This window comes from Pustulibacterium marinum (assembly GCF_900116665.1).
Classification (GTDB): domain Bacteria; phylum Bacteroidota; class Bacteroidia; order Flavobacteriales; family Flavobacteriaceae; genus Pustulibacterium; species Pustulibacterium marinum.
Genome location: NZ_FPBK01000001.1, coordinates 173015 through 403700 on the forward strand (window position 1 = coordinate 173015; position 230686 = coordinate 403700).

Consider the following 230686-nt stretch of genomic DNA (forward strand, 5'->3'; position numbering starts at 1 on the left):
ATGATTGCTAATAACTTTGCGGCTAACAAAGGGCGTTTAATTTGGCCTGTGGAGCGCGGAGTGGTTTCTCAAGGATATGGAGAATATTCAGATCCGGTTTATCCTGGAGTAAAACATTTGAATAATGGTGTAAATATTGTAACAAACGAAGGAGCAGATGCTCGCGCCGTTTTTGAAGGAGAGGTTATGAATATTATGGTGATTAATAACAAAGCAACCATTTATATTCGTCATGGTAATTTTATAACCACCTATTCAAACCTTTCGAAAAGTTATGTGAGAAAGGGAGATAAAGTTGCGGCAAAGCAAGCTTTGGGTCAAGTATTTACGAGTAGAACTACTGGAAAAACCGAAATGAAATTTCTTATTTATAAAAACACCATAAAACTTAACCCAGAACTTTGGATTGCAAAAATGTAAATCCTTACTTTTTAGGTAAAAGATCTATAGATTTCATGTAATTGATGAGTAATGTAAATGCAGGTTTTACCATTTCACCATGGTTTAAACCTTGTAATTCTTTGATTTGAATATCCTCGTGTCCGGCAACTTTCATCATTCGGTAGAAATAGGCATTTTCCTCATAACGTCCTAGCATTTCTACTTCTCTACCGCCTGTGATTAATAAAATTGGAGGAGCATCTTTTCTAACGTGAAATAAAGGTGCGTATTTATCTATTATGGGTTGTGTACCCGCTATTCCTTGTTCTTTTCTTGTGGTAAAATGAGTGATGGTGTGGCCACTAAATGGAATCAAAGCTGCAATGTCATTTGCATCTATATCATATGTTGCTAAATAACTTTTGTCCATAACAACCATCATATCCAAATAACCACCTGCAGAATGTCCGCTCAGTACTATTTTTTTTGGATCTCCGTTATACTCGCTGATATGCTTAAAAACCCAAGCAGTAGCTGCAGCTGCATCTTCTATAAATGCAGGTGTTTTCACTTTTGGAGAAAGTCTATAATTTACTCCAACTATAATGGCTCCTTTCTCTTTTAATTCAGAAGGAATTTCTTTGTGACCAAATTCCAATCCTCCGCCGTGAAACCATATAATTGTTGGTACAGCTTCTAGATTTTCAGGGTAATAAATGTCTAGTTTACATCGTTCCTTTTCATATTCGGTCAGGTTTTTTCCTGTTTTATAGGCAATGTTTTCAACGGTTTTATAGGTTGTTTGAGCAAATACAGAAACAAATGTGAAATACACAAAAGCAACTGTTAGAAATTGTTTAATGTTCATTTTGAGATTGAATTTTTATATGATTCTCAAATGTACACTTTTTTATGCGATTTTATCTTTGGAAAATTCATGCGATTTGTAGGTATAACAAATAGGTTTTCCAGTGGGCAGTTCAAGATTTGGAATATCCTCTTGTGCAATATTTTCAATTTCCATGATGATAGATCTCAAACTGTTTCCGTGGGCACTAATTAGAATGTTTTTATCATGTTCTAACTGCGGAATAATTTCATTTTTGAAATACGGAATTGTTCTTTCTGAAGTGTCTTTCAAACTTTCTCCGTTTGGTGGAGGAGTGGCAAAACTTCTACGCCATTGATGAACTTGTTCTTCGCCAAATTCTTCTACCATCTCTTGTTTGTTTTTACCTTGGAGTTCACCATAATAGCGTTCGTTCAAATGCCAATCTATGAATACAGGAAGCATTTCATGTTGAGTTTTTTCACTATAAATGGTGGTCCATTCTTTCATTTTTCCTTTTTTATGAACTATTTCGGGAGTTTTTTGAGAAGTGTTTTCTGCTAGTAATAGCATAGCAGTTTCAATAGCCCTAATTTGGGTGGAAGTGTATACAATATCAAAAGGAACAGATGCCAGGCTTTTCCCAGCTTTCATAGCTTCTTCGATCCCTTTATCTGTTAATGGAATATCTACCCAGCCAGTAAATAGATTTTTCTTATTCCAATCCGATTGTCCATGACGAACCAAAACTAATAATCCCATAACTTTTTTATTTCAAGTTATGACCAAATCATTAAAGTAAATAGAAATTTATAACTGCTTTAGCATAAGTTTAATAGTAGTCATAAAAAAAGGGAGAAACTAATTTTCTCCCTTTTTTACTTAATATGATTTCATTGTTGATTTTATGAGTGAATCTTTTTGAGCATCTGTCCATTTGTAGCTATTCTTATAAAATGCTTTTTCCCAACCTCCATAATTAAAATTAGGCAAAACAATGAATTTGTTCCCAAATTGTCCTGAAGCTTTTTCAACGTTTGAATTTCGTTCAGAGCTTGGTTTTGAATCAAAATCATGTGAAAAATCACCTAGATTATCGCCAATGTACAATACAACTTCATAGTCCTTAAGCACTTTTTCTCTTCTTTCTGATTTATCGGAAGTAGTTGTTTTTGGTAGTATATGCCCTATATCAGCATACGGAAAATCAAAATCTTTTAGATTTTTTAATGTTCCTTCAACTTCATCTTCTCCACGATTGGTCACATAGAAAACCGTAACTCCTCTAGAAGCTGCATAGGAGAAGAAGTTTTTGGAACCGGCCAATGTATCTGCAGTTCCCTTTGCAGTCCAGTTTTTCCAAGATTCACTCTCATATCCTTTTCCTTGAAGACCTTGGTAGACAGAGTTTGGACTATTATCAAGAACTGTTTCGTCTACATCGGTGATAATGGCCAAGGCTTTATTTGCGTCTTTCTGAAGGGCCTGATCTAATCTTAATTTGGCAATATTATAGGCTTGAAAGCAAAGTGCTTTGTATTCTGCTGCGTTTTGTTGATAAGCAGAAGACCAAAGTTTTCCGTCAACCATTAAAGAGCTTTCAGTTGTTTCTTTGTGTGTTTCTTTTGGTGGTGGTGTTGAATTACAACTTACCAGTAATGTTGTAATAGTAATAGCTGAAATTTTAAAAATCTGTTTCATCATAAAAAAACCGCTATAAGCGGTTGGGTATTTATTATTCAAAAATTGCTTTTAGTTCGGTAGCTTCATTGGGTTTCATTTTACCGGCTAAAACAAGGCTCAATTGTTTGCGTCTCAAAGCGGCATCAAAACGTTCTTGCTCCAAAGGTGTTTCTGGTTGAATAGGAGGAACTGCTATTGGTTTTCCCGTATCGTCTACTGCTACAAAGGTGTAAATAGCAGAATTTGCTTTGGTACGTTCTCCACTCTCACGATCTTCTATCCAAACATCAATAACAGTTTCCATAGAGGATTTAAATGCTCTGGAAACATTTGCTTCTATGGTTAAAACGCTTCCTAGCGGAACAGATCTATTAAAAGAAACATGATTTACAGAGGCAGTAACTACCACGCGTCTAGAATGTCTTCTGGCGGCAATACTACCGGCTTTATCCATTCGAGCTAATAAATCACCACCAAAAAGGTTGTTCAAAGGATTGGTTTCGCCTGGTAAAACAAGGTCTGTCATTACCGTTTTAGATTCACTAGGAGTTTTTGCTTGCATCTTCAATTATTTGGTTTTGTGCAAAGATAAAGATATTGCTGTGTTGAGATGTAAATAACCGGCAGCTTTTTGGAACCTCCGCTGCCGGTCTTAAAAAAAGGGTTTGGGTCGGAGGAAAACTCTTTAAACGTTTTACCACTTTCTAAGAATCGGCGAAGGTATCAATTGTTTCTTCAAAAGAATATTTGAAAGCTTTTTTCATGATTTTTTTAACAAAAAAATAAAAAAAAGGCGATAAAATATACCAGTTGTTGTAAGGATTATAGACGCTATATAAACTTTTACAATAGGTAAAAGTATGTTAATTCCTATAGGGTTTTATAGAAGCTATTATTCAGCTTTGGAAACAAAAAGCCAAGCACCTTTTTCATCCTTTCGTACGCGGTGCATAAAATTGATGGCATCTCTGTTATCATCAAAGCCTTGAAAAGCAACTTGCCAAAGACCGTATTTGTTTTGACCTATTTTGGTAGCCTTGTATCCTTCGTTTTTCAATTCCTGAACCTTTACATCTGCATTTTCTTCAGCTCTAAATGCTCCGGCAACAATATAATATTTATACATTTTCTTTTCAACAGAAAGTTGAACCGTAGGAAGTTCTAATGGCGTATTACCAAAAAAAGTAGCTTCTTGTATATGTTGTTCTACTTTCTCTTGTGCTTTTTGCTCAGTAACTATTTGTTGCGTTTCAAAATCGTTTTGAACTTTATTGTATCCAAATACACCTGCAACTGTTGCTCCAATAACAAAAATGGCAGCATATTTTAAGTAGGCCGGACTTTTTCTAGCCTCTGGAGTAAAGGTGATTGGAGTTTTTTCTTCAATAGCTACAACTTCTTTTTGAAGTGTTTCTCTAGTTATTTCTTGAGATACGAAAGAAGATAATCCAAAGGAAGCTGTTAAATAATTGATGTGTTGTGAAGGAGAGAACTGAATTTTTTCTTCAGTATTCAACCAAAGCTCACCAATATTTTTGAGCTCTAAAGTTTCTTTGGAAGCCAAAAGTTGATTCCATTTTGAAACCTCTAAAGTAACCTTCTCTAAAACAATATCATAAGCTAGTTTTTCAACATCAGAAATGTATTTAACCAATAATCCATCATTAGTATTCAATTGCGAATTAAATGCAATCTCTTTTTTTGGTGGATAAAATGCATTGGTACTTTGATGTACTTGTGCCGATTTGTAATTGGTTAAAAATGCACCAAATCCTGGTACTGTAACACACTGATATCTGTATAAAAGGTCGCTTATGTATTGTTCTAACTGCATAACAACAAATTTAATAAAAATGAAATTCGATAAAATGTTGTTATCAAAAAATTATTAACAGAATGTAATTTTTATCTTTATATATTGAAATATAGTAAGTTATATGACTGATGATGATTTGTTAGCTGTATTAGCCTTACAAAGTGTACCAAAAGTAGGCGATGTAAATGCTAAAAAACTTATTCAAGTTTGTGGAAGTGCAGCGAATGTATTTAAAGAAAAAAAGGAAAACCTAACCAAGATAGATGGTATTGGAGAGCTTATGGTGAAACACCTTTTTAAAAAGGATTATCATAAAAGTGCCGAAGCAGAATTGTCTTTTATAAAAAGTGAAGGCATCACACCTTTGTATTATGAATCTGACGATTATCCTGAACGATTAAAACATTGTTATGATGGACCAATTTTATTGTTTCAGTCAGGAAATATAGATCTTCAGAATAAAAAAATAATCAGTATTGTTGGTACAAGACAAATTACAACCTACGGAACTGAGTTTTGTGAAAAGTTGGTGGAAGAGTTAGCGCCTTTAGATGTGGTTATCGTAAGTGGTTTTGCATATGGGGTTGACATTTGTGCACATAATGCAGCAATTCAACATAATTTGCAAACGGTGGGTTGTTTGGCTCACGGGCTTAATCAAATTTACCCCAAAATACATAAGAAATATATGGCGCGGGTAGAGGAGAATGGAGGGTTTTTTACAGATTTTTGGAGTACTTCTATTTTTGATAGAAATAACTTTTTAAGAAGGAACAGAATCATTGCAGGGCTTTCCGAAGCTACTGTGGTTATAGAATCTGCAGAAAAAGGAGGAAGCTTGGTTACTGCAGATATTGCCCATTCTTACAATAGAGATGTATTTGCCGTACCGGGAAAAGTTACAGATCAGTTTAGTAAAGGATGTAACGATTTGATCAAATTCCAAAAAGCCCAAATGATTACTTCTGCAGCAGATCTTGTTTATAATCTTGGTTGGGATGTTGCTAAAGAAACTAAAAAACCGATTCAAAAACAGTTATTTGTAGAACTTTCAGATGATGAAAAAATCATTTATAATTACTTGAAGGATAAAGAAAAGGAACTCTTAGACATCATTGCTCTAGAATGTGCTCTACCCATATTTAAAGTTTCCTCTTTATTGTTAAATATGGAAATGAAAGGTGTGGTAAAGCCTCTTCCGGGAAAATGGTTCAAAATTGTATAAAAGAAAAAGGAGCTCTAATTGAGCTCCTTTTTTTGTATAAGATATTGTGGTTAGTACCCTACTTTATGTCTTACTCGGTTTAGAACTTCATTAGCCACTTTTCTTGCTTTTTCAGCTCCAGTTTGTAGAATAGCATCAACTTCATCTAAGTTTTCCATATAGTAATGAAATTTTTTGCGTGGTTCTTCAAATTTTTCGAGAATCAATTCATACAAGGCTTGCTTTGCATGGCCATAACCATAATTTCCACCTTCATAGTTAGCTCTCATCTCAGCTATTTGATCTTCTGAAGCCAAAATTTTATAAATGGCAAAAACATTACACGTATCAGGATTTTTTGGTTCTTCAAGCGGAGTACTATCCGTTGCAATAGCCATTACCTGTTTGCGTAATTTTTTATCTGCTAAAAAAATATCGATAAAGTTATTGGCAGATTTACTCATTTTTCCGCCATTAGTTCCTGGAACATATTGTGTAGCTTCTCTTACGGTTCCTTCTGGTAAAACAAAAGTATCACCCATTTGATGATTGAAACGAGAGGCTACATCTCTTGTAATTTCTATATGCTGTAATTGATCTTTTCCTACCGGAACAAATTCTGCATCATATAATAGTATATCGGCTGCCATTAACATAGGGTACGTGAATAACCCGGCATTCACGTCGGCCAATCTATCTGATTTATCTTTAAAGGAATGCGCAAGTGTTAAACGCTGATACGGAAAATAACAACTCAAATACCATGTAAGTTCTGCTGTTTGAGGAACATCGCTTTGTCTGTAGAACACAACTTTTTCAATATCCAATCCAAAAGCAAGCCAAGTTGCTGCTACGCTATACGTATTTTGCCTTAATGTTTCTCCATCTTTAATTTGCGTTAAAGAGTGCATATCAGCAATAAATAAAAATGAATCGTTTTCTGGTTGTTGAGACATTTCAATAGCAGGCAAAATAGCTCCCAAAATATTACCTAAATGAGGAACTCCCGTACTTTGAATGCCAGTTAAAATCCTAGACATGGTTCTTTTCTGTTTGTAATTATAGTACAAAAAAACGGTAAAAAATTAACATTATGATGGACAATAGATAAATATTTTTTTACTATATTCACAATACAAGATTTACCCCATAAATCAAACTGCTTAAACGAGCATTGAAGGTTACTCTTAACAATCTTCCCCAGCGTTAAGAAAAGAATTAATTTTTTGATAATCCCCTATTGATAATTTTTACACACGAGCAGTTTTGCTTGTGAGAGTTTGTATTCCCCAATACGAATTTTTAGCTATACTTTTTCTTTAAGATAATTTAGAGCGAAAAGTTTTCCCCTTGTATTGTGTTTATCCCCCACAGAAGATTGTAAAACCAGATAAACTTTGCGATATGAGAAAAATTATTCTTTTAATAGGTGGCTTTTTTATAGCCTCTTTCATGAATGCCCAAGTAGGTATTAAAACAACAGATCCTCAAGCCACCCTTGATGTAAACGGTGATGCTAGAATTGTGAATACACCCGCAGGGTCGGATGCTTCGGCTAAAGACTCCATTATGGTTGTAGACGGTAGCGGATTTGTAAAAAAAGTTACAGCTGGCCAAGTGTACACCCAAATTATTGATAGTGTTAGGAATGAGATTAACTCGGGGAAATCAGTTGTGAAAGCTAAGAACAATGGAAGTTCGATAAGTATAGGACTATTATCTTGGTATAAAATTCCTTTTAATATAGAAGATTTTGATACGGGCAATGAGTTTAGCACTTCTAATTATTCTTTTACTGCTGCAAATAGCGGAATATTTAAAGTTCGTCTTCAAATTAAAGAAACTTTGAGTGTGGGTACAAATGCTGCTATTTTTAAAAATGGAAGTGTTTATGAAGAATCATCTTCTTTACTTTCTATATCTGGCTATGAGATAATTGATACGTATGTGCAACTATCAGCAGGTGATACCATGTCTTTTTATTTTTGGGTTACTTTATCTACCAGTTTAAGCTTTAACAATCCAGAAACTTATGTTACTATAGAACAAATATACTAACGTAGTATATTAAAAAAACTTTAATAAATTAGCCTTTATGAATTTCATAAAGGCTTTTCTTGTTTTAATTTGGAGAATATGGTTCTACCTATTGGTAGCAGTACCTATCATAGTACTATTCCCTATTTTGTTAATTTTTAGTTCCAAAGAAAAATGGTACCCCAAATTCTTTTGGTTAGCTCGTAATATTTGGGCAAATATCATTTTGTATGGAATGGGGGTTTTTCCAAAAATTTATAGAGAGCAAAAAATGACTTTTGGCAAAAGTTGTATGTTAGTTGGTAACCATACCAGTATGCTAGATATTATGATGATGCTTAAAGTTTCTAAAACTCCTTTTGTGTTTGTAGGTAAAAAAGAACTTTCTAAAATTCCAGTATTTGGCTTTTTCTATAAACGTGTATGTATCTTAGTAGACCGTACAGATTCTAAGAGTAGATCTGCTGTTTATAAGAGAGCTCAAGAACGTTTAGATTCTGGTTTAAGTATTTGTATTTTTCCTGAAGGCGGTGTTCCAGAGGAGGATGTTTTTCTTGATAATTTTAAAGATGGAGCTTTTAGGTTGGCGCTTCAATATCAAATACCAATAGTTCCGGTAACTTTTGCAGACAATAAACAGCGTTTTCCATATACTTTTTTCAATGGTTCTTTAGGAATTAGTAGAGCTAAGGTCCATTCAGCAATAGAAACAAAAGGACTGGAAAGCAACGATAAAGTCAAATTGAAAAATGAAACGCGCACGGTAATTTTAAATCAGTTACAGGAGTTTCATAAAAAATAAAGCCTCCAACTTTTAGAGGTTGGAGGCCTATTTTAGGTCATCATTACTTTTTGAATTAACAACCTAACCTAACTAAAACCTAAAACTAAATCCTGTATATATACCCAATGAATAGGGATTAAAACCATTGTTATTTGAGAATGTGTTTAATTGATATTTAAACATAGGCTCTAAGTTCAACAGCAAACTTTCAGAGAAATTATAGTTGATTCCCAGACCTAAATTGGTGCTAAAGTTTAAACTATTTATATTATTCGCTTCTCCTACCGAGGTAATAAGATCATTCCCCGTTTTTAATAATATTTCATTGTCACTTAGCAGAAGTGTACTAAATCCACCAACGATGTTTAAACCAAATTTTTTATCGAACAGATTATACTTTAGTTCTAAAGGAACTTCTATATAATTAATATTCTGAATTAAAGAACCTTCTTGTTTAGCTACAGAAGCATTGGACTCTATTTCTGCTACTAAAGTGTTTGTAGAACTACCAGTATTAGAAAATAAGATAGCGTCTCCAGAGTTTGAATAATTTATTGACGAAATGTCTGTGGCTGACAGTGCATTATTAGTAAAGTAAATACCATTGGTTGCGTAACCATATTGCACTTTATTGATTCCGGAACGCACTGATAGTTTTTTAGAAACCTCTAAACCTACATTTACTCCGTAGCTTAAATTTACATTACCAGATTTTGAGTTGTTACTAAACTCACTACTTATTGGAGACCCTTGTGTTAAACTGCTATAATAAACAGGTGCCATATTTGGCATTACAGACCATTTTTTTCTTGAAGCGGCTACTTCATCTTCTTCCTCTTCAGAATCATCTTGTTCCTTTAATTTCTTAAGAACGTCATCTAAAGTTTCACCTTGAGCAACGGTGTTGTCGTTGGGTAGAGAGTCAATAATGCTTTGTTGAATGGAAGGACTATTCAGCTTTATATTATTGTCATCATTTCCATCTTGGCCAGAAATATCAAAATTCTGAGCCAGTTGTGGCGTTTTTTGTGAAGATGCTTTTGGCTTGTTTTCGTCTGAATTTGTAGCGTATTGCATCTCCTTTTTCAAACCGGCATTTGGGTTAAGCTCTTTATAATATTTATTTTTTTGGATGTTGTATTTGTTGCCTGCATTTTTAGCAACGCTTATAGATTCTTTTGTGCTAGTATTAGAACTATAGGTATTCTTGTTGCTATTGGTAGCATCAACATTAGAAGAGTTTTGTATGTTTTTTTCTGAAGTTTCGCTTGCGATAACAACATTTTCATTTGTAGAACTTTTTGAAACAGAACTTTCACCTACTTCATTTTCAGATGTATTTATCTCTTTCGTATTTTCAGAGTCTACTACCCCTTGCTCAACACTTTTAACTTGATTGTTATTGTTCGAATTAAAAGGATTGAAATAAGTAACGAGTCCGGCAGCTATTAAAAGTATGGCAGCAATACCAGCACGTTTTGCCCACCAAGGAAAGAGAGGAACTACTTTTTCATCTTTTTCCTCATTGAGTTGAGCTTCTATAGAATTCCACAAACTATCATCAGGAGTGGCTTCAAAATCTTTGAATTTCTCCTGAAAGAGTCTGTCTATATTTTTTTCATCATCAATCATCACAATGATCTACTCTTTTTTTTTGCATTTTCCGTTTCAATTCGCTCTTTTAAAATAAGCCTTGCTCTCGAAAGATTTGATTTTGATGTTCCTTCTGAGATTGTTAGCATGTTGGCTATTTCTTTATGCGAGTATCCGTCTAACACATACAAATTAAAAACCAATCTATAGCGGTCTGGAAGTTGTTGAATTAAGTCTAATAAATAATCAAGAGTTACTGATTCTTCTTCAAAATCTGTAACCGTTACTTCCTCGTCTTTGATTTCTTTATTGGGAATAATGTCAAAAACACCTTGACCTCTATATTTTTGAAGGCAGGTATTCACAGTAATCCGTTTCAACCAGCCTTCAAAAGAACCTTTGTTTTTGAACTGATCAACTTTTTTAAAAATAACCAAAAAGCTATCCTGCAGATTATCTTCCGCTTCTGCTTTGTTACGAGAATACTTTAAGCAAACACTAAACAATTTTGCTCCGAAGAGTTGGTAGAGTTGGTGTTGTGCTTTTCGTTCTCCTTTTTGGCAATTCTCTATTAGTTGGTTTATGCTCAAATTTTAATTTTATTCTAGTACTTCTACTTCGTAATCAATGTAGGTATACTCACCAGTGCTTTCATCCATACCCGATAAGAACTTAAATGTATAAGTTCCTGCCATTTGCGGGTTAAAATTGAAATACGTAATGTCTGGTTCAGCTTCTTCTAGGGTTTCACAGTTTGAGGCATCATTTACAGTTACATTAATAGCAACTGTTCTTTCAAAATCTCCTGTGTAATAATACTCTATGCCATTAAAAGCATAGCAATCTGTAGGTAAATAGTAGTACAAATTTATTTGGTACGAACCATTTACAGTCATTTCTTCTGGAAATTCGGCATATGCAGTTTCCAAATACTCATAGTGGAAGTTTACTGTGTCGTCATCTAAAGAACATGAAAAAAGGGCCATGGACATCACCAATAAAACAATCAACTTTTTCATAAATTACCTCTCATTTTTATAGTTATACTTTGTAGATAGTAAATAGAGTGAAAGGTTGCGTAGAAGACAAAAAAAATCCCGAAAAATTTTTTTCGGGATTTTTTGAATTGTTAAGAATTCACAGTTTGTAGTGCTTCTTTTATTTTTTCTTCGAGTTCTTCGAGTAATTCAGGATTGTCTAGTAACAATGCTTTAACAGCATCTCTACCTTGTCCTAATTTGCTATCGCCGTAGCTAAACCACGAACCACTTTTCTTAATGATTTCGTACTCTACGCCAATATCAAGAATTTCACCAACTTTAGAAATTCCTTGTCCGTACATAATATCAAACTCAGCAGATCTAAATGGTGGAGCTACTTTGTTTTTCACCACCTTTACACGAGTTTTATTACCGGCAACATCTCCGTCAGAACTTTTAATTTGTGTAGATCTTCTAATATCTAAACGTACCGAAGCATAGAATTTCAATGCGTTACCACCTGTTGTAGTTTCAGGGTTACCGAACATAACTCCAATTTTTTCACGCAATTGGTTAATGAACATTACGGTACAATTGGTTTTGTTAATAGTTCCGGTAAGTTTACGAAGTGCTTGTGACATTAAACGAGCGTGTAATCCCATTTTAGAATCTCCCATTTCTCCTTCAATCTCACTTTTTGGAGTCAAAGCAGCAACAGAATCCACTACAACTAAGTCAATAGCTCCAGATCTAATTAAATTATCTGCAATTTCCAATGCTTGCTCTCCGTGGTCTGGTTGCGAAATAATTAAGTTGTCAATATCAACTCCTAATTTTTCAGCATAGAAACGGTCAAAAGCATGTTCTGCATCAATAAAAGCAGCAATACCTCCATTTTTCTGAGCTTCTGCAATGGCATGCAATGTTAAGGTGGTTTTACCTGAAGATTCAGGTCCAAAAATTTCAATAATTCTACCCTTAGGATATCCACCAACTCCTAAGGCAATATCAAGACCAATAGAACCGGAAGAAATTACATCTACCTTCTCCACAGCACTATCGCCCATCTTCATTACGGTACCTTTACCGTAGGTTTTATCTAATTTGTCTAGCGTAAGCTTCAGCGCTTTTAACTTTGCTTCTTTTTCTGAACTCATTTAATTTCTTCCTTACTTATAGTTATATGATACTGCTAAAATAATATTTCTTTCATCAGGAAGCAATCTCGCACGCAACCTTTTTCGTATATATTCATCTAAAGAGAAGAAAGGAGATGTGGTATGAGGTTTATTAAAAAAAAGGTTGTTACAAAAAATACCCTGTTTGCCATTTGTATATGTATAAGTGGCAGACTAGATGATGGTTAGCGAAATTCGTTTTTATTCGGCATGCAGTATTGCATGATTTATTTAAAAAATGAGTATAAACGAATTAGCTACTTAAAGCGCTTTGATTTTGTCAAAGCGCTTTTTGTTTAAAAATGTATCTTTGCAGCCTGAAAAATGCATTGATAGATATGACACCTACAGGAAAAATTGAATTAATGGCGCCGGCTGGTAATTTTGAAAGCTTACAAGCGGCCTTGGAGAATGGAGCAGATTCTGTATATTTTGGGGTAGAGCAACTAAACATGCGCGCCCGTGCAAGCATTAATTTTACAATTGATGATCTTGCAGAAATAAGCCGTCGTTGTCAAGAAAAAAACGTGAGAACTTATCTTACGTTGAATACCATTATTTACGATCACGATCTTTCTATCATCAAAACCTTGCTAGATGCTGCAAAAGCAGCAGCTATTACTGCGGTTATTGTTATGGATCAAGCGGTGATTGCTTACGCAAGACAAATTGGGATGGAAATTCATATTTCAACCCAAATCAATATCACCAATATAGAAACCGTAAAATTCTACGCGATGTTTGCCGATACCATGGTAATGAGTCGTGAATTGAGTTTACGCCAGGTAAAGAAAATTTGTGATCAGATTGAAAAAGAACAAATCAAAGGACCCAATGGCGAATTGGTAGAGATTGAAATTTTTGGTCATGGCGCTTTGTGTATGGCGGTTTCTGGTAAATGTTATTTGAGTTTACATTCGCACAATTCTTCTGCAAACCGTGGCGCTTGCAAACAAAACTGTAGAAAAAAATATACGGTAATCGATCAGGAAAGTGGTTTTGAGATTGAATTGGATAACGAATATATGATGTCTCCAAAAGACTTGTGTACGTTAGACTTTCTAGATCAAGTAATTGATGCCGGAGCCAAAGTTTTGAAAATTGAAGGTAGAGGTAGAGCTCCGGAATATGTAGCAACAGTGATCAAAACCTATCGTGAAGCAATTGATGCGTATTACGAAGGAACGTATTCTAAAGAAAAAGTAGCCGATTGGATGGGCGAACTTGAAAAAGTGTACAACCGTGGTTTTTGGAGTGGTTACTATCTAGGCCAAAAATTAGGAGAATGGAGCGATGGTCCAGGATCGCAAGCTACTCAGAAGAAATTGTACATTGGTAAAGGAATGCACTATTTTCCGAAAGCAAATATTGCCGAATTTAAAATTGAAGCCTACGATTTAAAAATTGGCGATAAAATTTTAATCACTGGCCCAACAACCGGAGTAAAAGAGTTAGAGCTTACACAAATGATGGTGAACGATGAAAAATTGGATACTGCCAAAAAAGGCGATAGCTGTACGATTCCGTTAGATTTTAGAATCAGACTTTCCGATAAATTATACAAAATAGTGCAACAATAATGGTTGTAGTTACCTTACAGCGCGAAAAATGCATTGGTTGCAACTATTGTGTAGAAATGGCGCCCGCACAGTTTCAAATGTCTAAAAAAGACGGAAAAAGTGTGTTGCTGCATTCTACCGAAAAAAAGAGATTTCACACCATCAAATCTTTTGATGAATCCATTTTCGAAGAATGTGTGCAAGCACAAAAAGCTTGCCCGGTAAAAATCATTTCCACAAAAAAAGTGTAGCTTTGCACTTGAAAATTAAATCTTTAACCTTAAATAATTAGTATAGCATGCAACTGTACAATACTTTAAGTGCTAAAGAAAGAGCAGAATTAATAGAGGCCGCTGGCAAAGAGCGGTTAACCATCTCTTTCTATCAGTACGCCAAAATTGAAAATCCACAACAATTCCGTGACGATTTGTTTGTGGTGTGGGATTCCTTAGATGTTTTAGGTAGAATTTACGTTGCTACAGAAGGCATCAACGCTCAACTTTCGGTGCCTGCCGATAATTTCAACGAGTTCAAAACACATTTAGATACCATTTCATTTTTAAAAGATGTTCGTTTGAACGTTGCCATTGAGCAAGACAACTTTTCGTTTTTAAAGCTAAAAGTGAAAGTTCGTGATAAAATTGTTGCTGATGGATTGAATGACGATACATTTGATGTAACTAACAAAGGCGTGCATTTAGATGCCGTTAAATTCAACGAAATTCTAGAAGACCCAGATACGGTTTTGGTAGATATGCGTAACCATTATGAAAGTGAAATTGGTCATTTCAAAGGAGCTGTTACTCCTGATGTGGATACGTTTCGTGATTCGTTAGATTTGATAGAAGAAGATCTTCGCGAGCATAAAGAAGACAAAAAACTAGTGATGTATTGTACGGGTGGAATCCGTTGCGAAAAAGCTTCTGCCTATTACAAGCACAAAGGTTTTCAGCAAGTGTATCAGTTAGAAGGCGGAATCATTAATTACTTCCGTCAGGTAGACGAGCAAGGTTTAGAAAATAAATTTATTGGTAAAAACTTTGTGTTTGATCAGCGTAGAGCCGAGAAAATTTCAGAAGATGTAATAGCGCATTGTCACCAATGTGGAAAACCGTGCGATACCCACGTAAACTGCGCTAACGAAGGTTGCCATTTGTTGTTTATTCAGTGCGAAGAATGTGCCGAAAAAATGAATCATTGTTGCTCAGACGAGTGCAAAGAGATTGTTGCGTTACCTTACGAAGAGCAAAAGAAATTGCGCAAAGGAAAAGACAATAGCAACAAGATTTTTAAGAAAGGGCGTTCAGAAGTATTGAAGTTCAAAAAATAATTGGTAGCTTTTTTGCGTTCCTATAGTTGTGAAGAATAAATAGTATCTTTACAGCTTACAAAAGATTTATGAACCTTATTCGGGAAGCATTGTCTTTACCGAAATAATATATACAAATATGGCTTGTTCCAATTGTTCAAGTGGAAAAGACGGTCAGCCAAAAGGATGTAAAAACAATGGTACTTGTGGTACCGATGGCTGTAATAAGCTGACTGTTTTTGACTGGCTTTCAAATATGTCACTTCCAAGCGGTCAAACAGTGTTTGACTGTGTAGAAGTTCGTTTTAAAAATAGTAGAAAAGAATTTTTTAGAAATACCGGAAATGTAACCTTAAGTATTGGAGATGTTGTAGCTACAGAGTCTTCTCCAGGGCACGATATTGGAATTGTAACTTTAACTGGCGAGCTAGTAAAGGTGCAAATGAAAAAGAAAAAGGTTTCATGGGAAGATGAAAATCTTCCGAAGATTTATCGTAAAGCATCACAAAAGGATATTGAAATTTGGCAAACAGCAAGAACTCGCGAAGCGGATGTACAGAAGCGTTCTAGAGAGTTAGCAATTGCACTGAATTTACAAATGAAAATTTCTGATGTTGAATTTCAGGGAGATGGTTCTAAAGCTACTTTTTACTATACAGCAGAAGACAGAGTAGATTTTCGCCAGTTGATTAAAGACATGGCGCGTGCATTTAGCATTCGTATCGAAATGCGTCAGATTGGTTTTCGTCAAGAAGCTGCTCGTTTAGGCGGTATTGGTTCTTGTGGTAGAGAATTGTGTTGTTCCACTTGGTTAACCGATTTTAGATCGGTAAATACAGCGGCAGCACGTTATCAGCAGCTTTCGTTAAATCCTCAGAAATTAGCAGGACAATGCGGAAAATTGAAGTGCTGTTTAAATTATGAGTTAGACACCTATTTAGATGCACTGAATAATTTTCCAAAAGCAGATGTGAAGTTATTTACTGAAAAGGGGAGAGCCGCTTGTCAAAAAATAGATATTTTCAAAGGATTGATGTGGTTTGCCTATGAGGAAGCTAGTATGCATTGGCATAAACTTACTGTAGAGCAAGTTAACGAGATTATTGAACAAAACACCAATAAAAGGCGAGTAGCGAGTTTGGAAGAATATGCTTCTGAATTGATGGAAGAAGTTGCTACAAAAATTGATTTTGAAAATGTAGTTGGGCAAGATAGTTTAACACGTTTTGATCAACCTAAAAAGAAGAAAAAACGCAAACCTAGAAACAGCAACCAAAATAACCGCAATAAGAATCAAAATAGCGGTGGTCAAGGTGCGCCATCAAAAGGTCCAAAGAATCAAAATCAACCAAAAAAGAATAGTAATAATTCCAACGCTGGTAAAGGTTCTTCAAACAATCAAAACAAACCTAAGAAGCAAACACCTTCTGCAGAAAACAAAGGAAATAACCATACACCAAAAAATAATTCGGGAGGCAATGCACCGAAGAAAAAAAGACGCAATAACAATAATAGAAACTCTAAGAACAACAACAATAACAAGAATGCTAAGAAACCAGATTAAATTTTTGTTGTTTTCATGTTTGTTGGGCGTAGTCGTATCTTGTGACAATGCTACTATTTATAGTGAAACAAAAGCTATAGAAGGTACTTGGAATAGAAATGATACCATTCAATTTCATGTGCAGAGTCCAGATACTATAAACCCGTATAATATTTTTATCAATCTTCGAAATAATGAAGATTATGCCTATAGCAACCTGTATATGATTGTTGAAATGGAATATCCTGATGGGAATGTAGTTTCAGATACATTGCAGTACGAAATGGCAAAACCAAATGGAGAGTTTTTAGGAGAAGGATTTACAGGTTTAAAAGAAAATAAACTTTGGTATAAAGGAATGAACGATGGTTTTGTTTTTCCTAAATCCGGAGATTATACAATTGATATTTTACAAGCAATGCGAAAAAATGGTTCTGTAAAAGGAATCATTGCGCTTGACGGAGTTACAGATGTTGGTATTTCAATAGAAAAAATTGCAAAAGAATAAATTAAATGGCGAAAAAAGCTGCTACAAACAAGACCAATACAAAGAAAACCAGTTTTAAAAAGTACATCATTGGTTTTTGGGTGCTATACTTTTTGGGAGCATTAAGCGTATTGTTCATATTTCTATTTGCCTCTTGGGGTGTTTTTGGGCCAATGCCTGATTTTAGACAATTGGAAAATCCCGAAACTAATTTAGCTTCAGAAATTATCTCTTCAGACGGGGAAACGTTGGGTAAATTTTACTTAAGCGATAACCGTACACCGGTAAAATTTAAAGACCTTCCATTAAGCATAGAGCAAGCACTTGTTGCTACAGAAGATATCCGATTTTATGAGCATTCTGGGATTGATGCTCGCGGTACGTTAAGAGCTGTTACCTATTTAGGTAAACGTGGAGGTGCATCTACAATTACACAGCAGTTAGCAAAGTTATTATTTACAGAAACTGCTTCCACAAATCGTATTAAAAGAGTACTTCAGAAAGCAAAAGAATGGGTAATTGCTATCCGTTTGGAAAGACAATATACCAAACAGGAAATCATGGCCATGTATCTTAATATGTATGATTTCAATTACAATGCTGATGGAATAAGAACTGCTGCAAGAACCTATTTTGGAGTAGAGCCTAGAGATTTAAAAATAGAGCAAAGCGCCATGTTGGTGGGTATGTTAAAGAATTCATCTTACTACAACCCATTTAGAAGAGAAAAATTGACATTAGATAGAAGGAATACAGTGTTGTTTCAGATGTTTAATTATGATTATATTTCCAAGCAGGAAAAAGATTCTTTACAAAAATTACCGCTAGAAACAGATTACCATTCAGAATCTCATAACGCTGGTATTGCCACTTATTTTAGAGAATATATTCGTTCTTACATGAAAGATTGGATAAATGAAAATCCAAAAGAAGATGGCGAAAAATACAATTTGTATTTAGATGGTTTGAAAATCTATGCTACGATAGATTCACGTATGCAAGAGTTTGCAGAGAAGGCCGTGAATGATCATATGAAAGATCTTCAAAAGGAATATTTTGTTCAAAATACTCCGAAAAGAAATAGCACTACTCCGTTTGTAAATCTATCGAAAGCTGAGGTAAATGGATTGCTGAAAAGAGCAATGAAGCAATCAGAAAGATGGCGTCATATGAAGTACGATCTTGGTAAACCCGATGATGAAATAGAAGCGTCTTTTAAAGAAAAAGTACCTATGCAGGTGTTCTCTTGGGAAGGCGAAATAGATACAGTAATGACTCCAATGGATTCCATTAGGTATTACAAATCATTTCTACGATCTGGTATGATGTCCATGGAGCCACAAACCGGCCATGTAAAGGCTTGGGTAGGGGGTATCAACTATAAGCATTTTAAGTTTGATATGGTAAAACAAGGGAAGCGTCAAGTTGGTTCTACGTTTAAGCCATTTGTATACGCTACAGCAGTGGATCAATTACACTTAGCGCCTTGCTATGAAGTACCTGATGTAACGCATTGTATAGATGCTAATAAGTACAACAACCCAAAGCCTTGGTGTCCTAGAAATTCTGGTGGAGAAACTACTGGAGAAATGATGGCCTTAAAAGATGCTTTGGCAAACTCGGTAAACACAGTAACGGCAACTTTGATAGATAGAATTGGTCCTGCTCCTGTTATTGACTTGGTACACAAATTAGGTATTGATTCTGAAATTCCAGAAGTTCCATCAATTGCTTTAGGAACACCCGATGTTTCTGTTTATGAAATGGTTGGAGCCTACGGTACTTTTGCAAATCAGGGAGTTTATGTAAAACCTGTACTTGTAACTCGTATTGAAGATAAAAACGGTACTGTTTTATTTGAATACAAACCAGAATCTCGTGATGTTTTGAGTTCTGAGGTAGCATATACCATGGTAGAGATGATGAAAGGGGTAACAGAGTCTGGTTCTGGTGTTCGTTTAAGAACTACGGGTGCAGATAAATGGAACAAAGTTTACCAAGAGATCATCACTGGATACCCATGGGATTTCAAGAATCCTATTGCTGGTAAAACAGGGACCACTCAAAACAATAGTGATGGATGGTTTATGGGAATTGTTCCAAACTTGGTTACCGGCGTTTGGGTTGGTGGTGAAGATAGATCAGTTCACTTTAGAAGTATCGCTTATGGTCAAGGAGCTTCAATGGCATTACCAATTTGGGCAAATTACATGCGCGATTGTTACAGCTTAGAAGAACTAGAAATTTCAGATCAAGATTTTACTCCTCCGGAAGAAATGACAATCGATTTGAATTGTGGAAAACGAATAGTAGAAGAAGGAGAACAACCTATCGAGAAACCAGATACAGATGATGGTGGGTTTACTTCTGATTTTTAAAGATAAAAACACTTGATATATAAAAGGTTAGTCGGTATGGCTAACCTTTTTTACGTTTAAGAAACAACCTAAGAGCACTTATAGTTCGGGAACTATGTGGTGTATTCTATCCAATTTGTTTCTCCATGTTTTCACACGCCTCCTATTTCTTATGGTTGGTTAACTATTTAAAAATGTATTAGTTTCACTTGCTCGGAAATGGATTAATAAGTCGTTTTTATGTCAACTTATTTCAGGACGGGACATAAAATCAAAAAAGCCAGCGATTATATTGCTGGCTTTTTTTTGATTTTGTGTATTGAAATTAGAACTATTCTTTGATTACTCTTTTAGTAATACTAGTTCCATTAGCTTCTGTAATTGTAAGCATATAAACTCCTGTAGCCTGATTTCTAATGTCTATTTCAGTAGTGGTAACACCATCGGTTACTGCAATATTTCTAATAATTCTTCCTTGAAGATCTATTACTTGAATATTTTTGATTTGTCTGTTAACATCAGCATTCACATAAAATAAACCAGAAGAAGGGTTAGGATAAATATTGATATAATTAGCTTCTGGCGTTTCTTGAGTACCCATAGTTTCCAATGGAGAACTACCAAAAGATATCAAGTAAGAAGAAACAACTAAATGTGGATTGAAGGTATCACTACAATCTGTACAAGTTACTCCAGAAATACAATCAGGGTTGTTTGGATGACAATAGTCTGTATAACTTTGATCAAATATATACTTAAGATCAACTCCATTTTCAGAAATATAGGAAGTCATATCATAATCAAAAAACTGAGCTATACTTCCAGGACACCAACCAGCTCTGTTGTATTCCCATGTTCCAGATTGCGGACTACATCCATCTGGGTTAGGACTACATGTATTCCAGTTGTACTGAGAGAATGTTTGTGCATCGTTTACCCAAATGTGGTGAGTGTTCGCCTGGAACTCGGCAGCATTTCCTGTATTGTTTTCACCCCAACCGTGACCAGAAGAAACTAATTTTATTTTAGCTTCATTCGTGTTTTCAGGATATTCAAGGTTAAACTCTTCTGTTGGTTGTAAGTCAGCCGGATCACCAAATTGATAGGTTTGATACCATAATTTTTGAATGTTTCCGTAAGGATTAGCATCTACTCCTGCAGAGTATGCAAGCTCTAGGGTGTATAAGAAACCATTTCCTTGAGTAGAAAGGTTGATTCTAAACTTTGTTTTTCCTTTCAGAATAGATTTAAAATCTGTTAAGTTGATGGAACTTGTACAGCTCACTCCATAAGGAGTTAGGTATCTAATAATTTCATACCATTCTCCATCTTTACCTTGCGCTTCTATAGAAGAAACTCTATCCCAAGGATCACAACCTCCGTCAGGACAGTCAATATATAATGTTCCTAATATTTCATCGTAAGAATCTACATAACTAGGAAGATCAGATTCTACGGTTAACGTTGGATAATCTGCGCTCACCCAAACATCTGTAGTAGCGTTTACGGTTTCGTCACTCGCACTTGAAGATAAATTGAATGAGAACGATGTTGTATTGGTAGCACTATAATTGTTATCTGCGTTTACTTCAAGATTGTGGTTTCCAAAAGAAGAAGGAGTCCACCAGCCAGTGTAATATCCATTTCCATGATTTGTTAATGTAACATCTTCGTTATCTATTGTAGCAGTAACAGTACTTACAGAAAATAGTTCTGGGTATTCAATCTCAGCTCTAATAGCAACTTTCATAGGAATTAAAGAAGAAGCATATACATTTCCTGCAAGTGGGTGTAGAACATCTGTAGTTACTAGTATTCCATTTGGATCAAGCACCTCAAAAGAAGTATAAACATCTGTAGCTGGTTCATAGGTTTCATTTCCGCCTTGGCTTGCTTTTAAAGTAACTTCACCTGCGGTTCCATCTAGCGTTACAGTATTGCCATCAACGGTAGCTGGCCCGGAAACAACTTCGTAAGTTACATCAAGTCCAGAAGTAGATGTAGCAGCTATTGTAAAAGGTTCATCTGTAGTTAATTTATCGCTAATATCGTTGAATGTGATTACTTGAAAATTATCGTCTAAAGTACCATTGAAGTTTGAAGTTTCTCCTGTTAAAGCGAAGTTGTATAAAGTAGAATTTTTGCTTGTTTCGCCACTTTGCGCTAAAACTTGAGTGATTGAAGTGTTATCTCCTCCAGGAGTTCCTTGGTTAAATTTGTAATAAACCACAAGATCCTCTTCATCACCATCCAGTTCGTTATCCATCATATCCTGAATCTCAGTTTGGCTAAGTGCTTTGTTCCATAAAGAAACTTCATCGGCTCTACCTTTATAGATAAAGTTATAACCGGATAGCAAAGATTTTCCAACAGTAAAAGGTCTGTCATCTGAAGCAAAATACCCACTACCTGGTGCAAAACTTGAACCGATTAATTCGCCATCAATATAAAGTCTTACTGTGAAACCAGCATACACCCATGCAATATGTTGCCATTGCCCAGCAACGATGGTTCCTTCTGGAGCAGTAACTTCATATAATGTGTTGCTAGAAGTTACTAGTCTACACTCTAATGCGCCGTTACTTAGTTGTAAGACATACATTTGTCCATTACCTGTTCCTCCACCTCGGATACTCATCATTCCTTGGCCATAAATAAGTTCGTCTGTATAGAACCATCCAGCCATGGTTATGGAGCTTGATCCATATAAATAAGAAGAGGCGTTGTCAAATTGTGTGTAATCATCGGTACCATCAAAGTGTAGGTATTGATTTGATTGTGCCGACGATATTGATGTTGACATAAGTATCAGAAAGAGCATTATCTGAATACTTTGGTAAAAATTTTTCATGTAATGTGAATGTTGGTTAATTTATTGCAAAGTTATTGTGAGAATTACTATTAGGCAATAAACTTTCACAATAAGTTAGTTACAAAGTATAAAATGTGTAGGTTATTTGTTAATTTTCAATATTTAATTCTGTGAGTTTATCACTAGATTTTAGAAAATCATATGCTCTCCATAGTAGTTGATCTTGCACTTTATATTTCCAAACAACTTCTTTTTCTGGAGAAACTTCCCAAAACCCGTAATCACCTTCACAGATCAAAGTGTTTCCATTATGTAGTCTTACTGCGCCAGAAATTCTTCCATAGAATACTGTGGTGGGTTTTCATAGCAGTTAATTGGTTTAAATAAAAAAGCCTTGAAAAAAAATATTTTCAAGGCTTAGCAATGCGTAAAAGTGGTCCCACATGGGCTCGAACCATGGACCCCCTGATTATGAGTCAGGTGCTCTAACCAGCTGAGCTATAGGACCTGCATTTTGCGGATGCAATATTACTATTAATTTAAGAATACACCAAACAAAAAAACTATTTTATGAAATTTCTTGGCAAAGTTCTATCAGTACTCCGTTTGTAGTTTTTGGATGTAAAAATGCAACTAACTTATTGTCTGCTCCTTTCTTGGGAGTTTCATTGAGAACAGTAAAACCTTCCAATTTCAAACGTGTAATTTCATCTTCAATATTTTCTACGTCAAAAGCTATATGATGAATGCCTTCTCCTTTTTTTTCAATGAATTTGGTTATGGGACTAGTTTCGGTGGTTCCTTCCAGAAGTTCAATTTTATTTGGTCCAACTTCAAAAAATGAAGTTTTAACACCTTCACTTTCTACAGTTTCGGTTTTGTACTGTGGTTTTCCAAAAAGTGAAGCGAAAAGATTATTTGAATCTTCAATATTTTTAACGGCAATGCCAATGTGTTCTATTTTTTTCATAAGATAGGGAATGGAGTATGCTTTTTAATTTTGCTACTTTTTTTAAAAGAATAAATAACTCGTACTAAAATACGTATTTTTGCACTATGGAAAGTAATAGACAGAAGAAAATAGCAGGAGTACTGCAAAAGGATTTGGCAGATATTTTACAAAGTGCTGCAAGAGATGGAGGATTAAATGGAGTTCTTATTTCGGTAACCAAGGTTAATGTTACGGTAGATTTGTCTATGGCAAAAGTTTATTTAAGTATTTTTCCACATGATAAAGGAGTGGAGTTACTTGAAGGAATTAGAGCCAATAAAAATAGTATTAAACATAACTTATCTCAGAGGACTAAAAATCAATTGAGACGCGTGCCTGACTTAGAGTTTTATATAGATGATTCTCTTGAATATATTGACAAAATAGATAAGTCCTTGAAAGGAGAAGAAAATCCATTAGAAAATCCAGATTTGTTAGATAAACGCAAAAAATCTTAAATCTCCGTTTTACATTTGAATGTACCTTTTTACATAGCTGGTAGGTATTTAATTTCCAGAAGTAAACAAAACGCTATAAATATCATAAATACGATGTCTGCAATAGTTGTAGTTATAGCGGCTGCAGCTTTGCTAATTGTTTTATCTGGTTTTGGAGGTTTAGAAAAATTCAGTTTAAGTTTTGCATCAGTTTTTGATCCAGACTTAAAAGTGGTACCAGTTACAGGGAAAACTTTCTCAGTTACCCCAAACCAATTAGACGCTATTTCAAAGATTGAGGGTATAAGTGCTTATTCAAAGATTATAGAAGAGCGGGTTTTTCTGAATTTCAAACAAAAAAATCACATTGCGTACATTAAAGGTGTAGATGCAAATTATGGAAACGTTAATCCAGTTGATAGTATTGTAGGGTATGGCACATGGACGTTGACTGACAATACCGTGGTCATAGGTAATGGAATTTCCAATACGCTAAGCTTGGGTATTTTTAACAGAAATGATGCACTTCAAATAATTGTGCCAAAACCGGGAAAAGGTAGTATTACCAGTCAGGCAAAGCCATATAGGGAAGCTTTTGTTACTGCAACCGGAATTTATCAGATTACGGAAGAATTGGATAAAAAATATGTGTTTACCACTTTTGATTTAGCTCGTGATTTAACTTCTATAGGTGATAATGAAGTATCTTTTCTAGAGATAAAGACAACAAAAAATGCTGATAATGATAAGATTATAGAGCAACTCAAAACCGTTTTTAACAATAATATTGCAGTTAAGAACAGAAAACAATTAAATGATGCACTCTATAAAATGCTCAATACAGAAAATGTAGCAATTTATCTCATTTTTACATTGGTACTCATAGTGGCTCTCTTCAATTTAGCTGGAGCCATAACTATGATGATTTTAGATAAAAAAGATAATCTAAAAACTTTATACGCGGTAGGAATTACTGTTCCACAGCTAAGAAATATTTTCTTTTTACAAGGTACATTGGTTACCGTTGGAGGTGGACTTTTAGGTATTCTTATAGGAGTTATTCTATTAATTATTCAGCAAAATGCTCCGTTTGTGTATATACCCCCATCACTACCATATCCAGTGGTGATAAAAATTTCTGATATTCTCATAGTTTTTTCAACAATTTCTATTTTAGGTTGCTCTGTTTCAAGAATGGCAGCAAACAGAATTTCCAAAAAACTACTTGCCAAGTAGGAGTTTTACTGAAAATAAATTATCAAAATTGTTGTATTTTCGGTAATTATAAATTGTAAGTCAAATGCTTGATTTTACAGCATAATAGTAACCAAAATCCGTTTAACTAAAGTAAACGACCATTCGTCTACAGTTTAGATAGACTTAAACTAAACCGACTTAGTTAACAAAGCATTGTTAATTACTTTTGTGTACAATTCTTTAATTCATAAACAAAGATGACAAATTCCCTAAAAGTGCTTCTCATAGAAGATGATATGATTGAGACCATGAAACTCAACCGTACCGTTTCTAAGCTGCAGTTAAAACATTCTATCACCGAAGCAAAAAATGGTGAAGAAGCATTACAGGTCTTAGAGCAGAAAGATAGATTACCAGATATTATTCTACTCGATTTAAATATGCCGAAAATTAACGGTATAGAATTTTTGTCAATTCTGAAAAATAATGATACCTTGAGGTACATTCCTACAATTGTTTTAACTACTTCTAGTAATCATAAAGATTTATTAGAGTGCTACAAAATAGGTGTTGCGGGCTACGTAATCAAACCATTAAAGTATGAAGATTATGTAGAAAAAATTGATAAGGTATTAAGTTATTGGAGTGTTAATGAGTTAATCAAGGTGTAATGCAGCTATGAAAGGAATTGTTTTTACAGAGTTTTTAGAACTAGTTGAGGATAAGTTTGGTTTGGAAATGGTAGATACCATCATTACTGAGTCAGATTTAGAATCAGGAGGAGTTTATACATCCGTAGGAACTTATGAATTTTCAGAAATGCTACAACTTCTGCAAAGTTTAAATAGCCATACAGGAATTCCTATAGATGACCTTTTGCTAGTGTATGCAGAACATTTTTTTAGTGTACTCAAGAAAAGTTATCCTCAATTTCTTGTAATGTATTCAGACCCAATTGAGATGATATCCTCTATAGAGAGTCATATACATGTTGAAGTTAGAAAAATTTATCCTGATGCAGAATTGCCTACTTTTGAAGTGGTAGAAAAATCTAAAAAGGCACTTACAATGATTTATAAGTCAAGTAGATCTATGCATTATTTTGGTCTAGGGCTTATGAAGCAAACATTCAAACACTTTAATACGAACGCAACTATTTTGGTAGAAAAAATAAAGGAAGACGGTACCGAAGTCAAATTTATCATCCAAAAAAGTGAATGAGCGTTTCCATATCCATACTTGAAAGAGCTTTAGAAAGAGAAAAAGCAGCAAGAAAACAAGCCGAAACTATCTTAGAGAAAAAATCGGCAGAGCTATACAAAATCACACAAGAGCTCCAAGAGTCTAATCAAAAATTAAATCATTTATTTAACGCCACTCGTTCAGAGCTTACAGGCGTTTTTGCCAATTTGGTAGACGCCTATTTAGTAACAGATCTTTCGGGTGATGTTATAAAAATGAACGATGCCGCAATCCAACTTTTAGGATTTGATTGTACCAAGGAAAACTTCAATATCAAACACTTGATTTTTAAAGAGGATCTGGCGGTTTTCTATACATATTTCAAACAGATTGATGCTGAAAATCAATACAAGGATTTCAATGTAAGAGTTGTAACAAAGTCTAACGAATTGAAAATTTTGCACATCAATTGTAGTATGATGCATGATCAAGATTCCAATGAACCCGTTGCAGTTCAGGGAATTTTTAGGGATGTTACATCGCAAGTTTTTGCAGAAGAAAAGCTTAGAGCCTCGGAAAATAGATTAGCCCTTTTGGTAAACAATTTAGATAGTGGTGTTTTCATGCTAAACGAAAACAACACTATCTTACTAGCCAATAAAAAGCTATGTGATATTTTTAATCTGAAAGTGTCTGCCGATGAACTTTCTGGAAAAAAATTGAAAGATAGCGGCTTTATATTTGACGAATTATTTACAGATAAAGATGCTGTTCTAGATCGTTATCAAGAAATTACTTCAAAAAAACAGGTTGTTCTAGGGGACGAATTGCAATTGAAAAATGGAAGGTTTCTTGAGCGAAATTATATTCCAATATATGAAAATGATGAATTTAGAGGTCATCTATGGAGTTTCATTGACATCACATTAAAAAAGAAATTTAGACAATCTCTGGAATCAGAAAAGCAAAAGTACGGCAACGTAATTGCAAATATGAATCTTGGCATGGTGGAGTTAAGTAATGACGGCCAAGTGGTAATGGTAAATCAAAGTTTTTGTAAAATATCTGGTTTTACCGAAGAAGAGATTATTGGTAAAGGGATTGGTCTTTTTACAAAAGATGCTTCAAAATCTTTTAAACGTATATTACAGGAAAAAGGAAAACGTATAGAAGGTATTTCTAGTTCCTATGAAATAGAAGCATTTAATAAGATAGGCGATAAGAGATATTGGCTTATAAGTGGTGCTCCAAACTACACTATTGAGGGTAAAGTTGCTGGGTCAATAGGTATTGTATTAGACATTACAGAAATACGTAACCTTCAATTTCAAAAAGAAGCACTGGTAGAAAAACTAGAGCGCAGTAATATTGAGCTTCAAGAATATGCGCACATTGTTTCTCATGACCTTAAATCTCCATTGCGAAGTATCTATGCATTGGTATCTTGGTTAAAAGAAGATAATGAAGGCAAGCTAGACGAGCTAAGTATGCAAAATTTTGGCATGATAGAGTCTACACTTGAAAAGATGGAGCAATTAATTACAGATATTCTTAATTATTCAAGTGCAGGAGCTGGTACTTTAGAAGTTTCTTCCGTAGATCTAAATATTGTAATAGAAGATATTAAACAATTATTGTACATTCCCAATCATATTCAAGTGGAAGTAGTTGATAAATTACCTGTGATCTCCGCAGATCATGTGAAAATTCAGCAGGTTTTTCAAAACTTGATAAGTAATGCTATAAAATTCATAGATAAAGAAGAAGGGCTTGTTGAAATAGGATATAGACAAACTGAAAAATTCTATGAATTCTATGTAAAAGATAATGGAATAGGTGTTGAAGAAAAGTATCATAACAAGGTATTTGAAATTTTCCATTCACTCAAGAAAAGTAAAGATTCAACGGGAATTGGCCTGTCTATTGTCAAAAAAATCATAAAATTATATAATGGAAGAATTTGGATAGAAAGTACACCAGGAGAAGGTACAACATTCAAATTCACAATTAAAAAGAGCTAAAAAAAGAGAAGGTATGAAAACGGTTCAATTAAAAAGGAAAAAACTGGAAGAGTGGGAATATGTTGGTGAAAAAATTACCCTTGTAAAACCATTGGTTTTAGTTTTTGGGAATCGTTTTCTGCTAGAAGATTCTAATATTTACGAAGAAGTAAGAGCATTATTTCCAGATGGGGAACTTGTTTTTGGAAGTACAAGTGGAGATATTTCTGGAGATATGGTAAATGAAGATAGTGTAACCATTACAGCTATTGAGTTCGAAAAAACACAAATGGTCATCAAAACCGGTAATGTGAAAGACGAGCAAAAGGATGATTATCACACAGGTTATGATCTTTTAAAGCAGTTTGACCTTGATAAACTTCAATTCATGTTTATCGTGGCAGAAGGAAGTTTTTTAAACGGAAGTGATTTGACCAAAGGAATGACCGAAGCATTACAAAATAAGGTTTTGATAACCGGAGGTTTGTGTGCAGATGATACTCGATTTGAGAAAACGTTGTCGTCCTACAACGAAAATCCAAAAGAAGGCGAGATTGTAGCCGTAGGTTTATATGGAGAATCTTTGGAAGCTACTTTCTCTATTTATGGAGGTTGGACACCCTTTGGCCCAAAAAGAATAGTTACCAAATCACAGGGTAATATTTTGTATGAGTTAGATGGTCAACCGGCCTTAGATCTTTATAAAACGTACCTCGGTGAAAAATCTAAAGATTTACCTGCTTCTGCATTGTTATATCCTTTAAATGTTACGGCAAAAGAAGGTGAGCAATCTATTGTTCGCTCTATTTTAAATATAGATGAAGAAGCAAATGCAATAATTCTTGCTGGCGATATTCCAGAAAAGGCAAAAGTACAATTGATGATGACCAATGTAGATCATATTGCTAATGCTTCTGAAAGAGCCGCAAGACAAGCTATGGAAGGAAGAAAAACAACTCCAGATTTGGCCTTATTAATCAGCTGTATTGGTAGAAAGTTGGTTTTAGATCAACGAGTAGAAGAGGAAGTAGAAGAAGTTATAGAAGTTCTGGGAGACGCAACAACCATTTCTGGTTTCTATAGCTACGGAGAAATTGCTCCTTTTCATGGAGAATCTTCTTGTAAATTGCATAATCAGACTATGACAATTACGTTGTTAAGTGAAGTATGAACTCACTGCTAAAAAGACAAATACGTAAATTTCTAACTCCAGAACTTGCTGAAAACAAAGAGCTGGAGAAGTTTCTATTGGCTGTTGATAAATCGTATGATAATTTTGATGAGCAATCCATGATGATTCAACGTGCTATGAAGTTGAGTTCAGAAGAATTATATCATGCCAATAATCAGCTTAGAAAAGAAAGTCAAGCTCAAAAGCAAGTAATAGAGCAGTTACGAAACATCATCAACACCTTAAAGCTTTTCGAATTATCATCAGGCGAAATTACAGATAATTTAGAGCTCGATGGTTCCAAGTTGGCTGATTACGTAAATAATCAGGCGAAAGAAATAGTAACTATAAACAAGCATAGAGATGACTTGCTGAAAAATCTGGAAAAGCAGAACGAGGCATTGAGTGATTATGCGCACATGGTATCACACGATTTAAAGTCACCTTTAAGAAGTATAGACGTTTTGAGTCTTTGGCTCTTGGAAGATTTCGGTGAAAAGTTAGGAGAAGAGGGCGTTCGTAATTTAGAGTTGATACGTAACAATGTCCAGAAAATGGAAGATTTAATTATCGGTATTTTAGATTACTCTACAATAGATAAAGGGGATACTGATTTTTATGATGTGGATATAGATTTCAAAGTAAAAGATATTTTAAAAACTACTTACATTCCAGAGCATATAGAAGTTAATATTTTAGATAAGCTTCCGGTGATCAAGGGAGATAAATTACGTCTTAGTCAACTTTTTCAAAACTTAATAGGGAACGCTATAAAGTATAACGACAAAGAAAAGGGAATAATAAACATAGGCGTTACTCCAAAAAGAAAATACTGGGAATTCTATATTCAAGATAATGGAAAAGGTATAGAAGAGCAGTATTTTAAAAAAATATTCAAAACATTTGAAAAACTAGAGAATAATCCTAATTCTACCGGAATTGGGTTGGCTATTGTAAAAAAAATTATAGAATTTTATAAAGGAAAAATTTGGTTGACCTCAGAGATAGGAAAAGGAACTACTTTTTACTTCACTTTAAAAAAATAAATGTATGGAAACGCCCAATATGTCTTACATTCACAGCCTTTCGGGAGGCGATAAGGAATTCGAAGAGCAACTATTAACAATAGTAAAAAAGGAATTTCCGCAAGAAAAATCTGCTTATTTAGATGAGATAAATAAAGAAAACTATGTTAAAGCTGCAGAATGTGTGCATAAACTTAAGCATAAAATTAGTATTTTAGGTCTAGAAAAAAGTTATAAACTTGCAGATAGGTATGAAAACAATCTAAAAGAAGTAAACCTTGAGCTTCAAAATGATTTTCATGCCATCTTAAATGTGATAACAGATTACTTAGAAAATTAACCTAATCCTATGAATTGCATAATTATAGATGACGAAGCTACGGCTCGTACTATTATAAAAAAACTATGTTCTCAACTGCCAGAATTAACAGTTGTGGATGAATTTCCCAATGCAATTCAAGCTATAAAATATTTAAATAAAAGTGAGGTAGATTTAATTTTTCTAGATATTCACATGCCAGATTTTACAGGGTTTGATTTTATTCAAACCATCAAAAATCCTCCAAGAATTATTTTAACAACATCAGATTCTCAGTTTGCCATAGAAGCCTTTGAGTATAGCTGTATTGTAGACTATTTGGTAAAACCATTGGAATTACCACGTTTTGAGAAGGCTATTCAAAAAGCAAAAATCTTTCAATCTAGTAACGAAGTAGTTGTAAGTAATACAAAACCTTCAAAAGCTGAAAATAATCCAGAGGAAAAAGAGAAACCTTCAAATGAAAAAGATTTATATGTGAATATAGATCGAAGACTTATCAAAATAGATATTCCTACCATTTACCTTATTGAAGCTAAAGGAGATTACATCAATATAAAAACGGAAGACAAAAATTATACAGTTCATTCTACACTTAAAAAGATAGAAGATAAGCTTCCTGAAAGTACTTTTTTAAAAGTGCATAGATCCTATATCATAAATATCAAGAAGATCATAGATATTGAAGATAACAGTGTGCTTATCAAAAAAGATGTGATACCAGTAAGCAGGTCCAATAGACCAGAGCTTATGAAACGTTTAAATCTCCTATAACGAAAAACTCCCGTAAACAAAGTTTTTCAAATGCATGCTTCATATTTAAGGGAAAACGTTTTCTTAGATAAACTGATTTCTTAAGTGTCTCTATAGAAATTAACTTTCCATTCATCTACAGTAAACGGCTAACTAACGAAAATTAAACTATATCCAGTTTTTTGCGCCTACTTTTGATCATGTAATTAAGAAATAAAATTTCTGGGTCATGAAAAGAGTTCACGAAAAAACAACAATAGTTACAGCAGCTTTTTCCCATTCACCCCAAAGCCTTGTTCTAATGGCTCCGATTATAATCTCAGAAATTTTGTTTCAAACTCTAAACTATTTACTGTTGTTTACAGATAAGAAATTTAGAGAAACGTTCAAGAGTTAGTTGGTTAGTTTTTTTCATAGCAATTTAGTTGGTTATTCAAAAGCAGGGGGTGGTTCCCCTGCTTTATTCAAAAGCTTTCTGCTACTTTAAAATATTGAAACACAATTTAGAAGCGTATTTATATACTCTGATTCTTTTGTTAAAGTAGGAAATAAACTTCAAAACATAGCTTTGCCTATCAAATCTTGTTTTAAGAAGTGCTTCTAATTATAATATAAAAGCAAATTACAAGTTGGTTTTTTTCATAGCAATTTAGTTGGTTATTTTGTAAAGCAGGGGGGTGGTATCCCCTGCTTCTTTAAGTAAGTAATTGTTACTGAAATGAAATTTAATTTGCTTCAAAAAAGTAAATAAAGATTAGTTTTTCATAGCAATTTAGTTGGTTATTTTCAAAAAGCAGAGGGTGGTGCCTCTGCTTTTTTTGTTTTATAGTTTTACTAAAAGAGAAAAGCCTTTTCAGTTTAACTTCATTCAGCTAGTTCATCTTCATTTTTTTGCAATTCAACTATAGCAAAAAGCACTTAAACTGTTTAACTCAATTTTTGTGATAAATATTGTCCATTTTTGAAGTATAATTAGAAAACATACTTAGAATGTTTTCCGATGAATAAAGTTTTTTGACAGTTAAGCAAATAGAGCCCTTATTTGAAAGTATTAGAAGCGGCAAGAACTACTGCAAATGATGATGTAGAATTATTGCTGGCTAGGTTAATTAATTACAGCGTTCCCTGTGTAATGAGATGTATGAAGATAGAAGGAGATGCAAAAGTAATTTATAGTTTTCTTGTGCCTGCGATAGTTAAGAAGAGAGAAGCAGTAGTTTTTTCTAATACCCAGTATATCTCTAAAAGCTTTGAATGATAAAGTAATGAGTATAAGCCTAAAACCGATTTAGTAACAAAAGTCGACAGCTTTTTTTGCCCCTTATCCCAAATCCTAAGATAGCCTGCAATTATGGTAAACTCGGTTTTAGCAGCTCAAATAGATTTTTTCAATCTATTCATAAAAAAGAGACACTTCTCAAGAGTGTCTCTTTTTTTATGTTTTAAAATGTAATTCAAAAGCTAGTTTGTTTGGGAACTTGATAATTTATGAGGTTAAATTTGTGAATTATGTAATTAACTACACAAGTGTTTCATTCGTCTATAGAAACATTCGCTCAATCGAAGTTTTATAAATACAGCACTTGTATACTATACTTTTGGTATAAGAAATGAGAAATTAAAAATCATGAAGACGGGTATCATTTTGTATTGTCATAATGAAGAAGAAAAAATAAATCCTTATGCTTTTACTGAGTTTTTAAAGATAGAAGATAAGTATCATTTATGTTTTGTAAACAATGCAAGTAGTGATGAAACTTTAACGCTTTTAAAAAAAATACAACGTGAAAACCCAAATCAAGTTTCTATCGTAGATATCAAGAAGAAAAATCAAAATATCATAGCCATAAGAGCAGGAACAAGGTATTTAGGCAATCTTCCAGAGATTATTAATATAGGATTTTTAGATATAGAACTTGATAAAGCATTAACTAAGATAAATCTGTTAGAAGAAATTCAGAAACTAGAAATACAAGATATTGACCGCGATAATTTTGGACGAAATTTTTTAAAACGAAGTATTTCTGGAATTATAAAATCGATACTCTTATTTATAATTATAAAATAATAGTTTTCAATAATATCTTGGTAAGGATGATGAAGAGATGTTTGCAGTTGAATTGAATTAGGAAAATAACAATCGTTTTACTTATACTTTTTAAACCCTTAAGATCCACCCCTCTTTTTTGATAAGTGAAACGCAAGAATCCCAATTCCCTTACCAATCCCCCCAATCCTGAACGGCCTTTCCTTTGGAAGGGTCGTTTTCACTTTCTAGTAATTTACTTTACCGCTGTGGGCACAGTAGCAGCTTCACCAATAATTACATCTTTAAAGTCAATGTGTTGGGTGTTGGTAATAGAAATTCCATTCGTAGCTTTTTGAATGTGAATATTTTTGAACTGAACATTTTCTACCTTACTTTCAGGATAACCTTGAATCACAATCGCAGTTCCCGAGGCTGAGGTACATTGAATATTACTGATGAAAACATCTTTAATTTTTGAATTGAAACCACTGCCTTCTCCATGATAATTAGCGGTGATGTAGAAACAATCTTCAGTATCTTTAAAGCTTACGTTGTCTATATAAATATCTTTGATAAAACCGCCTCTATCGGCATTGGTTTTAAAATAAATTCCACGTTTTAAATAGCCGTGAGCCGTACAGTTTTCTACAAAAACATCTTGTACTCCAGCCGACATTTCGCTACCAATGACCAACGAATGCAAACCTTTAAAAGAACAATTTCTAATAAGAATATTTTCTGAAGGTGTTGCTGCATTCGCTCTTCCTTCGTGGTCGCGCCCGGCTTTGATGGCTATGTTGTCATCTCCGTTGTTAAATTTGATGTCTTCTATCAATACGTTTCTAGTGTATTCCAAGTCAATGCCGTCGTTGTTTTTGTTATGAGCATCATACGTTAATTTTCGCAGTGTAACACTTTCACATTGTAATAAATGCACACACCAAAAAGGAGCATCTTCTATTTGAACGCCTTCCAATAATATATTTTTCGAATTGACAAACTGAATCAATTGCGGACGTAAATAATGTCCGTTTCCAAAAACACGGTCTTTGATCGGAGTTCCTTCATGATTCATTTTTCTGGAAAGTAGCTTGTCTGCAGTTTCTTTTGGTTTCCATTGCAACCAGGTTTCTGAAGCTTCTCCGTCAATAATTCCTGTTCCGGTGATGGAAATATCTGTCAGATATTTTCCGTAAATTAACGGACTGTGGTTATACACAAAAGTGCCTTCCCACGAAGTAAACACCGTTGGATAATCTTCCGGATTGCTGCCAAATTGTAGCACAGCACCTTCTTCTAAATGCAAATTGAAATGTGAAATAAAATGAATAGGTCCATTGATAAGATACGTTCCTTTCGGAACATGCAACGTGCCGCCACCTTTCTTTTTCAAATGTTGAATGGCTTTGTCAAAGGCTTTTTTACAATCTTTTTTTCCATCTCCTTTAGCTCCGAAATTGATGACGGAAACTTCATAAACTGGAATTTCAGGAAGTTGAATTGCTGCTAAAATGGCTTCTTTTTTTGCTTGTTTCGCTTCCGGAGAAAGTTGTGCAAACCCCGAAGTAAACATGCTTAGAAAACTTATGAATAAACAAATTCTACGCATCTTCTAAAAAATCTTCCCGAACTGGATTAAACACATCAATTAAAATTCCGGCAGCTAAACATTCCGCTCCGTGGATAAGATCTGGAGTTACAAAAAAGCCATCGCCAGTTTCTAGAATTTCGCTTTTTCCGTCAATGGTAATTTTAAATTTCCCTGAAGCAACATACGATCCTTGTGTGTGAACGTGCGAATGCAAAGCACCTATGGCTCCTGTTTCAAACTTTACTTTTACCAGCATTAAATCCTTACTGTACCCAATAAACTGTCGGGAAATGCCTTCTCCTACCGTTTCCCATTCGGTGGCTTTGGTTTTAAAAAAATGAGTTGTTTTAGTAGTCATTTGTTAGAATTTTAAGAGTGAGTACTTCTGGACGGATGTATTTTTTCAATTCCAAATCTTGTTTGTTGATTTCCTGTAAAGCTAACGAAGCAACCAAGGTAGCGCCCATGCGCGACAGGTGGGTGTTGTCGTCTTTCCCTTTAGGATAATAAGCAACTTCACCAGGCTGAAAATGCAAATGCAAATCAGCTGATTTTTCGGGGCCAAATTGATTTTCCAATTGCTCGGTTAACCATTGCATGTCTACAAACGGAACTTCTAAATCTTTTGCCACCATTCTAACTACTAACGGATATTCTTTATGAGTATCTACCAAAACTCCGTATTCGTTGAAGTTTCTGCGTACAATGGAAGACATTAAAATAGGAATTGCGCCTTTCGAACGCGTTTCTTTCACATAGCGTTCTAAGTTGTATCTATATTCGGTAAACGGATTGGTGAAACGTGTAGAGTCTTTAAATTTCTGATCGTTATGCCCGAATTGAATAAACACAAAATCGCCTTTTTTCAGGTTGTCGTAGACGGTTTTCCAACGACCTTCAGTTCTAAAACTTTTAGAACTTCGGCCATTTACAGCGTGATTTTCAATTACAATGTCATCGGTCATTAATTCTGGAAGCAATTGTCCCCAACCGTGTTCAGGATTGGTATCCGGATTTTTCTTGTCGGCCATGGTAGAATCGCCAATCAGGTACAACGTAGGTTTTTGCTGTGCAGTAATCGTTAAGGTACACAATAGTAAAATTGTGGTAAGTAGTTTTTTCATGTTGATTTATTTTTCAGGATTCCAGCCATCACAGCCTTTCAAAATATTTTTTGTGGTGTATTTTTTTCGCTCTTTATCGGTTAATTGATGTGACCACGATACGCGCGTTTCTGGTGAAGCGCCGTCGCCCATGCTATTGTATTCGGCATAGTAGGTAGTTTTTTCTTTTTCAGGAAACATTTTATCTCCCGTCCACGGATTCCAACCTTCTTTTACAATATGCGCGCCCATTTCAGTATTGATAAAAACGGTTTGTGCGTACGATCGCCAAGGACGTCCAAGAAATACTTTATCCACACCATCAGCAGCAATCAATTCAGCATTGAAAAACACATAGCCAAATGCTTGATTTTGCGGTGTAGCAGCAGCTGTGATATACGAATTTACTAAACTTTTAATAGTGCAATCTTGAAAAACCACGGTGGCTTCTCCAAAAATAAAATCGGTTGTGCCTTCTATAAAACACTGGTTGTAATATTGTCTGCTGCCTGCAGTGGCGGTGTACAGCGTATCTTGGCAGCCCAGTAAATTACAGTTTTCAGCAATAAAACGGTCGCCTTCAACGTGCAAAGCCACGGCCTGTCCTTCATTGCAGGAAGCGTTTTTAATAGTGATGTTTTTCAAATGAATATCATCGCCCTGTACCAATAGGGTGTAAGAGGTAAAGGTGCTATGTTTTTTTCCGGTAACGGCATCAATTTTGCCGGAATAATCTGCGTTGCTAATAATGGTTTCGTCTTTGTCTTCGCCAACTAAAGTCAACTGATGTTTCCAGGTTGGAATTTGGACTTTCTCATGATAAACTCCTTTTTTGATAAAGATTTCTACTTCTCCTGGGCCTAAATCTCGACACGAATTAATAGCTTTTTGAATGGAGGTGAATTCGCCACTTTCGTCAAGTGCTACTACAATTTTTCGGTACGGATTTTCTGATTGTGCAACCGCAAATGTTACTGAAAAAATCAATATAAAGAGGAATGATAGTTTTTTCATAATGAATTTGTTTTGAAGGTTTTATGGAGGAAATTTACAGTATAGGTTAACGTTGGTTGAAACCAAGGATGTAACAGCCAAAACGAGTGCGGTGAATTTTCTAAAGTATGTACTTCGGAATAGATTTGATAGGTATTTAGTTTTTCAATCATAGCATCTCTACCAGCATGAAATCTAGGACGCGCACTGTTGATGAAAAGCGTTGGAGGCGTATTTTTATCAATATATTCCAATGGCGAGGCTTCTTTCCAGGTTTCAAAATGTTCCTTTTCAGAACCGCCTAACCAGTAGGCAGCGTAACTCCCTTCTTCAGCTTCCGGATGAATAAAAGAAACAATACCATCGATATTGATGATGGCTTGCACGGCATCAGAAGTTGTGTTTTCAGAAGGAAATATGTTTGAATTTGCCGTAACACCTACCAACGTTGCCAATTGAGCGCCAGCCGATGTACCTAAAATAGCCAGTTGATCTGGATTAAAATGATATTTTTTAGCATGCTCCCGAACCCAACGAATCGCATCTTTAATGTCTAACACCGCTGCGGGATATTTGGCTTCGTCACTCAACCGGTATTGAACAGTGACCGCCGAAAATCCGTTTTTGGCCAATTGTTCAGCCATTACTTGTTGGTTTTCTTTGCTGCCGGAAATCCATCCTCCGCCGTGTATCAAAAGCACTACAGCAGTATTTTTTTTGTTTTTTGGTTGATAAATGGAAAGCTGTAACGCTGAGGTTTCAGTCGTTTTATATACTACATTCTCCGTGACTTTTACCGAGTCTGATGACTGAAAAACAATGGGTTTTATAAAAGGAAACTCTTTTTGATGTTTTTCATAGGTAGTTGCTACAGTGTAGGGACGCGCCTTGGGTTGTTGTGCCCAAAGCGGTGTCCCATTCACTATAACCACAAACACAATTAAGAGTGTATTTTGAATGCAATAATGCATGTATTATTCGATTTTGAAATAATTCATATCTGCATAACCGCCGCGTTTGGATCCTTTTTCACTTACTGAAAAAAGTCCCACTTTAGTGCCCATCCATTTGCCGGGTTTGGCTTGGAAAGGATCTCCTATTTTTTTGTAGCGTTTGCCGTTTTCGCTATAGTAAAACTGGCACATTGCGTTGGGAGCACTAACTTCTACTTTAAGAAATACGTGATTGGTTTTCAACTTTTCTTCGGAAATTAAAGCTTCTGTCCCGCCGTGTTCTGCATCTACGGCAACTGTTTGTTGCAAATAAAAAGCGTCTTCTTTTTGGGTGATGGTAGACGTAGCATAATCCATTCCCATGATGATTAATCCGGCTTTGCGAGCTTGTTTAGCATCTTCCGGAATTAGGGTGATTTCGGTACTTGCTGTAAACTCAGGTGCTGGAAATTTTTGTAACAATAGATTTGGAACCAACCATAAGTTTTCTGCCTCTTCCGGAATAGCAATACTGAATAAACGCAGATAATCATTCCCGGGTAATTTAGCATGCCAAACCACTTTGGGGTTGGCGTTCCATTGCCATTGAATTCCTAGGCTGTCGCCTTCAAAAAGATCGGTTTCCTTGGGTGTTACTTTCGGAAATGATTTCCCAATTTTTGGTTTTTTGTGAGTTGTCACAGGCTCTCCAATGCCATTTTTATCGTAATCGATGCCCATTAACGGCCAATCGTTTTTCCATTCCATTGGTTGCAAATGCACAATTCTTCCGTAGGCATCCACATCTTGAAAATGATAAAACCAATCTTCATCTTCAGCAGTTCTTACCCAGGCTCCTTGATGTGGGCCATTGATCTTGGTAGAACCTTGTTCTAATACTATTTTTTCCTCATAAGGCCCATAGATGTTTTTAGAACGAAGAATCAATTGCCACCCTGTGGGCACACCACCTGCAGGCGCAAAAATGTAGTAATAACCATTGCGCTTGTAAAATTTAGTACCTTCCACGGTAGGATGCTTTTCATGTCCGTCAAAAACATGTCTTCCTCGGTCTAATACTTTGGTACCTTCAGCATTCATTTTATGAACCGTCAATAAGCTTTTTACTCCGGCTCTGCTTCCTGCCCAGGCATGCACCAAATAGGCTTTGCCGTTATCATCCCATAAAGGAGAAGGATCAATAGCTCCTTTGGCTTCCATGACCAATATAGGTTGAGACCATTGGCCAAACGGATCGCTGGTTTTAACCATGTATATTCCAAAATCAGGATCGCCCCAATAGATGTAAAATTCGTTTTTGTGAAAACGAATGCAAGGCGCCCAAACACCGTTTCCGTGTTGGGGTTTGCTGAAATGCTCCTCGGGCGTAATTACAGGCAATGCATAGTTCACCAATTCCCAATTCACCATATCTTTAGAATGTAAAATGGGTAATCCCGGAGCTGCCTGAAAACTGGATGCCGTCATATAATAATCATCGCCAGCACGACATACATCGGGATCTGAATAATCGGCATACAGAATCGGGTTTTTGTACGTGCCATCGCCTTGATCGGCTACCCAAACCTTAGAAACGTAAGGTTGTTGCGCTTCCGAAGTATAGATTCCAATTAAAAAACTGATGATGTAAAAAGCTTTTTTCATCTTATCTATCGAGTTCTAAACTTGCCATAATGAATGGTCCGGTTCCTTTTGGGTCGTTCGAGCGAATTTTTTCATTGATATAATATTCATACGATCCATCGCGGTAGGGATTTCCGCCTAAGCCAGCTACTGCACAGCATTTGTTGAGGTTTACCACACCATTTTCTTCCACAGAAATAAAGTTGTTGATAATGCCGTCATACGCTTTCTCTGCAATGGTTTTGTAGTTAGAAGATACATAGCCTTTGTTAGCCGCTTTTGCAAATGTGTAAGCAAACATAGAACTTCCGGTAGCTTCTAAATAATTTCCTTCTTCATCGCCTTTATCCAATACTTGATACCATAAACCAGTTTTTGAGTCTTGTACACTCACAATAGCTTCTGCATATTGATTTAAATAACCAATGAGTTTTGCTCTTCCCGGATGTGTTTCCGGAAGGTAATCTAACACATCAACCATTGCCATTCCGTACCAACCCATGGCGCGTGACCAAAAGTTAGGAGAAGTTCCGGTTTCTTTATTAGCCCATTGTTGTTCTTTGCTTTCATCCCAACCGTGATATAATAAATTTGTTTCGGGATCTATGGTATGTTTCTGAATTAAATCAAACTGATGTACAATATCGTTAAAAGCTTCTTTCGCCTCTTTTCCTTCGCTAAACATTTGTGTGTAATGCGCATAAAAAGGTTCTGCCATGTACAAACCGTCTAACCACATTTGGCTGGTGTAGCGCTTTTTGTGCCAGAAACCGCCATCGGAAGTTCTTGGTTGTGTGTCTATTTGACTTCTTAAGGTTTGAAGTGCTAACAGAAAGCGTTCTTCTTTTGTTTTTGGGTACAGATATAACAATACATCGCCCGATTTGAGCATATCTAAATTCTGTTTTTCGATATCATAGGTTTTGATAACACCGTCTTCGGTAATCATGGTATCTGCGTAATTGTAGATGTAATTGTAAAAGCTTTCTTTTGGATATTTTTTGTACACGCGTTCTGCTGCGGAAAGTACCAAACCGTTGGTGTAGCTCCATCTTGGTTTGTCTACAAAATCGAGTTTAGAAGCCTCCGGAAACCGATGAATTTCTGAAAGTAGCATGCGCTCTGACCATTTTAAGTCGGTTGGAATTTCTTTCTTAGTTTCGCTAATTTCTTCTTTTTGCTCTTTCTTTTCTTTTACATTACAGCTGCTAAAACCAAGCAATAGTGAAAGGATTACTGTAGATTTAAAAATGATGTTATTTTTTTTCATGTCTTATTCGTTTAAGCTTCCCGAGGTTGCCAATTTTTTCAATTGCTCATTTAATGAAGCATAGAAAGCTTCTTCAGATGTGATTCCGTTTTTTTCTTGTTCCCAGGCAGCTGAGAAATAATAGTTGATAGGTTGTGTAGTAGGTTTAAAAATTACCAGATGATCAAAAGGACCTTCTGTTGTGTTTGCCACTTCACTTGTTTTGTAAAAAATAGCCATTCCTAATTTGTCTTCTTTGTTCACGAGAGTTTGTGTGCCGTAAGTGGCAATATATGCCCATGAGCCATTTTCGGCTGTTTTTTGTTGCAATGGAATGTCTTTGAACTTCACAATTCCGGTGCAAAGTCCTGTAATTTCTTCGGATGGTGTTAGTGTTGTTTTGGTATATCTTCCGTTAGGAAAGATGGTAAGTTTAGCATCGAGGTTTATTGTTTTTTCTGCTGTTTTCCACCCGTCATAATCAATAATCACATCCGATGAGTTTTGATGGTTTTTAACGGAGCAAACGGTTTTGTCTACGTTTTTAAAGTGAACCATGGTGTCATTAATAAATTGACCGTAGCTACCAATACCTAATGATTTTCCGGCTTTTAGAATATCTTGCCCCCACGGAGATTCGTGATGGTAACGTTCGTAATCATCTTGGCCCACATATGGTAACACAATAGAATCTACTTTTTTTCCGAAGATATCAATCGCATTTCGCCAATCGAGGTACAAACGATAACCTACGTGTGCGTTTTCCCAACCCGGACCTTCGTAACGGATGTAATAGGCGTGGTCCGAATGACCTTCCGGAAGTTGCAGCGAATCTACATTCATAAATGCACCACCGCCAAATTTTTCGGGTTTCCAATCATCGCCTTCTCTAATGGAGAGTTCGGCATAAGTTTGTTGTTTTTTAGATATTTCTTCGTGTGAACTAGTGCTAGAAGCTTCTTCTTTTTTTACTTCAGTTTTACAAGCAAAAAAGGATAAGATAACTAAGGATAGAATTGTTTTTTTCATAGCAGTTGTAGTGTTTTTTAAGAAAAAGAAGCTTGTAATTTGTAGTAAATAACAAGCTTCTTTCATGATTAATTCAATAATAAATAATATGAAAACTACTCGTAAGCGGGATTTTGTTCAAAGTCATTATTTTGATTTAAATCGAGTGCTGTTTGAGGGATAGGACGCACTATTTTTAAGTTGCCATTGAGACCGATAAAATTATTTTCATTGATGAGGTAGTGATACATGGAAGCTCTTTCTACCAAAGTACCTGTTCTTTTTAAATCGAACCAACGGTGGTATTCTCCTAGTAATTCACGTCCTCTTTCGTCTAAGATGTAATCTAAATTAAACTCGGCTAAAGTAGCATCTGCAACTCCGGCTCTTTGACGCACTTCATTTAACCTAGCTAAACCTGTAGCTTCATCCCCAGCTTGTAAATACGCTTCGGCAGCGATAAGATACGTTTCTCCCAATCTTGCTAAAATAATATCTCTTGTACTTGAGCTTGCACTAAAAGGAGCATCAGGATCATCAAACTTTTTTACAATAATGGTTTCATAATCTAAATTTGGGTTTACCGAAGCATCATAGGTTCCGTATTCATGATATTCAACATCAGGATGTGCAGCAATATAATCGGTCATGTAGGTATCGTTGTTCGCATACCATTTTGGTTCGAAATAATGTGTAACCTCTAGCGTACTGTGGTCTTCCACATCGTAATAATCAAAATATCTATCAAAGACTTCAATCATAAATGTGGCATCCCAGCGCTCGTCTCCTTGTTCAAAGAGATCAATGGCATAGGAAGTTGGGCATAGTGTGTAAGATCTGTATGGAGCGTCTCCTGCAACTTCAGACCCACCAAGATAAGAGCCAAAATAATATGCCTGTTGGTTTCCTAGATCTGTTGGATCTGCTGTTACAGAAGCATCATCATATTGTACAGAAAAGATGGTTTCACTATTCATTCCGTTATCTGGCATCCAAAGTTCTTCAAAGGGAATTGTTAAACTTTCACCTCCAATTGCGGCATCTGCATAAGTTGCTGCCGTTGAGAAATCGGTATTATTTCCAAAGGATTCATATCCTCTTGTCAAATATACTTTGGCCAGTAGATGCTGAACCGCTCTTCTGTTTACATGACCATCATAAGCGCCATCGTTCACCATGGTTAACGCTTCTTCTAGTTCTGAAATTATGAAGCTATACACTTCTTCCGCAGGCGTTCTAGAAAATTCCAAAACAGGTTCTTGAATATAATCAGTGACCAAGCTAACATCTCCATAGGTTTGTACTAATAAAAAGAAAGCATTAGCTCTTAGGTATTTTATTTGACCTAGTTGTGATTGTAATTCGCTGGTTTGTTCTGTAAGATCACTGTAATAAACAGCCATGTTTGCAATTTGAATGGCTTCATAACATTCGTCGTATAAAAGGGCAACTCCGTCTGATGAACTATTGAGTTCTGTATACTGACTTAAACCTACTGGTTCTGCATTTCTTCCTTCTGCATACATATCGGTTCCTGCGGAAAAAAGCCAAGGCTCTGAACCGTAAATATCTCTAAGTTGTGAATAATTGGCATTCAATAAACTTTCATATCCTGTTGCTGTAGTGTAGAAATCTTCGGTAGTTACATTGGATAGGTTTTCTTCTTCCAGATAGTCCTGACACGAAGTAAATGCCAGACTCATTGCTAAAAGTGAAATATATATTTTTTTCATGATTATCTTTTCTTTAGAATTTTAAACTAAGCCCTAATTGATACGTAACATAACTTGTACGACCAATACCTAGATTGGCAGTTGCCCATTCTGGGTCATAACCGTCATAATCTGTAAACACGAACGGATTTAAAACGTTTGCGTAAAAGCGTAGATATTTGATATTTCCTAGCTTTTTCAGCGCATTACTAGGTAGCGTATAACCTAGGGCAATGTTTTTAACTTTTACGAAGGATGCATCTCTGTAATAACCTACTCCATTGTTTCTCCAATAGGTTCCTTCATTTCTTGCTTGTGGATATTCGTTAGAGGCTTGCGCCGGAAGACCAGCATCATTTTCTGGTATATACCAATTAATATCTAATTTTTGTCTACCGCGATCCCTTACGTTTGTGAAGTTTTCATGAAATGGACTGTATACCAAAACTCCTTGATTTGTGATAATAGAGGTAGAAAGATCAAATTGTTTCCATTTAACTCTTGTGAAAAAACTACCAGACCAATCTGGGTTAGAATTTCCAAGTATCACTCTATCGTCTGGAGTTATTTGTCCGTCACCATTTATATCTTTTACTTTTGCCTGTCCTTCGCTTTGGTTATAGGAAGCAGCTTCTGCAGCTTCGTCTGCTTGCCAAACACCATCAAACACATAATTGTAGTAAGAGTTTAAAGATTCACCTATGAACAAATTATTTCCAACATCATCATTTTCAGTTTGCCCATAAATCTCCAATACTTCATTTGTGTTTTTTGTGAATGTTACTGTGGCATCCCAGCTAAAATCGTCAGTATTTAAAATTTGAGTACTCAAAGTAGCTTCAATACCTTTATTACTTACTTCTCCAACATTGGCGGCTACACTAGGCCAACCCGATTCACTAGGAAGATCTTGCTGAAGTAATAGATCTTTAGACTTTCTATCGTATAGTTCTATAGATCCTGATATTTTATTATTCAAGAAACCATAATCAATACCAAAGTTAAATTCTCGTGTTCTTTCCCATTGCAATGTAGAATTGGCTAGTGAACCAGGAATCCAACCATTGGCAGCTGTTCCGTTAAAATCATAATAGGTTTGTAAATCTAATATGTTGGTAGTTGAATATGGATCTATAACGTTGTTCCCTGTATAACCGTAACTAGCTCTTAATTTTAAGTTAGATATTGTTTTGTTGTCCGCAAGGAAATCTTCCTGACTAATTCTCCATCCTAGCGCGGCAGAAGGGAAACTATCCCATCTATATTCTTTAGGGAATAACGAAGAGCCATCCCATCGAGTAGACAACGTAAGTAGGTACTTATCATCAAAAGTATAATTAAGACGTAAAGCAAAAGAACTTAGTTGCTGTTTTAAATAATCGGTTCCAATAATATAGGAACTCTGTGCCCCAGAACCGGTATTATAAAAGCCAGTTTCAAATGGGAAACCATAAGCATATTGCGAGGAATATTCTGTTTTATTCATGTAAACACTCTGTAAAGCAAGAAAGTTGAAAGCGTGCTTATCATTATACACGTAATTGATATTCATTTGATTATCCCACGTGTAGTTGAAGTTTTCTGATTTGTTAACTTCTGCAGATGCTTGCCCTAGAGAGGCTCCTGTATCTGACATTAAGCCCCAGTATCTTCCTCTTCTAAGATTTCTGAACGAGGTAGAAAAGTTTGTTTTGAAAGACAACCATGGTAGTGGCGTGTACTCGAAAAACATGTTTCCTATACCTTTCCATCTTCTAGTTTCGTCTGAAGTATTATTAACCGTTAAAATAGGGTTGTAGGTACTCGTTTTGTTGATGATGAAATCACCATTGGCATCTGTTAATTTTCCGGGTCTTTCAAAAAGCTCGCCATCTAAGCCATAAGGACTCAAAAATGGATTTAATCGAAAAGCATCTCGCATGGCTACAGCACTACCATCTTGTTGCTCTGTAAGCGCAATTTTAATACTACCGCCGAGGCTAAACTTATCGTTAATTCTATGATTTACACCAACATTGAAAGTATATTTATCAAGAGATTCGTTTTCTATATTACCAGTTTCTTTTTGATATCCCATTCCTATGTTATACCCTAAACCATTATCAGATCTTCCAGCAACATTGATGAAATTGTTGCTCTGTGTACCGGTTTTCAGCATAATATCATACCAATCATAGGTTTCGTTAGCTTCAGCTCTTCTTAGTAACTCATCGTTTTGAGTACCAACTACTGCATCATATAACGTTTCTTCTGTAACTGTTCCAGTATTTGGGTCTACAGATGCAGTAGCTAAATAGGCTGATTGGTGATAACGCCACCAAGTAGAACCATTCATCATTTCCGGTAGTCTTGCTACTTCTTTCACACCAAAGTAAGAATCTACAGAAACCGTGAGTCCACCTTTTGCTTGCGAGCCATTTTTTGTAGTGATGATTACCACACCATTGGTACCACGAGAACCGTAGATTGCGGTTGAGGAAGCATCTTTTAAGATATCCATTCGCTCAATATCTTGTGGATTTAAAAAATCAATATTATCAACAGGAACGCCATCTACTACAAAGAGTGGTGAATTATTACCCGAAATGGAATTTTGACCACGAATAACAATATCAAAACCATCTCCAACGCGACCTGTGGAATTGGAAATTTGAACCCCTGGAACATTTCCTTGTAATGCTTCTAGTGGATTGGTCATTTTTCGTTCAGTTAATGCTTCGGTATCAACTGAACCAATGGCTCCTGTTAAATCTGATTTTTTCTGAGTTCCGTAACCTACAACAACTACTTCATCCAATGATTGAAAATCTGGTAGTAGGTTTACTGTTAAAGTAGAAGTTCCTTGTGTGCTTACTTCTTGAGTTTTAAAGCCAATATAGCTAATTTCTAAAATGGCACTATCACTGGAAACCGTAATTGAAAAGTTTCCGTCAAAATCTGTTGCGGTTCCATTTTTAGTTCCTTTTTCTAGCACGTTTACGCCTGGTAACGGCATATTTGTGCCTTCTTCTACAACGGTTCCGGTTATGGTTCGCTGTGTTTGTGAAAATACCTGACTTGTAGCTAATAGGCATAGGGAAAAGAGTACCCACATGCGTAGCCTTTCACGGCAAGGTATTAAAGTGTTAATTCTCATGATGTATAAAGTTTATATTTGGATTCTGATTTTAGTATGGATGTCAATTCATAATTTCTCCATTTATTTTAGTGTTGATATATTTGATTTTTTCAGCATTTTCTATAGACGTAGTCTGTTGTGCCTCGTCTATAGTTACATTTTTCAGAGTTATATTTTTTACTGGATTTTCAGCTCTTCCTTTTATGAGAATGCCATATTTGCCTCCATTTTTTACGGTAATATTTTCTAGATTTATATTTTCGATATTAGGCATATAATCACCTTCCTGATTGGCATAAATACCGTAGAATGTATTTATTCTTAGAACAGATTCTTTTACTTGACCAACTTCTATATCCTTTACATATACATTTTCTACAAATCCGCCTCTCAAAGTATTTGTTTTAATACGAATAGCTCTATCAAGATTTGGACTGTCCATAGTACAATTTCTTACGAAGACATTTCGTACTCCGGCTGATATTTCGCTTCCCATGACTACACCTCCATGACCATCTTTCATAGTGCAGTTTTGCACTACTATATTTTCACTAGGAATATTCACCGCTCTACCATCATTATTTCTCCCAGATTTGATAGCAATACAGTCATCACCTGTATTAAATATGCAATTTTTGATAACTACATTTTTGCAGTACTCCGGGTCACAACCATCGTTATTAGGACCATGGCTATTAACAGTAACTCCATCTATAGTAATATTTGATGATTTTAATGGGTGAAGTACCCAGAACGGTGCATTGGTAAAAGTTACTCCAGAAACGATAACGTTTTCGCAGTTTAAAACTTCAAAAAATAATGGACGTAATTGATGTCCCGAACCAAAAACACGCTGGTCTACTGGTGTTTGTTCTTCGTTCATTTTTCTTAAAGTGGGTAGGTTATGAGCATCTTTTTGCGCGGGCATACCTTCTTTATGTCCATAGCGCTCACTTCCACACCATGGCCACCAATTTTCTTGATTAGCTTGGCCATTAAAAATTCCTTTTCCAGTTATGGCAATATTTTTTTGATCTTTGGCATAAATAAGAGGAGAATAATTCATGAGTTCAACACCTTCATAGGAAGTATGAACCAACGGCAAATAATCATCTAGATCTTTAGAAAATAAAACTTCTACACCTTCCTCAAGATGAAGATGTACGTTACTTTTTAAATGAATAGGACCTGTAAGATAGGTTCCTTTGCTAACAATTATTTTACCTCCACCAGCATTATGACAAGCTTCAATGGCATGTTGAAATGCTTTGGTATCCTTGGTTACACCATCACCTACGGCACCAAAATCGGTAAGGTTAAAAATAGAATCTTGAAAACTTGGTACTGTTGTATTTTGAATTATGGTTTCTGCTGTTTCCCATGGATCACTATCAATTTTAGTAGCTATTTTTTGTTCACAGGAATAGTTTAATCCAAAAGCTAGGAGCGCTATGAAGAATTTTATGAGCGTCGTTTTTTTCATAAATCTTTTAGATTAGTTTGATGTTTGTAATCGATTGCACGAATCTAATAAATAAATGATAAAAAACAAATATTTAATCAAAAAAAATGCTTTGCAAGTAAAATTTCAGTGTTTATAATAGTATTTTGATAAAACGAATATATTTTTTGGAATATAAACAGTATATTACAACGTTTTAGTTTGTGAAATTAGTGTTCGCTGTTATCGATTACATTGATTTTAAACAATCTTACTTTATCCGTATATTCGCCCACTTAAAACTTCTGTAAATGAAAGAGAAAGTAACTATTTATGATATAGCCAAGGCTTTAAATGTTACTGCTGCCACAGTTTCAAGAGCATTAAACAACAATCCGAAAATTAGTGAAGCTACCAGAACGCTGGTTTTGGAAACCGCTAAGAAGATGAATTATGAGCAAAATAAATTTGCGCTGGCATTGAAAAGTGGTAAGAGTCATAATGTGGGCGTGGTGGTTCCTTTTGTAAACAGGAATTTTTTCTCGTCTATTATTCGCGGAATAGAGGAGGAGTTGTATCCAAAGGGTTACCATGTAATTATTTGTCAAACTCATGAGGATGCAAAAAAGGAAGAAGAGACCATTCAAAATCTACTAAATGCACAAGTTGATGGCATTTTAATGTCGGTTTCTAAACATACACAAAACCTGAAGCATTTTGAAAAAGTACTAAAGAAAAATACTCCGTTAGTATTTTTTGATAGAGTAAAGCCTTTAAAGGGAGTAAGCTCTGTAACCATTGATGATTTCCGCGGTGGTTATGAAGCTACAGAACATTTAATAAAATCAGGATATTCAAAAATTGCTCATGTGACTGTTGATTTATCCCTGAGTATATATGAAAGAAGGTTTGAAGGTTACAGAGAAGCTTTAAAAGATTATGATCTTCCGTATAATGAAAATTATGTAGTAAAGGCAAAAAGTGATATTGATTCTGGAGAGGAGGCTATAAAACAACTACTCAAATTGAAAGAAGCTCCAGATGCCGTTTTTTCTTCTAGTGATTTCGCGGCTTTGGGAGCTATTAGACAATTACAATCGTTGGGAATTTCTGTTCCTCAAGATTTTGGGGTGGTTGGTTTTAGTAATGAACCTTTTACTCAGTTTATGGAATTGTCTATGTCTACTGTGGATCAAGCTCCTGTAGAAATGGGTAAAATGTCGGCAAAAGTATTTCTTGAGCAGATCAAAGACGTAAAGGTAAAAGTGGAGAAAAAAGTAGAACTTTCTCCCGAATTGATCGTGAGAAAGTCCTCTCTTAAATAACAGCAAAAACAACAAACAAACCTTAAACTAACAACAATGTTAGGCTAAGTAATTTATAGTGAAACGCCTCTTTTCCAAGGAATAAAGTCGCTTTGATTTAATTTTTGAGCTTTGGTTTGAATCTCTCCACTAGCTACTTTAATAATAAAGTCAAGGAGTGTATTTCCCATTTCGTCAATGCTTTGCTCTCCTCTAATGACCGGCCCGGTATCAAAATCAATAATATCGTCCATTTTCTGAGCTAACTCAGAATTAGAAGAAACTTTGATCACTGGAGTTACAGGATTTCCTGTTGGAGTACCTAACCCCGTTGTAAATAAAATTATGTTGGCTCCAGAACCTGCCATAGCAGTAGTACTTTCTACATCGTTACCCGGCGTACACAGTAGGTTTAAGCCACTTTCGGTTACATATTCACCATAGTCTAAAATATCTTTGATACGAGAAGTACCTCCTTTTTTAGCGGCTCCGGCCGATTTCATGGCATCGGTAATTAATCCGTCTTTGATGTTTCCCGGAGATGGATTCATATCGAAACCAGAACCTGCATCTACTACAGACTTTTCAAAAGCTTTCATCAGTCCTAAAAACTTATTGGCTTTTTCTTCCGATTCACAACGGTTGACTAATTCTTGCTCTACACCGCATAATTCAGGGAATTCAGAAAGTATAGCTGTTCCACCAACGGCAGCCATTACATCAGACACATGACCCAATGTTGGATTGGCAGAAATTCCTGAAAAACCATCAGAACCTCCACATTCTAATCCAATACGCAACTTGCTGATTGGCGCTGGTTTTCGTTCTATTTCATTGGCTTTTTTAATGGCTTCGTATGAATCTTTAATCACAGCGGATAGCATATCGTCTACGGTGCCCATTTGTTGCTGTTCATACATAACAATGGGTTTCTTCAAGTCGGGATTGATGGCTTTCAGTGCATCCTCAAATATTTTAATTTGAAGGTTTTGGCAACCCAAACTCAACACCGTAGCTCCCGCTACGTTTGGATTGTTTACATAACCAGCCAGCAACCTTGCCAACGATTCTGAATCTTGACGAATTCCGCCACAACCACCTTGATGGGTAATGAATTTTACATCAATATTTTCAAAAACGCGTGTTTTTTCGTCTTCAACAATTGCTTCTTCAGAAGTATTATTTACCAACGATCGCAGTAACATTCTGTGTTTATTGGCTTCTTCAAACAAAAGTTCTTTTTCAAACACTTCTTTGAGCACTTCAATATTTCTGTTTTCACAAAAAACCAAAGGGAAGAAAAGCCAAACGTTGGCAGTACCAACTTGTCCATCTTCCCGATGGTAGCCCATGAAAGTTTTGTCTTTCCAAATGGAAATATCTGGTGGATTCCAGCCAATATCTCCGGTTTTTTTATGTACTTCTGCACTTTGGTGTTTTACATTTTCTGTGGTAAGAACCTCTCCCAAGGCAATAGTCTGGCTGGCTTTACCCACTAAAACGCCATACATTATAATTTTGTCACCTTCGTTAAAATCTACTAGCGCAATTTTGTGTTTGGCCTTAGTAGGTTTTAGTATGGTATATTCTGTACCGTTTAAAGATGCTTTTTGCCCTTGTTCTAAGTTGATAAGAGCTACAGCAACATTATCTTCGGTATGTACTTTTATCAATTTTTGCATGTGGTTTTGGTTTTAATACAACAGTTTGAAGTTGTTGTAGCCTGTTTCTATCCCATTTTTTTCAATTTCATTAAGAGCTAATGTTATTGCACCGTTTAGGCCTTTTATTTGAGTAAGATCTTGATCCCAAAAGGAAACATTGCTTAGTACTTTTTCAGAAATAGTTCCAAAATCATTTGTTGACCAAATTTCTTTGATAAGTGAAACAATGGCTTCATCATCATTTACAGGTAGTTCTTTTCCGTTCCATGTTCCTTTATAAAAACGAATAAGGCATGCAAAAGCAAATGTAAGATTGCATGGGATTTTTTTATAAGTGTCAATATATCCTAGCAAACTAGGTAAAACTCTAACTTTGAATTTCGAAATAGAATTTAAAGCGATGCTAGATAGGTTGTGTTTAATGAACGGATTTCTAAAGCGATCAAATACTTCCTCGGCAAAGGTTTCTAGTTCTTCTTTATCCATTTCCAGAGTAGGAATGATTTCTTCAAAAACTGCCTTTTGAATAAATTCACCTGTAAAATTTCCATCTACGGCATCTTTTACGGTTTCTTTTCCGTACAGTAGACCAAATGGCACCATAGTAGTGTGTGCACCATTCAAAATCCTAACTTTTCGGGTTCTGTATGGTTGCATATTTTCAACCACTTTAACGTCTAAATCAGTTTTATCAAATGGTAGTTTTTTCTTTAAAGCTTCATCGCCTTCAATCACCCAAAGGAAGAAAACTTCTGCTGTAACAATTAAATTGTCTTTATATGTAAGTTGTGCATTATAATCTTCGATGGTATCTCGTGGATATCCGGGAACTATACGGTCTACCAGCGTATTGTGAAAAGAGCAGGAATGGGTAATCCAATCTTTAAATTCGGAACCTAGATTCCAGTCGTCACAATATTTAAAAATGATTTCTTTTAAAGTATCTGCATTATAATTAATCAATTCACATGGAATTATGGTAAGTCCTTTGTCTGATGCCCCGTTGAAATGTTGGAAACGTTTGTAAAGCAAAACAGTAATTTTTCCAGGAAATGTTTTTGGAGGTTGCATGTTTGGCCTATCAGATTCAGAATAGGCAATTCCAGCTTCCGTGGTATTAGAAATGATAAATTCTAAAGAATCTTCTTTAGCCAAGGCAAGATATTTTTTGAACTCTTCATACGGATTAATGGTATCTACTATAGAAGAAATAAGTTCATGCTCTCTAATTTCCTTACCTTTTTTAATGCCCTGCATGAAAAGGGTATACAGCCCCTCTTGATCATTTATCATATTTACCATTCCTTGTGCAATCGGTTGCACAATTGAAACCCCAAAATTTGTTCCTGCTTCGGTATTCAATTTTTGAATTGCATAATCAACGAAAGCTCTTAGAAAGTTTCCTTCACCAAATTGAACAATTTTCACAGGAAGTTTTTCTTCTAATCCCGCATTTGTACGGTTCAATATATTTTTTGTATCAGTCATTTTATTAGGTATTAAGGGTTCATGTAGATTCTAGTAATATTTAAGGCTTTACTCTTATTTGGTATCTCTAATTGTTGTCAAAAATACTAGCTTAATTGGCTTATTTCAATTAATGAGTTGTTAAGTTTATAGGTTTTTTACCGGTTCATATTTTGGCAATAACATTCGCATGGCAATCCACGCAATCATGTATGCTACGGCACAAACTCCAAACACGATAAAATATCCTGATTCTTCTCCTTGGAAGCCCATAAATTTCATTTGAGTTTCTTTACTGTAATCAAACAACATTCCCGACCCTTTATTGATAAAGAAAGATCCAATACCGCCTGCAAGTCCACCAATTCCCGTGACGGTTGCAATGGCTTTTCTTGGAAATAAATCACCCACAATGGAGAAAATATTGGCAGACCATGACTGGTGCGCAGCACCTGCAATTCCAATAATTACCACAGGAATCCAATAGGTTATACGACCGAGAGGTTGTGCCAATAATGTTAGCAATGGGAATAATGCAAAAATGAACATTGATTTTAAACGCGCATCATACGGATGCTTCCCTTTTTCTACGAAATAACTAGGTAACCAACCACCAATAATAGCAAGTAAAGTAATAGCATACAGAATGAATAGTGGAATTGCAGATTCTGTGGAGTCCATTCCGTAGATTGAGCTTAAATATGCAGGTGTCCAGAATAAGAAAAACCACCAAACACCATCGGTCATAAATTTACCTACTAGAAATACCCAGGTTTGTTTGTACCCAAAGCATTTAAAAATATTTACGTTTCGTTTTTTTCCATCTGTAGACGGAACATCCATGTCGTTGTCTTGTTGAATATAGGCTAGTTCTTCTTCCGAAACTCTTTTATGTTTTTCGGGTTTATCATATAAGAACAACCAAACTCCCATCCAAACAAAACCTAACGCACCAATGATGATGAATGACATTTCCCAACCATACGCTTCTGCAATAAAAGGAATGGATAGCGGAGCACCCAAAGCTCCTACAGTTGCGCCGGCATTAAAAATACTTGTAGCTAAGGCACGGTCTTTTTTAGGAAAATATTCAGCGGTAGTTTTGATGGCAGCCGGAAAGTTACCTGCTTCACCAAAAGCTAGTACGAGCCTTGCAAAAATAAAGAAGGTTACACTGGCGCTTACAACCATACCTGTATTACTGGCCATTTCAATGGCTTCTTTGGCACCAGAGAAACTCAATGTCCAGGTGTCGGTTACGTAACCTGCTGTGAAAATTCCTGAAAAAGCATGTAAACAAGCACCAGCAGACCAAATTCCGATAGCCCAAAGGAATCCTTTTTTGGTATCGAGCCAATCAATTAACGGACCCGCAACCAGCATGCTTACTGCATAAAATATAGAGAAAAGTGCGGTTACATTTCCGTAATCGTTGTTTGTCCAATTAAATTCAGGAGCAATAAAATCTTTCCAGGTTAGTGATAATACCTGTCTGTCCATGTAGTTGATTGTGGTTGCCACAAATAGCATTGTACAGATATACCACCGAAAGTTTGTTTTTGTTTTCATAAGCTGTTATTAGTTTTCTCTCAAACGTTATCGCTTTATAAAGTCAGAGATGTTATTAGTTGTTGTTTTTTCTGCTCTTATAATATTTCAATTAACGAAATCGTTTTAGTCTTTTTTAAGAAGACTAGCTTGGGAGTTTTGGTTTGGTATGGTAAACACAGGCTTTATTGAGCAAGCCTGTGTGTTTTAATCATTTCTAATGCTTCTGAAACTTTTGTTTGAAGCGTAGTATAATCTTTATGTGTAATAATGTCTTTGGTGATCAATTGCGATCCCATTCCTACACAGGTAACACCGGCACTAAACCAGGTTTCAATGCTTTCTTTGGTTGGAGAAACACCGCCTGTAGGCATAATTTTGGTCCAAGGACATGGACCTTTAATGGCTTTTACAAAATCGGCTCCATAGGTTCCACCGGGGAACAGTTTTACTACTTCACAACCTAACGCTTCTGCGGTAGCAATTTCGGTAAGGGTAGCACAACCCGGAGACCACAATACTTTTCTACGGTTACAAACAATTGCAATGTCTTCTCTAAAAACAGGCGTTACAATAAAGCTGGCGCCCATTTGCATATATAAAGAAGCTGCTGCGGCATCGGTTACAGAACCTACGCCTAGCATTAAATCGGGACATTCTGTAGCGCAGAATTTAGCTAGTTGAGCAAAAACTTCATGAGCAAAAGCTCCTCTGGCAGTAGACTCGAATAAACGTGCACCACCATCATAACAAGCTTTTACTACGTTTTGCATCACATCGATATCTGAATGATAAAACAAGGGAACCAATCCGGTTGCTTCCATTTGTAATGCTACTTCAATTCTTGAAAATGTTTTCATTTTATTATCGTTGAACGCGGCCGGATAAATCTCCGCCCATTAAATTTTCTACTTCTTTTTTCGAAACCAAATTGGCATCACCATAAATCGTGTGTTTTAAACAAGAGGCAGCGACTGCAAATTCCAGCGCATTTTTGTCGTCATAGGTATTTAATCCGTAGATCAAAGCACCCATAAAACTATCGCCGGCTCCAATTCTGTCTACAATATTGGTAATATCATAGGTGGTAGATTCGTGCATTTCTTTGCCGTCATACAAAACAGCCGACCATGTATTGTGCGATGCACTGATATCACCACGGTTGGTGATGGCTACTTTTTGAATGCTTCCGAATTGTTTTACCAACAAATCACACAGGGATTGCATTTTTTCTTTTTCGGTAGTTCCTTCCGGAACGATGTTGAAATATTGTTCTGAAGCATATTCTCCTGCTAAAACCACATGACATTTGCTTACCATAGGCGTCATAATTTCGCTAGGCGATTTCCCATAGTTCCATAAATTGGCTCTGTAGTTGAAGTCTGTAGAAACGGTTAATCCCATTTCGTTGGCAACATCAATAGCTTCCATACAAACATCGGCAGCATCTTGCGAAACGCCAGGCGTAATGCCAGACCAGTGAAACCAATTGGCATCTTTGAAAACTTCTTTCCAATCAATCATTCCTTTTTTAATGGTTGAAAAGGAAGAAAAAGCTCTGTCGTACACAATTTTGCTTCCTCTTAAGGCAGCTCCTTTTTCAAGGAAATACAATCCTAAACGATCACCACCCATTGGAATAAAATTAGTGCCAACACTATGTTTTTTCATTTCCATAATGGCACTTTCTCCCAAATCGTTTTCGGGTAATCGAGTGATGAATTCTACCGGAAGTCCAAATTTGGCAATGCTGGTGAGCACATTCAATTCGCTTCCGCCAAAATCGGCATTGAAATTATTTACTTGTGAAAATTTGAGACAATCTTTGGTAGAAAGTCTTAATAATAGTTCGCCTAATCCAACAATTTTCTTCATGTGTTGCTGCTTAAGAGATTACTGCTTCTTTTTTGGCTGTTACCGGAAAATTGAAATAGTCTTTTGCATTGTTATAGGAGATGTCCTGAACAATTTTTCCAATCCAATCCATATCTGTTGGTAATTCACCTTTTTGCATTTCTTCACCAAACAAGTTACAAATAACTCTTCTAAAATACTCATGGCGTGGGAACGATAAGAAACTTCTGGAATCTGTTAGCATTCCAATAAAACAGCTAATCAATCCCATGTTTGACAAAGCATTTACTTGTTTGATGATTCCGTCTTTTTGATCTAAAAACCACCAACCTGAACCAAATTGTACTTTTCCTTTGACACTTCCGTCATTGAAATTACCAATCATGGTAGCTAAGACTTCATTGTCGGCCGGATTCAAATTGTACAAAATTGTTTTGGTAAGCTTGTCTTTCGTATCCAGCGTATCTAAGAATTTAGATAGATTTTCTGCTTGAGGATAATCGCCAATAGAATCCCAACCGGTATCTGGGCCTAATTGCGATAACATACGTTTGTTGTTGTTACGCAAAGCACCTAAGTGGAATTGTTGCACCCAACCAAACTCGTGATAGGTTTCGGCTAAGAACAATAAAATAGCAGTTTGGAATTTATGTGATTCTGAAGTTTCTAAAGTTTTGCCGTCTAATCTTTTGGTAAAAATGGCAGCTACTTCAGCTTCTGTAAAGTTTTCAAACGGAATGTAATTCAAACCATGGTCTGATAATTTACAACCGTTTTTATGGAAATATTCAATACGTTTTCTAAGAACGTTTTTAAGATCGTCAAAAGTTGAAATTTCAACATCGGCAGCCTCACCTAATTGCTTCAGATAATCTGTGTAAGTTTCTGCGTCAATCAGAATAGATTTATCAGGTCTAAACGAAGTGCTCATGTATAATGAAGCATCTTGATTAGCGGCAAATTGTTGGTGATATTGTAACGTATCTGTAGGATCTTCGGTAGTACAAACCGTTTCTACATTCATTTGCGACAATAAGCCCAAACAACTGTTTTCTGGTTGATTTAATTGTGCCGAAGCATTTTCAAAAATAGCATCTGCTGAATTTTCATTCAATAAATCGGTAATTCCAAAATAGCGCGCTAATTCTAAATGCGTCCAGTGAAACAACGGATTTCTCACTGTGTACGGAACTGTTTTTGCCCAGTTTTGAAATTTTTCTTGATCGCTGGCATTTCCGGTAATGAATTTTTCGTTTACACCAAGTGTACGCATGGCTCTCCACTTATAATGATCGCCATAGATCCAAACTTTGGAGATGTTCTCAAATTGAGTGTTGTTCGCAATGTCGTTAGGTGTTAAATGACAGTGATAATCTATAATAGGCATTTTGCTAGCATAGTTGTGGTATAGCTCTTCGGCATATTTGTTTTGCAGCAAAAAATTATCGTGTATAAATGGTTTGCTCATGGCTTTTTAATTTTCGTTACTTGGTTTACCGATAGTGGCTAAAATTCCACCATCTACATATATAATTTGCCCGTTTACAAAGTCACTTGCTTTAGAGGCAAGAAAAACGGCTGTTCCTTGTAAATCTTCAGGATCTCCCCAACGACCGGCAGGAGTTCTGCCTACAATAAAGTCGTTAAACGGATGCCCATTATGGCGAATAGGAGCGGTTTGCGAAGTTGCAAAATAACCCGGTCCAATACCATTTACTTGGATATTGTGTTTAGCCCATTCGGTAGCTAAATTTCTGGTTAGCATTTTTAATCCGCCTTTGGCAGCAGCATAGGCCGAAACCGTGTTTCTACCCAATTCGCTCATCATAGAACAAATGTTGATGATTTTACCTTCTTTGCGTTCAATCATTTTACGACCTACTAATTGCGCCATAATGAAAGCTCCGGTAATGTCTACATCTAACACTCTTCTGAATTCTGATATTTCCATATCTTCTGCCGGAACTCTTTTGATGATTCCTGCGTTGTTCACCAAAATATCAATAGCACCAATAGTGGATTCTATTTCGGCTACTTTTTCTGCAGCCAATTTTTCGTCGGTCACATCAAAAATAAAACCTGAAGCTTTGTAGCCTTTGCTTTTATAATGAGCTAACGCATCTTCTAGTTTGGAAGGCGTTGTACTGGTGATAATCAATTCGGCACCGGCATTTGCCAAACCTTCGGCCATGGCCATTCCAAGCCCGTGCGTTCCTCCGGTGATTAATGCTTTTTTATTTTCTAGACTGAATAAATTCATAATAATATGAGATTAAAGAAGTTCATCTGGAGCACAGAAATCCATATCTCCATAGTCTAAATTTTCACCGGCCATTCCCCAGATAAAGGCATAGTTAGAAGTACCGCAACCTGAGTGAATAGACCACTCCGGAGACAATACTGCCTGATGGCTTTTCATAAAAATGTGTCTGGTATTGTCTGGTTGTCCCATAAAGTGAGAAATGGTTTGTCCTTCTTCCAAATCAAAATAGAAATAGGCTTCCATTCTTCTGCTGTGTGTATGAGCTGGCATGGTATTCCAAACATTGCCTGGAAGTAACTCGGTTAATCCCATTTGTAATTGACAAGTTTCCACAATGCTGTTTACCAATAATTTATTTAAGATTCTTTTGTTAGCATATTTTTCTTCACCAAGTTGAATTACTTCCGCATCTTCTTTACCCACTTTTTTGTTAGGATATTTATGATGCGCAGGAGCAGAGTTGATGTAGAATAAAGGTTGTTCGCCGTCTACAGCTTCAAAAATTACTTCTTTAGATTCTTTCCCAACATACAAAGCTTCTTTTTTAGAAAGCTCATATACTTCACCGTCAACGGTAACTTTTCCTTTTCCACCAACGTTGATAACGCCTAATTCACGTCTGTCTAAAAAGTTTTCAGATTTTAAATATGGAATCGTTTCTAGTTTTAAAGCTTTGGAAACTGGCATAGCACCTCCAACGATATAGCGATCGTACATAGAATAGGTAAGGTTGATATCGTCTTCTGAAAAGATTTTTTCAATAAGAAAATGTTCTCTCAATTCTTCTGTGCTGTACATTTCTGCATCTTGAGGATGTGATGCATATCTAAATTCGTGATTTATCATGATGTAATTTTTAATGTAATCGATTACACAAATATAAAATGTTTTTTCGGAAATCCTAGAGAATATTGCTATAATGAAAAAAAAGAAACTTTATTTTTATGATATTCTATGTTTTATCTGTTTAAAATAAACAAATTAGAATGCAATAAAACCAAAATCATCATGAAACCGTATATCTAACTTTAGGAGCTTATTTTTGAAAAAATAAAAATTTAAATTGAAAGTATTTTTGTATATCGTCGTGTTTTTGTGTAGTTGAAAGATTTTTTTAATTATTTAATATGGAATTTTTTTGAGGTATTATTTATTCTATAAATTTGTTTTAGTTATTAGTATTATGAAAAGAAGTTTTACTATTATTATTTTTCTAGCTTTCGCATTGGTAAATGTATCAATGTTGTTTGCTCAAAACCCACCACCTCCGGGTCTTGGTGATGGAGATGGTGGAGGAGGAGCTCCGCCACCACCGGGTTTACCTGTAGATGGTTACCTGTTGCCAGTCGCTCTATTGGCTGTCGTTTATGGTGTATACAAATTGAATAAGCGCTCAGTTGCTTAGACATATTTGTATTCATTTAATTTAGCTATATATTTCCCCAAAACATCGAATTCTAAATTTACAATAGAGCCTTCTTGAAAGGTCTTAAATATGGTATGCTCATAAGTATATGGTATTATGGCTACTGTAAATTCATTCTTTTTAGCGTTTATTACCGTTAAGCTAGTTCCACTTACGGTTATAGATCCTTTTTCGATGGTTATATTTTTTAAAGAAGGATCATAATTGAAAGTGAAAAATGTACTTCCATCAGCTTCTTCAATTTTAGTACAAGTTGCCGTTTGGTCTACATGACCTTGAACAATATGACCATCTAAACGATCTCCAAGTTTCATAGCTCTTTCAAGATTTACTAGATCCCCTTTTTTTAATAATCCCAAGTTGGTTTTGTCTAAAGTTTCTTTGATGGCTGTTACTGTGTAATTGTCACCATTAATAGCAACAACTGTAAGACAAACGCCATTATGAGCAACGCTTTGATCTATTTTTAATTCTGAAGAAATGCTAGATTGCATGGTAATATGTAGGTTACTTTGCTCTTTTTCAGTAGAAACCACAATTCCTAATTCTTCTACAATTCCCGTGAACATGTTATAATATATTTAGTTAATTTTGTATACTGTAAATCGTACAATCATTTTACGTAAACAAAGGTAATAAATACTGTAAGTGGTTTTGATTTACAGGATGAAAAAGAAATAATTTATGAGCGATAAAATTATAAGAGTAGGAATTTCAATTGGGGATTTAAATGGAATAGGAATAGAAGTAATTCTTAAGACATTTGAAGATGCTCGTATGATGGAGTTTTGTACGCCTGTTATTTTCGGTGCGACAAAAACTTTTTCCTACCAAAAGAAAATATTTAAATTAAATACCAATTTTGTAGGGGTTTCATCCGCTGCAGAAGCTGTAGATGGTAAACTGAATATTGTTAATCTTATTAAAGATGTTCCAAATGTTGAATTTGGAAAAGAAACGAAAGCTGGCGGAACTGTGGCTTTGCAATCTTTACAAGCAGCAACAGAAGCTTTGAAAAAAGGAGAGGTAGATGTTTTAGTAACTGCACCTATAAATAAGTACAACATTCAAACCGAAGAATTTAAGTTCCCAGGACATACAGATTATTTGGCTACTCAATTGGAAGGAGATAGTTTAATGTTTATGGTTTCTGATGGATTGCGTATCGGTTTGTTAACAGATCATGTAGCTGTAAAAGATATTGCAGAGCATATTACTCCAGAATTAATCGAAAGAAAAATAGAAACCATTCATGAGTCATTACGAAAAGACTTTTCTATTCAAAAACCAAAAATTGCAATGCTAGGAATCAATCCGCATAGTGGTGATAATGGTGTAATAGGTAAAGAAGATGATGATGTGATGAAACCAACTATTCAAAAAATATTTGAAAGTGGTAAAATGGTTTTTGGTCCATACGCGGCAGATAGTTTCTTTGGTTCAGATAGTTACAAGCAGTTTGATGCAGTTGTTGCAGCCTATCATGATCAAGGATTAATTCCATTTAAAACACTATCTTTCGGAAAAGGAGTAAATTACACAGCAGGTCTTAGTAAAGTAAGAACATCACCAGATCATGGAACAGCCTATGGTATTGCTGGGAAGGGAGAAGCAGATCCTTCTTCATTTATAGAAGCATTATTTGCTGCAATTAAGATTTACAAAAACAGAGAAGAATATAAAACCCTAAGTGCAAATCCGTTAAAAAAATCAAACGGATAAAATATAAACAAAAAAATGTTGATAAGATTATCATCATAAATAAAAATTTATATCTTTGCACGCTCTAAACTGATGTTGAGATGGATAAGTTTAAGGAATACACTATTCCTTTTGTAGGTTTAAAAGAAGGAAAACACCAGTTTCAGTATCAAATTGATAATGAGTTCTTTGAATTGTTCGATTTTACTGAGTTTAATAGTGCAGCGGTCAACGTGGACATTACTTTAAATAAAAAAAGTACCATGTTAGAGTTGCAATTTAAATCAAAAGGGACCGTGAATGTAGACTGTGATTTGTCTAGCGAACCATTTGATTTGCCTATTAAAGGCGAAATTATGCTCGTAGTAAAATTTGGGGAAGAATTTAATGATGAAAACGAAGAGTTGTTAATCATTCCTCATGGAGAACATCAAATTAATGTAGCACAATATATGTATGAAATGATTGTGTTATCGGTACCCGCAAAACGAGTACATCCCGGGATTAAAGACGGGACATTATCATCTGATATATTGAAAAAGCTGGAGGAACTTCAGCCAAAAGAGAAAGACAAGAAAAACAATGATGAGGATATAGATCCTCGATGGAATACTTTAAAGAAATTATTAACGGATAAATAAGATTGAACGATGGCACATCCTAAAAGAAAGATATCTAAAACCAGAAGAGACAAGAGAAGAACGCACTACAAAGCGTCTGCTCCTCAAGTTGCAGTAGATCCTACTACAGGAGAAGCTCACTTATATCACAGAGCTCACTGGCATGAAGGAAAACTTTACTACAAAGGCCAAGTGTTAATTGATAACACAGAAGCAGAAGTAGCTTAAGTTAAAAGAAGGTATATATAGAACTCTCACAAACGTGAGAGTTTTTTTTGTCATACCCTTAAAATTGCAAAAACTGACCATTTTAAGACCATAATTCATGGATTTTTAGTAATTTCATTTAATTTTGCACCCGTTTTGCATCATTTTTTGAAACAAAAGAAATTAACGTATGAGTAATATAACAGCAGCCATTACCGCTGTAGGAGCTTACGTTCCGGAATACAGGTTAACCAATGAAATATTGGAAACCATGGTAGAAACCAATGATGAATGGATAACTACCAGAACCGGAATTAAAGAAAGAAGAATTTTAAAGGATGATACAAAAGGAACTTCTTTCATGGCTATCAAAGCCGCAGAAGACCTTATTGCAAAAAGAGGAATAACTCCAGAAGAAATAGATCTTATTATTGTAGCTACTGCTACTCCAGATATGCCTGTCGCTGCAACAGCTGCTTATGTTGCTTCAGAAATAGGTGCAAAAAATGCTTTTGCTTACGATCTTCAAGCGGCATGTTCAAGTTTTCTATACGGAATGTCCACTGCTGCCAGTTATATAGAATCGGGTAGATACAAAAAAGTATTATTAATTGGTGCAGATAAAATGTCATCAATTTTAGATTATACAGACCGTGCTACATGTATCATTTTTGGTGATGGTGCAGGAGCAGTCCTTTTTGAACCAAATTCTGAAAATTTAGGATTTGTAGATGAATATTTAAGAAGTGACGGAATCGGAAGAGAATTTCTAAAGATAGAAGCAGGTGGTTCTTTATTACCGCCTTCAGAAGAAACCGTAAAAAATAAGAAGCACTATGTTTTCCAAGATGGAAGAACAGTCTTCAAATTTGCAGTTTCTAATATGGCCGATGTTGCCGCCCAAATTATGACTAGAAATGAGCTTACCAAAGAAGATGTAACTTGGTTAGTTCCACATCAAGCCAACAAAAGAATCATTGATGCCACTGCGCATAGAATGGGGCTAGATGATGAAAAAGTAATGATGAACATTCATAAATACGGAAATACAACCTCTGCAACATTGCCATTGTTATTAAATGATTATGAAAAGCAACTAAAAAAAGGTGACAACCTAGTTTTTGCTGCTTTTGGTGGAGGATTTACTTGGGGGTCTATTTATTTAAAATGGGCTTATAATTCATAAACAAAAAAATCAAAATCATGGATATTAAGGATATTCAAAACTTAATCAAGTTCGTAGCCAAATCTGGTGCCAGTGAAGTAAAACTGGAAATGGAAGATGTAAAAATTACCATTAAAACTGGTTCAGATGATGCTAAAGAAACTACTGTAGTTCAACAAATTCCAATTAGCCAAGCATTGCCACAAGCTCCTGCTGCACAACCAGTAGCTCCAACTACTCCTGCTGCACCTGCAGAGCCAAAAGATGAAAATGCTAAATATATTACTGTAAAGTCACCAATCATTGGTACTTTCTATAGAAAACCATCTCCAGACAAACCTACTTTTGTTGAGGTTGGTTCTACAATTTCTACAGGTGATGTACTTTGTGTTATTGAAGCAATGAAACTTTTCAACGAAATTGAATCAGAAGTTTCTGGTAAAATTGTGAAAGTATTGGTAGATGATTCTTCACCAGTAGAATTTGATCAACCATTATTCTTGGTAGATCCATCATAAGAATTTTAAATGAAAACTAACTAAACGACTTCTCTAGGTCGTTTTTTTCACTTCAAAACTGATTAAAAACATTTAAAATTTCCCAACGATGTTCAAAAAAATATTAATCGCTAACAGAGGAGAAATCGCTTTACGAGTTATTAGAACTTGTAGAGAGATGGGTATAAAAACCGTAGCTGTATATTCTACAGCCGATGCAGAAAGTCTTCATGTTAGGTTTGCAGATGAGGCGGTTTGTATAGGACCGGCTCCAAGTAAAGAGTCATATTTAAAGATTCCTAATATTATTGCAGCTGCAGAAATTACAAATGCAGATGCTATTCACCCAGGGTATGGTTTCTTATCAGAAAATGCTAATTTCTCAAGAATTTGTTCAGAACACGGTATCAAATTTATTGGTGCTTCTGCAGAAATGATTGATAAAATGGGTGATAAAGCTACAGCAAAAGCTACGATGAAAGCTGCCGGAGTTCCAACAGTTCCAGGATCTGAAGGTATTCTTGAATCTTATGAAGAAGCAGAAAAGTTAGCTAAAGAAATGACCTATCCTGTAATGCTTAAAGCTACTGCTGGTGGTGGTGGTAAAGGTATGCGCGCCGTTTGGAAGCAAGAAGACCTTAAAAAAGCATGGGATAGTGCAAGACAAGAAGCAGCAGCATCTTTCGGTAACGATGGAATGTACATGGAAAAACTGATTGAGGAACCTCGCCATATAGAAATTCAGGTAGTAGGAGATCAATTTGGTAAAGCATGTCACTTATCAGAAAGAGATTGTTCTGTTCAGCGTCGTCACCAAAAATTAACAGAAGAAACTCCTTCGCCATTCATGACAGATGAGTTGCGCGAGAAAATGGGAGCAGCAGCTGTAAAAGCAGCAGAATATATTAGATATGAAGGTGCAGGTACCATAGAATTTTTAGTAGATAAGCATAGAAATTTCTACTTTATGGAAATGAACACTCGTATTCAGGTTGAACACCCAATTACAGAGCAAGTAATTGATTACGATTTAATTCGTGAGCAAATTTTAGTAGCTTCGGGTGTGCCAATTTCGGGTAAAAACTATTATCCAAAATTACATTCTATTGAGTGTAGAATTAATGCAGAAGATCCGTACAACGATTTTCGCCCTTCTCCAGGAAAAATTACTACACTACATGCTCCAGGAGGACATGGAGTTCGTTTAGATACACATGTTTATAGTGATTATATGATTCCACCGAATTATGATTCTATGATTGCTAAATTGATTACAACTGCACAAACAAGAGAAGAAGCTATCAATAAAATGAAGCGTGCTCTTGATGAGTTTGTGATAGAAGGTATCAAAACTACCATTCCTTTCCATAGACAATTAATGGATGAGCCGGATTATGTTGCCGGTAATTACACCACTAAGTTCATGGAAGATTTCGAAATGAAACCAAAGAAAGCAGAATAAATGAAAAGGCTCCTAATATAGGAGCCTTTTTTTATTACGTTTACGAGTAAATTTTTATATTTGGCATTCTACTACATTAGCTATGAAAATGATACTCGTTAAATTATTATCCCTTTTTATCCTATTGATCTCAACTTCTTCATGTTTTGAGGTTATTGAAGAAGTTTCCCTAAATAAAAACGGATCGGGTACCATTGAACTTACTTTAAACCTTAGTCAAAGTAAAACCAAGTTAGCATCTGTAATGTTGTTAGATAGTGTTAATGGTCATAAGATTCCTTCAAAAACTGATATAGAGAAGCATGTTTTAGACCTAGTAAATGACCTGAAATCTGCTCCGGGTTTATCCAATGTAAAGCATACTATAGATTTTGATAATTATATATTGAGCCTTCGTTGTGATTTTAAAAAAGTAGAAAACCTAAATAATTTTGCACAACAAGTTTGGGATAAACAAAAAGTTTCAGGCCAGTTTAAATCTTACAACTACGATGTGAGTAAAATGCTATTTCAGAGAAAATTTGATTTTGGAAACAAGCTAAAAGAATCTTACAGCAAGTTGAGTAAAGACGATAAAAATGTTTTTGATAACGCAAGCTATACATTAATCTATCGTTTTGAAAATCCTGTAAAGTCGTTCTCAAATAAGAATTCAAAACTTTCAAAATCAAAAAAGGCGTTGATGATGAAGCTCAATGCAAATAATTTTATTCAACAAAACGTAACAATAGAGAATACAATACAACTAATCCAATAGGGAAAAAACCACTTTATGAAAAAAATATTTTTACTACCTGCTTTATGTTTTTCGGTAACCATTTTTGCGCAAGATTTGGAAAAGAAAGTTCCGGAAGATGCAACTATTGTAGCTAGAGCAAATGGAGAAAATTTACTCGATTTAATGTCTGTTACAGAGCTAGACGAATCGATTCTTGGAAAATCACTTTTAGGCATGGTTCAAGAACAAGGAAGTTCTGAAAAACCATCATTAACAGATTTTGGTTTTAATATAGATGCTTCTTCATATTACTACATGAGCATGAATGATAGTGTATTTTATAATACGCTTATGATTCCAATTGCAGATGATGCAAAAATGGAAAAGTTCTTTACCAAAATTATGGGAAAGGAAATTGTTCAAGAACAAGAGTTCCACACGTTTGAAGGTACGCCCGATGCTCCTGTAATGGTTTGGGATAAAAAAACGTTGGTTTTGGTCTATCCAAGTTTGGCAGATGCTTATTTCAAAGAGCCAGCTGTAATGGAGAGATATGGGCTGACTGAAGAGAAGACCTTTGATTTTTCTAACTGGGGAGTTGAAGACGATTCGGAAGATGAAATGTATTATGAAGACGAAACTGGAGAAGAGTATACAATTCAACAGAATGGAGATACTATTAAGGTAGAAACTCCGGAAGAGGTTGAAATTCCACAGGAAATTCCTTCAGGACCATCAAATTATGAAATCAAAAACCAATTAGGATCTGCTTGGGCTTTTGATATGGCCAAGACTGTTTTAAGAACCAATCCTTCTTCCGATATTACTAAAAACAAAGCATACCGTAAGAATGTAGATGATGATGCGGTTCTTTCATTATTCGTTGGTAACTATGATATTTTCATGGAATCTGTTTTGAAAAATGCAGGTAGTTACAGTACTATGATGGGTATGATGAATTTTGGAAATTTATACAAAGATGCTGCTTCAACAACCAACTTATTCTTAAACGAAGATGAAATTGTTTTCGAAAGCATTAGTAATGTAAGTGATGAAATTGGTGATGTTTACAAAAAAGTTTTTGATAGAAAAGTGAACAACGACTTTGTAAATTATATCAATGAAGATAAGAGTATCGCTTTTTTCAGTTTTGCAATTAATACTGAAGAGGCATTGACAGAATATCCAAAATTAATGCAGAATATCTACAAGGACTTTCCTACCTATGGACAGGAAATGGATCTTGGTTTAGAAGCTTTTTCATTGCTTTTAGACGAAAAAGCTGTAGGAAATGTGATTAAAGGAGACTTTATGTTCCTCTTAAATGATTTTACGGAACAGGAAAGAACATTTACTACATATGATTATGATGAAGATTTTAATTATGTAGAAAAGGAAGAAACAAAGAAAGAGACTTTACCAGATTTTCTTTTGATGTTTTCTTCAGATGATACAAACCTGTTAAGTAAACTAGTAAATTATGGTACCGAGAAAGGTATAGTAAATCAAACAGAAAGTTATTACGAAATTATGATTCCAGAATCTCCAATGTCTATCTATTTTGCTATTAGAGAAGGGATTATTTTTCTAGGTACTTCTGCTTCAGATATGAAAGCAATTACTTCAGGAACATTCGTGGCAAAACTTTCTAAAGAACATGAAAAGTTGATTTTGAAAAACAAGTTTAGTGGTTTCTTTAATCCAAAAGTTTTAGCTGATAAAATTCCTGTAGAAGAAATGGGAGTTTCTACCATGAAAACAGCTTTATATTTCTTAGATAACCTAGGAGAAATTACCATGAAAGGCTCAAAGGTTTGTAAAAACAGAGTTAAAGGAGAAGTGGTAATAGAAATTCCTGAAGGTCACAAAAATGGGTTGAAATACTTATTTGATCTTGTTGAAAATATGAGAAAATAGTCTATGACTACATTTATAAAAGTTTTACAAAAAGCAGTTCTTGTTATGGCAGGGCTGCTTTTCGTGTTTTATATAATTCTTTGGTATCGTGACATGCGGTCATATCAAGATACAATACCTATAAACACAGCTTCGGTGGTTAAGGTCAACGTAGATGGAATGGCTTTAGAGCTCGTTTGGAATATGATTTGTCATCCTTCCTCATATTTGAACGAAAATGAAAAAACAAAAGATGAAGATGTTGAGTATGGAATTAATATACCCGCAAATCTTTTTATAAGTACCTTAAAAAATAAGAAATCAGATAGTTTTTTTACAATACTAAACGTAACCAATACTAGCTCTTTTTCAAACTATTTAGTTCAAGAATTGCATTTAAAAGAGATTGAATCCGGGGAGTCATATCAAATATTTCAGCATGAAAACACTAAGCTGAAGGTGGCTTTTAACAATGATAAGGCGGTTGTTTCCTATGCAAATTCGGGTGAGTCAGTAATGGATGTTTTTGAAAGTGTGCTCAATAAAAAAGAGTTTTTAAAATCAGATGATTTTTTAGGTAGAGTGAAATCTGTAAATGAAGATATAGCTTTTGTATCGCCAATACAAACGATTTCTTTTGATGTAAAGCCCGGTAAAATTGCTATTCAGTCATTGGATTCTGAAACGCCTAAAATGCCAAAAATTTTTAGAAAAGGAGAAAAGAATGCATTGTATTTAGAACTTCAGAAACTCACTTTTCACCAAAATGAAGAATGGAATATAAAAGGTGTTTCTTTGGCCACAGATAGTTTGCAAATGTATACAGAAGGATCTGTACAGCTAGCTGTAAACAATTCGGTTTCTCAAATAGATTCTATAATTACCTATGAGTACAATGACGATTTTGAGAAAGTGCCGGTCATGAGTACAACTCAAAAACAAGTGCCCAATATTCAAATACAGGTTAACGATACTTTAGGAAAAGTATTTTCTTATTTCAAGCGTACCGGTTTAGTGGAAGATAATCAATTAAATAAAGATATTTTCCCTTTATATAAACTTCACGCTACCAATGTTCCTGGCGGTGTTCATTTCTTCACTGGATCAGAAATTCATCAATCACAATGGTTGACAGATGCATCATATTTATATGTGAATTTTGATAAGATCACCAATTATGAAGATTTTTCATTTCTTAAAAAATATGTGGAAGAACTCAAGGATTTTGAAATGAGTTTTCAACTCTCAACTAAGGGTATTTCTCATCTCAATGGAAATATCTACTTCAAAAATGATTCGTACTATCCATTAAAAATTCTGTTAAAGTAAAATACTGATATTCAGTGAACTCATTATTTGTTTATCTTGAATAAGAAAAATAAAAAATTGAGCACTATGTTTAGTTATTGGGAATATAAAAACTGGATTACAGATATAGATTTTGCCATTGTAGGTAGCGGAATTGTTGGGTTAAATTGTGCTTTGGCGTTGCGTGAAAAGTATCCAAGCGCTTCCATACTCGTGTTAGAAAAAGGAGTTTTGCCGCAAGGTGCTAGTACCAAAAATGCCGGATTTGCTTGTTTTGGTAGTTTATCAGAGCTTTTAGATGATTTAAATACCCATGATGAAGACGAAATGGTTTCGTTGGTCAAACATCGTTGGGAAGGCCTGCAAGCGCTGCGTACTATTGTGGGCGATGACGCTATGGAATTTCAGCAATATGGAGGAAACGAAATTTTTTTGAAGGGAAATCCGGACTTCTATGAATCATGTTTAGAAGAGCGATCCAGAATTAATAAATTGTTACATCCACTTTTTCACCAAGATGTTTTTGAAGAAAAGGCCAATGATTTTCACTTTGGCCACATTCAAGATTACTACATCAGCAACACGCTGGAAGGTCAGCTAGACACCGGTAAAATGATGAATACGTTGTTAAAAAAGGCATATTCTTCAGGAATCAAGATCTTAAATAGTATTCAAGTAGAGGATTTTCAAGATTTGAATGGATCTGTTTCAGTACAAACAAATATGTTTGACTTAACCGTGAAAAAACTCTTCATAGCTACCAATGGATACGCAAGTGATTTGGGCATTACCGATGTAAAACCTGCAAGAGCACAGGTTTTGATAACAAAACCAATTGCCAATTTACCCGTGAAAGGAACTTTTCATATTGAAGAAGGATATTACTATTTCAGAAATGTAGGAGATCGAATATTATTTGGTGGAGGTAGACACTTAGATATTGAAGGCGAAACCACCACACATATTGCACAGTCATCAATAGTTCAGGAAAAATTGGAAGAAATGTTATCAGAAATAATTTTACCCGAATTTGATTATGAAATTGATATGCGTTGGAGCGGAATTATGGGTGTGGGACCTGCAAAAAGACCTATTGTAAAATCCATTTCTAATAACGTATTTTGTGGTGTTCGCCTAGGCGGTATGGGTATTTCTATAGGAACACTTGTAGGTCGTCAATTAGCCGAACTTGAACACGCCCTTGTACATGAAAAAATTATTTAAGTTTCTTTTTAAAATTATTCTTTGGTTTGTAGCCATCACAGTGATTTGGGTAGTTTTGCTACGCTTTGTTCCTGTATTTTATACGCCGTTAATGCTTATCAGAGCTTATGAAAATAGAGAGGATACAGGTTGGGAACTCAAACATGATTGGGTGCCTAGAAAGTATATTTCTCCAAATATGGAGTTGGCAGTGGTGTGTAGTGAAGATCAGAATTTTGTAACGCACAATGGTTTCGATTTTGGAGCTATTGAAAAGGCTATGAAGTTTAATGAGAATCATAAAACCAAAAAGCGCGGTGCTAGTACCATTAGTCAGCAAACGGCTAAAAACGTTTTTTTGTGGCCTGGAAGAAGCTGGGTTCGCAAAGGGTTTGAAGTGTATTTTACTTTTTTGATTGAGTTGATTTGGCCCAAAGAACGGATTATGGAAGTCTACCTCAATAGCATTGAAATGGGCAATGGGATTTTTGGGGTTGAAGAAGCTTCAAAATATTGGTTTACGAAACCTGCAAGCAAATTGTCTAAAGCAAATGCAGCAGCTTTGGCGGCAGTACTTCCAAATCCTAGAAAATACAGAGCCAATCCGCCAACACCTTATATTCAAAAAAGAATTGCCTGGACATTACAGCAAATGCGCTTTCATGGCGGTAAACTAGATTATACCAAGAAAAAGAAAGATGAAACATCTAAAAAGTGAGGTAATAGCGGCTTGTGAAGCTATTATTTCATCAAAATTAAAATCGGTTCAGGAAACGCTAGCCAATTTGCAAGAATCATTATTTTCTGAAACTAAAAGTACAGCGGGTGATAAGCACGAAACTGGCAGATCCATGGTGCAATTAGAAATGGAAAAGACTGGCGCCAAGGTACTAGAATTAGAAAAAGAATTAGCCGTTTTAGATCGAATTAAGAAACAGGAAAATCAACAACAAAAATTAGTACGGCTTGGCAGTTTGTTAGAAACATCCAATGGAATTTATTTTATTGCTGTGAGTCTTGGATTAGTGAAGATCGAAAACCATCAAGTGTTCGCTATTTCATCTGGAGCTCCTATTGCCAAAGAGTTTATAGGAAAAACAGCTGGAGAAACGGTTAGTTTTAGAAATACCTCAATCACAATCCAAACTATTTTTTAAGCTGAATTTGAATGTGTTCCGAAGTAATTTCTTCGGAAGATTTTAATGTGATTTTTTTGCCATTCAATTCTCCCAGCACTAAGTAATGATCACCTTGAAAATAACAACTTTTCACTAAAACTTGTACACCTCCACTAGCTACAATTTCTAATTGATGTGGGTAGCAAATAAGTTCATTTTTATCGGTGTCAAAGTCTTTTCCGTCCAATACATTTACATCGCCAAAAAGTGAAGCAACGTAAGCATTTGTTGGATTTTGATAGAGTACTTTTGGGTTTTCAAAAGTGAGTACTTCACCATCTTTCATCACTAAGGTTTTATCAGAAAACGGTAACGACTCTTCTTTGTCGTGTGTAGCAACCAAACATGTAATGTTGTGTTTTTTCAGATGTGCAAACAAGTTTCTGCGTAACGAGTTTTTCTGAAAACTATCAATATGGCTAAACGGTTCGTCTAGCAATAAAACTTCTGGTTCTACAGCAATGGCGCGTGCTAGCGCTACACGTTGCATTTGTCCGCCACTCAATAATTTTGCTTTTACGTTGGCAAATTCAGTCATTTCAACCATTTCTAACAACTCCTGAATACGTTGTTTTTTTTCCTCCGGATAGAAATTAGACAAGTGTTTTCCAATATTTTGTGCTACGGTAAGAAAGGGCATCAAATCAAAATCTTGTGCTAAATATTTCATATAATCCATGCCAGGTACCAAGTTGTAAGCTGGTCCAAGCACAGGAGTTTCATTATAGAAAATTTTACCTGCTTCCAAGTCAAACAGTCCATAAATGCAACGAAGCAAAGTACTTTTTCCGCAGCCACTTTCGCCCATAATGGCAATATGTTCTCCTTTTTCTACACGAAAGGAAACATCTTTCAGAATAGGTTTTTCGGCATAAGCAAAAGAAATATTTTCAATAGAAAGCATGTGCAAAATTTTTTCAAAGGTACAGATTCTATGACTCTCAATTCTTTCAATTCCCTTATATTTGAGAAAAATATAACATGAAGTTTTATTTTACTACACTTTTGTTTTGTGCTGCTTTTTCAGCCTTTGCACAGCAAGAAATTACAGTTCAAGAACTTAAAGATCATATTTCTTTTTTAGCTTCCGATGAAGAAGAGGGCCGTTTTCCAGGCACTATTGCCAATGAAGATGTGGTGCTGTATATAGATATGGATTTTCAAAAATCTGGTTTAGTACCTTTTGATGGAAATTTTCTTCAGGAGTTCAATGCAAAATTGAGGAAATCTGGTGAAGAAGTTTCAACTTGGAATATCATTGGATTTCTTCCGGGGAATGATGCTAAATTGAAAAATGAATTTATTGTACTGGGTGCGCATTACGATCATTTAGGAAAGGTAGGCGATAGTATTTTTCATGGGGCCGACGACAATGCGAGCGGAACGGCTGCACTTTTGGAAATTTCTGAAAAAGTGGCTACTCACAAATCTGAATTGAAACGAAGTGTCATTTTTGTTGCTTTTGGAGCTGAAGAGCAAGGATTATTGGGGAGTACATATTTTACAGAAAATCCACCGGTACCACTTTCAACCATTAAAGTGATGTTGAATATGGATATGGTTGGGCATTTAAATGATGAAAACCATGTATACATGGGTGGAGCTGCGAGTTTTCCCAACGGACAAGAACTCATGAAAAGTTTGGGAGCGCCCAATGGAATCAATCCTATTGTGATAGCCTATGATGTTGGAGGATCTGATCATGTTTCGTTTTTTAAGAAAGAGATTTCCGTTTTAGGTTTGCATACAGGTGGCCATGAAGATTATCATAAACCGACAGATACAGCCGATAAAATTCATTACGAAGGGGAAGTCAAAGTCTGTAATTATATTTACGATGCGCTCATGCATTTGGCAACAACCACTGATGACTTGTATTTTATTCCAGAGAAAAAAGAACAAACCGAAAATTAATAGAAAAGGCTTCAGAATTCTGAAGCCTTTTTCGTTGATGTATTTTGAGAATAGTTTATTCTGCTAACTTCACTGGAAGTTCCTTGTATCCCATGTTGTATAAAGTAAATCCAAAGATATCAGCATATTGCTCTATGGTTTTGCTAATTGGAGTTCCTGCACCGTGACCGGCATTGGTTTCAATTCTGATTAAAACCGGAGCTTCTCCAGCTTGTTTAGCTTGTAATTGTGCTGCAAATTTAAAACTGTGCGCAGGTACTACTCGGTCGTCATGATCTCCGGTAGTTACCAAAGTTGCAGGATATTTAGTGCCTTCTTTCACATTTTGAACAGGAGAATACCCTTTTAGATATTCAAACATTTCTTTGGAATCTTCTGCTGTTCCGTAATCGTAAGCCCATCCGGCTCCAGCAGTAAATGTGTGGTAACGCAACATATCCATTACTCCAACTGCTGGTAAAGCTACTTGCATTAAATCGGGTCTTTGAGTCATGGTTGCACCCACTAACAGTCCACCGTTAGAACCACCACGAATGGCTAAATAATCACTTGAAGTATACTTTTCATCAATTAGATATTCTGCAGCGGCAATAAAATCATCAAATACATTTTGTTTCTGCATTTTGGTACCGGCTACGTGCCATTTTTTACCGTATTCACCACCGCCACGTAAATTGGCAACGGCATACACACCGCCTTGCTCTAACCAAACCGCATTAGTTACGCTGAACGAAGGCGTTAAACTAATGTTGAATCCGCCATAACCATATAAGATGGTTGGATTTTTACCATTCAATTCTGTTCCCTTTTTGTAGGTAATCATCATCGGAACTTTGGTACCGTCTTTTGAAGTGTAAAATACTTGTTTCGATTCGTACGCATCACTATTGAAATCAATTTTAGGAGACCAATACAATTCTGAAGTTCCTTCAGCAATATCATACGTATAAATACTTGAAGGCGTGTTGTAGTTGGTAAAGGAATAATATAGCGTTGTTTCTTCTTTTTTAGCGCCAAATCCACCAGCAGTTCCTAATCCTGGTAATTCTACTTCTCTAACCAAGTTTCCATCATAATCATATTGTTTTACCTGATCGATGGCATCTTTCATGTACGAAGCAAAAAAGTAACCTCCGCCAGTTGAAGGACTCAAAGTGAATTCAGTTTCCGGAATAAAATCTTTCCAATTTTCAGGAGTTGGGTTCGCAGCATCTACAGTGACAATGCGTTTGTTAGGAGCGTCATAATCGGTAACAATAAACAATTTTGAACCTTCGTTTTCTATCACATAGCTATCGTTGTCTGCATTGTCAACCACAGTAATGATTTTTGAATTTGGTTGTGTCAAATCCTTTAAAAACAATTTGTTTCCGTAGGTAGAAACAGCTGCTGTGATGACTAAATATTTTTGATCTTCGGTAACGCTACCGCCAACATACCTGCTTTTTTCTGCATCGGTTGCACCAAAAATAACAGCATCTTCCGTTTGTGGTGTTCCTAATTTGTGATAATATAATTTGTGCTGATCGGTCTTTGCAGAAAGCTCGCTTCCGTCTGGTTTGTCGTAGCTCGAATAGAAGAATCCTTCAGTTCCTTTCCAAGAAACTCCAGAGAATTTAATATCGGTGAGAGTATCGCCCACTTGTTCTTTGGTTGCAGTGTTGAGCACAATTACTTTGCGCCAATCGCTTCCTCCTTCAGAAATAGAATACGCAGCCAAGCTACCATCTTTGGTAAAGCTTAATCCGGCTAGGGAAGTAGTGCCATCTTCAGCAAAAGTGTTGGGATCTAAAAAAATTTCTTCGTTTCCAGAAGCATCTTTTCTGTACAAAACCGATTGATTTTGCAAGCCATCATTTTTATAAAAATACGTATAATCGCCTCTTTCAAACGGAGCACTGATTTTCTCGTAATTCCATAATTTTTCAAGACGTTCCTTTAAGTCTTTTCTAAAAGGTATTTTATTTAAATAATCGAACGTTACGTTGTTTTCTTCTTTCACCCAAGCAGCGGTTTCATCGCTTCGGTCGTCTTCTAACCAACGATACGGATCTTCAACAGCAACACCAAAAAAAGTGTCGGTTACCACTTCTTTTTTTGTGGTAGGATATTCAATTTTCATAGCAGTTTCTTCTTTTTTCGAAGTTTCATTACAGGCAATGAGGCTTAAAATTAATGCCCCGTAACAAAGGTTTTTCATGAGTAATCAGTTTTCTCAAATATAAGTAATGAAATTCGTTTTGAGAGTATGATTGCAATATGAAAATTTAGAGTTGCTACTTAGAAATTTACTGCAATAATTTTTAGAAAACGTTGTAGAGATGATGTTTGTCATAGAATGCAATTGAAAATAAAAGTGCTTGTAATTAGCTGATTAAGGAGTGTTAATTTTGAAACTGTAAACGAAAATCAACAATAACATGAAAGGTCATCTGGTATTTTTAGTAGGTTTATTTTGTATGTTTTTTTCAAATGCGCAAGAAGAAAAAATAGAACATCATGCGCTTAAAAACTCGTTACGAGTAAGTGTGGGAATAGGTCACAGTTATATAAAAAAAGGAATAGACGGTGAAAACTATGGAATTTCAATGGCCACCTTTTATGCTGACGGAGATTATTGGTTTTCGAACAAATTTGCTGCTGGTTTGCAAACAGAAATTATTCTGGAGGATTTTCTTGTAGAGCACCATTCTGAAGATGAGCATATACAAAAACTGGAACGCTCAAACCCTATTGCGGTAGTTCCTGTAATGCTGTATACACCTATAAAAAATGTGATGCTGGTAGGCGGTTATGGCGTAGATTTTTGTGAAAATGAAACCTTTACTATGGTAAGAACCGGGATAGAATATGGAGTGCATTTTTCCAATGATTGGGAAGTAGGAACTTCACTTATCTACGATTTTAAAACTGATGCCTACGATGCTTGGGTTTTTGGCGTGGGCATTAGCAAATTTTTTAATTTTTCGTCTGACCATGCCCATGGATTGGCCAGTGCCGAATAGAAGAAAAGCCTTCGAAATTTACTTCCGAAGGCTTTTCCGTAATTGTGATTTAAATAAACCACACCCAATTAAAAAAACTGCTAATAAATAAAAGAGGAAAAACGTTATTTCCAACCACCACCTAAGGCTCGGTATATATTTACCATTGCACTTACTTGTTGTAGTTTGGTTTCTACCAATTCAAATTTAGATTCCAAAGCATCGCGTTGGGTTAGCAATACTTCCATGTAGTCTGCTCGTGCGTTTCTAAACAAGTTATTTGAGATTTGAATGGATGAATTCAATGCGTCCACTTGTTGAGATTTTAAATCGTAACTCTTTTTCAAGTTATCCATTTTCGCAAGTTGATTTACTACTTCTATATAAGCATTTAAAATGGTACGTTCATAATTATACACTGCCTGCACTTGCTTCGCATTTGCACTAATGTAACTGGCTTTGATGGCATTTCTGTTTATCAATGGAGCCATTACATCACCTGCTAAAGAATACAATAAAGACTCCGGAGTATCTAGCAAATATTTAGGATTAAAAGCTCTGTAACCAATGCCGGCAGAGATACCTAATGAAGGATAGAACCTTGCCTTTGCTACTTTAATATCCAATTTTGCCGCAGCCAATTCTAGTTCTGCTTTTCTAACGTCTGGTCTGTTTTCCAATAGTTGAGATGGAATTCCTGTTTGAATGTTTTCTGGTTCCAGAACTTCAAAAGATTCCATATCTCTAGCTACATGTTGCGGAAATCTACCCACTAAAAAGTTGATACGGTTTTCAGTTTCAACAATTCTTTGCTGAATATCAAACTGCATACTTTTTGTTTTTAGAACTTCGGCATTAAACCTACGTACGGCAAGCTCATTTACGCGTGCAGCTTCTTTTTGAATTTTTACGATTCGAAGAGCATTAGACTGAATTTTTATATTCTGTTGTACAATTGCTAACTGATTGTCCAAAGCAATTAATTCATAATATGAATTTGCTATTTCCGCCACTAGATTTGTGACCACAAAGTTCTTTCCTTCAACGGTAGAAAGATATCTACTCACGGCGGCTTTTTTAGCATTGTGCAGTTTGCTCCAAACATCCACTTCCCAAGATGCATAAGCTCCCACCATATAATCTTGTAATGGTTCTGGCATTTCTTCTCCCGGTCTTATGTCGGTAGTAGCTTCCATGGCTCCTTCACTAGTATAGCGCGCTTTTTTGTCTACGCCGGCACCTGCTTTAATGTCCACAAAAGGTAAATATTCTCCTTTGCGAGCTCGTACTTCGCTTTGTGCAATTTGTAGTTCTTGTAAGGTGATATTTAGCTCTTGATTGTTTTGAAGTGCTTCAGTAATCAAGCTATCTAAATAAGGATCATCAAAATACTCTTTCCACTGCGTTTGAGCAGTATTCATAGTACTATCTGCCGCTTGTGTATTTCCAATAAAATTCTCTGGAGTAGAGGTATCCTCTGTCCTTTGTGCAACTTGCGGAAGTTTACAAGCGGTGAAATTTAGGAGTAGACAAGCTACCCCTAAATATTTATATATTCTATTTTTCTTCGATTTTCGCATGATGTTCTTCTGTTAATGGATATTCTTCTTCATCTTTAATCAGTTTACGTCCGTCGGCTAGCGTTCCAAATATGTAATACAAACCTGGTACGATTAGTACACCGAATATGGTACCGAAAAGCATACCACCTGCAGCTGCAGAACCAATAGTTCTGTTACCAATTGCACCTGGACCTGTTGCGATTACCAATGGAATTAAACCTGCGATAAATGCAAAGGATGTCATTAAAATAGGACGGAAACGTACTCTGGCTCCTTCAATAGCTGCTTCAAGAACTGTAAAGCCTTCCTGCCTTTTCTGGACAGCAAACTCCACAATCAATACGGCATTTTTACCCAAGAGACCAACCAGCATCACCAGCCCTACCTGAGCATAAATATCGTTGGCAAGTCCCATGGCATCAATCATGGCAAAGGCTCCAAATACCCCAGCTGGCAACGAAATGATTACAGCTAATGGCAGTATAAAACTTTCATACTGTGCAGACAATACAATGTATACGAATGCAAGTACTACTAAGAAAATATAGATAGCTTCATTACCACGGTTGATTTCATCTTTTGCTAAACCAGCCCAGTCAATACCATATCCTTTAGGTAATGTTTTCTTGGCAACTTCTTGAATTACCTTAATAGCTTCACCACTACTGTAACCTTGTGCAGGAGAACCGTTAATAGAAGCAGCGGTGTACATGTTGTAACGCGTAATTTCATTTAATCCTTGGGTCTTTTTAATCTTCATAAATGAAGAATAAGGAACCATTTCATCACGATCGTTTTTCACATATAATTTCAAGACATCTTCTGGCAATCTTCTGTATTCAGGAGATGCTTGCACATACACTTTATAGAAAGTCCCGAAACGAATGAAACCTTGCTCATATGTACTACCAATTAAGATGGAAAGGTTGTTCATTGCTTTTTCAATAGAAACACCTTTTTGCATCGCTGCTTTGTTGTCTATTTCTAACTCATATTGAGGATAGTTTGCAGCAAAGAAACTGAACAAACCTGTAAGCTCTTTACGCTCTTTTAAGGCATCCATAAACTGATCGTTTACTTTACCAAAAGCTTTGTAATCTCCAGAGTTGGTCTGGTCAAGTAATTTTAAAGAGAAACCACCTGCTGCACCATACCCGGGAACGGCTGGCGGTTGGAAGAATTCTATAGTAGCTCCAGGAATATCTTTCGCTTTTTCCTCCAATTCTTCAATAATTTGAACAGCTGTATTTTTACGTTCGGACCAGTTTTTAAGGTTGATCAAACAAGTACCTGCATTGGATCCACGACCTTCTGTTAAGATTTCGTAACCTGCAATTGCAGAAACAGATTCAATACCTTCAACTTCTTCTGATATTTTCTGAAGCTGACTTGAAACCTCATACGTTCTTTCCAAAGTAGAACCTGGAGGTGTTTGAAGAATAGCATAGATCATACCTTGATCTTCTGCAGGAATAAATCCGGCAGGTAAAGAATTTGTAGTAAACCAAATTCCGGCACAGAAAGCAATTAACAAACCGAAAGTTACCAAACGTCTGTTGGCAATTACATTCAAAAGACCTACATATCTACCTGTTAATCTTTCAAATCTACGGTTGAACCAATCTAAGAACATAGAAATTGGTGTTCTTCTTCGCTTTTTACCATGATTGTCTTTTAAGATCATAGCACACAATACTGGCGTAAGTGTTAATGCTACCAAACCAGAAAGTACAATAGATGATGCCATGGTAATGGAGAACTGACGGTAGAAAACCCCAACAGGACCCGACATGAATGCTACAGGAACGAAAACCGCTGTCATTAATAACGTAATAGCGATTACGGCACCTGAGATTTCACCCAATACTTTTTTAACAGCATTATATGGATTGAGGTGTTCTTGTTCCATTTTTTCATGGACCGCTTCGACGACGACAATAGCATCATCCACAACTACACCAATAGCTAATACTAATGCGAACAGCGTAATCATGTTAATGGTAAGTCCAAAAATACTCATGAATAAAAATGCCCCCACTAGCGATACGGGAACGGCAATCGCCGGAATCAAAGTAGAACGCCAATCTCCTAAGAACAGGAATACTACAATAGCTACTAAAACGAATGCTTCACCTAAAGTATGTATTACTTTTTCGGTAGATGCATCAAGGAAACGAGAAACATCGTAGCTAATTTTGTAGTCCATTCCGGGAGGAAAACGCTCTGCTTTAATTTCATCCAGCTTTGCTTTCACCTCTTCAATAACGTCACTGGCGTTACTTCCGTAGGTTTGCTTAAGGGTTATAGCGGCTGAGGGGTGCCCGTCTAAATTGGAATAAATATCATAGAATTCACTACCTAATTCTACATCTGCTATATCTTTTAAATATAAGATTTCGCCATCTGGATTGGCTCTTACAATTACGTCTTTATATTCTTCGGGCTTATTGTATCGCCCTTTATAGGTAAGTACATATTCTAAAGATTGAGATCGCTTCCCGGAACTTCTACCTAAACGACCTGGAGAACCAATGATACTTTGTGCTTCCAGAGCTTCCATCACTTCGTCTGTAGAAACGTTGTAAGCACGCATTCTGTCTGGCTTTAACCAAACACGCATGGCGTATTGTCTACTCCCTAAAATTTTGGCATATCCAATACCATTAAGACGCTTTATTTCTGGAAGTAAGTTAACATTGGCGTAGTTAAATAGAAACTTTTGATCTGCATGTTTATCGGTACTATAAAGGTTTACGTACATCAACATGTTTGGCTGAATTCTGTTTTCGATAACACCTTCTAACTGAACCAATGCAGGTAATTTATTCATTACCTGATCTATACGGTTTTTAACGTTTACAACCGCTGCATTAGGATCTGTTCCTAAATTAAATACAACATTGATTGTAGCCTCACCCGCACTCGTAGCATCGGAGGTCATATATTTCATTCCCGGAACACCGTTAATAGCTTTTTCTAACGGGATAAGGGATGAATTAACTAATACTTTTGCACTAGCTCCCGGATATGATAATGCTATTTGAACCTGTGGTGGCGCAATAGAGGGGAACTGTGATATAGGAAGGTTCATCATTGACAATATACCCACAAACACTATCACAAGTGATATGGCAATTGCCAAGACTGGCCTTTTTATAAATTTATTAAACATAATTTGCCTTGTGTTTTTAGATTATTATTCTGCAGGTAATTGTAGCGCAGAGATCACTTCCTCTGGTTTTTCATATTCATATTCAATCTTTTCACCATCTTTTACTTTTCTAATACCTTCAAGAAGAATTTTATCACCTTCTTTTATACCAGATTTGATGATGTATAGATCGTCAAGTTCATACGCTATTTCTACTTCACGATTTTCAACTTTATCGTCCTTATCAACTACATAAACATATTTCTTGTCTAATACTTCGTAAGTTGCTTTTTGTGGAATGATAAGAGCTTCTGGAACAGGGATTGACATGATTATGTTTCCTGTTTCACCGTGTCTTAATAATCTATCGGGGTTTGGGAATGTAGCTCTAAATGGAATGTTACCGGTTTCGTTATTAAAATCGGCTTCAATAGTTTTCACTTCTCCTTTGTGATCAAAGATTTTATTATTGGCCATTAAAAGCTGAACTTTCTCTGGATTGTCTTTATTGATAAGTGTTTTAAAATCTAAATATTCTGCTTCAGGAACATTATAGTATACCCACATCTCAGAATTGTCAGAAAGGTTTGAAAGCAAATCACCTTCGTCTATAAGGCTTCCTAGTTTTGTTTCAAATCTATCAATGATTCCGTCAAATGGAGCTCTAATTTCAGTAAAGCCTAAATGAACATTAGACAGCGCTAATTCTGCTTTTGCTTTTTCATATTTAGCCTTGGCCATAGCCAATTCGTTTGGCGCTACAATATTGCTATCGGCTAATTTTTGAGTATTTTCATATTCAATTCTTTCAAATTCCGCTTCTGCTTTTGCGCGTTGTTGTTCCGCTTCGTAAAGCTTAGGCATGATTTTAAAGAGTAGATCTCCTTTTTTAACAGCTTGTCCTTCATCTACATAAATATTTTGTAGATAACCTTTTTCTTGAGCTCGTAATTCGATATGTCTTATCGATTGAATTTGACAAACATAATCTTTGGTTACAACTGTGTCTTTTTTAATTGGGCTTGTTACCAAAAACTGAGTCTCTTCTACTTTCTCTTCCTTTTCTGATGTACAGCTTGTGTAGCTAATCATAGCACACAAACTAGCTACCATGAGAATTCTCCTCATAATACTTCGTTTTTTAAATGTTATGGTTATGGTTTTGTGAAATAAATTAATGGAAATGAGTGTTTTACAGCAGTAGCAACAGATAATTGTTCCATGCAAAAAGCATAGAGTTTTCCTCTAATTTTTGTTGACTAAAGTGTAAAAGATATAGACGTTCTATAAGAATGTTAGAAGTCTAAAGAAATAGGTACATCATAATCTGTATACACAATTGGAGATATACAGCGGTGTATGTGGTAATACGTTGAAGGAAGTGTGATAACCAAGAGGTGTTTGTTTTACTCGTGCATAAGTAAATACAGATAACTGTAGGAAAAAAGATGAAATAAAGAAGTTGTGTGTTTTTACATCTTTTCCATGGAAGTGTAGTAAGTCTTCCTCTTGTTCTTCACTTTCTGTGATTTCTGTTTTGTCGTTTAAATTGAAAGAAGTGGCATTACTTTTAAAAAGTGCATCTGTAGTATTATCAGAAATGATAAAAGAATCTGCTACACCACTCGTGATTTCTTGAACAGAAGTATCATCCAATTCTCCTTGATCAGCAAAGGCATAAGCTTGACCATACCCATTAAGGAGGAGTATAAATAAGGATAATATTCTAACTGTTAGTTTCATAAACGAGTTCAAAAGTATGTAAACTTCTATATACCAACAAAAAATTGGATAGTGAATATTTTCTTAAAGTTTTACGAAAGTCTTTTAAAAACAAGGCATCGATATTTCGATGCCTTGTTTTTTAATGTTTTATGGTGCTTAAACTAATTCATTAGCTACCAAATATTCTGCTATTTGAACTGCGTTGGTTGCAGCACCTTTTCGAAGGTTGTCTGCTACAATCCACATGTTTAGCGTATTTGGGTTGGTTTCATCTCTACGCAATCTACCTACAAAAACTTCATCTTTTTGATGTGCATAAATAGGCATTGGGTAGGTATTTGTATCTGGATTATCTTGAACAATTACGCCTGGAGTTTCACTTAACAGTTTTCTAACTTCAGTAAGATCAAAGTCATTTTCAAATTCAACGTTTACAGATTCTGAGTGTCCTCCTGCGGTAGGAATACGAACGGCAGTTGCAGTTACTGAAAAAGAATCATCCGAAAGTATTTTCTTTGGTTCGTTAGCCAATTTCATTTCTTCTTTTGTGTAGCCATTTTCTAAGAAAACATCACAATGTGGTAAAGCATTTCTGTAGATAGGATAAGGATATGCCATATCACTTTTAATACCTTGTTCTTCGTTTGCTAATTGTTGAACAGCTTTCACTCCGGTTCCGGAAACAGATTGATACGTAGAAACAATTACTCGTTTCATTTTATATGCTTTGTGTAGTGGAGCAAGAGCTAAAACCATTTGAATGGTTGAACAGTTTGGATTGGCGATAATTTTATCTTCCTTGGTTAATTCTGATGCATTAATTTCTGGTACTACCAATTTCTTAGTAGGATCCATTCTCCATGCAGAAGAATTGTCTACTACCGTGGTGCCAGCTTCAGCAAATTTTGGAGCCCAATCTAATGAAGTACCTCCGCCTGCAGAAAAAATAGCGATATCTGGTTTTAAGGAAACAGCTTCTTCAAGGCCAATCACTTTATAGGGTTTGCCATTGAATTCGATCTCTTTTCCAATAGATCTTTCAGAAGCAACAGGAAATAATTCGGTTACAGGAAAGTTTCTTTCCGCTAATACTTGTAACATAACTTCGCCTACCATACCGGTAGCGCCTACAACAGCTACTCTCATAATTCTCAAATTTTTAACAAGAACAAATGTAGGTATTTCGAAATTTATTTTGGTATGAAAAAAATCATTTATTTAAAAATATAACAAAAAGTTAATTTTATAACAAAAAAAGACCGCCCCATGTGGAGCGGTTTAATGAAACTTAACAAGGTAGTGTAGCGGCTACACGACGTATTTTTATTTATTCTTCAATAAATCTCTAATTTCAATAAGTAATTCTTCTTGTGTAGGGCCTTTAGGTGCAGCTGGTTTTGGTTCTTCTTTCTTTTGTGTTGCTTCATAGGCTTTCAAAGCCCAGTAAATAAAGAAACCTACAATAATAAAGTCGATAACCAATTGTATAAAGTTACCATATCTAATAGCAACTTCTGGTGAAGTTACTGCTCCATCTGCTCCAAGAATAGCATCTTTCAATACATATTTTAAATTGGTGAATTTTGTATTACCAAGTGCCAAACCGATAGGAGGCATGATAATATCATTGGTAAAAGAGGTCACGATTTTTCCAAATGCTCCCCCAATAATTACTGCTGTAGATAGTTTTACAATATCACCTTTCAGTAGGAAAGTCTTGAAATCTTTTAAAAAAGCCATAGTTAAATATTTTAAATTGTTAGCCATTTAAAGATATATAAATTTTTTTATGTGTTTATTAATGAATTGATAAAGCTGTTTAAATTACGTTAAAAACACGCGTTTTATACGTTTTGACAAGTCTGTGATGAGTTCATAAGAAATGGTTCCTGCAGCTTCGGCAAGATTTTCCGCCGTGTGTTCACGATCAAAAACAATAACCTCGTCGCCTTCATTGCAGTCAATATGAGTAACGTCTACCATTACCATATCCATACAAACATTGCCAACTATAGGTGCTTTTTTCCCATTTACAAATACAAAACCTTTTCCTTTTCCATAAATTCTGGTAAGTCCATCTGCATGGCCAATGGGTAATGTGGCTGTTTTAATTTCTTTATCGGTAATTAAACCTCTGTTATAGCCCAAACTATCTCCAGGTTGTAGGATGTGAATTTGAGAAATTACGGTTTTCAAGGTGGCAATTGGAGTAAAATTTGGCTGATACCGAACGTCGTTACCAAAACCATATAAACCAATTCCGCTTCGTACCATGTCAAAATGTGCTTCGGGATAGTTTAAAATTCCAGAAGTATTGCACAAGTGTAGTATTGGTTTGTAACCCAATTTTGTAATAAACGTTGAGGTGATGTCTTTAAATAAATTGATTTGATTTTTTGTGAATTCTTGTTCACTCAAGTCTTCGGAAGCAGCTAAATGTGAAAAACACGAAACTACTTTTACAGCATTTGTTTTTGCCAGTGTTTCAATGATAAAGTCAATATCAATTTTATCAAAGCCCAATCTATTTAAACCCGTATTGAATTTTAAATGGATAGGATACGCATTTTGATTACTGTTTTCGGCAATTGAAATAAATTCAAGCAGTGTTTTTTTAGAGTAAATGCTAGGTTCCAGACGCCTATTGAGCAACGTTTGCAAATTGGCTTTTTGCGGGTGTAATACCAAAATAGGTTTTGTAATATCATTGTTGCGCAATTCTTCTCCCTCATTTGTGTAAGCTACGGCAAAATAGTCGGCATTGGCTTTTTGTAAATATTGGGCAATGGGAACTGAATCGTTACCATAAGAAAAAGCTTTTACAACAGCCAAGAACTTGGTTTTTGGCTGAAGTTTAGATTTTAGTTCGTCAAAATTGTTTTGAAGAGCTTTTAAATCTATTTCCAGTGTAGTTTCAGTTGCCTTCGGCATCGTTTTTTGGAGTATCTTTCTTGAGAGGTATTTCTTCTACATCTTTTACCTCCATGTTGTTAACTTTTTCTTTTTGCATAGCTTTAAAGTAAGCAGCTCGGCTTAGCGGTTCATATTCATCAACTTCACCAAGGAGCACTAAATTGTCATTGGTAGATTTTCTAAAGCTATAATGAGCCAAATTTCCTGTGCGTGTGCATACTGCGTGTACTTTGGTCACGTATTCTGCAGTGGCCATTAATGCAGGCATGGGTCCAAACGGATTACCTTTAAAATCCATATCTAAACCGGCAACTACCACGCGAATGCCTCGATTGGCAAGATCATTACAAACCGATACAATTTCGTCATCAAAAAACTGAGCTTCGTCTATGCCAATAACATCGCAGTCATCTGCCAATAGACGTATATTGGCAGCGGCAGGAACAGGAGTAGATCGTATTTCATTAGAATCATGAGAGACAACCATTTCTTCATCGTACCGAGTATCCACAGCAGGTTTAAAAATTTCTACCTTCTGTTTTGCAAATTGAGCTCGTTTTAATCTACGAATTAATTCTTCGGTTTTACCGGAGAACATAGATCCGCAGATCACCTCAATCCATCCAAATTGTTCTTTATGATTAACAGTATTTTCGAGAAACATTTCGTAATTTTCAGGTCGAAAAACAATAGTATTGCTTTTTTATAAAACTATAAAGCTCGTACAAAGTTATCAAAATCTAAAGTGCCAATTAGCCTAAAATTTTAAAAATGAAGAAAAAGTTAGAGTCAGAATTAATAAGTATTGCACATAACATCTTAAAACTGAAAGGGAAGGAAGATATCGATGCACTTTTGATAGCTACCCAAAAAGTTTACGAGAAACTTACAGTTTTAAAATTTGTAGAAGAACATTTTGGAGAAGTGCAACCTACTATTGGCAAGAGTGAAGTAGTTAGCAAGTTTGAAGAAATGGCTGGTAGCGTCATGACAGACAATAAAGAAGTGCCAGAAAGCAACCCAAATGAAGAGGATATTGTGTCGCCATTAATGGAGACTATCAAAGGTATGTTGGTAGAAATGCCAAGTGATAAAAAACAAGAAACCTTAGAAGATATTTTATCTGGTTTTGCTTCGGAGCCAATGTTTGTTAAGAAAGATGAAGCATCGGCAGAATCTTCTCATGTAATAGAACCAAAAGAAGAAGTTTCTATTCCAAAGGAAACTCCAAAGACAGAAGAAAAGGAAACCGTTTCGGATGATGAAATTAAAAATAGTGATTTTATAGAGCCTATTTTTGAGCCTGTTCAACCTAAAAAAGAGGAGTCAAAACCAGAGCCTGTAACTCAGCAAAAACAACTTTCTTTAAATGATCGCGTACATCGCTCGGGAATTCAAATTGGATTGAATGACAGAATTGGCTTTGTAAAACATTTATTTGGAGGTAGCAATGAAGATTACAATAGAGTAGTTTCGCAACTGAATACAGCATCATCTTTTCAAGAAGCACAACACTTTATAGAGCATATGGTAAAGCCCGATTATAACAATTGGGAAGGAAAAGAAGAATATGAAGCTAGATTCTATACGATTGTAGAAAAGCGTTTTAATTAATAATTAAGGTATAACCAACCTGTTCTTGGATCCATTCCGGGAATGGAAATTAAATAATAATAAGTGCCAACTGGTAATAACTGGTTGGCATTTTTTAATGCTCCTTTATTAGCGCGTCCATTCCAAGTATTACTGTAATTATCTTGTTCAAAAACCAATACACCGTGTCTATTGAAGATTTTGACATTGTTTTGCTCAAAATAGTCAATACAATCAATTACAAAATATTCATTAAAAGCATCACCATTTGGTGAAACACCATTGTAAATGTCAAAACACTGCGGCGTAACCAAAGCACTATCACTGTTGTTGCTGGAATCTCTATCTATTTGTTGTAGATAGGTAATGGTAGCAGTATTTATATATTCTTCTATATGAGTAACCGAAGCAATGATGGTCAACGTAGCAGACTCGTTTGCATTTAGAATTGGAATTGTCCAATACGTTTCATCATAGTTCCCGGTAGACATTGTTGCAGAAATAAATTGATATCCTTCCGGCAATATTTCTGTGATTTCAATTTCTGAAGCAAAGACATTGCTGTTATTCGTAAGTACAATTTCAAAAGTAACCACATCGCCAAGTTGAGGAGTTTCGTTATCTACAGTTTTAGTAATAGAAAGATCTAGTTCTGGAGTGGGATTTTCTGTTACGGTAAGGGTAGCGTATGTATTTGTAGTTTCAATATTGAATCGATCTGAAAAATTAGCATTTTCATTGATGAAATCTCCAGCATCACTAGCAGTTACATTGACCGAGAAAGAGCAATTTGCAACTCCTTCTGGAAAATACAATCCTTGAACACCCACAAAGTCATCCCCATAAGCACCAACAAACGTAGCTGTAGTTCCATTTTGATTTTCCCATTGCGGACTATCTACCAACGATATTCCTGCTGGAAGTTGGTCTAAAAAACTAACGTCATACTGTTCTGGATTTCCGGTAATATTGGTAATGGTAAAAACCAGTGTACTTATTTGGCCGGTTTGAATAGCATTTGGTTCAAAATACTTATCTAATTGAGGTGCTAAAACTTGTATGCTAGAAATAGAGATGTTAGTCTCCGGGTCAACTTCTCCATTACTCAAGATATCCGGGTTTACTTCGGCAATATTATTAAAAGATCCTCCAAAAGTGGGAGACATAGTAGGTACAATAACCTGCATACTGGCTCCGGGATCTATAGTTGGGATGATTCCGCTAATACTATTTCCGCTTACAGAAAACCCTGAAATACAGCTAGCGTTTCCTTGTGTTACAGAACAAGTAGGATTCCCATTGATGATGAAAGCACTATTCAATGTGGTACTAAAGGTAGCATTGGTAGCTGTAGAACTATTACTGCTGTTAGAAATATCTATTATCCAATTAAAATTACTGTCTACCGATACCGTAGGAGATGACGGATAGGTTTGAACAATTAAATCTACGCATGGTGTAAAATATGTGATTACGGTGGCAGCGTTGTTTGAAGAGTTGGCATCGAGTATTGGGTCTATGGTATCTATCAAAGTTTTTGTGGCAACAGGAACGGGTTCGCTACCACAATTAGGATTCCATTCAATGACCATTTCAAAAGTTATAGAGCTATTTTGCGGTAAAAGCCAATTTTCTTCCGGAGTAATTTCAAAAAAGAAATCTCCTGTACTATCATTTTCTACTCCTATGTAGGCATTTGGAATGTCTTGACAATTTGCAGTACCAGTTGTTTCTGTACAGTTTACTGAAATGAGAGTTCCGGTATACTGTGGTGTATTTGCGGGCGATACAAAATTGTAGTATTCTTTCAATTCAAAATAAGTATCTGTATTGCTATTATTGCTAACTACAATTTCATAGGTAATCGGTTCCCAAGATGTTGGAGTGCTTGCAGAGCTTCCTAAAGGAAGTTGGGGGGCTATTTGAGTTTTGGTTACAGATATATCGGTATTTTCACATAGATCGCTTGATGGGAGTTCAAATATTTCATTGTCATAGTTGTTATTAGTTTCGCAATCAGGATCGGTTTGTACTTTTGTAGTTTTTACGTTGGAATTTAAAACAGTACTTGTGGCACAATCAGGTTCAAAAAACTTTACCACGGTTTCAAAAGTCACACTTTCTCCAACAGCTAGGTCAAAATAACTACTGGTCCATTGTTGTGAAGTGGAAGTATAGTTATATGTAATGGTACTACAATCTACATTTCCTACAGTCTCCGTGCACGTAACAGAGATAATTTCCCATGGAATGTAGTTTCCTAATATGTTTTGAAGCATGGCATAGGTACTGGTATCAATTGGGCCATAATTAGTGATTACGGTTTCAAAAGTAATTTCGTCTTCCCAATTTAAAACAGCACCATTGACAAGTCCATTGATTACTTCAGTTTCTATTCCAACATCGGTACATGGACAATATGTGGCTTCCAAAAGTGGAGTGGTAACAATGTTTGAGGTAAAAGAACTATACGTGTTATTTAGCGTATAGGCATTCATTATGCTGTTGATCTCTATAGGTTCTGGTACATTAAGAGCGCAATTGCCTTCATTAAATTTATAAATCAATTGAATTGTGATGGAAGCACCTGCAGGAAATATGGTGGTGGTTTCTTGCTCAAACATATCTTCAGCAACATTTGCTGACGCGGCATCTATATTTGCTACGGTTGATGAGAAGTCTGATAGCGAAATGCAATTCATTCCTGATGCTCCAATACAGGAGACCGACATAAGCTGGGCTGTTGCCGTACCATTGGCTGTGGAAGTATTGAGATAAAGACTCGCAATAAAATTTTCTATAGGAAAATCTATAGAGCTATTATTGGTAAGTGTAAATTGATATGTAACGGTATTTCCCCAGTTTGAAATGCCACTTCCGGCAGGAGGATTCGTTTGAATTTGGGTGATAGAAAAATCTAAAGCCACTTCATATATATTGGTGGAAATAATACTTTGGTTACTACTTTCATTAATATCTGTAGTTCCATCTGGCGGTAAAACGCTTGTAGAAGTACTAATGCCTCCGGGATTCAATGGAGCATAAGCGCTTACCTTAATTTGTAAACTAGAAGAAGCAGGCATATTGGGTAGCGTACCAGTAAGTTGATTACCTACCATAGTTAAGTCTGTTGGCAGCGTTGCACCTCCTAGAGCATTTAATCCGTTATAGTCTAAAACTTGAATGTTTGTATTAAGAGTTTGGCTAAAAATTGCATTACTTACTGCATTGCCAGAATTTGTTATCGTGATCAAATAATAAAACTCTTCAAAAATGTGTAATTGAGATACTTGAGTATTATTTGTATTTCTAGCTTCTACAGAGATAGCCAAATCTGTTGTTTGCGAATTAGCAAAGAAAGTCCATAGTAGGATTATAAAGGTGGTAATTTTTCTCATAACATCGGTCAGGTAATTTCTAAAGATAAAAAGTTTTTTTCAAAGCATCTATTTTCATCTTATTTTTGCTCAATAACTTATCTGTATGAAACTTTATTTAGTACCTACGCCAATTGGTAATCTGGAAGACATGACCTTTAGAGCTGTCAAAGTGCTCAAGGAAGTAGATTTTATATTAGCCGAAGATACCAGAACTAGTGGAAAGTTGCTTAAACATTTTGAAATAGGCACACCAATGCATAGTCATCACATGCATAATGAACACAAAACGGTGGATATGATCGTGAAGAGAATACAGAATGGAGAAACTGCAGCGTTGATAAGCGATGCCGGCACTCCTGCTATTTCAGACCCTGGTTTTTTATTAACAAGAGCCTGTGTAGAGCAAAATATACCAGTAGATTGTTTGCCTGGAGCTACGGCTTTTGTGCCCGCGCTAGTGAATAGTGGTTTGCCTAACGATAAGTTTGTGTTTGAAGGTTTTTTACCTGTAAAGAAAGGAAGACAAACTCGTCTAAAGCTTTTAGCAGAAGAAAATAGAACAATCATATTCTATGAATCTCCGCATAAACTTTTGAAAACGCTTGATAGTTGTAAGGAATATTTTGGTGCGGATAGATTAATTTCAGTATCCAGAGAAATAAGCAAATTACACGAAGAAACCGTTAGAGGAACTGTTGAAGAGGTGTTTAATTATTACAACATACATCCACCGAAAGGAGAAATAGTTATTGTAGTTTCCGGTAAAAAATAAAAAAGATGGCTTTACTACGATATGCTGTAAAACCATCTTCCCAAAAATAACTAACAACTAAATATGATTACTTTGCTTTGAGAATTTCCAATGCGTCAGTGGCATTTGATAGTTCAGCAAATCTTTTTGCAGTAAATTTTAATTGATCTGATTTTGTTTTCGTTTTAGCTCCATTTTCTAATAAGATAGAAAGTATTTCAGCTTTATTAAATCGTGCAGCGTACATTAAAGGAGTTTTTCCCAAACATTTTTGATTGATATCTTCTCCAAGCACAATCATTCTTTTTACAGTTTTTACATCTCCAAGAACTATGGCCTTACAAAACGGATTCAAAGGCGTTTTTAGAATAATCTCAACAGCCGGATTTGGCTTCACAGGATCTTCATTGATAAATGGATTTGCATTTGCGGCTAATACGGTTAAAGCCAAGGCGAAGATTAACATCAATTTTTTCATAATAATAAAGTTTTTTGATTAATGAATGATTTATTTGAGTGATGAGCTCACTATTATAGACTGTATAAGTTTCAGATTGTTACAGTAAGGTGGTGTGAAAATTTTCTTAAAATCAATTTTTGGTTATTATTTTTATCAAGATAATAATGATTATGAAATTTTAACAGTTTGTTATATTTTAACAATATTCATTAATATTTTTACAAAATCGATCAAATTTTAAGGGCTAAAACGATTTTATTAACTTTACCTTAAATTAATTATCCAACCAATATTATTATGAAAAAAAATTACTTTCGCCTTGGAAGTAAAAGTTTTAAAAGCTTTTTCTTCTTAGGATCGGCATGCGTACTTACGGCATTTACTCCTGCCAATGATGGAGTAAATCCTCAGCCTTTCTTTGATGCAGAGGATTTTGTAGAATTCACAGTTTCAGGGTTTAATGAAGACGTTATTATCAATGGTATGGGAGATTTTAGTTTGTCTACCACAAGCGATGTTGACGGTACTGGTTATTGCTTGTTAGAAATAGGTACCCAGGTTTCCGAATCTTCAACTGGAACTACTTATGGTTTACCTACTGATGGTATTTTAACTAGTTCGTCTATTGACGATCTTACTTTTCAATTAGCAGATTATAGCGAAAACAATGTTTTGCGTATTGGTGATGCTGGTGAAACAGGAGAAACTAGTTTAACTTTTGCAGAGACAGGGTCTTATGAGGCTTTGTATTTTGCCGTTACCGGTGGTGGTGGTGCTACGACATTTAGTGGGACCGTAGACTTTGAAGATGGTTCAACACAGTCTTTTTCGTCTTTGGTTGCTGAAGACTGGTATCAATCAGGAGATGTTATTATAGCAGGTTTGGGCCGTGGTAACCGAAATGACAATGGGCTTCAAAATTTTTCAAATGGGCCAAAAATTTTCCAATTAAATGTTACAATTGATGCTGCAAACGAAGGTAAAACAGTTACAGGAGTTACTATCCAAAAGGATTCTGGAGGATATTTAAACCTATTCGCTGTAAGTGGAAAATTAGCAGCAGATTGCCAATCTCCAGCTAGTTTAGTACAGGATGATGTATCAGCATTTGATGCTACATTTTCTTGGGAAGGTTATGCAGAAGGAGACACTTTTGAAGTTGCCATCGTAGAAACTGGTGCAGAAGAGCCAACAACAGGAACTACAGTTACTGAAGAAACGTATACGTTTACAGAGCTTACGCCAGAAACAACCTATGATGTATATGTAAGAACAATATGTTCTGTATCAGGATATAGTTATTGGGAGTCTACCAGCTTTACAACTCCTTGTGAAGCCGTTACTATGATTGATGAAAATTTTGATGATTATAATAACGGAGATTTTCCAAATTGTTGGTCGTCAATAAACGTTTCTGGTTCTGATGTATGGAGTGTTTATGATTATAGTTATTATGCAAATTCAGGAACTAAGTCTATGCGATTATATGGATATTCTGCTCAACAGGATTATCTAATATCTTCAGGCTTAATTGTAGAAGAGCATTCAAATGATATTTTTTCATTTTATTCCAGAAGAGGATCTTCATATTATGATGCTAATTTTGATGTATTAGTATCAACTACCGGTACTTCAGAGGCCGATTTCACAGATATTATTGCTTCAAATGTTTCTTTAGCTACTTCCTATACGTACTATGAATATGACTTATCAGCATATGATGGACAGACAATTTATGTAGCAATCGTAGGGAATCTAGAGAGTGCTTATGCAGGAATCTATGTAGACGACGTATTGACTTATGGAAGTGATTATTGTTCTGCTCCTACAAATTTGGCAGCGACTGATATTACTCCATCAACAGCTACACTTTCTTGGGAAGATGAAGAGGGAGCTTCTTGGGAAATTGTTGTACAAGAGCAAGGTACAGGAGCTCCTACAGAAGCGGGAACTACTGTAGAGGCTACAATTTATGATGCTACTTATGACGCAGGTAGTTTATCAGAATTCTATGTTCGTACAATTTGTGCAGATGGTGTAAACTATAGCCCTTGGTCTGGACCTTTTACTTTTGGTGGCTATCAACCTCTTGAAGTTTCTGGAGGATTGAATGCAGATGTTATAGCTAACGGAGTTGGTGATGCTTCAGAATCTACAAATGCATCTGTAGATACAGGGAATTATGCTTTTGTATCAAATGATTTTAAAGCGACAGAAGAGGCTAGTGACCTAAGCTTTGGTTTGCCTTCAAATGGAATTTTTAACAGTGCTAGTACATCTGGTTTAATCTATGATATTAATGATTATGATCAAGATAATGTATTGAGAATGCAAACAACCGGAGCAGATAACGGCGGAACTATTACTTTTAGTAATGCTGAACCAGCTGAAAAATTATTTTTGGCACTTACAGCAGGTAGTGCTGCCGGTACTATTACGGGGACTATAAATTTTGCAGATGGTACTACACAGGCTATAGACGCTTCTTCAATTCCAGATTGGTATGATTCGAGTTCTTTGCCAATAGCTATTTCTGGTATTGGTAGAATTAATGTAACAAATAACAACACAGAGAATCCTTCTGGTAATCCAAGAATCTATGAACTTGCTATTGATGTTTTCGATGAAAATCAAAGCAAGGTGATTTCTTCTGTAACGCTTCAAAAGGATACTGCAGATGGGGTAATAAATGTATTTGCTTTTAGTATTAAGTATTCAGGAGAAACTGCAGCTGTTGCAGGTGTTCATCAGGCTGCTATTAAGGTATATCCAAACCCTGTTCAGAATCAATTAACAGTTTCTGGAGTTACTGTTTCAGGTGTTGAGGTGTTTAATATGTTAGGGCAACAAATGTCTGTAAAATTAACTGAGAATGTTGTTGATATGAGTAGTTTAAATACAGGAATTTATCTTGTGACTATTCATTCAAGTAATTCAACTCAGACAATTAGAGTCATCAAGAAGTAAACTTCGATAACTTAAAATAGTAAGAAACCACCCATTTTTTTGGGTGGTTTCTTTTTTTTTTCAAAATTAAATCACTTAAGAAGTTTTTTTGTGAAAAATTGCATTAGAGCGCAATGGTAACAGAATTAACGATTTAGCAAAATATATTTCTTTTTTAAATCTAAAATTCGTTAAATATGATTATTGTTTGAATAATATTAATTTATGTTAAAATATTGAGGTAAATTAATTCATTTTTGTTAATGAATGATTAATGTGTTATAATAATTTAATTTTTTTGACAAATTCATTTTGTTAAGTTTGTGTAAACTAATTAATCATCCAATAATATGAAGAAAAACTACTTTTCATGGAGAAGAAAGGGTTTTAAAAACTTGTTTCTTCTATCATCAGCTTGTGTTCTAGCAAGTTTTTCCCCAAAATCTTCGATAGACAACCCGCCTGCAAAGAGCAATGCGCTGCCTTTTTTTGATCCACTTGATTATGTACAATTTACTGTTACTGGTTTTACAGAAGATGTAGTGGCAAACGGAGTTGGAGCGGCTAGTGTAACAACTACGAACTCTGTTGATGCTGCCAATTATGTTTTTGCAGCATACGGTACACAATTTACAGAGGGAGGTTCTTCTGTAACAACCGGATTACCTTCAGACGGAATTTTAACCAATTCTTCTAACTCGGACTTAACATTTCAGTTAGCTGATTACAGCGAAAACAATGTGTTGAGATTGCAAACGCAATCTTCAGAAGGTTCTGTTACTTTTGCCGAAACTGGGTCTTACGAGACTATTTATATGGCTGTAACTTCTGGTGATGGAGCTTCTACTGTTAGTGGAACTATTGATTTTGAAGATGGAACCACACAGGCTTTTTCAAGTTTATCAGTGTCTGATTGGTTCGGAGGTTCAAATCCATTAATTTCTGGTATTGGTCGTAAAAGTAGAACTACTACAGCGGCTTTTGAATCTAATAGCAGTAATCCTCGTATTTATCAATTAACAGTTGTGGTAGATGCAGCTAACCAAAGTAAAACAGTAACTGGTATTACAATTACCAAAGATAGTTCTGGAGGAGTATTTAACTTGTTTGCTGTTACAGGTAAATTGGCAGCAGATTGTCAGGCTCCAACAGATGTTACAGAAGATACAGTGAATGCATTTGATGCAACTTTTTCATGGACAGGTTATGCAGAAGGAGATACTTTTGAAGTAGCCATCGTAGAGGGAGGAGCTGAAGCGCCAACTTCTGGAATTGCTGTTTCAGTAGAAACATATCAGTTTGCAGATTTAGATCCTGAAACATCTTACGATGTATATGTAAGAACTGTTTGTTCGGTTTCTGGATATAGTTATTGGGCTGGTCCATATAACTTTACTACGCCGGTTTCTTGTGTAGCTCCTACAGAAATTACTATTTCAGCTATTGAAACTACATCTGCAACTGTTACATGGACAGCAGGTTCTGAAGATCAAGATACTTTTGAGTATGTTCTTCAAGTGGCTGGTTTAGATGCGCCAGAATCTGGAGAAGAAACTTCAGAAACTAGTTTTGATGTAACTGAGCTTGCTTCTAATACAGAATATGATGTGTATGTAAGAGCTAACTGTGGTGAGGCCAATGGTTATAGTTCTTGGACAATGGTAACTTTTGTAACGGCTTGTGAAGCTTTTACAGCTATAGATGAAAGTTTTGAAGATGAAGAATTTCCAAACTGTTGGAGTATTATAAACGGAGGAGGTTCAAATCAATGGGTAGTTTACAATAGTGAATCTTATGCTCATACTGGTAGCTATTCGATGAGATTAACGTATAATTCAACAGCCCATAATGATTTTTTAATAACTCCTGCATTTACAGTAGTAGATCATGTTTCAGATATGATTTCATTTTGGTCGAAAAGTTATAGCGATTATTGGGGAGAAGAATTTAATGTATTGGTTTCTACAACAGGAAATGAAGAGGAAGATTTTACGGATATTATTGCGTCTTCTGTTCAGCCAGGTGGAACTTATACAGAGTATGAGTATAATCTTTCAGCTTATGAAGGGCAAACAATTTACTTTGCAATTCAAGCAGTGTCTACAAATGAGCTTTATCTAAGTGTTGATGATATTAAAACTTTTGCAGAACCTTACTGTTTAGTTCCTGAAAATATTGTTTCTTCTGCCATTACTTCTGATTCCTTTACAGTTTCTTGGGATATGGGAGATAATACAGCATGGGAAATAGCCTATGTAGAGTCTGGTGAAGAGGCTCCAGAATCTGGTACAGCTGTGACCGAAGCTACTTATGAGTTTACCGAAATGATACCTAATACAACTTTTGATGTCTATGTAAGAACAGATTGTGGTGAGGAAGATGGTTATAGTGAATGGGTTAGTATTTCGGTAACCACGGCTTGTGAAGCTACTACTATGATCGATGAAGGTTTTGAAGGTGGAGAATTGCCTAGTTGTTGGAGTGTAATTAATGGTGGTGGGGCTAACCAATGGGTTATCTATAACAGTGAATCTTATGCGCATACTGGTAGCTATTCAATGAGGTTATCCTATAATTCAACAGCTCATGATGATTATTTGATATCGCCACCTTTTACTGTTGAAAGTCATGTTTCAGATATGGTTTCTTTTTGGTCGAAGAGTTATAGTGATTATTGGGCAGAAGAATTTAATGTGTTGGTTTCTACTACAGGAAATTACGAGACGGACTTTACAGATGTAATCGCTTCTAGTGTGCAACCTGGAGGTACTTATACAAAGTATGAGTATGATCTTTCGGCTTATGAAGGTCAAACCATATATTTTGCAATACAAGCAGTTTCTACAAATGAATATTACCTAAGTATAGATGATTTTATGACGTTTGGAAGTGACTACTGTGCTGCTCCAACAGATCTTACTGCAACAGATATTACACCAACCACGGCTACATTATCTTGGACAGACGATGAATCAACTTCTTGGGAAATTGTAGTACAAGAAGAAGGTTCTGGAGAGCCAACAGAAGCAGGAACTTTAGTTGAAGCAACTACCTATGAATCTACTTATTCTGCAGGTACTGTTTCAGAATTTTATGTACGCTCTGTATGTGCAGACGGTGTAAATTATAGTCCATGGTCGGGTCCATTTTCTTACGGAGGCTATACTTCTTTAGAAATTTCTGGAGGTCAGAATTACGATGTTATTGCAAATGGAGTTGGTAGTAGTACAACTTCTACAACCAATGATGTAGATGGAGCTAACTATGCTTATATAAGTGCAGATTTTAAAGTGAATGAATCAGATGATGATTTAACTTACGGACTTCCTGTTTCTGGAGTAATCAGTAGTCCTAATACAGCAGGATTAAGCTACCAAATGAGTGATTATTCAGGTAATAACTCATTAAGAATTGAAACTTCTGGAGCTGATAATGGTGGAACTATGACCATTGCAGCGGCACAACCAGCTGAAAAGTTATATTTATTGGTTACTTCTGGAAGTGGAGCAGGTGATATCACAGGATCTATCAATTTTACAGATGGAACATCTCAAACAATCTATACCAACACAGTACCAAACTGGTTTAATTCGTCTGATCTTCCTGTGGCGATCTCAGGTATTGGTCGAATCAATTTAACAAATGATAACTTAGAGAACCCAAGTGGAAATCCAAGATTGTATGAGATTGAAGTTTTAATTGGTCAAATTCATCATGAAAAAACTATAGGTTCTATTACTATTCAGAAAGATTCAGGAGATGGTGTAGTGAATGTTTTTGCTGCAAGTATTAAATATTCTTCGGCTGCTGCTTCTGTTAAAGATGTAAACGCATCTTTGGTAAAAGTTTATCCAAACCCTGTTCAAGATAAACTTTCTATATCTGGTGTAGACGCTACTTCTGTTGAAGTGTATAATATGCTAGGTCAGCAAATGAATGTTAAATTAAATAACAATGTTGTAGATATGGCTGGTTTAGAAACCGGAGTATACTTGGTGACTATCCATGCAGCAAATGCAACAGAGACAATTAGAGTTATTAAAAAGTAACCCGCTTTTTTCATAATAATTATTGGTAAAAGCCACCCGATTCAATTGGGTGGCTTTTTTAATATTTAGATAATAGCTATAAACGTGTATTTGATGTACTTTAGGTGAAAATAATGTCTATGAAAAATTTTATACTTCTCATGTTTATGGCGACACTAATCAACAATATTCAAGCTCAGGAAACAAAACCAATTATTATAGGTCATAGAGGAGCTATGGGGTATGAATTGGAAAATACAATTCCATCTATTAAAAAAGCATTGGAGCTAAATGTAGATATGATTGAAATTGATGTTTATAAAATTGCAACAGGCGAAATTGTTGTTTTTCATGACGATACAGTGGATAGACTTTCTAATTCTACAGGCTCAATAGAAGATTTTAGTTTTACAGTACTTAGGGAAATAGCGTTAAAAGATAGTTTACAAATACCAACTTTAGAAGAGGTTATAAACACGATTGATAAGAAATGTAAATTGAATATAGAACTGAAAGGTGCAAATACCGCAACTGATACATACCGTATTATTCAGGATTGTATACAACTTAAAAATTGGGAAAAATCAGATTTTATCATATCAAGTTTTCGTTGGGATGAACTAGAGAAAATGAGATCTTTAGATGAAAATATAGCTATCGCCATTCTATTAGAAGGAGATCCTTTAGAAGGTATTGTTATAGCACAAGAGCTGAAAGCAATAGCTATAAATCCTGCTTTCAAAAACTTAACTTCAGAAAATGTAGCTAAGATCAAATCGTTACATTTTAAGATATTTCCGTGGACGGTAAATAGTTTGGAAAATATCCATGCAATGATCAATTTTAAAGTTGATGGTATCATTACAAATTATCCTGATAGAGTTGCAGAAGCTTTGAAATAAAACTAGCTTAAAACCTTTATCTTTGCTAGCATGAAAACAGATGTGTTAGTAATTGGTGGTGGCGCAGCCGGCTTTTTTTCTGCCATAAATATAGCTCAGCAATCAAATCTTCGTGTGACCATTGTGGAGCGTGGAAAAGAAGTGTTAGGAAAAGTGAAAATTTCTGGTGGCGGGCGTTGCAACGTGACACATGCCGAATTCATTCCGAATGAGCTAGCCAAAAATTATCCTAGAGGAGAAAAAGAACTTAGAGGTCCATTTCATAGTTTTATGAGCGGTGATGTAATGGGGTGGTTCGAAGAAAGAGGAATTGCTTTAAAAATTGAAGAAGACGGCAGGGTTTTCCCCGCTTCAGATGATTCACAAACCATTATAGATTGTTTTCTTCAGGAAGCGGAAAAATATGGCGTAAAGGTATTGCGTGGTCATACCGTAAAAACGATACAGCCAAACCAAAATAAGTTTAATGTTGTTGCGGGTGATTTGGAAATAGAAGCCCAAAAAGTAGTGGTTGCCACGGGTAGTAATCCAAAGGTTTGGAAACTTTTAGAAACGCTTGGTCATACTGTTATTCAACCCGTACCTTCTTTGTTTACATTCAATTCAAAAGATGCTCGCATCAAAAATTTACCGGGTGTTGTAGCCAATGTAAGTACTAAAGTTTTAGGAAGTAAGTTAAGTTCGCAAGGACCGTTGCTTATTACTCATTGGGGAATGAGTGGTCCCGCTATTTTGAAATTATCTGCGTGGGGAGCTCGAATTTTAAATGAAAAAAATTATCAGTTTCAAATTGAAATCAATTGGTTGCAACATGCTAGTTTTGAAGAAGTATTAGATATGTTGAAAGCAGAAAAGCAGGAAAATCCCAAAAAACAGATCATAAATTCACGAATTTTCGAACTTCCAAAAAGGCTTTGGGAATCTATAGTAGTTGCTTGTGAAGTACAAGAAGTTCGCTGGGCCGATAGTACAAAAAAGCAACTTCAACAATTGGCAAAGGAGTTAACGCAAGCTACTTTCAATATCAACGGGAAAAGTACTTTTAAAGAAGAGTTTGTTACAGCAGGTGGCGTGAAATTAAAAGAAATCAACTTCAAAACTTTTGAAAGTAAACTTCATAAGAACCTCTTTTTTGCAGGCGAAGTATTAAATATTGATGCAATTACCGGCGGTTTTAATTTTCAAAATGCCTGGACAAGCGGATTTTTGGTAGCAAAGTCAATTGCTGAAAACTAGACGCTAACATTTATTTATCATAATTTTCATGCCTATTTCTATATAGAGAAACCAAGAATCAATTATCTTTGTTAAGAAAGCAATAGAATAGCATGTCTGAAAAAGAATTTGTGCCTTCAAAAAAACTCAGAAAACAGAAGATCGAAGGCAAAGTTACATGGAAATCCCCTAGTAATATTGCATTGGTAAAATACTGGGGAAAAAAGCCCATTCAACTTCCAGCGAATACATCGTTGAGCTTTACGCTAAACGATTGTGTTACCACAACAACGCTTAGTTATAAACCGTTAGATAAAACTTCCAAAGAATATGTTTTTGATGTTTTGTTAGATGGCGAATCTAAGAAAAGTTTTAGACCAAAAATTGAAAAATTTTTTGAGAACGTAGAGCGCTATTTTCCTTTTTTGAAGGATTATGAGTTTTCTATTGAAACATCTAATTCTTTTCCTCATAGTAGTGGTATTGCTTCTTCGGCAAGTGGTATGAGTGCTTTGGCGCTTTGCTTAATGAGTATGGAAAAGGAAATGGCCAAAGGAGATCTAGAGAAAGATTATTTTGATAGAAAAGCTTCTTTTGTTGCTCGTTTAGGTTCAGGAAGTGCTTGTAGAAGTGTTCAAGGACCTATAATGGTTTGGGGAGAAAATGATAGTATCAAAAATTCTTCAAACGAATTGGCGATCCCATATCCTCATAAACTCCACGAAGTATTTACTACTTATCAAGATTGTATTTTACTTGTTGATAAAGGTGAAAAAGTGGTAAGCAGTACGGTAGGGCATGATTTAATGCATTACCATCCTTTTGCTAAAAAACGTTTCAAGCAAGCTGAAAAAAATATTGCTACACTTAAAGGAATTTTAAAACACGGAGATTTAAAAGGGTTTATAAAGTTGGTGGAGAGCGAAGCGTTAACGCTACACGCTATGATGATGACGAGTATGCCTTATTTTATATTGATGAAACCTAATACTTTAGAGATTATTCAAAAAGTTTGGGAGTTCAGAAAACAAACAAAACTTCACTTGTGTTTCACGTTGGATGCCGGCGCAAATGTGCACTTATTGTATCCAGAAGCAGAAAAAGATGCTGTTTTGGAATTTATTAAGAATGAGTTAGTTGTATTTTGTGAAAACCAACAGTATATTTGCGACAAGGTTGGTTTAGGCGCGGTGCAATTATAAACGCTTCTCTTGTAATTATTTAAAGAAATGAAAAGACCTCTATTTTATTCAAAGATTTTACTTTTTGGTGAATACGGAATCATCAAGGATTCCAAAGGCTTGTCTATACCTTATAATTTTTACAAAGGAGCATTGAAAAATGATGCAAATTCTTCTGATGTTGCTTTGAAATCTAACGAAAGCCTAGCTGCTTTTGTTGATTACCTAGAAGAGCTTCAGTCTAAACAACCATCACTTGTAACATTTGATTTCGACCGTTTAAAATCAGATATTGAAGTAGGAATGTATTTTGATAGTACTATTCCTCAAGGATATGGGGTAGGTAGTTCTGGTGCTTTGGTAGCCGCTATTTATGATGAGTATGCCAACGATAAAATTACAGTTCTTGAAAATCTTACAAGAGAAAAATTATTGCAATTAAAAACCATTTTTGCGGCTATGGAATCTTTTTTCCATGGAAATTCTAGTGGTTTAGATCCTTTAAATAGTTATTTAAGCATTCCAATTCTTATTAATTCTAAAGATCATATTGAGCCTGCAGGCATTCCATCTCAAAAAGAAGGTGGCAAAGGAGCTGTCTTTTTATTAGATAGTGGAATTGTTGGGGAAACTGCGCCTCTTGTTCAAATTTTCATGGAGAATATGAAGCAAGAAGGTTTTAGAAAAATGGTAAAAGATCAGTTTGTAAAACATACCGATGCTTGTATTGATGACTTTTTGAAAGGAAATGTAAAGTCGCTTTTTCATAATATAAAAGAGCTTTCTCACGTTGTTTTGGATAACTTTAAACCAATGATTCCGGCGAGTTTTCATGAACTTTGGAAAAATGGAATTGAAACCAATGATTACTATTTGAAACTTTGTGGTTCTGGTGGTGGAGGTTATATTCTTGGGTTTACAGAGGATATTGATAAAGCTAGAAAAGCATTGAAAGATCATAAATTGGAGGTTGTATATAACTTCTAACATACTTTTTTCCATAAATACTTTATATGTCTAAACGACGCATTACAAAAATAGCGTTGCTTAAGTTACTAAGCCTGTTCTCTGTAATTAGAGGATGGAATATTTTAGTAATTACGTTAGCACAATATTTAGCGTCCATTTTCATCTTAGCGCCAGATACGCATTCTTTAAAAGAGGTTTTATTGGATGTCAAATTATTTATGATCGTGACATCAGGCGCATTGGCCATTGCGGGTGGCTATATTATCAATAACTTTTACGATGCTGAAAAAGATATAATAAACAAACCACTCAAGTATAAAATAGATAGGCTTATGCGGCAAAATACGCAGCTAATAGTCTATTTTATTTTGAATTTACTGTCAGTTATTGCAGCGAGTTACGTTTCTTTCAAAGCGGTAATTTTTTTCTCTTTATACATATTTTGGTTGTGGTTCTATAGCCATAGATTGAAGAAAATTCCTTTAGTGGGAAATATAGTTTCAGCAACACTTTCTATAATTCCTTTCTTTGCGGTATTTGTTTACTACGGAAACTACCAACATGTAATTTTTGTACATGCGGTATTTTTATTTTTACTCATTTTGTTGCGTGATTTTGTAAAAGATTTAGAAAACTTAACGGGAGATTTATTAAATGATTACAAAACATTGCCTGTTCAATTAGGAGAAAAGTGGTCAAAATATATTATAACCTTTACAGTGCTTCTAACGCTAATTCCCGGTTACTTACTCATCAGTAGGTATAATATTGGAAAAATGGAATACTACTTCTATTTCGCTTCTGTTTTTCTCGTACTTTTTATTGTGCTAGTTTGGAAGGCAAAAGGAAAGAAAGGATATCTTATACTTCACAATATTTTAAAGTTCATCATCATTACAGGAGTTTTTAGTATTTTATTGGTGGATACTTCATTGGTGATAAATAGAATTCTTTAAGTTGTAAAATTCTGATTTTCGAACTGTTATAATTATTCTCTTTTCGAAATAAAACATTGTATCTTTGCAAAAAATTATTTTATGAGTAGAACTGATAAATCATCAGGAAAACAATCAGGTAGACAAGGAGGCGGAAATAAAAAAGGTAGCTTCACAAGAGGTAATGCGCCAATTAAGAAAAAATGGGAAAAGAAAAAGCCTGCTTCAAATGCTCCTATAAAAAAATCTGAAGGAATCAGATTAAATAAATATATAGCAAACTCTGGTGTTTGCTCTAGAAGAGATGCAGATATTTACATCGCATCTGGAAATGTGTTGGTAAATGGAGAGCCGGTAACCGAGATGGGTTACAAAGTGAATCCAACAGATGAAGTAAAATTTGACGGTAGATTGATCACTCCAGAAAAAGTAGAGTATCTTTTACTTAACAAGCCAAAAGGCTTTGCGGTTTTACCAAATTTAGAAGTAGGAAAGCGTTCTGTTTTAGAGCTAATTTCCAATGCTACAAAATCTAGAATTTCGTCAATTGACAGATTAGATAGGCCTTCTACAGGACTTTTGTTGTTTACAAACGATGTGGCACTTTCTCAAAAATTGAATCATGCTTCTAGTTCGGTAACGCATTTATACCATATTGCATTAGAAAAAAATCTTTCACATGCCGATTTGCTGAAAATCAGAGAAGGGTTAAATATCGATGATGTTTTTGTAGAGGTAGAAGAGATCACGTATACAGATCAAGGTTCTAAAAGAGAGTTAGGAGTTAGAGTCAAAGGGCTGAAAAGCAAAACTGTGAAAAGAATTTTTGAACAACTGGGTTACGAAATCAAAATGATGGATAGAGTAATGATTGCAGAACTCACCAAAAAAGATCTTCCTAGAGGTCATTGGCGTTTTTTAACATCGCAAGAAGTCATCAACCTTAAGAACATGAAATAAAAAAATCCCCGAACTCGGGGATTTTTTTTGATATATACTTCGATAAAATCTGTTTATGCTTTTGATGTCAAGGAATTGAAGAAAACAAAGGCAAATCCGGCGAATAACATAAAGTGAAATGGAAACATTCCAAAATCATTCAGTTTAATACCGCTGTACATGCCAAATAAGAAATAAACCATTAAAGCACCTTCCAAGATCATGTTAGGCGATAGTTTTGTGTTTAAATACTTATTTCCTTTCCAGGTATCTTTTAAATTACTAATGTTGAATTTAGGAGTTCGTACAAATTCACTCTTTCTACCCATATGACCTTGGATTACAGCAACGGTATTGTGTAATGAAAAACCTAAAGCAATAGAGAAAAATGTGAAGAATAGTTTTATAAAATCTACAAAACTATCTAAGCTGCTTCCTTGAATGCTTTTATGTGTAAACCAATAACATACAAATAAAATAATTGTACTTGCAATGAAAAAGCTAGTCATTTGAAAAACCCATCCAAGATGTCCAAATGAGTTTTTAATATACAGCATTGGAATACTTAAAAGTGCAACCACAAACACAAATAGAAACATAGAACTATTCAGTAAATGCATAATTCCATGCAGCTTAGTTTTAAATCCGATAGTGTCAGAAGATAAAACGCGCGTTGCAGTTTTTCTAAAGTTTTCTGCTCCACCTTTATTCCATCTAAATTGTTGCGAACGTGCAGCACTAATTACAACTGGTAATTCGGCTGGAGTTTCAACGTCTTCTAAATATTTAAATTTCCAATTTTTCAATTGTGCACGGTAGCTAAGGTCAAGATCTTCTGTTAAAGTATCTCCTTCCCAGTTTCCGGCATCTAAAATACATTGCTTTCTCCAAATACCTGCAGTTCCATTAAAATTGATGAAATGCCCTTTTGAATTACGTCCTACTTGTTCTAAAGTAAAATGAGTATCTAAGGCAAAAGCTTGTATTTTGGTAAGAATAGAATAATCTCTATTGATATGTCCCCAACGGGTTTGTACCACACCAATTTCAGGATCTTTAAAGTAGATTACAGTTTTTTTCAACCAATCACTATCCGGTAGAAAATCGGCATCAAAAATGGCGATGAATTCCCCTTTAGCAATGGCTAACCCTTCTTTTAAGGCACCTGCCTTAAATCCTTGGCGATTGGTTCTTCTTATGTGTTGAATATCTAAACCTTCTTCTTGTAATTCTTTGATCAAGCGTTCGGTTTCTACAACAGATTCGTCGGTAGAATCATCCAATACTTGAATTTCCAATTTGTTGGTTGGATACTCAATTTTAGAAATGTTGTCTAACAGTCTTTTTACAACATATTCTTCATTAAAAATTGGTAATTGTATGGTTACCAATGGAATCTCTTTTGGGTCCAATAAGTTGAACTTTGGAGCTTCCTCTGTTTTTCTTTTGTTGCCTAAATAATTGATCAAAAGGTTCAATTGAGCTAAGCTGTAAAAGAAAATCAACACCAATGAAAAACAGTAAATAGCAATGATTACGTATGAAATAGCTAAATTCATTTACTGATGCGGTTAAAAATTAAATGGGTTTTATAAGGTGCAAATATAAAATCTTTTAGGATTCATTAAGATTTTTAAAGTTAATATTTTATCACGAAACTCCTATTACTATTGGGGTTTGGTGGGGTTTTCAATGGTTTGATTCTTAAAATTTTAAGGAATCTTTAAGAATCATTGTCTTTAACATTGATAAAGGATTTTTTGATGTGTATTATTGAGAAGTATATAAAAAACAAAACCCGAACATTTGTTCGGGTTTTGTTAGTGGTACCTCCAGGAATCGAACCAGGGACACAAGGATTTTCAGTCCTTTGCTCTACCAACTGAGCTAAGGTACCAGTTGTTTTGCTTGATTGCGGGTGCAAATATAGAATCAAAATTTAAACTTCCAAAACAATTTTAAAAAAAAATCACTTTTGTACTTTTGTTATTTAAATAAATAAACATGAATCTTGTCATAGATGTAGGGAATACATTTTCCAAAATCGCTGTTTTTCAGAATGATTCGATTGTAGATTTAGAGAAAGTAACCTTTGAAGAGTTATTTTTTACTGTTCAAAAAAAAATTGAAAAATTTCCAATTAAGGCTTCTATTTTGTTTTCTGTAAATCATGATGCGGAAGAGTTGAGTGCTTTTCTAAAAGAAAAAACATGCTTCGTAAAGATGGCTAATGATTTGAAGCTTCCTTTTTCCAATAACTATGGGACACCAAATACGCTTGGGCAAGATAGAATCGCGCTGGCGGCACAAGCAGCTCATAGTTTTCCTTTTCAGAATCTATTAATAATAGATGCGGGTACTTGTATTACGTACGATTTTTTAGATGATCAAAAAAAGTATTTAGGAGGTGGTATTTCACCAGGTTTAAGAATGAGGTTTGAGGCTTTGCATAATTTTACCGCTAAGTTGCCCGTTATAATTGCAGAGGAAATAGATTTTATCATAGGATCAAATACATCAGAAAGTATGCTCTCTGGAGTTGTTAATGGCATTGTTTATGAGATCGATGGATTTATAACCGAATATTCAAAAAATTATAAAGATTTAACAGTTATTTTAACAGGCGGCGATGCTCAATTTTTGTCAAAAAGATTAAAAAATGGCATATTTGCCAATTCAAATTTCCTCTTGGAGGGTTTGAACACGATTTTAGAACTTAATAAAACGAATGATTAAAAAAACTCTAGTTACAGTAGCTTTTTTGTTGATGGGGGTCATAGCTACTGCACAAGAAAGTACGGCTTCGCCTTATTCTTTCTATGGAATAGGAAGCCTGAAATTTCAAGGAACAATGGAAAGTAGGGCCATGGGTGGCTTAAGTTTGTACCCAGATAGTCTTGCTTTAAATATACAGAATCCAGCTGCGTTGGGAGAATTGAATTTAACATCATATAATGTAGGAGCTTCTTTTTCAAGACTTGGACTTAAAACTGATGCTAGAAATGAATCAGCTCAATCAGCTTCATTTGATTATATTGCATTAGGTTTTCCGCTTGGTAAAAAAATGGGTGCTAGTTTTGGATTATTACCGTATACTTCTGTTGGTTATGCTTTGCAAAACCAGTACGATGATAGTGAAGGAAATGCGATAGCAACGCAATACGAAGGAGAAGGTGGTGTAAATAAAGTGTATGTTTCCATAGGTTACGAAATTACCGATGAATTGAGCATTGGAGTAATGGGTAACTATAATTTTGGTAATATAGAAAATAGAATTCTGTATAGAAGAGAAGGAGTACAATTGGCTACAAGAGAGTTGAACAGGTCTGAGTTAAGTGGGTTAGATTTTAAATTTGCGCTTAACTATAAGAAAATGTTGAAAAACTCCTATGAGTTAGTAGGTTCTGTTCAGTATACTCCGGAAAGTTCCATAGCATCAGATAATTATCGAGGTTACAGTACGGTTCTGGTATATGAAAATGGTACAGAGGCAGTGAGCAATAGTTATGACGCGGATCTTGGTTCTCAAGGATTAGATAAAACCGATATGATTTTTCCAAGTAGAACAAATGTAGGGCTAGGATATGGGAAAAAAAACAAGTGGTTTGTTGGAGCAGAATATGAATTTGCAGAAAACAGCAATTTTTCAAACCCATTTATAAGCGTATCAGGAGTGTCTTATGAAAATTCGAACGGATATACCTTGGGTGGATTCTTTACACCAAAGTATAATTCCTTTACAAGTTATTTCCAAAGAATAACCTATAGAGCGGGTGCTCATTTTAAAAATACAGGAATGATTATTAATGATGAACAAATTAATGATTATGGTGTATCTTTAGGGCTTTCTTTGCCAGTAGCTAAATTGTCAAAAATAAATCTTGGCATAGATCTTGGAAGAAGAGGTACTACAAACGCCTCTCTTATACAAGAAAATTATTTTAACTTTAGAGTTGGCTTGTCTTTGTTAGACAGATGGTTTGTGAAAAGTAAATTTAATTAATAATATATTTTTTTAGATGATGAGAAAGAAACTTGCATTATTTGTAGCTGTTGCTGGTATGTTCGGGGTTACCGAAGTTGCCGCTCAAAATCCAGAATGTAATACCAATTTATCTTTGTATGTTCAGGATGCAAAAGTGAAAAACTACGATGCAGCTTACGAACCTTGGAAAATGGTTTATGAAAATTGCCCAGACCTTCACTATGCAAACTTTGTATATGGTGAGCGTATTCTTGAGCACAAAATGGAATCTGACGCAGCAAACAAAGATCAATATGTTCAAGATCTTTTAGGGTTGTATGATGGTTATTACAAATATTTTGGACCAGAAGCAGGTAAAAAGAAAAAATATTACTACAGCGAAATGGTTAGTGATAAAGTGAAATTAATGAACTCTGAAGGTTTGGGGACAGATCAAGAGATTTATGATATGGTTCACGAAGCACTACAAAAAGATAAAGATAATTTAACCAGTGAGCTAGTGTTGTATATCTACTTCAAGAAAACAGTAGATTTATACAAAGCAGAACAATTAGATCTTCAAGTTGTTTTTGATACATACGATGATGTTTCTGAAAGAATTGAAGAATTAAGAAACGACTTAGCTAAAACAATGAACCCACTTGTAGAAAAGCAAGAAGCTGGTACAGAGTTAACAGCTAAAGAAGCTAAAACATTGTCAAGATCAGAGAAAATCATGAGTAACTATAATGATATCTCTGGAAGTTTAGACTCTTATTTAGGTCAGTTAGCTGATTGTGATAACTTAATTCCTCTTTATGAGAAGAATTTTGAGGCAAACAAATCAGACGAAGAATGGTTGAACCGTGCAGCTTCTAGAATGACAGAGAAAGAATGTACAGATTCTGAGTTGTATGTTAAGATTGTTGAGCAATTACATTCTTTACATCCATCAGCTTCTTCAGCAAGATTCCTTGGGGTTATTGCTTATAAAAAAGGAGATAAGCAAGGTGCAATCAAGTGGTTTAAGGAGTCTATTGAATTAGAGGGAGATAAATTTAAAAAATCTAAAACAGCATTACAGATTGCAGGATTGTACTCTGGTTCAGCTTCAGCTAACTGGGCAAGAGAGGCATTAAAATATAACCCTTCAAACAATAAAGCTTGGAGTATTATAGCACATGCTTACGCAGATTCTGCTAACAGTTGTGGTTCTACAACTTTTGAGAAGAAAGCAGTATATTGGTTAGCGGCAGAAGCTGCGAGAAAAGGTGGAGATACCAAATTGGCAAACACCTATGAAAAGTATGCTCCTACAAAAACTGAGATTTTTGATGCTAACATGTCTGGAAAAACTCTTAAAATAGGATGTTGGATCAACAGATCTGTTAAAGTTCCTAGTTTATAAGATGTTAAACATCATAAAGCATAAATTTACTTTCATTGTCACAGCTTTTGCTGTGACAATGTTTTTTTCATGCGAAAACAATTTAAGCGAATTACAAAAATTGAACCTACAAGAAAAATTTCCGGTAGGTGAAGCAGTCAACTTTAAGCTTACTTATACAGACTCTACAAGGGTCAAAGCAATTCTTACAAGTCCACTAAACTATGATTATAGCAATCAAGAGTTTGGGTATTCAGAGTTCCCAAACGGCTTACACATAGATTTCTTTGACGACAATCAAAACAAAACCACGGTAGATGCTAATTATGGTATTTTGTATAACGATACCAATTTGGTAGAACTTCAAGATAGCGTGGTAATCAAAACGCATGAAGGTAAAATTTTGAAAACCAATAAGCTATTTTGGGATCAAAAAGATGAGTGGATTTATACCGATGAGGCGTTTCAATTTACAGATCCTGTAGAAGGCACGGTCATGAATGGAGTAGGAATGGATTTTAATAGAGATTTTACCATCGTAAATGCTCATGAAACCACAGGAGTAATGTATTTAAATGGAGAAGAAAAATGATGAAATTTTTAAAAATATTTGAAGTAGTATATTTAGTTATAGCTATTATTTCTATATTCGAAGTTATAAGAAGTTGGGGCGCAGATAGCGATAGAGCTTATTTGTTCCTGCTTTTTGGAGTAGTTTCTTTAGGAATGTTTTTCTTCAGAAGATTCTACAGAAAACGTATCGAAAAAAGGAAGCAACAATAAATTATGGAAATCTCCATTATCGTCATTTGTCTACTACTTTCCGCATTCTTTTCCGGAATGGAGATTGCCTATGTTTCCAGCAATAAAATTCATATAGAAATTGAGAAAAAGCAAGAAGGTTTCCTTGCAGCTGTACTTACCAAATTAACCAAAAGGCCTTCTAAATATATTGCTACCATGTTGGTGGGTAATAATTTGGCTTTGGTAATTTATGGTTTTTATATGGGAGATTTGGTAACAGCCATGTTACCCGCTCAGTTGCAAAACATTTTGGTGCAGACAGTGATTTCTACTTTAATCATTTTAATTACTGCAGAATTTCTTCCCAAAGTATTCTTTCAGATTTATGCCAATAAACTGCTGAAATTTTTTGCAGTTCCTGCCTATCTCTTCTATGTTTTATTTGGTGTGATTACTGAATTTATCATTTGGATATCAGATATCATTCTAAAATACATTTTCAAAACTGAAGGTGACAACGTTCAATTAGCGTTTTCCAAAATAGAACTAGGAGATTATATATCTGAACAAATGGAATCTGTGGATGAAGGAGAGAATGTAGATTCGGAAATTCAAATTTTTCAGAATGCATTGGAGTTTTCAGAAGTGAAAGCACGTGATGTAATGATTCCACGAACCGAAATTACGGCTGTAGAAATAGACGATAGCATTAAAATGGTAACTAATCTTTTTACAGATAGTGGTTATTCAAAGATTTTGGTCTATGAAGAATCTATAGATGATATTGTAGGCTATGTGCATTCATTTGATATGTTCAAAAGACCAAAAGACATTAAGAGTGTTTTAATGCCCGTAGGTTTTGTTCCTGAAACCATGCTCATAAGTGAAATTTTAAATGTGCTTATCAAAAAGAGAAAGAGTATCGCAGTAGTTATAGATGAGTATGGCGGTACTTCTGGTATTTTAACTGTGGAAGACATTGTAGAAGAATTGTTTGGGGAAATAGAGGATGAACATGATGTTACAGAATTTATAGAAGAGCAATTAGCTGAAAATGAGTTCAAATTCTCTGCGCGTTTAGAAGTTGACTATATCAATGAAAATTACAAAATAGATATTCCTGAAAGCGAAAATTACGGTACTTTGGGAGGTTTTATCATGAATCATACAGGTGAAATTCCTCAACAAAATGAGGTGATTACCATTGAAAACTTTCGATTTAAAATCCTGGATGTAGCCGAAACCAGAATAAAATTGGTACACCTTCACATTCTTGAAGAAGATTAGTTTTTTAAAAAAACTTGAATAAAACATTTTGGCTTTTATTATTTCAAAGAAAATGGTATTTTCGCCCACATTAATTTTATAATTATATTAACAAAATGGCAGTTCTTGAGAAAATTAGAAAGCGCTCTTTATTGCTAATTGCTCTTATCGGATTCGCGCTTTTTGCGTTCATTATTTCCGATCTAGTAGGAAAAGGTAGTTTTACAGTGTTTCAGAATAGAAATATTGGAGAGGTCAATGGAGACCCAATCAGTAATACAGACTTTAGAGAAAAAGTAGAGTTAACTATGAAAGGTATGGGAGCCAACGCGTCTACCATGTCTGCAGTAAATTCTGTTTGGAATAGAGAAGTTAACAATAGAATTTTAGAACAAGAATTCGAAAAATTAGGAATCAATGTTTCTGGAGAGCGTATCATCAACTTGGTGAAAAATAATCCTCAGGTAACAAGTAGCCCAATGTTTCAGAATGAAAATGGAGTTTTTGACGCTCAAAAATTCATTGATTATATCGCAGATCTTAAAGCATCATCTCCACAAGCATATGAGCAGTGGAAAATGCAAGAAGAATCAATTATTACCAATGCTAAGCAAGAAACGTATTATTCGTTAATCAAAGCGGGTCTTGGAGTAACAGAGAAAGAAGGAGAAGCTACGTATGCTGAAGAAGGAAATGAAGTTACTTTTAAATATTTACAAGTGCCTTATACTTCAATTGCAGATTCTACTATCGCTGTTTCAGATAGCGAAATCAAATCGTATATCAATGAACATAAAGATGAATTTGAAAATGGCGCAAATCGCAATGCGAGATTTGTAATTTTCAAAGAAGAGGCTTCTGATAATGATGTTAAATCCACTGAAGAAGATTTAGCTAAATTATTAAATGATACCAAAGTTTTTGAAAACGGAAAAGAAGTAACTGTAGCTGGTTTTAGAGATACTCAAGACGTAGCCGCATTCGTTTCTGAGAATTCTGATATTAGTTATGACACTACTTATGTTGTAAAAAGTAAATTACCAGCAAAATTTGCAGATACATTGTACAATCTTTCTGTTGGAGAAATTTATGGTCCTTACAAAGATGGTGATTACTTCAAAATTTCTAGAATGGTAGGTAAAAAACCAAACGGAAGTGTGAAGGCTAGTCATATTCTTATTTCTTATGAAGGAATTGAAAGAGTTCAGGCAAAAGAATCAAGAACGAAAGAAGAAGCAAAAGCTTTAGCAGATGAAATCTTAGCAAAAGCAAAGAAATCTGGTGCAGATTTTGGTGAATTGGCAAAAGAATATTCAGAAGATCCAGGTTCTGCTTCTAAAGGTGGAACGTATGATAATATTGTTCCTGGACAAATGGTTCCTGAATTCAATGACTTCATTTTTGATGAACCAATTGGTTCTATAGGAGTTGTAGAAACAGATTTTGGTTACCATGTAATCAAAGTAGAAGATAAATATGAAACTGTAAATGTTGCTACGGTTGCAAGAAAGATCGATGCTTCTGAAGAAACAATTGGAGAGTTGTACAACAATTCAAATCAGTTTGTATATCAAGTAACAGAAGAAGGTAAAGATTTTGAAGAAGCTGCAAAAGCAGGAGATTTCCGTGTAAGAGTTGCTGCAAATGTTGAAGAATTAGGTGGCGGTTTACCAGGAATCAACAATCAAAGAGGTATTGTTCGTTGGTTGTTTGAAGATGCTACTTCTGTTGGTGATGTTAAAAAATTCAATATTCCTTCAGGATATGTTGTAGTTCAATTAACAGGAATCAATAAAGAAGGAACTCAATCTGTAGAAGCTGCAAGAGCTACGGTAGAGCCTATCTTAAGACAGGAGAAGAAAGCTAAGCAAATTCTTGAAAAAGGTAAAGGAAAATCTTGGGATGAACTTGCTGATCTTTTCAATGTGAGATCACGTATGGCTTCAAAAGTAACTTTAGCAAACCCAACAATTTCTGGTGCAGGATCTGAGCCAGCTGTAGTGGGTACCGCTTTTGGACTTGAAGCAGGAAAAACTTCTGGTTTAATTGAAGGAGAAAAAGGGGTTTACATGATTGAAGTAAATGCTAAAAACGAAGCTCCAAAATTAGAGAACTATACAGTGTATAGAAATACGTTAAAAGATCAAAACGTAACAAAATATAGTACTTCGGTAGTAAATGCATTGAAAGAATCTGCAGATATCGAAGATAACAGAGCAACTTTCTATTAATAGAAAGCTTTCCTTAAAACAAAAAAACCTCTTGAATTTCAAGAGGTTTTTTGTTTATAAAAGGTTCTAATTAAAGAATCATTTCTTGGTACGTTAGAACGGTTTCAAAACCTTTCTTTTTGAAATATGCCGGAGTATTTTCATTGCCGGTTGCTAAGATAAAATCTCCACCCCAAGCCCCTAAGCTTTTAATGCTTCCCCAATAATCTTCGAAAAAGAGGTTTTTCACTTTTTTAAGCTGAAGGAAGTTTGAAATTAAGTTTTCATGTTCGTCTATTATTTCTTCAAAATCTGATAATGAAACACTGTTGGTTGCGGCCATAGATAATGCAGAAATCTTCTGAATCAATTCATTTTTATCAGTTTTCAAAGCTCTGTAATGCTGTATTCCTTCTTTACTGTCTTGTTTTTGATTCAAGTGAACAAAGTAGAGTTGATCTGAAAATGTTGGTTTAAAATCCAACGGTTGAATTACAGGTTTTTGATCTTGAATTTGATACGTTATAGCAGTATTATTTTGAGCGCAAGCAATGTCATAGCCGCTTCCTTTAAATGAGTTCCAAAGTAATTGAAAGGCATCAATTTTTGCCCATGAAGCTATATTGTTGATGAGGGTTGATGATGTGCCTAAACCCCAATTTCTAGGGAATGTTAATTCGGTTTTTACTACCGCACCTTTTTGTAAAAAATCAGGGTTGAAATTTCTAGCTGTTGTTAAGATCTCCACTAGCGTTTTCGCTTTTTCTACATCACTAGTTTCAATTACTCGTAAATGATTGCCAAGTTCAATTTGAACCTGAAACCATTCAGAATTAAGATCATCGTAGCTTTTCCAGTTTAAAATATGAGAATCATTTGATTCATACTCCAAGGATTGTCCAAATTTTGTAGGTAACGCAAAAGTTAATGCGCCATCTAGTACTGCATATTCTCCGGTGATTAATAACTTTCCGTTGCTATAAAATTTCATGAATTACTTCTTAATTTTTCGAATTCCGCTACAACATTACTATGTGTGGCTGTTTTATCTTTAAAGTAATTTACAAAGTATTTTTTCTCTTCTTCGGTAGCTCCCAATTGATTTAGAATGTTCAATAAGTGCATTTTCATATGTCCTTTTTGAATTCCGGAAGTGATTAAACTTCTTACGGCTCCAAAATTTTGAGCTAAACCGGCTACTGCTGTTATTTCCATCAATTGTTTCGCATTTGGATTTTCTAGCATTTCCAACGCTATTTTAACCATAGGGTGTAATTTGGTCAATCCGCCAACGGTTCCCATGGCTAATGGAATTTCAATCCAAAATTTAAAAATATTATTTTCTATCGTAGCGTGGGTTAAACTTGCATAGGATCCGTTTTTAGCGGCGTATGCATGAGCGGCTGCTTCTATGGCTCTAAAATCGTTTCCGGTTGCTAAAACTACCGCGTCAATACCATTCATGATGCCTTTGTTGTGCGTTACGGCTCTATAAGGTTCTATTTTGGCAATATTCACAGCTCTTACAAACTTTTCGGCAAATTCTTGAGGAGAAATGTCTTTGTCTTCATTTAAGTCTTCAACGGGACAGGAAACCGTTGCGCGCACCACGCAATTTGGAACGTAGTTAGAAAGAATACTCATTACTATTTGAATGTGTTTTTCTTCTTCAGAGAATTCACTAAAATGAAGAGCTTCTTCCTTGAATGTTTTGGCAAAGCCTTCCAAACATGAGTTGATGAAATTAGCGCCCATGGCATCCAAAGTTTCAAACGTGCAATGTAGTTGATAGTAGTTGGCAAGTTTATCAGTCTTGTCTTTTAGGGTAATTCCTGTAACGCCACCACCGCGTTTTTCCATATTTGTGGTGATTTCGGAAACCGAATGCATCAATTTGGGCATTACAATTTGAAAATACTTTTTAAGTTTCTCTACATCGCCATGATACATAAAATGAACCTGACCAATTTTTTCGGTTCCAAGGATTTCAGTTTTAAAGCCGCCTCTGTTTAGCCAGAATTTGGCAGCTTTACTCGCTGCAGCAACTACGGAGCTTTCTTCGATTGCCATTGGAATACTATATAACTTTTCATTGATCAAAAAATTAGGAGCAATTCCGATAGGTAAAAAAAAGTTGCTTATAGTGTTTTCTATAAATTCGTCATGCAATTTTTGCAGGGTTGCATCATTGTGCCAATAGGTTTTCAACGTTTCTTTTGCAGCTTTAGCATCATTAAAATATGTTTGCGTAAGCCAGTCTATTTTTTCCTCTTTAGATAATTTTGAAAATCCCTGTATTGGTTGTTTCATGTACGTCAAATTTTTTGCAAAGATACAATTATTGTAGGGTCTTGTTACTTCTTAAATGCTCGCTGCCAATATTTCCGAATCGTTAACGTTTAACTAAAAAAGTTTAATAATTTGTGAAATAATTAGTAAACTTGGGACTTTTATAAAATATACCACTTGATGAAGAATTTTCGCGTAGTTTTCCTACTATTCATAGCCGTTTCCGGGCAACTACTAGCACAAGACAAACAAATTACTTTAGAAGAAATATGGGGAGGAGCTTTCCGCACGCAAGGAATGGATGCGCTTCGATCTTTGAATAACGGAAAACAATATGCCGTTTTAAATTTTGATAGAGCTTCTCGCACTACAAGTGTTGATAAATATTATTACGAAACACTGGAAAAAACCGGTACTATCGTAAATTCAGAAGATATTGCTGAAATTCAATATTTTTTATCGTATGAATTTAGTGATGATGAAAGCAAAATGTTGCTAGCTACAGAGTTAAATCCTGTTTTCAGACATTCAACTTTGGGAACATTTTATGTGTACGATGTGGCTTCGAAAAAAGTAACAAAAGTTTCTGATGATCTAATTCAGGAGCCTACATTTTCACCAGATGGAAAGAAAGTAGCCTATGTTTTTGAGAATAATATCTATGTAAAATCTTTACAAGATGGTTCTGTTCAACAAGTGACGACAGATGGAGAAGATAATCATATAATTAACGGGGTAACCGATTGGGTTTATGAAGAAGAATTTGCCTTTGTAAAAGCTTTTGAATGGAATAAAGATAGTGATAGAATTGCTTTCTTAAGATTTGATGAGTCTGAAGTTCCAGAATTTTCAATGGATGTTTATGGTACTGCATTGTACCCAACACAAGACGTTTTTAAGTATCCGAAAGCAGGAGAAAAAAATTCAGATGTTACGTTACATGTATACAATTTAGATACCGAAAAAGTATCGCCACTTCCTATTGATATTGATTATGAATACATTCCAAGAATCGAGTTTTCAAATGAATCATCCATTTTAGCCGTTCAAGTTTTGAACAGACATCAGAACGATTTAAACTTATATTTTTATAATGTAGATTCAAAAGAGGCTAATGTAGTACTTCATGAAACAGATGATGCTTACGTTGATATTAATGATAATTTAACTTTCTTGGATGATAACAGTTTTATCTGGACTTCTGAAAAAGATGGATACAACCATATTTATCATTATGACAAAACAGGAAAGCTTAAAAAACAAGTGACAAGCGGTAACTGGGAAGTAACAGGTTATTACGGCTATAATCCAAAAGAAAAGAGAATCTATTACCAATCTGTAGAAAATGGTTCTATAGACAGAGATGTGTACTCTATCAAATTAAACGGTAAAAGTAAAAAGCATTTGTCCTCTCAAGAAGGAACCAATAGAGCAACATTTAGTGCAGATTTCAGCTATTTTATAAATTCATTTTCAAGTGCAACTATAGCTCCAAAATATACGCTGAACAGTGCCAAAGATGGTAAAGAGTTGAAAGTAATTGTTGCCAATGACGAGGCTAAAGAAAAGCTAGAAAGCTATAATGTTGCCATGAAAGAATTCAGTACTATTGAAATTAACGGTAATGAATTGAACATGTGGATGATAAAACCTGCTGATTTTGATCCAAACAAAAAATATCCACTTTTCTTATATCAGTATAGTGGACCAGGTTCACAATCTGTAGCTAATAGCTGGTACAGTAGCAATGATTACTGGTATTTTATGTTGGCACAACAAGGGTATATTGTTGCTTGTGTTGATGGTCGCGGAACCGGATTTAAAGGAGCTGCTTTCAAAAAAGTAACTCAGAAGGAATTGGGTAAATACGAGGTAGAAGATCAAATTGAAGTAGCCAAGACCCTTGGTGAAAGAAATTATATAGACGAAGATAGAATAGGAATCTGGGGTTGGAGCTTTGGAGGTTTCATGAGTAGCAATTGTATTTTAAAAGGAAACGATGTTTTCTCAATGGCTATCGCAGTTGCTCCGGTTACAAGCTGGAGATTTTACGACTCTATCTATACGGAAAGATACATGACAACTCCACAAGAAAATGCAAGTGGATATGATGATAATTCACCAATTAACTTTGTAGATCAATTAGAAGGGAAGTTCCTTTTAGTTCATGGAACGGGTGATGACAATGTTCATGTACAAAACTCCATGAGAATGATTGAAGCTTTGGTACAAGCCAACAAACAATTTGATTGGGCTATCTATCCAGATAAAAATCATGGAATTTATGGTGGAAACACAAGACTTCACCTATACACGAAACTAACCAACTTTATCAAAGAAAACCTATAACCAACAAAATAAACAATGGATCAAACAGCAAAAAGTCCACAAAAGGAAATATTTGGACATCCAGTAGGCTTGTATATATTATTCTTTACAGAAATGTGGGAGCGTTTTTCGTATTACGGAATGCGTGCATTATTAACTTTATTCTTAGTGGCTTCTGTAACAGCGGAAAATCCTGGTTGGGGTTGGACAGAAGGTGAAGCAATTAATCTATATAAATGGTATACAACCTTAGTATATCTGGCTTCTATTCCTGGTGGAATCATTGCAGATAGATGGCTGGGGCAAAAGAAAACCGTAATGTACGGAGGACTTTTACTTTGTATTGGTCATTTGGTATTAGCTTATGAAAATCTAACTGCTTTTTACGTAGGACTAGGTTTTATTATTGCTGGTGTAGGTGGTCTTAAGCCAAACATTTCTACAATGGTTGGTGGACTGTACAAGAGAGGAGATGATCGTAGAGATAAAGGTTTTTATATTTTCTATATCGGTATTAACCTTGGAGCTTTTCTAGCGGGAATTATTGTGGGTCAAGTTGGTGAAGGAATCAATTGGCACTATGGTTTCGGTTTGGCCGGAATTGGAATGTTGCTAGGTCAAGTTGTTTATATTTTCGGTCAGAAATATTTAAAAGGAGTTGGTGATTATTCAGGTGCTTCTGAAGATGCTGAAGAAAGAGAAGCCATGAAACGTCCTTTAAGTAGAGTAGAAAAAGATAGAATGATTGTAATGTTTCTTTCGTTCTTGATTATTATAGTTTTCTGGGGAGCTTTTGAGCAAGCCGGAGGTCTAATGAATATTTATGCAAAACAAAATACAGATAGAATGTTATTTGGTTGGGAGGTTCCTGCATCATACTTTCAATCTGTAAATTCATTCTTCATATTTACGTTAGCAATGCTAGTAGCTGGCTTTTGGGGTTGGTGGAAAATGAAAGGCAAAGAATCATCATCATTATTTAAAATGGCTATTGGAGTTTTGGTAATGGGATTTGGATTTGTATTTATGTCGTTCGCTTCTTTACAATATGAAGATGCTGGTAAATCTGCAATGTATTGGTTAATTTTAGCATACTTGTTCCACACATTGGGTGAATTGTGTGCATCTCCAGTTGCATTGTCTTTTATTACAAAACTAGCACCTGTAAAATATGCATCATTAATGATGGGGGCGTATTTTGCGGCTACAGGATTGGGTAACTTTGTAGCGGGGTCTATTGGGGAACAAATTAGTAATGCATCAGAATTTGAGATCTTTACAGGGATATTTATTTTCTGTACCATTTTTGCAATTTTGGTACTTCTTCTTTTGAAACCTTTAAAACGTTTAACGCATGGTGCTGAGGACACAAAAGTGGATGATGCAAATCAAGATAACAAAGGTCCTGAATTGGAAGAATTTGAAAAGGCATAACTAATAACTTACTAATGAATACTACTACAACTAACGACTTTTTTAAATCAAAAGTTTTAGGACACCCTGCAGGACTTTTTGTTTTGTTTTTTACTGAAATGTGGGAACGCTTTTCCTTTTATGGGATGCGTGTTTTATTGGTTAATTTTTTAACTGCGGCAGCTTTGGGTTCCAACCCTGGTTGGGAATGGTCTGCAGAGAATGCAGGAGCATTATATGGTACCTATGCCATGTTGTTATACTTAACACCTATTGCAGGTGGAGTTATTGCTGATAAACTTACAGGCTATCGTTGGGCTGTAGTAATCGGTGCTATTATTATGACGCTTGGGCATGCTGCTATGGCTGTAGAAACCGAGTTTATGTTATATTTAGGTCTAGGGTTGTTGGTTATTGGTACCGGATTCTTCAAACCTAATATGACTTCTATTATTTCTGAAATGTATAAAGATCTTCCTGAAAAGAAAGATGGTGCGTATACCATTTTCTACATGGGAGTAAATGCCGGAGCTTTCTTTGGAATGCTACTATGTGGTTATTTGGCTGAGCGCGTAGGTTGGTCATGGGGCTTTGGTTTGGCAGGTATTTTTATGTTGTTAGGAACGCTTCAATTTTGGTTATCGAAACCTCTTTTTGGAAATATAGGTGAAGTACCAAGTAAGGTAAAAGCATTAGATGTTGAAGAAAAGAAAGTAATTGCAGATGACGATAAAGAAAATCCTTTTACTTTAGTTGATAAGATTTTAATTGTAGTTTCAGCAGTTATTGGACTTGGTTATGCTATTAACGATCCATTGTCTAAAATTGGAGGAATTGATGTTTTTGGATTCCTAGAAACTTCTGGTTTAGAAGGTCAATACGTAGCTGTGATTTTTGGATTGATAGTGTTTTTAGGATTGGTAATTTCTAGAATTATACGTTATACAGCAGTTGTAAGAGATAGAATGATTGCAGTAATCATCTTTGCATTTTTCACGGTGTTTTTCTGGATGAGTTTTGAACAAGGAGCTTCTTCTTTAGTGCTTTTTGCTAGAGATAGTGTAGACCGAGTTTTAACAGGTAACGCACAAATGATTTTCAACGTAGTAAATGCATTACTAACCATTATTCCGTTAGCAATTATTACTTGGGTGTTGGTATTATTGGCTAAAGAAACCAAACATAAAATATTAGGTTCTAATGTTGTGTTAGCTATTTGTTTTGCTGGTGTTTGGGGATTAGCAATTTGGATGCTTCAAAGAGAATTTACTGCAGAGGTTGCCGAAATCACAGTATCTTGGTTCTCCATCTTAAATTCATTCTTTATCATCGCCTTAGCAAACATATTTTCTAAGTGGTGGGATTCTAAATACAATCCGTCTGCAGCTATGAAATATGGTTTAGGATTAATCATAATGGCCGTAGGTTTCGGTTTGTTAGCATACGGAGCGCATGGTGTAGGAGATGGAGTAAAAGTAAGTATGGTTTGGTTAGTTTTAGCCTATTTATTTCATACCATGGGAGAATTATGTTTATCTCCGGTAGGACTTTCGTATGTAAGTAAGCTTGTACCTGCACGTATGATCGCCTTTATGTTTGGTATGTGGTATTTGGCTATTGCCATAGGAAACAAATCTGCAGCAGTATTAGGAGGTCAAATTGAAAATATAACCAAAGAATATTCGTTATCAACGTTTTTCTTAATATTTACTGTTGTACCAATCGTAGCCGGACTATTAGTAATGGCTTTAAACCCTGTGCTTAAAAAATTAATGCACGGCGTTAAATAATAAAACTCAAATTAAATATGAAGAATTATATAGTGATAGCTTTGCTGTTTTTGTCAACGTTGGTGACCAATGCGCAAGAAAAATTAACTTGGCATACCAATTTTGAAGAAGCTAGCAAAATAGCTATGAAAGAAGGAAAACCTTTAATGCTTTTCTTTACAGGAAGCGACTGGTGTGGTTGGTGTGTAAGACTTCAGAAAGAAGTTTTTGAGCATGATGAATTTGTAGATTGGGCAGAAGAAAATGTAGTACTTTTAGAACTAGATTTTCCAAGAAGAAAAGAACTTCCTTACGAATTGAAACAACAGAATTTTAACCTACAACAACTTTTGGGAGTTCGTGGATATCCAACGGTTTGGTTTGCAAATGTTGAAAATCAAGGAACCAAAAAAGCTCCAAAACTTAATTTAGACAAATTAGGTAGAATGGGGTATCAACGTGGAGGTTCAGAAGCTTGGATAGCATCGGCTGAAGCATTGATCAATAAAAAATAAAATTCATAACTTTTTAATAAAAGCTCCCTTTTCACTAGTAATGTGGAAAGGGATTTTTTGTCTTATACAAGTTGCTTTCCATCGGTTTACAAAGGAGGTATAATTACTTCCATCAATGATAATTTGTTTGGGTTGATACATATTTATAATTCTTTCGAGATTGATTCTTGAAGAATTACAGAGCAATAGATAATCTATAGTTTTTTCAGAGTTAATAGGGCTGAATAAAGTATCTACAATCAATATGTTTTTACCTTTCAGAACGATGGTATTTTTAAGTTTCTTTGGTTTTATTACCGCAATATTTCTTTCTGTTTTGTAATTATCTAGTAAATAATCAGTATTCATTGTGGTGTCACGCTTAAAAAGCAACAAACTATCTGCTTGCTTTATTCCAATAACCGTGTTTCTGGTTTGGTGAAAAACAATCATTTCAGTTTCCGAAGACAAGTCGATATACATCTTTATAGCATAGATTTGATAGCATATTAGGAAGAACATGGTAAAATGTATGGCAACAGCTTTTTTGTAGGTTAAAAAGTGTGCAAAACAATAAATAATAAAGTAGCAAATGATAAGTTCTGGAGCGTCAAAGTAAATATTTGTGACTAGGTATTTCTTTTGGAGAGCGATCCATTCAATAAACTGATTCATCCATGAAATCATATTGATCAAAGGAAATAGGATCGTTTCATTAACCAAATTAAAGAACGCTAGAAACATAACAAAAAAACCGTATCCTAGAAGTAGAAATAGTGATGGAATGAGTAGAAAATTTCCCAGGAAAAATAATCCTGGAAATTGATGAAAATAAAAAAAAGTTAATGGAAAAACGGCTAGTTGAGCAGCAAGTGTGGTAGCAATAATGCCAACGAAATACCTTCCAAGAAGATTCCTAAAATTGAAATAGCGTTGAATTTCTGGTTGTATGATTACAATTCCAATAACCGCTACATAACTCAATTGAAACCCCACTTCAAAAACAAAATTCGGCTTCCAAATAATAAGTAGGAAGGCAGAAGCAAAAACGGTGTGCAATGTTTGTTGTGGTCTTTGCAGGTGAAGTGCAATGGTGATGAGGCTAAACATAACCACCGAACGAACCACAGATGGAGAAAGTCCGGAAATAACAGCAAACATCCAAAGTAGTGCAATAATGATGGATCCCCGCCATATTTTACCGTTTTTGAGAAACAGCAATGGATACAAAAGCCAACCGAGAAGTGCTGTGATAATACCAATGTGAAGGCCAGAAATTGCCAATAAATGAATCACTCCTGCATTTGCGTAATTTTCATAGAGTTCTTTGGAAATATGTTGTCGCTGACCTAGAAAAAGTGCTTCTGTGATAGCTAAATTATCGCCGCTCAATCCAGAAGATTTTAAATTTTTAATGATTTTTGAACGAATGCTTTCTGCAATAGAATTTATAGTGTTTTCGCTGTTATTCCGTATTTTAAAATTCGCATTGTTCAAATAAATCTGTCCATAGATTTCTTGATTTTGAAGATAGTTTCCGTAATCAAACTGATACGGATTTTTGGGTTTTGCTAGTGCTTTTATATCAGTATAAACCAGTAGTGATTTTCCTTTGATGTTTTTGTTTAAGGAGTCTTTTCGGTAATTAATTAAGACATTTCCAAATGTTTCTTTTCCATCAATGTTTTGAATACTAGCTTCATATTTTTCGTAATATGCTGTTGGTTTTAGAACTTTAGTAATGGTAATTCTTGATTGTTGTAATTCATTTTTAGACTTGAAATGTGTATAATGATCTTTATAAATTTTATCAGAATGAATTAAGAAATTACTCCAGCCAAGCAAAATACTTGAGCACAAAACTGCCATTCCAAAATAAATTTTCTGATGGAAATGTTTATGAGAAAAGACTAGTGAAACAACAGTAAAAACAAGAGAAATCAGCAAGGAGATGAAAATCCAAAACAAGGTTGCCGGAATGTATTTGCCTAAAATAATTCCGAACAAAAAAGATAAGCAGAGCTTAGGAAGCGTAAATTTAAAAATACCTTTCAACCTTAAAATAAGCTTTCAAGGTTTGGTTTGAGGTTGTCTAAATGTACGAAAAATATTTAAATGTTTGTTTGTTAGTATTTTATGCGTCTAGCAGTTTTATAAGCATTACTCCAATAACCCTCTTTTATAGAAGATATAATAACGCCGCGTGACGTGGTAGAATGTATAAATTTCACATCTTCGCCTTCCAGTGCAATGACTAAGCCTACGTGGTTTACACGTTTACTTTTTCCGGTAGAAAAAAAGAGCAGATCTCCAATAATTACATTTTTCAGTTTTACGTAATCGCCTTCTTGAGACATTAAATAGGAGGAACGCTCAAATATGATATCATTTTCTAATAACGAAGTGTACACAAGGCCAGAGCAGTCCATTCCTTTTTTGGTGGTTCCGCCATATTTGTAACGAGTTCCCAAGAATGACATGGCACTTTCCACAACGTCATTTATTTTGTTGTTAGAAGATTCTGTAACCGTTTTGGGAGAAGATGCTTTCCCAGATGCAGAAACAACTACGGAGTTGGTTCTTTTGGAAGAAGTATTGCTTATGGTAACACTTGGTCTGCTGTTTTCTTTCTTACTCGCCGCTTTTTTTTTAGAACCACAGCTGTAGAAAGTAGCTGCAATCATGGCCATAAAAAGAAGTTTTTTCATGTAATTCTATTGGTTTGGAGGTACTAAAATAGTAAAACTATTGTAGCTTTTTATATATGAGTTGAGCCGTTTTTTTGCTGGCTCCTTTTCCACCTAATTTTTGTTCTAGTTCGTAATAATCCATAAATAATTTTTCACGGTGTTTAGAATCTAGAATTTTGGTTAGTTCGGCTTTGAGGTTTTTTGTGTTTAAATCATTTTGAATCAACTCTTTTACCACTTCCTTATCCATTATAAGATTTACAAGAGATATATAATCAAGAGTAATGATTCTTTTAGCAATATGATAAGAAATCCAGTTTCCTTTATAGCAAACCACCTCAGGAACTTTGAAAAGAGCAGTTTCTAATGTTGCGGTTCCACTAGTTACCAATGCAGCCTCTGAAAGACTCAATAGGTCGTATGTTTTGCCTGTAACAAAATGAACATTGCTTTTTCCTATGAATTGTTCATAAAAATGAAAATCTTGGCTAGGCGCACCAGCGATAACAAATTGATAGGTTTTAAAATCCTCAACTACGCTCAGCATGATGCTCAGCATTTTTGTTATTTCCTGTTTTCTACTCCCCGGTAAAAGTGCAATAATAGGTCTTCCATCTAATCCATTTTCGGCACGGAAAATAGACGGTTCAATCTGTTGACGATCACCAATAGCATCAATTAAAGGATGGCCCACAAAGTGAACAGGGAAGTTGTGTTTTTTCTCATAGAATTCTTTTTCAAACGGTAGAATCACATACATTTCATCTACATCGCGTTTAATTTCTTTAATTCTATTTTCTTTCCAAGCCCAAATCTGTGGAGATATATAGTAGTGGGTTTTGTACCCTTTTTCCTTTGCCCATTTCATAATTCTGAAATTGAAACCGGGGTAGTCTACAAAGATCAACACATCTGGTTGGTAGCTTTCGATATCTTTTTTACAGAATTTGATATTTCCCAAAATGGTACGAAGGTTCATTACAACTTCAGCAAAGCCCATAAAGGCCAAATCGCGGTAATGTTTTACAAGCGTTCCGTCAACATTTTTCATCAGATCACCTCCCCAAAACCTAAAATCAGCATGTGCATCTTCTTGCTTTAATGCTTTCATGAGATTGGAAGCGTGTAAATCTCCCGATGCTTCTCCTGCAATGATATAGTACCTCATTTTCTAGAAAATAAATTGTTCAAAGAAAGTAAAAATAGCAATAATTATAGTTGCCAAAAGTACACCTCTCGCTCTGTAATCTCTTTTAATTTTAAGGAAACCGAAAAATGCTAGCATGTTTAAAATAGCGCCTAGTGCAACAATTTTAGAAAAGTAGTTTTCTTGACGAGCAACCATAATATTTTCAAAAATATCGGTTCCTAAAAAAATAAGAATGTAAAGTGCTATTCCAAAAGAATTGGCAATAAGCCCTACTATAAAACCTATGGCAATTTCTTTTTTAATCATGGAGATCCCAAGTGTTTAAGCGTTGAATAGCGTGGTGAGCAGTTAAATCAAACTGAACAGGAACTACAGAAATATAATTGTTGGCAAGTGCCCACTCATCGGTATCTTCTCCCTTATCTTCATTTACAAATTTACCTGTAAGCCAGTAATATTGTCTTCCTTGTGGATTTACACGTTTGTCAAATTCTTCTTTCCACGAAGCTTTTGCTTGTCTGCAAACTTTAATGCCTTTGATTTCTTCTTTTCGTAATTTTGGAATATTTACATTGAGAACCACGTCACTTGGCATTCCATTTTCCAAAGCATTTTGTGCAATTTTTTTAATATGTTCCGCCGCTTGGTCAAAATCAGCCTCCCAGTTAAAATCTAAAAGGGAAAAACCAATAGCAGGTATTCCTTCAATTCCGGCTTCAACGGCAGCACTCATTGTTCCTGAATAAATTACATTGATAGAGGAATTTGTACCATGGTTAATTCCACTTACGCAAAGATCTGGTTTTCTATTCAGAATTTCATTTACGGCAAGTTTTACACAATCAACCGGAGTACCACTACAACTGTATTCTATTTGGTCTCCATCGTCCACAGTAATTGGGCTACAATAAAGCGTAGAGTTAATAGTAATGGCGTGTCCCATTCCACTTTGTGGACTATCGGGAGCAACCACAACTACATCACCCAAAGTGTTCATTATTTTTATCAATGCTCGTATTCCTGGAGCGGTAATTCCATCGTCATTGGTTACCAAAATCAAAGGTCTATTTTCCATAGAAATGCTAGGTTTTGCTACAAAAGTAACGATTTTAAGAGTTATCTGATCTTTATCTTATGTTTAACAAAAAATTAGTATCATTGTATATGGGTGGCATGGTTTTTTCTCTAATTTAGACAATTCTCAAAATTTTAAGAATATACCGAACTCAAGAAATAATTAGATCAAGGAAGAATGAAAAAGAATGTGTATTATTTGCTGTTCGTGCTGTTAATCTCAGCAGCTTCTTGCAGCTTTACCTCCAAAACATTTGATGCCGCAGACGGCGATAAGGATAAACTTTTGATGGAACTTATAACGTATGTTCTAGAAAGAGGACACTACTCACCAAAAGATATAGATGATACTTTTTCTGAAGAAGTATATGATAATTATGTGATGAGCCTAGACCCTCAAAAGCGTTATTTTCTTCAATCAGATATCAAAGAATTTGAAGAGTACAGAGATCAAATAGATGACGAGATCAAAACTCAAAATCTAGACTTTTTCAATATTACGCATGAGCGCTTGCTACAGAGAATGCAAGAGGCAAAACCTATATACAAAGAGATTTTAGCAGAACCATTTGATTTTTCTGCAGATGAAACTATCAATGTGGATTTTGAAGAATTGCCATACGCTAAAAATAAAAAGGAATTAAAAGAGCGTTGGAGAAAATTATTGAAGTTTAATACCATAACCGGGTATGCTTCAAGAATGGAAAGCAAAGAAATTGCTTCTAATGATTTTGAAAAAGACGCAAATGGAGATTTGATCGACAAAAAAACAGGTGAAAAAATCTCTGATGAAGATAAAGTTAAAACCATTCTAGAAGATGCTCAAAAAACTGAAGTAGAAATTGAAAAGGAAGCAAGAGAAGCTACTTTGAAAAATTTTGAAGATTACTATGCGATTCTAGATGATTTACAACGTAAAGATTGGTTTTCTATTTACTTGAATGCAATTGTGGAAGAATTTGATCCTCATACTTTCTATTTTGCACCAGAAGACAAAGAGAAGTTTGATACTAGAATGTCTGGTAAATTTGAAGGTATTGGAGCAAGATTGCAAAAGAAAAGAGATAATATTTCTATCGTAGAAATTATCTCTGGTGGACCTGTTTGGAGAGCAGAATCTTTAGAAGTTGGAGATGAAATTCTAAAAGTTGCTCAAGGCGATGAAGCTCCGGTTGATGTAGTTGGAATGCGAATTGACGACGCCGTTAAATTGATCAAAGGCCCAAAAGGTACCGAAGTTCGTTTAACAGTGAAGCGAGTAGATGGTAGCATAGATGTAGTTTCTATTATTCGTGATGAAGTGGTTCTGGAAGAATCCTATGCCAAAACAGCTTTGATTCAAAAGGATGGAAGAAAATTCGGAATAGTGAATTTACCACAATTCTATGTAGACTTTGATGACTACAAAAATGGAAGAAATGCAGCTTCCGATATGAAAAAAGAAATTGAAAGATTGAAATCTGAAGGTATGGAAGGTTTGGTAATAGACCTTCGTGACAATGGAGGAGGATCTTTAAAAACTGTTGTTGACATGGCAGGTTTGTTTATTAAAAACGGACCAGTTGTACAGGTAAAAACAGCAAATGATCGTCGTGAAGTTTTAGAAGATACCGATTCTAGTGTTCAGTGGAATGGTCCTTTGGTAATTCTTGTGAACGAACTTTCAGCATCTGCATCCGAAATTTTGGCTGCTGCTATGCAAGATTATAAGCGTGCTATTATAATTGGTAGTAAGCAGACTTATGGAAAAGGAACGGTTCAAAACGTTTACGATTTAAATCAGTTTTTGAAAAATAATACGCTGGGTGATGTTGGTGCATTGAAAGTTACCACGCAAAAATTCTATAGAATTAATGGGGAATCAACGCAGCTAGAAGGTGTGAAAAGTGATGTTGTTGTACCAGACAGATACAGTTATATCAACGTTGGTGAAAAGGATCAACAAAATCCGCTTCCGTATGATAAAATTGAAGCAGCAAACTACAACACTTGGGACGGTTACATTGACTACGATGAAACCATAGAAAATAGTAAGAAAAGAATGAACAATAATCCTCAGTTGAAATTAATTGATGCAAATGCAAAATGGGTTAAAGAACAACAGGATGATAATGATTTTCCATTGAGTTATGCAGCGTATGAAGCTGAAATGGATGAAGATGAAAACTTTGCTAAGCAGTTCAAAGACATTGGAAATTACAAATCTGATCTTACATTTTCTGCACTACCATATGAGACGGAACTTTTCAAATCAGATGATGATTTAGAAGAAAAGAGAACACGTTGGTACGAGAGCATGACTAAGGATGTTTATATTGAAGAAGCTGTAAATGTTTTGGAAGATCTTCAGTTGAACAATGTTAAAAAGAATAAAGTGGCGCATAACGAGCGTGAAAAATAATTAGTACCAGATGGCAGAAGCATCAGGTTCATTAACAGCTATGGCGCTCCAAAAGTTCAAAAGAAACTTTTGGGGCGTTTTTAGTTTGTCTATTGTATTGTTATGTGGATTTGTTGCCGTGTTTGCGTATGTATTAGCGCCTGATGATTCTACCAATGCAAATCAAATGCATATTTCCATTCACTCTCAAAAACCAGGTTTTCAAGTTTCCATGCTTACCATTCCGGGTGATAAACTTCAGGAGAAATCTTTTTTGAATCAAGTTTTCTTCGGTAAACAAAATAATGATACCGAAATTCCTTTACTTTCCTATAGGTTTTCAAAAGATTCATTGTACTACAAGGAATTTAAAAAAGAAGGTACAATGGCCATTGAAAAGGGAATTGACTTAGAAACTTCATTTGGAACACGAAATGCTAGTGAAATAAAAGAGCAATTCATACATCAAAAAACCTTCTTGTTAGGTACCGATAAATATGGTAGAGACTTGCTTAGTAGAATGCTAGTTGGAGCTAGAATATCGTTCTCCATAGGTTTTGTAGCCGTTTTTATCTCATTGTTGGTGGGTATATCTTTGGGCGCATTAGCCGGTTATTTTGGAGGCAAGATAGATGCTCTTATAATGTGGTTAATTAACGTTACATGGTCTATTCCTACATTACTTTTGGTAATTGGAATTACGCTAGCACTGGGAAAAGGATTTTGGCAAGTGTTTATAGCAGTTGGTTTAACCATGTGGGTGGAAGTAGCCAGAGTTGTGCGCGGACAAATTGTAAGTGCTAAAGAAATGCAATATGTGACGGCAGCAAGAGCTTTGGGGTATTCCAATACAAGAATCATTACTAAACATATTTTGCCCAATATTATGGCTCCTGTAATCGTGATTTCAGCAGCTAATTTTGCTGCTGCTATTTTGATAGAAAGTGGTCTTAGTTTTTTGGGTATAGGCGCGCAACCTCCAGTACCAAGTTGGGGTGCTATGATTAAAGATCATTATAATTATATCATTTTAGGAAAAGCCTATTTGGCTATTATTCCAGGATTGGCCATTATGATTTTGGTAATGTCTTTTATGCTAATAGGAAATGCTCTGAGAGATGCTTTTGATGTAAAGAATTAAGCTTCCATCCAATCGTTTCCTCGGTTTGCATCCAATTTCAAAAAAATAAATAGCAAAATTGTGAATCCCCATAAACCTGATCCTCCGTAGCTAAAAAAGGGTAAAGGAATTCCAATAGTGGGTAGTAATCCAATCACCATTCCTATGTTTACCATAAAGTGGATAAAGAAAATACCAGCCACACTATACCCATAAACCCGGCTGAATTGAGATCGCTGTCGTTCTGCTAAAAAGAGCAATCTTAAGAGTAAAGCAGTAAAAAGTAGTACTACGAAAAGAGTTCCTGCAAAGCCCCATTCTTCTCCAACGGTAGTAAAAATATAATCGGTATGTTGCTCCGGAACATAATTTCCACGGGTTCTGGTTCCTTGTAAAAATCCTTTTCCCATTAATCCACCAGAACCAATAGCAGTTTCAGATTGATTAATATTATAACCAATATCACGCTTTAGTTCTTGCATCTTTACAGGATCATTCTCCAGACGAAGCCATAGCACAAAACGGTCTCTATGATGTTGTTTAAAAACATTGTCATAAATGTATGATGTAGCTCCAGAAACGGCTATACACGTAACAAAATAGAGAATCATAGGAAGAATCTTTATTTTCTTTTTATGTGCTTTTTTCTGATTTCTAGTTCTTTTAATTAAATAATAAATAACAATACCAGTTCCTATCACAGCTAATGTAATAGGAATACCAAATTTTAATGTAGCTATAAATACAAAGGCAAGTGATATCAAAAAGAAAATGTAAAGGCCGGGTAAGCCTTCTCTATACAAAACGAACAAAAATGCACTATAGACCAATGTACTTCCAGGATCGGGTTGTAAAAGAATTAAAATAGAAGGAATGGCAATAATAAGAATGGCCTTCAGTTGATCTTGAAAATTTTTAATATGGGTTTGAATATCACTAATATATTTTGCAAAGGCAAGAGCTGTGGCGGTCTTAGCAAATTCTGAAGGTTGAAGTGTAAAGCTTCCAATACCGTACCAGGCTCTGGCTCCGTTAACATTCTTACCAAAAATAAATAACCCTATGAGAGATAGCATGGCCACTATATAAATGATGCTGGCAAAGCGTTCATAGAATTTGGCTTCAATGGCTAATATGAATAGAATTAAAACAACACTAAGCCCTATAAATATCAACTGTTTCCCGTACAAATTATTGATATTGAAAGCACCAATTTCTTCTACCGGAACGGATGCTGAATAAATATTCAACCAACCAATACCAACCAATAGCATGTAGAAAACAATGCTTAACCAGTCTATTTTTTTTACTACGGTATTTTTCGCCATTATTTATTGTGGGGAGTCAGAAGTTCTGGGTGTAAAATTTTGTCATATTCATCTTGAAGACCTGTTTCAAACATTCTTCGTTCCAAATCTGTTCGGGTAATATGACCTTTGATGTATTTCTCTATCATTAATGAAGCAATTGGAGCTGCATAACGAGATCCCCAAACACCATTCTCAACGAAAACGGCTAATGCAATTTTTGGATTTTCAATTGGAGCAATCGCAATAAATATAGAGTGATCTGCTAAATCATATTTGATACCTCCAATGGTAGTTGAATTTTGGGAAGTACCTGTTTTTCCACCAATATGTATGCTATCTACTTGTGCACGAGCTGCAGTTCCTTTTCGGTAAACATCATACATTCCTTGAATTACAGGTTCAAAATATTCTTTATCAATGGTAGTATATTTTGGCTTGGTGTATTGTGGATCTTCCAAGGGTTGATCATTAACAGACTTTACAATATGTGGAGTATAGTAAAAACCTCGGTTGGCAATGATGGCTGCAACATTAGCTAACTGAATTGGAGTAGTAAGAATTTCTCCCTGTCCAATGGCGTTCGAAATATTATTGGTGTAGAACCAATGATTTTCTCCATACCAACGGTCGTAGGTTGAACCATCTGGGATGTACCCTTTTCTACCAGTGGCTAAATCATTGTGTAAATAATCTCCTAAACCAAAGCTTTTTACGTGTTTTGACCATGCATCTACACCTTCTTTTGATGTTGGATATTTTTGAATTACTCTTCTGTAAGTATCGGAAAAATATGAGTTACAGGATTTGTAGATAGCTCTGTTTAAGTCGTTGACTGTTCCTGATGGTCCGCAGTGGCAGCCCATAAATCCTTTTCTTCCGTAGTGGTAGCCATGATAACAAGTAACTTTTGTATCAGGTGTTATAACTCCTTCTTGTAAACCTATGAGTGCCATAATAGTTTTAAAAGGAGAACCTGGAGGATATTGCGCCAAAAGTCCACGATCATACAAGGGCTTAGCAATGGAATCGTTGTAAAATTTGGTAAAGTTTTTACTTCGTTTTCTACCTACCAATAAGTCGGGATCAAAGTTAGGAGCGGTAACCAATGCCAGTATTTCACCACTAGAAGGTTCAATAGCAACAATACCACCGCGTTTGTTGGCCATTAAAGCTTCTCCGTAGCTTTCTAATTCATCATCTATAGTGATTTGAATATCTTTTCCTTGAACAGGAAGCGTATCGTATCTTCCATCTTTATAAGAGCCTAAAATTCTATTGTAAATATCTTTTTGAATAAATTTTACGCCTTTTTTACCACGAAGATCATTTTCGTAAACAGTTTCCACACCGCTTCGACCGATTAATTCACCTGGTTGATAGCCTATTTTATTTTTAGCTTCCCAATCATTTACTTCAGAAATATATCCTAAAACATTGGCTCCGGAATGGGTTTGATAATCACGAAGCATTCGTTTTTGAACATAGAAACCTGGGTATTTATACATTCTTTCTTGAATGGCGGCATACTCTTTCTTGGAAAGCTGCGGCATGAATACTGAAGGTAATCTTGGAGAATAGACTTTTGCTTTATTTATTTTTTTATCAAATTCTTCTCTTGGGATATCCATTAATTCGCAGAATTTAAGCGTATCAATGTCTCGCATTTTATTAGGAATCACCATAATATCATATGCTGGAGCATTACTTACAAGTAATTTTCCGGTTCGGTCATAGATATACCCTCTTTCTGGGTAGGTGTATTTTGCCTCTATGGCAATATCATCCATAAAGTTGTTAGAAATATCCTCATCAAACAATTGTAAATAAGAAAGCCTTGCAATGATTACAAGTGCAATTACAATGATAGATGTTGCTAAAAATAGTTTTCGCATAGTTCTTATTTTCGCCTAAAAAGTGATATGGATAAAACGCATAGAATAAAAGTAAATATACTTGTATAGAACGTTTTTTGAAGTAGCAGCAATATATGTGCAAAACTAAAAATCTCTAGCGAAAAAAGAATGAGATGGTGTGTTAAAATAAGTATTAACAAATAGATAAAACGTTGAGGATAGGGTGTTTGTCCTAGTTTTAAAGATTGTTTTTCTATACTAGATCCAAACGAAAGTTTTAAAACGTAAGGTCTTATGTATGCTAAAAAAACGCTTGCAGCAGCATGCACGCCACCACTATCTGTAAAACTGTCTATGGAAAGACCAATTAAAAATGATAAAAATATAAATAGGATTCTATTGTTGTCAGTTGGATACCAAATGATAAATAGAATGTATAGAAGCGGATTCAAATTACCAAACAGGTTGATGTGGTTGAGTAGCAAAACTTGCAACAAAACCAGTAAAATAAACCGAATGCTATTTATGATGATGGGATTATTCATTGGGGATACTTGCTTCAAGATTTTCTACTTCTTTTTGCTGTTTGTTTTCTATAACATATATGTTTTTAAGATTACTCATGTCATTAAACAGTGAGATATCTATAATATATGCATTTCCGGTAAGGTCTAGTTTGTAATCTTTAATGGAGCCAATAAGAATTCCTTTAGGAAAAATTGCAGACATGCCACCTGTAATGATTGTATCTCCTTTTTGAATTGACGCCTGTTTGGGAATATCTATTAACTGAACCGTTTTGTAATCTTTTCCATCCCAATTCAATGTTCCAAAATGGTTAGAATTTTTTAGCGAAGCATTGATTTGTGAATACGAATTTAAAATAGACTGAACTACGGCATAATTCTTAGAGGTGTTTCGAATAATACCAACAATTCCTTTGGGGCTAATTACGCCCATATCTTCGGCAACTCCTTCTTCTGAACCACCGTTGATAAGAATATAGTTTTTAGATTTATCATAACTATTCTTAAAAATGCTAGCGCTTCTAAATTCAAAATGATCTAATATTTTGGTAGAATCCATGACAATAGAATCTACACTATTTATAGATTTATTGAAAAGTAAACTTCTTAAATATTGATTTTCTTCAACTAGATGTTCATTTTCGGTTTGAAGACCAAAATATCCGGAAATATCTGAGGTAGTACTGTAAATTCCGCCAGTAACCCAATTGGCAGAATTGATAAATTTATTTCTGTGGTATATGTGAGATTGAATTGTAATCCCCACAGAAAAAAGGAAAAGCAACAGAAAAACCATAAAGTTTTTGTTCTTTACGAAGAATTGGAAAATCTGTTGCATTCACTTTTTTTATTTTATAAGAATATTTTTGAATCTGTCTAAGTTCTTTAAAGCAATTCCGGTACCACGTACTACGGCGCGTAAAGGATCTTCAGCAATATAAACAGGTAAATCAGTTTTTTGAGAAAGTCTTTTGTCTAATCCTCTTAGCATAGATCCACCTCCGGCCAAATAAATACCAGTATTGTAAATATCTGCTGCCAATTCTGGTGGCGTTTGTGAAAGGGTTTCCATTACAGCATCTTCAATACGTAAAATAGACTTATCCAATGCTTTTGCAATTTCTCTATATGAAATTTGAACTTGTTTTGGTTTTCCGGTCAGCAAATCTCTACCTTGAACAGACATTTCTTCTGGTGGCATTTCTAAATCTTCGGTAGCTGCTCCAATAGAAATTTTAATATTTTCTGCGGTAGCTTCTCCAACATATAAGTTGTGTTGTGTACGCATGTAATATACAATATCATTGGTGAAAACATCACCCGCAATTTTAACGGATTTGTCACAAACAATTCCTCCAAGTGCTAAAACAGCAATTTCTGTAGTACCTCCACCTATATCTACGATCATGTTTCCTTTTGGTTGCATAATGTCTATACCAATACCAATTGCAGCAGCCATTGGTTCATGGATAAGGTATACTTCTTTACCGTTTACACGCTCGGCAGATTCTTTTACTGCTCGCATTTCTACCTCTGTAATACCAGAAGGAATACAGATAACCATACGTAATGAAGGTGGGAAAAGGCGCTTTTTCAATGCCGGAACATTCTTGATGAACTGACTCATCATTTGTTCAGAAGCATCAAAATCTGCAATTACTCCGTCTTTTAAAGGACGTATGGTTTTTATATTTTCATGGGTTTTTCCTTGCATTAAGTTGGCTTCTTTACCAACAGCGATGATTTTACCACTAATACGGTCTCTGGCTACAATTGACGGACTGTCTACAACAACTTTATCATTATGGATAATAAGTGTGTTGGCAGTACCAAGGTCAATTGCTATTTCCTCTGTTAAGAAATCAAAAAATCCCATTCAAATTTGCTGTTTATATGTCTTTATCTGTTGCTTTTAAAGATAATGATTTTTTAGTGTTTAAAGTGTCTTGTACCTGTAAATACCATAGAAATTTCATGATCGTTACAGTAATCAATACTCAACTGATCTTTAATAGAACCTCCTGGTTGAATAACACTTGTAATTCCTTCGTTCCCGGCTATTTCTACACAGTCTGGGAAAGGGAAGAAAGCATCACTTGCCATTACAGCACCATTTAAATCAAACTCAAAAGATTTGGCTTTTTCTATAGATTGTCTCAAAGCATCTACACGGCTAGTTTGCCCTGTTCCGCTTGCACATAGTTGTTTTCCTTTTGCCAAAACAATAGTGTTTGATTTAGTGTGTTTGCAAATTTTGGAAGCAAACAGTAAATCATCTAACTCGGTATCGGTTGGTTTATTGTTGGTTTGGTATGTTAAATCTTCTAAAGCGTCTGTAATGTTATCTTTACCTTGAACCAACACTCCGTTCAAACAAGTTCTTACGTTGCTATCAGGTAAAACAGTTTCTTTTTGAATTAAGATAATTCTGTTCTTTTTACCTTTTAAGATTTCTAACGCGTCTTCAGTATATGATGGAGCAATCACAACTTCACAGAATAAAGAATGAATTTCTTCAGCTGTTTCTTTGTCAATTTCGGTATTCGCGATTAATATTCCTCCAAATGCAGAAACAGGATCTCCAGCCAAAGCATCTAAATAAGCTTCTTTGATGGTAGGTCTTGTTGCTACTCCACATGCATTGTTGTGTTTTAGAATAGCAAAAGTAGGATCGTCATTTGAGAATTCTCCAATTAAATTTACAGCGGCATCTACGTCTAATAAGTTGTTGTATGATAATTCTTTACCGTGAAGTTTATCAAACATAGCATCAAAATCTCCAAAGAAAAATCCTTTTTGGTGTGGATTTTCTCCGTAACGTAATGCTTGACCTTTGGTTTCGCTTGCTTTGTAAACAACTTCTTCTTTCTCTTGATTGAAGTAGTTGAAAATAGCAGTATCATAATGCGAAGAAACTCCAAATGCTTTTGTAGCAAATCGTTTTCTATCAGCTAAAGAAATGTTTCCTTCACCTTTGGTAATGATATTTAAAAATTCAGCGTAGTCATCAACAGAAGCCACACATGTAACGTCTTTAAAGTTTTTGGCTGCCGCTCTGATTAAAGAAATACCACCTATATCAATTTTTTCAATAATATCTTGTTCAGCTGCTCCACTTGCAACAGTTTTTTCAAACGGATATAAATCTACGATGACAACATCAATTTGAGGAATTTCATATTGCTTCAATTCTGCAACATCTTGCTCATTATCCTGTCTGTTTAAGATACCACCAAAAACTTTTGGGTGAAGGGTTTTTACTCTTCCTCCTAAAATTGAAGGGTAACTTGTAACATTTTCTACAGGAACTACACTTATACCTAAATCATTGATGAATTTTTCGGTACCACCAGTAGAATAGATGGTAACGCCAAGTTCGTCTAATTTTTGTACAATAGGAGCTAATCCTTCTTTACTAAATACTGAAATTAATGCTGAGCTTACTTTTTTTGTAGATTCCATTTTTTTCGTTGTGTTGTAATAAAGTGCAAAAGTAGTTTTTTTTAATAAATATAGATAGTGTTACAGTAAGTTATACACTATCTTTTTAAGGGTGTTTGAAAATTCTTATTTTTAATTAATTGCAGCAATGCAACCAACATAAAGAGTAACCTATGTTTGTATATTTTCGCGTTTTTATAGAGAGCTTTAATTTTGCTGTCAACGCATTGAAAAACAATAAACTTCGAACGTTTTTGTCGCTTTTGGGAGTTACTATTGGTATCTTTTCCATTATTGCTGTTTTGGCAGCAGTAGATTCACTTGACAGGAACATTAAAGAAAACCTTTCTGGTTTAGATAAGAATACCATTTACCTTACTAAATTTAGTTTTGGACCTACAGATGTACCTAGATGGCAACGAGAAAATTTTCCACAAGTTACGTATGAAGAATTTGAGTTTTTACAAAAAAACACACCAGATGCTGATGCTATTGCGTATATGGTTTTTGGAATAAATGAGAATATCAAATATCAAGGTAAAACTATCTCTAGCGTAGAAGTTTCTGCAGCATCTGAACAAGTACAGGCTATTGAAGATATAAAGGTGGAAGATGGAAGATTCTTTTCTGAGCCAGAGGCAAAAAGTGGTTCGCCCGTAATTGTTTTAGGAGTAACGCTTGCTGAAAATCTTTTTGGTAGTAGTAATCCCATAGGGAAACAAGTTCGTGTTTTTGGAAGAAAATTGACTGTTATCGGAGTACTACAGAAGTATGGAAATTCCATGTTTGGAAATACTCCAGATGAGCGGGCATTTGTTCCGGCCAATTTTGTTCGTAGATTCATGAATAGTGGAAAAAATGGGATTCCGAGTGCGGTAACTATCAAACCGAAAAAAGGAATAGATATGGCCGCTTTTGAAGGAGTTTTAAAGCAAAAATTACGAAATCACAGAGGGCTGAAGTATGAAGATCCAGATAATTTCTTTGTAAATAAACTTTCTAGCATGACTGATATGATAGATAATATCATTGGAATGATGAACATTGCCGGATGGATTATTGGAGGTTTCTCTATGCTGGTTGGTGGTTTTGGTATCGCTAATATTATGTTTGTAAGCGTCAAAGAAAGAACCAACCTGATAGGAATTCAGAAATCTTTGGGAGCTAAAAATAAATTTGTACTGTTCCAGTTCTTGTTTGAAGCAGTTATTTTGTCTTTAATAGGTGGGCTTGTTGGATTGTTTTTAGTTTGGATAGGAACATTAATAGCTACATCACTTATTGATGATTTTGAGTTTATACTCTCTTTTAAAAATATAGTTCTTGGAACTTCGGTAGCTATCATAATTGGTCTAATATCAGGAATTGTTCCTGCATGGCGTGCATCTCGTTTAGATCCTGTAGAAGCAATTAGAACAGGAATGTAATATCGAAGAATATTATAAAAAAGGAAAAGGGGGGAATATTTCAATAGCTTATAATGCTTCTTGAGAGTTTCCTTTTTTTGTTTTTAATTTATCTAATAGTTGTGGAACGGCATACGTAAGTAAAGCGGTTCCAAGTCCTACAAATAAACTGTCCATTTTACTAAAATCAGCAAAACTGTAAAGTAGTCCGGTTAATACAATACCGGCTACAATGGTGATTAATAAAGATCTCATTTTAAAGGGTGATTAAAAATTTATAATTTCTATTTTACATAAGCGATTTGTTCAAGTTTCTAATGTTTTTAGCATTGTTGGTTTCAACCAAGGCCTTGATAAGCAATGTGTAAATGATTATTTTAAAAATAATTCCTTTAAATAAAACTTCCGGTCCATTGGCAATGGCTAGCAAAATGTAAACCAACGTAATTAAAGATAACCCTGCAATGATAAAAATAGATGGAGCTTTGTTCAATAAAAATCCAAATGTCAATAAACAAATACTCACAATCCCAAAGAAGATCAAATCTATGGGGCTATCTGCACTTAAATAAATAACAATACCATTAAAAAGCATTATACCAGCCACAACAAACAAGCTGTTTGCCGCCTTTTTAAGGTTTTTATTGGCTTCTTGTAATTCTTGCTTTTGAGAAATCTGTTTTCCGTAAAAAAGGTCTTTCTCTTCTATAGTCCCATTATATGGGAATTGACAGTGATGACAAACTGTTCCTACCCCGGAAATTGGAGTATTGCAATTTTCACAATTCATGTTAGGTTATCTTAAGTTAGGCTTCTAAAGATACAAAATCAAATTGATTTCCGCTAAATAATCCTAAATCAGATAGTTTTAGATCTGGAATTACTAATAAAGCCATAAATGATAAGGTCATAAAAGGAGCTTTTAAACTGCTGCCCAAGGCTTTTGCATGTGCGTCTATTTGTTCGTATAATTTTCCGGTTTCCCAACCGTCTTTATCACTAATAATTCCAGCAACAGGTAGCGGTAATACAGATGTTTTCTCATGGTCTACAGCACAAATACCACCTTTATTGGTGATGATGGTATTTACAGCTTTTGCAATGGCTTCGTCCGTAACGCCCACTGCTATAATATTGTGCGAATCGTGCCCTACTGAACCCGCAATGGCGCCTGCTTTCAATCCAAAGTTTTTAATAAAGGCAATGGCAGGAGGCGTATTTCCGTAGCGGTTCACCACCGTCATTTTTAAAATATCGTTTTCGGTGTCTGAAATATAGTATCCGTCTGCTATTTTGGGTTGCAGATGAATTTCATTGGTGATTAATTCTCCATCAAGTGCTTCAATTACTCTGATCTTTTCTGAAGTAGCTTTGATTTGAAAATCATTGACCGATTTTGTTTCGGTATGAAAATTATTAGGTGTTTCAAACGGAACAGCTTCTATCAGCGATTTTCCATTTTCAGCAACCAATGCACCATTAATGTAAGTCTGCAATACCTTGAAATCTTTCAAATCTTCCACCACAATAAAATCTGCAGCATCGCCTTCTTGCACCAAACCAACTTTCATGTTGTAATGTTTCACCGGATTAATACATGCCGATCGCAATACTTTAAACACGTCTATACCGTAGGCAACAGCTCTTGCACAAAGTTGGTTGATATGCCCTAACACCAAATCATCAGGGTGTTTGTCGTCTGAGCAAAACATCATTTCATTGTAGTTTTCATCCAACAACGGAATCAAGGCGTTGAAGTTTTTAGCGGCACTACCTTCGCGTACCAATATTTTCATGCCTAAATCTAATTTTCCTTGTGCTTCTTTTTGCGTAAAACATTCGTGATCCGTAGTTATTCCAGCCGATGCATATTTTTTAGCATCATCGCCCATAAGTCCGGGAGCATGCCCATCAACAGGTTTTTGAAAGTGCTTGGCCCAGGCAATCTTTTTAAGCACTTCTTCGTCATCGAACAACACACCGGGATAGTTCATCATTTCTGCTAAATAATAAATATCGGGCGAGGCTAATAGTTCTTTAATTCCTTCAGAATCTATTTTTGCACCGGCAGTTTCAAATTTAGTAGCCGGCACACAGGATGGAGCGCCAAAGTGAAATTTAAACGGAACTTTTTTTCCGTTGTTAATCATAAAATGAACCCCATCAATTCCTAATACATTGGCAATTTCGTGCGGATCGGAAATAGTACCAACCGTTCCATGCAACACTGCTAAACGTGCAAATTCCGAAGGAACCAACATAGAGCTTTCAATATGAATATGCGCATCTATAAATCCGGGAAGTAAAAAATGCTGTTGAGGTGTGTTTATTTTTTGAATACGCTCAATTTTCCCTTGACTGATAGTAATTTGTGCCGGATATATTGTTTTATTAAGAATGTCTACGTAGTTTCCTGTAACGATTTGCATGAATTCTGAAGGTTTTATAGCTTTTAAAATAACAAAAATTTCGTGGATTATTCAGTAATTTAGCCAAACGGAATTCCATTTTTTACAATAAAAAAACATTACTATGAAAAACACAGTCACAACCAAGTGGTTAGGAAATATGAAGTTCGAAAGCACCAATCCGTCAGGGAAAACCTTGACCATTGATGCAGGGCCTGAAAGTGGTGGAGAAGGCGATGGCTTACGCCCAAAAGCGTTGATGCTATCTGGTTTGGCAGGTTGTAGCGGACTAGATGTTGTGCACATGATTGGCAAAATGCGTTTAGAGGTTGCTGATTTTGAAATTGTAACCGAAGCTGAGTTGACAGATGAAAACCCTAAATATTATAAAAGTGTTGTGATGCATTTTAATTTTTATGGTGATGATTTGAATGAAACCAAACTGAAGCGTGCCGTAGATCTTTCCGTAGAAAAATATTGTGGAGTAATGGAGATGTTTCGTCAGTTTGCCGAAATGAGTGTTCAAATCAATTTCAATCCGGAAAAGTAACTCGTTACCATGCGTTGGACCGTTAAACCAATTCCTGAAAAAACCAAAATCAAACACCTGCAAGAAGTCTTGGGCGTAGATGCTACCATTGCTACTTTGTTGGTGCAGCGTGGCGTGGAAACCTTTGAACAAGCCAAAGATTTTTTCCGTCCGCAACTCAGTCATCTGCACGATCCGTATTTGATGAAAGATATGGACAAAGCTGTGGAGCGTATTGAGAAGGCCATTGCCAATGGCGAACAGATTTTGGTTTATGGCGATTATGATGTAGACGGTACTACGGCAGTGTCTTTAATGTCTTCGTATTTGTTGAGTGTATATTCCAATGTGGCCACTTACATTCCCGATAGGTATAACGAAGGTTATGGGGTTTCGTATTTAGGAATTGATTTTGCACATGATAACGATTTTACACTTATTGTGGCACTCGATTGCGGAATCAAAGCCATTGATAAAGTGGCGTATGCCAAAGAAAAAGGGATCGATTTTGTGATTTGCGATCACCACCGTCCAGGTGCTGAAATTCCAGATGCAGTGGCTGTGCTCGATGCCAAACAGGAAGATTGCCACTATCCGTATGATGAGTTGTGTGGTTGTGGTGTGGGTTTTAAACTCATTCAGGCATTAGGCGCGAACCGAAATCAAACCATAGAAGACTTAATTCCCTACCTCGATTTGGTAGCAACGGCTATTGCGGCAGATATTGTGCCTATCACTGGTGAAAACCGAGTGCTAGCGTATTACGGTTTGCAAGTGATCAACAGCAATCCAAGAGCTGGAATCAAAGCCTTGATTCAAAATATCAAAAAGAAAGAACTCACGGTAACCGATGTAGTTTTTGTTATTGCCCCGCGCATCAATGCTGCCGGAAGAATGAAACATGGGCAACATGCGGTTACCTTATTAACGGAAACCGATGTGAATCAGGCAGAGGTGTATGCCAAGGAAATAGAAGAATTCAATCAAAATAGAAGAACACTCGACCAGCAAATTACCGAAGAAGCTTTAGAGCAAATCAAAGAACTCAAGGAAGAAAATAACAGTACGTCGGTGGTGTATCAAGAAGATTGGCACAAAGGCGTTATTGGTATTGTGGCTTCGCGCTTAACCGAAACGCATTACCGCCCAACAGTGGTGTTTACCAAAAGTGGTGATAAATTGGCGGCTTCGGCCAGATCTGTAATTGGGTTTGATGTCTACAATGCGTTGGAAGCGTGTGCCGATTGCATGGAACAGTTTGGCGGACATATGTATGCAGCCGGACTTACCTTAAAACCGGAACAGTACGAAGCTTTCAAGGCTAAATTTGAAGCTGTGGTGAAAGCAACGATTGATACCAAACTACTAACGCCCGAAATTACTATTGATGCCGAATTGTCGTTGGAAAGCATTACCCCTAAATTCTACCGCATCTTAAAACAGTTTGAACCTTTTGGCCCAGGGAATATGACACCTGTTTTTCTAACGCAAAGTGTTCAAGATACGGGCTGGGGAAAACCCGTGGGCGAAACCAAAGATCACCTGCGTTTGGTGTTAGATGCGCCAATACCGGGAGAGCGCACCAATATCACCGGAATTGGTTTTGGTTTGGGCGCTAAATATGAATTGGTCACCGATAAAAAACCGTTTTCAGTAGTCTATTCGCTCGATGAAAATGAATGGCAAGGCAACGTAAGCTTGCAACTCAAAATTCGGGATCTCAAATAATAGCACACTGTTTTTTACTTAAAACCGCTATTTCTTTGTTGCTGATAATTAATTCTTAACGGAATTATTTTATCTTTATAGCAAACAAACAATAGTTAAAATGCGAATTCTTAAAATACTTTTATTGGGATTAGTGGTTTCTTGTTCTTCGGAAAAGGTAACTAACGAAGAAAGTTATACCGTTAATTCTCCTGAAAACAACGTTGCTGTCAATTTCTTTTTATCTCCTGAAGGGCAACCAATGTACTCGGTGGCTTATCATAACAAAGCCGTGATAGATACTTCAAAATTGAGTTTTGAACTGATAAATGCTCCTGAATTAAAAAGTAATTTTCAGGTTACCAAAACGGAAGATTTAGCGGCCGATGAAACTTGGGAAATGGCTTGGGGAGAGCAAAGAACCGTTCGTAATCATTACAAAGGTTTGAAAGTTTATCTGGAAGAAAGATCAGATTTAAAACGGAAAATGAACCTTATTTTTAAAGTTTATGATGACGGAATAGGTTTCCGATATGAATTTCCTGAGCAAGAGAATCTAAAAGAAGTATTGATCAAGGATGAGCATACTCAATTTCAACTTACCGGAGATCATATAGTTTGGTGGCAACCGGGAGATTGGGATATTTACGAACATTTATACAACACAAGTACAGTTAGCGGAATCGATGCTATTAGTAAAAGAAATCATCAAGATTTGGCGCAGACAACCATTCCGGAAAATGCTGTGAATACTCCGGTAACCATGAAAGCTGAAGATGGTGTGCATATGAGTTTTCATGAGGCTGCTTTGCTCGATTATGCAGGAATGACGCTTAAAGTGAATACAGATGATTTATCATTGGAAAGCAATTTGGTTGGTTCCGCAAATCACGATTATAAAGTGAAAAGAACCACGCCTTTTGCAACGCCATGGCGAACCATTCAATTAGCCGATGACGCAGCAGGATTGATTTCATCAAAACTAATTGTCAACTTAAACGAACCGAATAAACTAGGGGATGTTTCTTGGTTTACACCAATGAAATACGTTGGTATTTGGTGGGAAATGCATCTTGGGAAATCTACTTGGGATATGAGCGCTTCTCAAGACATGAATAGTTTTACCAAAGCTTCTAAACCTCACGGCAAGCATGGTGCAACAACCGAAAACGCTAAACATTATATCGATTTTGCAGCTGAAAATAATATCAAAGGATTGTTGGTAGAAGGTTGGAACACCGGTTGGGAACATTGGATTGGTTTTGAAGATAGAGAAGGTGTTTTCGATTTTGTAACTCCGTATCCTGATTATGATCTGGAAGAAGTAGTGGAGTACGGAAAAGAAAAAGGTGTGCAATTAATCATGCATCATGAAACTTCTGCCGCACCAAGAACTTACGAGCAACAGCAGGACACGGCTTATGCTTTGATGAAAAAATTAGATATTCACTCTGTAAAATCTGGGTACGTTGGTAAAATCATTCCAAAGGGAGAATACCATCATGGACAATGGATGGTAAACCAGTATAACAACGCGGCTTTCAAAGCTGCAAAATATGAGGTTGCCGTAAACGCACACGAGCCTATCAAAGCAACAGGTTTGCGTAGAACGTATCCAAATATCATTAGTAGAGAAGGATTGCGTGGACAAGAATTTAACGCATGGGCTACCGATGGCGGAAATCCACCGGAACATTTACCAATCATAGCTTTTACAAGAATGTTGGCTGGCCCAATCGATTATACTCCTGGAATTTTCAACATCAAACTAGATCCTTATAAATCAGAAAATCAAGTAAACACTACTATTGCACAGCAGTTGGCGTTGTATGTAGTGATCTATAGTCCTATTCAAATGGCGGCTGATCTTCCTGAGTTTTATGAGGGACAACCAGGATTGCAATTTATCAGAGATGTAGGTGTTGATTGGGAACAAACCAAAGTGTTGAATGGTGAAGTAGGAGATTATGTAACTATAGCCAGAGAAGAAAAGGAAACCGGAAATTGGTTTTTAGGAAGTATTTCAGATGAAAATGCAAGAGATGTTGAGGTGAAATTAGATTTCCTAGATAAAGATGCAGATTATAAAGTAACACTGTATAAAGATGGGAAAAATGCTCATTGGAATGATAATCCAACCGATATGGAAGTAGAAACTTTATATGTAGATAGTTCTAGTACCTTAAAGCTTCATTTAGCTCCGGGTGGCGGCGCAGCGATAAGTTTTATGAAAATGTAAGATTTTATAACATTTTGATCGCATAAATAACTATCTTTTAGGCTACTTTGCAATCAAACTTTTCCCCCGAAAATCAATAAATAGTAAATTCAAACTAAAATTAAAATGAAGAAAAGTTACACAGGAAACTTCATAGTTTTTTTAATGTTGATGATAGGAGGAAATGCTTTTGCTCAGGAACTTACCTATGAAATTCCGTTAGAAGAGATGGTTTCCAATTCTGATGAAATTGTTGAAGGTAGCGTAATTCGTAAACAATCTTTTTGGGATCAGGGCAAAGCGAATATCTATACATTGAATACAGTGGAGGTTTACAAAGTTTTTAAAGGAATTTCTGTAGATACAATTACGGTAGTAACACTGGGAGGAGCTGTGGATTTACAAGCGCAAGAAGTACACCCAAGTTTACAATTAGAAACTGATGAGTTAGGACTTTTTATATTGAAATCAAATGATGTAACTTTTGAAACTCCAAGTGACTATCCTACTTTTAGTTCTTATAGTGCATCACAGGCATTTTTTCAATATGATCTAACGAATGATGAGGTGTTAAATCCCTATCATTCGTTTTCAAGTATTACCAATGATTTTTATAATGAAATAAAAGGGTTTACAGGTAAGGCTTATCAAGATGTTAAGCGCGTACGTATTGCATCTTCTATAGCTCATCAAAAAGCTCAGAAAGTTTGGAATACTTCGGCTATAACAGGTTTTACACCTACATCGGCTTCAGCAGGAACACATACGCTGTTAACCATTTCAGGTACTGGCTTTGGAACCGAAACAGGAACAGTACAGTTTAGAAATTCCGATACTGGAGGAACTACTTATACTTCTGCGTTGGACTCTCAAGTAATAACCTGGACAGATTCTGAAATTCAAGTGGAAATTCCAGCTCAGGCAGGTACAGGAAATATTCGAGTGGTAACAAGTTCTTCAAGCAATTTGGTTTCATCAGAAAATATAATCATAACCTATGCAGAATCCAATGTGCAATACAATCCTAGTACCGAGTTAATAGCTTTTCAAACTCAACACGTAAACGATAATTTTTTAGGTGGCTATACATGGCAAATGTATACCGACTTTGCTGATAATACAGCTGCCAATAATGCTTTTATGAGAGCATTTAATTCATGGGTTTGTGGAACGGAAATTAATTGGACGGTTGGGGCAAATACTATTGTAAATCAAATAGCTGCAGATGGTGTTAATGTCATTAGGTTTGATGTTGGTAGTGAGCTTCCTAATGGAGTCCTTGGAAGATGTACTTCTCGTTATGCAGGTTGTTTTATAGATTTTGCTTCCATGAGTTGGTATGTATCAGAATTAGATATTGTTTTTGACGCTGCTATAAATTGGAATTATGCAGAGGAAGATCCTTCTTTTTCTCAATACGATTTTGAAAGTGTAGCTGTCCATGAGCTTGGGCACGGACATCAGTTACTTCATGTAATAGATAGCAATGCAATTATGCACTATTCCATAACAAATGGTGAAACTAAACGTGATTTAAGTATTGATGATATTGCTGGAGGAACCGATGTGCAAGCGCGTAGTACTACTACTGCTCCGTGCACTCAAACATCGGCAACCACGCTAGATTGCCCAACGGCAGTGTTGACAGATATGATTTCAGAGAATATACGATTATACCCAAATCCGGTGAAAGAGAATTTAATGGTAGAAAATCCTGCGGGAATTCAATTTTCAGAAATTTCAGTGTACGATATGCGAGGAAGAAAAGTTGTGACTTTTGAATCTTCGGCAACTTTTATTGAGATTCCAATGATCAATTTAAAAAGAGGAGTTTATTTATTGAAATTCGTTTCAAAACAAATAAATAGTAGTTATAAAATTTTGAAAGAGTAATAGAATATGGTTCAGTAAAATTTTTGCTATTTTTATTTAGAATAAGTCTAAATAATTTGTATTTTTGATTTGATTATTTATGAAACTAGCAGAAATCAAATGAGTCACAATATAAGATATGTATATAAAAATGAATCGGGAATTACATTTTTCTGGTCCGAACCTAAATCGTATCTCTATGATAAAGTACAATTAATTTTTAGAGATATAGGATTCTATTTATCGATTCAAGAAATTAAAGATTTCTATAATTGTATCCAAGAAGCTAGAAGTAATACTAGTACCAATGGTTGTAGTAATTGTAATGGAAATAAGGAATGTAGGTCAATTTTGCTACAAACACCTGCCAAGCAAGTAGATCTGGCTGTGAGCTTTTCTGAGCTTTCTGGGATAGAAGATTTAATAAAAGGTACTCTTTTTCAAATAGAACTTCAGCATTATGTTATAAACTTATCTGCAAACTAAAGCTATTGAATTGATTTCAAACCGTTTTTTGACGCTACATTTGTACTTCCAAACCTTTTTAATTTGTAGTATTTGATGAAACAAAATCAAGCCTTTAGTGCCTTGCAGTACAGAGAATTTAATATTTTTCTCTTAGTTAGGTTTGCCATGGTATTTGCGTGGACTATGCAATTTGTGGTAATTGAATGGGAAGTTTATAGCCTCACAAAGAATCCTTTTTCATTAGGAATGATTGGCCTTATGGAAGTAATACCTGCAGTAACAATGGCATTATTTGCCGGGCATGTTGTGGATCAATCGGAGAAAAAAGTGCTTTTACAAAAGTGTATTTTAGGGTTTAGCGTCATCAGTCTAGGACTGTTTTTAATTACTTGGGACACGCTGGTTTCTGGCTGGGATCAACAAACTATATTATTATGTGTTTATACGTTGGTTTTTTTAGGTGGTTTTGTACGCTCTTTTCTGGGACCAACAATATTTTCTTTATTAGCACTTATTGTACCTAAAAAAGTATATCCAAATGCGGCAACGTGGAGCAGTTCTGTTTGGCAAGCAAGTGCTGTTTTGGGGCCGGCTTTAGCGGGGTTTACCATTCATTGGATAGGAGTCCACTGGTCAATGTGTTTAATAGTCGGTTTTTCTATTTTAGGTTTTGTTACACTGCAATTTATCAAACCAAAACCTATTCTAAATCCTAAGATTGGAGAACCTGTTTTTGATAGTTTAAAAGAAGGTGTTCGTTTTGTTTTTAATACCAAAGCTATTTTAGGCGCTATTTCTTTAGATATGATTGCCGTTCTTTTTGGAGGAGCAGTCGCTTTGCTACCGGTTTTTGCACAAGATATTTTAAAAGTAGGTTCCGAAGGTTTTGGAATTTTAAGAGCAGCACCGGCTGTAGGTGCGCTGATAACCATGCTTTTTACAGCCTTTATACCATTGAGTAGAAATGCAGGACTAAAGTTATTATTAGCTGTTTTCGGTTTTGGATTAAGTATATTGATATTTGGACTTTCTACCAATTTTTATATTTCTGTCTTCGCGTTGTTTTTAAGTGGAGTTACCGATGGTGTTTCTATGGTGGTTAGACAAACAATATTACAATTAAAAACGCCAGATCATATGCGTGGAAGAGTAGCTTCGGTAAACTCAATCTTCGTGGGTTCGTCTAATGAACTTGGTGCTTTTGAGAGTGGTCTTACGGCTAAACTAATGGGAACAGCAAGAGCCGTTATTTTTGGAGGAAGTATGACACTGCTTACGGTTATTGGTATGGCTATAGGTTCACCGAGTTTTAGAAGATTGGATCTTCAGAAAGAATTAGATGAACATGAAAACGATACAGCGTTGTAGTTAATAAATTGAAAAATCACATACTAGTTTTGAATATTTAATATTGTAATTTTATGAAGATTTTTAGCATGAGTTGGTCAGGTACTTCATTTGCATTTAATTTATATCTATGAAACGTCAAGAACCTGCTGCTGTGTCTTCCATTCTTTTGGAAACAGGAACTCTTCTTATGAGTTCTGGTGCAAATACCAATAGAGTGCGCATTACTATGAAGCGTATTGCAGAGAGTTATGGCTACCAAGCAGATTTTCTAATTACTCACAGAGCTATAATGCTTACATTAAAGCAGGATGAAAATCAGTTTTATAACGAAATAAAACAAGCAGCTCACTTTGCACCTAATTTCAGAATAGTAAGTGGTTTAAGTCGCCTTAGCTGGCAGATAAAGGAAGAACAGCTTTCTACAAATGCGGTAATCAATGAAATTTCACGACTAAAATCATTACAGCATTTTCCAAGGTGGCAAGTGTTGTGTATGGTTGCTTTGGCATGTAGTTCTTTTTGTAGACTAGCCGGAGGAAACTTTCTTGAAATGATGATTGTGTTTATGGCATCTTTTACTGGCTTATTCGTAAAACAAGAATTGGGTAAACGGAAAGTTAACGTTTACATGGGGGTGTTTTTAGCATCATTTATTACCACAATGATTTCTGGAGGAGTAGAATTATTGCACCCATATGAACATGATAATATGGCTTTTATAACTTCTATTCTCTACCTAATTCCCGGAATTCCGCTCATTAATTCAATGATGGATATTTTAGATGGTTATTCTCTCAACGGCATAGTTAGAGCTGTCACAGGCTTTGCTATTTCTTTTGCTATAGCAGCCGGACTTTTAATTGCATTGTTAATTTATCACGTTGTTTAATTATGGAGTATGTTGATTTATTAGAAAAATGGATATGGTTTGGTATTGCTGCCATTGGTTTTGCTGCGTTGTTCAATGTTCCTAAAAGAACATTACTCTCAGTTTTTATATTGGCAGCGTTAGGGGGAACTGTAAAACTGATATTCTTTTTTGTGACAGAAAGTGTTGTTATAGGAACATTGCTAGGAGCCATTACAGTAGGATTTCTTAGTGTTATAGCTGCTCATAAAAATCATACGCCACCATTTGTTTTGGCGATACCAGCTGTAATTCCTATGGTTCCAGGTTCTTTTGCATATCATACAATGAAAGGAATTATTCATTTGACCAATAATACGAATTCAGATCTTTTTGTTTCATTGTTGAATGATACCATGACTAATGGACTTAAAACAATGTTCATTTTGTTGTCAATAGCCTTGGGTGTTTCTATGCCAATGCTTTTAACTCGCAGAGAATCAGTGAAGGAGATAAAAATTCCATCATTGAAAAAGTAATCGTTATATCATTTTAAAAAAAAAATAAAAAATCCCCATATATGGGGATTTTTTCGCTTTTAATTTATATGAATATTTGTAGTCCTAATCTTTTAAATTTATTGCAAATGAAAGTCTATGATGTATGCGGTGCGTTTGATCCCGTAGCAAAAACTGTTCAAGCTAACATAATGTTACCAAAATTGAAACATGGAGGAACTTATGATTTACAACCCGATTTTTATAATATGTCGGTAACCAATTCTTCTAATAGAACATTTTATTTTATTCTCGGAGTCTTAAAAATTACAGGGGAAACCATACAAGATTTGGCAGAGTATAAAACGGATATGATTGAGCTTACAACATTGCCAAACTCGTCTATTTCTTTTTCTGCAGTTAAAAATCCTTTAAATATAAATATAGATTTAAATTCAGCTACGGCTCAAGATACCTTACACTGTTTAATCATGCATCAGCAAGATTTTGATTTAAATAATGGAGGTCTTGATATTTTAGAAATCATAAATGGAAATATTTTATCTTATATTGGTGGGCTAGATTATAAAGCCATGGTTTTTCCACCTAAAGGTGGTGGCGGACCAACTAAAATATCTGGATGTCAATTTTAAAAAATAGAAGTACTACCCGTTTATACTTGGCAACAATCTGTTGGATTGTTGCCTTTTCATGTTTTGCACAAAGTAATAGTATTACTGCTGTTGATAGTTTATTAACTACTGGTAATTATGATGAAGCTATACAGTTATACGAGCAAACAGATCTTGATGATTACACTGTTTCACAAAAAGCCCGGTTACAATTTTTAATATCAAAGGCTTACAGGTATCAAAATAAAATGGATTTGGAGCTTCAATATCTTATTCAGGCTCGTGAAAATTATAGCCAATTAGATAGTCTAGAAAAGTTAGATGAAATAAACCTTCAGATAATTCAAATTCAGGCAGATGTTACCAATGATTTTGAACAATCCAGAGCTTACGTAGAGGATTATATCATTGATGTTAAGAAAAGAAATGACCCCAAAATGCTTTCAAAAGCTTATAGAGAACTTGGGATTATTTTTTACCAAACAGGAAAATACCCCAAGGAAGCTGTTTCTTTTTTACGAAAAGCTACCGAACAGAGTAAAATTGTGGGTGATGAATATTGGGTTGCACGCAATTACCAAACTCTGGGAGCAACGCTATCAGATTACGATACAACAAAAATAGATTCTGCTATCTATTATTTTGATCAGGCGTTGAAGGTTTACAAAAAACTGAATCAAAAGAGTAGACTGGCCTTGTTGTACCTGAATTATGGTGTAGCGTACCATAAAATTGGAGAGTATCAAAAAGCATTAGAGGAATTTTATAAAGCAGATACTGCGAGTTTAGATGAGTTTAAATTGGCCGTAAAATCATATGTTCCTTTTTACAGAAAAGATACATACCTCGCATTGGGTGATTACAAAGCTGCTTATAAAGATACAGAGCTGTACCATGCTATTTACGATTCTATCAAAGAGCAAGATCAAAAGGAAAAGATCAAAGAGTTTGAAGTAAGATATAAAACAGCAGAAAAGGAACTAGAAAACCAAAAGTTAACCAGTAGAATCAAAGTTAACAATGTACTTCTTTGGGCCCTTTCTGGAGCCATTATTTTACTATTGATCATTAGCTTTTTGATATATAAATTTATTAGTAAGAAGCGTAAGATTGCAGAGCAAGAAAAAGCCCTGGAAACACAAAAAATGCAAACTGTTTTAAAAGAACAAGAGTTGCATGAAATAGATGTGATGCTAGAAAGTCAAGAAAAAGAAAGACAGCGTATAGCAAATGATCTACATGATAGTCTGGGAAGTTTACTTTCGGCATTAAAACTAAATTTCAATACGCTTGGTAGACGCGAGAGTAAAGATGAGGTAACTAAAAAACTCTATAAAAAGACCGAAGAACTTATCAATGAAACCTATGTACAGGTTCGTAATATTTCGCACTTAAAGAATTTAGGGGTTATGGGCAAAGAAGGACTTCTTTCAGCAGTTAAAAAGATGGCCGAAAAAATGACTGTAATCAATAGGTTGGAGTTCAAAGTAATTCCATTTGGTTTGGATGAGAGAATAGAAAGTAATCTTGAAATCACACTTTTTAGAATCATTCAGGAACTATGTGGAAATATTATAAAACATAGCGAGGCTACCGAGGTAAATATTTATCTTACACAGCATAAGAACGATCATTTAAACATAATGATTGAAGATAATGGAAAAGGATTTGACATAGCAATCTTGAAAGAAGAAAGATCGGGTATAGGTTTAAAAAATATTGAAAGAAAAGTAGAACAAATGGGCGGAACACTTACTATAGATTCAGCCAAAAACACAGGAACTACCATTATAATAGACATACCATTATGATACGAGTAATTTTGGCTGAAGACCATCAGGCACTTATCGACGGTATAAAGCTCTCTTTAGAATTTGAAGATAACGTAAATGTTATAGGAGAAGCGAATGACGGTGAAGCACTTGTATCTCTCGTAGATAAGTTGCGTCCCGAAGTTGTAATTACCGATATTCGAATGCCCAAATGTGATGGAATTGCAGCTACCGAAAGAATCAAAGAAAAACATCCACACATAAAAGTCATAGCTTTTAGCATGTTTGATCAACCAGAGGCCGTAGAGCAAATGAAAAAAGCTGGAGCATCTGGTTACGTGCGAAAAAATTCTTCTTTAAAAATTTTATTGAAAGCTATTTATGCCGTGGCAGAGGGAAAATCTTTTTTTGATAATAAGATCATAGTAGGAAATGATGAGGTTATCAATGAAGAAATTATACTCTCTAGAAGAGAAGAGCAAATTTTAAAATTTGTAGGGGAAGGATTTACTTCCAATGAAATAGCAGAAAAACTGAGTATTGGTAAAAGTACAGTGGATACACATCGAAAAAATATTTTAAGAAAGATCAATGCGTACGGCAAAACAGATTTAATGCGGTATGCTATTGAGAGAAAATATGATTTCTAATATTTTTTCAATTCTAATTTTTCGCCATCAAAAACGGCATAGGTGTAGTAAATAATCCAATCACCAAGATTTACATATTTAGATTGTTCATTCAACTGAATTTCCATAGGTAAATGGCGGTGACCAAATAAGAAATAATCGTAGTGGTTGGTGGCTAGTTTGCGTTTGCAATACTGTACCAGCCATTCGTTTTCTTCACCAAGGAATTTTACATCATCATCACCGGAAATCAATTTATTTTTGACCGAAAGATATTGTGCCAGCTTTACTCCAATGTCCGGATGTAACCAACGAAAAAACCACTTTGCAACTGGATTGGTAAACACTTTTTTCATGCGTTTGTACCCTTTATCACCAGGTCCTAAACCATCGCCATGACCTATAAAAAAAGAAGTGTCGTTGAAATGGAAAACTTTAGGTTTGTGATATACGGGAATATTTAGTTCGTCTTCAAAATAAGAATCCATCCATAAATCATGATTTCCTACAAAGAAATAAATAGGAATTCCAGCATCCGATATTTCAGCCAATTTTCCCAATACACGAACAAAACCTTTGGGTACTACGGTTTTATATTCAAACCAAAAATCAAACAAATCTCCTAACAGAAAGATAGCTGCAGCATCTTGTTTTACCTCGTCTAGCCATTGTACAAATTTATGTTCGCGCACCAAACTTTCTTCTTTAGTTGGCGCTCCTAAATGGTTATCCGACGAGAAATAGATTTTTTTACCCTTTGGTAATTGCATGCTTTTGGTTTATGGCTGTAAATATACTTGTTTTTTTGAAGTGCAAATTTTAGTTGTCGCTAGCAAACCATTCGGCATAGGACGACTCGGTTTCCTGTAATTTTAAAGCAAATAGTTTGATGTTTTCAGGTAATCTATCAGCTATTTTTTTAGCAAAATCAATTACCATCATTTCACTGGTAGGTTGATAATCTACCAGTAAAACATTGTGTCCGCGAGTAGAAAGTTCATGCGCCAACTCTACATGTGGTGTATTTTTGTTAAAAACTGTAGCATGGTCAAAAACATCTACAATTTCTTCTTTCACTATTTTTTTCAAATCCCCAAAGTCAATTACCATTCCGTATTTTACGTTGTTGTTGTCGCTGATAGGAGATCCTATAACGGTTACCGACAACTTATAGCTGTGTCCGTGCACGTTTTTACATTTTCCGTCATAGCCGTATAATGCATGTCCGGTTTCAAAGCTAAATTGTTTGGTAATTCTAATGGTACTCATGGCGTTTCTAAATTTGTGCAAAGGTACACAATCTAGCTCTTTATTGTACTAATTGGTTGAATAAGCTATTTAGAGTTGCTGATAAATCACTGCTAAAACCGGTATGGGGTCTAGAGGTTTGTATGCAAGAGCTTCTTACGGCTGTTAACCAACGAAACCTGTCGGCCAAATCCATTTCACCAATGCGGCCGCCTTCTTTAGTTCCTTTACATATTTTCTGAAACGATTGTAGGTTTTTTTCAAACATGTCTACATCGGCTTCTTTGTCAAACAGCATTATTTTTGCTGTATTAAGCTTGTATTGAACTGCCAGAAACTTTTGTCGTTTACAGAATAGAATAATCCCGGTATTCACGAATTCTTCTCGTTCTACCTTAGGTACAATTCGGATGACTGCGTATTCATATAAGTGTTTTTCGGGCATCTTGAGCTTCTTTTACAAAAATTTCTGAATGAGCAACACGGCGTATTAAAAACTGCGCATATACTTCGCGCATGCTGTCGGGCGTTTCCGATTCGTCTGGAGATACCAACCACGCATCCGGAATCAAGTTCACAATGGTTCGTAAAGCTTCTTCGGTAAGCATATTTTTAAATTTTGCATCTGCTGCTGCTAACTGAGAGGCTTGTGGCAACAATACATGGTCCTTGATAAATGCAAACGGACTTAACGCATGCTTTTCCCAATTTACCCAAGAGTGGTGAAAAAAGAATGATGCACCATGGTCTATCAACCACAATTCTTTATGCCACATTAGCATATTGGTGTTTTTAAACGTACGGTCTACATTGGTAATCAACGCATCGAGCCACACAATTTCTGAGGCTGTTTCAGCATCTACTTCCATCACTAACGGATCGTAATTAATAGCGCCCGATAAAAAATGAAGCGCTAAATTAAGCCCTTGACTGCCTTGCAATAAATCCTGAATTTCTTCATCTCCCTCGGTTCTTCCAAAGGCTTCGTCCAATTCGGCATATACAAGTTCCGGAATTTTAAATCCTAACAAACGGGCAATTTCGCCTCCTAATAATTCGGCAATCAAAGCTTTTTCCTGGTGGCCTGCTCCTCTGAATTTTACAACGTATTTAAAACCGTCGTCAGCATCGGCAAGTGCAGGCAAAGAACCGCCTTCGCGCAGCGCTAAAATATAGCGCATTACTTGTACGGTGCGTAGTGGAGTAGTTGCGTGCATTTTTTTTGAATAAAAAGCAAATGTACTAAAAAACATATCCCTAAATAAGATACATTTGCGCGTTTATTTTTTTGACATATAGTTGATAGTAGAAGAACTGTTTGAGCAATTGGATTTCGTTGAAAATCCGTGCTACGAAAAAGTGATTTCCGACCTGTTAGCCCAGCAATACAGTGTTGTTGATGATTTTTTTACTACGGAGCAAATAGTAGCGCTTCGTAACTCTTTGTTGCATAAACACGAAGAAGATGCTTTTAAAAAGGCAGCGATAGGCAACAAAGTGAATGAAAATATTTTGAAATCGGTTCGTGGCGATTTTATTTTATGGCTGAATGAGGCAGAAGCAAACTTAGCAGAAACTTCATTTTTTGAAAAAGTGAACGATTTTATTCAGTATATGAATAGAACTTGTTTTATGGGAATTTTGCACAAAGAATTTCATTATGCATTGTATCCGGAAGGCACTTTTTATAAGCGACATTTAGATACTTTTCAGAACGATGATCGCCGTAAACTTTCGATAGTTTGTTATTTAAATGAAGAAGATTGGCAACCTGAATATGGTGGCGAATTGGTCATCTATACCGAAGAAAATGGTGCTGAGGTTGAAAAAGTCTTCTATCCTTTTCCAGGTCGTGTTGTGATTTTTGAAAGTCAAATTTTGGAACACGAAGTAAAACCGGTAAAGCAACCTCGTTTGAGCATCACCGGTTGGTTGAAAACAAGATAATTAGCTGTTTTTATTTCTATTTTTCATATAAGAAAACAAGAGATAAGCAAAAGCAGCCAATACAATGAGCGGCAATAAATAACCTATAAGCACCCCGATGGCATAACCGTTGTCGGGTGCATTTTTTAGTTTTTCTTCTACCACATTTTCTTGAAGTAGTAGGATAAGCAGAGAATTCATGTATTATTTTTTAAATTTTGAAAGTGCTTTTTTAGTTTCTTCAGATAACGCCAATCTACCGGAAATTTCAGCATTGTCATACAGTAATTCTTCCCAGTCTTCAGTTCCTTTCCAAAGTGTGTGTTTCATAGCACGCAATGCCTTGCGCGCATAGGTGTTTAGTTTTTCGGCAAGTTCTTGTGTAGCTTGATCAAGACTTTCGGTATCTGGTAAAACCTGTGTGTACAAACCTGTTTCTTTTGCCCACTGTGCAGTTTTCCATTCATGAGCATTGAGTGTAATATCAGCCAATGCAGTTTTGCCAATTTTACGATCAACCGCAGGAGCAATTACAAACGGCCCTATTCCAATAGTAAATTCTGATAATTTAATGGAAGCTTTTTCTGTAGCTAAAACATAGTCGCAAGCCGCAATCAAACCAACACCACCGCCAACAGCTTTTCCTTGTACTTTACCAATAATTAATTTGGTACATGTACGCATGGCGTTGAGTACATTTGCAAAACCGCTAAAAAATGCTTTTCCGTCTTCAATAGTTTCAATAGCTACCAATTCATCAAACGAAGCACCTGCACAAAAGGCTCTATCGCCTTCACTCTCCAAAATGATTACCGAAATAGATTTGTTCAAAGATAGCTTATGAAATGTATCTGTAAGTTCTTGTAATAACGCTGATGGAAACGAATTACTTGCCGGATGCCCAAAAGTAACCGTGGCAATATTTTCTTGAATAGTAGTTTTTATAGATCCTGTTTGCATAAGAAAGGGGTTTGTCTTCAAAAATAAACAATAATTTTAGTTAAGAAGCATGTAAATATTTTCTTCTGAATTGCCATACAGGTCCGGCAGAACGAATCAGCATCCAAACGGTAAAAGCAATCCAGATTCCATATAATTCTAAACCAGTATAATAGGTGATTAAAAGTGTTGGGATAAAACCGAAAGTAGTTGCAATGATCAGTAAGTTTCTTAGAAACTTTGCTTCTCCCAAACCTTTAAAAATTCCATCAAACATAAACGCGACTGCATTGATAGGCTGCATAGCTAGCACAATCCAGAATACCGAAGTGAATTTTGATAAAACGTCTGTATCTTTATTGAAAAGCAATCCAATATTTTCATAGAAAACACCACAAATCAACATTAAAATTATAGCGATTACAATAGCGTATTTGCAAATATCCAAAGCTAAATTCCACAATTTTTGATAGGCTTTCTCACCCAGTAATTTTCCTGAGATGGCATTTCCTGCGTTGGCATATCCGTCAATAAAAAATGAGAAAAATAGCCAAATGTTCATTAAGATGCTTTGAGCCGCAATGGTATTTTTTCCGTAAATAGTAGCAAATCTGTTGGCTAAAACCATAGCCACATTCAAGAAAAAAGTTCGTACAAATAAATTCAAACTCATCAATACCAAAGGTTTTAAGTTGGGATTGATATTTTTACTCAGGCGAAAGCCAAAAGGTGTTTTCTTTAAGTAGAAATAAATGGCCATGCAAAACATAACCAATTGAGCCAAAACGCAAGCAATAGCTGCCCCTTTCAAATGCATGGCAGGGATAAAATCTTCAATACCATAAACCAAAGCAAAGTCAAGCGCTACATTCACTAGAGCGCCAACAAGGCTGCATAACATTGCCCACAAGGTATTTTGCATTCCTCTAAAAACCCCAAATAAAGCAAAAGTGATAAGCGTAAGTGGATATCCAATGGCTCTTATGACGTAATACTCTTTGGCGTATTTCAAAATGCGACCATCAGCTTCAAAAATTCCAGAGAAAATAAATTCCGAAAAAGTGACTGTAATCACATATAAAAAAATACTCAAAGCCAAGTTCATGAGTATTGCTTGAGGAACCAGCGTTTTTACCGCATGCAACCGATGTTCTCCTAAATGTCGGGCTACAGTGGCTGAGATGGCGGTTTTGGTTTGAGCTAAAATCCAGATAAGTGCCGAAAGAAAAGAACCTACAATTCCGGCGGCGGCAAGTGCTTCTACAGAGTTGTCATCAACATTTCCAATCACGGCAGTATCTGTAAGCGAAATCAATGGTTCTGCTATACCCGCAAAAATTGCAGGAATGGCAAGCTGGTTGATTTCTTTGAAAGTGACTTTAACCTGTTTCATTTGGGCAAAGTTCGGTATAATGCTCGAAAGTGAAAAGCAGAAAAGTTATTCAGCATAGAAATCAAAAAATAAATGCTATTTTTAAGGAAACACAAATGGTTTATGAAAAATATTTTGGTTCCTATAGGCACTTCTGAAAATGCTGTGCATACGTTGCAATACGCCGTAGATTTTGCTAAAGATTTTATAGCAGATGTGTATGTGATGCAAGCATACACAGTTTTGGCTACCATGGGTATGAACTCAAATGTGCATGAAAAAGTGGCGCAAAGTAGTAGCGGCCAGATGGAGGAAGTTATAGCTCAAATAGATTCAAAGGGGGTACAAATAAAAATTCTTACGTATGAAGGAAGTGTGCTTGAAGCTATAGCCGCTGCGGACAAGGAATTAAAGCTAGATTTGATCATCATGGAACCAAAAAGTACCGATATTCGAGATGAATTATACCTTGGTAAAACTTCGGGTAGTATTATCAAACAAACCGATATTCCTGCATTGATAGTTCCTGAAGGATGCGCATACGAATCCATGAATTTAATTCTCACTGCTTTTAAATCGGGCATCGTTAAAAATAGAAGCACGTTGGCTAGATTGAAAGAGATAAAAGAAAAGTTTGATGCTCAAGTAACTTTGCTATTAGTGAAAACTCCGGGATACGAGGAAGAAGACCTTGTCATTGATTCCGGACTTAAAGAACTCAGTACCGAAGTATTGAAAACCGATAACGCGACTACTTTTCAAGGAGTTTTAGAGCATTTTCAATCGGTGAATCCAAAGCTTTTATGTGTGTTTCGAAGAAAGCGTGGATTTTTTTCCAAATTGTTAGAAAAAAACGTAATATTGAAGCGCGATTTTCACTGCAGTATTCCATTACTTGTGCTTAGTGTGAAAAAGTACTAGAATAGTTTTGGGGATGTAGCTCAGCTGGCTAGAGCGCTTGACTGGCAGTCAAGAGGTCGTGGGTTCGACTCCCATCTTCTCCACTAAAACGATTACAAGACAAATCAAAATCCCGCAAAACACCAGTGTTTACGGGATTTTTTATTTTTTATGAATTCATCTGATAGCAATTGAAAGCATAAAAAAAGGGGGCTATTCGGGGGCTATGCGTTTTTCAAAAAAATAGCCCCCTTTTTTCTTCAGATAGCTTGATTTTACTGTAGCTCACAAGATTTCTTTAACATTTATAAAATATTGATTTTATACCTTTAAAAGGAATTAAAAGGGGGCGATTATGAGTTATGTTGTATCGATTTTATTTTTTATTAAAAGAAACAAGAGAAATTCCAAAGGGTTAAGTCTTATTATTTGTAGAATAACCTATGAAGGGAAGAGAGCAGAATTTAGTACAGGACGAAGTATTGATCCTGATAGTTGGAATCCTAAAACCAATAAAGCTTTGGGAAAATCTATGGAGGCTACCACTTTAAATCAGCATCTAATATTGCTTAGAAATAAGATACATAAGATAGCTGATAGGTTTGCAGAGGAAGAAATCTCGATTTCAGCAGAAGCTTTGAGAGATGAGATTACCGGAAAAGGGGCTAAAACTAAATTGGTTTTAGAAGCTTTTGAGGAGCATAATGAAGAGGTAAGAAGTTTAATAGGAAATGGATATGCCGAATTAACTGCGGTTCGGTATGGTGTAGCAAAAGATCATTTGGAACGTTACATTAAATACAAGTTTAAAAAGACCGATTATCCTATAAAGGATATTGATTATAAGTTTATCAAAGAATATGAGTACTTTTTGAAAACAAGAAGGAAGTGTGCTCACAATACGGCTGTGAAGTATATTTCTAATTTCAAGAAAATTATCCGTATTGCTTTGGCACATGATTGGATTGATAAAGATCCGTTTTACCACTGGAAACCCAATTTAAAAGTGGTAGACCGTGAGTTCTTAACCAAAGAAGAAATACAGCAATTAATTGATAAGGATTTAGGAAGCGATCGGTTAAACCAAGTGAAGGATATTTTTGTGTTCTGCTGCTTTACTGGTTTAGCTTATATCGATATCAAAAACTTACGTATGGATGATATTGTTATTGGGCTTGATGGTGAAAAATGGATTAAGACACGAAGAACCAAAACCAAGACCAGAACCAATGTACCCTTATTAGCTGTTCCGGCAAGCTTAATTGAAAAATATAAGGATAGAGAGAGGTTGCCAGGTGAGGAAGGTATATTGCCTGTACCAACCAATCAGCGAATGAATGGCTATTTAAAGGAAATAGCTGAGCTGTGTGGCATTAAAAAAACACTGACAACACATTTAGCCCGACACACTTTTGCGACAACTGTAACGCTCGCAAATGGAGTTCCTATTGAGTCCGTTAGTAAAATGCTTGGACATAATTCACTAAAAACTACGCAGCACTATGCTAAAATTTTAGATAAGAAAGTTAGTGAGGATATGGCACTCTTGAAAAAACGATTGGGGGAGTTATAGTTTAATTATTTTGGATAAATTAGTAAGTGACTTCAATATAATTGTATTTTTATATTAATAGGTGTCTCAGATATGAGATGTAGATAAACTTTGAATCATGAAATATTTCCTAATATTTACTTTCTTTTTAGTTATTGGCTGTAATGATTCAGTAGATAATTTTCCTCATTATAAAACTATCAGAGTTAATAATTTAGACTTGAATTTGAAGTCAGATAGAGCTTTGAATAAAATATCTAATCTACTTAACGGGGGTAATGAGCTTTATAGCTCCATAGATACAGAAGGAAGATTTCCAGCAGTAACTCAATGTGAAGTGTTTTTTCAATTAAGTGAAGAAAACAAAATTTTATATTTAAGAAAGACGTTTTACAAAGATTTTTCCATGTCTAAATTGCAAGGTTTTATAGATTATAAGCTTCCAATAAAAGATATTGATGTAAATAATTTGGGTTTTACAATTGAAAGTTCAGGGATGTATAGAGGTGAGTATGCTCACTTTGAAATCAATTCAAAGTATAGTAATGAAGAGGCTTTTGGCTACTGTAGCTCTCGTGTTGATGAATCAGGTAACATACAACAAATAGGAGACGTTAGTAATACTAGATTTTGCTTTTTCCCTGTTAAGGTAGAAGTGGCACGAACATTAGAAAAGCAGCTTAAAATTTTTATTGAAAATTTTGACCAGAAATGATTCTATTTGATAGATGTTTCTTTTAATCCTGCTTAAAAGAATAAATCAAAATTACTCAAGTTGTTAAATGAGCCAATTAAAACTATTAATCGGCTCATTTTTTTAGTATATTTGAGCCGATTATCTAAAATAATCGGCTCATGATGTACAATTGGCAATATAAAAACTGGCCTCAATTTGAGTATGATGCATCTGCCATAGATGCTATTGTACTTGAATTTGCAGCAGAAACCGGAGAGGTAAAAGGGATTATAGATTCCTTACCATCCGATTTTCAGCAGGAAACTGTATTGCAGTTTATGATCGATGAGGCAATAAAAACTTCTGAAATAGAAGGTGAGTATTACAGCCGTAAAGATGTGATGTCATCTATTAAGAATCGTTTGGGAATGGGTGAAACCACTCAAATTAGAGACATCAATGCCAAGGGGATTGCGGAGCTTATGGTAGAGGTTTGTGAACATTTTGCCTCTCCACTAACAGAAACATTGATTAAAGATTGGCATGAGGTATTGTTTGCGAAATCTAGAGCTATACTCGGAGGTGCTTATCGAATAGGTGATGAACCCATGGTTATTGTTTCCGGTGGCTACGGTAAAGAAGTTGTGCATTATGAAGCACCACCTTCCAAAAGTATTCCAACTGAAATGGAACAATTTGTAGCTTGGTATACAAGTTTTGCCACCTCTCCAAAGGATCTAAAAGCAGCACTGATAAAAACTGCTATAGCGCATTTGTATTTTGAAAGTATACATCCGTTTGAAGATGGTAACGGGCGTATTGGTAGAGCTATTGCAGATAAATGTTTATCAGAATCTTTAGGTCGACCTTTAGTAATGAGCCTATCTACAACCATAGAACAAAATAAGAAAGCCTATTATGATGCCTTACAGTTAGCCCAGCAGTCCTTAGAAATTACAGATTGGATTGTCTACTTCTGCGAAACTATGTTAGCGGCACAACAGTATGCAAAACAGTTGATTCGATTTACACTAAGCAAAGCAAAATTTTTAGATGCTCATAGAGGTCAATTAAGTGAGCGCCAACTAAAAGTAGTGCTTAAAATGCTAGACAAAGGAATAGCAGGTTTTGAAGGAGGTATGACTGCCAAAAAGTACATAGCTATTACCAAAACTTCTAAAGCTACCGCCACCCGTGATTTACAGGATTTAGTTGATAAAGAAGTGTTTACTTCTATTGGGGCTGGTAGAAGTGTTAGGTATGAGTTGGTGATTGATTAAGTAGCAATTACAATTGTTATAGTTGTAGGCCGTTGGGCAGTAGCTCAAAGTCCTATTCTACGAACGACAATAACGCAATTCAAATTACAGAAGAGAGGTTATTTAAGGATGCTAACATACTATAAGGGTTAATATCATTTTTTAAGTATGAAGTAAGTAAATTTTGAGACGAATTTTATGATCAATTTTTCATGGACTTCTCCACCATAAAAACTTGAAAACCTCTGCAAATTTTGCAGAGGTTTTTTGCTTTGAAAAAGGCTATAAGATGTTAATTCTTGCAAGTGTAAGTATCTACTGGTGTTTTTTTTATACTTTTACTTTCAACCAACAACCTATACTGTGTTATGAAAACTATTTCTACGACAAAGAATTTGTTTTTTTGTCTTGTGCTGAGTTTCTTTTTTTCAGGATTTTCACAAACGAAAGAACAGCAATTCATTGAGGCACACGATGCTAAAACCGGAGAAGAAAATCTTGCGGTATATAATGGTTCAGTCCATATAAATAAAGACGTAGTACAAGAAAATGAAAGTAGATATCTGTATGATGAATACCATAATTGTACAGTATTTTATTTAGGGCAAACTTTTTACAACATTAAATGTAAATACGATCTTGTAGAGGATAAGCTTGTAATTCTTCCTTTTAATTCAAATTCTACAATTGGTATTAATGCAATAACCATGGCTGTAGATTCATTTTATATGGCAGATAACAGTCAAAAATTCATCAATATAGATCAGGCTGCTTTTTCTGCTGAAAAAGATGGTTTCTATGAAATATTGGTAGCAAATGATGGTATTTCATTGTTTGGAAAGCATTCAAAAAAGAAATTTCAACGAATTATAGATAGAAAAACATTTGATGTGTTTCAAGAGCGCACTGACTTTTATGTAGGTTACCAAGAAAAGTTGATAGAGGTTTCCAATAGAAAATCAATAGTAAAACTATTTCCGGATAAAGAAGAGGAAATAAACAGCTATTTCAAAAGTCAAAAACAATTACAAAAGAAAGACTTTTCATTATTTCTGAAAAAATTGTTTCTTCAAATTTCAGCTTCTTAAGTATACCATTTTTTAACCAACTAACTAAATGACTAAAATAACCTTAAGCTTATTTTTAATGCTGTTTTCCTGTGTAGTTTTTGCGCAGGAAAAGGATAATTATAGCATAACTTTTTCTAGTGATAATCTAGAGGCAGCCGTTCTGAAGATAGAAGCAGAGACCAATTATAAATTTTACTTTCAGGAAGAATGGATGAGTGCGTATGATCATTTATCACTTAAGCAAGAATTTAAAGATCAACCAATCGAAGCTATTTTATCATATGTATTTTCAGATACAAACTTGAATTTCTTGATACTGAATAGCGATGTGATACTCTCAAAAAATATTTTAATCCATACAGATTTTCCTGGCTTAGTTAGCAGAAACTCTCAAGAAACGGAAGTGAATGTCAATAATGCGCCACTATTCTATAAAGAGTTTGAAACTGATGAGAATGAAATTGTACAAAGTAATACAACTAAGAAACAAGAAAAGGAAGCTTTAAAATTTATAGGTAAAGAAAATAAAAACGTTGCCCAAAATAAGTTTTTCACTATCACAGGAATGGTGTCTAGTAGCAAAACAAAGGAGGGAATTCCAAATGTTTATCTACGAACAGAGAATACCAAATATTCAGCTGTAAGTAATATCAATGGCTATTATTCTCTTCGATTACCGGTAGGTTATAACAAACTTCTTGTTTCTAGTGTAGGTTTCAATACCATTGAGCAAGAAATAGTTATGTATAGCAATGGAGAAGTAAACTTTAGTTTGCTAGAAAGCGTTACAGAGCTTGGTGAAGTGGTGGTATCTACGCATAGAAATGAAATAATTAAAGAAACTGCCGTAGGTGTAACTACTGTAGATGTAGAAGGAGTTAAAGAAATACCCATGGTTCTTGGAGAACGAGATATTGTAAAGGTAGCCTTAACAATGCCCGGAATAAAATCGGCAGGCGAAGGAGCACAAGGATTCAATGTGAGAGGTGGAAAAGCAGATCAGAATCTTACGCTGTTAGACAATGCTTTGGTATACAATCCATTTCATATGTTCGGTTTTTTCACAGCCATAAACCCTTATACCATTAGTACTGTAGATATCTATAAGGCAAGTATCCCAAGTGAATATGGCGGAAGACTTTCTTCAGTAATGAATATAAAAACGAAAGAAGGTAATTATGATAAGTTTGAAGGCGAAGCGGGTATTGGTCCTGTAACAGGAAATGTAAAAATGAGCACACCATTGTTCAACAAAAATGCAAGTTTGATGGTAGGTGCTAGAGCAACGTATTCGGGCTGGATTTTAAAGATGCTAGATGATAAAGATTTAAAGAATAGTGATGCTAGTTTTTATGACGGAATCGTAAAATATAGCCATAAGATTAATGAGAATAATATAGTGAGTGCTACCGGTTATTACAGTAAGGATAAATTTAATATTTCAGCTGATTCCTTGTATGAGTATAGTAACAGAGTGGCTTCCATTCATTGGAAACATGTAATCAATAGTAAGAATAATTTCAATTTACAACTAAGTAATAGCGAATATAAATTCGGAATTAATTATCGTAATAATCCGGGAACCAATTCCGATTTTGGATTTAAGATCAATGAGACTCAATTAAAGTTGAAGTTTAATTATTACCTTAACAAAAAGCATAAATTGTTTTATGGAATCTCTAGTAAGCTTTACAATTTGAATCCTGGATATTTGCATCCGTCAGATATAGAAACTTCCATAGAATCGGTTGATTTAGAACAGAAAAAAGGATTGGAGTCAGGATTGTTTTTGCAAGATGAGTTTACAGTAAATGAAAAGCTTACGGTAAATGGAGGACTTCGTTTTTCACTATTTAATGCAATGGGGCCGGCTACACAATATTTCTATGAAGATGGCTTGCCAAAAAGTAATAGTACAGTAACCGGTTCTGAAGTATATGATGATAATGAATTTTATAAAACATATTCTGGATTGGAATATAGACTTTCCTCTCGTTATGCATTGAAGGAAGATTTAGCGTTGAAATTTAGTTTTGATACCAACTATCAATACATTCACATGCTTACCACAAATACCACACAATCTCCAACAGATACGTGGACATTGTCAGATTTAAATATAAAACCACAGGCTTCTCAACAGGTTTCTTTAGGTATTTTTAAAACGCTTGAAGATGATATGTACGAGGTGAGTATTGAGGGGTATTATAAAAAAATGAAAAATGTTTTAGATTATAGAGTTGGTGCAGAAATGTTTTTGAATGAAACCATAGAGCAAGAAATAGTGCCGGCCGAAGGAAAAGCATATGGAGTAGAATTTCTTTTGAAGAAAAACCTTGGCAAATTCAACGGATGGTTGTCTTACACCTATTCAAGAGCATTTTTAAGAACAACTAGTCAATTTGATGATGAGATCATAAATAACAATCAATATTATCCTGCTAATTTTGATAAACCTCATGATGTCAGTTTAATAGTTAATTATAAGTTGACAAAACGCTATAGCTTTAGCGGAAACTTTGTATATCAAACAGGGAGGCCTATTACCTATCCAATAGGTACATACCAATTTGATGGAAATCAATACACCGCGTATACGGATAGAAATAAATTTAGAATTCCAGATTACTATCGTTTAGATCTGGGAATTAATATCGAAGGAAATCACAAAATTCAAAAATTAGCCCATAGCTTTTGGAATATATCAGTATACAATGTGTTGGGAAGAAACAATCCTTATTCTATTTATTTTGTAAATGAAGATAACAAGGTTAAGGCCTACAAGACCTCTATTTTTGCAATTCCTGTACCTACCATAACCTATAATTTTAAATTTTAATGAAATTAAACCTATATAAAATAATATCAGCATTTATAATCATCATGGTAGCAGTAGGTTCTTGTACAGAGCCATATAATGCAATAAGTGAAAGTTATGAATCCTTATTGGTTGTAGAAGCAACCATAACAGATAGCATACAGCAACATACAGTACTATTATCTAGAACCAATGCTGTTAATTCATATGATAGAAATGTAGAGTCAGGCGCAGAAGTTTGGGTAGAAAGTAGTACAGGAGAAACATTTCAATTTTCAGAGTCAGACGAAGAAGGAACTTACCTTTCAAATACAGAATTTGCAGCACAACAAGGAAATACCTATACACTACACATTACCACTAGTAATGGTAGAAAGTATGTATCCAGTGAAGAAGAGACACCACAAAAAACTGAAATTACAAATGTTTATCCAGAAGTAGCTACAAATGATATAGGTGTTGAAGGAGTTAAGGTTTTTGCCGATGTTTCTGGTACAGATGGTTCTCCGGTGTTTGTAAAATATGAATACACAGAGCAATACAAAATTGTTACGTTGGTTGATGTACCCTATGATTATACTTTGGAAAATTTGGTGCGAGATACCAATTATGAAGACGGAACTTGTGAAACAGACTTTGATCTTGTATTTACCGATAGAACTGAAAACTCTAGTATTTGCTATTCTTTTCCTACAGTGTCTAATACCATAATTCAAAACAATTCGGCAAGCTATAGTGGAACAGAAATTCCGTATACTGAAGTGAATTTTATAGCAAAGGATGAATACAAACTTAGAGAACGGTATTCTATTTTGGTAAGAGCATATTCTCAGAGTTATGATTCATATCAGTATTATAACCTTGTTCATAAAATGAATGAAAACGATTCTGAGCTTTCGTCACAACAACCTGGCTATATAAAAGGGAATATACATTCAGATGAGGATGAAGATGAGAGAGTATTTGGTTTTTTTAATGTTTGGTCATTGAGTCAAAAAAGAATATTCTTTGATTATACAGATTTTGGTTTCCCGCAACCAGATTATTTTGCTGAGTTAATTTCCGTTGAAATTAGCAAAGGAGAAACTCCGTGCCCTGGACCTACGAACAATGATTCTATAGTAATTTTGCGAGGGAGAAATTATCAGCTCAATGGACTTTTACCAGGAGCAATTGGAATTCCTGGGGGGTATAAGTTTGTAAACCCTGCTTGTTCTGATTGTAGAAGTAGGGGAGATAACGTTCCTCCAGATTATTGGGAAGAGGAATGATGATGTTAAAACTTAAGTTATTGAATTAACTAATCACTATTTAAAATCAATATGAAATGAGTAGTTTGAAAAATTACGTACGGTTTTTAATATTGTTATTTTTTTTAGGAGAAATATCATGTACAGAGCCCTATGCCGCTATTGATCAGCATTACGACTCATTGTTAGTGGTAGAGGCTAATATTACAGATAGTTTACAGAATCATTATATAAAACTATCTAGAACCAATCCCATAAATTCATACGAAAAAAATACTGAAAAGAATGCTCAGGTATGGATTGTGAGCAATACGGGTGAAGAATTTGATTTTAACGAAAATGATGATGGAGAATATGTTTCAACAGTTGAGTTTGCCTTACAAAATGATAAAAGTTACACGCTTCATATTAAAACTAGTGATGGTCATGAGTATCAGTCGGACGAGGAAAAGCTTCCTGAAGAGGTGATTGTAGATGTAACTACAACTGTAGTAAACAATGATTCAGGACAAAAAGGTGTTGATATTAGAGCAGGTGTAATAGGTACTGATGACGAACCTTTTTTTGTCAAATATGAGTTTACAGAACAATACAAAATTGTCACATTAATTGATATTCCTTATGATTATAGTTTAGAAAACTTAATTATAGACGATGAACCAACTGATGACGATTGTACCACAGATTTTGACATAGTATACACAGAACGGACAGAGAATTCTAGTATTTGTTATTCTTTTCCTACTTATTCAAATAATATAGTTCAAGGCAGTTCTGTAGGCTTCAATGGGAATTCAATCCCAGAATTATCATTACATTTTATACAAGAGGATGAATATAAATTGAGAGAACGTTGTTCTATTTTAGTTAGAGTTTATTCGCAAAACTATAGTGCATATGAGTATTTTAGAAAAATAAAGGAACTTAATCAAAACGATTCAGAACTTTCAACTCAACAGCCTGGTTATATTCATGGAAACATTCATTCTGTTACGAACTCAGATGAGAATGTGCTAGGGTTATTTAATGTATGTGCTTTGGCTCAGAAAAGAATTTTTTTCGATTACACAGATTTCGGGTTTATTCAGCCTAGTTATTTCGCGCAATTGAGATTAATTAACATAGCGCCTTTGTCAACTCCTTGTCCTGGCCCCACATATAAAGATTCAATCGTAGAGTTACGAAGACTTAATTATCAATTGTATGTACCTGGTGTACTACATATTTTTGCAAATCCGGCTTGTTCAGATTGTCGAAGTTATGGGGCAAATGTTGCTCCAGATTATTGGGAGGAAGAATAAAAATATATTGAAAAAATGAACAAAAGAATAGTCATGAAATATCATATAATTTCAGCTTTAAGGATACTTCTTTTTTTTGGAGTCTTTGGCGTATATGCACAGTCTCATCAAGAGCATGTTTACCTACGCGTAAATACGGCTAGTTTGCTTTCGGGAGAATCACTCTATTATAAAATTTATGTTTTAGACGAATCAAATAAGCCTAGTAGTCTCAGTAAACTTGCTTATATAGAATTGTTTGATGGGAAAAAGAATACGGTAACAAAGCAAAAGGTTCTTGTGAATGAAGGTATTGCTTCTGGAGATTTATTTATCGATAAGGAAATTGCTTCCGGTAGTTATAAATTGATAGCGTATACAAATGAAGCCTTGAAGAATACCGAACTTTTTCAAACTGATTTATTAGTGGTCAATCCATATCAGAATAATTTTGAGAATTGGGAAAGTAGTTCTGACACTACGGGAACTAGTCAGGAAATTGTAAAAAAAGATGTAGTAATCAAGTCATCAGATTTATTATTATTGAATAATCATGAATTTGGTAAGCGGGAGAAAGTTGTAGTCAATTTTGATCGTGAAATTTTAAAAAATACATCCTTTTTAGAAGGAAACTATTCATTATCGGTTCGGAAGATAGATGCTTTCAGTAAAATAGAGAGCATTCCTGAAAGTAAAAATTTTAAGCACTATCTTTTTAAAGATGCGAGTTTAGACACTAAACAAATTACTGCTGAATTTCGAGGAAATATTATTTCAGGAAAGCTTACTGGAGACGATATAGCTAATAAAACGATAACAGCTTCTGTACCTGGTAATCCTTTCCAATTTAAATTAGCGACAACTAATGAAAACGGAGATTTTTATTTAGTTTTAGACAATCCATTGCCGTCAAGTACTGTATATCTTCAACCCCTGAATACCACCGATGCACTGGTAACAATTGATTCCTTTTACATTCCGAAAAAGGCTATAAGAGAAATTAAATCCTATGATCTAAAATTGGCTATGCAGCCTGATATAGCTGAAAGAGCGGTGGCAGATCAAATTGAAAATGCATATTATGATTATAAACGAGATACGTTACTAGAAGTAGCAAATGAGAGTGTAAAAAAGTTTTACGCTCCATTAGAAAAAATATACTATTTAGATGATTTTACCCGATTTCCTACGATGCAAGAAACGATTGTTGAGATTGTAAAAGAGTTGTATTTCAAGAAGAAAAAAGGGAAGTATACATTACATTCAAGAGATTATGAGAATGAATATTCCGAAAATTTATTTGGTGAAACTTTAATTTTTATAGATGGTATTATCATTCGTGATACAGATCAATTTTTTAACTATGATGCTCGTAAAATAGACAGAATTGAAGTGGTGAATTCTGGTTATTTTTATGGAGGAAAGTTGTTTAATGGAATAGCATCGGTTTATACAAAGGAAGGAGATTTCATACTAGAGAACAATGATGAGTTTCCAGTTTATAAAAAAGAAATGTTACCACTTTCATCCACTAAAACTTATTTCAAGCCTACCTATAAAACAGCAACAAGTAACGCAAGGATACCAGATTATAGATACCAATTGGTTTGGGAGCCAATATTTAATTTAAAAGAGAAAGCAAACTATTCATTTTATACATCAGATGTTCCTGGGCTTTATGAAATCACTTTAGATGGATTTACAAGTAATGGCGATCCGGTTTCAATGTGTACGCAGATTTTAGTGAAATAAGAGAAAGTATATAACAAAAAAAAGGCACTACAATTGTAGTGCCTTGTCAAATAAACTCTTTTTATATTTTTTATTCAGAAACAAATGTAACTGTCATAGTACCGTATTGTGCAGTAGAAACACCAGCACTACCTACATAATTAGTTGTAGTAGCTCCAAAGTTTCCTACACCGCAGTTATATTGAAACCATTCTCTACCTTGAACTTTTAACGTATAGCTTTGTCCAGCTGTTAATAGTTGATTTACAATGATAGTAGCGTTTTGTACTAGGCCAAAATATGTTTGTCCAGAGAAAGATTTAGAAGTAGCTGTCATATATTTTTCTTTAACAGCTGTTCCATTAACTGTTAATCTAATAGATCCTTGCCCAACGGCATCTTGATGTTCTGTTACAGTGTGTGTATGAGTTGTACCGTTTGTCGGGTTACTTGTATCTTTAGTAATGGTAGTCACAGTAGGAGCTGCGTTGGCATAATATCCATTTACTATGATTTGATACGTTCCTGTATAAGGAGCTGTAAAAGTTTGCGATAATCCAGGTAGATCAACATAAGTTTCGTTATTAGAACTAGCAGTTACTTGATTGTTTTGATTATATTCAGCTGTATATTTCTTTACAGCGCCTAAGCCAACCCATATAGAGCCATTGTAATAATAAAACCCGGGAGTAACATCACTAGTGGTAGCAGTGTTATAAACAAGTAATCCTGTAGCAGGACTGCTTATTGTAGAAGTATCTGTAGTGCCTGTTAAAGCAACACGGTTTACTAGAATACCTCTATTCGTAGCACCAAGATCTAAGGATGCACTAGGACTTGGAGCTGTATTATTGATACCTACAGAACCCGTAGAAGTAATATTAATATCATCTTGCCACATAGATGGTACATCATTTTCTATTCCAATGGTTAACAATGCATTTTCAGTAGTAGAGCCGTTTCCACTTGCATCATCTTGAAATTTAATATATCCGTAATCACTTCCTGGGGTAGATCCACTTTTGAAAATAATAGAGGATTCTCCTCCTGCATCACCATGTTCTACGATAATGGTTCCGGTTGTAGGTGTAGCTACTGTTCCGGTAGTTTCATATACGTGTAAAGTTCCTTGCGGATCGGTAGTACCAACCCAAACTTGAACATTAACTAATTCCCAATAAGTAATGTTGCTAAGATGTAAATTCTTTTCATATCAATGTTTTGAGTCTTGGTTCAAATGTAAGCTGAAATATAATGTACTAGCAAAAAAATAGCTGATAATTAGTTTACTATAGATTACAATCAACAAAAGCACGACGAATTACATTCACTGTGCTTAGAATATTGATTTGAAATTAAAAATAGTAATCTTCAATTCAAAGTAAAATCTGTAGTTATATTCAAAAGTGAAAGCTATATCCAAAAATGTAAGATATAGCTTTCAGGTTATAGCAAAGTATTTGAGCTATTTTTATTTAAGAAGCAATTTTTTTGTAACAGATTTTCCTTCTGAGGTAATTTGTACCATATATATTCCAGAAGATAAATTGCTCACGTCTACTTTGTTTTCTGATGTTGTAAGTAGAAGTTGGCCTTGGGTATTAAACAACTGTATTTGCTCAAGAATCAGATTACCTTTTACAGTGAAAAATGTAGAGGCAGGATTTGGATATAGTTTCAAAGTTTCTAGTTCTTCACTAACAGTGCTCATGGTGTCTTCAACAGTAACTATAGCACTTACTATAGTTTGGTTATTATTTGCATCTGTAACGGTAACAGTAACGGTATAAACCCCAATGGTTGTAAAGGTATCGGTATCAAGAGTCATATTGCTTACAGAACAGTTGTCTGTAGCAGTTACAATAACATCTTGTGGTGTAATGGTAACAGAGGTATCCGTACCTAAATCTAAGGTAATATCTTGAGTAGTTACGGTTGGTAGACTATTATCTACAACTGTAACTGTAGCAGTTGTGCTATCAGTATTACCAGCTTCGTCTGTAGCACTAAATGTTACCGAATTGGTTCCAACATTACTACAATCAAAACTAGTAATATCTAGTGCCAATGTTAAATCAGCTGTAGCTGTAGTGTTATCTGTAGTACCATTATCAATATCTTGAGCGGTAATAGAAACCTGTCCGTTTGCATCTAGGTAAGCAGTAATGTTTTGTACTGCTAGGGTAGGAGCATTTACATCTGCCGGAGCAGCATTGTATTCGTATGCGCCAAGATCTATAGTTGTATTACTGATACGACTGTTTCCTGCTAAGTCTTGAGTAGTGGTATTGTAACTATTCAGACCCATATCTATAACATCAGCAGAAGCTGAGGTAGGCATGTAAGCAGCATCTAAATTTGGATTATTGCTCGTAATGTCACTGGTATTAGCTGTAAAATTGGTGTTAGTCAAAGAAATAATAGAATTACTTACCGTGAATTGCTGACTGTTTCCTTCGTTGCTTTTTGGGTTACTAACAGCGGTTGTACTAGTTACTACAGAACTTCCGTTGGTGTATTGATTATTCCAGAAAATTGAGTTTCTTATAATTAATATGTTATCTGCTGCTGCGGAAGAACTTTGTGTAATTAGGTTATAATCGTTACTGCTGCTATACATATTCAAATTATCTGCAAAAGTTCCGTTACTAATGGTTGTATGTATTTTAGAAGTATTTCCTCTTCTAAACCAAATAGCTCCCCAATCTGCATTATAGGTGTTGTTGGTAAACTGAATATTAGCTAATGAAACCGTTATGTCATTGGTATTAGAACTTTGGAAGAGTACTACACCATTTGTGGTTTTGTTACCATCAATGAGTACATTTTCCATCTCAATACTTTCTGTAAAGTTACGCCAGTCTATAAATACCCCCGTAGCATAATTATCTGTTATTTTACAATATTGAAGCGTTAAAGAAGTAATAGCACTTGCTGTATTTATAACCGGGTTGTTACTGCCGTTTGCATGTCCGCCACTAAATACCAATCCGTTTAAAGTAACATTATCAGCGTTAAGCTCTATCAAACGAGCCGAATTATCTACTCGGTTGGTAGTGAAATCACCCGTAGTATCATTTCCAGAAAGGTCACCACTTATTATGGTAGCATTGGTAGTAAAAACTAAGCTATCATCTCTATCACTTAAAGAAGTTTCGGTTCCTTCAAAACCACCATAAATTCGTAAGTTGTCTGAGGCTATGGTAAATGGTACTGTAGTACTTGTAGCATCTGGAGTATAGGTTCCTTTGGCTACGTACAATACAGTATTGTTGTTTCCGCTAACCGCTGTTAAAGCAGCATCTAATGTAGTATAAGCATCTGTCCAGCTACTTCCGTCATTAGCTCCGGTAGCATTGGCATCTACATAGATGAATGCCGCTGTGGTTCCTTGTACCATGTTGTTAGTTGTAGTTGTTAAATCGCTACAAGAATATTCAATATATATATTGTATGTAGTGTTTTGTTCTAGTCCTGTAAAGGTATAAGGGGAACTAGTAACACCGGTAATGGTAGTACCGTTGGCAATAGATTCTCCGGCTTCAACGATGGTAAGGCTATACGGTCCACTAATAGAGGTGTTTGCTTCCCAGCTTACCGTCAAAGATGTTGCGTTTCCGGAAGTAGCTTCTAAATTATCTAAATCACAGCTCAAGTATTCATAAGCTCCAATATCTAAACTGCTAATTTCTCTAGGGTTGTTATCAGCATCGGTACTCATATTAGTTAATAGATAAGCGTTACTCGCCGCACTAATTGCAGGTGAGTTAGCAGCTAAATGATAATCTCCATTGTCATAATCTTCAAAAATGCTACTGTTAGATTCATTATTGGCATCAAAATACATGTGGTTTCCTATCGTATTTGCATTGTTAGGAATCGCAGTTTCGTTATTGATTAATGAAGAGTTAAGTGGAATGCTAATGATATTGTTATACAACTGAACCGAATTCTGAAAGGTTGACATGGTGCCCCAATCACATGTAATTAGGTCGTAGTAGGTACTGAATGAGTTATTTACAATAGTATTGTTGATGAAACGAATATCACAAGGTAAAGCCAAGTCTAATTCAAAGATACCACGAGTGCTAGATGTGTTTTCAGCAATCAAACAACTGGTAAAGTAAATGTGTTTTGTGTCATAACTAGCATATGAATTATCCCAACTGTCATAAATTTCCTGAAATAGGTAATAAGAGCGGTTATTTACAATTCTACAAGCATTAAATTGAAGGTCAACACTAGCGTAATAGTACATAGATTCTTGAATGTAATATAAAGCATCGTTATTCGCATAATTTTTCTCAATAGTACAGTTGTTAAACACAACATTATTATTTAGTTCTACCGAGTTGTCTACACCTCTAAACAATAGTACACCACCTTTAGCATTAATACCACCACCATTAGCGTGTGCTTCTTCAAAAGTAATACCATCAAATAAGATGTCGGCAGTTGCATTTACGCATACTAAATGGTAAGCATTATCTGCTACTGCAGCAGCATCGGCACTACCATTTCCTAAGGCATCACCAGATATAATAGTTACGTTAGTTTCTGGGTTACGTTGACTCAATTGTGTTTCAGATCCACTAAACCCTCCGTACCAATTGTGAGAGTTGCTAATTTCTAAAATGCGAACTCCTCGGTTATACGCATCGCCAATGTACGTCCCTGCAGCAACCCAAATATCGGCTCCGTCAGGGGCATTGTCTTCTGCTTGTTGTAAGGTTGTATAAGCATTCGCCCAGCTACTACCATCGGCGGTTCCGGTAGCATCTTGTTTTACATAATAGGTACTTTGTGCATGTAAATTAACGGCGGTTCCTGCCAGTACAAAAAGCACTACGAGTAGAAGTTTTTTCATAACTTATTGTAATTGAAGTTTAATTTTTAGTACCTCAAAACAACAACCTACAAGGTTTACTTTAGGGGGTTATTTTCTGAATGCTTCGATTTTTCTTCTGAATGTATGTAAGAGTGATGCTTTACAGAAATATATCTTTGATCACTGTAAGCAATTGTTCTTTTTTAGACTTGGCTATGGGAATATGAGTTTGGTTTTGAAGAATAAGATAGTCGCCTTCATTCTTTACCAATTCTTTTACAAAATGTAAGTTGATCAGGTAACTGCGGTGACATTTAAAAAACATAGGTTTGCTTTCTAGTTGATCTGTGAAAAACTTAAGTGGTTTACAAACCAGTTTAGTTTCGTTATTTTTGAGATGTACATTGGTGTACATGCCGTCGGCTTCAAAATAAATAATATCCTCTAGTTCCATAAATAAAATTCCTTTGGGAACTTCCAGCGCAATTTTACTTACGGATAATTGCTGCAACGCTTTTTTGAGGTTTTCTATTTTAGCACCTATTTTATGCTGAGCTTGTTTTTCCAGCGCCTTGTGTGTTGCTTTTATAAGTTCATCTTCGTCAATAGGTTTTAGTAGGTAGTCTATTGCATTGAGTTTAAAAGCATCTATTGCAAACTGATGATAGGCCGTAGTAAATATGATTTCAAATTGAATGCTTGATGGTTCAAAATACCGAATGATTTCTAACCCATTTTCTTCTGGCATTTCTATATCAAGAAAAACCACATCTATTGTTTTTTCTTTGAGCAAGTTTACGGCAGCTTTAAGAGTATCTGCTTCATAGATAGTACTTTCTGTAAAGTGTTCTTTTAAAAAAGTATAGAGTAATTTGCGGGCGCTGCGTTCGTCATCTACTACTAGAAAAGTCATAGGTGTTTTTGTTTTAAAGGAATGGATATGCAAACCTGTGTTCCTAAAGACATGCCGTTGGCTTCTTTGTCTAGATAGGTAACACAAATTTTTTGCTGTTGTTGGTTGTTCACTATTTCAATACGTTTGTCAGAGGCTTGTGTAGCAAACGAATTATGATGAGGTCTGTTTCGTTGATTTATGATTTGCGAAGCTTCTCTACCTATTCCGTTGTCATCTATACAAACTTCTAGAAAAATATCTTTTTGGGTACAGGTTATTTCCAGATGTTTAGGTCCTTTTTTATGTGATAACCCATGTTTTATGGCATTTTCTATATAGGGTTGTAATAGTAAAGAGGGTACCAGGAGCAACGATGGTTGTAATGTTGGTGATACTTTTATGTCATAACTGAAACTTTCCCCAAACCGGTTTTGCTCCAAGGTTAGATAGAGCGTAATGGTTTTTAATTCTTCTTCCAAAGAAATTTCGTTCACCTTGCTGTGCTCTAAATATAGGCGCATTAATCTTGAGAATTTTACCAGATAAGCGCTGGCTAGTTTTTTTTCGTTATTCACTATGTATTCTTGAATAGAGTTTAACGCATTGAATATAAAATGCGGATTCATTTGCGACCGTAAATTTTCTAGTTGCAAACCAGCCATGCGTTTTTCTAAAAGGAGCTTAGAGATTTCTTCGTTTTTACGTTTCAGTTTTAAATTACTTCTGTAATTCATCCATTGAGCAGCAACAACCATAAAAATGATTACTATAAAAAGCCAAAACCACCAACGTAGCCATATAGGTTTATGAATGGTAATGCTAATTTCTGTTGGAACTCCCTCTTCCAATGTATCTATGAAAAATGGTTTGATCTCAAATATATATTCGCCCGATGGTACCGATAGGTATTTTACACTGTTTTCACCGGTATTGGTAGTTTCCCAATCATCATTTAATCCTTGTAATCTATATTTATATTTTACAAAATCATTACTCCCAAAACTATTCGTTTCAAAAGTGAATTTCAAATTATTGGTATAGTAGGGTAATTGATAAGAAGATTGCAAGGTGGTATCTTTATCCATAAACGCAACAGATGTAATCTGCATACTTGGTTTATTGCTTTTTACGGTTGCTAACTCCTTTCGGTCAATCAAATAAATATCGGAATTGGAGGTGTAAAATACAGAAGATTCGGTGACCTGTAGCGTGTTGATTGGCGTAACCACTCCCAACCGTAAACTATATGTTTTGTGTTTCGCTGTTTGGGTGTTTAGTAACTCAATGCTTTTTGTAGTAGCAATCCAAAGTTCGTTGTCATAACTTTTTAAAAATCGAATTGGACTGTCTGAAAAGTTCAAAGGGAATTTAGTAAGGCTATCATTTTTGATACAAAATAATCCTTGATTTTTACTAGCTAGCCAAATACGACCATCTTTCGTTTCGGCAATGGAAGTGGTAAAAATATTTTCTCCCTCGTAAGTGAGTCTTTTTTTTGATTGAAAATCTGTGGAATAGTTCCATAATCCTTCGGCATTACATAAAATAACCGATTGATTTTTTGGACTATAGTGTGAAACATATCCTCGGGTATCTGTAATTTGTTGTTCAGTTTCCAGGGTAGTTCCGAAGTTTTTATAAAGAACAGATTTATTGTAGGTAGTATAGAGAATATCTTTTTCTATAATTTCAATGTCTTTTGCAACATTAAAGTTAGAAATGGGTTGAAAATTTTTGGTTTGTACATCAAGAATGTAACTTTCGTTATCATTCACACCAATGTATAACTGATTGTTTTTTGAGTCGAATGTAATAGCGCCTATTGTTCGTCGTGTAGGTACTTTGATAGTCTTATAAGTTTCGGTAGCAATATCAAACAGAGCAATATAAGCTTTGTCTGTAAAGTAAAGAACTTGATTATTTTTATAAGGAGCAGATCCTATGATATAGCCATATGTATCATAGTTCCAGTCAATCTTTGTGATATTTTTATTTGGAGAAACTTTGATACCATTCTGAAGCGTAGCAAACCAATAATTTGTGTTTTCATCTACCAAAACATCACTTACCTTCTCACCTTCAAATTGTTGTTTTTGTACCTTTAGTATGTCTTTTTCCAGAGTACAAATATGCACTATTCCATCATCTGAAAACCAGATTTGATTAGCGACACAAAAAATGTTGATCAGTTTATTAAACTGAAAGTCACTTGGTGTTTGAATTTCCTTTAACTCAAAATTTTTAATCCTGAAAAGCTTGGAATTATCCGAAAAAAACAAATAATCGTTACCTTGAAAACTGAAAAAATCTGGTTTTTTTAAAGTCTTTCCTGCTGCAATTTTCACTATTTTTTCTACCGCAAAAGTACGCTTGTTTAAAAAGTACAGCTGTCTGTTAAAGTCTAAACAGAGGTAATGTGCTTCAGTTTCAAAACTTTGTAAAACCTTATGCGAAAATATATTGCTAAACCCCTCGTCTTCAACTTTAAAAACCCCTTGAGTGCTAAAAACTAAAAGACTATTTTCTAGTACTTTGAATTTAGGGAGATCACCTTTGAGTAGCGTATTGATATCATAAGCTAAGGAAGCTGTGCCGTTGGCGATTTTAAAAACCTGTCCGTATAAATTATTACACCACAGATTTCCTTGTGTATCACAAGTAAGATTAAATACAGAAGAACCTTTCTGGTAAGGAAGTTTAATGTTTTCAAAAGTAGTACCGTTATAGCGTAGCAAACCACTATTGGAGGCTACCCAAATAAAACCTTCAAGATCTTGTTCAAGATCATACACCTCATTATCGGGTAACCCATTTTTAGCGTCAAAAGCGTAAGTGATAGGGTTTTGTGACCACGCAATAGTACAGAAGAATAAGATTACTAAGAAAACTGTTTTCATCATCGGTTTAAATATAACCGTTTTACGTCTTTTAACGATTTTCTTTTTTTGAAAGTGGCTTATTTTCTTTTAAACGATCACTTTTACTTAATCATAAAACTATTGAGCATGGTTTCTGCAGCTTCTTTATAATTTTCGAAATCCGAAGCCATACCGGTAAATGTAAGCATGAATAAGTAATCTTTTGTAATGATGTATTGCTGAATCAGCATCAGTTCATATTCTTGTTGTTCTGCCGTAAATTGAATACGGTAGGCTTCTTTTCCGTGAACAGTTATTAGTTGTTCAGAAATAATATTTCCATTGCTTATAGCGTCTGCAGCCGACAAAAATTCACCCTTTGCATCGTCTAGAGTCTGGGAAACACCTTGCTGAAAAATTACGGTTAAATTTTCTGTAAACACATCAGATTCTGTATGTAATGTATCAGAAACGATGACAGAAATATGTTCTGATTGGTAATTGTTGTTTACCTCAAAATTAGCAGGATATGAAAGTTCATAAAGTTTATTCTGAAAGGATTTGATGTCAGATTGTGCGGTGCTTACAAGACTAAAAATGAATGCAAGGCATACAAGAAAGCGTGTTTTCATAGTGTGAAATATTATAGGTAAAGATACAACCTGAATTTTCAAACTGTATAAATTTTTAAATAGTTTGAATTTCTTAATTTTGAAAGATGGAAACAAAAACTACAAGAGCGGTTTCTTCTTTTAATAATGAATTAAAGCTGAAAGGTTTCAAAGCATTTCAGATAGAAGAAGATGATAAAGGAACTTTTATTTACAGTAGAAAAGATTTTTACAAAATTTGTTTAACTACCGGAAAAAGTAAAATTCATTATTCCGATCGTACGTTTGAGCAGGAAGGCACAGTGTTGTTTTTTGGAAATCCACACATACCTTATTCCTGGGAAACCATTTCTACTACTTATCAAGGCTATACATGTTTGTTTTCTGAAGAGTTTTTAAAATTATCAGATAGAGCCGAAAGCCTGTTGCAATCTCCTTTATTTAAACTAGGAGGAACTCCTATTTTGGCTATTTCCGAAAATCAGCGATTGTTTTTAAATGAATTATTTGGAAAGATTATAGAAGAGCAAAATACTGATTATGAGTTTAAAGATGATTTAATTCGCAATTATATTCAGCTTATTTTGCATGAAGCCATGAAATTGGAACCCAAAGAACATGTGGAGCAGCAAGGAAATGCAGCAAGTAGATTAACTGCTGTTTTTTTTGAATTATTAGAAAGACAATTTCCTGTAGAAACTCCGGATTTTCCTTTGGAATTAAAAACAGCTCAGCAATACGCCGATAATCTATCAGTCCATGTTAATTACCTGAATAGAGCTATAAAAGAAGTTACGGGAAAATCAACATCTACACATATTGCAGAGCGTGTCACTGCAGAAGCAAAAGCATTGTTACAACATACCAATTGGAATATTAGCGAAATCGGGTATGCTCTGGGATTTGAATATGCTACTTACTTCAATAATTTTTTCAAAAAGCAAACGGGTACAACGCCAAAAGAAATTCGCAAGCAAAGTTGATTTGAAAAGTATAATTATTTGTTTGAAATTCTTTATCTACGCAAATTCCAAACAAGCTATCTTTGATAGTTTAGTGCCAATACTCAAACCTCATATCTAAAATCATATGCCGCAACTTGGAAGAAACCGTATAAAACAAAAGCAAGCCAATGGTTTGTTTTTTATAAGTGTACTAGGAGCTTTAATGGCTTTTACGTCTTTGTCAACGGATATTTACCTTCCTGCAATGCCAAAAATGCATGAAGATTTAGGCGGGGATATTGAGCTTACCGTAACTGGTTTTTTAATAGGTTTTTCCTTAGCTCAGTTGATTTGGGGACCTATTAGTGACCGAATCGGTAGAAAAAAACCACTCATGATCGGGTTGCTTTTATTTGTGATAGGATCAGTGGCTTGTGCACTTTCAGAAACCATTACGCAAATTATGGTGGCTAGAGTAGTTCAAGCGTTTGGAGCTTGTGTTGGTCCCATGTTATCACGCGCTATGGTTCGCGATACCTACGAAAAAACAAAAGCTGCCGAAATGCTTTCAACCTTAATGATCTTAATGGCATTAGCACCAATTGTAGGTCCATTAATGGGAGGGCAATTGCTTAAGTTTAGTTCATGGCATAGTATTTTTTGGTTATTAACCGGTATTGGATTGGTGATGATGATTGCTATTTTGTGGCTTCCGGAAACACTATATGCAGAAAGGCGCAATTCAGATTCTGTAATGGAAGCTTTTAAAAAGTACGGCGTTTTACTAAAGAACAGATCGTTTATGATGTACACATTTTGCGTAACGTTCTTTTACGTGGGCGTGTATGCATTTGTAACGGGCTCTCCGGCTGTGTATATCACTTATTTTAAAGTTGATCCTCAAGATTATGGTTGGCTATTTGCTATCAATATTGTTGGGATAGCCTCTTTGAGTTTCGTCAACAGATTCTTGGTAAGAAGATTTGCACTAGGTACGTTACTTCGGGTAGCTACTTTAGTTGCAGCTGTTGGAGGTATTTCACTAGTTGTTATGGCAACGAATGGGTGGTTTGGTATCTATGGAATTATGGTGGGTGTTTTTTGTTTTATGGCTATGAATGGTATTGTTGCGGCTTGTACTACTGCAGCAGCTTTAGACAAAGTTCCTCATATGGCTGGTGCAGCTTCTGCGTTGCTAGGTTCACTACAATATGGTAGCGGAATTTTATCGTCCATTCTATTAGCTTGGTTTGGTTCTGATGATGGAAATCCTGCAACCATGGCATGGATCATTGGAGTCTTTGCTGTGCTTTCTTGTAGTACGGTATATATACGTTATGCATTGAAACGCTTTCTGTAATTTTTACAGAAAGGTTTGAAAATATTAATTTTAGGTTTGAAAATCATTATTTATTAGTTCGTAATAGTTTGAAATTTGTAATTCAAAAATTGAATTAGAAAAAAGAACTATGATGAAAATTGCAATGAAACTTCTCTTAGTCGGTGCTATGTTTAGCTCGGCATTGTTCATTTCGTGTGGTTGTGATACCCAAAACGAAACAACAAAAACAGCACAACTCGATTTTATCTTTCCGAAGGGCGAAAAAGGTCCTGAAAAAAACTTCACAGGCAACGCCTATAATATAGGTTTAGTAGCTTCAGATACTACGTATACCACTGCTGTTGGTAATGTATATTTTGAACCGGGTGCGCGTAGCAATTGGCATACACATTCCGCTGGACAAATTTTACTCATTACAGATGGTGAAGGCTATCATCAGATAGAGGGGCAACCAATTCAAGTACTTCACAAAGGTGACGTAGTCAAATGTCCACCCAATACACGTCACTGGCATGGTGCAAGCCCAAATAAAGGAATGCAACAATTGTATGTGGTTCCCAATACCGAAAAAGGAATTGTAAACTGGATGGAACCCGTAACCGATGCTCAATATAAAAACCTACCATAATCATGGCAAATGCTAAGAAATCAAACACCAGAAGAACATTTATACAACGTTCTGCCATAGCGGGAGCGGCATTTTTAACTACTCCTTCAGAATTGTTATGGGGAGCGACAAATTCAAACCAAAAAAATGAAATTGATATGACAAAGAACATTAAAACAAAAGGCTACGCAGCCAAAGACGCATCAGGAAAATTGAGTCCGTGGGAATTTGAAAGAAGACCTGTAGGAGATGATGATATTTTAATAGACATTAAATACGCCAGCATCTGTCATTCAGATATTCACCAAGAAAAAGGGCATTGGGGAGAACAAGTTTATCCGCAAGTACCAGGACACGAAATTGTAGGTGTAGTAGCTGCAGTTGGTAAAAACGTAACCAAATTTAAAGTTGGCGATAGAGCAGGAGTAGGCTGTATGGTAGATAGTTGTATGGAATGTAGTAGTTGTAAAGCTGGTGAAGAACATTTTTGCGATAACGGAGCTACCAAATTTACCTACGGTTACCCAACCGATGCTGAACCAACAGGTATTACCCAAGGTGGTTATTCAGATAAGTTGGTAGTGAGAGATCATTTTGCAGTACATATACCAAATAACATCACGTTTGAAGAAGCCGCACCGCTTTTATGTGCAGGTATCACAACATATTCGCCATTAATGCGTGCGCAATTTAGAGTTGGCGATAAAGTAGGTGTTGCAGGTATTGGTGGTTTAGGGCATTTAGCCGTAAAAATTGCCGTAGCCAAAGGTGCAGAGGTATATGCTTTTACAACTTCTGAAGACAAAGTAGCCGATATTAAATCTTGGGGAGTGAAAGAAGTAATTGTTGTAGACGAAGAGTTTAAAAACATGCAAGCGTATGGTAAAACTTTAGATTATATGATTTCTACTATTCCGTATCAATTTAATGTTACGCCGTATGTAATGTGTTTAAAACCTGGCGGTACTTTTACGTTTGTTGGTATGCCAGAGAAATCAGAAATCACTATCAATAACTTAATGTTGGCTTTTGCTAGAGTGAATTTTAATGCCTCTTTAATTGGCGGAATTCCAGAAACTCAGGAAGTGGTAAACTATTGCGCAGATAACGGTATTAGACCTTCTATTGAAATTATTAATGCTGAAGAAATTAACACAGCTTGGGATAAAGTAGTGAACAAAGAAGCACGCTACCGTTATGTAATAGACGCTGCAACTTTTTAAAAAATTGAAAAAAATAAAATTATGATATTAGAAGAAACATATAAACTAAACAACGGATTAGAAATTCCAAAACTAGGATATGGAACTTGGATGATTGATAATGATGACGTTGTTGATGCTGTAAAAAAAGCAATAGAAATAGGATATACACATATTGATACTGCTCAGGCTTATCAAAATGAAGAAGGTGTTGGTAAGGCGATCAAAGAGAGTGATGTAGCTAGAGAAAAACTTTTCATTACAACCAAACTGGCTGCAGAAGCTAAAACATACGATGAGGCAAAAGAAGCTATTGAAGGTTCTTTGAAAGCCCTTGATGTAGAGTATATAGATTTGATGATTATCCATAGTCCTAAGCCATGGCAAGAATTCAAAAGTGAAGATAGGTTTTTCGAAGGAAATCTAGCTGCGTGGAAAGCGTTGGAGGAAGCCTATGGAGCTGGAAAGCTAAAAGCAATAGGCGTATCTAACTTTCAGAAAGAGGATTTAGATAATATTCTTGAAAATGGTAAAGTAAAGCCTGTTGTGAATCAAGTGTTGGCTCATATAAGTAATGTTCCAACCGAAATGATTGAATATGCGAGCTCAAAGGATATTTTAATTGAAGCATTTTCTCCAATTGGTCACGGTGAGCTATTCAAAAATGAAGAAGTAAAAGCTATTGCAGAAAAATACGGAGTGTCTGTGGCTCAATTGGCTATCAGATATGATTTGCAACTAGGTCTGCTTCCATTGCCAAAAACGCAAACTCCAGAACACATGAAAAGCAATGCAGATGTAGATTTTGAAATCTCTGTCAAAGACATGGAAAAACTAAATAATCTGGAAGAAATTAAAGATTACGGAGAAGCAAGTATGTTTCCTGTTTTCAGTAAATAAAATTGAAAAAATTCATACTATGAAAATTATAAGAAACGGAGAAAATCCTTCCATGAAAGGTCCGGAAGATTGGTTTACAGGCGATGTAATTGTAGATCCACTCTATCAAAATGTAAAAAATGTAGCTAAAGGTGCAGCAGCATTGGTGACTTTTGCTGCAGGAGCAAGAACGGCTTGGCATACACACCCTGCCGGGCAAACTTTGATTGTACAATCTGGTTTGGGATGGATTCAAAAAGAGGACGGACCTATCGAAGAGATAAAACCGGGAGACATTGTGTATTTTGAACCTAACGAAAAACATTGGCATGGTGCTTCGGCACACAAAGCCATGAGCCATATTGCTATTCAAGAAGAAGTAAATGGAGAAGTAGTGACGTGGCTAGAAAAAGTTTCAGAAGAGCAATATCAAAAGTAATTATGCCACATTTTCATATTAAATTATTAGAAGGAAAAACCGAAGCCCAAAAGCAAGCACTGGCAAAAGCTGTAGTGGCGGCTGCACAAGAGGTGATTGGGTACGGAGACAAATCATATTCGGTAGCAATTGAAGATTTCTCATTGGACAAATGGAAAACCAAAGTTTACCATAAAGAGATCAAAAGCAATTCAAAGTTACTTTATAAAGAACCAGGATACGAGATGTGATTCTTCTGTTTTCAGTATATAAAAATAGCACACCAATGGGTGTGCTATTTTGTTTTTAAGTAGTAAATATATTTTTTGTCTTATAAATACATAATGTACCCTAAACTTAAATACACAGCGGTGTCATTGTATTTATTTTCGGTATATACTTCAGGGTCTGGCTCCATTCCTTCCACAACATCAGAGAAATAATATTGATACCTTGCATCTATTATAACATCCGATCGTCTGTTTATTTTTAGTCGGAGACCAATATTAGCAGTAAATGAAAATACAGTTTGCGCGTCATTGGTCGTAGTTCCAAAAAATTTATCTGGTAAAACATTTGGGTCCGTAATATCGCCAAGATCAGATATATTTTCAGGGGATGCAAAATTTACTTGCAAGCCTAGAGCTCCATAAGGAACAAAAAGGTAGGATCCACTAATAAATTCTCTTAAAGAGATAGGATGAAATTCTAATTGCGTTCCTAAGTTGATATTTTTTACATTACCATGCATAGAGCGTAATTGTTCTGCTGTATAGCTAGTTCTGTCTGGAGCAACCCATTGGCCAAAGTGATCTAGTTTTACATTGGTATAAGATAATTCATTTCTAAGCATAAAGTGATCATTGAACCAGCTATATCTGTTAAAACAGTTACAACTTGCATCAAAAGCAAAGTTCATATAGTGTATGATCCCTACATTATACCCAACGTTACCTTTAATGTTGTCAAAGTTTTTAGTCTCACCATAATCTGATTGAAAAGCAACTGGACCAGCCATGATTCCCAACTGATTAGAAAACTGCGAATAACCCGAATATGTAACGGCTATAAAAACGAAAAGTAAAGTTAATTTTTTCAAATTCATGCTATTGGGTGTAATAATGTTATAAACAAATATATGAAAAGGTAAACTATAAAAAAACAAAAAAGGATAAACGGCAATTATAAACTTCTAACGTTAAATACCTATAAAGACATCTTGTTAACGCTAAGTTAATTGTGTTTAATATTGGTAATTTTTAAGCTTAATTTGGGTGTGATTTTAAAAATAACAATATATTTGTCTAGTATTTTTACGAATATTTAAATTTAAGCAAATGAGTGAAAAAGTTGAAGCGTTCATGGAAATGGTGAAAGCCAGAAACGCTAACGAGCCAGAATTCTTACAGGCCGTTCAAGAAGTCGCTGAGACAGTTTTAGATTATATAGCAGAACAAGATATTTATAATGGTAAAAACATTCTTCTACGAATGGCAGAGCCGGAAAGAGTCATTTCTTTCAGAGTATCTTGGGTAGATGATCAAGGAGAAATTCAAGTGAATAGAGGGTATCGTATTCAAATGAATTCAGCCATTGGTCCTTATAAAGGTGGGTTAAGGTTTCATCCAACAGTAAACCAAAGTATTTTAAAGTTCTTAGCCTTTGAGCAAGTATTTAAAAACAGTTTAACCACGCTTCCTATGGGAGGTGGTAAAGGTGGATCAGATTTTGATCCAAAAGGGAAATCAGATGCAGAGATCATGCGTTTTTGCCACAATTTTATGGCAGAGCTTTCTCGTCATATTGGTCCTTTTACAGATATTCCTGCTGGTGATATAGGTGTTGGTGCTAGAGAAATTGGTTTCTTATTTGGTATGTATAAGAAGATTAGAAATGAATTTACTGGAGTTTTAACCGGTAAAGGATTGTCTTGGGGAGGTTCTTTAATTCGTCCGGAAGCTACAGGTTACGGTACGGTTTACTTTGCAGAAAGTATGTTGAAGACCAAAGGAGAAAAGATGAAAGGGAAAAAGGTTGTTATTTCTGGTTCTGGGAATGTAGCTCAATACGCGGCAGAAAAGGTATTGCAATTAGGCGGTAAGGTGCTTACGCTTTCGGATTCATCAGGATATATTTTTGATGAAGAAGGTGTAGATGCAGAAAAACTTGCTTTTGTAATGGACTTGAAAAACAACAGAAGAGGAAGAATTTCAGAATATGCAGCAAAATATCCAAATGCTAAATTCTTTGAAGGAGAAACGCCTTGGAAAGTAGCTTGTGATATAGCCTTGCCATGTGCAACACAAAATGAGTTGAGTGGTTACGATGCAGATGTTTTACTAGAAAACGGATGTATATGTGTAGCAGAAGGAGCTAATATGCCTTCTATGCCAGAAGCTGTGCAGAAATTCCATGATAAGAAAATACTATTTGCTCCTGGGAAAGCTTCTAATGCAGGTGGTGTAGCTACTTCAGGATTAGAAATGTCGCAAAACTCATTGCGTATTAGTTGGACACGAGAAGAGGTAGATGGTAGATTGAAAGAAATTATGGAGAATATTCATAATTCTTGCTTGGAATATGGTAAAGAAGAAGACGGATTTATCAATTATGTGAAAGGAGCTAACATTGCAGGATTTGTAAAAGTAGCCGATGCTATGCTAGCGCAAGGAGTAGTTTAAGCGATAAGTTATAGAATATATAAATAAGGAAAAAGGGTGAACGTATGTTTGCCCTTTTTTAGTTTGCAATAATTTGCATGTTGTACACCTTTAAAGAATGTCCTTTTTCAAGAGTAGTCACTGCGGTTGCAATATTTTCTAGTGTTAATACTGAAGCATCATAGGTTACAATAACCAAATTTTCAGGCTCCTGAATACTAATATTGTCAATACCGGGTAAAGAGGTGATAGAGTTTTTGATCTTTTCAATATAATTTTCTGTAGGATATACTTCTTCTATATTAAATGAAGTTTGCTGAAAAACTTGCTCTAGTTTTGCGTTATTGCCTGCGGATTTCGTTGTACAGGAAATGGACGTAAATGAAATAATAAGTAATAAGCTGAGAAAATGACAAAACTTCATGATTGGGGAATTAAGAGTTTTATTGTCCGTAAATGTATTTTAAAATTATTAAATAATAAAAAAGGGATGCTACAAACAGCATCCCTTTTTCAAAAGTAAATTTAATTTAAATATATAATGAGTGTGCGCTATTAATTAAAATCCGCATCAGATACTCCTTTGTTAATGGTTACCTCTGTCATTACAAATTCAAACTCTTGAGGTCCTTGTGATTGTTTAATGCTATAAGGTATTTTAACACCGCTAACTTCTCTATAATCGCCATAGGTAGTAGTGCTTGTAAAAACCTGTCCGTTCATTTCTTGAGTAGTAGCTTCTTTTACTTTTAAGCCAGTTTCAACATCAAAGTAAACAGTTTCAGTTTCAGATAATGCAATTACATACATATCTCTTCCGTCAATAGCTTCAATAGATTTTAGTTTGATGTCGTCATTTGCAAGTAAATTAACCTCAGGGAATGGAGTTGCTTCAGATTTTACTTTGGTAATCATATCACCTTCCAAGTCTCTTTTTTGTCCTTGCATCATTACATAACCACTTTCTCCATTAAAAACTTGTTTACTTATAGAGTTTCCGTTTAATGTAATGTTTTGTAAGAACTGGTCTTTTGAAGTTTTTTTCAACTCAAGACCTAATTTCATTCCTTGTACTTCTGCTTCACCAAGCATGCTGATAGATTTTACGTTTGTTACCGCTTTTTCACCACCAATAGCTTTGATATAATCTTCAATTACGGTTTTGGCAGTAGTTCCTTCAAGGATTGGTTTAGAGAATACAGGACGGTCAATTTTTTTTCCGTATTTATCAAAATAGAATACAGGAATGGTTTTACCATTTAACTCTATTTTTTCCAAATTGTGCAATACTTCGCTTCCTTTACCTACAACTACAATTCTTGAATTGTTAAGCGGGAAATATTTCTGAGCAACACGTTGTACATCTTCTTTGGTTACTGCGTTGATTCTACTAATGAAAGTTTTGTAGTAATCCTCTGGAAGGTCTTTAGTTTTAATATTGATAGCGTAACGTGCCGTAGTTTGTGGATTTTCGGTAGCCATAATAAAGCTTCCCAAGTATTTAGCTTTTGCATTTGCAATAGCTTCGTCATCAACTGGCTCTGTTCTTATACGCTTAATTTCTTTTAGCATTTCTATAACCGCGCTGTCTGTAACTGCATTTCTGATTTTTGCTGAAGCAGAAAATTCTCCGTCAGACCATTGATCAGCCGATGCGCTAGAGTAAGAACCATACGTATAACCGTGTGCTTCACGTAGGTTTTGATTTAAATAACTACTTAAACCGCCACCACCTAAAATGTAGTTGGCAATCAATACAGCAGGGTAATCTTCATCTGCCATTTTTAATTGAATTGGACTTACCACAGAAAGTTCAGATTGAACTGCGTTTGGCATGTCTACAAAATCAATTTGTGTATACTGTACTTCTTTTGCTTTTGGAACAGAGATGTTTGGAGCTCCTGCAGCTAACCAAGAACCAAAATATTTTTTGATGATCTTTTTAGCTTTCTTAGGCTTAATATCTCCACTTACTACCATGTACGCATTTTTAGGAACAAAATAAGTTTGGTAGTATTTTTTAACGTCTGCTAACGTAACAGCGTTTACAGATTCTTCCGTTAAATATTCACCATATGGGTGATCAGCTCCGTATACTAAAACATCTTGAACTCTTGAAGCTACTTGAGCAGCACTTTTTTCGCCACTTTTCAATCCGTCAACAAGAATTTTTTTCTCTTTGTCTAATTCATCCTGAGTAAAGTTTGGATTAATAGCGCCATCTGCCATTAATTCGGTAACTCTTTCAAAATACTCAGTTAAAGATTGTGCATAACCTCCTTCTGCGCTTAAGCTGATAGAAGCTCCCATAAAGTCTACTTCTTCATTATAAGCATCTTTTGAAATAGAAGTGGTTCCGTTACCCATTAAAGAAGCTGTTAAGCTGGCAACACCTGCTTTGTTTCCTTCTGTATGAGGAGGGTTGTCTATGGTTAAACTAATAGAAACTCTTGGCAATTTGTGGTTTTCTACCATAAGTACGGTAAGTCCGTTACTTAATTGAAAAGTTTCAGGTTCTCCCAAGTTGATCGATGGAGTAGGGCCAGATTCTGGCATTTGTGAACGATCGATCTGTGCGTTTGCAGCCATGGCTACAAATAATAATGCAAATATGGTTGTGAGTCTTTTTTTCATTATGACTGTCTGTTTTTTTATTTCTTATTCAGCTGGTTCTGGTAAGTAATCTAGTTCTAAACGTTGATTCTTTTTCAAGTATTCGTTTGCTACTCTTTTGATGTCTTCTCTCGTAATATCACGGTAGATTTCAATTTCTTTGTTTACCAAAGAAGTATCACCATAAAGCATGTAGTATCTTGCTAAAGAATTTGCAATTCCTTGAATGCTTGAGTTAGAGTTTACAAAGTTGTTTTCAAACTGATTTCTTAATTTTTGATATTCTCTTTCTGTAATCAATTCCGTCTGAATTTTGGTAATCTCTTCATCAATAGATTCAGCCAAGGTTTCTAGAGAAGTATCAGCTAAAGGAAGTGCTCCAATAATATAAGTTCCATAGTCTTCCATAGATCTTGGGAATGCTAAAACCTGCATAGCAATTTTTTGCTCGTCTACCATTTTCTTGTACAAACGAGAACTTTTTCCGCCAGTTAATAAGGTAGAGATATAATCCAAAACATATGCATCTCTTTCTTTCATACTAGGTGTTTTGTATGCAAAGATTTTCAATGGAATTTGAATATTGGAATCATATTCTGTTTCCATGATAGTAGCTGTAATAGGCTCTTCTTTTACAACAGTTCTTTCTGGTTTTGGAGCATGATTTTCAATAGGAGCAAAATAATCGTTGATCATTTTCTTTGTGTCCGAAAAATCAATATCACCTGCAACTACCAAGACAGCGTTGTTTGGATTGTAGAATTTCTCGTTGAAAGCACGGAATTCTTCCAGCTTAGCAGCATCTAGATCTTCCATACTACCAATTACAGATTCTTTGTATGGATGGTTTTTGAAAAGAAACGGATTAATTCCTGTACCATAAATTACTTTTCCATAAGGAGCATTGTCTATTCGTTGTCTTTTTTCTTCTTTAACAACTTCGTTTTGCGTGTCTACACCAATTTGGTTGATAACCGGGTGCATCATACGCTCGCTTTCCATCCAAAGACCTAATTCAAGATTGTTAGAAGGAAATGTTTCGTAGTAATACGTTCTGTCTTGTGTTGTATTGGCGTTGTTGCTTCCTCCGTGAGAAGAAACTATTCCAAACCATTCACCTCTTTCAATGTTTTCGGTTCCTTCAAATAAAAGGTGTTCAAAGAAGTGCGCAAAACCTGTTCTTCCAGGTTCTTCGTCTTTAGAACCCACGTGGTACATTACTGATGTAGTAACTACGGGTGCCGAATTATCTTGATGTAGAATTACGTGCAGACCATTGTCAAGGTCATATTCTTCATAAGCAACTTCCTGTGCAAAGGATAAGCTACCAAGTAACATAGCAGCAGCTACTGTTAGTAAGTTTTTCTTCATTGTTTTGATGCTTTTTATTAATCAATGATTGTAAAACTGATATGTATATGGTTGGCGTAAATTGTTACATACTTTTGTTAAGAACCTTTCATAATTTAACATTATTATCTTAATTATTTTCTAAATACTGGAATATCAGACTGTTTTGTTCTGAAATAAAGAGTTCTTTTTTGTATTTTAAGGAGAAACGCTTTTAAAAAATAGTAATTATGGAAAAGATAAAGAATGTTAGTATTAAATATGGTATCATAACAGCGATAGCTTACATTGTATACTTTTTATTAATCAGATTGATAGGAATGCATGAAAATCCTTGGTTTAGATTGTTTAATGGGATTATTATGTTTGCAGGATTGTACGCTGCAGTGAAAGAATATAAAAGTAAAGATTCTATTCGCATGACCTATTATAGTGGTTTTAGAGCTGCGCTATTCACGGGTTTTTTGTCTACAATCATTTTTATACTGTTCATGGCAATTTATATGTATCATTTAGATACCGAATTTGTAAAAAATGTGATGGATTCTTGGTTTGAAGATTATAACCAAGGACCTGCAATAGTTTTATTTTTAATTTTTGTAGAAGGCTTGGCTTCCAGTATGATACTTACGTTGACCATCATGCAAAAAGAGAAGAAAAGTCAGAATTTGAAGCAGGACAAAAAAATATATCAGCAAAAAGTATAAAGTATTTGTAGTTTAAGGAATTAGGTTTATATTTGCACTCATTTTTTAGTAAACTAATATTAATTAAACGGATACGCTATGTATGCAATTGTAGAGATAGCAGGGCAGCAATTTAAAGTTGCAAAAGACCAAAAAGTATACGTAAACCGTTTATCTGAAGATGAAGGTGCTTCTATTTCTGTAGGAAATGTACTTTTATTAGATGATAATGGTTCTGTAACAATTGGCGCCCCGGCTATAGACGGAGCTTCTGTAGAAGTAAAAGTCTTAAAACACCTTAAAGGTGATAAAGTTATTGTTTTCAAGAAGAAAAGACGTAAAGGTTACAAAGTGAAAAACGGTCACAGACAAGCCTTAACTCAAATTGTTATTGAAGATATTATAGCTACTGGAGCTAAAAAAGCTAAAGCTGAGAAAAAAGCGGATGCACCAAAACAAGAAACCGAAGCTTCTAACGATTTAAGCAAAAATACTGTTGCTGAATTGAGAGAAATTGCTAAGGAAAAAGGAGTTGAAGGATATTCTTCAATGAAAAAAGCTGAATTAATTGCAGCGTTAAGTTAAGTTTAACCCATTTAAAATTATTAAGACATGGCTCACAAGAAAGGTGTCGGTAGTTCGAAGAACGGTAGAGAATCAGAATCGAAACGCTTAGGTGTTAAGATTTTTGGAGGACAAGCTGCTATCGCTGGTAATATTTTAGTACGTCAGCGTGGTACAGCTCACAACCCAGGTGAAAATGTTTACATGGGTAAAGATCACACATTACACGCTAGAGTTGACGGTGTTGTAAAATTTGAAAAGAAAAGAGATAACAAATCTTATGTTTCTATAGTTCCTTTTGAAGCATAATTTTTACTTCTTTTTATAAGATATAAAAAAAGCGTTTGAGATTTTCAAACGCTTTTTTTTATGGATTTTACTGTGAATCTTACCTAAGATTCACAGCTACTACAGTTTACTAAATTGTTTACCATTTCTTTAGAAACACTTTGGCTTCGTTGGTAATACAAAGTTTTTACGCCAAGTTTCCATGCTTCTATTAGAAGTTTATTTACCTCTTTGATAGGAACCGCAGCAGGAATGTTGATGTTCAAACTCTGAGATTGATCTACAAATTTCTGGCGAATAGATGCCTGAATAATAATTTCTAACTGACTGATTTCTTTAAAGGTTTTAAATACATCCTTTTCAGTTTGTGAAAGCTCTTCTAATTTTTGAACACTTCCGCCATCTAGCATTATATTTCTCCAAGTGTCTTCGTTATCAATACCTTTTTCTTCAAGTAATTGTTTTAGGTATTTATTTTTTCTGATGAAATTACCTTTAGATAATCCTGCTTTGTAATAGTTGCTGCTAAAAGGTTCTATTCCAGGAGAAGTTTGTCCTAAAATTGCAGAAGATGAAGTTGTTGGTGCAATGGCTAGTGTGGTAGTGTTTCTTCTACCGTAACCTTGTAAAACTTCTGGTTCTCCGTATATTCTGGCTAATTCTTCACTAGCTTTATCTGCTTTGTTTTGAATGTGTTGGAAGATTTCAGTAGTCTTCATTTTGGCTTCCATGCTTTCAAATGGAATCATGTTCTTCTGAAGGTAAGAATGCCAACCTAGAACACCTAAACCTAGTGCACGGTGTCTTTTTGCAAATCTGTTAGCGGATGCTAAGTAATGATTGTCTTCTGTTTTAACGATGAATTCTTGTAATACAGCATCTAAGAAATAGATAGCCAATTTTACAGCTTCGGTATCTTTCCATTCATCATATAATTCTAGATTCATAGAAGATAAACAGCAAATAAAAGATTCATCTATAGATGATGGAAGCATGATTTCTGAACACAAGTTACTAGCGTTCACTTGCATGCCTTTGTCTTTATAAACTTGTGGTTTATTTCGGTTTACATTGTCTGTAAAGAAAATATAAGGCAATCCTTTTTGTTGACGACTTTCTAAAACTTTTGCCCAAACTTTACGTTTGTCCATGTCGCCATCTATCATTTCTTGCATCCAATAATCAGAAACACAAACACCGTAGAATAGGTTTTGAATTGGGTTTCCTATATCTTTAATTTTCAAGAACTCTTCAATATCCGGATGGTCAATATCCAAGTAAGTTGCAAAAGCTCCACGGCGAACACCTCCTTGAGAAATGGTATCCATAGCGGTGTCAAACAACTTCATGAAACTTACGGCACCACTACTTTTTCCGTTATCAGTAACTGCGCTTCCTCTGGCACGTAGAGAGCCAAAATAACCAGATGTTCCACCTCCAATTTTGGTTTGCATGATTACTTCACCCAATTTGTGTGTAATTCCTTCAATATGATCAGGAATATGTACATTGAAACAAGAAATGGGCAATCCTCTTTCGGTACCCATATTTGCCCAAATTGGAGAGCTCAAACTCATCCAGCCGCGTTCTATCATTTCTTGGAACGATTCTTTTAACTCTGGCTTGTACAATCTTTTTGCAGCAGCTGTAGTAATTCTATCAATAGCACCTTCAACAGTTTCTCCTTTTAAAAGGTAACCTCTGTTTAAGATTTGTTCGCTTTCTTCATTTTTCCACCAAAGTTTCTTTCTTAATTTTGAGTCGGTTTCGTTTGTTAATGGCAATTCTTTTGTAAACATGTTAATTGGGTTTTTGGGGAATTAAAATAAATCGTTCGCAGTTATACTTTTATCGTGTTTTGTGTAGTCAACAGGTCTTTTTGCGAAGAAATCGTCTAAGCTATTCGCAAAAACTTCTTCTTCAAACCAGCGTAAAGGAGCGTATTCTTCGGCTGTAACACCGTATATTTTGTCCATACCTATTTTCTCCATGCTGTCATCTATACGAAACTTCATGAAGTTTAATAAGTCTTCTTTCTTAACATTTTCTAGGTGACCGTCTTCAAAAATCCAGTCTAAAATTTTTCCTTCAATATCTAAAGAGTGTTTTACAGTTTCTTTGATATGTGCAATGGTCTCATCATCAAAAAAGTCTGGGTATTCCTCTTTAATTTTGTTAACAAGATAGATTCCTCCATTTGCGTGAATTTGCTCATCCACAGAAGTCCAGGCGATAATGTTGCTTACATTTTTCATTAAACCTCTGAAACGGGTAAATGATAAAATAATGGCAAACTGACTGAAAAGAGATACATTTTCTATAAGAATAGAGAATAATATCAAGGAAACTACATATTTTTTATTGTCTTGCGAGTTGGCATTTTGCAACGCTTGTGATAAATATTCCACACGCTCTTTAATGACAGGAACTTCTAGCAAGTCTCTAAATTCATTATTATATCCCAAAACTTCTAACAGCCTTGAGTAAGCCTCTGAATGTCTAAACTCACACTCAGCAAATGTAGTTCCTAATCCATTTAATTCTGGTTTTGGAAAGTGATTATAGATGTTTCCCCAAAAAGATTTTACGGCTACTTCTATTTGAGCAATAGCCAATAAACTGTGCTTTATAGCAGTTTTTTCTGCTTGATTTAAATGAGAATGGAAGTCTTGCGTATCTGCTGTAAAATCAACTTCGCTATGTACCCAATACGCTTTGTTAATTGCTTCGGTAAATTGTAATACATCTGGGTACTCAAATGGTTTGTAGTTCACTCTTCTGTCAAAAATGGCCATAAGTCACACTGTTTTTAAAAATGTTCTTTTTCTACTTTTTTGTAATGTTTTTGAAATCAGGTTTCTGGAAAAAATGAATAGGGTGATGTTCATTTTTTATTGAGAAAACTAAGTTAAGTTTTCAAAACTTTTAATTTTCTAAAAATCGAAAAAAGATTTGAAAAGGTTATTAACAGCTTGTGAAGTGCCTTTTTATCAGGGTTTTGTGTTTTTTTAGCCTGTTGAATGTTTACAATTATTAAACAAAAAATGATAACAATCTAACTTTTAGATAATACAAAGTTTACAATTTTGCAAACTCTTTAACCAACCTTACTATACATGAATTCTACAAAATTGTTGCCCATTTTAGTGTTTTTTACCGCGCTTTCATTTGGTCAAAACCTAGCTGATTTACCAGTTTCCAATACATCAAAGGATTCGTTGTTTTATGCTTATAAAAATCAACTTAAAGAAGCGAAAGAAAATAAATCAATACAAAAAACATGTGAGATATACATACAACTGGGAAATTTTTTTAAGCAATCTGGAATTTTTCCTGAAGCCATAAAACAGCTGAATGAGGCTGCAAGTTTAGCCAAAGAATTGAAAAATGATTCATTACAAGTAGCTGTGGAAAATCAATTGGGGGAAATTCAGTTGTTGTTGAAGAATTATGATAAAGCCCAAAACTATCTTTCCAAAAGTATTCAAACAGCCACAACTTCTCATTTTCAGAAACTGGAGGCCATTGCTTATGAATTACTGGGAACCACCTATGAGAAGCAATCGAATTATTTATTGGCGCTGGAGCATCAAGAAAAAAGTTTGGCTTTGTTTGAAGCATTGGCAGATCATGAAGGTATTGCCATAGTGAATGAAAATATTGGAAGCATTTATGAAGATTTGGAGCAGTATGAGAAAGCTCGGGGCTATTTCATGAAATCCTACGCCTATTTTGTTCAGATTGATCATAAAGGTAGTATGAATGTTTTAAATAATATAGGTGATACTTTTAGGAAGACAGGAGATTATGAAACCGGTATCTACTACACGGAAAAAGCAAAAGAGTTGGCAAAGCAATACAAAGACGGTCATCAACTAGAAAGTGCCTATAGAGATTTGGCTAAGAATTATGTTTTCCAAAATGATTACAAGAAGGCGTACGAGTATTTGCAAAAGAGTAATAAGGTAAAGGAGCGTGAATTTTATTCGCAGAATTTTGATCAGATGAACGTATTGCAAACCGTATACGATACAAAAGTGAAGGAAGATCAAATATTGTCTTTAACGCAGCAAAATCAAATAAATAAAGCGCGTCAAAACCTCATGTGGTTCGCAATTTTAGTACTGATTTTAGGAGGAACTACTTTTTATTTTTTATTGAACAAAAAGCGAAAAGCAAATATTCAGTTACAGGAATATGAGCAGCGAATGATGCGAGCAGAACTGAAGCAAAAAGAAATAGAGGAAAAAAATCTTCAAAATGAAATCCATTTAAAAACGGCATCACTTTCAAAATACAGCTTGAATTTAGCTCAGAAAAACAAATTGATTACAGATGTTGCTGCAATGCTTACCAAAATTTCAGGAAGGTCCAAAGTAGATATTCATGCAAAATTGAAGTCGCTAGCCAAAGAGTTGGAAGATTCTTTGCAACACGATGATGAATGGGAAGAGTTTATGCACTTCTTTGAAGACATTCATCCAGACTTCATCAAGAATATTTCAAAAGCATCGGAGCAAGGTTTAACGTCAACCGAATTGCGCTTGGCCATGTTACTTCGTTTAAATCTTTCCTCCAAAGAAATAGCTTCTGTTTTAAGAGTAACACCAGATAGTGTTCGGGTAGCTAGATATCGTCTTCGAAAAAAATTACCCATAGATCACAAACAAGAATTGGTAAATTTCATGTTAGATATGTAGCAATGTTACCATCTTTTGCCTTCATGTTATTGTAATGTAAAGAAATCTTAATTGTTGCCTTGTTGTTCATGTGTTTTTTAGTGATTGTATACCTTTTGTTGCTATTGAGTTTACATTCTAATTAACTGACAAACATATTTTTGGATCAAATTTCAAAAACACAATAATGAAACTAACAACCACACTTAAAATTACATTTGTAACATGGATTGTTGCTTTGTTTACCGGTTTTGCACAACCGGGAAACGGTAATATTCATGGTACAATTACTGACGATTACGGAATTTATGTTCCGGGAGCATCTGTTATGATTACTTCTTTAGATAGAGGTGAAGTATCTGACCAAGACGGAGAATTTACGTTCGTTAACATTCCGGCAGGAAGTTATACGGTAACAGTAAAATATTTAGGTTTTAAAAACACCGAAGTAACTGTAGAAGTTACTACTGGTAAAACAGCTGCTTTAGATATAGTGCTTTCTTCTGAAAACGTTGAGTTAGAAGAAGTGGAAGTTATAGGGTATGGTCTTGGCGGACAAGCAAGAGCTTTGAATACTCAAAAGAATAATACCAATATTACCAATGTAGTTTCTACAGAACAAATAGGAAAATTTCCAGATGCGAATATTGGTGATGCCGTAAAGCGTATTCCTGGTATTACCATGCAGGTAGACCAAGGTGAAGCGCGTAATATTATTGTACGTGGTTTAGCGCCCCAACTAAACTCCGTTACTTTGAACGGCAGCCGTATTCCTTCTGCAGAAGGAGATAATAGAAATGTTCAGATGGATTTAATTCCGTCTGATATGATTCAAACCATTCAAGTGAGTAAAGCGGTTACACCAGATATGGATGCCGATGCATTGGGTGGATCTGTAAATTTGATCACACGTTCTTCTCCAAAAGATTTTCGTTTAAGTGCAACCGCTGGTTCTGGTATCAGTTTTATTACTGATAAAAGAATTTTGAACGGATCTTTCCTTGTGGGTGACCGTACCAAAAACGGAAAATTTGGTTGGATGCTTGCAGCGTCTTATAATGATAAAGATTTTGGTTCAGACGATATTGAAGCAGAATGGTCCAACGAGTTTGAGTACAATAATGGTGATGCAGACAATTTAGAGTCTGTAGATGTAAATCCGTATAATTCAACTTTTGAAAACAGAACATATTTAGTACAAAGAATTAGAAGAAGTTTCTCTGCTAATTTTGATTATAGCTTTGATGATAACAACAAAGTATATTTCAAATCTATGTATAACTGGAGAGACGATCGTGAGAATCGTTACCGAGTAGAATATGAAATTTTAGACGGAGAAGATATTGGTCCGGATGATTTTACTATTGAAAATGGAAATTTAACCATGTTTCCTGCGGAATCAAAAAGACAAACCAAAGGAGGAATCAGTAATGACAGAAATAAAAGCCGTCGTTTAGAAGATCAACGTATGCAAAACTATACAGTTGGTGGAGATCACTTATTCGGTTCTTTAAAATTCAACTGGTTGGCTTCTTATTCCAAAGCATCAGAAGAACGTTTAAACGAGCGTTACATTGAGTACGAAAGTGAGTTTACAGTAAATAGAGGAATAGACGGAGAATTTCCAATTTATACTCCTGTAAATGCTGCGGATGCCGCTTTGGAAAATTATGAGTTTGGAGAAATTACAGAAGAAAATCAATACACAGACGAGAAGGATATCAATTTCTTTGCAAACTTTGAATTACCTGCAAATTTCTTTGGACAAGGAGAAGGAATATTCAAGTTTGGAGCTAGAGGACGTTTCAAAAAGAAAGAAAGACAAAATGGTTTCAATGCGTTCGAGCCAACTAGCGGAATGGAAACTATGGCCGATGTTGCTACCAAAGATTATTCAGACGCTAATTACTTAGCAGGAAGTCAATACCAAGCTGGTTCTTTTGTAACTGCAGAATATTTAGGAGGTTTAAATCTTTTCAATACAGATCAGTTTGATATGTTCAATGTTCCAAGCGAGTATTTAGGAAGCAATTTTGATGTTTCAGAAAATGTAATCGCTGGATATGTAATGGCAAATCAGAAATTGTCTGATAAATTAGATGTGTTATTTGGTGTACGTGTAGAGAACACAAGTGTAGAAAGTAATGGTAATTCGTATGACCCAGATGCGGTAGACGATGCTGCAGAAAATGGCGAAGATTACTTAAGTTTGGTAAGCAATAATGCTGCCGATGCTTCTTATACAAACATTTTACCTGGGGTCCATTTCAAGTACAACGCTAGTGATAAAACTGTTTTACGTTTTGCTTGGACCAATACATTGGCTAGACCAAACTATGTAGACATGGCTCCTTTTGTAGAAACAGTTTCAGATGACGAAGAGATTGTTTTAGGAAATCCAGATCTTGATCCAACAACGTCTATGAACTTTGATTTTATGGCAGAGCACTATTACCAATCTGTTGGTATTCTTTCAGGAGGTGTTTTCTATAAAAGATTGAAAGATTTCATCTATACCAATGTGTATAACGATGCTAATGGTTTTGAAGTGTATCAACCTTTCAATGGTGATAATGCAACAATCTACGGAGCTGAAATTTCTTTCCAACGTCAATTAGACTTTTTACCAGGTTTTGCAAAGAACTTCGGTATTTATACGAATTATACTTACTTGCATTCAGAAGCGCAAGGAATTCGTAATGAAGACGGAGATATTCGTGGCGATATGGACTTGCCAGGTTCTACGCCAAATATGTTCAACGCTTCATTATCATACAGCGATAAAAAATTCAATGCACGTTTATCTGCAAACTTTTCAGATGCTTATCTAGATGAGCTTGGTGGAAACGATTTTGAAGATCGCTACTATGACAAACAATTTTTTGTAGACTTTAACGCTACATATTCGATCAATAAAAATCTTAGTTTATACGCTACATTGAACAATATAACCAACCAACCATTGCGTTATTATCAAGGTAGAAGTAATCAAACAATGCAGGCTGAATATTATGAGCGAGTGCTTACCTTTGGTTTAAAATATGATATTTATTAAGAACAAAACAGAACGTAGATTTATAATGAAGAAGTTTATCATATGTTTAAGCGCATTGAGCATTATTGCTTGTGCCGAAGAAAGATTACCGGCAATAGAACCGGATGTAATTACAGAGAAAACTCCAAACGATACCGATGATCCTGCAATTTGGGTAAATCCGGATGATGCTTCAAAAAGTATTGTATTTGGAACAGATAAAGATACCAACGGAGGAATTTATGCCTTTGATTTGGATGGAAAGATCATTAAAGAAAAGTGTATTCTCAATGTACAACGCCCAAATAATGTAGATCTACGTTACGGATTTCAACTAAATGATTCTGTGAAAACAGATATCATAGCGTTTACAGAAAGAGAAAAACAGCAAATTCGTGTGTTTTCTGTGCCGGATATGACGCCTCTTGATGGAGGCGGTATCCCGGTCTTTACAGATGAAACCGATAGAGCGAAACGTTTGCCAATGGGAATAAGTTTGTACAAGTCTCCCGAAACACAAAAAATGTATGCTATTGTTGGTAGAAAAGCAGGTCCAAAGGAAAATTATTTGTATCAATATGAGTTAAAAGCAGATTCTCTAGGTGTAGTTTCTGGATCGTTAGTGCGCAAATTTGGTGATTTTTCTGGCAAAAAGGAGATCGAAGCTATTGCTGTAGATGACGAGATGGGTTTTGTGTATTATTCTGATGAAATGGACGGTGTAAAGAAATATTATGCTGAGCCAAGCAAAGGAAATGAGCGTGTAGCATTCTTTGGAAATGACAACAAGTTTTCTGAAGATATAGAAGGTATTGCCATTGCAAACACAGGAAATGGTGAAGGTTATATCATTGTGAGTGACCAGCAAATGGGCTATTTCAATGTGTTTAGTAGAAAGGATAATTCTTTCATTAAGGCAATAAACCTAAGTACTACAGAAACCGATGGTTGTGACGTGGTGACAACGCCGTTGAACAGTACTTTTAAAACCGGACTTTTTGCAGCAATGAATGATGATGCATCTTTCTATTTCTATGATTTTTCAAAATTAGGATTAGAATAAATATTGAATTTTATAATAGTCGTGTTATGTCCTTTCTATAATTAGGAAGGACTTTTTTGAAAACATATATTTCAAATTGAAAGGAAGGTTTAAAAAAAAACCGTTATATTGCCGTCATAAGCATATTTCTTAGTAAAAAATTAATATGCTAGATTTGTAGAAAAGGCGATAATAAATGTATTTTCGCCGCCCAAACTTTAAAATGACATTTAAAATTATGAAAGAATTAATCGAGAAAATCAACGAGCAATACGAAATTTTTGCAACAGATGCTGCATTACAAGTTGAAAGCGGAAACAAAGCTGCTGGAACAAGAGCACGTAAAGCAACTTTAGAAATGACTAAGTTGATGAAAGAATTCCGTAAGGTATCTGTAGAAGCTGGTAAAAAATAATTTATCAACTTTTATAAATTAAAAAAGCTCTGTAATTGTTTACAGAGCTTTTTTGCTTCTAGAATATATGTTTTGATTACAAACTGAAACTTGCACCAACGTTAAAAACTGGTTGATTAAAGAGTTTTTCTTGTACAGTTAGATCATCTGTGTTGTATTTGGCAAGTGGAAAACCAACTTCTGCAAATAAACCAAATCCATCTGTGAAGAAATAGCGAGTTCCTACATGTCCGCCAAAATTCTTTAAACTTACGTCCAATCCAGGATACAAGTCAAAAGCGTCGCTTACTCCAATTACATCAGATAAATTTGCATTGAAACGAGCTTTAAGGTCAAAACGATCTCCAAAATTAGCATCTATAGGTTCTTCTACATCTAAAATGTAACTACTGGCTAATCCCACTGAAATGTTTTGGCCTAATCCATAATCATAAATTACAGCGATTCCTGTTCCGTGTTCTTGTAAACTAGCTCCAATAGATAGTTTTTGATCGTACTTACCTTCAAAAGCTTGTGCTTGTGTTGCAAACCCTATTAATAAAAAGCCAGCAACTAGTAATAATTTTTTCATCATAGTAATTTTAGGTGAATGTATTTTTAAGTAAATGTAGTAAGTGTTTTCAGTAATAAAAAACCCTTACCTAAAAAGATAAGGGTTTTAATATTTTATAAAGAAAATTTTAGTAACGGTAGTATTCTGGTTTGAATGGTCCTTCAACAGTTACACCAATGTATTCAGCTTGGTCTGTAGAAAGCTCTGTCAATTCAACTCCGATTTTTTCCAAGTGTAATTTTGCTACTTTTTCATCTAAGTGTTTTGGTAACATATACACTTCGTTTTTGTATTTATCAGCAAATTTCCACAATTCGATTTGCGCTAAAGTTTGGTTGGTAAATGAGTTACTCATTACAAAACTTGGGTGACCAGTTGCACAACCAAGGTTTACCAATCTACCTTCTGCTAAAAGAATAATATCGTTTCCGTTAACGGTATATTTGTCAACTTGTGGTTTAATTTCAACTTTGGTAGCACCATGGTTGTTGTTTAACCAAGCAACGTCGATCTCGTTATCAAAGTGTCCAATGTTACAAACAATGGTTTTATCTTTCATAGCTTCGAAATGCTCACCACGAACGATGTCTTTGTTACCAGTTGTAGTAATTACAATATCAGCTTTACCAACAACAGATTCCAAACGTTTTACTTCAAAACCGTCCATAGCAGCTTGTAATGCACAAATTGGGTCAATCTCAGTAACGGTAACAATAGCTCCGGTTCCGCGGAAAGATTGTGCAGTACCTTTACCAACATCTCCATAACCACAAACCACTACACGTTTACCAGCTAGCATAATATCAGTAGCTCTACGAACTGCATCTACTGCAGATTCACGACATCCGTATTTGTTATCGAATTTAGATTTGGTAACCGAATCATTTACATTAATGGCTGGCATTGGTAAAGTTCCGTTTTTCATTCTTTCGTATAAACGGTGAACTCCTGTAGTCGTTTCTTCGGAAAGTCCTTTGATTCCTGCAGCTAATTCAGGATACGTGTCTAAAACCATATTGGTTAAATCTCCACCGTCATCCAAAATCATGTTTAAGGGTTGTCTGTCTTCACCAAAGAAAAGTGTTTGTTCTATACACCAATCAAATTCCTCTGCGTTCATACCTTTCCAAGCATATACCGGAATTCCGGCAGCAGCAATTGCAGCAGCAGCGTGGTCTTGTGTAGAGAAAATGTTACAAGAACTCCAAGTAACATCTGCACCCAAAGCAACTAAAGTTTCAATTAAAACAGCTGTTTGAATGGTCATGTGTAAACAACCTGCAATACGTGCTCCTTTTAAAGGTTGCTCGTCTTTGTATTCTTCTCTTAGCGACATTAAACCTGGCATTTCTGCTTCGGCCAATTCAATCTCTTTTCTTCCCCAATCTGCTAAAGAAATATCTTTTACTTTATAAGGTACGTAAGGAATTGTTTTTGTACTCATATTAGTTTACTTATTTTTACAATTAAATCAGCCAATGCAAGGGCTGCGTTCATAATATGCTTTCCGTTTTACGGGCTGCAAATGTAAGCAATAACTTTTAAAATTTCATGCCACTTTACAAAACTATAACTATTAACCCCGATACTAAATTACTGATTTGGAAGATAGAAGAGTCTTTTGAAGCACTTTTAGAGGGAGCCGTTCTGAGTGAGAATTGCACTTTAAGGCTTTCTGGAATGAAATCGGAAATACATAAAAAGGGTTTTGTAAGCATTAGGCATTTGTTACAATTGTTTGGCTACACGGCGCATGATTTGTTTTATGACGAAAACGGAAAACCACATTTGCAGGATGGTACTCATATTTCTATTTCACATTCGTTTCAGTTTGCTGCAGTGATGATAGGAAAGCAACCATTGGGGATTGATATTGAAATGCAACGACCAAAAATATTGCGTATTGCACATAAATTTACCACGCTAGATGATTATGCGTATTTAGCCAATGAAGATGCTATCATGCGAAAATTAACCATGGTTTGGTGTGCCAAAGAGTCGCTGTATAAATTGTATGCAACGCCGGGTTTGAGCTTTTTGCAGCATATAGTGATTGATGAATTTGAAATGCATGAATTATGTTCTGGTGGAAATATTTTTTACGAATCGAAACATTCTGAATATCAAATTCATTATTTAGAATTCGACGGCTTTACATGCGCATATGCGCTTCCAAAATAGCATTATGATTTACGAAACTATAATAGAAGCAAAGCGAAAAGGCGAGTCTTTGATTTCGGTTTTAATGGACCCTGATAAAATTCAGCTCGAAGGCGTAGCAGATTTTATTCAGAAAATAAACGAAACCGTCATTTCTCATATTCTTGTAGGTGGAAGTACCGTTCCCGAAGGAATCACAGAACCTTTAGTCATAGAAATCAAAAAGCACACTCAAAAACCGGTAGTATTGTTTCCCGGAGACGTGTCGCAACTAACCAATGCAGCAGACGGATTGTTATTTTTGAATTTACTTTCCGGAAGAAATCCGGAGTATTTAATTGAACAACAAATAGCATCGGCTTCGTTTTTACGGTCTTCTTCTTTAGAAATCATGTCAACCGGTTACATTTTGGTAGATGGCGGAAAAGAAACAGCTACTATGAAGGTAACGCATACGCAACCCATAGTGGCTTCAGAAATTCAATTGATAAAAGACACTGCAAAAGCCGGTGAATTAATGGGAAACCGATTAATTTATTTAGAAACGGGTAGTGGAGCGCAATTTCCTGTTCCTTCAACAGTTGTAAAAGCAATTAAAGATGATCTTCAAATTCCTGTAATTGTTGGTGGTGGAATCCGTTGCAAAACTCAAATACTAGAAGCAAAAAAATCGGGAGCAGCTATGATTGTTATTGGTACTGCCTTCGAAGAGGATGCCGATTTTTACAATGAGTTAAAAAACATATAAAGTCTGTTAAAACAAGCTATGGAAGTAGTAATAAATTTTTTCTTTGATCCTTATAAAAATGCAACCATCATGGACATCGTCTTGGAGGCGGTTGTATTTTTCTTTGGTATTGCTAGTGTATACTATTCCAAAAAAGAAAATATCTTAGTATATCCAACAGGGTTGGTTGCTACAATTATTACAGTTTATCTGTTATATAAAGCTCACTATTACGGAGATATGATGATGAATTTTTACTATTCTGTAATGAGTATTTATGGTTGGTATAACTGGGCAAGAACCAAAGGAGATGAAAAAGTAGTACAAATTACACGTACCACCTCAAAAGAAAAATGGATAGGTTGTGCCATGTTTTTAATAACCATGTTGGTCACCTATTTAGTTTATATTGGTTTTGGATACGAATTAGAAAAAGCAAATTATATAGACATTTTCACCTCGGGAGTATTTTTTACGGCGATGTGGTATATGGCATTAAAAAAATTAGAAAACTGGACACTTTGGATTTTTGCTGATCTGATAACAATTCCGCTTTATGCATATAGGGGTTTAGGAATGTTATCACTACAATATGTAGTGTTCACAATATTGGCAGTTCAAGGATATTTTGCATGGAAGAAAAGCTTACACAACAACCAATAAATATTGTAAAGATTGCGTTGATAGGTCCCGAGTCTACCGGGAAAACAACACTTTCTCGTCAATTGGCAGAACATTACAAAACCAAATGGGTGCCGGAATATGCGCGAGAGTACCTTCAGAAGAAATGGGATACTTCAAAAGAAGTTTGTGAAAAAGAAGACTTTTTACCAATGGCAGTGGGGCAAATTGAGTTAGAAAATTCTTTGGCTAAAGAAGCAAATAAAGTATTGATTTGTGACACAGATCTTTTAGCTACCAAAGTATATTCCGAAATTTTCTATGATGGATATTGTGACCCAACTTTACACAAATTTGCACTTAAGAATACATACAATTTATATTTTTTAACGTATATTGACACTCCTTGGCAGAAAGATGATATTCGAGATCGTCCAGATAGCCGGGAATCAAATTTCCAAACCTTCAAACAAGCCTTAGACAAACACACCAAACCGTATGTCGTTTTGCAAGGAAACGAGCAAACAAGACTAACCAAAGCAATTAGAGAAATTAACACTTTACTAAAAACATGATGGAAACATTGACTAACGACGACAAAGACCAAATTGTAGAAAAAGGCATTTCTGCAGAGACTATTGAAAAACAGCTTGATCAATTTGAAGAAGGAATTCCCTTTGTAAATCTTGTAGCTCCTGCAACCTATGAGCATGGAATTTATAAGATTTCTGCTGAAAATAGAGAGAAGTACGTGAATATCTTTGAAGAAAAGATGGACACCCTTTGTTTATTAAAGTTTGTACCAGCATCGGGGGCGGCATCTCGTATGTTTAAAGCCGTTTTTAAATTTATTAATGAGTATAACCCGGAAGTTGAAACTTTTAATGCTTATGTGAATAGAGAAAAAGCTTTTGACATGAGCACATTCTTTATTGGTGTAGAGAAGTTTCCGTTTTACAAAGAGGTTGAAGAAAGTCTAAAAGAAAAGTTTCCAGATTTTGAAGATATGTCAGATGACTATCAGAAATATCATTTTGTTCGTGAATTGCTTTTAGAAGATGGTTTCAATTTTGGAACATACCCAAAAGGGGCTTTACCTTTTCACAGATACAAAACACACCCTTCAACCGCTTTTGAAGAACATTTATACGAAGCAGCTTTGTACGCTACTAGTAATGGAATAGCAAAATTACATTTCACAATTACCGAAGAACATCAAGAAAAGTTTGATAGTGAGTTCGAGAAAATTGAGAAGCACGTAATGAGTAAAACCGGTGTTAAGTTTGATATTTCTTTCTCATATCAAAAAAAATCTACAGATACCATTGCGGTAGATATGGATAATAAACCTTTTAGAAATGATGATGGTACTGTATTATTTAGACCAGGAGGTCACGGTGCTCTAATTGAGAATTTAAATGATGTAGATGCCGATATTATTTTCATCAAAAATATAGACAATGTAGTGGTGTTCCGTTACAAGCATACAGTGGCAGAATACAAGAAAATGCTTTCAGGGTTGTTAATGCTTATTCAGGAAAAAGCACACGGATATCGTAAATTATTAGATGAACCGTTAGTCTATTCAGATGATATTGAAAAGATTAAAACTTTCTTAGAAGAAAAGCTAAGTATTTCTATCACACCGCATTTCAAAATGTACAAAGAAGCATATCAAATTGAATATTTAAAAGAAATTTTAGATAGACCAATTAGAGTTTGTGGAATGGTGAAGAACGAAGGTGAACCGGGTGGTGGGCCATTTTGGGTTAAAGATGAAAATGCAAACATTTCGCTTCAAATTATAGAATCTGCTCAGATAGATATGTCTAGCAAATCACAACGTACAATTCTTCAAAAATCGTCACATTTCAATCCAGTTGATATTGTTTGTAGTGTTCGAAACTATAAAGGTGAAAAATTTGATCTAACGAAATTTGTAGATCCAAAGCAAGGATTCATTACCAACAAAACTCGTGAAGGTAGAGAATTAAAAGCATTAGAATTGCCAGGATTGTGGAATGGAGCTATGGCGCATTGGAATACAATTTTTGTAGAAGTTCCATTAAGTACATTTAATCCGGTAAAAACAGTAAATGATTTATTGAAACCAGCGCACCAGGTGAAACTTGCGTAACGTGTAATTGTTACACATAGAATAGTGTAACTATACAGCGAGTTTACAGTAATTAGCTGTTTGAAATAAAGTATTATGTTTTATAAACCTCTAAAAAACAATGTTTTAAAATGTTTTTTAGAGGTTTGTTCTTTTATGGCATTTTTTTTTCAATGTTATAAAGTATAAAAGAAAAAAAATAATTGCTATGAAAAAGTTAGTTGTTGCAGTAGGTTTACTGCTAGGAAGTTTTAACATGTTCGCAACTGCGGATGTAGAAAACACAAATGTTGAAACAAGTATTATGGTAAAGCAAGAAGGGTATAAGGAAATTCAAGTTTCCGATCTTCCTTCTGCAGTAACCAAAGCTTTTGAAAAAGATTTTCCAGGAGGAACTATTGATAAAGCTTATGTAAATACTGAAAAGAAATATAAACTAGAGGTGACTACGGCAGAAATGTCTACCACACTCTATGCAAACGAAAAGGGTGAATGGATTGAAGAGTAAATGATTCCCCTTTTACTCTTCAAGACGAAAAGGCTGCCTGATAGGCAGCTTTTTTTTATGTTTTTTTTATAAGAAATTTAGTGTTTACAGTCTATTTTTGTAGCTATTACCTTAGCATATGGCAAAAATATTAATTGTTGATGACGACATTACCTTCTCTTCGCTTTTAGAGCGTTTTCTTTCAAGATACAAACATCAGGTAACTGTTTGTCACAGCATAGAAGAAGCAACTCCATTTATAAGTAAGAAATTTGATCTTGTATTTTTAGATCTTCGTTTACCGGACGGTGATGGAATTACTTTTCTTGATGTGATTCAAGAGAAAGTAGCGCATCTTCCGGTTGTAATTATGACCAATTATGCAGAGGTTGCTTCCGCTGTAAATGCCATGAAGAAAGGTGCCTTTGATTATATTTCTAAGCCTTTTAATCAAGAAGCAGTTTTAGATGTAATTACCAATGTTACCAAATCAAGTTCGAAAAACAATACCAAAGAAAGTAGTAAAGAGGTAGCTACTCCTACAATTAAACCTTCAGAAAATACAGGTGCTAATAACACTTCGCAGTTTATTAAAGGAATTGGGAGTGCTTCCAAACAATTATCGGAATATATAAAACTAGTAGCGCCTACAGATATGTCGGTTCTTATTACCGGGGAAAGTGGAACCGGGAAAGAAGTGGTTGCGAAGTCTATTCATACACAGAGTAAACGTAAAGATTTTCCATTTGTAGCGGTTGATTGTGGCGCTATTCCAAAAGAAATTGCTTCCAGTGAATTTTTTGGACATGTAAAGGGGTCTTTCACCGGAGCGGTAACGGATAAAAAAGGACATTTTGAAGAAGCAAATGGCGGAACTATTTTCTTAGATGAGGTAGGGAATTTGTCATACGATAATCAAATTCAATTGTTAAGAGCACTTCAGGAAAGAAAAATAAAGCCTGTAGGAAGTTCTAAAGAAATATCGGTAGACATTCGTGTATTGGCTGCTACCAATGAAGATTTGTTAGAGGCTGTAGAAAAAGGACAGTTTAGAGAAGATTTGTACCACAGATTACATGAGTTTTCCATCAAGGTGCCACCTTTGGTAGAGCGTATGGAAGATTTGATGATTTTTGCAGACTATTTTTTAGAAAAAGCAAATCAACAATTGGGTAGAAGTCTTATTGGTTTTAGTAATGATGCAATGGCTGTAATGCAGCAATATCATTGGCCCGGTAATTTGCGTGAACTTCAAAATGTAATCAAAAGATCGGCATTGTTATCACAGGGAGATTATATTTCAGGCGCGGCTCTTCCACCTGAATTATCTACACCAAAGCCAACACCAAGTAGCAATTTTTCTTCTTTTAGTAAGCAAGACAATGAAAAGGAGTTGATTATTTCCGTTTTGAAAAAGGCGAATAATAATAAAACCCTCGCTGCAAAATTATTGAATGTCTCTAGAAAAACATTGTATAACAAATTGAAGACTTACGGATTAGATTCATAATACGCCTTCAATTGTGCTAAGGTTTCTTGAATAGCAGTATTAAAATCTTTGATGAGTGAATCAATTTCTTCTTGAGAGATTTCTTTTGATTTTTCTAACTGAAGTAAAATCTCTGTTTCTTTTTTGATGTCTAATTGTTTGAGCATTGTGAGCATTCGGTGACTCAGATCGCTAATGCCTTGCAAGTCTTTTTTGTGGTAATACACATTCAATGCTTTTACGTTCTCTTCAGTATCTTTTACATAGGTTTCAATAATTCCTTTTAAGGCTGTTTCATCATTCCCTAAAAATCCTGAAAGCGATGTGAGATCGTAATTTTTATCGGTTTTACAAGGCTTTACAGAAGCCGGTTCTGTGGTTTCTGGAACGGTTATAAGAGTTGTGTTTTCAAACAAATTTTGCAACGTTGCCAACATAGCATTTGGAGAATAGGGTTTGAAAAGAATAGCGCTAAAACCACTTTCGGTATAGTAGTTTTTTGGCATATCTTTTCGTCCTGTTACGGCAATAATGGGTTTGTTTATTTGCTGTTTTTGAAGAATGTCAAGAAATCTAAATCCATTCATTTCCGGTAATTGAATATCGGTTATAATAACATCGTATTCTAAATTTGGAAGTGCCTCAAGAGCTTTTTTTCCATTATCAAAAGGATGAACTTTTATCCCCGCATTGGTCAAAAATTCTTGGCAAAGTTGTAATAGTGTTTCGTCATCATCTATAACAACAGCAGTAATATTTTCAAGATCTTCTGAATGGATGTTTTCCGTTATTTCTTCTTCAATTTCCTCATCAGTAAAAATTGCGGGTAATTGAAGTGTAAAAGTACTTCCTTTGCCCGGCTCACTACAAACCGATAATGAACCTCCCATAAGACCGGCAAGTTTTTGAGAAATATTCAGCCCTAAACCAGATCCACCGAATTTCTTAACAGTATCATCTTCGGCTTGTCTAAATTCTTCAAAAATGAGTTCTTGCTTTTCTTTTGCAATTCCGATTCCCGTATCAGTAACGGCAACGGCTATAAAATTTTGATCTTCGGTTAACGAAATATCAATAGTAATGCTTCCTTCTGTAGTAAATTTAAAGGCGTTTCCAATCAAATTATACAACACTTGCTTGGTTCTGTATGGATCTCCAACTAGGTTTCGCTCGGTTTCTTCGTCGGTATTAAAACAGAGTTCTATATCTTTTGAAGTATGAATACTTTGAACGCTTAGTGCTGTTTCTTCTGCAATGGCTACTAGGTTGAATGGAACTTCTTCCATTTGAATTTTTCCTGCTTCGAGCTTCGTGTAGTCAAGTAAATCATCTACCAATTGTGTTACAAATCCGCTCGCATTTTTAATATGATCTATATAATACTTCTTTTTGGGATTGGTGATGGATTTAGCCAAAAGTTCGGTATAACCAACAATGGTATTTAAAGGAGTTCTTAGATCGTGACTCACCATGGAAACTAATTGTTCTCTACTTTTTAGTAATGAGTTACTGTATTCATTGGCTTCCTCCAGTTTTTCACGGTATCGTTTTGTTTTCCAGAAATCATTCAAGATGATCAAAGAAAATATAATGATCATGATAACCCCAATAATGGACGCAATGATAAGCACTCGTCTGCTTCGCGCCAAGGCTTCTGCTCTGTTTTTGTTAACCTGTTCTGCATTGACTAAAATCTCAGATTCTAGCTGCGTAAGCATGCTTTTCAATTGTTGAGAAACTATAAGGTCGTTGCTCAAGAGTTCTTCTTCTTTTTCTCGTAATGCTTCTTTTTGGCTAGTAGCTTTGAGGTGTATCTGTTTGATAAGGTTTTTTGAAGCTATGATGATAGAGTCCATTTCTGCTCTTTCTCTTTCTGACGGAGCTTCTTTTGGATTATTTTTATTTAGGAGTTCTAAATATTCCTCTAATACTTTACGCTCTTTTGATGAAAGTTTTTCAGGTTCTTCAACAAAATTTTCTACAGAAAGTCTCCCCATGTAATTCTCAAGATTAGCCAAAATTTTTATAGCATCTTGTAGACTTGCTTCTGCCGTATCATTTTTTCGTATTTCACGTAAATCTTTAATATTCTGTACTTTTTGATCTACAAGAATATTGACACTATCTAACAGTTTTTCATGTTCATTATTTGGAGTTGAATATTGAAGTCTGTCTATTTCGGTATGTAATTCTTCATTTTTAGATAGGTATTCATCAAATGTTTCATTGTCTTCAGATTGAATAGCAACTCTACCAAGACTTTCACTTTCATACATTAATGTAAGTACTTTACCAATGCTAATGATTTTATTGGTATCCTCGGAGCGTTCGTTTTGTATGTTGCTGAGTTTTTCAATTTCGCTCAGTATTGTATTTCCAACAACTATAGTTAAAACTGCTATAGCCAAATAACTCAGAAATACTTTAAGGGTGATGTTATTTTTGGAGCTATTCATTTTTTAAAAGTAGTAAATCAGAAACCACTATAAGTTAAAAAACTCTAAAAAAACCTTAGCTTATTAACAATTTCTTTATAAGTTTGCTGCGTCTCAAAGGGGTGCTCTAAATAACGAGCTGAGATCATACCCAATGAACCTGGAACAGGTAATGCTGTTTAGGGATATAAGGAAAAGCAATTGCTGTTGAAAAGTGCACGTTCACAACAATGGCTGTCATTTACTAACAAAAACTAATTATTTATAACTGAATAATTACCCCTTTTATTCGATACAAATTTTTGATCGAATGAAACATTTATTCATGTATGCTATGCTTTTTGGAGCCACCGCAATGGGCTGGTCTCAAGAGCAAACACAAGACACATTAACAACCAAAAAAGAACCGGTGAAGCTAGATGAAGTCTCGGTTTCTGCTACTAGGGTGAATAAGAAAACACCCGTGACCTTTTCTAATATTTCAAAAAAAGAAATCCAAAAGAGAAATTTAGGACAAGACATTCCAATGCTTATGAATTATTTACCGGGTGTAGTAACTACTTCCGATGCTGGTGCAGGAGTAGGATATACTGGTATTCGGGTTCGTGGTAGCGATGCTACTCGAGTAAACGTTACTATTAACGGTGTTCCCTATAATGATAGTGAAAGTCAAGGAACATATTGGGTGAACATGCCCGATTTTGCATCTTCAACAGAAAGTATTCAGTTGCAGCGAGGGGTGGGAACTTCTACCAATGGTTCGGGAGCTTTTGGAGCAAGTTTAAATTTGTTAACGGAAGGAGTTTCCAATCAATCTTCCGCTCAAATTTCTAATTCCTACGGAAGTTTTAATACGCACAAACATACCTTGAAGTTTTCTACCGGATTAATGAATGATCATTTTGAAGTTTCTGGTCGGCTTTCTAAAATTGCTTCAGATGGTTATATAGACAGGGCATCATCTGACCTAAAATCATATTTTTTACAAGGAGCGTATAAAGATAAGAACACCTTAATAAAAGCGTTGGTTTTTGGCGGACATGAAATTACGTATCAATCTTGGAACGGATTGGAAGATCCGTATTTGCTAGAGAATGATAGAACGTATAACACCGCCGGAATGTATTATGACGAAGAGGGCAATGTTCAGTTTTACGATAATGAAGTAGATAATTATAAGCAAGATCATGCTCAGCTTATTTGGACACAACAGTGGACAGATTTTTGGAATACCAACGTAACACTGCATTATACCTACGGAAGAGGTTTTTATGAGCAGTACAAAGAGGATTCAGATTTTGCAGATTATGGCTTGGAACCAATTGAAATAGGTGGTCAAACTATTGATGTAACCGATTTAATTAGAAGAAAATGGTTAGATAATGATTTTTACGGAACTGTTTTTTCTGCAAATTATAGTAAAGAGCAACTAGCGCTCACATTTGGTGGAGGCGTTAACCAATATCTAGGCAGACATTTTGGAGAAATTATTTGGGCAAGATATGCGTCTGATAGTGAAATTAGAGATAATTATTACAATGATGCTTCTACCAAGAATGATTTGAATGTATTCGCCAAAGCCAACTATAATCTAACCAAACAATGGAGTTTATATGCAGATATGCAATATAGAAGAGTGCGTTACAAAGCAAATGGTTCAGATACAGGTTTGGTAGATGATACGTTCAATTTTTTTAATCCAAAAGCAGGTTTGAATTTTGAATTGAATACTCAGAACAATTTTTATTTCTCTTATGCCAGAGCTCATAGAGAACCCAACAGAACTGACTATGAGAATGGAAGTCCAAAACCAGAAAAACTAAATGATTTTGAATTGGGTTGGCGTTATGAAGCTCCAAAATTCAAACTCAATTCAAACGTATACTATATGCGTTATCAAGATCAGTTGGTGTTAACAGGTGCTTTGGATGAAATTGGTTCTCCAATCCGTGCCAATAGTGGTGATAGTTATAGATTGGGATTAGAGCTAGATGCTACCATTGCCATTAGTTCTAAATTTGTGATGAGACCCAATTTGGCTTTGAGTACCAATAAGAATATTGATTTCTATTTTCAAAGAGATGGAGTTTTACAAGATTTAGGAAATACCAATATCTCTTACTCGCCTCAAATTGTGGCAGGAAATATATTCACTTTTATTCCTAGTACAAACTTTCAGGTTTCCCTATTGTCAAAATATGTGGGAGAACAATACATGGGGAATATAGATGCTGAAGGATCTAAACTGGCAGATTATTTTATCAATGATGTCAATGTAAATTATACCATTTCTTGTAATAAGGTTTTTAAATCTATCGTGTTTTCTGCATTACTCAACAATATATTTAATGTAGAATATATTTCAAACGGATATTTCTATACCTATGATGATACGTGGTCTAGCCCAAATATGGTAACCACTATTGAAGGAGCAGGCTATTACCCGCAAGCAAAATTCAATGCATTATTGGGTGTCACGTTAAACTTCTAAATTTAAAGGGTGTAAGTTTAGTTAAGCGTAAACTACAGAGGTAACTTGTTGCTTCTGTAGTTTTTTAGTTTGAAATAGTCAATGTATTTCCGCTAAAATAGGTTTGATAATAGAGTAATGTATAGTTGGCGCCACCATCTTCATCAGATTCTGAAACCACATTGCCGGTATATAAATTATATTCATACCCTTCACAATTACAAGTACAGTAAACGCCGCCGGTAACTTGCATTGTAGAGCAATCACTAGGAGCATGGTTGGGACAACTGGCTTCCCAAGCTAGGAAATTATTGAAACCACGATTGATAACTATAATTCCTTTGATTCCTGCATCGTCGTCACCAATGTAAACAGCGTTTCCAGGAACTGTGAGGTTGTAATACAAAGGTAAGTTGAGGTTTAAGCTTTTGCTAAAGCTAGCTTCTGATAGATACGGATTTCTATCAATATCACTTTTGGCACATGAAATGAATAGAACTATGGTGAGTAAAGAAAAAATTTTTTTCATAGAATGAGGAGACTAATAGTCTCATATAACGTTGAACAAACTGAATTATTTTTTGTCAGATGAACAAAAAAAACGTTGCAAATTACAAAATCAACTTAAATAAAAAATTGTATATTTGCTATGAATCCTCTTCACAACAAAGGGGATTTTTTGTATTTATAAATCAATGAAGTTATGAGTAAAGTATCATATTATACAGCGGAAGGATTAAAGAAATTAAGAGAAGAATTAAATCATTTGAAAGATATTGAAAGACCGCGTGCTTCACAGGCAATTGCCGAAGCTAGAGACAAGGGTGATTTATCTGAGAATGCCGAGTATGATGCTGCAAAAGAAGCACAGGGATTATTAGAAATGAAAATCTCTAAAATGGAAGATACCCTTGCCAATGCAAGATTGATTGATGAATCGCAACTAGACACATCCAAAGTGTTGGTGCTTTCTACGGTGAAGCTAAAAAACCAGGCAAATGGTATGGAAGTAAAATACACGCTTGTAGCTGAAAGTGAAGCCAATTTAAAAGCCGGAAAAATATCTGTAAACTCTCCAATTGGTAAAGGTTTATTAGGTAAGAAAGTTGGCGAAATTGCAGAGATCAAAGTTCCTAACGGAGTTTTGAAAATGGAAGTGCTAGAAATTACTAGATAATATCTTTTTAATCATACACATCATAGAATCCTTTGTATCTTTATGCAAAGGATTTTTTAGTTAGTTTAAATTCAAATAAAATAATGGCAACAATATTTACCAAAATAGTGAATGGAGAAATTCCATGTTATAAAGTAGCAGAAGATGATCAGTTTCTTGCATTTTTAGATGTAAGACCTAATGCAAAAGGACACACTTTGTGTATTCCAAAGCAAGAAGTGAACAAAATTTTTGATTTGGATGAAGAAACGTATATGGGGTTAATGGCATTTTCTAGAAAAGTAGCCTTGGCTATTGAAAAAGCAATTCCTTGTAAAAGAGTAGGTGTTGCCGTTGTAGGTTTAGAAGTTCCACATGTTCATGTACACTTAATTCCATTAAATGAAATGGGAGATATGAATTTTGCCAACGTTGTTGCTATGGAAACGGAAGAATTTAATGCTGTAGCAAAAGCTATTCAAACATATTTATAGCGGTTTTTTCTGAAGAAGGTTATACAGCCTTCTTCAGAGAAATCTGCATAGTAGTTCCTTTTCCAATTTCGGAATGTAATACTTTCACTTTTCCTTGGTGGTAATCTTCAATAATTCTTTTTACCAACGATAAGCCCAATCCCCAGCCGCGTTTTTTTGTAGTAAAACCGGGTTTAAAAACATTTTTATAATCTTGTTTGTGAATTCCTTTTCCGTTATCGGTTACAGTGATTTTCACTTCCTTTTCGGTGTCTTCAATTGCCAACTTCAGCGTTCCTTTGCCTCGCATGGCATCAATAGCATTTTTAACCAAATTTTCAATGGTCCAACCAAAAAGTTGATTGTTGAGTAAAACAGTAATCTCTTTATTAGGCGCTTCAAATGAAAATTCAACTAACTTAGAGGTTCTGGCTTTCAAATAATCAAAGGCACTGTGAGTTTCTGCAACAATATCTAATTCTTGCAATTTAGGGACGGATCCAATTTTTGAGAAACGTTCTGTAATCGTTTGCAATCGGTCAATATCTTTTTCAATTTCGGAAGTAATACTTTCATCAATTTCCATGGTTTTGAGCAATTCTGTCCAACCAAGTAAGGAGGAAAGTGGTGTTCCAATTTGGTGAGCAGTTTCCTTTGCCATTCCCGCCCAAAGTTTATTTTGATCAGATATTTTTGCAGTTCTGTAAAAAAAGTAGACTACCGTTCCAAAAAGAAAAATGATGAGTAATAATGCCAGTGGATAATACTTCAATTTGTTTAGCAACGCCGAATTTCCGTAATAGAGAATCGCAAGTTTTTCACCATTGTCTACTACTTCTATTGGTTGATTTTCATATTGAAATTGATCTATTTTATCATTGATGTAAATGGTATCATTTTCCTTGGTGTCATCCATGTTTTGGGTATACATCAAATTCCCGTCAACATCCATCAAAATCATAGGAGTAGATTTGTTAGACTCCAATATTTTCAACGGAAGCATTAGGTCTACTTCGCTACTTTTGGGCGCATTGATTACAGTTTGTTGCGCGGCAGCCCAAATTTCCATCTTAGTACGTTCTTCATCTTTAAATTTCTGAAAAAAGTTATAAGTATTCCAGAGAATCAAACTTACAATTACAAAGGAGGAAACTATTAAAATCCAACGAATGGTATTTCTTTTTTGAAAAAACATGCAGTGCAATTAGGGTTCTAAATATAAGGTAAAACCAATTATTTTATTGTTTGGGAAGATAAACATTTTAGAAACTTCTATAGATTGTGTAGTTTTGTAATAATTCAGAATAACTCAAATTGCAGGATTAAGATTATAGACGTATGGAAGTAACAGGGAGAATAAAATTAATAGGAAACGTACAAACTTTTGGTAACAACGGATTTAGAAAAAGAGAAATGGTAGTTACTACCGAAGAGCAATATCCGCAACCCATTATGATTGAATTTGTACAGGACAAAACCGATTTGTTAAACAATTTTCAAGTTGGGCAACCGGTAAAAGTAAGTATAAACCTTAGAGGTAGAGAATGGGTAAATCCACAAGGAGAAACCAAGTATTTTAACTCTATTCAAGGTTGGAGAATTGAGTCTATGGCGCAAGATCAGAATCAAGCTCCAGACATGCCGCCAGTTCCGCCAATGGATTCTTTTGAACCGGCAAACGACTTTAAAGAAGACGATTACGATGATTTACCTTTCTAGTAAAGTGTAATAGAAAGTATATAAAAGTGTTTGCTAATGGTAAACACTTTTTTTTGTGGTCTATAAATAAAAAAGTCCCGGAACAAACCGGGACTCAATTCTGTGGTTTTAGGTTGTCTTTACAACAAACTCAAAAAGCAATGATGAAATAAAAAAGGTTGTAAAGACAATAACAAATTTGTCGAATTTTGATGAAATAAAAAAGGAAACCTCTTCATTTTTTAACTTTTTAATGTTAATTTGATATTCTATGATTTTCCTTAACGACAGCCTGCAATTTCCTCATCCTGAAAATGCTTCGCCAGAAGGTATTCTTGCAGTTGGTGGAGATTTATCACCAGAAAGATTGCTTTTGGCTTACAGTGAAGGTATTTTTCCTTGGTTTGATGAAGACCAACCAATACTCTGGTGGTCTCCTGATCCACGTATGGTGCTTTTTCCTGAAAAACTAAAGGTTTCTAAAAGTATGCGTCAAATTTTACGACGCAATGAGTTTGTGGTTACCTTTAATCAAGATTTTGAAAGGGTTATTCGTGCTTGCGCATCTGTAAAGCGAGAAGGTCAATATGGTACTTGGATTACCGAAGATATGATTCAGGCTTATCTAAAGTTACACCACCTTGGTAAGGCTATTTCTGTAGAGGTATACAAAGAAGACGAGTTAGTTGGCGGTTTGTATGGCATAGATTTAGGAACCGTTTTCTGTGGAGAAAGCATGTTTTCTAAAGTGAGCAATGCCTCTAAAACAGGTTTTATAACATTGGTTCAAATGCTGAAAGAAAAAGAGTACACACTTATAGATTGCCAAGTGTATACAGATCATTTGGCTAGTTTAGGAGCAGAAGAAATTCCAAGAATTGAATTTCTAAAATTGTTACATCAGTAAGTTTTATTTACTTCGTTATATCTAAAACAGTCTACTTCGTGGTCATTTACCATTCCGGTTGCTTGCATGTGTGCGTAGATAACCGTGCTACCTACAAATTTAAAACCGCGCTTTTTTAAATCTTTACTTATGGTGTCTGAAATTTCAGTATTGGCAGGAGCTTCTTTATAATTTGTTACCGAGTTTACAATAGGCTTGTGGTCTACAAATTTCCAAATATACTTACTGAAAGAACCAAACTCTTCTTGTATTTTCATAAAAGCTTGCGCATTGCTTACCGTGGCTTTTATCTTCAGCCGGTTTCTTATGATTCCTGGATTTTCTAGTAGAGATGTTAACTTGTCTTCAGTATAATGTGCAATTTTTTTATAATCAAAATTGTCCAAAGCCTCTCGAAAGTTTTCTCTTTTTCTAAGAATAGTGATCCAACTCAATCCTGCCTGAAAAGTTTCCAGAATTAAGAATTCAAAAAGCTTATCATCTTCATATACAGGAACTCCCCATTCTTCATCATGGTATTTTTCGTAGAGGGAATCACCCTCGCACCAACCGCATCTTTTCATAAAAATTTCTTAAAAAACAATAAAATGGATAAATCTGAAAACCAAAGATACAATACAGCCGTACATAAACTGAACATTAAAATTCAAAACTATGAAAATTATTAAATCTACACTTTTAGCATTGCCGTTCCTTTTTATGACGGCGTGTGATTCAGATGACGATGCAGGGATGAACATGCCCGTGCAAGAAGATATGACAACATTTGAGTTGAAATCGGTATCAGATCCTTCCATAATGGGGGAGGCAACTTTTATTAAAAATTCTGATAATACCGTGACTATTGAGTTGGAATTGGATGGAACACCAAGTGGAGGAATGCATCCTGCACACATACATTACAATACTGCTGCAGAAGGCGGTGATATTGCATTAACCTTGGGAACAGTTGATGGTTCCACTGGTATGAGTTCTGTAACAGTAAATACTTTGGATGATGGTTCAAGTATTACGTATGCAGAGTTATTAAATTTTGACGGTTATATAAATGTACACGCAAGTGCTGATGATCTAGGGACATTAGTAGCACAAGGAGATATAGGTCAAAATGCTTTAACTGGAGAAATGATGGCTTACGATCTAAATTCAGTAGCAAATCCTGATATTTCTGGTAGTGCAACGTTTTACGAAAGAATGAATGGAGAAACCTTGATTTCAGTAATGTTGATGAATACACCTGCTGGCGGATCTCACCCAGGGCATATTCACATGAATACAGCTGCAGAAGGTGGCGGAATCGCTTTAACATTGACTCCGGTAGATGGAGATACAGGAATGAGTATGACGAATGCTGCCATGCTTGATGACGGAACTATGGTAACTTATGATGATTTAATTGATTACGATGGATACATCAATATTCATGCAAGTGCCGATGATTTAGCAACATTGGTTGCACAAGGCGATATAGGTCAAAATGCCTTAACTGGTGAATCAATGGCTTATGATTTAAATTCAGTAGCAAATCCTGATATTTCTGGTAGTGCAACCTTCTATGAAAGAATGAATGGAGAAACCTTGATTTCAGTAATGTTAATGAACACACCTGCTGGCGGATCTCACCCAGGGCATATTCATATGAATACAGCTGCAGAAGGTGGCGGAATCGCTTTAACATTGACTCCGGTAAATGGAGATACAGGAATGAGTATGACGAATGCTGCGATGCTTGATGACGGAACTATGGTAACCTATGATGATTTAATTGATTACGATGGATACATCAATATTCATGCAAGTGCCGACGATTTAGCGACATTAGTTGCACAAGGAGACATAGGTCAAAATGCTTTAACTGGAGAAATGATGGCTTATGATCTAAATTCAGTAGCAAATCCTGATATTTCTGGTAGTGCAACCTTCTATGAAAGAATGAATGGAGAAACCTTGATTTCAGTAATGCTAATGAACACACCTGCCGGCGGATCTCATCCAGGGCATATCCATATGAACACTGCAGCAGAAGGTGGCGGAATCGCTTTAACATTGACTCCGGTAAATGGAGATACAGGAATGAGTATGACCAATGCAGCCATGCTTGATGACGGAACTATGGTAACCTATGATGATTTAATTGATTACGATGGATACATCAACATTCATGCAAGTGCCGATGATTTGGCAACATTAGTTGCACAGGGTGATATAGGTCAAAATGCTTTAACTGGAGAAACAACCACCTATAGTTTAGCTACCGTAGATGTAGCAGGAATTAGTGGTAGTGTTATGTTTTCAGAACGTATGAATGGTGAGGCTTTAGCAACTATTATGTTAATGAACACACCAAATGGCGGAATGCACCCAGCACATATTCATATGAATGATGCCGCTACTGGAGGTGGAATTTTATTCACTTTTAACAGTGTTGATGGTACTACAGGAATGAGTAAAACCAATGTGAGTATTCTAGATGATGGTACTTCTTTTATGTACGATGATGTACTTACAGTGAATGGTTATGTAAACGTTCACTTGAGTGCTGATAATCTAGGAACACTTGTAGCGCAAGGAAATATTGGAATTAATGACTAATTTTACATAAGTTCATGTGTTTTTGTTAAAATCCCGGTTCGCCGGGATTTTTTAGTTTATATGATAAAAGTCAGTTTCAAAAATGAATTTGTCTACTATATTTGACCCATGCAGACTTTACAAGTACATACATTATTGAAAGAGAGCATAGCGGAAGGTATGAGTTATGACGCATACCTTAGTTTGGTAGCTACATTGGTAGCTGAAGGAAAATCAACATCGAAAATTCCATCAGAAGAAATGTCGCTTTTCACCAAGCTAAATTACAAGCGGATGCTAAGACTGAACAAAACCATCAAAATAGATGGTAGAGATGAAGAGGTGATTGCCTCTTACAGTAAGAAGGTTACTTGGTTGGTACTTGTTGAAAGCTGGTGCGGTGACGCAGCACAAATTTTACCTATTGTTTACAAAGTGGCAGCTTTGAACAAGAATATCACCTTGAAGATTATTTTACGTGACGAAAACTTAGATGTGATGGATCTTTGTTTAACAAATGGAGCCCGTTCTATTCCTAAGCTTTTGGTCATTAATGAAGATTACGAAATCATCAATGACTTTGGTCCCAGACCAGAGGCGGCTTTAAAGTTGGTTGATGATTTTAGAGAACAATACGGTAAACTTACACCGGAATTTAAGCAATTTTTACAATTGTGGTACAATAAGGATCGCGGTAAAAATACGGTCAAAGATCTTTTGCAATTAATGGTTTGATAGTAAGGTTCACTTTCCTTGAAAAAAATAAGTGATAGTGCCAATCTGCGATGTCTTTTGTGGATTGGCATTAAATTTTGCCTTCTTTGCGTAGTACATAGCGTTTTCTACTAAACATGCGTTGGTAGTAGTAGAACTGGCAATGTTTTGTTCCGTATCTGTGACGGTTCCGTTGTGATTTACTTTGATATTGATCACTACTTTTCCACCGGCTTCACATGTGTATACAGGATTAGGAATTTTTTTCACAGCTATTCTATCTTTTAGAGAATAGGTGATAGTTGTAGCACGTCCACTTTTTTTATTTTGTTTCAATATTTTATCTGGATCTACAGTTCCCAGGTTTTTTTGAGTAGCTCGTTTTCTTCGTTCAGCAGCTTTTTTAATACTCTCAATTCCTGTGTTTTCTGCAATAAGATCCTTTGAAATGTCTTCCTCATTTTCAATTGCTTCAGTTTCTTCCATCTCATCATTTTGATCCTCTTCGGATGGAGCTTCTAAAAATTCTTCAAGAGTTTGATAATTATTTTCGGCCGTCGTTGATGTTTTTATTTCCTTATTGATGGCTTGATGAGTGATTTTTTCTGGAATTTCTTCTTTTTCAGGAAGCTTCTCAGGTTCGGGTTCCATGACCATTTCAACCACATATTGGTCTTCTTTTTTTACCTTATTTAGATTGATGGCATAAGAAAACACTATTACATTTAGTAATATGAGTGCAGAAATAATAAACGCATAATGATTCTTATTCAATCGCATTGGATAAAAATAGAAAATCAGCTAATGTCTTCCTAACGAAGCGTTGTTAAGATATTTATAATGTATGTAATTGATTTACAAATTCTTCTGGAGAAATTGCATCAGAAACGTTGTAATCTCCAATTTTTGTACGGCGTAATTCCGAAAGGTAACCACCAGATTCTAGGGCTTTTCCAAAATCATTTGCTAACGATCGTATGTAGGTTCCTTTACTGCAAACTACTCTAAAAGATACTTTTGGCATTTCTATGGATGTGATTTCAAAAGTGTCAATAGTAATTTTTCTAGAATTGATTTCTACTTCTTTCCCTTCACGTGCAAATTCATACAAGCGCTTACCGTCTTTCTTCAATGCTGAAAAAACAGGCGGATATTGGTCTATTTCACCAATGAACTGGTTGGTAGTTTCTTTGATAAGATCTTTTGTAATATGGTCAATAGAAAAAGTTTGGTTCACTTCAGTTTCCATATCATAAGATGGTGTAGTAGCGCCCAAAGTAATAGTGCCGGTATATTCTTTGATTTGGCCTTGCAATTCCGGAATTCTCTTCGTGAATTTTCCGGTACAGATAATAAGCAAACCACTAGCAAGCGGATCCAAAGTACCAGCATGGCCCACTTTTATTTTTTTGAGTTTAAATTTCTTTTTAATGGCCCATTTAATCTTGTTCACTGCATTAAAAGAAGTCCATGTAAGTGGCTTGTCTATTAATAGTATCTTACCTTCTTTAAAATCTTCCTCCTGCATTTATACAATAATTAATGGCATTACAAAATAGTGAATCAACAAAATGGCTGCTCCTGCAAGAATACGGTAGTATCCAAATACTCTAAAACCATGTTTGCTCAAGTATCCAATAAAAGATTTGATAGCAATCATGGCTACTAGGAAACCAACTATGTTACCTATAATCAATAAATTTATTTGTTCTTGGTTTAGGGTAAAACCTTCTTGATAGTAATCAAATGATTTTTTTAATGTAGCTCCAAGCATCGTAGGAATGGCTAAGAAGAATGAAAATTCAGCAGCTACAGTTCTATTTAGTTTTTGAGTCATACCCCCAACTATGGTAGCGCCACTTCTAGATGTACCCGGTATCATTGCTAAACATTGAAAAAATCCAATTTTTAAAGCAGTCATATAAGATATTTCGGTTTCTTCACCATCACCAAACCAATCGTCTACTTTGATAAGCAAAATACCTCCAATGATAAGTGAAATGGCTACAGTAATTGGGTTTTCTAGTAAACTATCTATAAGATCGCTAAGTAGAAGACCAAGTACCGCAGCAGGTAAAAAGGCTACAAATAATTTTTTATAGAAATCAATACTTTGAAAAAAGCGTTTGAAGTAAAGAATGATTACAGAAAAAATAGTGCCTAATTGGATAACAATAGTAAATAGCTTAGTGAAATCATCTGATGCAATCCCAAAAAAGGAGGATGCAATGATCATGTGACCAGTTGAAGAAACAGGTAAAAACTCTGTTAAACCTTCAATAATGGCCAGCACAATGGCTTCTAGATAGTTCATGTAAAAGTGGGTTGTTAGTTAGTAGTCAGGTAATTTATTTTTCTGTCTTTCGCTTATCCGGGTTGTACAAAATAGCAAATACTTCAATTCCAAAACCAATAAGAATTAAGGTTGGAGCCAATCGTATTCTTCTAAAGCTAAAAACATCTTCATTAAATACATTTGGGTCATCACTGGCACCGCCACTCATAAGTATAAAACCTAGCGCTATTACGGCCAATCCTATCAGCATAAACTGATAGTTTTTCTTCTGAAATACAAAATTCTGTTTAACGGGTTTATTACTTTTCATAATGATTTTTTCAAGATAATTAATAATACAGGTCGTCTGTTCTTAAATTAAGAAAGCGCTGCGTTGCAAAAAAGGTACTTAACCAACTAATCAAAATACCAAATATAAAGATACCACCAAAAATGAACGAAACCATTTGTACGTCTTGTAGCAAGGCCAATTCGGGGTATTTTTGATCTAGAAAAGACATAATGGCCGTCATCACTGCAATGGCAATAATACTTCCTACAATACCTAGTTTAATATTGGTAGCAATAAATGGGCGTCTAATAAAACTCTTGGTAGCGCCCACCATTTGCATGGTTTTTATGATAAACCTTTTGGAATAGATAGAAAGTCTAATAGATGAATTGATAAGTAATACGGCAATTAGCATTACAATACTGCTGGCTATCAAAATACCGTATGATATTTTTTTGACATTGTCATTAAGCAATGTTACCAGTGGAACATCATAAGAAACTTCATCTACAAAGGTATTTCCTTTAACTTCCAAGGCTATATCTGCTAGCTGTTCAGGAGTTACATAAGCTGCTTTAAGGTGAATGTCTATAGAATTCTGCAAAGGATTATCTCCTAAAAACTCCACAAAATTTTCTCCTAAATCCTTCATGAGTACTTCCGCAGCTTCATCTTTGGAAACATATTCAGCCGATTTGGTATAATCTGCTAAAGCTAAACTTTTTTGAAGTTGATCTATTTCTGTTTCTTTTGCTGTTTCTTTCAAATATACGGTTACGGCAACCTGTTCTTTAAAGTGGTTAACCAGTTTTTGCGTGTTTAAGATCAACAAGGCAAGTGTTCCCAGTAAAAACAAAACCAGCGCAATACTGATGGTTACTGAAAAATAAGAAGAAATAAGTTTACGTTTTTGAAATTTGTCAAACGATGTACTCATAGAATTTTTGTGCGTGTCTTATAAGTTTTTGTAAAAGTACTAAAGTAAAATAAAACTTTAGTTGCTATTTAAACATTCCTATAGAAACTTTATTGTTCATTGGGAGTTATGATAGCAGTGTTTTACTTTTTTAAGTAGATGATGGTATTACATGGTTAACTGAAGTTTACGAAAACGTAAGAGTGTTAAAGAATCAATATAATTATGAATTTATCAAAACTGATTTATTTAAAAGTGTTAGTTTTGTGTAGTTTTCAAAATAACCACAACTAAAATTAGAAAATCACAATCATGAGATTAACTGCTTCATTTAACGAAAATACCTGTGTAGTGAAAAGTATTTCCGGCAGTGTATTTGGAGAAATTGAATACGAAGATAAAGTAACCTTCACCAATTGTATTTTTAAGAGTTCACAACGAATTTTACATTTAGAACAAAGTACCATGTTCAAAAGCGTGAGAAAAGTTACCGAAGAAGGAAACTCGGTATACACAACGCAACGAAATACTTGGAGCGGTGCTACGGCGATTGAACCATTAGATTACCGTGTAGTGGATGCTAGTGAAAAGGAACCTACCAAATTAACAGATGCTGATGGTCATCGTTTACTAACGATAAAAAATGATATGCCTGGTGTTGCTAGAAAAAGTATGTCACTGGAAGTCTCTACAGATGTGGATCCTGTGTTGATCTTGTTAACACTTCATCAACACATTTTGGGGAGTTAAAAAGTATCTGTAATCATATATCAGCTGCCTATAAGGGCAGCTTTTTTTTTAAAGTAATTTAAAAATTTGGGTTATCATTTAGAGAAATTCCATCGGTGACATTCTGTAAAGTTCATAAAAGATTAAATTGAAAAGTATGTATGTCACAGGTGTTTAAAGTTGATATTAGTTTTCTGTCTCCTATAAAAAAACTAGTATATTTGTATTTCAAAAGTATAAATTAATGAAAACTAGTTACTACCAAACGTTATTTAAAAAAGTGCTTCGTTTTACTGGAGTGATAAGTATGATTGTTGCAATGGTTTTTGCTTACAGACCAATGTTTACAGGTGATGGCAAGCAATACAGCAATTTAGTATTTATTTTATTGGGGTTAAGTTCTGTGTTTTTAGCCTTGGGGAGTAACCGTGAGTTTTCGATAGTAAACAGCTTGTTGAGTAAATTTCCGGCAATCTATTCTAAAGCAAAATCTGTAATAGTAATAGTGTATGCTATTGCTGTAATAATGGTTCTTGTAATGGGAATTGTAGGTGTTTTTTCAAGCACGCAAAATTCATTCACTTCAATAGGAACTGGTTTCTTGATTTTTGGTTTAGGAGGTTTGGTGATGCTGAATAATATGTTGGTGTCTAAAGATTAACTGCATAGTTGTCTGGTTTATTGTTTATTTTTAAAGGTAAACCTGATTCTTATCATTGTAAGTTCCGAAAAGCTTTTTGA

204 protein-coding genes and 3 tRNA genes (1 of these 207 only partly in view) are annotated in these 230686 nt (G+C 35.2%); 114 read left to right on the forward strand and 93 right to left on the reverse strand.

Annotated features, from left to right (window positions below; translation table 11 throughout):
* Positions 1 to 420, forward strand: the 3' portion of a protein-coding gene (locus BM383_RS00835) for a murein hydrolase activator EnvC family protein (RefSeq protein WP_093021639.1). The gene continues 834 nt to the left of window position 1, outside the view; 420 of the gene's 1254 nt are visible here — the last part of the coding sequence; its start codon lies off the left edge, out of view; its stop codon occupies positions 418 to 420.
* Positions 421 to 424: 4 nt separating this feature from the next.
* On the opposite strand, the gene BM383_RS00840 is transcribed toward BM383_RS00835, so the two are convergent.
* The 5 genes from BM383_RS00840 to BM383_RS00860 all read right to left on the reverse strand — a co-directional run bounded on the left by BM383_RS00840 (position 425) and on the right by BM383_RS00860 (position 4727).
* Positions 425 to 1249 (reverse strand): alpha/beta hydrolase, encoded by an 825-nt coding sequence (locus tag BM383_RS00840; RefSeq protein WP_093021642.1) that lies wholly within the window; start codon positions 1247 to 1249, stop codon positions 425 to 427.
* Between the two features lie 42 nt (positions 1250 to 1291).
* Positions 1292 to 1972: a 2,3-bisphosphoglycerate-dependent phosphoglycerate mutase gene (locus tag BM383_RS00845; RefSeq protein WP_093021645.1), complete on the reverse strand. Its 681-nt coding sequence runs from the start codon at positions 1970 to 1972 to the stop codon at positions 1292 to 1294.
* 120 nt (positions 1973 to 2092) lie between these two features.
* Positions 2093 to 2914 (reverse strand): 5'-nucleotidase, lipoprotein e(P4) family, encoded by an 822-nt coding sequence (locus tag BM383_RS00850; RefSeq protein ID WP_093021648.1) that lies wholly within the window; start codon positions 2912 to 2914, stop codon positions 2093 to 2095.
* Positions 2915 to 2945: 31 nt separating this feature from the next.
* Positions 2946 to 3455: an acyl-CoA thioesterase gene (locus BM383_RS00855; RefSeq protein WP_093021651.1), complete on the reverse strand. Its 510-nt coding sequence runs from the start codon at positions 3453 to 3455 to the stop codon at positions 2946 to 2948.
* A 330-nt stretch (positions 3456 to 3785) separates the two neighbouring features.
* Complete coding sequence (locus tag BM383_RS00860) at positions 3786 to 4727, reverse strand: HU domain-containing protein (protein ID WP_093021654.1); 942 nt, start codon at positions 4725 to 4727, stop codon at positions 3786 to 3788.
* A 103-nt stretch (positions 4728 to 4830) separates the two neighbouring features.
* On the opposite strand from BM383_RS00860, the gene dprA reads away from it, so the two are divergent.
* On the forward strand, positions 4831 to 5934 hold the full coding sequence (gene dprA, locus BM383_RS00865; protein WP_093021657.1) for a DNA-processing protein DprA: 1104 nt from the start codon (positions 4831 to 4833) through the stop codon (positions 5932 to 5934).
* 50 nt (positions 5935 to 5984) lie between these two features.
* Here dprA and trpS read toward each other — a convergent pair whose 3' ends face one another.
* Positions 5985 to 6953, reverse strand: a complete 969-nt coding sequence (gene trpS, locus BM383_RS00870) for a tryptophan--tRNA ligase (protein ID WP_093021660.1) — start codon at positions 6951 to 6953, stop codon at positions 5985 to 5987.
* Positions 6954 to 7317: 364 nt separating this feature from the next.
* Between trpS and BM383_RS00875 the strand changes: the two genes are divergently transcribed.
* Both BM383_RS00875 and BM383_RS00880 read left to right on the forward strand, forming a co-directional pair.
* Positions 7318 to 7971, forward strand: a complete 654-nt coding sequence (locus BM383_RS00875; RefSeq protein ID WP_093021663.1) for a BclA C-terminal domain-containing protein — start codon at positions 7318 to 7320, stop codon at positions 7969 to 7971.
* Between the two features lie 37 nt (positions 7972 to 8008).
* The gene (locus tag BM383_RS00880) at positions 8009 to 8752 is read left to right on the forward strand and encodes a lysophospholipid acyltransferase family protein (protein WP_093021666.1); all 744 of its coding nucleotides are present in this window, start codon (positions 8009 to 8011) and stop codon (positions 8750 to 8752) included.
* A gap of 72 nt (positions 8753 to 8824) precedes the next feature.
* Here BM383_RS00880 and BM383_RS00885 read toward each other — a convergent pair whose 3' ends face one another.
* From BM383_RS00885 to recA, 4 genes are all read right to left on the reverse strand, one after another.
* A complete protein-coding gene (locus BM383_RS00885; RefSeq protein WP_093021669.1) occupies positions 8825 to 10366 on the reverse strand; it encodes an outer membrane beta-barrel protein in 1542 nt (513 codons plus the stop codon).
* Positions 10366 to 10917: an RNA polymerase sigma factor gene (locus tag BM383_RS00890; protein WP_093021672.1), complete on the reverse strand. Its 552-nt coding sequence runs from the start codon at positions 10915 to 10917 to the stop codon at positions 10366 to 10368. Before BM383_RS00890 ends, BM383_RS00885 begins: the two co-directional genes overlap by 1 nt.
* A gap of 9 nt (positions 10918 to 10926) precedes the next feature.
* A complete protein-coding gene (locus BM383_RS00895; RefSeq protein WP_143106323.1) occupies positions 10927 to 11346 on the reverse strand; it encodes a hypothetical protein in 420 nt (139 codons plus the stop codon).
* Positions 11347 to 11456: 110 nt separating this feature from the next.
* Positions 11457 to 12464 (reverse strand): recombinase RecA, encoded by a 1008-nt coding sequence (gene recA, locus BM383_RS00900; protein ID WP_093021678.1) that lies wholly within the window; start codon positions 12462 to 12464, stop codon positions 11457 to 11459.
* 359 nt (positions 12465 to 12823) lie between these two features.
* On the opposite strand from recA, the gene BM383_RS00905 reads away from it, so the two are divergent.
* The 6 genes from BM383_RS00905 (at position 12824) to BM383_RS00930 (ending at position 19761) form a co-directional block, all read left to right on the forward strand.
* Complete coding sequence (locus BM383_RS00905) at positions 12824 to 14065, forward strand: peptidase U32 family protein (protein WP_093021681.1); 1242 nt, start codon at positions 12824 to 12826, stop codon at positions 14063 to 14065.
* A complete protein-coding gene (locus tag BM383_RS00910; protein WP_093021683.1) occupies positions 14065 to 14295 on the forward strand; it encodes a ferredoxin in 231 nt (76 codons plus the stop codon). The genes BM383_RS00905 and BM383_RS00910 overlap by 1 nt, the downstream gene beginning before the upstream one ends.
* 47 nt (positions 14296 to 14342) lie before the next feature.
* Complete coding sequence (trhO, locus tag BM383_RS00915) at positions 14343 to 15374, forward strand: oxygen-dependent tRNA uridine(34) hydroxylase TrhO (protein WP_093021686.1); 1032 nt, start codon at positions 14343 to 14345, stop codon at positions 15372 to 15374.
* A 118-nt stretch (positions 15375 to 15492) separates the two neighbouring features.
* Positions 15493 to 16917, forward strand: coding sequence for a PSP1 domain-containing protein (locus BM383_RS00920; protein WP_093021689.1), 1425 nt, complete (start codon positions 15493 to 15495; stop codon positions 16915 to 16917).
* Positions 16898 to 17404, forward strand: a complete 507-nt coding sequence (locus BM383_RS00925; RefSeq protein ID WP_093021692.1) for a gliding motility lipoprotein GldH — start codon at positions 16898 to 16900, stop codon at positions 17402 to 17404. The genes BM383_RS00920 and BM383_RS00925 overlap by 20 nt, the downstream gene beginning before the upstream one ends.
* A gap of 5 nt (positions 17405 to 17409) precedes the next feature.
* Complete coding sequence (locus tag BM383_RS00930) at positions 17410 to 19761, forward strand: penicillin-binding protein 1A (RefSeq protein WP_093021695.1); 2352 nt, start codon at positions 17410 to 17412, stop codon at positions 19759 to 19761.
* Positions 19762 to 20071: 310 nt separating this feature from the next.
* Here the strand turns inward: BM383_RS00930 and BM383_RS00935 are convergent, their stop codons facing one another.
* The 4 genes from BM383_RS00935 to mce form a co-directional block, all read right to left on the reverse strand.
* Positions 20072 to 22543, reverse strand: coding sequence for a T9SS type A sorting domain-containing protein (locus BM383_RS00935; RefSeq protein WP_177229045.1), 2472 nt, complete (start codon positions 22541 to 22543; stop codon positions 20072 to 20074).
* Between the two features lie 157 nt (positions 22544 to 22700).
* Positions 22701 to 22850 (reverse strand): hypothetical protein, encoded by a 150-nt coding sequence (locus BM383_RS18765; RefSeq protein ID WP_177229046.1) that lies wholly within the window; start codon positions 22848 to 22850, stop codon positions 22701 to 22703.
* 136 nt (positions 22851 to 22986) lie between these two features.
* A tRNA-Ile gene (locus BM383_RS00940) sits at positions 22987 to 23060 on the reverse strand.
* 60 nt (positions 23061 to 23120) lie between these two features.
* The gene (mce, locus tag BM383_RS00945) at positions 23121 to 23522 is read right to left on the reverse strand and encodes a methylmalonyl-CoA epimerase (RefSeq protein WP_093021700.1); all 402 of its coding nucleotides are present in this window, start codon (positions 23520 to 23522) and stop codon (positions 23121 to 23123) included.
* An 86-nt stretch (positions 23523 to 23608) separates the two neighbouring features.
* Here mce and rbfA point away from each other — a divergent pair, with 86 nt between their 5' ends.
* The 11 genes from rbfA to BM383_RS01000 all read left to right on the forward strand — a co-directional run bounded on the left by rbfA (position 23609) and on the right by BM383_RS01000 (position 33695).
* Positions 23609 to 24001, forward strand: coding sequence for a 30S ribosome-binding factor RbfA (gene rbfA, locus BM383_RS00950; RefSeq protein ID WP_093021703.1), 393 nt, complete (start codon positions 23609 to 23611; stop codon positions 23999 to 24001).
* Positions 24002 to 24094: 93 nt separating this feature from the next.
* Entirely contained in the window at positions 24095 to 25216 is a 1122-nt protein-coding gene (locus tag BM383_RS00955; RefSeq protein WP_093023383.1) for an ABC transporter permease, read from the forward strand.
* Between the two features lie 218 nt (positions 25217 to 25434).
* Positions 25435 to 25848 (forward strand): response regulator, encoded by a 414-nt coding sequence (locus BM383_RS00960; RefSeq protein WP_093021706.1) that lies wholly within the window; start codon positions 25435 to 25437, stop codon positions 25846 to 25848.
* Between the two features lie 7 nt (positions 25849 to 25855).
* Positions 25856 to 26398: a heme NO-binding domain-containing protein gene (locus BM383_RS00965; protein ID WP_093021709.1), complete on the forward strand. Its 543-nt coding sequence runs from the start codon at positions 25856 to 25858 to the stop codon at positions 26396 to 26398.
* Positions 26395 to 28380: a PAS domain-containing sensor histidine kinase gene (locus tag BM383_RS00970; RefSeq protein ID WP_093021711.1), complete on the forward strand. Its 1986-nt coding sequence runs from the start codon at positions 26395 to 26397 to the stop codon at positions 28378 to 28380. Before BM383_RS00965 ends, BM383_RS00970 begins: the two co-directional genes overlap by 4 nt.
* A 13-nt stretch (positions 28381 to 28393) precedes the next feature.
* The gene (locus BM383_RS00975; protein WP_093021714.1) at positions 28394 to 29530 is read left to right on the forward strand and encodes an FIST signal transduction protein; all 1137 of its coding nucleotides are present in this window, start codon (positions 28394 to 28396) and stop codon (positions 29528 to 29530) included.
* On the forward strand, positions 29527 to 30576 hold the full coding sequence (locus tag BM383_RS00980; protein ID WP_093021717.1) for a sensor histidine kinase: 1050 nt from the start codon (positions 29527 to 29529) through the stop codon (positions 30574 to 30576). The genes BM383_RS00975 and BM383_RS00980 overlap by 4 nt, the downstream gene beginning before the upstream one ends.
* 4 nt (positions 30577 to 30580) lie before the next feature.
* Positions 30581 to 30895: a histidine kinase gene (locus tag BM383_RS00985; protein WP_093021720.1), complete on the forward strand. Its 315-nt coding sequence runs from the start codon at positions 30581 to 30583 to the stop codon at positions 30893 to 30895.
* Positions 30896 to 30904: 9 nt separating this feature from the next.
* Positions 30905 to 31648: a LytR/AlgR family response regulator transcription factor gene (locus tag BM383_RS00990; RefSeq protein ID WP_093021723.1), complete on the forward strand. Its 744-nt coding sequence runs from the start codon at positions 30905 to 30907 to the stop codon at positions 31646 to 31648.
* Positions 31649 to 32669: 1021 nt separating this feature from the next.
* The gene (locus BM383_RS00995) at positions 32670 to 32885 is read left to right on the forward strand and encodes a hypothetical protein (protein WP_093021726.1); all 216 of its coding nucleotides are present in this window, start codon (positions 32670 to 32672) and stop codon (positions 32883 to 32885) included.
* A 369-nt stretch (positions 32886 to 33254) separates the two neighbouring features.
* Positions 33255 to 33695, forward strand: coding sequence for a glycosyltransferase family protein (locus BM383_RS01000; protein WP_093021729.1), 441 nt, complete (start codon positions 33255 to 33257; stop codon positions 33693 to 33695).
* A gap of 214 nt (positions 33696 to 33909) precedes the next feature.
* Here BM383_RS01000 and BM383_RS01005 read toward each other — a convergent pair whose 3' ends face one another.
* The 11 genes from BM383_RS01005 to BM383_RS01055 all read right to left on the reverse strand — a co-directional run bounded on the left by BM383_RS01005 (position 33910) and on the right by BM383_RS01055 (position 48489).
* A complete protein-coding gene (locus BM383_RS01005; RefSeq protein ID WP_093021732.1) occupies positions 33910 to 35265 on the reverse strand; it encodes a glycoside hydrolase family 28 protein in 1356 nt (451 codons plus the stop codon).
* Positions 35258 to 35605: a cupin domain-containing protein gene (locus BM383_RS01010; protein WP_093021734.1), complete on the reverse strand. Its 348-nt coding sequence runs from the start codon at positions 35603 to 35605 to the stop codon at positions 35258 to 35260. The genes BM383_RS01005 and BM383_RS01010 overlap by 8 nt, the downstream gene beginning before the upstream one ends.
* Positions 35595 to 36371 (reverse strand): rhamnogalacturonan acetylesterase, encoded by a 777-nt coding sequence (locus BM383_RS01015; RefSeq protein ID WP_093021737.1) that lies wholly within the window; start codon positions 36369 to 36371, stop codon positions 35595 to 35597. The genes BM383_RS01010 and BM383_RS01015 overlap by 11 nt, the downstream gene beginning before the upstream one ends.
* A gap of 6 nt (positions 36372 to 36377) precedes the next feature.
* Entirely contained in the window at positions 36378 to 37364 is a 987-nt protein-coding gene (locus BM383_RS01020) for a pectinesterase family protein (RefSeq protein ID WP_093021740.1), read from the reverse strand.
* Positions 37361 to 38314 (reverse strand): alpha/beta hydrolase, encoded by a 954-nt coding sequence (locus BM383_RS01025; RefSeq protein ID WP_093021743.1) that lies wholly within the window; start codon positions 38312 to 38314, stop codon positions 37361 to 37363. The genes BM383_RS01020 and BM383_RS01025 overlap by 4 nt, the downstream gene beginning before the upstream one ends.
* A 3-nt stretch (positions 38315 to 38317) precedes the next feature.
* On the reverse strand, positions 38318 to 39940 hold the full coding sequence (locus tag BM383_RS01030) for a glycoside hydrolase family 43 protein (protein ID WP_093021746.1): 1623 nt from the start codon (positions 39938 to 39940) through the stop codon (positions 38318 to 38320).
* 1 nt (position 39941) lies between these two features.
* Positions 39942 to 41189 carry a glycoside hydrolase family 88/105 protein gene (locus BM383_RS01035; protein WP_093021749.1) on the reverse strand — a complete coding sequence of 416 codons (1248 nt, stop codon included), beginning with the start codon at positions 41187 to 41189 and terminating at the stop codon, positions 39942 to 39944.
* 3 nt (positions 41190 to 41192) lie between these two features.
* Positions 41193 to 42197: a DUF4861 family protein gene (locus tag BM383_RS01040; RefSeq protein ID WP_093023385.1), complete on the reverse strand. Its 1005-nt coding sequence runs from the start codon at positions 42195 to 42197 to the stop codon at positions 41193 to 41195.
* Positions 42198 to 42292: 95 nt separating this feature from the next.
* Positions 42293 to 43909: a RagB/SusD family nutrient uptake outer membrane protein gene (locus tag BM383_RS01045; RefSeq protein WP_093021752.1), complete on the reverse strand. Its 1617-nt coding sequence runs from the start codon at positions 43907 to 43909 to the stop codon at positions 42293 to 42295.
* A 13-nt stretch (positions 43910 to 43922) separates the two neighbouring features.
* On the reverse strand, positions 43923 to 47024 hold the full coding sequence (locus BM383_RS01050; protein ID WP_093021755.1) for a SusC/RagA family TonB-linked outer membrane protein: 3102 nt from the start codon (positions 47022 to 47024) through the stop codon (positions 43923 to 43925).
* 43 nt (positions 47025 to 47067) lie between these two features.
* Entirely contained in the window at positions 47068 to 48489 is a 1422-nt protein-coding gene (locus tag BM383_RS01055) for a glycoside hydrolase family 28 protein (RefSeq protein ID WP_093021758.1), read from the reverse strand.
* 269 nt (positions 48490 to 48758) lie between these two features.
* Here BM383_RS01055 and BM383_RS01060 point away from each other — a divergent pair, with 269 nt between their 5' ends.
* On the forward strand, positions 48759 to 49772 hold the full coding sequence (locus BM383_RS01060; RefSeq protein WP_093021761.1) for a LacI family DNA-binding transcriptional regulator: 1014 nt from the start codon (positions 48759 to 48761) through the stop codon (positions 49770 to 49772).
* 53 nt (positions 49773 to 49825) lie between these two features.
* Here BM383_RS01060 and BM383_RS01065 read toward each other — a convergent pair whose 3' ends face one another.
* The 8 genes from BM383_RS01065 to kduI all read right to left on the reverse strand — a co-directional run bounded on the left by BM383_RS01065 (position 49826) and on the right by kduI (position 59393).
* Positions 49826 to 51433, reverse strand: coding sequence for a UxaA family hydrolase (locus BM383_RS01065; protein ID WP_093021764.1), 1608 nt, complete (start codon positions 51431 to 51433; stop codon positions 49826 to 49828).
* Positions 51434 to 51445: 12 nt separating this feature from the next.
* Entirely contained in the window at positions 51446 to 52903 is a 1458-nt protein-coding gene (locus BM383_RS01070; protein WP_093021767.1) for a tagaturonate reductase, read from the reverse strand.
* Positions 52904 to 53029: 126 nt separating this feature from the next.
* On the reverse strand, positions 53030 to 54451 hold the full coding sequence (locus BM383_RS01075; protein ID WP_093021770.1) for an MFS transporter: 1422 nt from the start codon (positions 54449 to 54451) through the stop codon (positions 53030 to 53032).
* A 164-nt stretch (positions 54452 to 54615) separates the two neighbouring features.
* Positions 54616 to 55290: a bifunctional 4-hydroxy-2-oxoglutarate aldolase/2-dehydro-3-deoxy-phosphogluconate aldolase gene (locus BM383_RS01080; RefSeq protein WP_093021773.1), complete on the reverse strand. Its 675-nt coding sequence runs from the start codon at positions 55288 to 55290 to the stop codon at positions 54616 to 54618.
* 4 nt (positions 55291 to 55294) lie between these two features.
* Positions 55295 to 56305 carry a sugar kinase gene (locus BM383_RS01085; protein WP_093021776.1) on the reverse strand — a complete coding sequence of 337 codons (1011 nt, stop codon included), beginning with the start codon at positions 56303 to 56305 and terminating at the stop codon, positions 55295 to 55297.
* Positions 56306 to 56315: 10 nt separating this feature from the next.
* On the reverse strand, positions 56316 to 57752 hold the full coding sequence (gene uxaC, locus BM383_RS01090; RefSeq protein WP_093021779.1) for a glucuronate isomerase: 1437 nt from the start codon (positions 57750 to 57752) through the stop codon (positions 56316 to 56318).
* 6 nt (positions 57753 to 57758) lie between these two features.
* Positions 57759 to 58544 (reverse strand): gluconate 5-dehydrogenase, encoded by a 786-nt coding sequence (locus tag BM383_RS01095; RefSeq protein ID WP_177229048.1) that lies wholly within the window; start codon positions 58542 to 58544, stop codon positions 57759 to 57761.
* Between the two features lie 12 nt (positions 58545 to 58556).
* On the reverse strand, positions 58557 to 59393 hold the full coding sequence (gene kduI / locus BM383_RS01100) for a 5-dehydro-4-deoxy-D-glucuronate isomerase (protein ID WP_093021785.1): 837 nt from the start codon (positions 59391 to 59393) through the stop codon (positions 58557 to 58559).
* Positions 59394 to 59790: 397 nt separating this feature from the next.
* Here kduI and BM383_RS01105 point away from each other — a divergent pair, with 397 nt between their 5' ends.
* Entirely contained in the window at positions 59791 to 59952 is a 162-nt protein-coding gene (locus BM383_RS01105) for a hypothetical protein (RefSeq protein ID WP_245766501.1), read from the forward strand.
* On the opposite strand, the gene BM383_RS01110 is transcribed toward BM383_RS01105, so the two are convergent.
* The gene (locus BM383_RS01110) at positions 59949 to 60542 is read right to left on the reverse strand and encodes a riboflavin synthase (RefSeq protein WP_093021791.1); all 594 of its coding nucleotides are present in this window, start codon (positions 60540 to 60542) and stop codon (positions 59949 to 59951) included. The genes BM383_RS01105 and BM383_RS01110 overlap by 4 nt on opposite strands.
* Positions 60543 to 60657: 115 nt before the next feature.
* On the opposite strand from BM383_RS01110, the gene pdxA reads away from it, so the two are divergent.
* The 12 genes from pdxA to BM383_RS01170 all read left to right on the forward strand — a co-directional run bounded on the left by pdxA (position 60658) and on the right by BM383_RS01170 (position 71907).
* Positions 60658 to 61695 (forward strand): 4-hydroxythreonine-4-phosphate dehydrogenase PdxA, encoded by a 1038-nt coding sequence (gene pdxA / locus BM383_RS01115; RefSeq protein WP_093021794.1) that lies wholly within the window; start codon positions 60658 to 60660, stop codon positions 61693 to 61695.
* A gap of 80 nt (positions 61696 to 61775) precedes the next feature.
* Positions 61776 to 62315 carry a YceD family protein gene (locus BM383_RS01120; RefSeq protein ID WP_093021797.1) on the forward strand — a complete coding sequence of 180 codons (540 nt, stop codon included), beginning with the start codon at positions 61776 to 61778 and terminating at the stop codon, positions 62313 to 62315.
* A gap of 9 nt (positions 62316 to 62324) precedes the next feature.
* Positions 62325 to 62522, forward strand: coding sequence for a 50S ribosomal protein L32 (gene rpmF / locus BM383_RS01125; protein WP_093021800.1), 198 nt, complete (start codon positions 62325 to 62327; stop codon positions 62520 to 62522).
* Positions 62523 to 62691: 169 nt separating this feature from the next.
* Positions 62692 to 63687 carry a beta-ketoacyl-ACP synthase III gene (locus tag BM383_RS01130; protein ID WP_093021803.1) on the forward strand — a complete coding sequence of 332 codons (996 nt, stop codon included), beginning with the start codon at positions 62692 to 62694 and terminating at the stop codon, positions 63685 to 63687.
* Between the two features lie 17 nt (positions 63688 to 63704).
* The gene (gene accB / locus BM383_RS01135) at positions 63705 to 64184 is read left to right on the forward strand and encodes an acetyl-CoA carboxylase biotin carboxyl carrier protein (protein WP_093021805.1); all 480 of its coding nucleotides are present in this window, start codon (positions 63705 to 63707) and stop codon (positions 64182 to 64184) included.
* An 88-nt stretch (positions 64185 to 64272) separates the two neighbouring features.
* Positions 64273 to 65625: an acetyl-CoA carboxylase biotin carboxylase subunit gene (gene accC / locus BM383_RS01140; protein WP_093021808.1), complete on the forward strand. Its 1353-nt coding sequence runs from the start codon at positions 64273 to 64275 to the stop codon at positions 65623 to 65625.
* Between the two features lie 82 nt (positions 65626 to 65707).
* Positions 65708 to 66382: a hypothetical protein gene (locus BM383_RS01145; protein WP_093021811.1), complete on the forward strand. Its 675-nt coding sequence runs from the start codon at positions 65708 to 65710 to the stop codon at positions 66380 to 66382.
* A 15-nt stretch (positions 66383 to 66397) separates the two neighbouring features.
* Positions 66398 to 68260 carry a hypothetical protein gene (locus tag BM383_RS01150; RefSeq protein ID WP_093021814.1) on the forward strand — a complete coding sequence of 621 codons (1863 nt, stop codon included), beginning with the start codon at positions 66398 to 66400 and terminating at the stop codon, positions 68258 to 68260.
* Between the two features lie 3 nt (positions 68261 to 68263).
* Complete coding sequence (locus tag BM383_RS01155; RefSeq protein WP_093021817.1) at positions 68264 to 69568, forward strand: hypothetical protein; 1305 nt, start codon at positions 68264 to 68266, stop codon at positions 69566 to 69568.
* Between the two features lie 66 nt (positions 69569 to 69634).
* On the forward strand, positions 69635 to 70771 hold the full coding sequence (locus BM383_RS01160) for an NAD(P)/FAD-dependent oxidoreductase (RefSeq protein WP_093021820.1): 1137 nt from the start codon (positions 69635 to 69637) through the stop codon (positions 70769 to 70771).
* The gene (gene mtgA, locus BM383_RS01165) at positions 70755 to 71468 is read left to right on the forward strand and encodes a monofunctional biosynthetic peptidoglycan transglycosylase (protein ID WP_093021823.1); all 714 of its coding nucleotides are present in this window, start codon (positions 70755 to 70757) and stop codon (positions 71466 to 71468) included. Before BM383_RS01160 ends, mtgA begins: the two co-directional genes overlap by 17 nt.
* Complete coding sequence (locus BM383_RS01170; RefSeq protein WP_093021826.1) at positions 71449 to 71907, forward strand: hypothetical protein; 459 nt, start codon at positions 71449 to 71451, stop codon at positions 71905 to 71907. Before mtgA ends, BM383_RS01170 begins: the two co-directional genes overlap by 20 nt.
* On the opposite strand, the gene BM383_RS01175 is transcribed toward BM383_RS01170, so the two are convergent.
* Complete coding sequence (locus BM383_RS01175) at positions 71897 to 72832, reverse strand: ABC transporter ATP-binding protein (RefSeq protein ID WP_093021829.1); 936 nt, start codon at positions 72830 to 72832, stop codon at positions 71897 to 71899. The genes BM383_RS01170 and BM383_RS01175 overlap by 11 nt on opposite strands.
* Positions 72833 to 72909: 77 nt before the next feature.
* Here BM383_RS01175 and BM383_RS01180 point away from each other — a divergent pair, with 77 nt between their 5' ends.
* Complete coding sequence (locus BM383_RS01180; RefSeq protein WP_093021832.1) at positions 72910 to 73842, forward strand: M28 family metallopeptidase; 933 nt, start codon at positions 72910 to 72912, stop codon at positions 73840 to 73842.
* A gap of 55 nt (positions 73843 to 73897) precedes the next feature.
* Here BM383_RS01180 and BM383_RS01185 read toward each other — a convergent pair whose 3' ends face one another.
* Positions 73898 to 76042 carry a prolyl oligopeptidase family serine peptidase gene (locus tag BM383_RS01185; protein ID WP_093021836.1) on the reverse strand — a complete coding sequence of 715 codons (2145 nt, stop codon included), beginning with the start codon at positions 76040 to 76042 and terminating at the stop codon, positions 73898 to 73900.
* 220 nt (positions 76043 to 76262) lie between these two features.
* On the opposite strand from BM383_RS01185, the gene BM383_RS01190 reads away from it, so the two are divergent.
* On the forward strand, positions 76263 to 76847 hold the full coding sequence (locus BM383_RS01190) for a hypothetical protein (RefSeq protein WP_093021838.1): 585 nt from the start codon (positions 76263 to 76265) through the stop codon (positions 76845 to 76847).
* A gap of 104 nt (positions 76848 to 76951) precedes the next feature.
* Here BM383_RS01190 and BM383_RS01195 read toward each other — a convergent pair whose 3' ends face one another.
* From BM383_RS01195 to BM383_RS01230, 8 genes are all read right to left on the reverse strand, one after another.
* Positions 76952 to 78406, reverse strand: a complete 1455-nt coding sequence (locus BM383_RS01195; protein WP_093021841.1) for a TolC family protein — start codon at positions 78404 to 78406, stop codon at positions 76952 to 76954.
* Positions 78384 to 81560 carry an efflux RND transporter permease subunit gene (locus tag BM383_RS01200; RefSeq protein WP_093021844.1) on the reverse strand — a complete coding sequence of 1059 codons (3177 nt, stop codon included), beginning with the start codon at positions 81558 to 81560 and terminating at the stop codon, positions 78384 to 78386. Before BM383_RS01200 ends, BM383_RS01195 begins: the two co-directional genes overlap by 23 nt.
* 24 nt (positions 81561 to 81584) lie before the next feature.
* On the reverse strand, positions 81585 to 82667 hold the full coding sequence (locus BM383_RS01205; RefSeq protein ID WP_093021847.1) for an efflux RND transporter periplasmic adaptor subunit: 1083 nt from the start codon (positions 82665 to 82667) through the stop codon (positions 81585 to 81587).
* Between the two features lie 192 nt (positions 82668 to 82859).
* The gene (locus BM383_RS01210; RefSeq protein WP_093021849.1) at positions 82860 to 83282 is read right to left on the reverse strand and encodes a hypothetical protein; all 423 of its coding nucleotides are present in this window, start codon (positions 83280 to 83282) and stop codon (positions 82860 to 82862) included.
* Positions 83283 to 83420: 138 nt separating this feature from the next.
* Positions 83421 to 84410, reverse strand: a complete 990-nt coding sequence (locus BM383_RS01215; protein WP_093021852.1) for an aspartate-semialdehyde dehydrogenase — start codon at positions 84408 to 84410, stop codon at positions 83421 to 83423.
* Positions 84411 to 84587: 177 nt separating this feature from the next.
* Complete coding sequence (gene mscL, locus BM383_RS01220) at positions 84588 to 85004, reverse strand: large-conductance mechanosensitive channel protein MscL (RefSeq protein WP_093023387.1); 417 nt, start codon at positions 85002 to 85004, stop codon at positions 84588 to 84590.
* Between the two features lie 84 nt (positions 85005 to 85088).
* Positions 85089 to 86195, reverse strand: a complete 1107-nt coding sequence (alr, locus tag BM383_RS01225; RefSeq protein WP_093021855.1) for an alanine racemase — start codon at positions 86193 to 86195, stop codon at positions 85089 to 85091.
* Complete coding sequence (locus BM383_RS01230; protein WP_093021858.1) at positions 86179 to 86841, reverse strand: thymidine kinase; 663 nt, start codon at positions 86839 to 86841, stop codon at positions 86179 to 86181. The genes alr and BM383_RS01230 overlap by 17 nt, the downstream gene beginning before the upstream one ends.
* Before the next feature lie 107 nt (positions 86842 to 86948).
* Here BM383_RS01230 and BM383_RS01235 point away from each other — a divergent pair, with 107 nt between their 5' ends.
* Positions 86949 to 87791: a hypothetical protein gene (locus tag BM383_RS01235; protein ID WP_093021862.1), complete on the forward strand. Its 843-nt coding sequence runs from the start codon at positions 86949 to 86951 to the stop codon at positions 87789 to 87791.
* On the opposite strand, the gene BM383_RS01240 is transcribed toward BM383_RS01235, so the two are convergent.
* Positions 87788 to 91168 (reverse strand): DUF7933 domain-containing protein, encoded by a 3381-nt coding sequence (locus tag BM383_RS01240; RefSeq protein ID WP_093021865.1) that lies wholly within the window; start codon positions 91166 to 91168, stop codon positions 87788 to 87790. The genes BM383_RS01235 and BM383_RS01240 overlap by 4 nt on opposite strands.
* Positions 91169 to 91253: 85 nt before the next feature.
* Here BM383_RS01240 and rsmI point away from each other — a divergent pair, with 85 nt between their 5' ends.
* Positions 91254 to 91922, forward strand: coding sequence for a 16S rRNA (cytidine(1402)-2'-O)-methyltransferase (gene rsmI, locus BM383_RS01245; protein WP_093021868.1), 669 nt, complete (start codon positions 91254 to 91256; stop codon positions 91920 to 91922).
* A 67-nt stretch (positions 91923 to 91989) separates the two neighbouring features.
* Here the strand turns inward: rsmI and BM383_RS01250 are convergent, their stop codons facing one another.
* Entirely contained in the window at positions 91990 to 92379 is a 390-nt protein-coding gene (locus BM383_RS01250) for an ankyrin repeat domain-containing protein (protein WP_093021871.1), read from the reverse strand.
* A 279-nt stretch (positions 92380 to 92658) separates the two neighbouring features.
* On the opposite strand from BM383_RS01250, the gene BM383_RS01255 reads away from it, so the two are divergent.
* From BM383_RS01255 to BM383_RS01290, 8 genes are all read left to right on the forward strand, one after another.
* Positions 92659 to 95328, forward strand: coding sequence for a T9SS-dependent choice-of-anchor J family protein (locus BM383_RS01255; protein ID WP_093021874.1), 2670 nt, complete (start codon positions 92659 to 92661; stop codon positions 95326 to 95328).
* Positions 95329 to 95657: 329 nt separating this feature from the next.
* Positions 95658 to 99356 (forward strand): T9SS-dependent choice-of-anchor J family protein, encoded by a 3699-nt coding sequence (locus tag BM383_RS01260; RefSeq protein WP_093021878.1) that lies wholly within the window; start codon positions 95658 to 95660, stop codon positions 99354 to 99356.
* 119 nt (positions 99357 to 99475) lie between these two features.
* Complete coding sequence (locus tag BM383_RS01265; RefSeq protein ID WP_245766502.1) at positions 99476 to 100237, forward strand: glycerophosphodiester phosphodiesterase; 762 nt, start codon at positions 99476 to 99478, stop codon at positions 100235 to 100237.
* A 30-nt stretch (positions 100238 to 100267) separates the two neighbouring features.
* A complete protein-coding gene (locus BM383_RS01270; RefSeq protein WP_093021884.1) occupies positions 100268 to 101473 on the forward strand; it encodes a BaiN/RdsA family NAD(P)/FAD-dependent oxidoreductase in 1206 nt (401 codons plus the stop codon).
* Between the two features lie 92 nt (positions 101474 to 101565).
* Positions 101566 to 102654: a diphosphomevalonate decarboxylase gene (locus BM383_RS01275; RefSeq protein WP_093021887.1), complete on the forward strand. Its 1089-nt coding sequence runs from the start codon at positions 101566 to 101568 to the stop codon at positions 102652 to 102654.
* 27 nt (positions 102655 to 102681) lie between these two features.
* Positions 102682 to 103620 carry a mevalonate kinase family protein gene (locus tag BM383_RS01280; protein ID WP_093021890.1) on the forward strand — a complete coding sequence of 313 codons (939 nt, stop codon included), beginning with the start codon at positions 102682 to 102684 and terminating at the stop codon, positions 103618 to 103620.
* Positions 103621 to 103646: 26 nt separating this feature from the next.
* Positions 103647 to 104558: a geranylgeranylglycerol-phosphate geranylgeranyltransferase gene (locus BM383_RS01285; protein ID WP_093021893.1), complete on the forward strand. Its 912-nt coding sequence runs from the start codon at positions 103647 to 103649 to the stop codon at positions 104556 to 104558.
* Positions 104559 to 104639: 81 nt separating this feature from the next.
* Positions 104640 to 105497: a pseudouridine synthase gene (locus BM383_RS01290; protein WP_093021896.1), complete on the forward strand. Its 858-nt coding sequence runs from the start codon at positions 104640 to 104642 to the stop codon at positions 105495 to 105497.
* A 53-nt stretch (positions 105498 to 105550) separates the two neighbouring features.
* Here the strand turns inward: BM383_RS01290 and BM383_RS01295 are convergent, their stop codons facing one another.
* Together BM383_RS01295 and BM383_RS01300 are read right to left on the reverse strand one after the other, a co-directional pair.
* Complete coding sequence (locus tag BM383_RS01295) at positions 105551 to 107035, reverse strand: cellulose synthase family protein (protein ID WP_093021899.1); 1485 nt, start codon at positions 107033 to 107035, stop codon at positions 105551 to 105553.
* Between the two features lie 265 nt (positions 107036 to 107300).
* Positions 107301 to 107373 (reverse strand) — tRNA-Phe (locus tag BM383_RS01300).
* Positions 107374 to 107480: 107 nt separating this feature from the next.
* Here BM383_RS01300 and BM383_RS01305 point away from each other — a divergent pair.
* The 7 genes from BM383_RS01305 to BM383_RS01335 all read left to right on the forward strand — a co-directional run bounded on the left by BM383_RS01305 (position 107481) and on the right by BM383_RS01335 (position 115068).
* A complete protein-coding gene (locus tag BM383_RS01305; RefSeq protein ID WP_093021902.1) occupies positions 107481 to 108212 on the forward strand; it encodes a type III pantothenate kinase in 732 nt (243 codons plus the stop codon).
* Positions 108205 to 109479, forward strand: a complete 1275-nt coding sequence (locus BM383_RS01310; protein ID WP_093021905.1) for a BamG family beta-barrel-assembly machinery protein — start codon at positions 108205 to 108207, stop codon at positions 109477 to 109479. Before BM383_RS01305 ends, BM383_RS01310 begins: the two co-directional genes overlap by 8 nt.
* Positions 109480 to 109498: 19 nt before the next feature.
* Positions 109499 to 110848: a hypothetical protein gene (locus tag BM383_RS01315; RefSeq protein WP_093023389.1), complete on the forward strand. Its 1350-nt coding sequence runs from the start codon at positions 109499 to 109501 to the stop codon at positions 110846 to 110848.
* A gap of 1 nt (position 110849) precedes the next feature.
* On the forward strand, positions 110850 to 111419 hold the full coding sequence (gene lptC / locus BM383_RS01320; protein WP_093021908.1) for an LPS export ABC transporter periplasmic protein LptC: 570 nt from the start codon (positions 110850 to 110852) through the stop codon (positions 111417 to 111419).
* The gene (locus BM383_RS01325; protein WP_245766503.1) at positions 111416 to 111610 is read left to right on the forward strand and encodes a hypothetical protein; all 195 of its coding nucleotides are present in this window, start codon (positions 111416 to 111418) and stop codon (positions 111608 to 111610) included. The genes lptC and BM383_RS01325 overlap by 4 nt, the downstream gene beginning before the upstream one ends.
* A 3-nt stretch (positions 111611 to 111613) precedes the next feature.
* Positions 111614 to 112858 carry a hemolysin family protein gene (locus tag BM383_RS01330; RefSeq protein ID WP_093021911.1) on the forward strand — a complete coding sequence of 415 codons (1245 nt, stop codon included), beginning with the start codon at positions 111614 to 111616 and terminating at the stop codon, positions 112856 to 112858.
* 95 nt (positions 112859 to 112953) lie between these two features.
* A complete protein-coding gene (locus BM383_RS01335; protein ID WP_093021914.1) occupies positions 112954 to 115068 on the forward strand; it encodes a peptidylprolyl isomerase in 2115 nt (704 codons plus the stop codon).
* Positions 115069 to 115138: 70 nt separating this feature from the next.
* On the opposite strand, the gene BM383_RS01340 is transcribed toward BM383_RS01335, so the two are convergent.
* The gene (locus BM383_RS01340; RefSeq protein ID WP_093021917.1) at positions 115139 to 116038 is read right to left on the reverse strand and encodes a GYDIA family GHMP kinase; all 900 of its coding nucleotides are present in this window, start codon (positions 116036 to 116038) and stop codon (positions 115139 to 115141) included.
* Positions 116035 to 117357: a hydroxymethylglutaryl-CoA reductase, degradative gene (locus BM383_RS01345; protein ID WP_093021920.1), complete on the reverse strand. Its 1323-nt coding sequence runs from the start codon at positions 117355 to 117357 to the stop codon at positions 116035 to 116037. Before BM383_RS01345 ends, BM383_RS01340 begins: the two co-directional genes overlap by 4 nt.
* Before the next feature lie 159 nt (positions 117358 to 117516).
* Here BM383_RS01345 and BM383_RS01350 point away from each other — a divergent pair, with 159 nt between their 5' ends.
* From BM383_RS01350 to BM383_RS01365, 4 genes are read left to right on the forward strand one after another with little or no spacing between them, the layout of a single operon-like run.
* A complete protein-coding gene (locus tag BM383_RS01350) occupies positions 117517 to 119685 on the forward strand; it encodes a S9 family peptidase (protein WP_093021923.1) in 2169 nt (722 codons plus the stop codon).
* A gap of 15 nt (positions 119686 to 119700) precedes the next feature.
* Complete coding sequence (locus tag BM383_RS01355) at positions 119701 to 121098, forward strand: peptide MFS transporter (RefSeq protein ID WP_093021926.1); 1398 nt, start codon at positions 119701 to 119703, stop codon at positions 121096 to 121098.
* Between the two features lie 14 nt (positions 121099 to 121112).
* A complete protein-coding gene (locus tag BM383_RS01360) occupies positions 121113 to 122867 on the forward strand; it encodes a peptide MFS transporter (RefSeq protein WP_093021929.1) in 1755 nt (584 codons plus the stop codon).
* Positions 122868 to 122884: 17 nt separating this feature from the next.
* Positions 122885 to 123361 (forward strand): thioredoxin family protein, encoded by a 477-nt coding sequence (locus tag BM383_RS01365; RefSeq protein WP_093021932.1) that lies wholly within the window; start codon positions 122885 to 122887, stop codon positions 123359 to 123361.
* Between the two features lie 3 nt (positions 123362 to 123364).
* On the opposite strand, the gene BM383_RS01370 is transcribed toward BM383_RS01365, so the two are convergent.
* The 5 genes from BM383_RS01370 to surE form a co-directional block, all read right to left on the reverse strand.
* On the reverse strand, positions 123365 to 125395 hold the full coding sequence (locus BM383_RS01370) for a ComEC/Rec2 family competence protein (RefSeq protein ID WP_093021935.1): 2031 nt from the start codon (positions 125393 to 125395) through the stop codon (positions 123365 to 123367).
* A 71-nt stretch (positions 125396 to 125466) separates the two neighbouring features.
* Complete coding sequence (locus BM383_RS01375) at positions 125467 to 126048, reverse strand: C40 family peptidase (RefSeq protein WP_245766504.1); 582 nt, start codon at positions 126046 to 126048, stop codon at positions 125467 to 125469.
* 37 nt (positions 126049 to 126085) lie between these two features.
* Positions 126086 to 127198, reverse strand: coding sequence for a lipid-A-disaccharide synthase (lpxB, locus tag BM383_RS01380; protein ID WP_093021938.1), 1113 nt, complete (start codon positions 127196 to 127198; stop codon positions 126086 to 126088).
* A gap of 3 nt (positions 127199 to 127201) precedes the next feature.
* Complete coding sequence (locus BM383_RS01385) at positions 127202 to 127486, reverse strand: hypothetical protein (RefSeq protein ID WP_093021941.1); 285 nt, start codon at positions 127484 to 127486, stop codon at positions 127202 to 127204.
* Complete coding sequence (surE, locus tag BM383_RS01390; RefSeq protein WP_093021944.1) at positions 127479 to 128255, reverse strand: 5'/3'-nucleotidase SurE; 777 nt, start codon at positions 128253 to 128255, stop codon at positions 127479 to 127481. Before surE ends, BM383_RS01385 begins: the two co-directional genes overlap by 8 nt.
* 177 nt (positions 128256 to 128432) lie before the next feature.
* On the opposite strand from surE, the gene BM383_RS01395 reads away from it, so the two are divergent.
* Both BM383_RS01395 and BM383_RS01400 read left to right on the forward strand, forming a co-directional pair.
* The gene (locus tag BM383_RS01395; RefSeq protein WP_093021947.1) at positions 128433 to 130655 is read left to right on the forward strand and encodes a carboxy terminal-processing peptidase; all 2223 of its coding nucleotides are present in this window, start codon (positions 128433 to 128435) and stop codon (positions 130653 to 130655) included.
* A gap of 10 nt (positions 130656 to 130665) precedes the next feature.
* A complete protein-coding gene (locus BM383_RS01400) occupies positions 130666 to 131775 on the forward strand; it encodes an ABC transporter permease (RefSeq protein WP_093021950.1) in 1110 nt (369 codons plus the stop codon).
* Here BM383_RS01400 and rodA read toward each other — a convergent pair.
* The 6 genes from rodA to purH are packed head-to-tail and all read right to left on the reverse strand — an operon-like array spanning position 131772 to position 138906.
* Positions 131772 to 133082, reverse strand: coding sequence for a rod shape-determining protein RodA (gene rodA / locus BM383_RS01405; RefSeq protein ID WP_093021953.1), 1311 nt, complete (start codon positions 133080 to 133082; stop codon positions 131772 to 131774). The two genes, BM383_RS01400 and rodA, sit on opposite strands and share 4 nt — an antisense overlap.
* Positions 133082 to 134956: a penicillin-binding protein 2 gene (gene mrdA / locus BM383_RS01410; protein ID WP_093021956.1), complete on the reverse strand. Its 1875-nt coding sequence runs from the start codon at positions 134954 to 134956 to the stop codon at positions 133082 to 133084. The genes rodA and mrdA overlap by 1 nt, the downstream gene beginning before the upstream one ends.
* A gap of 5 nt (positions 134957 to 134961) precedes the next feature.
* Complete coding sequence (mreD, locus tag BM383_RS01415) at positions 134962 to 135462, reverse strand: rod shape-determining protein MreD (RefSeq protein WP_093021959.1); 501 nt, start codon at positions 135460 to 135462, stop codon at positions 134962 to 134964.
* The gene (gene mreC, locus BM383_RS01420; RefSeq protein WP_093021962.1) at positions 135455 to 136282 is read right to left on the reverse strand and encodes a rod shape-determining protein MreC; all 828 of its coding nucleotides are present in this window, start codon (positions 136280 to 136282) and stop codon (positions 135455 to 135457) included. The genes mreD and mreC overlap by 8 nt, the downstream gene beginning before the upstream one ends.
* 9 nt (positions 136283 to 136291) lie before the next feature.
* Positions 136292 to 137320, reverse strand: coding sequence for a rod shape-determining protein (locus BM383_RS01425; RefSeq protein ID WP_093021965.1), 1029 nt, complete (start codon positions 137318 to 137320; stop codon positions 136292 to 136294).
* Positions 137321 to 137373: 53 nt separating this feature from the next.
* A complete protein-coding gene (gene purH, locus BM383_RS01430) occupies positions 137374 to 138906 on the reverse strand; it encodes a bifunctional phosphoribosylaminoimidazolecarboxamide formyltransferase/IMP cyclohydrolase (protein ID WP_093021968.1) in 1533 nt (510 codons plus the stop codon).
* Between the two features lie 152 nt (positions 138907 to 139058).
* Between purH and BM383_RS01435 the strand changes: the two genes are divergently transcribed.
* Positions 139059 to 140312, forward strand: coding sequence for an ABC transporter permease (locus BM383_RS01435; protein WP_093021971.1), 1254 nt, complete (start codon positions 139059 to 139061; stop codon positions 140310 to 140312).
* 48 nt (positions 140313 to 140360) lie between these two features.
* On the opposite strand, the gene BM383_RS01440 is transcribed toward BM383_RS01435, so the two are convergent.
* Genes BM383_RS01440 through ade form a run of 3 tightly spaced genes read right to left on the reverse strand, consistent with a single transcriptional unit; the run spans position 140361 to position 142720 of the window.
* Positions 140361 to 140546 (reverse strand): hypothetical protein, encoded by a 186-nt coding sequence (locus tag BM383_RS01440; RefSeq protein WP_093021974.1) that lies wholly within the window; start codon positions 140544 to 140546, stop codon positions 140361 to 140363.
* A 34-nt stretch (positions 140547 to 140580) separates the two neighbouring features.
* Complete coding sequence (locus BM383_RS01445; RefSeq protein WP_093021977.1) at positions 140581 to 141081, reverse strand: hypothetical protein; 501 nt, start codon at positions 141079 to 141081, stop codon at positions 140581 to 140583.
* Between the two features lie 16 nt (positions 141082 to 141097).
* Positions 141098 to 142720 carry an adenine deaminase gene (gene ade, locus BM383_RS01450; RefSeq protein WP_093021981.1) on the reverse strand — a complete coding sequence of 541 codons (1623 nt, stop codon included), beginning with the start codon at positions 142718 to 142720 and terminating at the stop codon, positions 141098 to 141100.
* A gap of 103 nt (positions 142721 to 142823) precedes the next feature.
* Between ade and BM383_RS01455 the strand changes: the two genes are divergently transcribed.
* The 11 genes from BM383_RS01455 to BM383_RS01505 all read left to right on the forward strand — a co-directional run bounded on the left by BM383_RS01455 (position 142824) and on the right by BM383_RS01505 (position 155241).
* The gene (locus BM383_RS01455) at positions 142824 to 143249 is read left to right on the forward strand and encodes an OsmC family protein (RefSeq protein WP_093021984.1); all 426 of its coding nucleotides are present in this window, start codon (positions 142824 to 142826) and stop codon (positions 143247 to 143249) included.
* Positions 143250 to 143258: 9 nt separating this feature from the next.
* Positions 143259 to 144956 (forward strand): single-stranded-DNA-specific exonuclease RecJ, encoded by a 1698-nt coding sequence (gene recJ / locus BM383_RS01460; RefSeq protein ID WP_093021987.1) that lies wholly within the window; start codon positions 143259 to 143261, stop codon positions 144954 to 144956.
* Between the two features lie 100 nt (positions 144957 to 145056).
* Positions 145057 to 147174, forward strand: a complete 2118-nt coding sequence (locus BM383_RS01465; RefSeq protein ID WP_093021990.1) for a glycoside hydrolase family 97 protein — start codon at positions 145057 to 145059, stop codon at positions 147172 to 147174.
* A gap of 105 nt (positions 147175 to 147279) precedes the next feature.
* On the forward strand, positions 147280 to 149046 hold the full coding sequence (locus tag BM383_RS01470; RefSeq protein ID WP_093021993.1) for a T9SS type A sorting domain-containing protein: 1767 nt from the start codon (positions 147280 to 147282) through the stop codon (positions 149044 to 149046).
* A gap of 99 nt (positions 149047 to 149145) precedes the next feature.
* Complete coding sequence (locus tag BM383_RS01475; protein WP_093021997.1) at positions 149146 to 149511, forward strand: hypothetical protein; 366 nt, start codon at positions 149146 to 149148, stop codon at positions 149509 to 149511.
* 75 nt (positions 149512 to 149586) lie between these two features.
* Entirely contained in the window at positions 149587 to 150861 is a 1275-nt protein-coding gene (locus tag BM383_RS01480; RefSeq protein WP_093022000.1) for an MFS transporter, read from the forward strand.
* 109 nt (positions 150862 to 150970) lie between these two features.
* Positions 150971 to 151732, forward strand: coding sequence for a threonine/serine exporter family protein (locus BM383_RS01485; RefSeq protein ID WP_093022003.1), 762 nt, complete (start codon positions 150971 to 150973; stop codon positions 151730 to 151732).
* A 2-nt stretch (positions 151733 to 151734) separates the two neighbouring features.
* Entirely contained in the window at positions 151735 to 152229 is a 495-nt protein-coding gene (locus BM383_RS01490) for a threonine/serine exporter family protein (protein WP_093022006.1), read from the forward strand.
* 41 nt (positions 152230 to 152270) lie between these two features.
* Positions 152271 to 152840: a hypothetical protein gene (locus BM383_RS01495; RefSeq protein WP_093022009.1), complete on the forward strand. Its 570-nt coding sequence runs from the start codon at positions 152271 to 152273 to the stop codon at positions 152838 to 152840.
* Entirely contained in the window at positions 152828 to 154630 is a 1803-nt protein-coding gene (locus BM383_RS01500; protein ID WP_093022014.1) for an ATP-binding protein, read from the forward strand. Before BM383_RS01495 ends, BM383_RS01500 begins: the two co-directional genes overlap by 13 nt.
* Positions 154627 to 155241, forward strand: coding sequence for a response regulator (locus BM383_RS01505; RefSeq protein ID WP_093022017.1), 615 nt, complete (start codon positions 154627 to 154629; stop codon positions 155239 to 155241). Before BM383_RS01500 ends, BM383_RS01505 begins: the two co-directional genes overlap by 4 nt.
* Here BM383_RS01505 and BM383_RS01510 read toward each other — a convergent pair.
* Genes BM383_RS01510 through BM383_RS01525 form a run of 4 tightly spaced genes read right to left on the reverse strand, consistent with a single transcriptional unit; the run spans position 155238 to position 157685 of the window.
* Positions 155238 to 155990 carry a UDP-2,3-diacylglucosamine diphosphatase gene (locus BM383_RS01510; protein WP_093022020.1) on the reverse strand — a complete coding sequence of 251 codons (753 nt, stop codon included), beginning with the start codon at positions 155988 to 155990 and terminating at the stop codon, positions 155238 to 155240. The two genes, BM383_RS01505 and BM383_RS01510, sit on opposite strands and share 4 nt — an antisense overlap.
* Positions 155991 to 156039: 49 nt before the next feature.
* Positions 156040 to 156489: a 6-pyruvoyl trahydropterin synthase family protein gene (locus tag BM383_RS01515; RefSeq protein ID WP_093022023.1), complete on the reverse strand. Its 450-nt coding sequence runs from the start codon at positions 156487 to 156489 to the stop codon at positions 156040 to 156042.
* 40 nt (positions 156490 to 156529) lie between these two features.
* Complete coding sequence (locus tag BM383_RS01520; protein WP_093022026.1) at positions 156530 to 156913, reverse strand: DUF3037 domain-containing protein; 384 nt, start codon at positions 156911 to 156913, stop codon at positions 156530 to 156532.
* Positions 156891 to 157685 (reverse strand): HipA family kinase, encoded by a 795-nt coding sequence (locus BM383_RS01525; RefSeq protein ID WP_093023394.1) that lies wholly within the window; start codon positions 157683 to 157685, stop codon positions 156891 to 156893. Before BM383_RS01525 ends, BM383_RS01520 begins: the two co-directional genes overlap by 23 nt.
* Before the next feature lie 85 nt (positions 157686 to 157770).
* Between BM383_RS01525 and BM383_RS01530 the strand changes: the two genes are divergently transcribed.
* On the forward strand, positions 157771 to 158415 hold the full coding sequence (locus tag BM383_RS01530; protein WP_093023396.1) for a 2OG-Fe(II) oxygenase: 645 nt from the start codon (positions 157771 to 157773) through the stop codon (positions 158413 to 158415).
* Here BM383_RS01530 and BM383_RS01535 read toward each other — a convergent pair whose 3' ends face one another.
* The 3 genes from BM383_RS01535 to BM383_RS01545 are packed head-to-tail and all read right to left on the reverse strand — an operon-like array spanning position 158416 to position 160726.
* Positions 158416 to 158595 (reverse strand): hypothetical protein, encoded by a 180-nt coding sequence (locus BM383_RS01535; RefSeq protein WP_093022029.1) that lies wholly within the window; start codon positions 158593 to 158595, stop codon positions 158416 to 158418. It abuts the gene before it with no gap.
* Between the two features lie 3 nt (positions 158596 to 158598).
* Entirely contained in the window at positions 158599 to 159354 is a 756-nt protein-coding gene (locus BM383_RS01540; protein ID WP_093022033.1) for an enoyl-CoA hydratase/isomerase family protein, read from the reverse strand.
* A gap of 40 nt (positions 159355 to 159394) precedes the next feature.
* Positions 159395 to 160726, reverse strand: a complete 1332-nt coding sequence (locus tag BM383_RS01545) for an MATE family efflux transporter (RefSeq protein WP_177229050.1) — start codon at positions 160724 to 160726, stop codon at positions 159395 to 159397.
* Positions 160727 to 160828: 102 nt separating this feature from the next.
* Between BM383_RS01545 and BM383_RS01550 the strand changes: the two genes are divergently transcribed.
* The 10 genes from BM383_RS01550 (at position 160829) to BM383_RS01595 (ending at position 173262) form a co-directional block, all read left to right on the forward strand.
* On the forward strand, positions 160829 to 161626 hold the full coding sequence (locus tag BM383_RS01550) for a universal stress protein (protein ID WP_093022039.1): 798 nt from the start codon (positions 160829 to 160831) through the stop codon (positions 161624 to 161626).
* Positions 161627 to 161635: 9 nt separating this feature from the next.
* Positions 161636 to 161709: transfer RNA gene (locus BM383_RS01555), tRNA-Ala, on the forward strand.
* 251 nt (positions 161710 to 161960) lie between these two features.
* Positions 161961 to 163178, forward strand: coding sequence for a site-specific integrase (locus BM383_RS01560; protein ID WP_093022042.1), 1218 nt, complete (start codon positions 161961 to 161963; stop codon positions 163176 to 163178).
* Between the two features lie 97 nt (positions 163179 to 163275).
* Entirely contained in the window at positions 163276 to 163872 is a 597-nt protein-coding gene (locus BM383_RS01565; protein WP_093022045.1) for a hypothetical protein, read from the forward strand.
* Between the two features lie 140 nt (positions 163873 to 164012).
* A complete protein-coding gene (locus BM383_RS01570; RefSeq protein ID WP_093022047.1) occupies positions 164013 to 165113 on the forward strand; it encodes a Fic family protein in 1101 nt (366 codons plus the stop codon).
* A gap of 347 nt (positions 165114 to 165460) precedes the next feature.
* Positions 165461 to 166180 (forward strand): hypothetical protein, encoded by a 720-nt coding sequence (locus BM383_RS01575; protein ID WP_093022050.1) that lies wholly within the window; start codon positions 165461 to 165463, stop codon positions 166178 to 166180.
* A gap of 28 nt (positions 166181 to 166208) precedes the next feature.
* Positions 166209 to 169001: a TonB-dependent receptor gene (locus BM383_RS01580; protein ID WP_093022053.1), complete on the forward strand. Its 2793-nt coding sequence runs from the start codon at positions 166209 to 166211 to the stop codon at positions 168999 to 169001.
* Positions 169001 to 170251 (forward strand): DUF4249 domain-containing protein, encoded by a 1251-nt coding sequence (locus tag BM383_RS01585; protein WP_093022056.1) that lies wholly within the window; start codon positions 169001 to 169003, stop codon positions 170249 to 170251. The genes BM383_RS01580 and BM383_RS01585 overlap by 1 nt, the downstream gene beginning before the upstream one ends.
* Before the next feature lie 56 nt (positions 170252 to 170307).
* Positions 170308 to 171531: a DUF4249 domain-containing protein gene (locus tag BM383_RS01590; protein WP_093022059.1), complete on the forward strand. Its 1224-nt coding sequence runs from the start codon at positions 170308 to 170310 to the stop codon at positions 171529 to 171531.
* Between the two features lie 33 nt (positions 171532 to 171564).
* The gene (locus BM383_RS01595; protein ID WP_093022062.1) at positions 171565 to 173262 is read left to right on the forward strand and encodes a hypothetical protein; all 1698 of its coding nucleotides are present in this window, start codon (positions 171565 to 171567) and stop codon (positions 173260 to 173262) included.
* 70 nt (positions 173263 to 173332) lie between these two features.
* Here BM383_RS01595 and BM383_RS01600 read toward each other — a convergent pair whose 3' ends face one another.
* The 5 genes from BM383_RS01600 to BM383_RS01620 form a co-directional block, all read right to left on the reverse strand.
* Positions 173333 to 174178, reverse strand: coding sequence for a hypothetical protein (locus BM383_RS01600; protein WP_143106325.1), 846 nt, complete (start codon positions 174176 to 174178; stop codon positions 173333 to 173335).
* A 534-nt stretch (positions 174179 to 174712) separates the two neighbouring features.
* The gene (locus BM383_RS01605; RefSeq protein WP_093022069.1) at positions 174713 to 178108 is read right to left on the reverse strand and encodes a T9SS type A sorting domain-containing protein; all 3396 of its coding nucleotides are present in this window, start codon (positions 178106 to 178108) and stop codon (positions 174713 to 174715) included.
* Between the two features lie 121 nt (positions 178109 to 178229).
* Positions 178230 to 178982, reverse strand: coding sequence for a LytR/AlgR family response regulator transcription factor (locus tag BM383_RS01610; RefSeq protein WP_093022072.1), 753 nt, complete (start codon positions 178980 to 178982; stop codon positions 178230 to 178232).
* A complete protein-coding gene (locus tag BM383_RS01615) occupies positions 178979 to 181864 on the reverse strand; it encodes a sensor histidine kinase (protein WP_093022075.1) in 2886 nt (961 codons plus the stop codon). The genes BM383_RS01610 and BM383_RS01615 overlap by 4 nt, the downstream gene beginning before the upstream one ends.
* An 80-nt stretch (positions 181865 to 181944) precedes the next feature.
* Positions 181945 to 182454, reverse strand: a complete 510-nt coding sequence (locus tag BM383_RS01620) for a PsbP-related protein (RefSeq protein ID WP_093022078.1) — start codon at positions 182452 to 182454, stop codon at positions 181945 to 181947.
* An 86-nt stretch (positions 182455 to 182540) separates the two neighbouring features.
* Between BM383_RS01620 and BM383_RS01625 the strand changes: the two genes are divergently transcribed.
* The 7 genes from BM383_RS01625 to BM383_RS01655 all read left to right on the forward strand — a co-directional run bounded on the left by BM383_RS01625 (position 182541) and on the right by BM383_RS01655 (position 188076).
* Complete coding sequence (locus tag BM383_RS01625) at positions 182541 to 183416, forward strand: helix-turn-helix domain-containing protein (RefSeq protein ID WP_093022080.1); 876 nt, start codon at positions 182541 to 182543, stop codon at positions 183414 to 183416.
* Positions 183417 to 183522: 106 nt separating this feature from the next.
* Positions 183523 to 184737 carry a multidrug effflux MFS transporter gene (locus BM383_RS01630; protein ID WP_093022083.1) on the forward strand — a complete coding sequence of 405 codons (1215 nt, stop codon included), beginning with the start codon at positions 183523 to 183525 and terminating at the stop codon, positions 184735 to 184737.
* Positions 184738 to 184846: 109 nt separating this feature from the next.
* Positions 184847 to 185347, forward strand: a complete 501-nt coding sequence (locus BM383_RS01635) for a cupin domain-containing protein (RefSeq protein ID WP_218157902.1) — start codon at positions 184847 to 184849, stop codon at positions 185345 to 185347.
* A 2-nt stretch (positions 185348 to 185349) separates the two neighbouring features.
* Positions 185350 to 186549, forward strand: a complete 1200-nt coding sequence (locus BM383_RS01640; protein ID WP_093022086.1) for an NAD(P)-dependent alcohol dehydrogenase — start codon at positions 185350 to 185352, stop codon at positions 186547 to 186549.
* A 21-nt stretch (positions 186550 to 186570) separates the two neighbouring features.
* Complete coding sequence (locus BM383_RS01645) at positions 186571 to 187428, forward strand: aldo/keto reductase (protein WP_093022089.1); 858 nt, start codon at positions 186571 to 186573, stop codon at positions 187426 to 187428.
* Positions 187429 to 187447: 19 nt separating this feature from the next.
* Positions 187448 to 187846 (forward strand): (R)-mandelonitrile lyase, encoded by a 399-nt coding sequence (locus BM383_RS01650; protein ID WP_093022092.1) that lies wholly within the window; start codon positions 187448 to 187450, stop codon positions 187844 to 187846.
* A 2-nt stretch (positions 187847 to 187848) separates the two neighbouring features.
* Positions 187849 to 188076 carry a tautomerase family protein gene (locus tag BM383_RS01655; protein ID WP_093022095.1) on the forward strand — a complete coding sequence of 76 codons (228 nt, stop codon included), beginning with the start codon at positions 187849 to 187851 and terminating at the stop codon, positions 188074 to 188076.
* A gap of 80 nt (positions 188077 to 188156) precedes the next feature.
* Here the strand turns inward: BM383_RS01655 and BM383_RS01660 are convergent, their stop codons facing one another.
* The gene (locus BM383_RS01660) at positions 188157 to 188930 is read right to left on the reverse strand and encodes a THC0290_0291 family protein (protein ID WP_245766505.1); all 774 of its coding nucleotides are present in this window, start codon (positions 188928 to 188930) and stop codon (positions 188157 to 188159) included.
* A gap of 232 nt (positions 188931 to 189162) precedes the next feature.
* Here BM383_RS01660 and gdhA point away from each other — a divergent pair, with 232 nt between their 5' ends.
* Positions 189163 to 190506: an NADP-specific glutamate dehydrogenase gene (gene gdhA, locus BM383_RS01665; RefSeq protein WP_093022098.1), complete on the forward strand. Its 1344-nt coding sequence runs from the start codon at positions 189163 to 189165 to the stop codon at positions 190504 to 190506.
* A 58-nt stretch (positions 190507 to 190564) separates the two neighbouring features.
* Here the strand turns inward: gdhA and BM383_RS01670 are convergent, their stop codons facing one another.
* From BM383_RS01670 to BM383_RS01680, 3 genes are all read right to left on the reverse strand, one after another.
* A complete protein-coding gene (locus BM383_RS01670; RefSeq protein WP_093022101.1) occupies positions 190565 to 190909 on the reverse strand; it encodes a heavy-metal-associated domain-containing protein in 345 nt (114 codons plus the stop codon).
* Positions 190910 to 191040: 131 nt separating this feature from the next.
* Positions 191041 to 193119 (reverse strand): M16 family metallopeptidase, encoded by a 2079-nt coding sequence (locus BM383_RS01675; protein WP_093022104.1) that lies wholly within the window; start codon positions 193117 to 193119, stop codon positions 191041 to 191043.
* Between the two features lie 24 nt (positions 193120 to 193143).
* On the reverse strand, positions 193144 to 194469 hold the full coding sequence (locus BM383_RS01680) for a M16 family metallopeptidase (RefSeq protein WP_093022107.1): 1326 nt from the start codon (positions 194467 to 194469) through the stop codon (positions 193144 to 193146).
* A 209-nt stretch (positions 194470 to 194678) separates the two neighbouring features.
* Between BM383_RS01680 and BM383_RS01685 the strand changes: the two genes are divergently transcribed.
* The 3 genes from BM383_RS01685 (at position 194679) to rpmA (ending at position 196007) form a co-directional block, all read left to right on the forward strand.
* Positions 194679 to 195155 (forward strand): DUF4199 domain-containing protein, encoded by a 477-nt coding sequence (locus BM383_RS01685; RefSeq protein ID WP_245766506.1) that lies wholly within the window; start codon positions 194679 to 194681, stop codon positions 195153 to 195155.
* 78 nt (positions 195156 to 195233) lie between these two features.
* The gene (gene rplU / locus BM383_RS01690) at positions 195234 to 195719 is read left to right on the forward strand and encodes a 50S ribosomal protein L21 (RefSeq protein WP_093022110.1); all 486 of its coding nucleotides are present in this window, start codon (positions 195234 to 195236) and stop codon (positions 195717 to 195719) included.
* Positions 195720 to 195746: 27 nt separating this feature from the next.
* Entirely contained in the window at positions 195747 to 196007 is a 261-nt protein-coding gene (rpmA, locus tag BM383_RS01695) for a 50S ribosomal protein L27 (protein ID WP_093022113.1), read from the forward strand.
* Positions 196008 to 196090: 83 nt separating this feature from the next.
* Here rpmA and BM383_RS01700 read toward each other — a convergent pair whose 3' ends face one another.
* Both BM383_RS01700 and BM383_RS01705 read right to left on the reverse strand, forming a co-directional pair.
* Positions 196091 to 197785 carry a ribonucleoside-diphosphate reductase subunit alpha gene (locus BM383_RS01700; protein ID WP_177229051.1) on the reverse strand — a complete coding sequence of 565 codons (1695 nt, stop codon included), beginning with the start codon at positions 197783 to 197785 and terminating at the stop codon, positions 196091 to 196093.
* A gap of 21 nt (positions 197786 to 197806) precedes the next feature.
* Positions 197807 to 198781: a ribonucleotide-diphosphate reductase subunit beta gene (locus BM383_RS01705; RefSeq protein ID WP_093022120.1), complete on the reverse strand. Its 975-nt coding sequence runs from the start codon at positions 198779 to 198781 to the stop codon at positions 197807 to 197809.
* Positions 198782 to 199102: 321 nt separating this feature from the next.
* On the opposite strand from BM383_RS01705, the gene BM383_RS01710 reads away from it, so the two are divergent.
* The 4 genes from BM383_RS01710 (at position 199103) to BM383_RS01725 (ending at position 205156) form a co-directional block, all read left to right on the forward strand.
* The gene (locus BM383_RS01710) at positions 199103 to 200686 is read left to right on the forward strand and encodes a tetratricopeptide repeat protein (RefSeq protein WP_093022123.1); all 1584 of its coding nucleotides are present in this window, start codon (positions 199103 to 199105) and stop codon (positions 200684 to 200686) included.
* A gap of 166 nt (positions 200687 to 200852) precedes the next feature.
* Positions 200853 to 203720, forward strand: coding sequence for a TonB-dependent receptor (locus BM383_RS01715; RefSeq protein WP_093022126.1), 2868 nt, complete (start codon positions 200853 to 200855; stop codon positions 203718 to 203720).
* Between the two features lie 25 nt (positions 203721 to 203745).
* Entirely contained in the window at positions 203746 to 204762 is a 1017-nt protein-coding gene (locus BM383_RS01720) for a phytase (protein WP_093023404.1), read from the forward strand.
* Positions 204763 to 204979: 217 nt separating this feature from the next.
* Complete coding sequence (locus BM383_RS01725; protein WP_245766507.1) at positions 204980 to 205156, forward strand: histone H1; 177 nt, start codon at positions 204980 to 204982, stop codon at positions 205154 to 205156.
* Positions 205157 to 205232: 76 nt separating this feature from the next.
* On the opposite strand, the gene BM383_RS01730 is transcribed toward BM383_RS01725, so the two are convergent.
* Together BM383_RS01730 and ahcY are read right to left on the reverse strand one after the other, a co-directional pair.
* Complete coding sequence (locus BM383_RS01730) at positions 205233 to 205727, reverse strand: DUF6646 family protein (protein WP_093023406.1); 495 nt, start codon at positions 205725 to 205727, stop codon at positions 205233 to 205235.
* Positions 205728 to 205836: 109 nt separating this feature from the next.
* Positions 205837 to 207153 (reverse strand): adenosylhomocysteinase, encoded by a 1317-nt coding sequence (gene ahcY / locus BM383_RS01735; protein WP_093022132.1) that lies wholly within the window; start codon positions 207151 to 207153, stop codon positions 205837 to 205839.
* 107 nt (positions 207154 to 207260) lie between these two features.
* Here ahcY and BM383_RS01740 point away from each other — a divergent pair, with 107 nt between their 5' ends.
* The 7 genes from BM383_RS01740 to BM383_RS01770 all read left to right on the forward strand — a co-directional run bounded on the left by BM383_RS01740 (position 207261) and on the right by BM383_RS01770 (position 213330).
* Positions 207261 to 207890, forward strand: a complete 630-nt coding sequence (locus BM383_RS01740) for a 4'-phosphopantetheinyl transferase family protein (RefSeq protein WP_093022135.1) — start codon at positions 207261 to 207263, stop codon at positions 207888 to 207890.
* Positions 207891 to 207894: 4 nt separating this feature from the next.
* Entirely contained in the window at positions 207895 to 208617 is a 723-nt protein-coding gene (locus BM383_RS01745) for a geranylgeranylglyceryl/heptaprenylglyceryl phosphate synthase (RefSeq protein ID WP_245766508.1), read from the forward strand.
* An 18-nt stretch (positions 208618 to 208635) separates the two neighbouring features.
* Entirely contained in the window at positions 208636 to 209259 is a 624-nt protein-coding gene (gene pnuC, locus BM383_RS01750; RefSeq protein ID WP_093022141.1) for a nicotinamide riboside transporter PnuC, read from the forward strand.
* Positions 209229 to 209792 carry an AAA family ATPase gene (locus tag BM383_RS01755; RefSeq protein ID WP_093022144.1) on the forward strand — a complete coding sequence of 188 codons (564 nt, stop codon included), beginning with the start codon at positions 209229 to 209231 and terminating at the stop codon, positions 209790 to 209792. Before pnuC ends, BM383_RS01755 begins: the two co-directional genes overlap by 31 nt.
* A complete protein-coding gene (locus tag BM383_RS01760; RefSeq protein ID WP_317040048.1) occupies positions 209789 to 211354 on the forward strand; it encodes a DUF4301 family protein in 1566 nt (521 codons plus the stop codon). The genes BM383_RS01755 and BM383_RS01760 overlap by 4 nt, the downstream gene beginning before the upstream one ends.
* A 187-nt stretch (positions 211355 to 211541) precedes the next feature.
* Positions 211542 to 211841, forward strand: coding sequence for a hypothetical protein (locus BM383_RS01765; RefSeq protein ID WP_093022150.1), 300 nt, complete (start codon positions 211542 to 211544; stop codon positions 211839 to 211841).
* Positions 211842 to 211959: 118 nt separating this feature from the next.
* A complete protein-coding gene (locus BM383_RS01770) occupies positions 211960 to 213330 on the forward strand; it encodes a sigma-54-dependent transcriptional regulator (RefSeq protein ID WP_093022153.1) in 1371 nt (456 codons plus the stop codon).
* On the opposite strand, the gene BM383_RS01775 is transcribed toward BM383_RS01770, so the two are convergent.
* Positions 213312 to 215765: a hybrid sensor histidine kinase/response regulator gene (locus BM383_RS01775; protein ID WP_093022156.1), complete on the reverse strand. Its 2454-nt coding sequence runs from the start codon at positions 215763 to 215765 to the stop codon at positions 213312 to 213314. The two genes, BM383_RS01770 and BM383_RS01775, sit on opposite strands and share 19 nt — an antisense overlap.
* Before the next feature lie 289 nt (positions 215766 to 216054).
* On the opposite strand from BM383_RS01775, the gene BM383_RS01780 reads away from it, so the two are divergent.
* Entirely contained in the window at positions 216055 to 218235 is a 2181-nt protein-coding gene (locus BM383_RS01780) for a TonB-dependent receptor (protein WP_093022159.1), read from the forward strand.
* 64 nt (positions 218236 to 218299) lie between these two features.
* Here the strand turns inward: BM383_RS01780 and BM383_RS01785 are convergent, their stop codons facing one another.
* Positions 218300 to 218743, reverse strand: a complete 444-nt coding sequence (locus BM383_RS01785; protein ID WP_245766509.1) for a Rieske (2Fe-2S) protein — start codon at positions 218741 to 218743, stop codon at positions 218300 to 218302.
* 174 nt (positions 218744 to 218917) lie between these two features.
* Between BM383_RS01785 and greA the strand changes: the two genes are divergently transcribed.
* Together greA and BM383_RS01795 are read left to right on the forward strand one after the other, a co-directional pair.
* Positions 218918 to 219391: a transcription elongation factor GreA gene (gene greA / locus BM383_RS01790; RefSeq protein ID WP_093022162.1), complete on the forward strand. Its 474-nt coding sequence runs from the start codon at positions 218918 to 218920 to the stop codon at positions 219389 to 219391.
* Between the two features lie 83 nt (positions 219392 to 219474).
* The gene (locus tag BM383_RS01795) at positions 219475 to 219864 is read left to right on the forward strand and encodes an HIT family protein (RefSeq protein WP_093022165.1); all 390 of its coding nucleotides are present in this window, start codon (positions 219475 to 219477) and stop codon (positions 219862 to 219864) included.
* A 19-nt stretch (positions 219865 to 219883) separates the two neighbouring features.
* Here the strand turns inward: BM383_RS01795 and BM383_RS01800 are convergent, their stop codons facing one another.
* Complete coding sequence (locus tag BM383_RS01800) at positions 219884 to 221038, reverse strand: sensor histidine kinase (protein ID WP_093022168.1); 1155 nt, start codon at positions 221036 to 221038, stop codon at positions 219884 to 219886.
* A gap of 143 nt (positions 221039 to 221181) precedes the next feature.
* Here BM383_RS01800 and BM383_RS01805 point away from each other — a divergent pair, with 143 nt between their 5' ends.
* Positions 221182 to 221562: a DUF3127 domain-containing protein gene (locus BM383_RS01805; RefSeq protein WP_093022171.1), complete on the forward strand. Its 381-nt coding sequence runs from the start codon at positions 221182 to 221184 to the stop codon at positions 221560 to 221562.
* A gap of 250 nt (positions 221563 to 221812) precedes the next feature.
* A complete protein-coding gene (gene aat, locus BM383_RS01810) occupies positions 221813 to 222448 on the forward strand; it encodes a leucyl/phenylalanyl-tRNA--protein transferase (protein WP_093022173.1) in 636 nt (211 codons plus the stop codon).
* Here aat and BM383_RS01815 read toward each other — a convergent pair.
* Positions 222442 to 223011 (reverse strand): DNA-3-methyladenine glycosylase I, encoded by a 570-nt coding sequence (locus BM383_RS01815; RefSeq protein ID WP_093022176.1) that lies wholly within the window; start codon positions 223009 to 223011, stop codon positions 222442 to 222444. The two genes, aat and BM383_RS01815, sit on opposite strands and share 7 nt — an antisense overlap.
* Positions 223012 to 223102: 91 nt before the next feature.
* Between BM383_RS01815 and BM383_RS01820 the strand changes: the two genes are divergently transcribed.
* Entirely contained in the window at positions 223103 to 225040 is a 1938-nt protein-coding gene (locus BM383_RS01820) for an autotransporter outer membrane beta-barrel domain-containing protein (RefSeq protein ID WP_218157903.1), read from the forward strand.
* A gap of 108 nt (positions 225041 to 225148) precedes the next feature.
* Positions 225149 to 225754, forward strand: a complete 606-nt coding sequence (locus BM383_RS01825) for a thioredoxin family protein (protein ID WP_093022179.1) — start codon at positions 225149 to 225151, stop codon at positions 225752 to 225754.
* Between the two features lie 9 nt (positions 225755 to 225763).
* Here the strand turns inward: BM383_RS01825 and BM383_RS01830 are convergent, their stop codons facing one another.
* From BM383_RS01830 to BM383_RS01850, 5 genes are read right to left on the reverse strand one after another with little or no spacing between them, the layout of a single operon-like run.
* Positions 225764 to 226513, reverse strand: a complete 750-nt coding sequence (locus tag BM383_RS01830; RefSeq protein ID WP_093022181.1) for an energy transducer TonB family protein — start codon at positions 226511 to 226513, stop codon at positions 225764 to 225766.
* A gap of 55 nt (positions 226514 to 226568) precedes the next feature.
* On the reverse strand, positions 226569 to 227261 hold the full coding sequence (gene truB / locus BM383_RS01835) for a tRNA pseudouridine(55) synthase TruB (protein WP_093022184.1): 693 nt from the start codon (positions 227259 to 227261) through the stop codon (positions 226569 to 226571).
* The gene (locus tag BM383_RS01840; protein ID WP_093022187.1) at positions 227262 to 228047 is read right to left on the reverse strand and encodes an undecaprenyl-diphosphate phosphatase; all 786 of its coding nucleotides are present in this window, start codon (positions 228045 to 228047) and stop codon (positions 227262 to 227264) included.
* Positions 228048 to 228081: 34 nt separating this feature from the next.
* Positions 228082 to 228339, reverse strand: coding sequence for a DUF3098 domain-containing protein (locus BM383_RS01845; RefSeq protein WP_093022190.1), 258 nt, complete (start codon positions 228337 to 228339; stop codon positions 228082 to 228084).
* Positions 228340 to 228358: 19 nt separating this feature from the next.
* Entirely contained in the window at positions 228359 to 229237 is an 879-nt protein-coding gene (locus BM383_RS01850; RefSeq protein ID WP_093022192.1) for a cell division protein FtsX, read from the reverse strand.
* Between the two features lie 291 nt (positions 229238 to 229528).
* Between BM383_RS01850 and BM383_RS01855 the strand changes: the two genes are divergently transcribed.
* Positions 229529 to 229966, forward strand: coding sequence for a hypothetical protein (locus BM383_RS01855; RefSeq protein WP_093022195.1), 438 nt, complete (start codon positions 229529 to 229531; stop codon positions 229964 to 229966).
* Between the two features lie 223 nt (positions 229967 to 230189).
* Positions 230190 to 230606: a hypothetical protein gene (locus tag BM383_RS01860; protein ID WP_093022198.1), complete on the forward strand. Its 417-nt coding sequence runs from the start codon at positions 230190 to 230192 to the stop codon at positions 230604 to 230606.
* Positions 230607 to 230686: the final 80 nt, after the last annotated feature.

Excerpts from the sequence above, each read along its gene's own strand:
- BM383_RS00840 (WP_093021642.1), bottom strand. The coding sequence starts at position 1,249 with ATGAACATTAAACAATTTCTAACAGTTGCTTTTGTGTATTTCACATTT.
- BM383_RS00845 (WP_093021645.1), bottom strand. The coding sequence starts at position 1,972 with ATGGGATTATTAGTTTTGGTTCGTCATGGACAATCGGATTGGAATAAG.
- BM383_RS00850 (WP_093021648.1), bottom strand. The coding sequence starts at position 2,914 with ATGATGAAACAGATTTTTAAAATTTCAGCTATTACTATTACAACATTA.
- BM383_RS00855 (WP_093021651.1), bottom strand. The coding sequence starts at position 3,455 with ATGCAAGCAAAAACTCCTAGTGAATCTAAAACGGTAATGACAGACCTT.
- BM383_RS00860 (WP_093021654.1), bottom strand. The coding sequence starts at position 4,727 with ATGCAGTTAGAACAATACATAAGCGACCTTTTATACAGATATCAGTGT.
- dprA (WP_093021657.1), top strand. The coding sequence starts at position 4,831 with ATGACTGATGATGATTTGTTAGCTGTATTAGCCTTACAAAGTGTACCA.
- trpS (WP_093021660.1), bottom strand. The coding sequence starts at position 6,953 with ATGTCTAGGATTTTAACTGGCATTCAAAGTACGGGAGTTCCTCATTTA.
- BM383_RS00875 (WP_093021663.1), top strand. The coding sequence starts at position 7,318 with ATGAGAAAAATTATTCTTTTAATAGGTGGCTTTTTTATAGCCTCTTTC.
- BM383_RS00880 (WP_093021666.1), top strand. The coding sequence starts at position 8,009 with ATGAATTTCATAAAGGCTTTTCTTGTTTTAATTTGGAGAATATGGTTC.
- BM383_RS00885 (WP_093021669.1), bottom strand. The coding sequence starts at position 10,366 with ATGATTGATGATGAAAAAAATATAGACAGACTCTTTCAGGAGAAATTC.
- BM383_RS00895 (WP_143106323.1), bottom strand. The coding sequence starts at position 11,346 with ATGAAAAAGTTGATTGTTTTATTGGTGATGTCCATGGCCCTTTTTTCA.
- recA (WP_093021678.1), bottom strand. The coding sequence starts at position 12,464 with ATGAGTTCAGAAAAAGAAGCAAAGTTAAAAGCGCTGAAGCTTACGCTA.
- BM383_RS00905 (WP_093021681.1), top strand. The coding sequence starts at position 12,824 with ATGACACCTACAGGAAAAATTGAATTAATGGCGCCGGCTGGTAATTTT.
- BM383_RS00910 (WP_093021683.1), top strand. The coding sequence starts at position 14,065 with ATGGTTGTAGTTACCTTACAGCGCGAAAAATGCATTGGTTGCAACTAT.
- trhO (WP_093021686.1), top strand. The coding sequence starts at position 14,343 with ATGCAACTGTACAATACTTTAAGTGCTAAAGAAAGAGCAGAATTAATA.
- BM383_RS00920 (WP_093021689.1), top strand. The coding sequence starts at position 15,493 with ATGGCTTGTTCCAATTGTTCAAGTGGAAAAGACGGTCAGCCAAAAGGA.
- BM383_RS00925 (WP_093021692.1), top strand. The coding sequence starts at position 16,898 with ATGCTAAGAAACCAGATTAAATTTTTGTTGTTTTCATGTTTGTTGGGC.
- BM383_RS00930 (WP_093021695.1), top strand. The coding sequence starts at position 17,410 with ATGGCGAAAAAAGCTGCTACAAACAAGACCAATACAAAGAAAACCAGT.
- BM383_RS00935 (WP_177229045.1), bottom strand. The coding sequence starts at position 22,543 with ATGTCAACATCAATATCGTCGGCACAATCAAATCAATACCTACACTTT.
- mce (WP_093021700.1), bottom strand. The coding sequence starts at position 23,522 with ATGAAAAAAATAGAACACATTGGCATTGCCGTTAAAAATATTGAAGAT.
- rbfA (WP_093021703.1), top strand. The coding sequence starts at position 23,609 with ATGGAAAGTAATAGACAGAAGAAAATAGCAGGAGTACTGCAAAAGGAT.
- BM383_RS00955 (WP_093023383.1), top strand. The coding sequence starts at position 24,095 with ATGTCTGCAATAGTTGTAGTTATAGCGGCTGCAGCTTTGCTAATTGTT.
- BM383_RS00960 (WP_093021706.1), top strand. The coding sequence starts at position 25,435 with ATGACAAATTCCCTAAAAGTGCTTCTCATAGAAGATGATATGATTGAG.
- BM383_RS00965 (WP_093021709.1), top strand. The coding sequence starts at position 25,856 with ATGAAAGGAATTGTTTTTACAGAGTTTTTAGAACTAGTTGAGGATAAG.
- BM383_RS00970 (WP_093021711.1), top strand. The coding sequence starts at position 26,395 with ATGAGCGTTTCCATATCCATACTTGAAAGAGCTTTAGAAAGAGAAAAA.
- BM383_RS00975 (WP_093021714.1), top strand. The coding sequence starts at position 28,394 with ATGAAAACGGTTCAATTAAAAAGGAAAAAACTGGAAGAGTGGGAATAT.
- BM383_RS00980 (WP_093021717.1), top strand. The coding sequence starts at position 29,527 with ATGAACTCACTGCTAAAAAGACAAATACGTAAATTTCTAACTCCAGAA.
- BM383_RS00985 (WP_093021720.1), top strand. The coding sequence starts at position 30,581 with ATGGAAACGCCCAATATGTCTTACATTCACAGCCTTTCGGGAGGCGAT.
- BM383_RS00990 (WP_093021723.1), top strand. The coding sequence starts at position 30,905 with ATGAATTGCATAATTATAGATGACGAAGCTACGGCTCGTACTATTATA.
- BM383_RS01000 (WP_093021729.1), top strand. The coding sequence starts at position 33,255 with ATGAAGACGGGTATCATTTTGTATTGTCATAATGAAGAAGAAAAAATA.
- BM383_RS01005 (WP_093021732.1), bottom strand. The coding sequence starts at position 35,265 with ATGCGTAGAATTTGTTTATTCATAAGTTTTCTAAGCATGTTTACTTCG.
- BM383_RS01010 (WP_093021734.1), bottom strand. The coding sequence starts at position 35,605 with ATGACTACTAAAACAACTCATTTTTTTAAAACCAAAGCCACCGAATGG.
- BM383_RS01015 (WP_093021737.1), bottom strand. The coding sequence starts at position 36,371 with ATGAAAAAACTACTTACCACAATTTTACTATTGTGTACCTTAACGATT.
- BM383_RS01020 (WP_093021740.1), bottom strand. The coding sequence starts at position 37,364 with ATGAAAAAACTATCATTCCTCTTTATATTGATTTTTTCAGTAACATTT.
- BM383_RS01025 (WP_093021743.1), bottom strand. The coding sequence starts at position 38,314 with ATGCATTATTGCATTCAAAATACACTCTTAATTGTGTTTGTGGTTATA.
- BM383_RS01030 (WP_093021746.1), bottom strand. The coding sequence starts at position 39,940 with ATGAAAAAAGCTTTTTACATCATCAGTTTTTTAATTGGAATCTATACT.
- BM383_RS01035 (WP_093021749.1), bottom strand. The coding sequence starts at position 41,189 with ATGAAAAAAAATAACATCATTTTTAAATCTACAGTAATCCTTTCACTA.
- BM383_RS01040 (WP_093023385.1), bottom strand. The coding sequence starts at position 42,197 with ATGAAAAAAACAATTCTATCCTTAGTTATCTTATCCTTTTTTGCTTGT.
- BM383_RS01045 (WP_093021752.1), bottom strand. The coding sequence starts at position 43,909 with ATGAAAAAAATATATATTTCACTTTTAGCAATGAGTCTGGCATTTACT.
- BM383_RS01050 (WP_093021755.1), bottom strand. The coding sequence starts at position 47,024 with ATGAGAATTAACACTTTAATACCTTGCCGTGAAAGGCTACGCATGTGG.
- BM383_RS01055 (WP_093021758.1), bottom strand. The coding sequence starts at position 48,489 with ATGAAAAAAACGACGCTCATAAAATTCTTCATAGCGCTCCTAGCTTTT.
- BM383_RS01060 (WP_093021761.1), top strand. The coding sequence starts at position 48,759 with ATGAAAGAGAAAGTAACTATTTATGATATAGCCAAGGCTTTAAATGTT.
- BM383_RS01065 (WP_093021764.1), bottom strand. The coding sequence starts at position 51,433 with ATGCAAAAATTGATAAAAGTACATACCGAAGATAATGTTGCTGTAGCT.
- BM383_RS01070 (WP_093021767.1), bottom strand. The coding sequence starts at position 52,903 with ATGACTGATACAAAAAATATATTGAACCGTACAAATGCGGGATTAGAA.
- BM383_RS01075 (WP_093021770.1), bottom strand. The coding sequence starts at position 54,451 with ATGAAAACAAAAACAAACTTTCGGTGGTATATCTGTACAATGCTATTT.
- BM383_RS01080 (WP_093021773.1), bottom strand. The coding sequence starts at position 55,290 with ATGAAAACATTTTCAAGAATTGAAGTAGCATTACAAATGGAAGCAACC.
- BM383_RS01085 (WP_093021776.1), bottom strand. The coding sequence starts at position 56,305 with ATGAAGAAAATTGTTGGATTAGGCGAACTATTATTAAGACTTTCTACC.
- uxaC (WP_093021779.1), bottom strand. The coding sequence starts at position 57,752 with ATGAGCAAACCATTTATACACGATAATTTTTTGCTGCAAAACAAATAT.
- BM383_RS01095 (WP_177229048.1), bottom strand. The coding sequence starts at position 58,544 with ATGAATTTATTCAGTCTAGAAAATAAAAAAGCATTAATCACCGGAGGA.
- kduI (WP_093021785.1), bottom strand. The coding sequence starts at position 59,393 with ATGATAAATCACGAATTTAGATATGCATCACATCCTCAAGATGCAGAA.
- BM383_RS01110 (WP_093021791.1), bottom strand. The coding sequence starts at position 60,542 with ATGTTCACGGGAATTGTAGAAGAATTAGGAATTGTGGTTTCTACTGAA.
- pdxA (WP_093021794.1), top strand. The coding sequence starts at position 60,658 with ATGAGCGATAAAATTATAAGAGTAGGAATTTCAATTGGGGATTTAAAT.
- BM383_RS01120 (WP_093021797.1), top strand. The coding sequence starts at position 61,776 with ATGGATAAGTTTAAGGAATACACTATTCCTTTTGTAGGTTTAAAAGAA.
- rpmF (WP_093021800.1), top strand. The coding sequence starts at position 62,325 with ATGGCACATCCTAAAAGAAAGATATCTAAAACCAGAAGAGACAAGAGA.
- BM383_RS01130 (WP_093021803.1), top strand. The coding sequence starts at position 62,692 with ATGAGTAATATAACAGCAGCCATTACCGCTGTAGGAGCTTACGTTCCG.
- accB (WP_093021805.1), top strand. The coding sequence starts at position 63,705 with ATGGATATTAAGGATATTCAAAACTTAATCAAGTTCGTAGCCAAATCT.
- accC (WP_093021808.1), top strand. The coding sequence starts at position 64,273 with ATGTTCAAAAAAATATTAATCGCTAACAGAGGAGAAATCGCTTTACGA.
- BM383_RS01145 (WP_093021811.1), top strand. The coding sequence starts at position 65,708 with ATGAAAATGATACTCGTTAAATTATTATCCCTTTTTATCCTATTGATC.
- BM383_RS01150 (WP_093021814.1), top strand. The coding sequence starts at position 66,398 with ATGAAAAAAATATTTTTACTACCTGCTTTATGTTTTTCGGTAACCATT.
- BM383_RS01155 (WP_093021817.1), top strand. The coding sequence starts at position 68,264 with ATGACTACATTTATAAAAGTTTTACAAAAAGCAGTTCTTGTTATGGCA.
- BM383_RS01160 (WP_093021820.1), top strand. The coding sequence starts at position 69,635 with ATGTTTAGTTATTGGGAATATAAAAACTGGATTACAGATATAGATTTT.
- mtgA (WP_093021823.1), top strand. The coding sequence starts at position 70,755 with ATGAAAAAATTATTTAAGTTTCTTTTTAAAATTATTCTTTGGTTTGTA.
- BM383_RS01170 (WP_093021826.1), top strand. The coding sequence starts at position 71,449 with ATGAAACATCTAAAAAGTGAGGTAATAGCGGCTTGTGAAGCTATTATT.
- BM383_RS01175 (WP_093021829.1), bottom strand. The coding sequence starts at position 72,832 with ATGCTTTCTATTGAAAATATTTCTTTTGCTTATGCCGAAAAACCTATT.
- BM383_RS01180 (WP_093021832.1), top strand. The coding sequence starts at position 72,910 with ATGAAGTTTTATTTTACTACACTTTTGTTTTGTGCTGCTTTTTCAGCC.
- BM383_RS01185 (WP_093021836.1), bottom strand. The coding sequence starts at position 76,042 with ATGAAAAACCTTTGTTACGGGGCATTAATTTTAAGCCTCATTGCCTGT.
- BM383_RS01190 (WP_093021838.1), top strand. The coding sequence starts at position 76,263 with ATGAAAGGTCATCTGGTATTTTTAGTAGGTTTATTTTGTATGTTTTTT.
- BM383_RS01195 (WP_093021841.1), bottom strand. The coding sequence starts at position 78,406 with ATGCGAAAATCGAAGAAAAATAGAATATATAAATATTTAGGGGTAGCT.
- BM383_RS01200 (WP_093021844.1), bottom strand. The coding sequence starts at position 81,560 with ATGTTTAATAAATTTATAAAAAGGCCAGTCTTGGCAATTGCCATATCA.
- BM383_RS01205 (WP_093021847.1), bottom strand. The coding sequence starts at position 82,667 with ATGAGGAGAATTCTCATGGTAGCTAGTTTGTGTGCTATGATTAGCTAC.
- BM383_RS01210 (WP_093021849.1), bottom strand. The coding sequence starts at position 83,282 with ATGAAACTAACAGTTAGAATATTATCCTTATTTATACTCCTCCTTAAT.
- BM383_RS01215 (WP_093021852.1), bottom strand. The coding sequence starts at position 84,410 with ATGAGAGTAGCTGTTGTAGGCGCTACCGGTATGGTAGGCGAAGTTATG.
- mscL (WP_093023387.1), bottom strand. The coding sequence starts at position 85,004 with ATGGCTTTTTTAAAAGATTTCAAGACTTTCCTACTGAAAGGTGATATT.
- alr (WP_093021855.1), bottom strand. The coding sequence starts at position 86,195 with ATGCCGAAGGCAACTGAAACTACACTGGAAATAGATTTAAAAGCTCTT.
- BM383_RS01230 (WP_093021858.1), bottom strand. The coding sequence starts at position 86,841 with ATGTTTCTCGAAAATACTGTTAATCATAAAGAACAATTTGGATGGATT.
- BM383_RS01235 (WP_093021862.1), top strand. The coding sequence starts at position 86,949 with ATGAAGAAAAAGTTAGAGTCAGAATTAATAAGTATTGCACATAACATC.
- BM383_RS01240 (WP_093021865.1), bottom strand. The coding sequence starts at position 91,168 with ATGAGAAAAATTACCACCTTTATAATCCTACTATGGACTTTCTTTGCT.
- rsmI (WP_093021868.1), top strand. The coding sequence starts at position 91,254 with ATGAAACTTTATTTAGTACCTACGCCAATTGGTAATCTGGAAGACATG.
- BM383_RS01250 (WP_093021871.1), bottom strand. The coding sequence starts at position 92,379 with ATGAAAAAATTGATGTTAATCTTCGCCTTGGCTTTAACCGTATTAGCC.
- BM383_RS01255 (WP_093021874.1), top strand. The coding sequence starts at position 92,659 with ATGAAAAAAAATTACTTTCGCCTTGGAAGTAAAAGTTTTAAAAGCTTT.
- BM383_RS01260 (WP_093021878.1), top strand. The coding sequence starts at position 95,658 with ATGAAGAAAAACTACTTTTCATGGAGAAGAAAGGGTTTTAAAAACTTG.
- BM383_RS01265 (WP_245766502.1), top strand. The coding sequence starts at position 99,476 with ATGAAAAATTTTATACTTCTCATGTTTATGGCGACACTAATCAACAAT.
- BM383_RS01270 (WP_093021884.1), top strand. The coding sequence starts at position 100,268 with ATGAAAACAGATGTGTTAGTAATTGGTGGTGGCGCAGCCGGCTTTTTT.
- BM383_RS01275 (WP_093021887.1), top strand. The coding sequence starts at position 101,566 with ATGTCTGAAAAAGAATTTGTGCCTTCAAAAAAACTCAGAAAACAGAAG.
- BM383_RS01280 (WP_093021890.1), top strand. The coding sequence starts at position 102,682 with ATGAAAAGACCTCTATTTTATTCAAAGATTTTACTTTTTGGTGAATAC.
- BM383_RS01285 (WP_093021893.1), top strand. The coding sequence starts at position 103,647 with ATGTCTAAACGACGCATTACAAAAATAGCGTTGCTTAAGTTACTAAGC.
- BM383_RS01290 (WP_093021896.1), top strand. The coding sequence starts at position 104,640 with ATGAGTAGAACTGATAAATCATCAGGAAAACAATCAGGTAGACAAGGA.
- BM383_RS01295 (WP_093021899.1), bottom strand. The coding sequence starts at position 107,035 with ATGAATTTAGCTATTTCATACGTAATCATTGCTATTTACTGTTTTTCA.
- BM383_RS01305 (WP_093021902.1), top strand. The coding sequence starts at position 107,481 with ATGAATCTTGTCATAGATGTAGGGAATACATTTTCCAAAATCGCTGTT.
- BM383_RS01310 (WP_093021905.1), top strand. The coding sequence starts at position 108,205 with ATGATTAAAAAAACTCTAGTTACAGTAGCTTTTTTGTTGATGGGGGTC.
- BM383_RS01315 (WP_093023389.1), top strand. The coding sequence starts at position 109,499 with ATGAGAAAGAAACTTGCATTATTTGTAGCTGTTGCTGGTATGTTCGGG.
- lptC (WP_093021908.1), top strand. The coding sequence starts at position 110,850 with ATGTTAAACATCATAAAGCATAAATTTACTTTCATTGTCACAGCTTTT.
- BM383_RS01325 (WP_245766503.1), top strand. The coding sequence starts at position 111,416 with ATGATGAAATTTTTAAAAATATTTGAAGTAGTATATTTAGTTATAGCT.
- BM383_RS01330 (WP_093021911.1), top strand. The coding sequence starts at position 111,614 with ATGGAAATCTCCATTATCGTCATTTGTCTACTACTTTCCGCATTCTTT.
- BM383_RS01335 (WP_093021914.1), top strand. The coding sequence starts at position 112,954 with ATGGCAGTTCTTGAGAAAATTAGAAAGCGCTCTTTATTGCTAATTGCT.
- BM383_RS01340 (WP_093021917.1), bottom strand. The coding sequence starts at position 116,038 with ATGAAATTTTATAGCAACGGAAAGTTATTAATCACCGGAGAATATGCA.
- BM383_RS01345 (WP_093021920.1), bottom strand. The coding sequence starts at position 117,357 with ATGAAACAACCAATACAGGGATTTTCAAAATTATCTAAAGAGGAAAAA.
- BM383_RS01350 (WP_093021923.1), top strand. The coding sequence starts at position 117,517 with ATGAAGAATTTTCGCGTAGTTTTCCTACTATTCATAGCCGTTTCCGGG.
- BM383_RS01355 (WP_093021926.1), top strand. The coding sequence starts at position 119,701 with ATGGATCAAACAGCAAAAAGTCCACAAAAGGAAATATTTGGACATCCA.
- BM383_RS01360 (WP_093021929.1), top strand. The coding sequence starts at position 121,113 with ATGAATACTACTACAACTAACGACTTTTTTAAATCAAAAGTTTTAGGA.
- BM383_RS01365 (WP_093021932.1), top strand. The coding sequence starts at position 122,885 with ATGAAGAATTATATAGTGATAGCTTTGCTGTTTTTGTCAACGTTGGTG.
- BM383_RS01375 (WP_245766504.1), bottom strand. The coding sequence starts at position 126,048 with ATGAAAAAACTTCTTTTTATGGCCATGATTGCAGCTACTTTCTACAGC.
- lpxB (WP_093021938.1), bottom strand. The coding sequence starts at position 127,198 with ATGAGGTACTATATCATTGCAGGAGAAGCATCGGGAGATTTACACGCT.
- BM383_RS01385 (WP_093021941.1), bottom strand. The coding sequence starts at position 127,486 with ATGATTAAAAAAGAAATTGCCATAGGTTTTATAGTAGGGCTTATTGCC.
- surE (WP_093021944.1), bottom strand. The coding sequence starts at position 128,255 with ATGGAAAATAGACCTTTGATTTTGGTAACCAATGACGATGGAATTACC.
- BM383_RS01395 (WP_093021947.1), top strand. The coding sequence starts at position 128,433 with ATGAAAAAGAATGTGTATTATTTGCTGTTCGTGCTGTTAATCTCAGCA.
- BM383_RS01400 (WP_093021950.1), top strand. The coding sequence starts at position 130,666 with ATGGCAGAAGCATCAGGTTCATTAACAGCTATGGCGCTCCAAAAGTTC.
- rodA (WP_093021953.1), bottom strand. The coding sequence starts at position 133,082 with ATGGCGAAAAATACCGTAGTAAAAAAAATAGACTGGTTAAGCATTGTT.
- mrdA (WP_093021956.1), bottom strand. The coding sequence starts at position 134,956 with ATGCGAAAACTATTTTTAGCAACATCTATCATTGTAATTGCACTTGTA.
- mreD (WP_093021959.1), bottom strand. The coding sequence starts at position 135,462 with ATGAATAATCCCATCATCATAAATAGCATTCGGTTTATTTTACTGGTT.
- mreC (WP_093021962.1), bottom strand. The coding sequence starts at position 136,282 with ATGCAACAGATTTTCCAATTCTTCGTAAAGAACAAAAACTTTATGGTT.
- BM383_RS01425 (WP_093021965.1), bottom strand. The coding sequence starts at position 137,320 with ATGGGATTTTTTGATTTCTTAACAGAGGAAATAGCAATTGACCTTGGT.
- purH (WP_093021968.1), bottom strand. The coding sequence starts at position 138,906 with ATGGAATCTACAAAAAAAGTAAGCTCAGCATTAATTTCAGTATTTAGT.
- BM383_RS01435 (WP_093021971.1), top strand. The coding sequence starts at position 139,059 with ATGTTTGTATATTTTCGCGTTTTTATAGAGAGCTTTAATTTTGCTGTC.
- BM383_RS01440 (WP_093021974.1), bottom strand. The coding sequence starts at position 140,546 with ATGAGATCTTTATTAATCACCATTGTAGCCGGTATTGTATTAACCGGA.
- BM383_RS01445 (WP_093021977.1), bottom strand. The coding sequence starts at position 141,081 with ATGAATTGTGAAAATTGCAATACTCCAATTTCCGGGGTAGGAACAGTT.
- ade (WP_093021981.1), bottom strand. The coding sequence starts at position 142,720 with ATGCAAATCGTTACAGGAAACTACGTAGACATTCTTAATAAAACAATA.
- BM383_RS01455 (WP_093021984.1), top strand. The coding sequence starts at position 142,824 with ATGAAAAACACAGTCACAACCAAGTGGTTAGGAAATATGAAGTTCGAA.
- recJ (WP_093021987.1), top strand. The coding sequence starts at position 143,259 with ATGCGTTGGACCGTTAAACCAATTCCTGAAAAAACCAAAATCAAACAC.
- BM383_RS01465 (WP_093021990.1), top strand. The coding sequence starts at position 145,057 with ATGCGAATTCTTAAAATACTTTTATTGGGATTAGTGGTTTCTTGTTCT.
- BM383_RS01470 (WP_093021993.1), top strand. The coding sequence starts at position 147,280 with ATGAAGAAAAGTTACACAGGAAACTTCATAGTTTTTTTAATGTTGATG.
- BM383_RS01475 (WP_093021997.1), top strand. The coding sequence starts at position 149,146 with ATGAGTCACAATATAAGATATGTATATAAAAATGAATCGGGAATTACA.
- BM383_RS01480 (WP_093022000.1), top strand. The coding sequence starts at position 149,587 with ATGAAACAAAATCAAGCCTTTAGTGCCTTGCAGTACAGAGAATTTAAT.
- BM383_RS01485 (WP_093022003.1), top strand. The coding sequence starts at position 150,971 with ATGAAACGTCAAGAACCTGCTGCTGTGTCTTCCATTCTTTTGGAAACA.
- BM383_RS01490 (WP_093022006.1), top strand. The coding sequence starts at position 151,735 with ATGGAGTATGTTGATTTATTAGAAAAATGGATATGGTTTGGTATTGCT.
- BM383_RS01495 (WP_093022009.1), top strand. The coding sequence starts at position 152,271 with ATGGGGATTTTTTCGCTTTTAATTTATATGAATATTTGTAGTCCTAAT.
- BM383_RS01500 (WP_093022014.1), top strand. The coding sequence starts at position 152,828 with ATGTCAATTTTAAAAAATAGAAGTACTACCCGTTTATACTTGGCAACA.
- BM383_RS01505 (WP_093022017.1), top strand. The coding sequence starts at position 154,627 with ATGATACGAGTAATTTTGGCTGAAGACCATCAGGCACTTATCGACGGT.
- BM383_RS01510 (WP_093022020.1), bottom strand. The coding sequence starts at position 155,990 with ATGCAATTACCAAAGGGTAAAAAAATCTATTTCTCGTCGGATAACCAT.
- BM383_RS01515 (WP_093022023.1), bottom strand. The coding sequence starts at position 156,489 with ATGAGTACCATTAGAATTACCAAACAATTTAGCTTTGAAACCGGACAT.
- BM383_RS01520 (WP_093022026.1), bottom strand. The coding sequence starts at position 156,913 with ATGCCCGAAAAACACTTATATGAATACGCAGTCATCCGAATTGTACCT.
- BM383_RS01525 (WP_093023394.1), bottom strand. The coding sequence starts at position 157,685 with ATGCACGCAACTACTCCACTACGCACCGTACAAGTAATGCGCTATATT.
- BM383_RS01535 (WP_093022029.1), bottom strand. The coding sequence starts at position 158,595 with ATGAATTCTCTGCTTATCCTACTACTTCAAGAAAATGTGGTAGAAGAA.
- BM383_RS01540 (WP_093022033.1), bottom strand. The coding sequence starts at position 159,354 with ATGCAAACAGGATCTATAAAAACTACTATTCAAGAAAATATTGCCACG.
- BM383_RS01545 (WP_177229050.1), bottom strand. The coding sequence starts at position 160,726 with ATGAAACAGGTTAAAGTCACTTTCAAAGAAATCAACCAGCTTGCCATT.
- BM383_RS01550 (WP_093022039.1), top strand. The coding sequence starts at position 160,829 with ATGAAAAATATTTTGGTTCCTATAGGCACTTCTGAAAATGCTGTGCAT.
- BM383_RS01560 (WP_093022042.1), top strand. The coding sequence starts at position 161,961 with ATGAGTTATGTTGTATCGATTTTATTTTTTATTAAAAGAAACAAGAGA.
- BM383_RS01565 (WP_093022045.1), top strand. The coding sequence starts at position 163,276 with ATGAAATATTTCCTAATATTTACTTTCTTTTTAGTTATTGGCTGTAAT.
- BM383_RS01570 (WP_093022047.1), top strand. The coding sequence starts at position 164,013 with ATGATGTACAATTGGCAATATAAAAACTGGCCTCAATTTGAGTATGAT.
- BM383_RS01575 (WP_093022050.1), top strand. The coding sequence starts at position 165,461 with ATGAAAACTATTTCTACGACAAAGAATTTGTTTTTTTGTCTTGTGCTG.
- BM383_RS01580 (WP_093022053.1), top strand. The coding sequence starts at position 166,209 with ATGACTAAAATAACCTTAAGCTTATTTTTAATGCTGTTTTCCTGTGTA.
- BM383_RS01585 (WP_093022056.1), top strand. The coding sequence starts at position 169,001 with ATGAAATTAAACCTATATAAAATAATATCAGCATTTATAATCATCATG.
- BM383_RS01590 (WP_093022059.1), top strand. The coding sequence starts at position 170,308 with ATGAGTAGTTTGAAAAATTACGTACGGTTTTTAATATTGTTATTTTTT.
- BM383_RS01595 (WP_093022062.1), top strand. The coding sequence starts at position 171,565 with ATGAAATATCATATAATTTCAGCTTTAAGGATACTTCTTTTTTTTGGA.
- BM383_RS01605 (WP_093022069.1), bottom strand. The coding sequence starts at position 178,108 with ATGAAAAAACTTCTACTCGTAGTGCTTTTTGTACTGGCAGGAACCGCC.
- BM383_RS01610 (WP_093022072.1), bottom strand. The coding sequence starts at position 178,982 with ATGACTTTTCTAGTAGTAGATGACGAACGCAGCGCCCGCAAATTACTC.
- BM383_RS01615 (WP_093022075.1), bottom strand. The coding sequence starts at position 181,864 with ATGATGAAAACAGTTTTCTTAGTAATCTTATTCTTCTGTACTATTGCG.
- BM383_RS01620 (WP_093022078.1), bottom strand. The coding sequence starts at position 182,454 with ATGAAAACACGCTTTCTTGTATGCCTTGCATTCATTTTTAGTCTTGTA.
- BM383_RS01625 (WP_093022080.1), top strand. The coding sequence starts at position 182,541 with ATGGAAACAAAAACTACAAGAGCGGTTTCTTCTTTTAATAATGAATTA.
- BM383_RS01630 (WP_093022083.1), top strand. The coding sequence starts at position 183,523 with ATGCCGCAACTTGGAAGAAACCGTATAAAACAAAAGCAAGCCAATGGT.
- BM383_RS01635 (WP_218157902.1), top strand. The coding sequence starts at position 184,847 with ATGATGAAAATTGCAATGAAACTTCTCTTAGTCGGTGCTATGTTTAGC.
- BM383_RS01640 (WP_093022086.1), top strand. The coding sequence starts at position 185,350 with ATGGCAAATGCTAAGAAATCAAACACCAGAAGAACATTTATACAACGT.
- BM383_RS01645 (WP_093022089.1), top strand. The coding sequence starts at position 186,571 with ATGATATTAGAAGAAACATATAAACTAAACAACGGATTAGAAATTCCA.
- BM383_RS01650 (WP_093022092.1), top strand. The coding sequence starts at position 187,448 with ATGAAAATTATAAGAAACGGAGAAAATCCTTCCATGAAAGGTCCGGAA.
- BM383_RS01655 (WP_093022095.1), top strand. The coding sequence starts at position 187,849 with ATGCCACATTTTCATATTAAATTATTAGAAGGAAAAACCGAAGCCCAA.
- BM383_RS01660 (WP_245766505.1), bottom strand. The coding sequence starts at position 188,930 with ATGAATTTGAAAAAATTAACTTTACTTTTCGTTTTTATAGCCGTTACA.
- gdhA (WP_093022098.1), top strand. The coding sequence starts at position 189,163 with ATGAGTGAAAAAGTTGAAGCGTTCATGGAAATGGTGAAAGCCAGAAAC.
- BM383_RS01670 (WP_093022101.1), bottom strand. The coding sequence starts at position 190,909 with ATGAAGTTTTGTCATTTTCTCAGCTTATTACTTATTATTTCATTTACG.
- BM383_RS01675 (WP_093022104.1), bottom strand. The coding sequence starts at position 193,119 with ATGAAAAAAAGACTCACAACCATATTTGCATTATTATTTGTAGCCATG.
- BM383_RS01680 (WP_093022107.1), bottom strand. The coding sequence starts at position 194,469 with ATGAAGAAAAACTTACTAACAGTAGCTGCTGCTATGTTACTTGGTAGC.
- BM383_RS01685 (WP_245766506.1), top strand. The coding sequence starts at position 194,679 with ATGGAAAAGATAAAGAATGTTAGTATTAAATATGGTATCATAACAGCG.
- rplU (WP_093022110.1), top strand. The coding sequence starts at position 195,234 with ATGTATGCAATTGTAGAGATAGCAGGGCAGCAATTTAAAGTTGCAAAA.
- rpmA (WP_093022113.1), top strand. The coding sequence starts at position 195,747 with ATGGCTCACAAGAAAGGTGTCGGTAGTTCGAAGAACGGTAGAGAATCA.
- BM383_RS01700 (WP_177229051.1), bottom strand. The coding sequence starts at position 197,785 with ATGTTTACAAAAGAATTGCCATTAACAAACGAAACCGACTCAAAATTA.
- BM383_RS01705 (WP_093022120.1), bottom strand. The coding sequence starts at position 198,781 with ATGGCCATTTTTGACAGAAGAGTGAACTACAAACCATTTGAGTACCCA.
- BM383_RS01710 (WP_093022123.1), top strand. The coding sequence starts at position 199,103 with ATGAATTCTACAAAATTGTTGCCCATTTTAGTGTTTTTTACCGCGCTT.
- BM383_RS01715 (WP_093022126.1), top strand. The coding sequence starts at position 200,853 with ATGAAACTAACAACCACACTTAAAATTACATTTGTAACATGGATTGTT.
- BM383_RS01720 (WP_093023404.1), top strand. The coding sequence starts at position 203,746 with ATGAAGAAGTTTATCATATGTTTAAGCGCATTGAGCATTATTGCTTGT.
- BM383_RS01725 (WP_245766507.1), top strand. The coding sequence starts at position 204,980 with ATGAAAGAATTAATCGAGAAAATCAACGAGCAATACGAAATTTTTGCA.
- BM383_RS01730 (WP_093023406.1), bottom strand. The coding sequence starts at position 205,727 with ATGAAAAAATTATTACTAGTTGCTGGCTTTTTATTAATAGGGTTTGCA.
- ahcY (WP_093022132.1), bottom strand. The coding sequence starts at position 207,153 with ATGAGTACAAAAACAATTCCTTACGTACCTTATAAAGTAAAAGATATT.
- BM383_RS01740 (WP_093022135.1), top strand. The coding sequence starts at position 207,261 with ATGCCACTTTACAAAACTATAACTATTAACCCCGATACTAAATTACTG.
- BM383_RS01745 (WP_245766508.1), top strand. The coding sequence starts at position 207,895 with ATGATTTACGAAACTATAATAGAAGCAAAGCGAAAAGGCGAGTCTTTG.
- pnuC (WP_093022141.1), top strand. The coding sequence starts at position 208,636 with ATGGAAGTAGTAATAAATTTTTTCTTTGATCCTTATAAAAATGCAACC.
- BM383_RS01755 (WP_093022144.1), top strand. The coding sequence starts at position 209,229 with ATGGAAGAAAAGCTTACACAACAACCAATAAATATTGTAAAGATTGCG.
- BM383_RS01760 (WP_317040048.1), top strand. The coding sequence starts at position 209,789 with ATGATGGAAACATTGACTAACGACGACAAAGACCAAATTGTAGAAAAA.
- BM383_RS01765 (WP_093022150.1), top strand. The coding sequence starts at position 211,542 with ATGAAAAAGTTAGTTGTTGCAGTAGGTTTACTGCTAGGAAGTTTTAAC.
- BM383_RS01770 (WP_093022153.1), top strand. The coding sequence starts at position 211,960 with ATGGCAAAAATATTAATTGTTGATGACGACATTACCTTCTCTTCGCTT.
- BM383_RS01775 (WP_093022156.1), bottom strand. The coding sequence starts at position 215,765 with ATGAATAGCTCCAAAAATAACATCACCCTTAAAGTATTTCTGAGTTAT.
- BM383_RS01780 (WP_093022159.1), top strand. The coding sequence starts at position 216,055 with ATGAAACATTTATTCATGTATGCTATGCTTTTTGGAGCCACCGCAATG.
- BM383_RS01785 (WP_245766509.1), bottom strand. The coding sequence starts at position 218,743 with ATGAAAAAAATTTTTTCTTTACTCACCATAGTTCTATTCATTTCATGT.
- greA (WP_093022162.1), top strand. The coding sequence starts at position 218,918 with ATGAGTAAAGTATCATATTATACAGCGGAAGGATTAAAGAAATTAAGA.
- BM383_RS01795 (WP_093022165.1), top strand. The coding sequence starts at position 219,475 with ATGGCAACAATATTTACCAAAATAGTGAATGGAGAAATTCCATGTTAT.
- BM383_RS01800 (WP_093022168.1), bottom strand. The coding sequence starts at position 221,038 with ATGTTTTTTCAAAAAAGAAATACCATTCGTTGGATTTTAATAGTTTCC.
- BM383_RS01805 (WP_093022171.1), top strand. The coding sequence starts at position 221,182 with ATGGAAGTAACAGGGAGAATAAAATTAATAGGAAACGTACAAACTTTT.
- aat (WP_093022173.1), top strand. The coding sequence starts at position 221,813 with ATGATTTTCCTTAACGACAGCCTGCAATTTCCTCATCCTGAAAATGCT.
- BM383_RS01815 (WP_093022176.1), bottom strand. The coding sequence starts at position 223,011 with ATGAAAAGATGCGGTTGGTGCGAGGGTGATTCCCTCTACGAAAAATAC.
- BM383_RS01820 (WP_218157903.1), top strand. The coding sequence starts at position 223,103 with ATGAAAATTATTAAATCTACACTTTTAGCATTGCCGTTCCTTTTTATG.
- BM383_RS01825 (WP_093022179.1), top strand. The coding sequence starts at position 225,149 with ATGCAGACTTTACAAGTACATACATTATTGAAAGAGAGCATAGCGGAA.
- BM383_RS01830 (WP_093022181.1), bottom strand. The coding sequence starts at position 226,513 with ATGCGATTGAATAAGAATCATTATGCGTTTATTATTTCTGCACTCATA.
- truB (WP_093022184.1), bottom strand. The coding sequence starts at position 227,261 with ATGCAGGAGGAAGATTTTAAAGAAGGTAAGATACTATTAATAGACAAG.
- BM383_RS01840 (WP_093022187.1), bottom strand. The coding sequence starts at position 228,047 with ATGAACTATCTAGAAGCCATTGTGCTGGCCATTATTGAAGGTTTAACA.
- BM383_RS01845 (WP_093022190.1), bottom strand. The coding sequence starts at position 228,339 with ATGAAAAGTAATAAACCCGTTAAACAGAATTTTGTATTTCAGAAGAAA.
- BM383_RS01850 (WP_093022192.1), bottom strand. The coding sequence starts at position 229,237 with ATGAGTACATCGTTTGACAAATTTCAAAAACGTAAACTTATTTCTTCT.
- BM383_RS01855 (WP_093022195.1), top strand. The coding sequence starts at position 229,529 with ATGAGATTAACTGCTTCATTTAACGAAAATACCTGTGTAGTGAAAAGT.
- BM383_RS01860 (WP_093022198.1), top strand. The coding sequence starts at position 230,190 with ATGAAAACTAGTTACTACCAAACGTTATTTAAAAAAGTGCTTCGTTTT.